Consider the following 225,755-nt stretch of genomic DNA (forward strand, 5'->3'; position numbering starts at 1 on the left):
GTCCACCTCAATCCGAAGGTCGCGCGGCAGTTCGGCAACGGCCCACTGGACCTGACACTGCGGGTGAACGTCGACGGCGCCGCGAAGTCGGGCCCCGCGTACGTGGGGTCGGCGCGGCCCGCGGACGAGTTCAGCGTCACCGGCCAGGACAAGGAGGCCGCGGTGACGGGCGATACGGCCGCGGGGAACGGGGACGGGAGTGGGGGCGGGAGTGGGGACGGCATGAAGGTGGTCGCCGCCGGAGGGTTCGGCTCCGGTGCCGTACTGCTGGCGATCCTGGGCGTGTGGACGCTGATCGGGCGGCGGCGTGCGGCGGCGGATGCGGCTTCGGCGGCGTCCACCGCCTCGGCGGCGCGGTATGGGCCGCCGTCGGCTTGGTAGTTGGGGAGGAGAGACGCGGAGGCGGCGGGGGCCTTGAGTCAGCTCTGGGTCAGGGCCCAGATACCCACCGCGAAGCACGCCAGCGCGGCCAGCAGCATCGGGATCGCCACCTTCGGGGGCGGTCCCGGTCGTCGTTTCTGCCGGTGCGTGACTGGCCGGCTCTGGAGGGGAACCTGCGGGGCGTGAGCGACGTATGGATAGGCAGGGGCGGATACGTGGTGCGCCGAGGGCGTCACGGTCTGTAAGGGACCGTGGGTCGGGGCCTGGTGAGGGGAGGGGACATGCGGGGTCTGGGCGGGCAGCGGCGGTGGCGTTGCCTGGTGCGGTGGCGCTTGCTGGTGATGTGGATGGGGCTGGGGTTGATCGGGCTGGGGTTGGGCCTGCGGCTGCTGTATCGGCTGGGCCGGTACTGGCTGCGCCTGCGACACCGGCGGCACCGACGGCGGCTCCGGCACTTGCCGCACTGGGGGTGCCTGCTGAGCCGACGGTGCCTGCTGAGCCGACGGTGTCGGGGCCTGCGGTGTCGGGGCCGGCGGTGGCGGCGTCAGACGCAGGCTTTCCGAGCTGTCCGTCCCAGGCGAAGAGAGAGGTCGGGGCGGTACGTCGGAAGAGGCGAAGTCTGGCCGCGGGGCGGGCGTGAGGGGGCCATCGGGACCGAACCCCTGGGGAAGCGGGCCGAGTTGGTCGAAGATCTCGATGATCTCGTCGTCGGGCCCCGGCTCCGGCAGCAGCTCGATGGCCGACGCCAACGCCTTGCGCGCGCCCGTGGCGGTGCGGAACCGCTGGTGCGGATCCGGCTGCAGGAGGGTGGCGACCACCTGCCACAGCGGATCCGGCACACCCCGCGGCGCCCCAGGCGTGCCGCGCGCGGCGAAGTGTTCGATCAGGGCCTTGGCATCCGGCTTGGCGCCTTGCAGCAGATACAGGGCCACGAGGCCGACGGCGAAGAGATCGGCGGTGAAGTCCGGCTCGGCACCCATCATCTGCTCGGGCGCGAAGTAACCGGGCGTTCCCACCACGTAGTTGGTCTCGGTCAGTCGTGGCTCGCCCATCCGCATCGAGATGCCGAAGTCGGAGAGCCGCAGATGAGGCCGTGCGGTTCCGGTGGCCTCGAGCAGGATGTTGGCGGGCTTGATGTCACGGTGTACGACGCCTTCGGCGTGCACCGCGGTGAGGCCGGAGAGCAGCTGGTCGATGAGCGTGCAGGCCAGGCGGGGCGGCAGCGGGCCGTAGTCCCCGATCACATGGGCCAGCGAGCCGCCGGCGACCAAGGCCATGGTGAAAAGGACCTTGTCGTCGTCGGCGGCCCAGCTGGCGGGCGCGAGCACATGGGGGTGGTCGATCCGAAGCGCCTGTTCCCGCACGAAGCGCAACAGCGTGTGCGCGTCGCTCTGTTGCAGGACCTTGGCGGCCACATATCGGCGCCGCCGGTGGTCCCAGGCGCGCCAGACGGCACCGGACCCCCCGCGTCCGACCGGGTCGACCAGTTCGTACCGACCGGCGAAGACCTCACCCATGGTCGCGCATCGCTCCCCCTCCGGGCCGCCCGGTGGCCCGGCCGACGGCTCAGTTCTGGTGCGCCTCGTAGTGGGCGACCGCGTCCGCGGTGCGTCCGGCACCGTATACCCGGAGGAACTCTGCCAGTTCCGGGTGGGTCGGGGCGAGGGCGTCCGCGGCATCGATGATGTCGCCCGCCGCCGCGACGGAGCGCAGCAGTGACTGGATCTCGCGCACCACACGCTTCACCGTGGGCGCACCCGAACTCGTCGTCGACTGCGAGGCATTGGTCAGGACGGAGCCGCCCTGGGACTTCTTGATCTCGTCCATGCGGTCGGTGGCCTCGGCGGCGCTCACACTGCCGTCGGCGACCTGGCCCGCCAGCTCCTGAAGGAGCTGGACGCGCTGGACGACCGCGGGGTTGCCGATCTTGGCGCGCTGCCCGCTCATCAGCTGGGACAGCATGGGCGCTGACAGACCGAGGACGCCGGCGAGGCGTGCCTGGTTGAGGCCCAGATCATCGATGAGACGACGGAAGAGCGCCCCCAGCGGCTCCCCGTACCAGTTCCGCTGGAGCTCTCGTGCTCTCGCGGTTGTCTCTTGTTGTGCGGCGTCCATTGCGTCTCCCCATCGCTTCCCCAAAAACCGCGGTTCGCTGCCGCGAACCACGCCGAGCATCTTACGGAGCGTGGTCGTTCACCGGGACCCCCAATCCTTTTGCGAGATCCGGGGGGTGACCCGGTACTCTGGTCTGCGTTGCCCACCGGAACGTGGTTCTTCCGGCTCGGTGCATCGTTTTCGGGGCCTTAGCTCAGTTGGTAGAGCGCTGCCTTTGCAAGGCAGATGTCAGGAGTTCGAATCTCCTAGGCTCCACAGAGAAACGCCGTAGGGCGGGAGCACCTCAGTCAGATGAGGTGCTCCCGCCCTACGGCGTTCTCAGTCTTTGCGCAGGTCAGTGCAGGTCAGTGCAGGTCAGCGCCGGTCGTCCCGCTCCGAGGCTTCCGAATCGGCCTGCTTGGCCTGGACCTCGGGGTCGAGGGAGGCCTGGGCGCTGCCGTCGACCGAGGTCAGCGGTGTGCTGTCCGGGACCTCTGTCGCGGCGGGCGGCTCGACGAGCCAGTCCGGGTTGGCCTGCTTGTCCCACCACTTCCAGGCGGCGACCGCACCACCCGCCAGGAGGCCGAGGACGACGAGGCCCTTGGCGAGGCGCCCGGCGCGGGCCCGGCGGTCGTGCTTGCGGGCGAGCCGCTGGATCTCCTTGGGCGAGACCTCACCCCGTAGTGCGGCGAGCGCCGCGACGCCGCGGGACGCGGCCTCGTCACGGACGGGCTGGGCCGCGGCCACTGCGTGCTCGATCCGCGGCTTCGAGTAGTCGGCGGCCTGCCGGGCGGCCTCACGGGTCTGCTTGGCGGCCTTGCGGGTGCGGACGGCGGCTTCGTGGGCAGCCTGATCGACCTTCGGCGGCACATGCGTGCGGGCCTGCTCGATGCGCGGTCCGACATGGGCGCCGTACTGGACACGGGCTTGCTCGGCGGCCTGCTGCGCGGCGTGCGACACCTTGGGCGCGAGTCGTACGCGTGACTCGTGTGCGTAGTGGACGGCCTGCTCCTTGGCCGTGCCGGCGTAGGGGGCCACCGCCTCCGCGGCATGCCGCACGCTGTCCCTCGCCGAACCGGTCGCGGCGCGCACGCTGTCGATGCGGGTCACGGGATCCTCCTCCTCGGTGGCTTATAGGTATGTCACCTTTCCACCCTTTCGAGGATCATGCCTTCCGGATGACTCCGAGGCACGAAAGGGCGGGCATCCGGGTGCGATCAACGAGCAACTGGATCAAATCGGTACTAAGGAGAGCATCGGTACTAAGGAGCGCAAGGAGAGCTCTTCGCCGACAATGCCACGGATCGCCCCGACGCGCGCCTACTCGGTGGCTACTCGTCGCATTCCGGTCCGTGGGAGGATCTGAAGGTCACAGAGGACAACGGAAGGCAGACCGTGGCCGAGCAGCTCTACGCCACCCTGAAGACCAACCGCGGCGACATCGAGGTGCTGCTGCACCCGAACCACACGCCGAAGACGGTCAAGAACTTCGTCGAGCTCGCCAAGGGTGAGCGCGAGTGGGTCAACCCGCAGACCGGCAAGAAGACCACGGACCCCCTCTACGACGGCACGGTCTTCCACCGCGTCATCAGCGGTTTCATGATCCAGGGCGGCGACCCGCTGGGCAACGGCACGGGTGGTCCGGGCTACGAGTTCGCGGACGAGTTCCACCCCGACCTCGCCTTCGACAAGCCGTACCTCCTCGCCATGGCCAACGCGGGTCCCGGCACCAACGGCTCGCAGTTCTTCCTGACGGTCTCCCCGACGGCCTGGCTGACGCGCAAGCACACCATCTTCGGTGAGGTCACGGACCCGGCGAGCCAGAAGGTCGTCGACGAGATCGCGGCCACGCAGACCAACCCGCGCACCGACCGCCCGCTCCAGGACGTGGTCATCGAGTCCGTGGTCATCGAGACCCGCGGCGCCTGACCCCGGCGTACCCACGAGGGAACCAAACCGCCCCGCCCATCCGTAAGGAAGGGCGGGGCGGTGCGTTCGCCGCGTGGGCGTAGCTGTGCCGTCGTACGGAAATTGAGGGGACCCCATGGACCAGGCACCAGGCAGCCCGCAGGGGCCGAAGGACGCACCGAACCTGCCCGGCTGCTACCGGCATCCGGACCGCGAGACCGGCATCAGCTGCAACCGCTGTGAGCGCCCCATCTGCCCGGAGTGCATGATCAGCGCCTCGGTGGGCTTCCAGTGCCCCGAGTGCGTGCGTGAGGGGTCTGGCACCGGCCACGCGCCGACGGCCAACCAGCCGCGCACCCTCGCGGGCGGCTCGATCGCCGACGACCCGCGCCTGATCACCAAGATCATCCTCGGTCTGAACGCGGCGGTGTTCATCGCGGTCCTCGCCATGGGCGACCGCCTGGTGAACGAGCTTGTCCTGGTCGGAGCCTGGCCGCCGGCTCCCTGGGCGCCGACCGAGGGTGTCGCCGAAGGCCAGTGGTACCGCCTGGTCACGTCGATGTTCACGCACCAGGAGATCTGGCACATCGCGTTCAACATGCTGGGCCTCTGGTGGCTCGGCGGCCCTCTGGAAGCCGCGCTCGGCCGCGCCCGCTATCTCTCGCTGTACCTGCTGTCCGGCCTGGCGGGCGGCGCGCTGACGTACGTCGTCGCGGACGCGAGCCAGGCTTCGCTCGGCGCGTCCGGAGCGATCTTCGGTCTGCTGGGCGCGACCGCGGTCCTGATGCGGCGCCTGAACTACGACATGCGCCCCGTCATCGCGATTCTCGCGCTGAACATGCTCTTCACCTTCACCTGGAGCGGCATCGCCTGGGAGGCGCACGTCGGCGGTCTGGTCGCCGGTGTCGCGATCGCGTACGGGATGGTGCACGCGCCCCGCGAGCGGCGGACGCTCGTGCAGTGGGGGACCTGCGCGGTCGTGCTGATCGTGGTTCTGGCGGCTGTGGTCATCAGGACCGCGCAGCTCGCCTGAGGCGCACCGTTGGCGCCTGCTGTCGTCTGATGGGCACAGTTGTCCACAGCGGGTGCCCGCGCTTGTGCATTCCGTGGAGAACAACAGTGCCCCTTGTCGCTGACCTGGGTTTCCCCAGGAAGGACAAGGGGCCTGTGAGGGCTTGCATGGCGATCAGTCAGTCATACCGGCGTCAACGCCGAGTGGGTTATCCACAGATCGTCGTTCTTTTCCCCAGCCGGGGGCGAGGTGTGGATAGCGCTGTGGATAACTAAGGGCAAGGCTTGCGCGCAGCCCTGCGGGACCGGGCTACTTCCACTGAGTGGAGACGCCGAACCCCGCCGCGATGAAGCCGAAGCCGACCACGATGTTCCAGTTGCCCAGCGGGTCGATCGGCAGCTTGCCGTCGGTGACGTAGAAGACGACGATCCAGGCGAGCCCGATGAGGAACATCGCGAGCATCACCGGAGCCACCCAGCTACGGCTGGTCAGCTTGATGTTCGTCGCCTTCTTCGCGGGCGGCGTGTAATCGTCGGCCTTCTTGCGGATCCGTGACTTCGGCACGAGGGTCTCTCCTGTCGATACGGGGAGCTGAGCCCTCCCCCGGGCGTCCGTTAGCGTAGTGCTTCCGCGGCGCTGAAGGAGATAAGGGTACGTTGAGCAATTCCGCCGACTCCCCCACAGGTCCGGATCGCCGTTCTCGCTGGCGGCCGGTCCGGCTGCTCACGGCCGCCGTTTTCGCGCTCGCGGGGCTCATCTTCTTCACCAGCTTCAACACGGCCAAGGGCACGAACATCCGCACCGACGCCTCACTCCTGAAGCTCTCCGACCTCATCGAGGAGCGCAGCCACAAGAACGGCAAGCTGGACGAGTCCAATGGTTCGCTGCGCGACGACGTCGAGTCCCTGGCCGAGCGCGAGACCGGCGGCACGAAGGCGGACGACGCCCGGCTCAAGGCCCTGGAGAAGAACGCGGGCACCAAGAAGCTCCGTGGCGACGCCGTCTCCGTCACGCTCGCCGACGCCCCGCCGAACGCCACCGCCAAGCTCCCCGGCTATCCCGAGCCGCAGCCCAATGACCTGGTCATCCACCAGCAGGATCTCCAGGCCGTGGTGAACGCCCTCTGGCAGGGCGGCGCCGAAGGCATCAAGGTCATGGACCAGCGGCTCATCTCCACCAGCGCGGTCCGCTGCGTGGGAAACACCCTGATCCTCCAGGGCCGCGTCTACTCGCCCCCGTACAAGGTGACGGCGGTCGGTGATCCGGAGAAGCTCAAGACGGCGCTCGCCGCGTCCCCGGAGATCCAGAACTACATGCTGTACGTCAACGCGTACGGCCTCGGCTGGAAAGTCGATGACGACGGGGCGATGACTCTTCCCGGCTACTCGGGCACAGTGGATCTCCACTACGCGAAGCCTGTGGAGTAAGTGGAGTAACACGTGGAGTAGCACCCGGGGAGGGACCGTCCGGTGTCGGTGCGAGTACTCGTCAGGACGTTCAGCGAACTGTGCATCACCGTCGGCACGCTGATCGTGCTCTTCGTGGTGTACGTCCTGTTCTGGACCGGTGTGAAGGCCGACAACGCCATGGACAGCCAGATCGACACGCTGCGGGACCAGTGGGCGCAGGGTTCGGTGCCCACGGGGACGGGCGACAAGCCCTCTGGCGGCTCGGAGAGCGCTCCGAAGAAGCCCGGCCCCTACAAGGACGGCAAGCCCTTCTCCGTCATGTACATCCCGCGGTTCGGTTTCACGTGGAACAAACCGGTGCTCCAGGGCACAGGCACCGACATCCTTAAGAAGGGACTCGGTCACTACGGAGACACCGCCCAGCTCGGGCAGAAGGGCAACTTCTCCGTGGCGGGCCATCGCCGCACCTACGGAGACCCCTTCAAGGACTTCCCGAAGCTGCGTCCGGACGACCCCGTGGTGCTGACCGACGGCACCACCTGGTTCACGTACCGCATCGACAACAAGCCCTACAAGACGCTGCCCGGCGACATCGGTGTCATCGATCCGGTTCCGAGCAAATCGGGATACAAGGGGCCGGGGCGTTACCTCACCCTTACGACCTGTGAGCCAGAGTGGGGTCACAGCCACCGGTTGATCGTCTGGGCGCACCTTGACGCCACCCAGCCCGTCGAGGCCGGGAAACCGGAGGCACTGCGCCGTTAGTCTGGTGCCGTACGGCTACGGAAGGGACGGCATGTACGGCTGGATCTGGCGGCATCTGCCGGGAAACGCATGGGTAAGGGCACTGCTTTCGCTGATGCTCGTCTTCACTGTGGTCTACGTGCTCTTCCAGTACGTCTTCCCGTGGGCTGAGCCGCTGCTTCCCTTCAACGATGTGACGGTGGACGGCCAGTGAGCACCGAAGGGCGTCCGAGCCGCATCCTCGTCGTCGACAACTACGACAGCTTCGTCTTCAACCTCGTCCAGTACCTGTACCAGTTGGGCGCCGAGTGCGAGGTCCTGCGCAACGACGAGGTCGAGCTGCGCCACGCGCAGGACGGCTTCGACGGCGTCCTGCTCTCGCCGGGTCCTGGCACTCCCGAGCAGGCGGGTGTCTGCGTCGACATGGTGCGGCACTGCGCGGACACCGGGGTGCCCGTCTTCGGCGTCTGCCTCGGTATGCAGTCGATGGCGGTGGCGTACGGCGGAGTCGTGGACCGCGCGCCGGAGTTGCTGCACGGCAAGACGTCCCCGGTGGTGCACGAGGGCAAGGGCGTCTTCGCCGGGCTCCCGTCGCCGTTCATCGCGACCCGCTACCACTCGCTCGCCGCCGAGCCGGCCACCGTTCCGGCCGAGCTCGAGGTGACCGCGCGCACGGAGGACGGCATCATCATGGGCCTGCGCCACCGTGAACTGCCGGTCGAGGGCGTGCAGTTCCACCCGGAGTCGGTCCTCACCGAGCACGGCCACCGGATGCTCGCCAACTGGCTGGTGGAGTGCGGCGACAAGGGGGCGGTCGGCCGGTCGAGCGGTCTTGCCCCGGTGGTGGGCAGGGCCACGGCGTGACCGCGCTGCGCCCCGAGCGCGATTCCTCAGGACTTCCGCACGACGGGCAGTACGCGTCGCACGGGGATCCCGGGGCGTTTGAGGAGCCCGGGGCGTTCGAGGCGGCTGTCGACCATCTCGCCGATCCGCTGACCGACCCGTTGCCGGGTCAGCACCCTTCGCCGTGGTTCCGCAGCGGTCCTGCCGAGCCGGAGCCACAGCCACAGGCGGAGCAGCCCCAGGAGCAGGAGTGGTACGACCCCGAGGGGTACGCCCGCGATTGGTACGGGGAGCGGCAGCCGCAGGAACCGACGTACGAGGAGCTGTACGGCGCGTACGCCCCTCAACGCCCCGCACCGGTGTACGAGCCGATACCGGACGCCCCGCAGCCTCAGATCGACGATGAGACGGTCGGGCTGCGGACGGCGGACACCCGCCGAATAGCCGAGCCTGAGCCAGGACGTCCCACGGAAGGCCGGGCAGCCCGCCGCAAGGCCGCCAAGAAGGGCGCCCCGCAGCAGCCCGCCACGGTGGACTCCGCCGCCCCCCTCTCCCGCCTGGAGGCCCGTCGTGCCGAGCGCGCTCGCAGGCCCTCCGCGGGCGCCGTGGTGAGCCGGGGGATCGGTGAACTGTTCATCACCGTAGGCGTGCTGATGCTTCTCTTCGTCACGTACCAGCTGTGGTGGACGAACATCCGCGCGCACCAGCAGGCCAACGGCGCCGCCCATGACCTCCAGGAGGAGTGGGCGAAGGGCAAGGGCAAGCCGGGCGCCTTCGAACCCGGGCAGGGCTTCGCCCTCATGCACATCCCCCGCCTCGACGTGGTCGTGCCGATCGCCGAGGGCATCGACAAGTCGAAGGTCCTCGACCGCGGCATGGTCGGCCATTACAACGAGGGCGGCACCAAGACCCCGATGCCGGATGCCAAGAAGGGCAACTTCGCGGTCGCAGGGCACCGCAACACCCACGGCGAACCGTTCCGGTACATCAACCGTCTCGAACCGGGCGACCCCATCGTCGTGGAGACGCAGGACAAGTACTACGTCTACAAGATGGCGAGCATCCTGCCGCAGACGAGCCCCGGCAACACGAGCGTGATCGGCCCTGTCCCTCCGGGGTCGGGCTTCACCAAAGCGGGCCGGTACATCACACTGACGACCTGCACCCCGGAATTCACGAGTAAGTATCGAATGATCGTCTGGGGCAAGATGGTCGAGGAACGACCGCGCAGCAAGGGCAAACCGAGCGCGCTCGTCAATTAGAACGGCGAGAACGGGGCAGAACCAGTGGCAGCCACGACCGACCACGACGAGGAGCAGGCCGAGGCGCCCGCGCCCGCACGCACACCACGGCCACGAGGGCGCGGTCCCATCGCCACGGCCGTCAGTGTCTTCGGTGAACTCCTCATCACCGCGGGCCTGGTGCTCGGTCTCTTCGTCGTCTACTCGCTGTGGTGGACCAACGTCGTCGCGGACCGCGAGGCGCACCAGCAGGGCGACAAGGTGCGCGACCGCTGGGCGGGCGGCCCCGGGAACCTGAACACCAAGGACGGCATCGGCTTCCTCCACGTACCCGCGATGGGTGACGGAGAGGTCCTGGTCAAGAAGGGCACCAGCAGCAAGGTGCTCAACCACGGCGTAGCGGGCTACTACGAAGACCCCATCAAGTCGGCGCTCCCCCAGGACAAGGACGGTAACTTCACGCTGGCCGCCCACCGCGACGGGCACGGCGCGAAGTTCCACAAGATCGACAAGATCAAGAAGGGCGACGCGATCGTCTTCGAGTCACGGGACAAGTGGTACGTCTACAAGGTGTACTCGACGCTTCCGGAGACCTCGAAGTACAACGTGAACGTCCTGAAGCCGGTCCCGAAGGAGTCGGGCGCGAAGAAGCCCGGCCGCTACATCACCCTGACGACGTGCACCCCGGTCTACACGTCCAACTACCGCTACGTGGTGTGGGGCGAGCTGGATCGGGTCGAGAAGGTCGACAACAAGCGGACGCCGCCGGCGGAGCTGGGCTGACCGCACCGAAAACGGGCACCGCATACGGAAGAGCCCCGGACACCGCCCAGCAGGGCGGTGTCCGGGGCTCTTCCCGTGTACTGCGGTGAGGGCTAGTCCTTCTTGTCGCGGGAGAAGCCCGCGTTGCCTCCGAGGAAGCCGCCTCCGTCGTCCCCGCCGTCACCGCCACCGTTGTCGCCGTTGCCGCCCGCCGTGGTCAGGTTGACCGCGGTGTCGGGTGCGACCGGCTGGTTGGCGGCCGGATCGGAGAGGACTACGAGTGCGTTGTCGTCCTGCGGTCCCGTGATGGTGCCGACCGTCAGACCGGCGTCCTCGATGGCCTTGCGGGCGTCCTTGAGCTTCTGCCCGGTGAGCGTCGGCACGGTGGACTGCTCGGCCTCCTTGGCGACCTTCAGCGTGACGGTCGAGCCCGGATCGGCCTCACTCTGCGCGGCGAGGCTCTGCGAGAAGACCTTGCCGACCTCGGCAGTGGCGTTCTCCTCCTCCTCGCACGTACCGACGAGGTCGTTGGTCTTCAGCTGAGCCTTGGCCTCTTCGCAGGTCTTGCCGGTGACGTCGGGGACCGTGGACTTGGCGGCCTTCTTGGCCACCTCAAGGGTGATCTTGCTGCCCTTTTGCACCTCGGTACCGAAGGACGGGTCCTGGTCGAGGACCTCGTCCGGCGTGCCGGTGGACTCCACCGGCTTGGTGTCGACGGTGAACTGGTACTTGTCGCTCTCGAGCTTCTCCGTGGCGGTGTCGATGTCCAGGCCGATGACCTTGGGCACCGCGACCTTCGGGGCTCCTGTAGAGACCGTCACATTGATCGTGTCGCCCTTGTTGACCGTGGCATTGGCGCCCGGGTCCTGGGCGCAGATCTCGCCCTTCGGGTACTTCGCGCACGGCTTGTGCTTGGAGTCGTCGAGGGTGAGGTCCACGTTCTCGGCCGACTGCTTGGCGTCCGCCAGCTTCTCGCCGACGAAGTTCGGTGCCTTCAGTGAGTCGTCGCCGCCACCGTTCCCGGTGAACGCCCACTTCCCGATCAGGACCGCGCCCACCAGGACCAGCAAGCCCGCCAGAACCAGCAGCACCGTAGACGTGCTGCTCTTCTTCTGGCGGCGGCGTGAATGATCGTCGTAGCCGTCGTCCGGGCCGACCGGCGGCATCATCGACGTCTGGCCGCCGCCGTTCTGCGGGCGCAGCATCGCCGTCTGCTGGTCGTCCGGGTGGCCGCCGTACCCGACCGCGCCCATGGCGGCGGTCGCCTGGACGGGCTGGCCGTCGAGGCAGGCCTCGATGTCGGCGCGCATCTCGTCGGCCGACTGGTAGCGGTAGTCCGGGTCCTTGGTGAGGGCCTTCAGGACGATGGCGTCCATCTCCGGCGTGATCTCGCCGTCGAAGACGCTGGGGGCCTGAGGCTCTTCCCGTACGTGCTGGTAGGCGACCGCGACCGGGGAGTCCCCGACGAAGGGCGGGCGCACCGTGAGGAGCTCGTACAGCAGGCAGCCGGTGGAGTAGAGGTCGCTTCGCGCGTCCACCTGCTCGCCCTTGGCCTGCTCCGGCGAGAGGTACTGCGCCGTGCCGATGACCGCCGCTGTCTGCGTCATCGTCATCCCGGAGTCGCCCATGGCACGGGCGATGCCGAAGTCCATGACCTTGACCTGGCCGTTGCGCGTCAGCATGACGTTCGCGGGCTTGATGTCACGGTGGACGATGCCGTTGCGGTGGGAGTACTCCAGGGCCTGGAGGATGCCGATCGTCATCTCCATGGCGCGCTCGGGCAGCAGCTTGCGCCCCGAGTGCAGCAGCTCACGCAACGTGGAACCGTCGACGTACTCCATCACGATGTACGGGATGGAGATGTTGTCTACGTAGTCCTCGCCGGTGTCGTAGACCGCGACGATCGCAGGATGGTTGAGCGAAGCGGCCGACTGGGCCTCACGGCGGAACCGGGCCTGGAACGACGGATCACGCGCGAGGTCGACCCTCAGCGTCTTCACCGCCACAGTGCGTCCGAGGCGGGTGTCGTGCGCGAGGTAAACCTCCGCCATCCCGCCACGGCCGAGCACCTGGCCCAGCTCGTACCGCCCGCCGAGGCGACGCGGCTCTTCCATAACTAATCCAGCCCTCTCCGTCGGTCCCGACCGCACCTTTGTGTGGTCCGGCGGTGTGCTGTCCGGGCATACCGTACCCGGCTCGCCTTACGTGACCCGGCCACCACCGTCACCCGATACAGGACCGGTATCGCAACGTGCACTGATGTGAAGAGGCCGTGACGGGGGTCACTTCTTGCTGTCGAGAACCGCCTGCATCACGTCCTTGGCGATGGGCGCGGCCAGACCACCACCGGAGATGTCGTCGCGGCCGGCCTTGCTGTCCTCGACGACCACCGCGACGGCCACCGGCGAACCGGAGTCGGTCTTGGCGTAGCTGATGAACCAGGCGTAGGGGTTCTCGCTGTTGTCGATGCCGTGCTGGGCCGTACCGGTCTTTCCGCCGACGGTGACGCCCGGGATCTTGGCGTTCGTGCCGGTGCCGTCGTTGATGACCGTCTGCATCATGTCCTGGAGCTTCTGCGCGTTCTCCTCGGAGAGCGGCCGGCTCATCTCCTTGGGCGAGTGCTTCTCGATCACGTCAAGATTCGGCGCCTGCAGCTCGCTGACCATGTACGGCTCCATCAGCTTGCCGTCGTTGGCGATTGCCGAGGCGACCATGGCCATCTGCAGCGGCGTCGCGGCCGTCTCGAACTGGCCGATGGAGGAGAGCGCGGTCTGCGGCCTGTCCATCTTCTTGGGGAAGACGGAGGCGTTCGAGCGGACCGGCACGAACTGCTCTTCGTTGAAGCCGAACTTCTCGGCCGTTTCGGTCATCTTGTCCTTGCCGAGGTCCGAGCCGATCTTGCCGAAGACGGTGTTGCAGGACACCCGCAGCGCCTCACGCAGCGAGGCGTTCTTGCAGGGGAGGTTGCCCTCGTTCGGCAGCGGCTGCGTGGTGTCGGGCATCGTCCAGGGCAGCGGGGACTTGGTGGGCGAGTCGATGTTGTCGTACAGGCCGTGCTCCAGGGCCGCGGCGGCGGTGACCGCCTTGAACGTGGAGCCGGGCGGGTACGTCTCGCGCAGGGCGCGGTTGAGCATCGGCTGGTCTTTGTCCTTGTCCAGCTTCTGGAAGAGCTTGCCTTCCTTGTCCGTGATGCCCGCGAAGTCCGACGGGTCGTACGAAGGAGCGGAGGCCAGCGCCAGGATCGCGCCGGTCGACGGGTCGAGCGCGGCGACCGCGCCCTTGCCGCGGCCCTTCAGGCCCTCGTACGCGGCCTTCTGCGCGGCCGCGTTGAGCGTCGTGACGGCGTTGCCGCCCTCCTTCTTCTTGCCCGTGATCATGTCCAGGCTGCGGGTGAAGAAGAGCCGGTCGTCGTTGCCGGTGAGGATGCCGTCCTCGATGGACTCGATCTGCGTGGCGCCGATGCGCTGCGAGGCGTAGCCGGTGACGGGGGACCACATGGGCCCGTTCTTGTACGTCCTCTTGTACTTGAAGTCGTCGCCGTTGGTCGCCTTGGAGCCGGTGACGGCCTTGCCGTCGACGATGATGTCGCCGCGCGGCTGGGCGTACCGCTCGATGGGGACGCGGCGGTTCTTCTCGTGCTCGGCGAGGCTGTCCGCCTGCACGTACTGGAGCCAGTTGTCCCGGGCGAGCAGGGCGAGGATGAGGAGCCCGCAGAAGATCGCGATCCGGCGCAGGGGCTTGTTCACGGTCGGACCACCTGGGTCATCTCGGCGTCGGGGTTGGGAGCGGGGGCCGGCGCGGGGCGGCGCGCGGTGTCGCTGATGCGGATGAGGATGCCGATCAGCGCCCAGTTGGCGATCACCGAGGAACCGCCGTTCGCGAGGAACGGCATGGTCATACCGGTCAGCGGGATCAGGCCCATGACGCCGCCGGAGACGACGAAGACCTGGATGGCGAAGGCGCCGGACAGGCCGATCGCGAGCAGCTTGCCGAAGGGGTCGCGGGCGGCGAGCGCCGTACGCACACCGCGCTCCACGATCAGCCCGTACAGCATCAGGATCGCCATCACACCGGCGAGACCCAGCTCTTCGCCGAAGGTGGCGAGGATGAAGTCGGAGTTGGCGGCGAAGCCGATCAGGTCGGAGTGCCCCTGACCGAGCCCGGTGCCGAGCACGCCGCCGGAGCCGAACGCCATCAGGGACTGGGCGATCTGGTCGCTCTGTGCGAGGACGGTGTCGGAGAACGGGTTCAGCCAGCCGTCGACACGCTGCTTGACGTGCGGCTCGAACGTGGCCACCACCACGGCGCCGACCGAGGACATCACGAGACCGAACACGATCCAGCTGGTGCGCTCAGTGGCGACGTACAGCATCACGATGAACATGCCGAAGAACAGCAGCGACGTACCGAGGTCGGTCTCGAAGACCAGGATCAGGATGGACATCGCCCAGACGACGATGATCGGGCCCAGGTCACGGCCACGCGGCAGGTAGAGGCCCATGAAGCGGCGGCTCGCCAGGGCGAGTGCGTCGCGCTTCACCATGAGATAGCCCGCGAAGAAGATCGCGATGACGATCTTCGCGAACTCACCGGGCTGGATGGAGAATCCGCCGACCGAGATCCAGATCTTGGCGCCGAAGACGTTCATACCGAGGCCCGGCACGAGCGGCAGGAGCAGGAGGACCAGGGAGGCGACCATGGAGATGTACGTGTAGCGCTGCAGGACTCGGTGGTCCTTGAGCACGAGCAGCACGGCGACCAGGAGCGCGATGCCGATGGCGGAGTACATCAGCTGCTTGGGCGCGGAGGGGCTGAAGGAGCCGGTCGCCGCTTTGGCGAGGTTCTGCAGCTTCTCCGACTGGTCGAGGCGCCAGATGACCACCATTCCGAGGCCGTTGAGCAGCGTCGCGAGCGGCAGCAGCAGCGGGTCCGCGTAGGGCGCGAACCTGCGCACCACGATGTGGCCGACGGCCGCGAGCAGTCCGAGCCCGCAGCCGTAGCCGAGCATTCCGGACGGCAGTTCGCCGTCGATCGCGAGGCCTACGTTGATGTAGGCGAACAGCGGGATGACGACGGCGAACGCAAGGAGCGCGAGCTCGGTGTTGCGCCTGCTCGGCGCTCCGATCGCGCCGATGGTCGACGTGTGTGTAGTGCTACTGCTCATGGCGTGCAAAGGCCCCCAACGGCTGCTTACTGCTTACCGCACAGCGGGACCAGCTTCTCCTCGTCCTGGGAGAGGCTGGGGCCGGGTGTGGGAGTCGGTGCGGTCTTGGACTTGTTGGCGTCTGTCTTGTTCGAGTCGCTGTTCTTGTTCTTGTCGTTCGTCTTGTTCGGGTCGTCCTCGCCCGCGGCGTTGCTGAGGCCGGTCGTGCCGCCCGCCTCGCCTTCGCCGGGCTTGGCGTTCTCCCGCTCGGCCTCGCGGCGCTTGGCGTCCTTCTCGCAGGCGGAGGCCTGTAGGCCGAGCTCCTCGATCTTGCTCTTGGCGTCGTCGAGATTGCCCTCGGCGATGGTCGCCTCGACCTGCTTGCGCTGGTACGGCGGCAGGTACTTGAGTTCGATGTTCGGGTAGTTCTCCTCGACCTTCGACAGGCTGACCCAGGCCAGGTCCTGATCGATGCCGCGGTACAGAGCGACGTTCGTGTCGTTCGTGCCTACGTAGTACTGGGTCTGCGTCCAGCGGTAGCCGCCGTAGAGGCCGCCGCCGATGACTGCGAGGGCGAGCACCGTGTAGAGCGATCTCTTGAGCCACTTACGGCCGCCGCGGGGCTTCACGAAGTCCTCGTCGCTGTACGCGCCGAAGTTCCCTTCGGGAACGTATCCCGTTGTGTCACCGCTCCCGGGCGGCCCGAAGCCGCCTCCGGAGGCCTGCGGCGGCACCGCACGGCCGAGGCCCGACGCACGGCCCGCGGGGGTCTGCATGGCGCCGTCGTCCTGCGCCTGGAGCTGGTTCTCGGCGACCGCGCCGACGACCACGGGGGTGTCGGAGAGCTGTCCCGCGAGGGTGTCGCCGCTGTCGATGTCCAGGACATCGGCGATGATCACCGTGATGTTGTCGGGGCCGCCGCCGCGCAGGGCGAGCTGGATGAGCTCCTGCACGGTCTCCTGGGGGCCCTGGTAGCTCGCGAGGGTGTCTTCCATCGTCTGGTGCGAGACGACGCCCGAGAGGCCGTCCGAGCAGATCAAATAGCGGTCCCCGGAGCGGACTTCACGGATGGAGAGGTCCGGTTCGACATGCTCACCACTGCCGAGCGCGCGCATCAGCAAGGAGCGCTGCGGGTGGGTGGTGGCCTCCTCCTCGGTGATCCGGCCCTCGTCGACGAGACGCTGCACCCAGGTGTGGTCCTGGGTGATCTGCGTGAGAACGCCGTCCCGAAGGAGGTACGCACGCGAGTCGCCGACGTGTACGAGGCCGAGGCGCTGCCCCGTCCACAGGAGGGCGGTCAGGGTCGTCCCCATGCCCTCGAGCTGGGGGTCCTCCTCGACCATCAGACGCAGTTGGTCGTTGGCACGCTGCACGGCGGTGCCGAGCGACGTGAGGATGTCCGATCCCGGTACGTCGTCGTCGAGGGTGACGAGCGTCGAGATCACCTCGGAACTCGCCACCTCGCCCGCGGCCTGGCCCCCCATGCCGTCGGCGATCGCAAGGAGACGTGGACCGGCGTAACCGGAGTCCTCGTTCCCTTCACGGATCATGCCTTTGTGGGATCCGGCGGCGAAGCGCAAAGACAGACTCATGCGCACCTCGCCCGTCGGCTCCGGGTACATCCGCACGGTGCCCACCCTCCGGTCGGGAGCGCGCTGACGTCCAGTGTGTGGACCGCGTCGGCTCGCTCGCTCCGCTCGCGCTCATTCATGATGTAGCACTACTTCCGCAGCTCGATGACGGTCTTGCCGATGCGGATCGGCGCGCCCAGCGGAACGGGCGTCGGGGTGGTGAGTCGGGTCCGGTCGAGATATGTGCCGTTGGTGGACCCGAGATCCTCGACGATCCACTGGCCGTCACGGTCCGGGTAGATCCTGGCATGTCTGCTTGACGCATAGTCGTCGTCGAGCACGATCGTCGAATCGTGCGCCCGCCCCAGAGAGATCGTCTGACCCTGTAGAGCGACCGTCGTGCCCGCGAGGATCCCTTCGGATACGACCAGTTTGCTGGGGGCGCCACGGCGCTGCCGACCGCCCCCCTGCTGCTGGCGCTGGGGCGGTGGTGTGGCCGCCGGCTGTTGCTGGCGGGCGGCCTGCTGCGGTCGCGCGTTCTCGCGGCGCGAGCCGCGCTGCGTGACGCGTGTACCGAACAGGTCGCTACGAATGACCTGGACGGCCACAATCACGAACAGCCACAGAACGGCTAGGAAACCCAACCGCATGACCGTCAGGGTCAGCTCTGACATTGCCCCCGCTTCACCCTTCGGCTTGCCGGTAAACGATGGTGGTTTGGCCCACGACGATCCGCGAGCCGTCGCGGAGCGTAGCGCGGGTGGTGTGCTGCCCGTCTACCACGATGCCGTTGGTAGACCCGAGATCCTGGATCGTCGAGGGCGTTCCGGTCCGGATCTCACAGTGCCGGCGCGATACGCCGGGGTCGTCGATCCGCACATCGGCGTCGGTGCTGCGACCCAGCACCAGCGTCGGGCGGGAGATCTGATGGCGGTTGCCGTTGATCTCGATCCAGCGCCGCACCTGTGCACCCGGAAGCGGTCCCGAACCGGGCCCCTGGGGGCGGCTCGGTGCCGGTGCCGGTGCCGCCCCGCCGGGACGTCCGCCCGGGGGCGGCGCGGCGGGCATGGGAGGAGCGCTGGAAGGCTGAGGGTAGCCGTAGCCACCACCCGCGGGGGGTCTGCGGTCCGCGGGGCCCTGGCCGGAGGGGCCTGGGCCCGTGGGTCCCGGTCCTGTGGGGCCCGAAGGGGCTGACGGCGCGCGCTCGGAGCTCTGCGAGGTGCTGGACGCGAGTGTGCGGCTGCGCACTCGGTACAGCCCCGTGTCGAGATCCTCGGCCTTCTCCAGGTGGACCTTGATGGGGCCCATGAAGCTGTAGCGCTGCTGCTTGGCGTACTCGCGCACCATTCCGGAGAGCTCGTCGCCGAGCTGGCCGGAGTAGGGGCTGAGGCGCTCGAAGTCGGGTGCGCTGAGCTCCACGATGAAGTCGTTGGGGACGACCGTCCGCTCGCGGTTCCAGATCGTCGCGTTGTTGTCGCACTCGCGTTGCAGCGCTCCGGCGATCTCGACGGGCTGGACCTCGGACTTGAACACCTTGGCGAAGGTGCCGTTGACCAGACCTTCGAGTCGCTGCTCGAACTTCTTCATGACTCCCATGGGGCACCTCCTCCGTCGTAGTCATCCTGGTACTGCTTACTGATCGTATCCACGCGCCGGGAAATCGGCTGGTTCCCCCTGTCCGCCCAGTCGATGAGTGTCGCCTCTCACAAGGCATGCCCGCACCGGGGTTCCGGGATCCGTTCGGGCTCCTCTGCCAGGGATCGTAGAGGGGGCCTCAAACCAGTGTCCCGCACCCGGCTGCGGACCTTCGCCGGGTACGGCGGAAGTCGGTCGGCCGGGGTCGGATCTCTCCGGATCACCTGGGCAGGTGCAGGCATGTGCAGGGTCAGGTGCCCCCGGATACGGATGTGAATCCACCCCTTGCAGCGTGCTAATCTTTTCGATGTCGGCAGGCGCTCGCACCAAGCGGTGAGGGACCCAAGACAACACCCATGCGCGGGTGGCGGAATAGGCAGACGCGCTGGATTCAGGTTCCAGTGCCCGAAAGGGCGTGGGGGTTCAACTCCCCCCTCGCGCACCATGTGGAGCGGGTCTCCATCAGGATGAATTTCCTGGTGGGGGCCCGCTTTTCGTTGTGCCGTGGACGGCTCGGTGACGGTGATGCATGTCAACGGTGATGCATGTCACTTGTGGCTGGTCGGCGTGCCGGTTGGTGCGGGGTGTCGGTGGGGGGCGTGCGGGGTCCGTGCGGGTTATCCACAGGCTCTGACGCCGTTCGGCGCCCGGCGGTACCTTCAATGCCAGGTGATGGCCGTGGGGGCCGCCCGGACGTGGGGGATGCGGGGGCGATGGCGATGGTCATGGCGGAGTTCGAAGATGCGCGGCGTGGTGTGCGGCTCGGTGTGCGGCTGCCGTACGTGGAGGGGTTCGCGGAGTGGGGCGCGGGGGGCACGGCCGGGGCGCGGGTCTCGCCGAAGCAGGAGGGCAAGGCGCTGCGTGGGCGGGTCAGCCGTGCCTCGCACGAGTGGTTCGCCGAGGACGAAGGCCGCCCCGATCCGGTTGCCGCCGTGGAGGAGTCCAACCGCAGCAGGCTCCCGGAGCTCACGCCGATCCGGATGGGCAGGATGGCCGCGACGCCCTTCGCCTTCCTGCGCGGGGCCGCCGGACTCATGGCGTACGACCTCGCGCGGACCCCTGCCACGGGGATCGGCGCCCAGATATGCGGTGACGCCCACGCGGCGAACTTCGGTCTGTACGGGGATGCGCGGGGCGGCCTGGTCATGGACCTGAACGACTTCGACGAGACGGCGCACGGGCCCTGGGAGTGGGACGTGAAGAGGCTCGCGGCCTCTCTGGTGCTCGCGGGGCGCGAGGCGGGGGCGAGCGAGGACGTCTGCCGGGAAGCGGCGTTCGACGCGGTGGGGGCCTACCGACGCACGATGCGGCTGCTCGCGAAGCTCCCGGTGCTCGACGCGTGGAACGCCATCGCGGACGAGGAGCTGGTCTCCCACACGGATGCGCGTGATCTGCTCGGCACCCTGGAGTCGGTCTCCGAGAAGGCCCGGCAGAACACCAGCGCCCGGTTCGCCGCCAAGTCGACCGAGCGGGTCGAGGGCACGGGTGACGGGGCCGGAGGACGGCGCTTCGTCGATGCCCCGCCGGTGCTGCGGCGGGTGCCGGACGCGGAGGCGGCCGAGGTCGCGGCGGCGCTCGGGGAGTATCTGGGCACGCTGTCCGAGGACCGGCTGCCGTTGCTCGCGCGCTACGCGATCCAGGACGTGGCGTTCCGCGTCGTGGGCACGGGAAGCGTCGGCCTCCGGTCGTACGTGGTGCTACTGCTCGACCACCGGGGCGAGCCGCTGGTCCTCCAGGTCAAGGAGGCGCGGCCCTCCGTGCTCCTTCCGCATCTGCCCACGGCGGGCTTCTCGGTGCCGGAGGTCGCGCACGAGGGGAGCCGGGTGGTGCTCGGCCAGAAGCGGATGCAGGTGGTCAGCGACTTCCTGCTCGGGTGGACGACGGTCGCCGGAAAGCCTTTCCAGGTACGGCAGTTCAGGAACCGCAAGGGCAGCGTGGACCCCGCGGAGCTGGCCGCCGACCAGATCGACGATTACGGCCGGATGACCGGAGCCCTGCTGGCCCGCGCCCACGCGCACAGCGCCGACCCGCGGCTCATCGCGGGGTACGTCGGTAAGAACGACGAGCTGGACGCGGCGGTGGCCGGGTTCGCGGTGGCGTACGCGGACCGGACGGAGGCGGATCACGCGGAGCTGGTGCGCGGGGTCAAGGAGGGGCGGGTGGCCGCGGAGTCGGGGGTGTGAGGAGCGAGAGAGAGGACGCGGGGGATATCCGGACGCGGGATGCGGCGGAGGCGGGGACGTTTGTCACGCGGGCCGTCGCGGTTCGGGTGGTGTCCTGGTGGCCTAGGCTGGACGGGTGACGACCCCGGAAGCCGAGCCGACGCAGCCCCAGACGCCTGATCCCGAGACCGCTGGGCGGCCGGAGGACCGGCTCGAGAAGGCGGTCCGGGCCGCCGAGCAGGCGCTGATCGAGTACGAGATCGCCGTCGAGACCTTCCGGGTGGAGGTGGAGAACTTCTCCCGGCTCCACCACCAGAAGCTCGGCCCGATGTACGCACGCCTCGACGAGCTCGACGCGGAGATCGCAGAGGCCCAGGCGGCCCGCAGCGGTGATCCGGAGGACCGGCGCAAGGCGGACGAGGCGCGGGCGCGGGTCATGCCGATGCCGGCTGTCGAGGAGCTGTTCCACGGCTGGATGGACGGCGAAGGGCTCTATCCCGAGGCCGCCGCCATGCTCACCGAACAGTCGGTGCGGCCTCCGCAGCGGGTGCGGCCGAGCGACGAGGCCCGCAAGCTCTACCGCGAGCTGGTCCGCAAGTCTCACCCCGACCTCGCCCAGGAGGACCAGGAGCGGGACCGCCGTGAGGAGTTCATCCAGCGGGTCAACGCCGCGTACGCACGGGGGGACGAGCCCCTGTTGCGGGAGCTCGCAGAGGAGTGGGCCGCGGGGCCCGTGCCCGAGGAGCGGTGGCCGAGCAAGAGCGAAGAGCTCTACGCCCGCCTCGAGTGGCTCTCCCAGCGCAAGGAGCTGCTCACCGTCGTCGCCCGGGAGCTGGAGGAGGGGGCGATCGGCGCCATGCTGAAGATGGCTCCCGACGACCCGGACCAGCTCCTCGATGAGATCGCCGAGCAGCTGCTCACACAGGTCACCGAGCGCGAGGCGGAGCTTGCGCGGCTGACCGCTTAGTCCGTCGGGTAGCGTCGGGGACATGGCTTTCGGATCACAGGTGCCCACGGTCGGTATCGGCGAACTCGCGCCCGACGACTTTCTCCTCGACGTGCGCGAGGACGAGGAATGGCAGGCGGGGCATGCCGCGGGTGCGCTGCACATCCCGATGAGCGAATTCGTCTCCCGCTTCGGCGAGTTGACCGAGGCTGCCCCGCAGGACGGCAAGGTCAATGTCATCTGCCGGGTCGGCGGGCGGTCGGCGCAGGTCGTCATGTACCTCGCCCAGCAGGGTGTCGACGCGGTGAACGTCGACGGAGGTATGCAGAGCTGGGAGGCCGCGGGCCGGCCCGTCGTCGACGACAAGGGCCAGCCGGGCGTCGTGATCTAGGCTCTGCCAGGCCCCTTGCCTCAGCCGAGTGGATGGGCGGCAAGCAGGTCGCCCAGGGTCTCCTCGTGCGCCGCGGCAGGGCCGAGGGAGAGCTCCAGCTGCTTGGCCCAGGCGTGGTAGCGGTGCAGGGGATAGTCGGTGTCGGATCCGAAGCCGCCGTGCAGATGCTGCGCTGTCTGTACGACCCTGCGTACGCCGTCCGACGCCCAGATCTTGGCGACGGCCACATCTCCCGCAGCGGGCAGCGCGCCACTCGCGCCGGTGCTGATGCGCCAGGCCGCCTGCCAGAGGGTGACCTCCATCGCCCGCAGGTCTATGTACCGGTCGGCTGCTTGCACCGCCACGGCCTGGAAGGTGGCGACGGGGAAGCCGAACTGCTCACGCTTGCTGGTGTATTCGCTGGTCATGCCGAGCACGCCCTCGCCGAGTCCCAGCGCGAGGGCGCAGGTCCCGGTGGCGAGCAGATCGCGCAGCCAGTCCCAGGCCCCGTCGGCCTCGATGACGTAGGCGGCGGCGACCCGTACGGATTCCAGGCTGAGCTCGCCGAACCGCTCACCGCTCGTGGACCACTGCTCGGCGAGCGTGAGGCCCTCGTGCACACGGGGCACCAGGGCCAGGACGGTCCGGCCGGCGGGTGTGTGGGCGGGCACCACGGCGAAGTCGGCGTTCTGCGCCCAGGGCACGGCTGTCTGGATGCCGTCGAGCAGCCAGCCGTCGCCGTCCTGCCGTGCGGTGACGGAGAGTTCGGCCGGGTCGTGTCCGCTGCGGCCGTTCGCCGCCACGGTCAGGACGAGCTCACCGCGGGCGGCCTTCGGCAGGATCTGCTGCTTCAACTCCTCGCCGCCATAGGTCTGTACGGCGTACGCAGCCGCGCTGCTCTCCAGGAGTGGGACCCGCGCGAGCACCTTCGCGGACTCGCGCAGGACCAGGCAGAGGGCGATGGCGTCCAGTCCCGCACCGCCGTGCTCGGGGCCGATGAGCAGGCTCAGCAGGTCCGATTCGGCGAGCTTGGCCCACAGCGCCCGGTCGAAGTCCTCGGCGACGGCGCCCGGGACGAGTGCGGGGCTCGGCACTCCGTCCGGTGCGACGGAGGCGAAGAGCCCCTTCGCCGCCTCGGCGGCCGCCTGCTGTTCCTCGGTGAAGGTGAAGTCCACTGCTTGTCCCTCCGCGCACCCGGCCGAACCGCTCTGCCTGTCTGTTTCCGCCCGTCTGTCATGTCTGACGGGTCGTCAAGATAGAACAGGTTCTATGCGATGGGAAGGGAAGGGCACGGTGGCTCCCCGGGGCTGCTACTCAGCGGTCGAAGTCCAACTCCAACGTGTCCGTGGCCGGATGGGACTGGCACGCCAGGACATACCCCGCCTCTGTCTCTTCCGGTTCCAGCGCGAAGTTGCGGTCCATCCGGACCTCGCCCGAGACGCGGAAGGCCCGGCAGGTCCCGCAGACTCCGCCCTTGCAGGCATACGGCGCGTCCGCGCGGTTGCGCAGCACGGTCTCGAGCAGGGACTCCCCGTCCCGGACCGGCCAGGTGCCGGAGCGCCCGTCGAGCGTCACCGTCACGGTGCTGTGCTCGGGGGCGGCGGCGGAGACGGTCTTCGCGGTGGCGGCCGGTGCGGAGAGGCCGTCCTCCACGTGGAATATCTCCTGGTGGATGCGCCGACGCGCCACACCCAGGCCGCGCAATGTCTTCTCCGCACCCTGCACCAGGCCGAACGGACCGCACAGGAACCAGCCTGCGACGTCCTCGACAGGCAGCAGCGCGGGGAGCAGCCTGCCGAGCCGCTCCTCGTCGAGGCGGCCCGAGTCGAGCCCCGACTGCTGCTCCTCGCGGGAGAGCACCGTGACGAGCTGGAACCGGTCCGGCCAGCGGTCCTTGAGGTCGGCGACTTCCTCCAGGAACATCGTCGACGCCGCGGTGCGGTCGCTCCGGATGAGGCAGAACGTGGCCGCTGGTTCGCGCTCGAGGAGCGTCGTGACGATGGAGAGCACCGGCGTGATGCCGCTGCCGCCGACCACGGCCGCGTAGTGCCCGGGAGCCGGTTCCAGCGTGAAGCGCCCGGCCGGGGTCATCACCTCGAGCTCATCGCCGACGGCGACTTCCTTCAGGGCGTACGTCGAGAAGGCGCCGCCTTCGACGGAACGCACCCCGACCCGCAGCGTCCGTGGCTCCGAGGGGCGGTCGGGGTGGGGCGCCGGTGCGCAGATTGAGTACGTACGCCGGATCTCGGTGCCGTCGACGAAGCGGCGGACGGCGAGGTGCTGGCCCGGTGCGTAGCGGTACTCCTCGCGCAGGGTTTCGGGCACCTCGAAGGTGAGCGTCACGGAGTCGTCGGTGAGCTGCTCGACCGCCGCTACCCGGAGCTGGTGGAAGCGCGCCATCACAACTCCTTGAAGTGGTCGAACGGTTCACGGCAGGTGACGCACCGGCGCAGGGCCTTGCAGGCCGTGGACGAGAAGCGGCTGAGCAGTTCGGTGTCGGTCGAGCCGCAGTGCGGACAGCGGACCGAGAGCGTGAGCGGTATCGGCCCGCCCCCGGTGCGGGTGCCGCTGGTGCCGGGCCCGCCGGCGCTGTGCGGGCGCGGGGGTGCGATGCCGAACTCGGCCAGTTTGCGGCGGCCTTCGGCGCTGATGTCGTCCGTCGACCAGGCGGGGGAGAGCACGGTGCGCACGGAGACCTCCGCCATGCCGTGCTCGTGCAGCACCTGTTCGATGTCGGCGGTCATGGTCTCTATGGCGGGGCAGCCGGTGTACGTGGGGGTCAGCTCGACGTCGACCTTGCCGGTGCCGCGGACATGAACTCCGCGCAGGACTCCGAGCTCGGCTAGCGTGATGACCGGAAGCTCCGGGTCGGGCACGGAGCCCGCGAGGGTCAGGAGCTCCTGCTCAAGGGCGGTGAGGGCGGTGTCAGGAGTGGTGGTCACCATGACGCCCCCGGGTGGCTGCGGTGCAGATGCTGCATCTCGGCGAGCATCCGCCCGAAGGATTCCGTGTGCAGCCCCTGGCGGCCCGCGCCCGCCGCCCAGGCCCCTTCCCGAGGGCCGGAGGGCACGGTCAGCGTCGCCCGCTCGATGACCGCGGTCACGGAGTCGGTCCAGCTCTCCTCCAATGCCCCCCAGTCGATGCCGGCGAGGCCCTGGACCGGCTGGAACATCTCTGCGGTGAACCGCCAGAGCGCGTCGAGTCCGCGCTCCATCCGCTCATGGCTCTCCGCTGTCCCGTCGCCGAGCCGCAGCGTCCACTGCTCCGCGTGATCCTGGTGGTAGGCGACTTCTTTGACCGCTTTCGCCGCCAGCGGGGCGAACTCGCCGTCCCCGCTCGCCAACTGCCCGTACAGCAAGGTCTGGTAGGTGGAGAAGTAGAGCTGGCGGGCGATCGTGTGCGCGAAGTCGCCGTTCGGCTGCTCGACCAGCTGAAGGTTGCGGAAGGCGCGCTCTTCGCGCAGATAGGCCAGCTCGTCCTCGTCCCCGGCCAGGGAGAGCAGGATGCGTGCCTGGCCGAGCAGGTCGAGGGCGATGTTCGCGAGGGCGACCTCTTCTTCGAGGACGGGCGCGTGGCCCGCCCACTCCCCCAGGCGGTGCGAGAGCACCAGTGCGTCATCGCCAAGGGCGAGAGCGGTGGCGTAGGACGGCGGGGTCAGTTGCTCGGTCATAGGTGCTTCACCCCCTCCGGGATTTCGTAGAAGGTCGGGTGGCGGTAGGGCTTGTCGCCCGCCGGTTCGAAGAAGGAGTCCTTCTCGTCCGGCGACGAGGCCGTGATCTGTGTGGACGGCACGACCCAGATCGAGACGCCTTCGCTTCTGCGCGTGTACAGATCGCGGGCGTTGCGCAGGGCCATCTCCGCGTCCGGCGCGTGCAGGCTGCCCACGTGGGTGTGGGAGAGCCCGCGGCGGGAGCGCACGAACACCTCCCACAGCGGCCATTCGGTCGAGCTGCTCATGCCTTCGCCTCCCCGTGCTTGGCGGCGAAGGCCGCTGCTGCCTCGCGCACCCACGCACCTTCGTCGTGTGCGCTCTTGCGCTGGGTGATCCGCTGTTCGTTGCACGGGCCGTTGCCCTTCAGGACCGCCCAGAACTCCGTCCAGTCGATCGGCCCGAAGTCGTGCTGTCCCCGCTCCTCGTTCCATACGAGGTCCGGGTCGGGGAGTGTGAGTCCGAGCGACTCGGCCTGGGGGACGCAGATGTCCACGAAGCGCTGGCGCAGCTCGTCGTTCGAGTGGCGTTTGATCTTCCAGATCATCGACTGCTCCGAGTGCGACGACTCGCCGTCGGGCGGGCCGAACATCATCAGGGACGGCCACCACCAGCGGTCCACCGCGTCCTGCGCCATCGCGTGCTGGGCCTCGGTGCCGCGGCTGAGGGCGAGCAGTGATTCGTACCCCTGGCGCTGGTGGAACGACTCCTCCTTGCAGACGCGCACCATGGCGCGGGCATAGGGGCCGTACGAACAGCGGCAGAGCGGGACTTGGTTGGTGATCGCGGCGCCGTCCACCAGCCAGCCGATCGCACCCACGTCCGCCCAGGTCAGGGTCGGGTAGTTGAAGATCGATGAGTACTTCTGGCGGCCCGAGTGCAGTTTGTCGAGCAGCTCGTCACGGCTGGTGCCGAGGGTCTCGGCCGCGCTGTACAGATACAGGCCGTGGCCGGCCTCGTCCTGGACCTTGGCCATCAGGATCGCCTTGCGCCGCAGGGAAGGGGCGCGCGTGATCCAGTTGGCCTCCGGCTGCATACCGATGATCTCGGAGTGGGCGTGCTGCGCTATCTGCCTGACCAGCGAGGCGCGATAGGCGTCGGGCATCCAGTCGCGCGGCTCGATGCGCTCGTCGGCCGCCACCGCGGCGTCGAAAGCGGATTCGTACGCCGCTGTGCGGGCGGTGTCGGCCGCCTGGTCCGGTTCGGACCGGGCCGTCTGGTGCTCGGCTGCTGTCGCCATCACGGTCCCTCTCGACCTCTAGCTAGCTACCGACCGATCGTTCGGTTCGCGGAATTCAATGGTGCGGCTCAGCGCCATAAGGTGTCAACCCTGTGGATAACTTCACGGACGCTGTGCCTGGCGGGCAGGCATGAGTACCGTTCCGGTGCGAAGCGAGCGGTGGAGAGGCGTGCGACGGGCGGCAGGGACCCGTGTGACGGGCGGGCCGACGGGCGCATCAGTGTGCGGGATCGGGGATCGGGGCGGAATGGACGCGAACGAAAGCAACGCGAACGAGTCGCCACCGTCCCCGCCCCCACCCCGTACCGGTATCGCCGCACTCTCCCCGCGCTACCAGGTCGGAGCCGCGCTCGCGCTGGCGCTCATCGCCGTCACGGCCTGCGTCCACATCGGGATGCTCTTCCTCCATGTCGCCCCCGCGAACACCATGACCAAGCAGCACGGGCAGGTCATCGACGACTGGATCTACCCCGAGTTCGAGCAGAACTGGAAGCTCTTCGCACCCAACCCGATGCAGCAGAACATCGCGGTGCAGGCCCGCGCCGAGATCCGTGCGGACAGTGGCAGCACCCGGACCACCGATTGGTACGACCTCTCCGCGCGCGACGGCGCCGCCATCGACGGCAATCCGCTGCCCAGCCACACGCAGCAGAACGAGCTGCGCCGGGCCTGGGACTTCTACGTCACCGCGCACGACGCGCAGAATCGTCCCCGCGGCCTGCGCGGACAGCTCTCGGAGAGCTACATCCGGCGCATCGTCGTGATGCGCGTCGGCCGCGAGGAGTCCGTGGACCGGGGCGCCACCATCGAGCGCGTCCAGGTCCGCTCCAGGACCACGAATGTGCCCGCCCCCGAGTGGAGCGATGAGAAGGTCGGCACCAAGCCCGTACTCCGCCAGCTGCCGTGGTGGCCGGTGACACCCGACGACACCCCGTCGGCAAAGGCTCAGGGGGATGCCCGATGAACCGCTTCGGCACCCAGCTCGCGCGCGGCGTCGGCCGGGTGACCTCATCCGCGCTCGGTCCCTACCAGACCGCCGTGATCCGCATCGGATTCGCCGGCACCTGGCTGCTCTTCCTGCTGCGCGAGCTCCCCAACCGTCTGGAGCTGTACGGGCCCGACAGTCCGTGGAGCTGGGACATGGCCCAGCAGCTCATCGCGGACAATGACGCCTTCACGGCCCTGATGTGGTCCGACGGGCGCATCTGGTTCGAGGCCGTCTACGCGCTCGCGGTCCTGAGCAGCGCCCTGCTGATGCTTGGCTGGCGCACCCGCACGATGTCCGTGCTCTTCATGATCGGCGTGCTCTCGCTGCAGAACCGCTCCGTCTTCATGGGCGACGGCGGCGACAACGTCATCCATCTGATGTCGACCTATCTGGTCTTCACGCGCTGTGGCCAGGTCTGGTCGCTGGACGCCCGCCGCGCCGCACGCGCGCGTGCACGTGCCGTGGCCGTCGAACCGGGGAGTCAGGGGAGTCCGGCGGAGACTGTCGACCGGGTCGGGCCCGTGCTCTGGTGGGTCCTCGGGCTCGGCCTCTCCGTGGTGACGTTCATGGGGGAGCTCAGCGGGGGCTGGCTGCTCGTCTTCTGGGGGCTGTGGATGACGCACGGCCTGTGGTGGGCGGTCGGACGCCGCGCGCCCCAGGGCGAGGCGCGCATGTTGCTCGACATCATCGCCAAGCTCGCGCACAACGCCGCGCTGCTCGTGATCATGGTTGAGGCGTGCCTGATCTACGCGACGGCCGGCTGGTACAAGATCCAGGGCAGCCGCTGGCAGGACGGCACGGCCGTGTACTACCCGCTGCGCCTCGACTACTTCTCCCCCTGGCCCGCGCTCTCCGACCTGCTCGCCTCGCACGGCCTCATGGTGATGCTGGTGACCTATGGGACGGTCGCCGTGCAGGTCGCTTTCCCCTTCACCCTCTTCAACCGGCGGGTCAAGAACGTCCTGCTCGCCGCCATGATCTGCGAACACGCGGTCATCGCGGTCGTCCTCGGTCTGCCGTTCTTCTCGCTCGCGATGATCGCGGCCGACGCGGTGTTCCTGCCGACGCCGTTCCTGCGGCGGGTCGGCGGATGGACGGCACGCGCGCGTGGAGCCCTGTTCTCTCGCATCTCACGCAGCTCTCGCATCTCTCGTTTCTCGCGTGGCCGTACGGTGCCCGGACAGCGCGGAGTGGACGAGGAACCGGCAGGGGAACCCACCGAGCACGCGCGCGTAGGCTTCCGTTCATGAACGGGACGTACGCGGGATGAACGGGACGCACCGGCGTGACCCGGACGATGCCGTGCGTGCCTGGCGGGGCCTCGCCGATACCTCCGTGCTCCTGGACGGCTTTCACGCCATCAAGCACGCCCTGCGCTTCGGAGCCGGGATTCCCTCGGTGCTGACCAGCGACAGGGCCGCCGTCCTGGCTCTGGCCGATGAGCTCGCGCCGGATGTGAAGGACGCCCTCGACACGCTTCTCGTGCAGGTCCCGGACAACACCCTGCGCGCCCTTGTGCCGCGTCTGCACCCCACAGGGGTGGCCGCTCTGGCGGTACGCCCTTCTCGCAGGGCCAACCTCGAAGCGCTGGCGCGGATGCCGAGGAGCGCCCCGGTCGTCGTGCTCGACGACCCCCGCAATCTGGGCAACGCCGGGGCCGTGATCCGGCTCGCCGCCGGGTTCGGGGCGACGGGCGTCGTCACGACCGGCACGCTCGACCCCTGGCATCCCACGGTCGTACGCGGTGGTGCGGGCCTGCACTTCGCCACGGCCGTCGAGCGGATGGACGTCGGCGCGCTGCCGCCGGGGCCGGTGTTCGCGCTGGACGCGGAGGGCGAGGACATCCGGGGGCTCAAGCTGCCGGACGGTGCCGTGCTGGCCTTCGGGTCCGAGCGCAGTGGCTTGTCCGAGCGGCTGCGGGCCCGCGCCGACCACTTGGTGTCCCTGCCGATGCGGCCCCAGGTCTCCAGCTACAACCTGGCCACCAGCGTCGGGATGACGCTCTTCCACTGGTCGGCGGACAGGCCTCCGGGCGCGGAGGCCTGAACCCGCCGCCGGGCGTCAGGCGTCCCTGCGGATCTCCACCACACGGAAGCGGTTGGCCACGAACGCGCCGTCGCACAGGGCGGCGTTCGCCGCCGGGTTGCCGCCCGAGCCGTGGAAGTCCGAGAACGCCGCTGTCTGGTTCACATAGACACCGCCCGTGAGGTTCAAGGAGAGCTGGGCGCACTCCTCCAGGCAGGTCTCCTCCACGGCGTCGGACACCTCGTCCGACGTGGTGTACGCGCCGACCGTCATCGCGCCCTTGTCGCGCACCGTGCGGCGCAGCAACTCCACGGCGTCCGCGGAGGAGTCGACCGCGACGGCGAAGGAGACGGGGCCGAAGCACTCGTTCAGATAGACCGCCTCGGCGTCCGGCTTCGCGCCGTCCAGCTTGACGATCACCGGGGTGCGGACCACGGCGTCCGGGAACTCCGGATTGGTGATCTCCCGTGAGGGCAGGGCCACTTCGCCGAGACCGGCCGCGGCCTCCAGGCGGGTCTTCACGTCCGGGTTGACCAGGGCGCCGAGGATGCCGTTCGCACGGGCGTCGTCGCCGAGCAGGCCGTTCACCGAAGCGGCGAGGTCGGACACCACGTCGTCGTACGACTTGGCTCCGGCGTCCGTCGCGATGCCGTCGCGCGGGATCAGCAGGTTCTGCGGGGTCGTGCACATCTGGCCGCTGTACAGGGACAGGGAGAAGGCCAGGTTGGACAGCATTCCCTTGTAGTTGTCCGTCGAGTCGACGACGACGGTGTTGACGCCCGCCTTCTCCGTGTAGACCTGCGCCTGGAGGGCGTTGGTCTCCAGCCAGTCACCGAAGGCTGTCGATCCCGTGTAGTCGATGATCTTGATCTCGGGGCGGACGGCGAGGGTCTTGGCGATGCCTTCGCCCGGTCGTTCGGCGGCCAGACAGACCAGGTTCGGGTCGAAGCCCGCTTCGGCGAGGACCTCGCGCGCGATGCGCACGGTCAGCGCGAGCGGCAGCACCGCGCGCGGGTGGGGCTTGACCAGGACCGGGTTGCCGGTGGCCAGGGAGGCGAAAAGGCCCGGATAGCCGTTCCACGTCGGGAACGTGTTGCAGCCGATCAGGAGCGCGATGCCGCGCCCCACGGGCGTGAACCGCTTGTCCATCGCGATCGGGTCGCGCTTGCCCTGGGGCTTGGACCACTCGGCGGCGTCAGGGGTGCGCGCCTGCTCCACGTACGCATACGCCACCGCTTCGAGGCCGCGGTCCTGGGCATGCGGGCCGCCCGCCTGGAAGGCCATCATGAAGGCCTGGCCACTGGTGTGCATGACCGCGTGCGCCAGCTCGTGCGTGCGTGCGCTGATGCGCGACAGGATCTCCAGGGAGACCATCGCGCGCACTTCCGCGCCCGCGTCGCGCCAGGCGCGCATTCCGGCGCGCATCGCGGGCAGCAGCGTGTCGATGTCCGGGTGGGGGTACGTGATGCCCAACTCGGGCCCGTACGGAGAGACTTCCGCGCCCGTCCAGTCGTCCGTGCCCGGCTGATCGAGCTCGAAGCGGCTGCCCAGGAGTGCGTCGAAGGCGGCTTTGCCCTCGGGCAGGCTCAGGCTGCCGTTCTCTCCATAGGCCTTGGGGTGCTCGGGGTGCGGCGACCAGTACGCGCGCGAGCGGATCGTCTCCAGCGCTTGGTCGAGTGTGGGCCGGTGCTTGGCGATCAGCTGGTGCGCGGTGAGTTCGGCGGCCATATCGGACCAACTCCTCGTCGAGCCGGCTCTCCATCGAGCCGGCGAGCTGGGCAGGGCAGTGGGCAGAAACAGACAGACAGGGCTAGAGTAACCGAACGATCGGTCGGGACAAGGGGGTCCGCCGAACCTGTGGACAACTTCTCGCCGGGCACCCCCGCACCCTCCGGCGGACACCTCGTGCGGGAGGATCGCGAGCATGACAGCACTCGAGCTCAGCAGCCCCGTTGCCGTGGTCGGCACCGGCACCATGGGGCAGGGCATCGCCCAGGTCGCCCTGCTCGCGGGCCACCCGGTGCGGCTGTACGACGCCGTGGAGGGCCAGGCGAAGACCGCTGCCGCCACGATCGCCGCCCGCCTCGACCGGCTCGTCGAGAAGGGCCGGATCACCGCTGACGACCGGGCCGCCGCGGGGGGCCGCCTCCTACCGGTCGAGACCCTTGCCGAGCTCGCCGGGTGCGGGCTCGTCATCGAGGCGATCCTTGAACAACTGGCTGTCAAACAGCGGCTCTTCGAAGAGCTGGAAGAGATCGTCTCCGAGGACTGTCTCCTCGCCACCAACACGTCCTCCCTCTCCGTCACCGCTATCGCGGGCACCCTCAAGAAGCCCGGCCGCTTCGTCGGCCTGCACTTCTTCAACCCCGCGCCGCTCCTCCCCCTCGTCGAGGTCGTCAGCGGCTCCGCGACGGACGAAACGGCGGCCACGCGCGCGCAGAAGACAGCACGGAACTGGGGCAAGACCCCGGTGCGCAGCGCGGACACCCCCGGCTTCATCGTCAACCGCGTCGCCCGCCCCTTCTACGCCGAGGCGCTGCGCCTCCACGAGGAGCGGGCCGCCGACCCGGCCACCATCGATGCCGTCCTTCGCGAATGCGGCGGCTTCAAAATGGGCCCCTTCGAACTCACCGACCTCATCGGCCAGGACGTGAACGAGGCCGTCACCCGCTCCGTGTGGGATTCCTTCTTCCAGGACCCCAAGTTCACGCCCTCGCTCGCCCAGCGCCGCCTTGTCGAATCACGCCGCCTCGGCCGCAAGTCCGGGCAGGGCTGGTACGCCTACGGGGACGACGCCCCTCTCGCGAAGGCGCACACGGCGGCGCCCGCACCGGCCCCTGCGTCCGTCGCGGTGCACGGGGAGCTGTTCCAGGCGCAGGCCCTGGCCGAGCTGATCGGCGGCGCCGGGATCGAGGTCGCGCACGAGGAGCCCATCGACCCCGACTACCCCGGCTGGATCGAACTCCCCAGCGGGGTGCGGCTCTTCCTTGCCGACGGTGCCGCCGCGGACGACGCCGAGGCGCCGGTGATCCACTTCGATCTCGCGCTCGACTACAGGTCCGCGACCAGGATCGCCCTGGCGCCCGGCGTGAAGGTGGGCGAGGAGCAGCTCCACGAGGCTGTGGGCCTCTTTCAGGCGCTGGGCAAGCAGGTCAGCGTCATCGCCGACGTCCCGGGGATGATCGTCGCCCGTACCGTCGCGATGCTCGTCGACTTCGCCCAGGACGCGGTCGCGCGCGGTGTCGCCGACATGGAGGACGTCGACACAGCGATGCGCCTCGGCGTGAACTACCCGCGCGGACCGCTCGCGTGGGGCGAGGAGCTCGGCGCGAGCTGGGTCCTCGACACCCTGGAGAGCCTGCACCTGGAGTACCCCACCGGCCGCTACGCGCCGTCCCAGGCGCTGCGCCGAGCGGCAGCGCGAGAGGACCACTCATGACCACCAGCAGGCGCGACACGTACACCCCGGAGACTCTCCTGACGGTGGCGGTTCGGATCTTCAACGACCGTGGCTACGACGGCACGTCCATGGAGCACCTCTCCAAGGCCGCCGGAATCTCCAAGTCCTCGATCTACCACCACGTCTCGGGCAAGGAGGAACTGCTGCGCCGCGCGGTGAGCCGGGCGCTCGACGGGCTCTTCGGGATCCTCGCCGAGGAGCACGCGCGCGTGGGCACGGCTGTGCAGCGCCTTGAGCACGTCACACGACGCACCGTCCAGGTGCTTGTCGCCGAACTGCCCTATGTGACGTTGCTGCTGCGCGTGCGCGGCAACACGGACACCGAGCGGTGGGCCATGGAGCGGCGCAGGGAGTTCGACCAGCAAGTAGCCGATCTGCTCAAGGAGGCCGTCGCGGACGGCGACCTGCGCTCGGACCTCGAGCTGCGCCTCGCCACCCGGCTGCTCTTCGGGATGATCAACTCCATTGTGGAGTGGTACCGGCCGGAAGCCCGTGGCGCGGTGTCGGGCGAGGAAGTCGCGGACGCCGTCGTCCAGCTGGCCTTCGCGGGGCTGCGCAACAGCAGCTGAGCAGGCCGGGCCACCCGACTGGCCGGGAGGTCAGCGGTCCGGATCCAGGTCGTCCTCCTCGAAGACCAGCAACGTACGCGTGCTGAGCACCTCGGGGATGGATTGCAGGCGGGTGAGGACCAGCTCGCGCAGTGCGCGGTTGTCCGGCGTGTGCACCAGGAGCAGTACGTCGAAGTCCCCGCTGACCAGCGCGATATGCGAGGCGCCGGGCAGCGTGCGCAGATGTTCGCGGACCGTGCGCCAGGTGTTCTGGACGATCTTGAGCGTGATGTACGCGGATGCGCCCTGGCCTGCCCTTTCATGGTTGATCCTGGCGCCGAATCCGCGAATCACTCCGTCGTCGATGAGGCGGTTGATGCGCGCGTACGCGTTGGCGCGTGACACATGGACGCGCTCGGCCACGGACCGTATCGACGCGCGACCGTCCGTGTGCAGGATCTGAAGGATGTCGCGGTCGATCGAGTCCAGCGGGCGGGGCATACCCTCCTGCCGGTCGCCGGACCAGCTTTCCTGGCGATCACCGGACCGGCTTTCCTGACGATCACCGTCATGCCCGTCGGCCATTCGTTCAGATGCCATGTCCCCCCGCCTCCCTACCATGGACGTACTGCATCCATCCCAGGCTGTGGAGAACCGTTTGTCCACAGCCTGGAGGTGCCTGTAGCCAAAATGTGCCGACGACCGAACAATCGGTAGGTGAGGCGCCTCACATTGCCGCGCCTCTTTTGCCGCTCCCATGAGGAGATCGCTTCCACCTGGAGGTGCCGACATGACGGTCATGGAACAGCGGGGCGTCTACCGGCCCACCCCGCCGCCCGCATGGCAGCTGAGGACCGACCCCGCACCGCTGCTGCCCGACGCGGAGCCTTACCGCGTCCTGGGCACGGAAGCCGCCGATCAGGCCGACGAGAAGCTCCTGGGCCGGCTGTACGCCCAGCTGGTGCGCGGACGGCGGTACAACACGCAGGCGACCGCCCTGACGAAGCAGGGCAGGCTCGCCGTCTACCCGTCGAGCACCGGCCAGGAGGCCTGTGAGGTGGCCGCCGCGCTCGTCCTGGAGGAGCGCGACTGGCTCTTCCCCAGCTACCGGGACACGCTCGCAGCGGTCGCCAGGGGCCTCGACCCCGTCCAGGCGCTGACCCTGCTGCGCGGCGACTGGCACACCGGGTACGACCCCCGCGAGCACCGCGTGGCGCCCCTGAGTACCCCCCTGGCGACCCAGCTCCCGCACGCCGTGGGTCTCGCGCACGCCGCCCGTCTGAAGGGCGATGACGTGGTCGCGCTCGCCATGGTCGGCGACGGCGGCACCAGCGAGGGCGACTTCCACGAGGCGCTGAACTTCGCGGCCGTCTGGCAGGCTCCCGTCGTCTTCCTGGTGCAGAACAACGGCTTCGCGATCTCCGTGCCGCTCGACAAGCAGACGGCCGCTCCATCCCTGGCCCACAAGGCCGTCGGGTACGGAATGCCGGGACGCCTGGTCGACGGCAACGACGCGGCGGCGGTGCACGAGGTACTGAGCGAGGCGGTGTCCCGCGCGCGCGGGGGTGGCGGTCCCACGCTCGTCGAAGCGGTCACGTACCGCATGGAAGCCCATACGAACGCCGATGACGCCACGCGCTACCGCGGGGACGCCGAGGTCGAGGCCTGGCGCGCACACGACCCGATCCTGCTCCTGGAGCGGGAGCTTACGGAGCGCGGACTCCTCGACGAGGACGGGATGCGGGTGGCCCGCGACGACGCCGAGGCCATGGCAGCCGACCTGCGTGAACGGATGAACCAGGACCCTGAACTGAACCCCATGGACCTCTTCACCCATGTGTACGCCGAGCAGACCACCCAACTGCGTGAGCAGGCCGCGCAGTTGAGGGCTGAGCTCGAGGCGTCGGACGAGGACGGCAAGGAGAGCGCGCGATGAGCACGGTCGCGGCCGAACGGGCCATCAAGAAGGCCGCCAAACCGGCCACCATGGCGCAGGCGCTCGGGCGCGCGCTGCGTGACTCCCTGGCCGACGACCCGACGGTGCATGTCCTCGGCGAGGACGTCGGAGCGCTCGGCGGGGTCTTCCGGGTCACCGACGGACTCACCAAGGAGTTCGGCGAGGACCGCTGTACGGACACCCCGCTCGCCGAGGCGGGCATCCTGGGGACGGCCGTCGGGATGGCGATGTACGGGCTCAGGCCCGTCGTCGAGATGCAGTTCGACGCGTTCGCCTATCCCGCCTTCGAGCAGCTGATCTCCCATGTGGCACGGATGCGGAACCGCACGCGGGGTGCGATGCCGCTGCCCATCACGGTGCGCGTGCCCTACGGGGGCGGCATCGGGGGCGTCGAGCACCACAGCGACTCCTCCGAGGCGTACTACATGGCGACTCCGGGACTCCATGTCGTCACGCCCGCCACGGTCGCCGACGCCTATGGGCTCCTGCGGGCCGCCATCGCGTCCGACGACCCGGTCGTCTTCCTGGAGCCCAAGCGCCTGTACTGGTCCAAGGCGGACTGGAACCCGGAAGCGCCGCAGGCCGTTGAACCCATAGGCCGGGCAGTGGTGCGGCGCACCGGACGCAGCGCCACGCTCCTCACCTATGGGCCGTCCGTGCCCGTCTGTCTGGAGGCGGCGGAGGCCGCGGTCGCCGAGGGCTGGGACCTCGAAGTGGTCGATCTGCGTTCCCTCGTGCCCTTCGACGACGAGACGGTGGCCGCTTCCGTGCGGCGGACCGGGCGCGCGGTCGTCGTGCACGAGTCGGGCGGGTTCGGCGGCCCCGGCGGTGAGATCGCCGCTCGCGTCACCGAGCGCTGTTTCCACCACCTGGAGGCGCCGGTGCTGAGGGTCGCCGGGTTCGACATCCCGTATCCGCCGCCGATGCTGGAGAAGCACCATCTGCCGGGCGTCGACCGGATTCTGGACGCGGTCGCGCGGCTGCAGTGGGAGGCGGAGAACTGATGGCTCCCGGTCTGAATGTGAACAGCCTCGAGTTCAAGCTGCCCGATCTCGGCGAGGGGCTCACGGAGGCGGAGATCGTCCGCTGGCTCGTGCAGGTCGGCGATGTCGTCGCCGTGGATCAGCCCGTCGTCGAGGTGGAGACGGCCAAGGCGATGGTGGAGGTGCCCTGCCCGTACGGGGGCGTGGTGACGGCCCGCTTCGGTGAGGAGGGGGCGGAACTGCCGGTGGGGGCGGCTCTGTTGACGGTGGCTGTGGGGGCTCCGGCTCCCGAGGAACCTGCGGAGAGGGCTCTGCAGGCGGCTGCCGCTGAGGAGTCCTCGGGCAATGTCCTGGTCGGGTACGGCACGGCTGCGGCGCCCGCGCGGCGCAGGAGGGTGCGGTCGACGGGGTCTGCCCCGCAGGGGTCGGCGCCCGCACAGCCTGTTCCGACGCTTCCCACCCTTCCGCCCTTGCCGAGCCCTCCGCGCCCGGACGGCCCGATTCCGGTGATCTCGCCCCTCGTACGCAAGCTGGCCCGTGAGAACGGTGTGGAGCTTCGGGAGTTGGCGGGTACGGGCCCGGACGGGCTGATCACACGGGTCGACGTGGAGGCCGCCATCGCGGCCGAGCGGACGCTCGCGCACGCGGTCACGGCGACGGCGGGGGCGGGGGCGGCGGCGGGGGCGGGGGCCGAGGTCAGGTATCCGCTGACCGGTATCCGGGGCCTCGTCGCGGACAAGATGGCCTGCAGCAGGCGCGAGATACCGGAGGCCACCTGCTGGGTCGACGCCGACGCGACGGAACTGCTCGCGGCACGTGCCGCGATGAATGCCGCCGCGAAGGGGGGAGAGGGAGACGGGCAGAAGGTCTCGCTCCTTGCGCTGTTCGCCCGCATCAGTGTGGCCGCCCTTGCCCGCTACCCGATGCTCAACTCCAGGGTGGACATGGAGGCGCGTGAGGTGGTGCGGCTCGCCGATGTCCATCTCGGCTTCGCCGCCCAGACCGACCGGGGTCTTGTCGTCCCCGTGGTGCGGGGCGTCCAGGCGCGGACGACGGATTCGGTCAACGCGGAGCTGATCCGGCTGACGGAGGCCGCGCGGGACGGGAAACTGACGCCGGGGGAACTGACGGGCGGCACGTTCACGTTGAACAACTACGGGGTGTTCGGGGTCGACGGCTCCACGCCGATCATCAATCATCCCGAGGCGGCCATGCTCGGCGTCGGCCGCATCGTGCCGAAGCCATGGGTGCACCAAGGGGAGTTGGCGGTGCGGCAGGTCGTGCAGCTCTCGCTCACCTTCGACCACCGGGTGTGCGACGGCGGCACGGCGGGCGGGTTCCTGCGATTCGTGGCGGACTGCGTCGAGCAGCCCGCGGTGTTGCTGCGGGCGGTGTGACAGCCATAGGGGCAGCGGAGTGAGTCACCGCGCGGTGGTGTGACTCCCTGTACAGAGGGGTGGCATTGATCCTTCGTACGCCCATACTCGGGGGATGACCGCGCAGAGGGCTCCGAGTGACGACGCCTCCGTCGCCCCGTACGACGCTGTGGTGCTCGCCGGTGGCGGAGCCAGGCGGCTCGGCGGGGCGGACAAGCCCGGTGTGCGGGTGGGCGGCCGGGCACTGCTCGACCGGGTGCTCGGCGCGTGCTCCGGCGCGGGGGTGACCATCGTCGTGGCCGCGCCTCGTCCCGCCGCGCGCCCCGTGGTGTGGGCGCGCGAGGAGCCCGCCGGGTCGGGGCCGCTCGCCGCGCTCGACGCGGGGCTGCGGTGTGCCGGGGCGGATCTTGTCGTGGTGCTCTCCGCCGATCTGCCGTTCCTGGGGGAGCCGACGGTCCTGCGCCTCCTTGCCGCGCTGCGGGAGAGCGATGCGGACGGCGCGGTGCTCACGGACCCCGGCGGACGGGATCAGCCGCTGGTCGCGGCCTACCGGAGTGCGTCGCTGCGGCGTGAGATCGGGCTCCTGTCCGCCGAGCACGATGGTGTGACGGGGCTTCCGTTGCGGTTGCTCACCGCGCGGCTCGAACTCACCCGGGTCGCCGACCCTGTCGCGTCCTTCGACTGCGACACCTGGGACGACATCGCGGCCGCCAGGGCGCGTATCAGGGAGCATGGGCACGTGTTGGATGAATGGATTTCCGCAGTCAAGGACGAACTGGGCATCGAGCTCGACGTCGACACCGGCGTCCTGCTCGACCTCGCCCGCGACGCCGCGCACGGCGTGGCCAGGCCCGCGGCTCCGCTGACCACCTTCCTGGTGGGGTACGCGGCGGCGCAGGCGGCAGCGGGCGGCGGGCCGGAAGCGGTGGCCGACGCGGCCCGCAAGGCGGCGGCGCTGGCCACGCGGTGGGCGGAGGAAGGCGGCCCCCCGGCGGAGCCGGGCCCGAAACCGGCCGGGAAACCGGAGCCGGGCCCGAAACCGGCCGGGAAACCGGGGGCGGTGCCTGAGACGGCGCCTGAGCCGATGCCTGGGGTGGCACCGGATTCCACCCCCGACCCGGCGTCAGGTGCCGAGCCCGGTGTGCGGCCGGACGACGCGGGATGAGCGGGCCACATGCTTCGGATGCCGACGTGGATGAGGCGCTCGCGTTGGTGAACGAGGATCGTCAGGGCCGTGCGCCCGCGCCCGCGCCGAGGACACCGCCCACGGCATCACCCGCCGCCGGTCAGGGCCAGGCCAAGCACCGCGACGCCACCCCCTGGCCCGGGGCCCGCACCACCGCGGCCCGCGCCCCCCGGCCCGCTCCCGCCGCCACCGTCCCGCTGGATCAAGCCCTCGGTCTTGTCCTCGCAGCGCCCCTCACCGCACTCACCGATCTCCCCTCCTTCGACACCTCCGCCATGGACGGCTGGGTCGTCGCGGGACCCGGGCCCTGGGATGTCCAGGATGTTCAGGGGGACGGGATTCTGGCCGGGGAAGGGCGGGCCCCCGCGCTCGGGGACGGGGAGGCTGTGCGCATCGCCACCGGGGCGCGCATTCCGCGGGATGCCACCGCCGTCATCCGCAGCGAGCACGGCCTCACCGACGACAAGGGGCGGCTGCACCCCCAGCGTGACGTCACGCAGGGGCAGGACATCCGGCCGCGCGGCCAGGAATGCCGCTCCGGGGATCAACTCCTGCCGGCCGGTGGAGTGGTGACGCCCGCGCTGCTCGGACTCGCCGCCGCCGCCGGATACGACCAGTTGTCCGTCGTCCCCCGGCCCCGCGTCGAAGTCCTGATCCTGGGCGACGAGTTGCTGACCGAGGGGCTCCCCCACGAGGGCCTCATCCGCGACGCCCTCGGGCCTATGCTGCCGCCCTGGCTTCGCTCGCTCGGCGCGGAAGTCATCGCCGTACGCAGGCTCGGTGATGATGCCGAGGCGTTGCACAAGGCGATCACCACCTCCGCCGCCGACCTCATCGTCACCACCGGCGGTACCGCATCCGGCCCCGTCGACCACGTCCACCCCATCCTGCGCCGCATCGGCGCCGAACTCCTCGTGGACGGCGTCGCCGTGCGCCCCGGGCACCCCATGCTGCTCGCCCGAATCCGGCCCGGCCGGCACCTCGTAGGCTTGCCCGGCAATCCGCTCGCAGCCGTCTCCGGCCTGCTGACCCTGGCCGAACCCCTGCTGCGTACGCTCTCCGGGCGCCCGGCCCCGTCGACGTACACCGCTGCTGTGAGCGAGGACGTGCACGGGCATCCGCACGACACCCGCCTCGTCCCCGTCACCCTCCGCGCCGATCACGCGGTGCCGCTGCGCTACAACGGCCCGGCGATGCTGCGCGGGATCGCGGTGGCCGACAGCCTCGTGGTCGTCCCGCCGGGCGGCGCACGGCAGGGCCAGGAGCTGGAAGTCCTCGACCTCCCCTGGGCCGCTGCCCTGCCGGAAGCGGGCACCCCCACAGTTACAGGCACCCCCACAGTCACGGGCACCCCCACAGACGCGGTCGGGGAGTGTTTCACGTGAAACTTCCCGGCCACGACGCGATCGCCCGCAACCCCGACGAACACCTCGTGACCCACCGGATCAAGCTGCCCCGACGGGTCGTCGAGCGGCCCTTGGTGCAGGTCGGCAGGCGGTTGCTCATGGCACTCGCCGTGCTGGCCCTGACGACCTTCATCGTCTGGATCGACCGTGACGGCTACCACGACAACTCGGACAACGGGCTCGACTTCCTCGACGCCGCCTACTACTCCACCGTCACGCTCTCGACCACCGGCTACGGCGACATCGTCCCGTACAGCGACAGCGCCCGGCTCTGCAACATCCTCCTGATCACGCCGCTGCGCGTGCTCTTCCTGATCATCCTGGTCGGTACCACCCTTGAAGTACTCACGGAGCGGACGCGCGAGGAATGGCGTCTGAACCGCTGGAGGTCCAACTTGCGTGAACACACCGTCGTCGTCGGCTTCGGCACGAAGGGCCGATCCGCGATCCAGACCGTCTGCGCGACCGGTCTGAAGCCCGAGCAGATCGTGGTCGTCGACCCGAGCGCGAAGGTCGTCGACGCCGCCACAGCGGAGGGCTACGCGGGCGTCATCGGCGACGCGACGCGCAGCGACGTGCTGCTCCGTGCCGAGGTGCAGCGCGCCCGGCAGATCATCATCGCGACCCAGCGCGACGACACCGCGGTCCTGGTCACGCTGACCGCCCGGCAGATGAACCGCGGGGCGAAGATCGTGGCCGCGGTGCGCGAGGAGGAGAACGCCCCGCTGCTCCGGCAGTCCGGCGCCGACGCGGTGATCACCAGCGCCAGCGCGGCGGGACGGCTGCTCGGCCTCTCCGTGCTCAGCCCCAGCGCGGGCATGGTCATGGAGGATCTGATCCAGCAGGGCAGCGGGCTCGATCTCGTCGAGCGGCCGGTGATAAAGGCCGAGGTGGGGCTCGGCGTCCGGGAGACGGACGACCTGGTGGTCAGTGTCGTACGCGGTCATCGGGTGCTCGGCTACGACGATCCTGCCGTCGGAAAGCTGCAGTTGATGGACCGTCTCATCACCATCGTGCGGGCGACGGCGACGTCACCGATGGCGCCCGACGCCCGCTCGAACCCGCCGCGCGGTGGTCTCCGCACGTAGTCGAACCGGCTGGAATCCGCAGGGAGTAGCCTCGCCCGCATGTATGCGATCACGATCCCCGAAGCCGGCGGCCCCGAAGCGCTCGTATGGGCGGAGGTCCCCGATCCCGTACCCGGTGATGGCGAGGTCCTGGTCGAGGTCGCGGCCAGCGCCGTGAACCGCGCCGACCTGCTCCAGCGCCAGGGCTTCTACAACCCCCCGCCCGGCTCGTCCCCCTACCCGGGACTCGAGTGCTCGGGCCGCGTCACGGACATCGGCGCGGGCGTATCCGGCTGGGAGATCGGCGACGAGGTGTGCGCGCTGCTCGCCGGCGGTGGATACGCCGAGCAGGTCGTCGTCCCCGCCGGTCAGCTGCTGCCCGTGCCCGACGGCGTCGACCTCGTCACGGCGGCCGGACTGCCCGAGGTGACCTCCACGGTCTGGTCCAACGTCTTCATGATTTCGCACCTCCGCCCCGGCGAGACGTTCCTCGTGCACGGCGGATCGAGCGGCATCGGCACCATGGCGATCCAGCTGGCGAAGGCCGTCGGCGCCAAGGTCGCGGTCACGGCGGGCAGCAACGAGAAGCTCGACTTCTGCCGGGAGCTCGGCGCGGACATCCTCATCAACTACCGCGAGCAGGACTTCGTCGAGGAGATCAAGAAGGCCACGGACGGCGCGGGCGCGGATGTCATCCTCGACAACATGGGCGCCAAGTACCTGGACCGGAATGTGCAGTCCCTCGCGACGAGCGGCCGACTCGCGATCATCGGTATGCAGGGCGGCGTCAAGGGCGAGCTGAACATCGCCACGCTCCTGACCAAGCGGGCCGCCGTCACGGCGACCTCGCTGCGGGGGCGTCCCGCCGGGGAGAAGGCGTCGATCGTCGCGGCGGTGCGGGAGCATGTGTGGCCGCTGATCGGTGCGGGGCATGTGCGGCCGATTGTCGACCGTACGGTGCCGATGAGGGACGCGGCGGCCGCGCATCGCGTGCTGGAAGAGAGTGCGCACATCGGGAAGGTGCTGCTCGTTCGCTGAGCGGGCTGTTGGAACACTGTGCTCGACCTGCGGCCCGGTGGGGGCTGAGCGCGCAGTTCCCCGCGCCCCTGACGGGACGCCGAGCAGTTCCCCGCGCTCCTGACGGGACGCCGAGCAGTTCCCCGTGTCCCTGACGGGACGCCGAGATGCCGGAGTTACGTAGCTGTGTGACGCTTTATGCAGCTTCAGTTATCTCTCTTCATCTTGGCAACCCGGTGACGGGAGGGGGCCAGTGCGATGACTTCATGGCTTCGCCCCTTGTTGGTTCTGATGGTGCTCCTGGCCGTCTCACCCGTCATCTCATCCGCGTCTCTCTCGTACGCCGCCGACCCCTCCCCCAGCGAGACCCGCGCCGGAAGTGCCTCCGGCGAAGGACGTGCCCGGCCGGGGCGTGCGGACCCACTGCCACCACCGCCCCCTCCCGTGTCCGTGCCCGCCCATAAGCCGGTGCCGGTGCCGACACCGAGGCAGGAAGCGGCATCGAAGCCGATCCAGCGCACCGCCGCCGGGCCCGCCGTCCCCGGCCTGAGTGTGCTGCCGCTGGGCAGCGGACTGGTCCTCGTCGGTCTCGGCCTCGGCTTCTTCGCCGTACGGTTGCGCGGCGGCTGACACGGCAGGCGCCCTCGTACACGGTGGATCAGGCGCAATTGGGGGCACCACCGATGTGTGATGTACGGGTGCGAGAGAATGGCTGCATGGAAATGCCGAGGAACGAAAGGTCGCCGGAGAGCCCCCAGGTCCTGGTCGTGGGCCAGGACGGAATGGCGCTTGGCGGCGGCGGAGACGACGACTCCCGCGAGGTCCCGGTGACGGAGATGGTCGAACAGCCGGCAAAGGTCATGCGCATCGGCAGCATGATCAAGCAGTTGCTCGAGGAGGTGCGCGCGGCACCTCTCGACGAGGCGAGCCGGGTGCGGCTCAAGGAGATCCACGCGAGTTCCGTCAAGGAGCTCGAGGACGGTCTCGCCCCCGAGCTCGTCGAGGAGCTCGAGCGTCTCTCCCTCCCCTTCACCGACGACGGAGTGCCCAGCGACGCCGAACTGCGCATCGCGCAGGCCCAGCTGGTGGGCTGGCTCGAGGGGCTCTTCCACGGGATCCAGACGACACTCTTCGCGCAGCAGATGGCGGCGCGGGCGCAGCTCGAATCGATGCGGCGCGCGTTGCCGCCCGGTGCGGGCGGCGGCGAGGAGGACGAGGACGGCGGCATCGCTGGGCGGACCGGAGGGCCTTACCTGTGAGCTTCCGAGCTTCCGAGCCTCTGAACCTCTGAACCTCTGAACCTCTGAACCTCTGAGCCTCTGAATCTCTGAGCCGCTGAATCTCTGAGCCTCTGAATCTCTGAGCGGTCGCCTGACATGTGAAGAGCGCAGCGCGAAGGGCCCGGTCACTCGTGACCGGGCCCTTCGCGTGTGTCAGGTACTGCGGTCGATCAGGCCGGATTGCCCGTGGAGATGTCGAACTGGATGTCCACGTCGTCCGGGTCGACGTCGGAACCCTCCTTCGGGGACTGCCGCATGACGGTGTCCTTCCCGTAGGTGTTCTCGTCGACGTCCCTCTCGTCCGACTGCCAGCCGGCCGCCTGGAGGCACTTCTGCACGGACTTCCAGTCCCTGAACGTGAAGTCAGGGACCTTGATCTTGTTCTCGTCGTTGTACGCCGTTTCGGGCTCGGTGCAGTCCGTGGTTTCCATCGTGTTGCTCCGGTCGGGGCCTCGATACCCCGCAACCGGCGCGTTCGACTTCTTGTCCTTGGCGCTCTTGCCGCCCTCGTCGTCGCCACCGTTCAGCGACATCGCCGTGATCAGACCGCCGATGGCGAGCAGTGCGACGACGATCGAGCCGACGATCACCGGCATGTTCCGCTTGCCGCCGCCCGAGCCGGATCCGCCGCCCTGACCGTGGGCCGCGGTCTGTCCGGGCTGCGGCGAGAGCGTGTACGGCGGCGGGGTCTGCGAGGCCTGCGGGGCGTACGCGTTCGTGGGCGCCGGGGTCTGGTAGCCACCCTGCTGCGGATAGCCGTAGCCCGGGGTCACGGGGGCCGGGGCCGGGGTGGCAGGGCCGTAAGGACCCGGCTGGTACGGCGTCTGGACGCCGCCCTGCTGCGGCAGCGAGGAGTCGACCGGCGGGAAGACCGAGGCACCGACGCCCGCGCCGCTCGTCGTCTGTGCGCCCGGCACGATGCTCGGGGCGGCGGCCTGGAAGGACTGGGCCACGCGCAGGCACTCGTCGCGCATCGACTCGGCGGTCGGGAAACGCTCGTTCGGGTTCTTCTTGAGCGCGCGGGCGACGATCGCGTCGACGGCCGGCGGCAGCGAGCGGTTGATCGAGGACGGAGCGACCGGCTCCTCCTGGACGTGCGCATACGCGATGGCCAGCGGTGAGTCCGCCTCGAAGGGCAGCCGCCCGGTGGTCAGCTGGAACAGCATGATGCCGACGGAATAGAGGTCGGACCTGGCGTCGACGCCGCGGCCGAGGGCCTGCTCCGGGGAGAGGTACTGGGGGGTGCCGACGACCATGCCGGTCTGCGTCATGGAGGTGACGCCGGACTGCATGGCGCGGGCGATGCCGAAGTCCATGACCTTGACGACGTTGCGCTTCGTCATCATCACGTTGCCCGGCTTGATGTCGCGGTGGACCAGACCCATCTCGTGGCTGATCTCGAGCGCCGCCAGGACATCCGCGGTGATCTTCAGCGCCTGGTCGCTCGGCATCGCGCCGAACTGGGCGACGGACGCGTCGAGCACGGAGCCGAGCGGCTTGCCCTCCACGTACTCCATGACGATGTACGGCATCGTCGTGCCGTCGAGATCGTCCTCGCCGGTGTCGAAGACCGAGACGATGTTCGTGTGCGTGAGCTTGGCCACCGACTGGGCCTCGCGACGGAAGCGCTCGCGGAAGGATTGCTCGCGGCCGAGTTCGCTGTGAAGCGTCTTGATCGCGACTTGACGGTCGAGTACGGAGTCGTACGCCAGGTGAACGGAGGCCATGCCGCCTTCACCGAGAAGATCGCGCAGCTGGTACCGGCCACCGGCCAGCGAGCGCCCCGCATACCGTCCCTGTGCGCCGTCCTGGCTGCTCATGTCGTGCGTCCCCCATCGGCGCGGTGTGCCGGACGGCTCCGCGATCGCTGATCGATTCCCGCTATTCCTGGCCAAGTCTGCCCGAGGGCAGTGACACGTCAAGCTCGATGCCCGTTCCGTGACCGTACGCGCAAGAAGCGTCTCGGAAGCGTTACAAGTTTGCGCGCGACGGCCCCCGGAGGGTTTGATGTCCGGTCCACCTCGAACCGGCGCGCCGCGCGAAGGCTGTAGCGTGGCCCGGCGGGGCTCCCCTAGTACCACCAAGCACCACGACGAGTACCACCAAGCACCACGACCAGAAACGACGGCGAGGACTGATGGCACAGACGCAGCGCGCTCAGGGCCCGTCCGACCCCGAGGCGACTGGCGGCGGTATGTCGGATGCGCCGGAGTTGTGGGGTAATGGCGGCCTTGTCGGGGATGGTCGATATCGACTGACCTACAGACTCGGCCGGGGCGGCATGGCAGAGGTGTTCGCGGCCGAGGACGTACGTCTCGGTCGTACGGTCGCCGTCAAACTGCTCCGTTCCGACCTCGCCGAGGACCCGGTCTCCAAGGCCCGCTTCACACGCGAGGCCCAGTCGGTCGCGGGACTCAACCACCACGCGGTGGTGGCGGTCTACGACTCCGGCGAGGACGCGGTCGGGCCGAGCATCGTCCCGTACATCGTCATGGAGATCGTCGAGGGCCGGACGATCCGCGATCTGCTCCTCAACGCGGAGGCGCCGGGCCCCGAGCAGGCCCTGATCATCGTCTCCGGAGTGCTCGAAGCGCTCGCGTACTCGCACCAGCACGGCATCGTGCACCGCGACATCAAGCCCGCGAACGTGATCATCACCAACACCGGCGCGGTCAAGGTCATGGACTTCGGCATCGCCCGTGCGCTGCACGGCGCGCAGTCGACGATGACGCAGACCGGCATGGTCATGGGCACGCCCCAGTACCTCTCCCCGGAGCAGGCGCTCGGCAAGGCCGTCGACCACCGCTCCGACCTGTACGCGACCGGCTGTCTGCTCTACGAACTCCTCGCGCTGCGGCCCCCGTTCACCGGTGAGACGCCGCTCTCCGTGGTCTACCAGCACGTCCAGGACATCCCCGTGCCGCCGTCCGAGACCTCGGACGCGGCACCGCCGGAGCTGGACGGCCTGGTGATGCGTTCGCTTGCCAAGGACCCGGACGACCGGTTCCAGACCGCCGAGGAGATGCGCGGTCTCGTCCAGTACGGCCTGCAGATGCTGCACGAGCAGGGCAGCCACACCGGGACCTGGAACACCGGACCCGTCGACGTCGCGGGGATGCACCAGGGCGGCAGCACCCCGGCGATGGGCGTCGCGGGTACCACCGCGATGCAGCACCCGGGCGACTCGGGCACCGCGCAGATCCCCGGCCCGATGCTGCGTCCGCCGGGCGACGACGGCGGCTTCGACGGCTACAACGACAGGAACGGCAAGGGCGGCGGCCGCGGCAAGATGTGGATCCTCGCCGTGCTCGCGATCATCGCGATCGCCGTGGGTGTCGCGTTCGCGCTGACGTCGGGCGACGACAAGCCGAAGGACAAGGACGCCCCGACGAAGGCGCCGACCAAGCAGTCGGAGTCGAAGAAGCCGAGCAAGAGCCCGTCGGATGAGACCTCGGACGACGCCACGCAGCCCGGCGACGGCTCCGGAGGTCAGGGCGACTACACCCCGTCGGCGCCGCCGACCACCGACTACACGCCTTCGCCCACCGAGAGCCAGTCGTCGGAAGACACGACGGAGCCGACGGACGATCCCACGGAGCCGACGGACGACCCGACGGAGCCGACGGACGATCCGCCCACGACCCCTACGGACGATCCGCCGGTGACCGGCGACCCGGCCGGCGGGATCGGCGGCGACGAGGGCGGCTGAAGCGTGTAGCGCACCAGCGCACTCAGCTGCGACAGGAACCAACGGCACGCGCGCGTGGAGCCCTTCCGGGCTCCACGCGCGCGTGTCGCGTTGTAGCTGGTTCTACGTGGTCATGGCGCGGTCACGGTGCACTCATGGTGCCCTGAAGATGCCGCTTCCGGCCGCCCTGCAGCGTATGCACGGTCGCCAGCTGCGGCTCTATGCGCAGATAGACCGGGTCGTAGAGGTCGCCGTCCACGTAGTGCGGACCCGGGCCGAAGAGTTCAAGCTCGGCGTTGGTCGGCTCGATGGCCTCGCAGACGCCGACGAACTGCACGATCCACTGTCCCGCGCCCGCGCCCGTGCCCTCGCCCGGTCCCGTGTCCTTGCTCGCGGCGTTGAGATTGTCCGCTCCGTAGGCGACGACGCTGCCGATGCAGGCCTGGTGGTAGCCGTATCCCTTGTGCATCCGCAGCAGAATGTGCCCGTCCACGACGATGTGACGGGCGGCGGCGAGGAAGGGCAGCGCGCGCATACTGGTCGCCACCCGGCCGTATTCGGTACGGCCGAGCAGTTCGAAGGCGAGCCGTTCGTCCTGTTCGTCGATGGGCATGAGTCCACCCTCTGGCACGGGCAGGGGGCCCGGAAAGAGGAGCCCGCCCCTAGGGGACCGGGACGTAAGTCCCTCAGATCACGAACACCGTTTTGCCCCGCGCCCCGCCCGCCCGGTTCTTGGCGATGGCTCGTGGCGCCCTCTCCAAGGGGACCTCGGCATCGATGAGGGGATCGAGGGCTCCCTTGGCGGCTGCCGTGGCCAGGATGTCGAGCAGTTCGGAACTGGCGTCGAGCTCGAAGTCGATGACCTCGACGCCGTCCGGGGACGAGGACGAGGTCTGCGCCGGGTCGGCGGCGAAGCGGGTGGTGAGGGCGACACCGCCGTCGCGGACGAGGGCGGCGCCGGCCGCGAAGGACTCGGGGTCGGCGGAGACCAGGTCGACCAGGGCGTCGACGCCCTCCGCGTACTCGAAGCGGACCGCGGCCGCCAGGTCGGCGGAGGTGGTGTCGATGGTGACGGCGGCGCCGAGCGCGCCCATGCGGTGCTTCTCCGCGCCGCGTACGGCCGCGAGAACGCGTACGTCACGGGCTGCGGCGAGCTGGGTGAGGACGGTGCCCACGCCGCCCGTGGCGCCGATGACCAGGAGGCTCTCGCACTCGCGGATCGCGGCGGTCTGAAGGATCTGCGCCGCCGTCATCCCGGCGGTCGGCAGGACGGCCGCGTTCTCCATGCTGAGACCGGGCGGCACGGCGGAGATGACGGAGTCCTGCGGCATGGTCACGTACTCGGCGAAACTGCCCGTGCCCACGGGAGGCCGGGACGCCTGGCCGAAGACGGGGTCGCCGATCCGGAAGCGCTCGACGTCCGAGCCGACCGCGTCCACCCGGCCTGCGAAGTCCATGCCCATGACCAGGGGAAAGACGTGCGGGGCTTTGCCTTCGAGGAGGCCGTCGGCGGCCTGCCAGTCGAAGGGGTTCAGCGCGGCGTAGTCGACCCTGACGAGCACTTCACCAGGGCCCGGTACGGGATCCGGCACTTCCACCAGCTCGGGCTCGGCCTTGAACGCCCTGACCGCGACAGCTCGCATGGGGGAAACGCCTTCCTGACGGCCCCCCTGGCCCCCTGGCACCCCTGGCCGCTCTGCGGTGGCTCAGTGCTTCTCCGCCTGCAAACGTGCCACATACGCGGCTGCCTGCGAGCGTCGCTCCATGCCCAGTTTGGAGAGCAGACTGGAGACGTAATTCTTGATCGTCTTCTCGGCGAGGTGCAGCCGCTCACCGATCACCCGGTTCGTCAGGCCCTCGCCGATCAGGTCGAGGATCTTCCGCTCCTGGTCGGTGAGGCTGGCCATGCGGGTGTCGCCCTTGGGGGCGTTGCCGTCGCGCAGACGCTCGAGGACCCGGGCCGTGGCAACGGGGTCGAGCAGGGACTTTCCGGCCGCCACGTCACGTACGGCGGAGAGCAGTTCATTGCCGCGAATGGCCTTCAGGACATAACCGGAAGCGCCCGCCATGATCGCGTCGAAGAGAGCCTCGTCATCCGCGAACGAGGTGAGCATCAGGCATTTGATGTCCTCATTACCTGAACGGATCTCACGGCATACCTCTACGCCGCTGCCGTCCGGAAGACGCACGTCGAGCACGGCCACATCGGGGCGCGTGGCCGGGATCCTGACCAGGGCGTCAGCCGCCGTACCGGCCTCGCCGACGACCTCGATGTCGGATTCCACGGAGAGCAGCTCATGGACTCCTCGCCGCACCACTTCATGGTCGTCGAGGAGAAATACCGTAATTTTTCCGTCTTCGCGCACGGAGTCAGTCTCACACACGATCTCTCCCAGTGCCTGAGCTGAACTCTTCCCGTGCGTGGGGTGGCCGGGATAACGTGCCGGTGTTCCGGCCCCCTGCCAGGCTGTGATCAGTGCTGTGACCAGGAAGTGTTCCCGACTTTCTCGATTTACTCGGAAATCCAAGCAGTCAGGTACTTGGAAATCCAAGCAAATTCGCAGGTCAGATGGGGTTTCACAGAATTGGCGAGCACTGGGTAACGTGCATTGTGCAGGGCGCTCGCCGGGGCACCTGTCACGCCTGTTCCCGGCCGAGTCGCACCCACCCCGTGCGCGGGCACGGATCAGGCGAGCCGCACTGGCCTACCCGGTAACCCCCGGGGGCCGGACCGACGGAGGAGCACACGTGACCGTGGAGAGCACCGCCGCGCGCACACCGCGCCGCAGCACTACGAGCGGCGGCAAGCGCACGAGCGCAAAGAAGGCCGCGCCCAAGAAGAGCACGGAGCCGCAGCTTGTCCAGCTGCTGACGCCTGAGGGCAAGCGGGTCAAGAATCCCGAGTACGACGCGTACGTCGCGGACATCACCGCCGACGAACTGCGCGCCCTGTATCGCGACATGGTCCTCACCCGCCGCTTCGACGCCGAGGCCACCTCCCTGCAACGCCAGGGCGAGCTGGGCCTGTGGGCTTCGCTGCTCGGCCAGGAGGCCGCCCAGATCGGCTCGGGCCGTGCCACGCGCGAGGACGACTACGTCTTCCCGACCTACCGCGAGCACGGCGTCGCCTGGTGCCGCGGGGTCGACCCGGCCAACCTGCTCGGCATGTTCCGCGGTGTGAACCACGGCGGCTGGGACCCGAACACCAACAACTTCCACCTGTACACGATCGTCATCGGCTCGCAGACCCTGCACGCGACCGGGTATGCGATGGGCGTGGCCAAGGACGGCGCGGACTCGGCCGTGATCGCGTACTTCGGAGACGGCGCATCGAGCCAGGGCGACGTCGCGGAGGCCTTCACCTTCTCCGCGGTCTACAACGCTCCTGTCGTGTTCTTCTGCCAGAACAACCAGTGGGCGATCTCCGAGCCCACCGAGAAGCAGACCCGGGTGCCGCTCTACCAGCGCGCACAGGGCTTCGGCTTCCCGGGTGTGCGGGTCGACGGCAACGACGTGCTCGCCGTGCTCGCCGTCACCAAGTGGGCTCTCGAGAGGGCGCGTACGGGCGAGGGCCCGGCGCTGATCGAGGCGTTCACCTACCGCATGGGCGCGCACACCACGTCCGACGACCCGACCAAGTACCGCAGCGACGACGAGCGCGAGGCCTGGGAGGCGAAGGACCCGATCCTGCGCCTGCGCACCCACCTCGAGGCCGAAGGTCACGCTGATGAGGGATTTTTCGCGGAACTCGAGGCGGAGAGCGAAGCGTTGGGAAAGCGAGTGCGAGAGGTGGTGCGGGCGATGCCGGATCCGGATCTGATGGCGATCTTCGAGAACGCGTATGCGGACGGGCATGCGCTGGTCGACGAGGAGCGCGCGCAGTTCGCCGCGTACCAGGCGTCGTTCGCTGAGGGCGGGGAGGGCAAGTAACCATGGGCGTACAGAAACTTCCTCTTGCCAAGGCGATCAACGAATCGCTGCGTACGGCGCTCGACACCGACCCCAAGGTCCTCATCATGGGCGAGGACGTCGGCAAGCTCGGCGGCGTCTTCCGGGTGACGGACGGGCTGCAGAAGGACTTCGGCGAGGACCGGGTCATCGACACCCCGCTCGCCGAGTCGGGCATCGTGGGCACGGCGATCGGGCTCGCGCTGCGTGGCTACCGGCCCGTGGTGGAGATCCAGTTCGACGGATTCGTCTTCCCCGCGTACGACCAGATCGTCACGCAGCTCGCGAAGATGCACGCCCGCGCGCTCGGCAAGATCAAGATGCCGGTCGTCATCCGCATTCCGTACGGCGGCGGCATCGGCGCCGTCGAGCACCACAGCGAGTCCCCCGAGGCCCTGTTCGCGCACGTCGCGGGCCTCAAGGTGGTCTCTCCCTCGAATTCCTCGGACGCCTACTGGATGATGCAGCAGGCCATCCAGAGCGACGACCCGGTGATCTTCTTCGAACCGAAGCGGCGTTACTGGGACAAGAGCGAGGTCGACACGGACTCCATCCCGGGTCCGCTGCACAAGGCCCGCGTCGCACGCGAGGGCACGGACCTGACGCTCGCCGCGTACGGCCCGATGGTGAAGGTCTGTCTGGAGGCAGCGGCAGCCGCCGCTGAAGAGGGCAAGTCCCTTGAAGTGGTGGACATGCGCTCCATGTCGCCGATGGACTTCGACACCGTGCAGGCCTCGGTCGAGAAGACCCGGCGGCTCGTCGTGGTCCATGAGGCCCCGGTCTTCCTGGGCACGGGCGCGGAGCTCGCGGCGCGCATCACCGAGCGCTGCTTCTACCACCTCGAAGCTCCCGTGCTGCGGGTCGGCGGTTTCCACGTGCCGTATCCGCCGGCGCGGTTGGAAGAGGAGTATCTGCCGGGCCTCGACCGGGTGCTCGACACTGTCGACCGCTCGCTTGCGTACTGAGGAGAGGGGCGTGACGACGATGACAGACGCTGCGCTGGCCGAGTTCAAGATGCCCGACGTGGGCGAGGGGCTCACCGAGGCAGAAATCCTCAAGTGGTTCGTGGCGCCGGGCGACACGGTCACCGACGGGCAGGTGGTGTGCGAGGTCGAGACGGCCAAGGCCGCCGTCGAGCTGCCCATTCCCTTCAACGGTGTCGTACGGGAACTGCGCTTCCCCGAGGGCACGACGGTCGACGTCGGCCAGGTGATCATCGCGGTCGACGTGTCCGGGGGAGCCGCGGCTTCCGCGCCCGCGGAGGTAGCTGCCGCCCCGGTAGCTGCCGCCCCGGAGCCGGAGGCGGCTCCCGAGCCGGAGGCCGCTTCCACCGGTCGCCAGCCCGTGCTCGTGGGCTATGGAGTGGCCGAGTCCTCGACGAAGCGCCGCGCACGCAAGTCCGTGCCGGAGCAGGCCGATGAGCCGCCCGCCGGTACGTATTACGCGGCCGCGGTGCAGGCCGAGCTGAACGGCTCGAGCACGGCAGCGCAGGTGACCGCCCCTTCGGGGACGCGTCCGCTGGCCAAGCCGCCGGTGCGTAAGCTCGCCAAGGACCTGGGAGTCGACCTCACGGCCATCGTCCCGTCCGGTCCCGACGGGATCATCACGCGCGAGGACGTGCACGCGGCGGTGGCTCCGGTTTCCGCTCCGCAACCCGTGTCCGCGCCGCAGCCGGTGGTGACCGAGGCGCAGGCACCTGCCGCCGCTGCCCCCTCCGTGGTGGGCGGCACCGACGCCCGTGAGACCCGGATCCCCGTCAAGGGCGTCCGCAAGGCCATCGCCCAGGCGATGGTCGGCTCGGCCTTCACGGCGCCGCATGTCACGGAGTTCGTGACGGTGGACGTGACGCGGACGATGAAGCTCGTGGAGGAGCTGAAGCAGGACAAGGCCTTCGCCGGCCTGCGGGTCAATCCGCTCCTGCTCATCTCCAAGGCCCTGCTCGTGGCGATCCGGCGCAATCCCGCCGTCAACGCGGCCTGGGACGAGGCGAATCAGGAGATCGTCCAGAAGCACTATGTGAATCTGGGCATCGCCGCGGCGACCCCGCGCGGCCTGATCGTCCCGAACATCAAGGACGCGCACGCCAAGACGCTCCCCGAACTGGCCGAGGGCCTCGGTGAGTTGGTGTCCACGGCCCGCGAGGGCAAGACCTCGCCGGGCGCGATGCAGGGCGGCACGGTCACCATCACGAACGTCGGCGTCTTCGGCGTCGACACCGGTACGCCGATCCTGAACCCCGGCGAGTCCGCGATCCTCGCTGTCGGCTCGATCAAGCTCCAGCCGTGGGTCCACAAGGGCAAGGTCAAGCCGCGTCAGGTCACGACGCTCGCGCTCTCTTTCGACCACCGCCTGGTCGACGGCGAGCTCGGCTCCAAGGTGCTCGCCGATGTGGCGGCGATCCTGGAGCAGCCCAAGCGGCTCATGACTTGGGCGTAAGCAGTAAGCAGTAAGCAGTAGGCAGTAGGCAGTACGACGATGGGGCCCGCCGCAGTACGCGGCGGGCCCCATCGTCGTATCCGGGGATACAGGTATCCCCGTATCCCCGTAAAGGGCTACTTCTTGAAGCCGTAGTCCATCAGCTTCTTCGCGTCCGACGTCCGGTTGGCCACGGAGGTGGAGGTGAGGACCGTGCCGATGACCGTCTTGCCGCTACGGGTCGCGGCGAAGACGAGGCAGTACTTGGCCTGCGGTCCTGATCCTGTCTTCACGCCGATCGCGCCGCTGTAGCTGCTGAGCAGGTTGTTCGTGTTGCTCCACGACATGTAGCGGTAGCCGCCGGTCTTCGTCGTGACCTTCTGCTTCGTCGACTTCGTCTTCACGACCGTACGGAACGTGGAGCTCTTCATCGCGCTGCTGGCGAGCTTCGTCAGGTCGCGGGGCGTGGAGTAGTTGCCCGCACCGCCGATGCCGTCGAACGAGTCGAAGTGGGTGTTCGTCAGGCCGAGGCTCCTGGCCTGGGTGTTCATCTTGCCGATGAACGACTTCACGCGCGCGGAGCGGGTGGTGCCCTTGCCGAACTTGTCGGCGAGCGCGTACGCCGCGTCGCAGCCGGACGGCAGCATCAGGCCGTACAGGAGCTGGCGGACGGTGACCTTGTCGCCGACGATGAGGCGGGCGGACGAGGCGGTGTTCTTGACGATGTAGTCGCTGTACGCCTTCTCGATCTTGACCTTGGAATTGAGGTTCAGGTTCGACTGCGCAAGCACCACCTTCGCCGTCATGATCTTGGTGGTGGAGCCGGTGGACCGGCGGGTGTCCGCGGCCTTGGTGAAGAGGGACTTGCCCGTGCCGTTGTTCATGACGAAGCCGCCCTTGGCGGCGATCGACGGCTTGGGCAGCGCGGCCGCATGGGCCGGGGTCGTGAGGGCTCCGCCCGCGAGTACCGCACCCGCCGTGACGATAACGGCCGATGCGCGACGAATGCCCTTAATGGGGGTTTTCAAGGTCTATGCTCCAAATGCCCCTGGAATGCGGCCACATGAGGGTGCCGCTCGATGGTGAGACGCATGAGGGGGGCGGATGGATGTGCTCACGTACGGGTGATGTCCGGATCGTGGAATAGACGACCTCATGGGTACGTGTTGTATCTATGCTGTGCGCATGTCTGTCGCTCCCGCCTCGTCCCCCACTCCAGCTCCAGCTCCTCCTCCAGCTCCCACTCCAGCTTTGAAGCAGCCGCCCGCCGCCGAGCGCGTGTACGCGCACGTCAAGCAGGGTGTGCTCGACCGGCGCTACGAGGGCGGCACGCTGCTCACCGAGGGTGAGCTCGCCGAGGCCGTCGGGGTGTCCCGCACGCCGGTGCGCGAGGCTCTCCTGAAGCTGGAGGTGGAGGGGCTTCTCCGGCTCTACCCGAAGAAGGGGGCACTGGTTCTGCCGGTGTCCGCGCAGGAGATCGCCGATGTCGTCGAGACGCGGCTCCTTGTGGAGGTCCATTCGGTGCGCAAGGCGGTGCCCGCGCCTCCGGCGTTGATCGCCCGGCTCGAGGAGTTGCTGCGGCAGCAGCGGGAGCAGGCCGCCGCGGGGGCCCTCTCGGAAGCGGCGGTCACTGACCGCTGCTTTCACGCCGAGATCGTGCGGAGCGGGGGGAACGAGATCCTTTCCCGCCTGTACGACCAGCTTCGTGATCGGCAGTTGCGGATGGGGGTCGCTGTGATGCAGTCCCATCCTGACCGGATCGCCAAGACCCTCGCTGAGCACGAGGAGCTTCTCGGGGCTTTGCGGGCCGCTGACGCGGAGGCTGCGGAGGGTGTCGTCACCCGGCACGTCGGGTGGTTTCGGGAGCTTGCCCGGGGTGAGGTCCGATGAGGCTTTCTTCTGCCGCTTCGCGGCATTCTTCCCGCACGCCCACCCGGAACTCCGCAGCACACGAGCGCCGAAGAAGCACCTCCGGGCGCGCCCGGAGGTGCTCCTGATGAGCGCGGCCTCCGCCCCCGTCTCCCTCCCCGGTGATCCCCCCGGCGGCAAGAAGGCCATGCTCGTCTGGGGCATCGGCGTAGCCGTCTACTTCGTCGCCGTCATCTTCCGGACCTCGCTCGGTGTCGCCGGGCTCGACGCCACCGACCGCTTTCACGTCAACGCGTCCGCGCTCTCCACCTTCTCGATCCTCCAACTCCTCGTCTACGCGGGTATGCAGATACCCGTCGGCCTGATGGTCGACAGGCTCGGCACCAAGAAGGTCCTCACCATCGGAGTCGTCCTCTTCACGCTCGGGCAGCTCGGCTTCGCGTTCTCGCCCTCGTACGGGATGGCGCTCGCGTCCCGCGCGCTGCTCGGCTGCGGTGACGCGCTGACGTTCATCAGCGTGCTGCGGCTCGGCACCCGCTGGTTCCCGGCCCGGCGCGGCCCGATGGTCGCCCAGCTCGCGGGCCTCGTCGGCATGGCGGGCAACCTCGTCTCCACCCTCGTCCTCGCCCGGCTCCTGCACTCCGTCGGCTGGACCGCGGCCTTCGCCGGCAGCGCGCTCTGCGGTGTCGTCGTCCTCGTACTGATGACGCTGTTCCTCAAGGACCACCCCGAGGGCCACGAACCGGAGCCCGTGCGGCACACCGGCGGTGCCTTCGTGCGCAAGCAGATCGCCCTGAGCTGGCGCGAACCCGGCACCCGGCTCGGGCTCTGGGTGCACTTCACCACGCAGTTCCCCGCGATGGTGTTCCTGCTCCTGTGGGGGCTGCCGTTTCTGGTCGAGGCGCAGGGGCTCTCGCGGGCGACGGCGGGGACGCTGCTCACCCTCGTAGTGCTGTCCAACATGACGGTGGGCCTGGTCTACGGGCAGGTCGTCGCCCGGCACCACGCAGCACGCACACCGCTGGCCATCGGCACGGTCGCGGCGACCGCCGTCATGTGGGCGGCCACGATCCACTATCCCGGCGACCACGCGCCGATGGGGCTCCTCATCGCCCTGTGTGCCGTGCTCGGCGCGTGCGGCCCCGCATCCATGATCGGCTTCGACTTCGCGCGGCCCGCGAACCCGCCGGAGCGCCAGGGCACGGCGTCCGGCATCGTGAACATGGGCGGCTTCGTCGCCTCCATGACGACACTGCTCGCCATCGGCGTGCTCCTGGACGCGACCGGCGACAACTACCGGATCGCCTTCTCCGCCGTCTTCGTCCTCGAAGCGGTCGGCCTCAGCCAGATCCTGCGGCTGCGGACGCGCGCGGTGCGCCGGGAGAAGGAGCGGCTTGTCGCCAGCCGCGTGGAGGCCGTGCACGTCCCTGTCTGAGGCCTCCTGGGGGGAGGGCTACGGAGTGACCGCGAAGTCCCGCAGGATGGCCTCACCGAGGGCATGATCGCCCTCGATCTTGATCCGGTCGGCCACTGAACCGAGCGTGATACGGCCGCACGCGAGGCGGAAGTACGTATCCCAGTCCAGGCTCAGCGTGGCGAGCGGGCCGAGCGAGGGGGCGCTGTCGACCGTGGCGTGGCCGTCCGCGTCGACGCGGACCGTGCGCAGGAACTCGACGGGGCCGCTCACATCGAAGACGACCGCCGAATTCACCGGCGCCCCTGCCTTCTTGGCGACCACGTCGGCGAGGCCGTGCAGGAGGAGGTCGCGGGCCACGTACGCCCCCTGCGAGTCCAGGTTGCCGGGCTTCTTCAGCGTCGTACGCAGATCCTGCTCATGGACCCAGACATCGAACGCGCGCAGCCGCGTGGCCAGTTCGAGGGTCTGCTCGGTGCCGAGCGGGCCGCGGATCTTGTGGGAGGGGTCACGCGATTCGTTCCGCAGCTGACGCGTGCGGCGGATGACCGTGTACTCCAGCTCCGATGTCATCTCGGGCGCCGTGTGGTGGCGCCGGACGTCGACCTGCATCTCCATGTAGCGCTGGCCCTCGGTCTGTACGTGGTACAGATCGCGGGGCAGGGTGTGGATGGGGCGCGGATCGCCCAGCATCTCGCAGTCCAGGCCTATGACATGGGAGACGATGTCCCGCACAGACCAACCGGGGCAGGGCGTGGCCCAGTTCCACTCCGCCTCGGCGAGCGGTGACACCAGCTCGGATATGGCTGATACGGATTGGGTCCAGGCGTCGGCATAGGTTTGCAGGCTGGGATGGAGACTCACGGGACCCCTCGGTCGTACGCGGGCGGTGGGTGTCTGACACGCTAAGTTACGCTGCCCGCAGGCACCCCGGCAGTGCTTTCGTGTGACGATCGTAGGCCTGCATTGACGACTCGAATGCCAGGACGGTGGTAGTGTGCGCGCCTCCCTCATCCAGATCGCCGTAGACGAGGGCGAATCGGTCAATTCCCGTCGCTCGCGGGTCTCTTCACTGGTACGTGAGGTAGCCGGGCGGGAGCGGCCGGATCTCGTCGTTCTTCCCGAACTGTGGACGACCGGCGCTTTCGCGTACGAGTCGTTCGCGAGCGAGGCGGAGCCGCTGGCGGGGCCGACGTACGAAGCGATGGCCAAAGCCGCGAGTGACGCGGGCGTCTGGCTGCACGCCGGGTCCATTCCGGAGCGGGACGCCTCGGGGGACCTCTACAACACCTCGCTCGTCTTCTCGCCCCAGGGCGAGCTCGCAGCCTCGTACCGGAAGATTCACCGGTTCGGCTTCGACAAGGGCGAGGCGGTGCTTATGGGCGCGGGCAGCGAGCTGGTGACGGTGCGCACGCCTGACGCGGCGATCGGCCTCGCCACTTGCTACGACCTCCGCTTCCCCGAGCTCTTCCGGGGGCTCGTCGACGCGGGCGCCGAGGTGTTCGTCGTGCCCGCGGGGTGGCCCGCGCGGCGGCGGGAGCACTGGACGCTGTTCGCCAGGGCGCGGGCCGTCGAGGACCAGGTGTTCGTCCTGGCGTGCGGGACCGGCGGTTCGCACGCCGGGGTTCCCCAGGCGGGGCACAGTGTCGTCGTCGACCCGTGGGGCGAGGTGCTCGCCGAGGCGGGGGACGGTGAGGAGGTCCTCACCGTCGACATCGACCTTCCGAAGGTGGCTGCCACGCGGGAGCAGTTCCCGGCGCTGAAGGATCGGCTGCTGGGAGTAGCCGTCCCCCGGCGCTGAGGCCTCAGGACCGCTGCCCCCCTCAGTCCTCGTCGCCCCGTTCCTTCTCCGCCAGGCGGATCACGCAGACCGCGATGGCCAGGAGCAGGGCCGGGTCGGCGTCGTCCCGGGTGATCTGGAGGCCGTACGTGTCGCGGACCGTGAACCAGCGGCGGGAGATGTCGGCCAGCAGTTCGCCGTCGTACTCGATGGCGAACTCGCGGTCCAGGATCTTGCCGCTCACGTCCAGTTCGGTGCCGTCGACCAGGGCCACGCGGTAGTGGTTGCGCAGCAGCGAGAGGCGCTTGCGCTTGACCGTGGCAAGGGCCTGGTCGTCCCGTTCGATCACCATCGTGTCGCGCACCGAGAGCATCTTGGCGTGGATGTCGATGAGGACACGGCCCTCCATGTCCTTGAGCTCGAAGGTCTCGCGCAGGCGCATCGCCTTGCCGTCGACGAGGAAGACCTTGCGGCCCTGGTCGTCCTCGATCCAGTAGTCGTCACCGATGCCGAGCAGCCGGTCGCGTACGAGAAGTCTCATGACGCCATGACTACCCCACAGCCGCCGGCATCGGACACTTCCTGGCGTACTCAGTGGGTCAGCCCTCCAGGAACGCCACCAGCGCGTTGGCGAGGAGGTAGGGGTCGTCCGCCCCGCACAGCTCGCGCGCGCTGTGCATGGAGAGGATCGCCACGCCGATGTCGACCGTCTTGATGCCGTGCCGCGCCGCGGTGATCGGGCCGATCGTCGTGCCGCACGGCATCGAGTTGTTCGACACGAACGACTGGAACGGCACGCCCGCCTTCTCGCACGCCGCCGCGAACACGGCACGCCCGGTGCCGTCCGTGGCGTACCGGTTGTTGACGTTGACCTTGAGGATCGGGCCGCCGTTGGCGCGCGGGTGGTGCGTCGGGTCGTGCCGCTCCGCGTAGTTGGGGTGCACGGCGTGCCCGGTGTCGGAGGAGAGACAGACGGTCCCGGCGAAGGCGCGGGCCTTGTCCTCGTACGAGCCGCCGCGGGCGAACACGGACCGCTCGAGCACGCCGCCGAGCAGCGGGCCGTCGGCGCCGGTGTCCGACTGCGAGCCGTTCTCCTCGTGGTCGAAGGCGGCGAGTACGGGGATGAAGGGGAGGGAGTCGGCTCCGTCAGCCGTGGCCACAGCGGCCAGCGCGGCCGTGCAGGCGTGCACGGAGAGGAGATTGTCCATGCGCGGGCCCGCGATGAGGTCGCGGTCGCGGCCGAGGTACGCGGGCGCCTCGATGGGGTGCGTCATCAGGTCCCAGCCGGTGACCTCGCCGGGGGCGAGCCCCGACTCCTCCTCCAGGAAGCGGACGAGGTCGCCGTCGTGCACGTCGTCGCCGAGCCCCCAGATGGGCTGCATGTGCTTCTGCTTGTCCAGCTTGAGACCGTCGGCGATCACCCCGCGGTCCATGTGGATCGCGAGCTGCGGCACGCGAAGGAGCGCCCGGTCGATGTTCACGAGGTGCGTGGAGCCGTCCCGCAGCGAGAGCCGGCCCGCGAGGCCGAGGTCCCGGTCGAGCCAGGAGTTGAGCAGCGGCCCGCCGTAGATCTCGACCGCCACCTGGCGCCAGCCGTGCGCGCCGCTGTCCGGCCTCGGCTTGACGCGGAGGTTCGGGGAGTCGGTGTGGGCGCCGACGATGCGGTACGGCGTGTGCGCGGCGGCCCCTTCAGGGACATACCAGGCGATGATCGCGCCACCGCGGAGCACATACTTCCCGCCGGTCGACCCGTCCCAGGCTTCGGTCTCCTCGACCTGCCGGAAACCGGCCTTCTCCAGCCGGTCCGCGGCGCTGGCCACCGCGTGGTACGGCGAGGGGCTCTGGGCCAGGAAGGTCATGAGGTCGTCGGAGTGGCCGCGGGTGAAGCGGGCAGGTGTGCTCATGGCTTCCAGCCTAGCTAGCGGGTGCCCCATGGCGCGGGGCGGCTTTTCTGGGAGGTTCTGTACGTGATTTGCCCTCAGCGGGGGCGCTTGTACCGCCGCTTCGCGGCGGATCTTTCCCACCTCCCCCAAGCTCTTAAGGAGCAGGGGGGACCCCCATCCCGTTTACCCGGCAGTGGCCCGCCCCCGAACCGGGAGCAGGCCACTTGGAAGTGCCGGGAAAGCTAGAACGCAGCCTCGTCCAGCTCCATCAGGCCCAGCTCTACGCCTTCGGCGAGCTTCCGCTCGGCCGCGACCCCCGGCAGGACGTTCGCCGCGAAGAACTTCGCGGCGGCGATCTTGCCCTGGTAGAAGGCGACGTCCTTCGTGGAGGCCGTCTCCAGCTTCTCGGCGGCGACCGCGGCGCCCCGCAGGAGGAGGTAGCCGACGACGACGTCGCCCGAGGCCATCAGGAGGCGGGTCGTGTTCAAGCCCACCTTGTAGATGGACTTCACGTCCTGCTCCGTGGCCGCGAGGTCCGTCAGCATGACGCCGACGATGGCCTCCAGCTCGACCGCTGCCTTGGCCAGCTCCTCGCGGGCCCCGGCCAGGCCCTCGCCGCCGGTGCCGACCGCGAGGAACTTCTTGATCTCCTCGGAGAGGCCGTTCAGCGCGGCACCCTGGTTGCGGACGATCTTCCGGAAGAAGAAGTCCTGGCCCTGGATGGCCGTCGTGCCCTCGTAGAGGGTGTCGATCTTGGCGTCACGGATGTACTGCTCGATGGGGTACTCCTGGAGGTACCCCGAGCCGCCGAACGTCTGGAGCGACTGCGCCAGCTGCTCGTACGACTTCTCCGAGCCGTAGCCCTTGACGATGGGCAGGAGGAGGTCGTTCAGGGCGATGAGCGCCGACGCGTCCTCGCCCTCCGCCTCCTTCACCGCGATGTCGTCCTGGACAGCCGCCGTGTGCAGGACAAGCGCGCGCATACCCTCCGCGTACGCCTTCTGCGTCATCAGCGAGCGGCGTACGTCCGGGTGGTGCGTGATCGTCACCTTGGGCGCCGTCTTGTCCATGAACTGGGCGAGGTCGGGACCCTGGACACGCTCCTTGGCGTACTCCAGGGCGTTCAGGTAACCCGTCGAGAGCGTCGCGATCGCCTTCGTGCCGACCATCATGCGGGCGAACTCGATGATCATGAACATCTGGCGGATGCCGTCGTGCTTGTCGCCGATCAGCCAGCCCTTGGCGGGGTGCTGGTCGCCGAACGTCATCTCGCACGTGTTGGACGCCTTGAGGCCCATCTTGTGCTCGACGTTCGTGGCGTACGCGCCGTTGCGGGCGCCCAGCTCGCCGGTCTCCCAGTCGAACTCGTACTTCGGGACGAGGAAGAGCGAGAGGCCCTTCGTGCCGGGGCCGTGGCCCTCGGGGCGGGCGAGGACGTAGTGGAGGATGTTCTCCGACATGTCGTGCTCACCGGACGTGATGAAGCGCTTCACGCCCTCGATGTGCCAGGAGCCGTCCTCCTGCTTGATGGCCTTCGTACGGCCCGCGCCCACGTCCGAACCGGCGTCCGGCTCGGTGAGGACCATCGTCGAGCCCCACTGCTTCTCGACGGCGATCGCGGCGACCTTCTTCTGCGCGTCGTTGCCCTCGTCGTGCAGGATGCCCGCGAACGCGGGGCCGGAGCAGTACATCCAGACGGCAGGGTTGGCGCCGAGCAGAAGCTCCGCGTAACCCCAGATCAGGGAGCGGGGAGCGGTCGTGCCGCCGATCGCCTCGGGGAGGCCAAGGCGCCAGTACTCGGAGTCCATGAAGGCCTGGTAGCTCTTCTTGAAGGACGCCGGGACCGGCGCGGTGTTGGTCTCGGGGTCGAACACCGGAGGGTTGCGGTCGGCGTCCTCGAAGGACTCGGCCAGCTCGTTCTCGGCGAGGCGGCGCAGCTCGTCGAGGATCGTCTTGGCGGTGTCGACGTCCATCTCCGCGAACGGGCCGGTGCCGTACAGCTTGTCGCGGCCGAGCACCTCGAAGAGGTTGAACTCGATGTCGCGGAGATTCGACTTGTAGTGGCCCATAGCGAAGGCTCCGTAAGCAGGAAAGGGATCAACGGGATCAGTACCAGTAAGTAGCTACGATGATGCTACCCGTCAGTAATAAGAAGCAACCCCTAATGGGTCATCTGTGACTCAGTACTCTTACGCTCATGTACGGCTACGACCAGAGCCCAGGCGCCCAGCAGCAGTACGCCCCGCCCGGGGCGCAGCCGCCGCCGCAGCAGATGCCCGGCGGTGCGAGCGGGTACGCCCAGCAGCCCCCGCTCTACCCGGAGCCGTCGCCGCCGTCCCTCGCGGACGCGGTGCGGGCCTTCACCACGGGCTCTATGTCCGCCGAGGATTTCCAGCAGGCCTTCGCCACGTCGAAGGTCTACTGCCCCCGCGGGGACAACCCCGGCTTCCTCGCCCTGCACAACACCCAGCAGCCGGTGATCCCGATGTTCACCTCCCTCAAGGAGCTGCGCAAGTACGCGGGCAAGGAGTCGAAGTACTTCGTGATCACGGGCGCGGAGGTCATCGACCTGCTGCCCACCGGCTACGGCTTCGTCCTGGACATGGAGGGCGAGCACCGCATGGTCTTCGATGCCAAGGCCGTCGAACAGATGGTCGACTTCGCGATGCGAAGGATGTACGGGTAAGGGCTGTTTCAGGACACACGTGACGCCCGGAGGGAATTCCCTCCGGGCGTCACGTGTTCCCGGTGGCAAGAAGTTCTACGTTCAACTAAAGTGAGCGTACGAAGAAGGAGGCACCGACATGCCCGCAGTAACCGTCGAGAACCCGCTGACCCTGCCCCGTGTGGCCGCGTCCGCCGACGCCGTGGCCCGTCCCGTGCTCGCCGTGACGACCGCGCCGAGCGGTTTCGAGGGCGAGGGCTTCCCGGTGCGCCGGGCGTTCGCGGGGATCAACTACAAGTACCTCGACCCGTTCATCATGATGGACCAGATGGGTGAGGTGGAGTACGCGCCGGGAGAGCCGAAGGGCACGCCCTGGCACCCCCACCGCGGCTTCGAGACCGTCACGTACATCATCGACGGCATCTTCGACCACCAGGACTCCAACGGCGGTGGCGGCACCATCTCCAACGGCGACACCCAGTGGATGACCGCGGGCTCCGGCCTCCTGCACATCGAGGCGCCCCCGGAGGCCCTCGTCGTGTCCGGCGGCCTCTTCCACGGCCTCCAGCTGTGGGTGAACCTGCCCGCGGCGGACAAGATGATGGACCCCCGCTACCAGGACATCCGCGGCGGCCAGGTGCAGCTCCTGACCACCCCCGACGGCGGCGCGCTCCTTCGCGTCATCGCCGGTGAGCTCGACGGGCACGAGGGCCCCGGCATCACGCACACCCCGATCACGATGATCCACGCGACGGTACGTCCCGGGGCCGAGGTCACCCTCCCCTGGCGCGAGGACTTCAACGGACTCGCGTACGTGCTCGCCGGGCGCGGCACGGTCGGTGCCGAGCGCCGTCCGGTGCAGATGGGCCAGACCGCGGTCTTCGGCTCCGGTTCATCGCTGACCGTCCGCGCGGACGAGAAGCAGGACGGGAACACCCCCGACCTGGAGGTCGTGCTGCTCGGCGGGCAGCCGATCCGGGAGCCGATGGCGCACTACGGGCCGTTCGTGATGAACAGTCAGGCCGAGCTCCAGCAGGCGTTCGAGGACTTCCAGAAGGGCATGCTCGGTACGGTCCCGGCCGTGCACGGCATGTAGCCGTACATAACGTGCGGGGGCGATGACGCCATGCTCGGGTAGGAGGGTGAGCACCCTTCTGCCCGAGCCCGCACGGCGTACCGCCGCCTGGTGCGTCGTCCTTCTGCTCGTCGCCGGCGTGGCCGCCGTGGCGATCTGGCTCTTCGTCACTTTCAAGACGGCCGTCACGCCCGTCCTGCTCGCGACGCTCGGCACGGCGCTCCTCGGGCCCGTCTACCGGTGGCTCCTGAAGATGAAGGTGCAGCGCTCGCTGGCCGCCGGGCTTACGTGCGCGGTCGTCGTCGCCGTCGTCGGCGGCGCGATGTACATCGTCGCCAGGGCCCTGATCGACACCGGCGACCAGATCATCACCTCCCTGAAGCAGGCCGCTGACGACCTGTCCAAGTACTTCGGTGCCGCGGGGACCTCCCTCGACGACATGGCGTCCAACGCCAAGGACCTGCTCGGCAAGTTCGGCGGGTCCGCCGCGTCCGGAGTGATCAGCGGGCTCAGCGTCGTCGGCGAGATGATCGCCATGGCCGTCCTCGCGCTGCTGCTCGTCTTCTTCTTCCTGCGCGACTCCGACCGGGCCCTCGGCGCCATGCGCTCGCTCGCCCCGCGCGGCACGGCCGACGTCGTCGAAGCGATGGGCCGCCGGGCTTTCGAGGCCGTCGAGGGCTTTATGCGGGGGACCACGTTCATCGCGCTCATCGATGCCATCTGCATCACCGTCGGCCTGCTGATCCTGCGAGTGCCCGGGGCGTGGGGGCTCGGTGCGCTCGTGTTCATCGGCGCCTACATCCCCTACCTGGGGGCCTTCATCTCCGGGGCCGTCGCCATCCTCGTCGCCCTCGCCGACCGCGGGGTGCTCATCGCGCTGTGGGCGCTCGGTGTCGTACTCGCCGTGCAGGTCCTGGAAGGGCACGTGCTGCAACCGGTGATCCAGTCCCGGACCGTGCAGATGCACCCGGCGGTCGTCATGCTGGCGATCACCGCGGGGGCGTCCGTTGCCGGAATCCTCGGGATGCTGCTCGCGGTGCCGGTGACGGCGGCCGCGTTCGGGGTGTACTCGGAGCTGCGGGCCCGCTATGCGGCGGGATCGGTGAGCTCGACGGGATCGGCGGGATCGGCCGGCTCGGTGGGGAGCGCCGCATCGGAGGGCGCGTCGGAGGGCCCGTCGGAGGGCCCCGGAACCCCCTCGTAGAGCTCGAACCAGATGCTCTTGCCCTCGCCCCTCGGCTCCACGCCCCACTCGTCGGCAAGCAGCTCCATGAGGACCAACCCACGCCCGGACGAGGCGAGTTCACCGGGGTGGCGCTTGTGCGGCAGGTCGTCGCTGCCGTCCGACACCTCGGCCCGCAGGCGGCGCGCGCCCGGCTCCCCGATGACCTCGGCGACAAGGAGGGCGTCACCGTCCGTGTGCACCAGTACGTTCGTGATCATCTCGGAGACCATCAGGACCGCCGAGTCGATCTGATCGGCGTCCGCCCAGTCGTGCAGCAGCTCCCGCACATGACGCCGCGCCCCGGCGATCCGCTCCGGCTCGGCCTGCGCGACCGTCAGGACGGTGCGGCGGGCGGGCGTGCGATAGGCGGGGTGGCCGGTCCTGCGGAGCAGCAGGACCGCTATGTCGTCCTCGCGGCGGTCCACGAGCGGGCCCGTCGTGTGGTGCGACGAGGGCCCGTGCACGGCCTGTACGAGGGTGTCGGCGAGCTTTTCCAGCCCATCGTCGCCACCGCCTCCGCCGCCTCCTCCGCTTCCGTCGCCGTCCCCCTCGCCCCCGTGCTCCTCGAGGATCTTGCGGATCCGCGTCCAGCCGCTGTCCAGGTCGTGGCCGCCGGTCTCGATGAGGCCGTCGGTGCAGACCAGCATCGTCTCGCCCGCCTCCAGGACCAGGCGGGTCGTCGGGTAGTCGGCGTCCGGGTCGATGCCCAGCGGCAGGCCGCCCGCCGTGGGGCGGAGCAGGACCGTTCCGTCACTCATCCGTATCGCGGGCTCCGGGTGGCCCGCGCGGGCCATCTCCAGGATGCCGGTGACGGGGTCGGCCTCCACGTAGAGGCAGGTCGCGAAGCGCGGGTCGGCGCGGTCACCTCCGGGGTCGCCGTCGGAGCCGATCGTGATGCCGTCCGTGATCCCCGAGAGGAAGCGCGTCGCCCGGGAGAGCACGGCGTCCGGGCGGTGCCCTTCGGAGGCGTACGCGCGCAGGGCGATCCGCAGCTGCCCCATGAGACCGGCCGCGCGTACGTCGTGCCCCTGTACGTCGCCGATGACGAAGGCGATGCGGCCGTTGGGCAGCGGGATCATGTCGTACCAGTCGCCGCCCACCTGGAGCCCGCCGCCGGTCGGCACGTACCGCGCGGCCACGCTCATCCCCGGGATGCGCGGCCCGAGCAGCGGCAGCATCGAGCGCTGAAGGCCCTCCGTCAGCTCACGCTCCGACTCGGCGACCCCGGCCCGCGACAGGGCCTGGGCCAGCATCCTGGCCACCGTCGTCAGGACGGAACGCTCGTCCGGCGTGAACGAGACGGGGTAGGCGAAGGCGGCCAGCCACGCGCCCATCGTGCGGCCCGCGACGGTCAGCGGCAGGAACGCCCACGATTGCCGCCTGAAGGGCTGGGCGAGGGGCCAGGTCGCCGGGTAGCGGCGCTGGTACTCCCCGGGCGACGAGAGATAGACGGCACGCCCCGTGCGCACCACCTCGGCGGCCGGATAGTCCGTGTCCAGGGCCATCGCCGAGAACGGCAGGTCGTCCCCCGGCTGATGGCCGTAATGCCCGATGACCTTGAGCCGGTCGCCCTCGACCCCGAAGACCCCGAGCCCGTCCGGCGAGAACCCCGGCATGGAGAGCCCTCCGGCCACCCGGAGCACCTCCTCGGTCGACCGCGCCTCGGCGAGCGCGCGCCCCGCGTCCAGCAGGAAGGCCTCGCGGGAGCGGCGCCAGTCGCCCGTGACGGGGCTGCGTGCGGCGGCGCCCGGCGGGGGCTCGGTGACTTCCTGAAGGGTGCCGATAAGGGCGTACGCGTGCGTGACCTCGTCCACGACGGGCTTGGAGCGGCTGCGCACGATCCGGATCACCCGCCCCCGCTCGTCCATGATCCGGAGCCGGGCCTCGGCGAGGGTGCCCTCGGCGACGGCGAGCTGGACGATGCCGTCGATCTCGTTCCAGTCGACGGGGTGGAAGCGGGACCGTACGCCCGCCTCTGTGAGGCTCTGGGCGCGTGCGGGGAGCCCGAGGAGCCTGGCGGCCTCGGCGTCGAGCGTGACCGTCCCCGTCGTGTTGTTCCAGCGCCAGAGGCCGGTCGCGATGGCGGTCAGGACGTCCCGTACGGGAGGCAGGGGTTCATCCTCCGCCTGCTGCAAGGGATCGTCGGTGCGCATTGACCCACTTTAAGAAGATCTGCCGCCGAGACGCCACTGAGCCGGGACGCCGCTGAGAGTATTCGGAAAGCGATCTTCACCCGGGCGGTAGCCTTGAGCCCTGCCTGCTCTCTCCCCTATTCGCGAAGACTGGATGAAACGACGATGCATCGGTACAGGTCCCACACCTGCGGCGAGCTCCGCGCCTCTGACGTCGGCTCCGACGTCCGGCTGAGCGGCTGGCTGCACAATCGCCGAGACCTGGGCGGCATCCTCTTCATCGATCTGCGCGACCACTACGGAATCACGCAGCTGGTGGCCCGCCCCGGCACCTCCGCCGCCGAGACGCTCGACAAGCTCTCCAAGGAGACGGTCGTCCGTATCGACGGCAAGGTCGTCTCGCGCGGCGCGGAGAACGTGAACCCGGAGCTGCCCACCGGCGAGATCGAGATCGAGGCCGCCGAGGTCGAGGTGCTCGGCACCGCCGCCCCGCTGCCCTTCACGGTCAACGCGGACGACGGCGTGAACGAGGAGCGGCGCCTCGAGTACCGCTTCCTGGACCTGCGCCGCGAGCGTATGCACCGCAACATCATGCTGCGCTCGTCCGTGATCGCCTCGATCCGCTCGAAGATGGTGGCGCTCGGCTTCAACGAGATGGCGACGCCGATCCTGGCCGCGACGTCCCCCGAGGGCGCCCGCGACTTCGTCGTGCCGTCCCGCCTGAACCCGGGCAAGTTCTACGCGCTCCCCCAGGCCCCGCAGCAGTTCAAGCAGCTGCTCATGATCTCGGGCTTCGACCGCTACTTCCAGATCGCGCCGTGCTTCCGCGACGAGGACGCGCGCGCGGACCGCTCGCCGGGCGAGTTCTACCAGCTCGACGTCGAGATGAGCTTCGTGGAGCAGGAAGACGTCTTCCAGCCCATCGAGAAGCTGATGACGGAGATCTTCACGGAGTACGGCGGTGGCCGCGAGGTGACCTCCCCCTTCCCGCGCATCCCGTTCCGCGAGTCGATGCTGAAGTACGGCAACGACAAGCCGGACCTGCGGGCGAAGCTCGAACTGCACGACATCACGGACATCTTCGCGGACTCCGACTTCAAGGCGTTCGCGGGCAAGCACGTCCGCGCCCTCCCGGTCCCGGACACGGCATCGCAGTCCCGCAAGTTCTTCGACGGCCTCGGTGACTACGCGGTCGAGCAGGGCGCGAAGGGCCTGGCCTGGGTGCGGGTGGCCGAGGACGGCTCGCTGACGGGCCCGATCGCGAAGTTCCTGACGGAAGCGAACGTAGAGGAGCTCACGAAGCGCCTCTCCCTCTCGCCCGGCCACGCGGTCTTCTTCGGCGCGGGTGAGTTCGACGAGGTCTCGAAGATCATGAGCGCGGTGCGCGTCGAGGCGGCCAAGCGTGCGGGCCACTTCGAAGAGGGCGTCTTCCGCTTCTGCTGGATCGTCGACTTCCCGATGTACGAGAAGGACGAGGACACCGGCAAGATCGACTTCTCCCACAACCCCTTCTCGATGCCCCAGGGCGGCATGAAGGACCTGGAGGAGAAGGACCCGCTCGATATCCTCGCCTGGCAGTACGACATCGTCTGCAACGGCATCGAGCTGTCCTCCGGCGCGATCCGTAACCACGAGCCCGATGTCATGCTCAAGGCCTTCGAGATCGCGGGCTACGCGGCCGAGACCGTGGAGCAGGAGTTCGCGGGAATGCTGCGCGCCTTCCGCCTCGGCGCCCCGCCGCACGGCGGCATCGCCCCCGGCGTCGACCGCATCGTGATGCTGCTCGCGGACGAGCCGAACATCCGCGAGACGATCGCGTTCCCGCTGAACGGCAACGCGCAGGACCTGATGATGGGCGCGCCGTCCGAGCTGGAGGAGTCGCGGCTGCGGGAGCTGAACATCACGCTGCGGAAGCCGGTGTCTGCGGACAAGGACAAGTAGCGCTTCCTGGTGACTAGCTAGCTGGATGCCTGGCTGGCTTGCTGGGTTTGCTGGGCCCGGGACCTGCTGGTTCCGGGCCTTCGCCCAGGAGCCGAGGACGGGTTGGCCTCACTCATGCGTTACGTACGGGCGAGGAAGCGCTGACCGGCGGTCCCTGCGTGCTTAGCCGACCGCCTCGCCGAACCACTTCGGCAGCGCGTCCAGCAGGCCCCGCTGGTCCTCGCCGACCCAGGCCACGTGCCCGTCCGGCCGCAGCAGCACCGCCGGGGCGTCCAGTTCCTCGCTGACGTCGACCACATGGTCGACCCGATCCTCCCAGCCCGCCACCGAGAGTTGCCCCGTCTGGTCCAGCAGCAGGCCGCGGCCGTCCCGCATCAGTTCGTAGAGGCGGCCCTGCTTCAACTCCACGTCCCGCATCCGGCGGCCCAGCAGTTCGTGGCCCTCGCCGAAGTCGTAGTGGATGTCGACCGCGGTGATCATCCCGGTCACGTACCGGTTCACCTCCTCGAAGTCCATCAGCTTCGAGAACAGTTCCCGTAGCGCGACCGCACCCGGATCGGTCCCGAGGAGTGTGATCTGCGCGTGGGTGTTGGCGAGGATGCGGGCGCCCACCGGGTGCCGTTCGCTGTGGTAGCTGTCGAGGAGCCCTGCCGGTGCCCAGCCGTTGACCGTTGCGGCCAGCTTCCAGCCCAGGTTGAACGCGTCCTGCACGCCGAGGTTCATCCCCTGACCGCCGGTCGGCGGGTGGATGTGGGCCGCGTCGCCGGCCAGGAGTACCCGGCCGACCCGGTAGCGCTCGGCCTGCCGTGTGGCGTTGGTGAACCTGGAGATCCAGCGCGGCGAGTGCACGCCGAAGTCGGTGCCCGCGACCGCCCGCAGTTGAGTCTTGACGTCGTCGAGGGTCGGGGCGGTCGTACGGTCCTCGGTCACCCCGTCGGCGGGCACGACCACGCGGCACACACCGTCCACTGGGGGAGCGACGCCGAACCGCAGGTGGGTCTTGCGGACCTCCTCGACCGCGGCGGCTACCGTCGCCGGATCCTCGGCCACCTCCATCTCGCCGATCAGCGTCTCGACCGTGGCGGGTTCGCCCGGGAAACCGACGCCGGCCAGTTTGCGCACCGTACTGCGGCCGCCGTCGCACCCGACGAGGTAGCGCGAGCGCAGGTGGGTGCCGTCCGCGAGGTCTACGGTCACCCCTTCCTCGTCCTGGTTGAGACCGACCACTTCACAGCCTCGTCGGATCTCCGTGCCCAGCTCGATGGCGTGCTCGTTGAGAAGCTTCTCGGTGACCGGCTGGGGGGTGGCGACGCCGTATGGGTGCGCCGTGTCCAAACGGTCCGGCCACGGCTTCATGATGCCGCCGAACAGGCCGCCGACCTGGAACTTCTCGCTGACCGCGAGGAACCGGTCGAGCAGGCCGCGCTGGTCCATCATCTCGACGCTGCGCGCGTGCAGGCCCTGCCCGCGCGACTCCTTGGTCGGCTCGGTCAACTTCTCGAGCACGACCACGTGCACTCCGGCGAGCCGCAGCTCGCTCGCCAGCATCAGCCCGGTCGGTCCGCCCCCGGCAATGATTACGTCGATCATCACAAACCACCGTTCACTTCCACAGATTCTGCCTTCGAGCGGTGATTCTGCGGTACGAACCGGGCCTTGCCGCAAGCCCCCACCTGCGCTATATCTTGATAGTGGCAAGGAGAGGTAATCCCTCCTTGCCTTTTTGTTTCTCTCCTTGGCGGGCTCAGTCGGTCGGGACCAGCCATGGCTCCTCCGACAGCGGACTGCCCGTCTCCAACAGGGACTTGAGGTTGGAGAGGACCGCGGGCCAACCGGACGCCACCCCGTTCCGCTCCGCCTCGCTCGCGAGGTTCTCGTGCGTCACCGTGAGCCTGACGATTCCGCCGTACGGCTCGATGTCGAACGTGACCTGGGAGGGCCCGGTGGCGTCGGGCGGCGTCGCGTCGGGCTCCGCCCATGTCGTCACCAGGCGCTTCGGTGGCGTTGCCGCCACCACCTTGCCGACCACGTCGGCGATGCCCGAGCCGAGATCCAGCGGGTGTGCGCGGCGGCGCTGCGAAGCTGGGAGGGTCTTGTCGAGGAGAAGCTGCTCGGCTCCGGCTTCGGGGCGGCGGATGCGCGCGAGGTCGCGACCACCGTGATCAGCGCCCTGGAGGGCGCCGAGGTGACCGCCCAGGTCAACCGCAGCGAGGAGCCGCTACGGGCGGCGGGGCGTCAGTTGGCGCGGCTTGTGGGGTCGTACGAGGTGGGGTCGTAGAGGTGGCGTCGTACGAGGCGGAATCGTGCGAGGCGGAGTCGAGTCGTACGACACGGAATCTGTGAACGCTGGGCGGTAGTTCAGGCGACCGGCGAATGAGTTGCCGCCGTGGCCGTGGCTTCTGCCCACTCCGCCACCAGGCGTTCGTACTCAAGATGCTGCTCCGGGCGCAGATACCCGCCCGTGCTGAGCCAGAGCGCACGTATCTCCTCGTTCACCTCGGCCGCGGAGCGCCGCGGCCGGTCAGGGGTATCGGGAGTCGTGGTCATAGCGTGAAGCCTACGTGTGAAGATGTGAAGGCGACGTGAGTTCTGGTCGAATGTGATCGGTATCGCTATCTGGTAGGCATGAATGCGCCAACTTGGGCAAAGAGAAGGGGCCCGCGATGTGTATCGCGAGCCCCTTCTGTGCATTTCAGGGCAGTTCGGGACGGACCCGGAGCAACTGTCCGCCGGTCATGCCTTCTTCGGCTCCTCCAGGCGCGGGAACAGCACCGCGCCCTTCGTCACCGTGGCACCCACCGGCAGCTGGCCCCACGTGCCCGCGTCCTGGACCTTCTGCTCGGCGAGCGGGCCGAGCGAGGCCTCCGCGCCGAGCGAGTCCCACAGCTTCTGCGAGGTCTCCGGCATGATCGGGTTCAGCAGGACGGCCACCGCGCGCAGCGACTCCGCCGCCGTGTAGAGGATCGTCGCCAGGCGGGCCTGGCCCTCCGGCGACTCGTCCTTGGCCACCTTCCACGGCTCCTGCTCCGTGATGTAGCCGTTGACCTGCTTGACGAAGGCGAAGACCGCCAGGATGCCGCCCTGGAAATCCAGCTCCTCGCCGATCTTCAGGTCGGCCGTCGCGACCGCCTTGGCCAGGCCTTCCTGGACCGCGCGCTCGGCGTCACCGGCCGCCGTGGCCTCCGGCAGCGCGCCGCCGAAGTACTTGCCGACCATGGCCGCCACGCGCGAGGCGAGGTTTCCGTAGTCGTTCGCCAGCTCGCTCGTGTAGCGGGCGGAGAAGTCCTCCCACGAGAACGAGCCGTCCTGGCCGAAGGCGATCGCACGCAGGAAGTACCAGCGGTACGCGTCCACACCGAAGTGCGACGTGAGGTCCTGCGGCTTGATGCCCGTCAGGTTCGACTTCGACATCTTCTCGCCGCCGACCATCAGCCACCCGTTGGCCGCGATCCTGCCCGGCAGCGGCAGGCCCTGCGCCATCAGCATCGCGGGCCAGATGACCGCGTGGAAGCGGAGGATGTCCTTGCCGACCAGGTGCACATTGGCCGGGAACGTCGACTTGAACTTCGCCTCGTCCGCGCCGTAGCCGACGGCCGTGGCGTAGTTGAGGAGCGCGTCGACCCAGACGTAGATGACGTGCTTGTCGTCCCACGGGACCGGGACGCCCCAGTCGAAGGTCGAGCGGGAGATCGACAGGTCCTGAAGGCCCTGCCTGACGAAGTTCACGACCTCGTTGCGAGCCGACTCCGGCTGGATGAAGCCGGGGTTCGCCGCGTAGTGCTCGAGGAGCTTGGGGCCGTACTCGCTCAGCTTGAAGAAGTAGTTCTCCTCCTTGAGGAGCTCCACCGGCTTCTTGTGGATCGGGCAGAGCTTCTGCCCCTCGTACGCGCCGCCGGCCTCGCCGTCGATCAGATCGCCGGGGAGTTTGTACTCCTCGCAGCCCACGCAGTACGGGCCCTCGTAGCCGCCCTTGTAGATCTCGCCCTTTTCGTGGAGATCCTGGACGAACTCCTGCACGCGGTCCGTGTGGCGCTTCTCCGTCGTACGGATGAAGTCGTCGTTCGCGATGTTCAGGTGCTCCCAGAGAGGCCGCCAGGCCTCGTCCACGAGCTTGTCGCACCACTCCTGGGGCGTGACGTCGTTCGCCTCGGCAGTGCGCATGATCTTCTGACCGTGCTCGTCCGTGCCGGTGAGGTACCACACCTTCTCGCCGCGCTGACGGTGCCAGCGCGTGAGCACGTCCCCTGCAACGGTCGTGTAGGCGTGGCCCAGGTGAGGAGCGTCGTTGACGTAATAAATGGGGGTCGATACGTAAAACGCCTTCGCGTCTTCTGCGCTCGTCCCCTGCTTCTCGGATCCAGTGGCCGCCATGGTCGAAATCCTAACGGCCGCGGAGGGGGCGGTTCACCTCGATTCCAGGGGGTGGACCCCGAGAGGTCCGAGGGTCCACCCCCTGGGGGGTTACGGGCGCCAGGCCGCCAGGAGGCCCTCGTACAGTTCCTCGTCCGTGAGCTCGCGGGGGGTGGGGCCCGCGTGGAAGAAGGCCGCGTTCTCCGCCTTCAGCTTGCGGAGGTAGTCGAAGCCCTTCGCCTCGTGGTCACCGAAGGCCACGAACTGGAAGAAGAGCGGGTGCGCGGCCGCTTCCGCGAGGGCCTGGGTGGCGGGGCCCTTGGCGTCCGGGGCGCCGTCCGTCTGGAACACGACGAGGGCGGGGCTGCCCTTGTGCTCCGACTTCTCGTAGTGGGTTACGACCTCTTCGATCGCCCGGTGGTAGCTGGTACGGCCCATGTGGCCCGCGGCCGCGTGGAGCTCGTCGATGCGGGACTCGTGGGCGGGCAGGGTGAGGGTGCCGGTGCCGTCGATGTCCGTCGAGAAGAACGTCACGTGGACGGTGGCTTCGGGGTCCGTGTGCGCCGCGAGTGCGAGGACCTGTTCGCCCAGGCTCTGGGCGGAGCCGTCCTTGTAGTACGGGCGCATTGACCCGGAGCGGTCGAGGATGAGGTACACCGGGGCGCGGACCCCGGTGAGGTCCCGCTTCTGGAGGGCGGCACCGGCCGCCTTGTAGGCGGTGGCGAGGCCGGGGGCCTGGGTCTTCAGCTTGGCGGCTGAGAGGGCGGGCTTTCCCTTGGCGGGGGCGGGGGGCTCCGCCCGGGGTGGGGTGGCTTCTGCGTCTTCCGCTTCTTCTGTCGCTTCTGCCGCTTCCGTCTTGGCGGCGGGGGCTTCGGGCTCCGTCGAGGTCACGGGTGCCTCGGCTGCTTCATCGGCGCCCTGCGTCGAGGGCACAACTGACGGTTCCGACGCAGCGGCGTCGGCGACAACCGGCTCGGGCTCCGGGGCGACCGCTTCGGGCTCCGGCGCAGGCTCCGGCTCCGGGGCGACCGCTTCGGGCTCCGGCGCAAGCTCCGGTTCCGGGGCGACAAGCTCCGGTTCCGGCGCAAGCTCCGGCTCGGGGGCGACAAGCTCCGGCTCCGGCGCAGGCTCCGGTTCCGGGGCGACATGCTCCGGCTCCGGCGCAAGCTCCGGCTCCGGTTCCGCCGCAAGCTCCGGCTCCGGGGCGACAAGCTCCGGTTCCGGCGAAGGTGCCGGTACCGTCACGCGGTCGCGGTCGAACGCCGCCGCGACGAGATCATCCGTCGCTGAAGGCGAAGGTTCGGACGACGGTGCAGGGACCGTAGCCTTCGGCTCGGCAGGCGCAGCAGAAGGCACCCGCTCGGACGACGGCGCAGGCACCGTCGCGGACGGAGAGGCGGACGGAGAGGCGGACGGAGAGGCAGACGGAGAGGCGGCAGCCTCCGGCACCGCCTCCGGAGCCTCAGGCTCCGCAGGGTTCTCCCTGCGTGACCTTCCGAACGCGTTCCGCAGGACACTCAGAATGCCCATGGGTGCACCCCTTCGCGTGAGTTCATTCCCGATAACCCCTGGCCAGGGCGGACACGTAAGGTTAGCCGCCGCAATTGGCGATCTTGGTGAGGGTCACCCCCGCGTCACTCCAGTGTCACCCCCGCCGCATCCACACCCCGCACACGCGCCCCAACTGCCCTATGTGCGCCCCCGGTTCACCCTCCGTTCATCCGGCGGCCGTCGCCCTGCCGACCTCCACGCCTAGCGTCGCGGCGGAAACAAGCCACGCGACACACACGTCACACAACGGAGGAACCGTGCGCAAGCTGCTGCCGATCATCACCTCGCATCAGGGGAGCGGCGGCCGTTCCGCCTTGACCTGCCGGTTCCGTTGTGGGGATGCCTGCTTCCACGAGGTGCCCAACACCAGTGACAACGCGTACGTCGGTGACGTCATAGCGGGCGCGCTCAGCCGCCGCTCGATGATGCGCGCCGCCGCGGTCGTGACCGTGGCGACGGCGGCCGGCAGCGCCGTCGTCGCGGGGCCCGCCGCCCCGGAAGCGGAAGCGGCCACCGCCTCCCAGAATCCCGCGTCGTACAAAAGCAACAAGAGCAACAAGAGCAAAACGGGGGCGCGCGGTCTCCGCTTCGCGCCCGTCGCGCCCAACACCGCCGACTCCGTCACGATCCCGGACGGCTACGCCCAGAACGTCGTCATCCGCTGGGGCGAGCCCATCCTCCGCGGCGCCCCCGCTTTCGACGCGGACAAGCAGACCGCGAAGGCCCAGGCCGCGCAGTTCGGCTACAACAACGACTTCCTCAGCCTCCTGCCGCTGCACCGCGAGCACGGGCGCCAGGTCCTCGTCGCCAATCACGAGTACACCGACGAGATTCTGATGTTCAAGGGCTACGATCCCGCGAACCCGACCCGCGAGCAGGTAGAGATCGCCTGGGCCGCGCACGGCCTCTCCGTCGTGGTCGTGGAGGAGGAGCGCAAGAGCGGGCAGCTGAGCGCCGTAACCCGCCACCAGCTCAACCGCCGCCTCACCGCCACCAGTGAGTTCAAGCTGTCCGGCCCCGCCGCCGGCAGCGAGTTCGTCCGTACGAAGGCCGACCCGCGCGGCACCACCGTCCTCGGCACGCTCAACAACTGCTCGGGCGGCACCACCCCGTGGGGCACCACCCTCCACGGCGAGGAGAACTTCAACCAGTACTTCGCCAACGCCGAGAAGGTCACCGACCCGGCCACCGCCGCCCGCCTCAAGCGCTACGGCGTCATCGGTGCCGCGTCGGAGCGGAAGTGGGAGCGGTTCGACGACCGTTTCGACCTGGCCAAGGAGCCCAACGAGGCCAACCGGTTCGGCTGGGTCGTCGAACTCGACCCGTACGACCCGGAGTCGGCCCCGCGTAAGCGCACCGCGCTCGGCCGCTTCAAGCACGAGGCCGCGCAGCCCCGCCTGACGAACGACGGCCGCCCCGTGGTCTACATGGGCGACGACGAGAAGTTCGACTACTTCTACAAGTTCGTCAGCAGCAAGCACGTCGCCAAGGGCAAGTCGCGGTCCGCGCACGCGCACAATCTCACCCTTCTCGACGAGGGCACCCTGTACGTCGCCAAGCTGACCGGTGACTCCCCGGCCGGTGACATCGACGGCACCGGCAAGCTGCCCGCCGACGGCGAGTTCGACGGCAGCGGCGTCTGGATACCGATCGCCACGGCAGGGCCCGGCGGTCACGCCGTCTCGCACGTCGACGGCATGAGCGCCGAAGAGGTGTACGTCTTCACGCGCCAGGCCGGTGACAAGGTCGGCGCCACGAAGATGGACCGTCCCGAGGACATCGAGCCGTCCCCGCACTCCGGCAAGGTGTACGTCGCGCTCACGAACAACTCCGACCGCGGCAAGGCGGGCAAGGCCGCAGCCGACGAGGCCAACCCGCGCAACCTCAACAAGCACGGGCAGATCCTCGAACTGACCGAGCGCCGCAACCGCGCGGAGGCCACCACCTTCGCCTGGTCGCTGTTCCTCGTCGCCGGTGACCCGGAGGACCCGGCCACGTACTTCGCGGGCTTCCCGAAGGGCAAGGTCAGCCCGATCTCCTGCCCCGACAACGTCGCCTTCGACCCGCACGGCAACCTGTGGATCTCGACGGACGGTAACCAGCTCGGCTCGCACGACGGCCTGTTCGGCGTCGCGACCAAGGGCGGCAGCCGCGGCGAACTGAAGCAGTTCCTGACCATGCCGACGGGCGCGGAGACCTGCGGCCCGCTGGTCCAGGACCGCCGGGTCCTCGTCTCCGTGCAGCACCCGGGCGAGGTCGACGGTGCGTCGGTCGAGAAGCCCGCGAGCGCGTGGCCCGACGGGCCCGGGAAGATCGTCCGTCCGTCGGTCGTTTCCGTGTGGCGCCAGGACGGCTGCGACATCGGAGTCTGAGCGGTAAGAGGTAGGCGGTACGGCGGTACGGCGGTACGGCGGTACGGCGGTACGGCGGTACGGCGGTACGGCGGTACGGCAGTACTGCCGTACCGCCGCTCCTGCTGCGTCAGTTGTCCTGCTTCCTGCGGTACAGCGCGAAACCGAGGCCCGCCGCGCCGAGCGCCGCCATGCCACCGCCCGCCGCCATCAGCGGGGCACTCTCGCCCGCCGGCTTGACGCCCTCCGCACCTGCCTTGACGCCGCCCTTGGGGACGATGCGGGAGGTGCCGTTCACCGGCTTGGGCTGCGGCTTCGGCGGGGTCGGCTTGGCCTCTGTCCTGGTGATGGTGCCGTCGGCGGAGAGCTTGAAGGTGTTGCCGTCGATCTTGGTGCTCGCCGGGTCGATGTACGCCTTCAGGGAGCCCTTGGTGGTGCCGTCGAGGGAGATGGAGGCTTTGGCCGTACGGGCGGAGGCGTTCACGTCGACCTTGGCGGACCAGCCCTTGCCCAGGTTGGCCGTGCCCTTGGAGACCCAGCCGCCGGGGACGGGCTTGTCCTTGTCCTTGTCCTTGTCCACGAGCTTGGCGGTGACCGTGCCGTCGGGCGTCAGGGTGAACGCGTTGCCGTCGATGGTGGTGCTCGTGGCGTTCTCGTAGGCGGTGAGCGAACCCTTGGCGGTGCCGTTGAGGGATATGGAGGCCTTGGCCGTACGGGCGGAGGCATTGACGTCGACCTTCGCGGACCAGCCCTTGCCGAGATCCGTCGTGCCCTTCGACTCCCAGCTGCCGGGCTGCGGGGTGTCGGTGTCCTGGCCCGTCTGATCCGGGTTGTCGGTCTGGTCGTCCTGGGCCACCTGCCCCTGCGGAGCCGACGGCGTGTCGGCGGCGAAAGCTGCCGCGGTCGGAGCGGCGAGGGCGGCGATCGCTCCGGTGGCGATGGCGGCGGTACGGAAGGTACGGCGGGTGGCGCGCATAGCGGATCCCTAGTGACTGGTCGGTCTGGCTGCTCTGACTGCTCTGGATGCTCTTACTGTCCGGCTTTGTGTCTCTTTGTCGTGGCGACAGACATGAAGCTACGGGCGCCATGTGTGCGTCATCCATAAGGAACGTAACGAACAGCCGCATACGGTGACGCAGAACCGTAAAGCGGGTAAAAGCGCAGGTCGGGGGCGTGTTGCCGAAAGTCCTCGGTTGTCAGGGACCTAGGGCCCGCCGCCCGGAGTGTGACAATGCGTGGGCATGAGCATGGGGCTGGTGGCGGAGAGGGTGGCGCGGTGAACGACAGCGGCGGTGGCGGCGCGGTGCACGCTGGCCGGTCCAAGCGGGCGGACGCCCGGCGCAACGAGGAGACGCTGCTCGACGCCGCCGCCACGGTCTTCGTCACCTCGGGCGTGGAGGCGCCGGTGCGTGACATCGCGGCCGAGGCCGGTGTCGGGACGGGCACGATCTACCGCCACTTCCCGACGCGGGCAGACCTCATCATCGCTGTCTACCGGCACCAGATCGAGGCCTGCGCCGATGCCGGTCCCGCCCTGCTCGCGTCCGGCGCGACCCCGTACGCCGCGCTGGGGCAATGGATCGACCTCTTCGTCGATTTCCTCGTCACCAAGCACGGACTCGCCGCCGTACTGCAGTCCGACAGCACCGGATTCGAGACGCTGCACGCCCACTTCCTCGACCGTCTCGTGCCCGTGTGCGCCGAGCTCCTCGACGCGGCGGCCGGTTCCGGCGAGATCCGGACCGGCGTGCAGGCCTATGAGCTCCTGCGCGGTGTCGGGAATCTTTGCATCGGGGCAGGTCAGGACGGTCGCTACGACGCACGCCGACTGGTCGGTCTCCTCATCGCGGGACTGCGCCGACAGCCGGGGCAAGAGGGTCCGTAGCCTCCGCTTCCCGAGCTCCGGCTTCCCGAGCTCCGGCTTCCCGAGCCTCCGCTTCTCTCCCCGCGAGCCACTCCCCGTACGCGGGCGACTGCCGTGCCGCATCCCAGTACGCGGACTCCAGCTCCCCGTACACCGCGTCGAGCTCCCCCTCCGTACGGGCCGTCACGAACAGCCGCACGCCGAGCGGGTCGCCGTGCAGTGGCCGGACGGCCATGTCGGGTCTCGCGCGCGAGGTCGGCTGGCAGAGGGCGACCACCTCGCCGGTGGCGACGAGGGATGAGGCGGTGAGGTAATCGCCGTGCAGGACACGGGGGTTGAGCCCGGCCGTCCGCAGGACCCGGAGCAGCCCGTCCCACTCGCCGTCCACTGTCGGGTCCACCATCCACCGGTCGGCGGCGAGGTCGTCCAGGTGGACGACGGACCGCTTCGCCGCCGGGTGATCGGCCGCGAGGAAGACGAACTGCGGCTCACGCTCGACGAGTACGCGCCGCCGAAGTCCCTCCGGCAGCCGCAGCGGGCTCCCCTCCACCTCGTGCACGAAGGCCACGTCGAGCTGGCCGCCCGCGACCATGCGGAGCAGCGCGTTCGCGGACACGTCCATCTGGAGCGAGGTCTCGGTGTCCGGCAGAGACACGCGCAGGCGGCGCAGCCAGCCCGGTATGGCACGGCTCGCCGTGGAGCCGATGCGCAGCTGCGGGCCCTCGGCGGCGCGGGCGGCTGCTGCCTTGGTCTCGCTGATCAGCGCACGCATCTCGCTGACCAGGGGCCGGGCGCGGCTGAGGGCGACCCTTCCCAGCGGGGTCGGGCGGCAGCCGGTGCGTTCGCGGGTGAAGAGCTGGCCGCCGATGGAAGCCTCGATACGGCGTAGCTGGGTCGTCAACGAAGGCTGACTCATGCCTAGTTGACGCGCGGCCTTGTGCAGACTGCCGGTGTCGGCGATGGCGCACAATGCGCGGAGGTGCCTCACCTCGAGCTCCATGGTCGTGAGCGTAGAGCGGCGGGCGTCGCCGCACCAGACTCACAAATCCCACGGGAACCGCCCGAGTTGGGCACGGCCGGAACGGGAGTGATAGTTCCGCGCTATCGCCACTTGCCATCATCCCCAGACGCCCCCTGCTCCCCGACACTCCCGGTACCGAACCGTTCACCTTTCACAGAACGAGTAGGGAGCCCCCCACATGAGCAAGCGTTACCTGTCAGTCGCGGCCGTAGTCGGCCTCGCTGTCGCCGGTCTCGGCACGACTTCGGCAACGGCCGCGACCCCCACCGCGTCCCCGTCCAAGGTCTCCACGTCCACGGCCTCCTCGATCGCCGAGTACAACGGCTCGGGCGAGGAGAAGGCGGCCAACAAGGCGTTCTTCGAGGCCGTCCTGAAATCGGTCGCCGAGAAGCGCGCCGCCCACCCCGGCGCGAAGTCGGTCACCGTGGTGTACGACGCCTCCGGTGCGCCGAAGTTCGCGCAGCAGATATCCAGCAGTGCCTCCATCTGGAACGGCGCGGTGTCCAACGTGAAGCTCCAGGAAGGGAGCAGCGGCGCGAGCTTCGAGTACCGCGAGGGCAATGACCCGCGTGGCTCGTACGCGAGCACGGACGGCCACGGCAAGGGGTACGTCTTCCTGGACTACGCGCAGAACGAGGAGTACGACTCGACGCGTGTGACGGCGCACGAGACGGGCCACGTCCTCGGCCTCCCCGACCACTACGAGGGCCCGTGCAGTGAGCTGATGTCGGGTGGCGGTCCCGGCCCTTCGTGCACCAACTCGCAGCCTGACGCGAATGAGAGCGGCCAGGTGGACCAGCTGTGGGCCAACGGGCTCGCGAAGGCGCTGGACAAGCTGGACAAGGTGAGCTGACCTCTCGCTCGAACGAACTAGAGCGAACTAGAGCGAACTAGAGCGACCTAGAACGAAAAGTACGGGCAGGCCGAGCGCTCGGCCTGCCCGTACTTTTCGTTCTAGGTCAACTGGCCCGAGTCCAGGTCAACTGGCCCCCGTCCAGGTCAACCGGCCCCGCGCTCGCCCCGCCCCTCGCTCGTGTAGTAGCGGTAGAACATCACCGCGAACACGCCCGCCGCGACGCCGACGGCCATGATCGTGGAGCGCAGGACGGTCGGCCCCGGCATCCCCTGGCTGTACATGAAACCGAACGTGATCCCGGCGAAGCTCGCCCACGCCGTCGCGCGCAGCTCGCGCGGCAGCCGGGGCGCCGCCCTGTACATGCCCATGAAGAGCACGGCGAAGACGACGCCGGAGACGACGCCAAGCCATGCGTTGCCATCAGCGAGCGAGCCCGCGGCGCGCTGGGCGACCACGATGCCGAAGACGAGGCCGAGGAGCACGGCGGCGAGGCCGGCCCTGCCGGCGGTGGAGCCGGCCCGCAGGTGTGGTGCGGATGCAGCGGATGCCATGTGAGCCATGACGGTCCCTCCAGACTCCTACGCTCCCGGTACAGCTCCCGGTACAGCTCCCGGTACAGCTCCCGGTACAGCTCCCGGTACAGCTCCTGGTACAACTCCTAGTACGGCTCCTAGTACAGCTCCTTCAAGGGCACACCCGCGTACGCCGTCCGGCAACTCGGCGGCTTCAGTGGTAGCGGTTGTAGCCGCCCTGGCACGTGTCCCAGCACGGCTTGTACTGCTGGCAGGGATCCGCGGACGCGCAGCTGGGCACATGCTGCCCGCCGACATCGACGTACGCGGCGCTGGCCCAGCCCTGCACTCCGCCGAGCCAGTACCAGTGCGGATTGCCCCAGACGCTCGTACCCTGCGTCGCGCACTCGACCCGGTCCTGGCTGCCCGCAGGCAGTCTGTCGACGATCGAGGCGCTGGTGGACGGCTGGTCCCGGACCTTCAGGTCGACGGGGGCGATCACCGTCCCCCAGATCACGTCGTGATGGTGGGTGGGCGCCGCGGTGGCGGATGCCGGGGACGCACCCCCGAGGGACAGGGCGCCCGCGGTCATGAACGCGGCGGCAAGAGTTCCCAGGGCGGCCGGAGTGGTTCTCAGGGCCGGAGTGGTCCGCATGATCGACCTCCTCTTCCCCCGCTCCCCCCCACGTCTTGTCTCTTTCCGTCCCCCTCCAGTTCCTTCCCCCCTCCAGCAAACACCCGTTCGGACCAACGCTCCACCGGACGGCCCGGCAGCGGCGGGACCGGGGGAATGCAACCCTTCCCCCACATCCAGCCGTCTCTGAGGGAGGATTCGAGATCCCATCAGACGGAGAGGCCGGTCCTTGGACAGCGCAACGGCGGCGGAGACAACCTCCCAGGACGGCTGGCCGGAGTCGCAGGCGGAGGGTCGGCGGCGCCCCAGGCACCGCCCCTCCGCCTGGCTCGCCGCCCTCCTCCTGTCAGGCGTCACCGCCATCATCGGCTTCAGGCTCGCCGACTCCGACGGCTTCACCCCCGTACCCCAGATCCTCGCGTTCCTGCCCTGGCTGCTCGCCCCAGCCATCGCCGCACTGCTGCTCGCGGCACTCGCCCGCTGGCGCATCGGCCTCCTCTGGGGCGTCATCGCCCTCGGCGGCGTCGCCTGGTTCCTGGAGCCGTACGGCAAGGCCGACGACCCGCGGGGACCGGCGGTCGCCGACGTCCGCGTCATGGCGTCGAACGTCGAATTCGGCAAGGGCACCCAGGACTTGATCAAGGCGGTCCGCAAGGAGAAGCCGGACCTCCTCTTCGTCCCGGAGTGCGACTACGCCTGCTCGGACCTGCTGCGCGACGAACTGCCCCGCTCCGAGTACCCGTACCGCAGCGCCAGCGAGGCAAGCGGCGCCGAGGGTTCGGTGATCGTCAGCAAGCTGCGGCTGAAGAAGGCGAACGGCGTCGCGGGCACCCTGGGTATGCCGGGAGCCGTGGCCGAGCTGAAAGGTGGCCACCAGGTCCGCATCCAGCTCGCCCACCCCATGCCGCCGCTGCCCAAGCAACTCGGCACCTGGCGCACCGAACTCGCCGGACTCCGCGACTACGCCGCCGAAGGCAGGCGCGGGGACGGGAACAAGGGCAAGGGCCAGGTCAAGTCCACCATCATCGCCGGGGACTTCAACGCCACCCAGGACCACGCGGCTTTCCGCGACATCCTGGACACCGGGGGCGTACGCGACGCGGCCCGCCTCTCCGGCTCCGCCCGCACCCCCAGCTGGCCCACCGCCCTGTTCTCACCCCTGGGCACCCAGATCGACCACGTCCTGGCCACCCCGGACTTCTCGGCCCGCGACGCCCACTTCCTGGACATCGACAACACGGACCACCGGGCCCTCGTGGTGGACCTGACGCTGCACAAAAACCGATAAGGCGCAGGTCAGGCACCGCAAACCGGCCATAATGGCCACATGCGCCGCCGCGACTCACCCGCACCACCCCGCTCCCTGAGCGCCCGCGCGCTCGCCCCACCCCCCTGGCTGGTCAGGACGCTCAAGCCGCAGACCGCGCCGATCCCGTGGGCGGCGGTGGCGCGTGCGTCCATCGCCATGGCGCTGCCTCTCCTCATCGGCCTCGCGGCGGGGCAGCCCGCGTACGGCGCGCTCGCCTCCATGGGCGCGCTCTCCGGAGTCATCGGCGACACCGCCGACGCGTACCGCATGAGGATCTTCAACATCGCCGTACCGCAGCTCTTCGGCGCGCTCGGCGTCACCATCGGCTCGCTCGTCTTCGGGCACGGCTGGATCGCGGTCGGCGTGGTCACGCTCGTCGCCCTCGCCTCCGGGATGATGTCCACGATCGGTGCCGTGGCGTCCGTGGCAGGGCTTCTCCTGCTGCTCAACTCCGTGGTGGGGGCGGGGCTTCCGATGCCGGGAGAGTGGTGGCTCGCCCCCGCCCTGATGACCGGCGGAGGCCTCCTCGTCCTGACTCTCGCCCTCCTCGCCTGGCCGCTGCGGTCCGGCGTCCCGGAGCGGGCGGCCGTCGCCGCCACCTACCGCAGCGTGGCCGCGCTGCTGGAAGCGGCGGGCACCGAACGGTACGGGGAGGCGCGGACAGCGGTCACCACATCCCTGAACCAGTCGTACGACCTCGTTCTCGCCCGGCGGACCCGCTCCCACGGCCGCAACCCCGATCTGGTGCGCCTGATCGCCCAGTTGAACGCGATCACGCCGGTCGTCGAGGCCGCGCCCGTCGCGCACCAGTGCGGGGAGCCGATGCCGCCGGAGGTTCCGGCGGCGGTGCGGCGCCTGGCGGATGAGGTGGCGTCGCCGGGGGACGGCGCGGTGCCCGCCCCCGTACTCCCGGACCCGTTGAACCTCTCCGCCGACGCCGTCGACCACGCCTTGCGGCATGTCGCCGAGACCCTCAACAACCCCGATCCGCACGGCATCGTGAATGTGGACGACCGCCTGGGCCGCCCCGCCGCCCTGCGCGTACGAGCCCGCCGGGCGGCCCGCAACGTACTGCTCTCCAGCGCCTCCTGGCGCTACGGCCTGCGCCTCGCGCTCTGCATCGGCATCGCCCAGTCCCTGGTCTCGCTGATCGAGGTGCCGCGCTCGTACTGGGTGGCGCTCACCGTCACGTTCGTGCTCAAGCCGGACTTCGGGTCGGTGTTCTCGCGAGCGGTGCTGCGTGCGCTCGGCACGGCGGCGGGGCTCGTGGTGGCCGCCGCCGTCCTCTCCGAGGTGCCGCGCGGGTGGTGGGACGTGCCGGTGATGATGGTGCTCGCGGCACTGATCCCGGCGTTCACACCGCGGGGATACGGCTACCAGACCGCCGCGATCACCCCGGTGATCCTGCTCCTCTCGGACGTCCTGAACCACCAGGGCTTCGGGCTCGTCGTGCCGCGCCTCGTCGACAGCCTGATCGGCTGTGCGATCTCGCTGGTGGCGGGGTATCTCCTCTGGCCGGAGAGCTGGCACACCCGGATCGGCGACCGCCTTGCCGATGCGGTCGCCGATACGGCTTCGTACGTCGAGAGCGCGTTCGGCACGGCCGTGGAGCCGGCGGCGCGGGCCCGGATGCGGCGGCGTCTCTACCGGGACCTGTCCGTCATCCGGACGGAGTTCCAGCGTGCGTTGACGGAGCCGCCGCCGATGGGGGCGCGGGCGGCGGCGTGGTGGCCGCTGGTGATCGCCGTCGAGCGGATCGTGGATGCGACCACCGCTGCGCGGGTGCGGATTCGGCATGGGGCGGAGGAGCCGGGCCTCACGGAGGTGGGGGAGGTCGCGCGCCAACTCCGGGAGTTGGAGGAGGGGTTGCGGGGCTCGGAGATCCTGGAGGAGGTCCCGACGTCCTTCACCGGGCCTCAGGAGAGCGTTCTGGAGCCACTCCGCCAGGAGGTCGTCGCCGCGAGGGCGATTGCGTCGCCGGGGCGGTGAGGGGGTTCTCTTCCCCAAGCCCACCCCTGCCCGAATCCCCCCGAATCCCCCGAATCCCCTCGGCTCCGCCGGCCCGTGCGCGCAGCCGGTTTCGGGAAGGGGCGGGATCGGGGACTAAAGCGTTTCGAGGTCCACCGCGCGGGCCATCGCCCGATACCCCGCGTCATTGGGGTGCAGGTGATCCCCACTGTCGTACGCGGGAGCGATCCGCTCCCCATCAGCCGGGTCGGCAAGCGCCTTGTCGAAGTCGACATACGAGTCGTACTCCCCCGAAGTCCGAACCCACGCGTTGAACGCGTCACTCACCCCCGCAGCCCGCTCCCCGTAGTGATCAGATCCCCCCAGCGGCAGCAGAGTAGCCCCCACCACCTTGACCCCCTTCTCATGTGCCGCCCGGATCAACTTCCGGTGCCCCGCGATGAGTTCACCGGCGCTCACCTTCGGCGCAGGCTTATAGGTCGGCGTATCGCTCTCGCTGAAACCGATGTCGTTCAGCCCTTCAAGAACGACCACGGTCCCCACCCCCGGAAGGGACAACGCGTCGCGCCCGAAGCGGGCCGTACCCCTCTCCCCGTACCAGGCCGAGTCGTTGAGGACGAGATTGCCGCCGATACCGGCGTTCAGCACAGGCCGAGGCGTCCCCGCCGCGGCGAGTCGCTCGGCCAGGGCATCGGACCAGCGGCGGTTGAGGTCGGTGGAGGAGGCGAAGCCGTCGGTGGTGGAGTCGCCGAAGAGGGCGATGCCGTTGTTCCGGCGGGGCCGGTCGCCGCCGCTCACATCCACGCCCGACAGGAAGTACCAGGACTCCGACGACTCATCGAACGCCCCCGCCCCCGTGTCCCCGACATGCTCCCCGTCCGCCCGGTAACTCGTCGCGAAGGACTGCGCGTGGAACGTGGCGGGCCCCGTCGTGCGGGCGAGGTGCAGGGTGACGGTGACCGAATCGAAGGCCTGCAAGCCCAACCCCGCTCTGTCACTGGAGAGTTGACCGTGCGCCGGTATCGCCACCGACCGCTTCCCCCCGAACGTGAGCCGCCGCACCGAGCCCTCCTCGACCGCCGCCCCCTTCTTCGTACGCGCGATGGTCGCCCCCGCGATGTGCAGGGGTGACGTGCCGTACGCGTTGGAGAGCCGGATACGGGCTCTGTCGCCGCCCTCCGTGACGCGTACGACCTGGCGCACGGTCTGCCCGGAGAAGCCGTCCTCCGACCAGTTGGGCTTGAATCCCGTACTGGCCCGCTGCGGTGACGCGGCCCAGGCGGCGGTCCAGTCGGGCCCTGACGATTGCGAGCCGGAGGCGTGGGCCCCCGTGACGGCGAGACCGGCGGTCAGGGCGAGCGCGGCAGCGGCAGCGGCAGCGACGGCGACGGCGGATGTGCGAGTGCGAGTGCGAGTACGCGAAAGCATGGGAATCTCCGGGGAGTTGAAAGAACGGGGAGTTGAAAGAAGAAGTAATGCCGTCCGTTGACCGGACTCCTCCAAGATCCGCCTCCGCCACCCCCCCGATCAACGGCGATCCATGAAACGATCGCGACGCTCAGGCTTATAGATGCAGGTCACAGCCGTACATGGTCACAGCCGTACAAGGTCACAGCCGTACAAGGTGAAGGAGAAGGGGAGACCAGTGGAACGACAAGAGCTCGAAACCTTCCTGACCCTCGCCGAAGAACTCCACTTCGGCCGCACCGCCGAACGCCTGCTCCTCTCCCAGGCCCGCGTCAGCCAGACCGTGAAGAGGCTGGAGCGCAAGATCGGCGGCCCGCTCTTCGAGCGCACGAGCCGCAGGGTGGAGATGTCCCCGCTGGGCCGTCAGTTGTACGACGACCTCGCGCCGCTGCACGTGCGCATGGAGGCCGCGGTCGCCCGCGCCAAGGACACGGCGCGCGGCGTCGACGGCGAGCTGACCGTGGCCTTCCTCGGGGCGGGGGCGGGTTCGCTGACCTCGGCGATCCTGGAGACGTTCCGCGGACGCTGTCCGAGCTGCGACGTACGGATGCGGGAGACCCACGTCGGCGACCCGCTCGGCGCACTCCGCAGCGGTGACGCCGACGCGCTGTTCACCTGCCTGCCCGTCGAGGAGCCCGACCTCACCGTCGGCCCCGTCGTCATCAACGAACCCCGTATGCTCGCCGTCCCCCTCGGCCACCGCCTCGCCGGACGGCGCGACGGCGTATCGCTCGAAGAGCTCGCGGGCGAGACGTTCTTCGGCGTCGTGAACGGCGCGCCCGCCTACTGGTGGGACTTCCACATCCCGCCCCGCACCCCCAGCGGGCTCCCGATCCGCCGCGGTCAGTCCGTCGCCGGTTTCCAGGAGCTGATGACGCTCGTCGCCACGGGGCAGGGGGTGTCGCCGGTGGTCGCGTCCGTGGAGAAGTACTACTCGCGGCCCGACATCATCTTCGTACCCCTGCACGATGTTCCGTCGGCCGATGTCGCGCTGATCTGGCGTACGGCCGCCGCCGGCACCCCGCGCCTGGACGCCTTCGTCCGCGCGGTGCGCGACACGGTCGCGGCCAACGGCGGGCCCGCGGCGTTCTAGGCGCGGCGCGGTACAGGATGCCGTGCGTGACCGCTGCTCTGACCTATTCCGCCGCATTCATCACCTTCTTCTCCGTCGTCGGCCCGCCCAAGGTGCTGCTCGCCTTCGGCGGCATCGCGCAGAACCATCCGGTCCGCGAGCTGCGGATGATCGCCCTTGTCTCGTCAGGGGCCGCCGTCGTCATCGGCCTTGTCGCCGGGTTCACCGCGCCCTGGCTGCTCGACCTCTTTCACATCTCGACGCCCGCGCTCCAGCTCGCGGGCGGAGTCATCTTCTTCATCTACGCCGTGGGGCTCGTCCTCGGCGTCCACCTCGGCTCGGACGGCGCGCATCAGGACGCGCCCGATCTCGTCAGCGGCGTACGCGAACTGCTCATGCCGTACATCGTGAGCCCGCTCGCCATGACCGCCGTACTGATCGAGGCGGCGGCCCGCGACACGTGGTCCTGGCGGTCCACGGTCGTCGGCGCGTACGTCACCGTGGTCGCCCTGGATCTGGTGTGCGTGGTCCTCCTGGCGCGCATCCTGCGCGGCACGCATCACGCGACGGTCGAGCTCTTCAGCAGACTGCTCGGCCTGCTCCTCGCCGCGGTCGGCGTGGACCTGGTCCTGGACGGGCTCGCCGCGCTGGGGGTACCGGGCCTGGGCCGCTCATGACACGGTCCGCTGTCCTTCTTCCTCCCTCTCCCCCTCGATCAGCATGTCCGGGCGCCCCGTCACCAACAGCCAGGCGGGCAGCGCCGCGACGCACAGGATGGGCAGCAGTTCGAGGTCCATCACCACGACCGCCGCCGTGAACAGGCTCAGCCAGCCCTGCCGCGTCGTGGCGAGCAGGATGCCGAGGACGGCGCAGGTGATGGCGAGGGCGGGCGGCACCGCGTCGACGAGCGCGTGCGCGAACATGCCGAGGGCCACGCCCACGAAGACGGCCGGGAAGATCCGCCCGCCCCGGAAGCCGCAGGAGGCGGCCACGCAGAGCGCGAGCAGTTTGACCAGGGCGAGCAGCAGCAGATTGCCCGCGTCGTGGTCGGCGGCGTGCGCGGTCAGTTCCTTCATCTCGTCCAGGCCCTTGAAGAGCGTGAGATGGCCGCCGAGCGCGCCGAGGGCGCCGAGCACGAGGCCGCCCACCGTCAGCATCAGTACGGGGTGCCCGAGCTGGCGGAAGACGCGGTGGAGGTAGGGGAAGGCGTACACGGCGCCCAGACCGACAGCCGCCGCCCCGGTGCTGATGACCATCGCGGAGAGTACGTCGCCCCAGCTCGGCCCCTCGTACGCCGGGACGTCGATCTGGAACGTCGGATGCGCGATGAGGACGGTGGTCAGCGCCCCGGCACCGGCCGCGACCAGCGGCGCGAAAAGACGGTCCCACAGGGGCCGCGGGTCGGGTCCGGGAGACGTGACGGTCTCGGAGAGGATGAGCGCCGCCGCCACCGGCGTACCGAAGAGGGCGCCGATCGTCCCGGCGGCGGCGAGGGCGACCCAGTCGGAGGCGGGCGTACGCGGCATGGCTTTCATGCCGAGCGCGTAGGCGAGGGCGATGTTGATCGCGGTGATCGGGTTCTCCGGGCCGAGGCTGACGCCGCCCGCGAGGGCCACGATGACGGTCAGCGCGAGGCCGGGGAGCACCCGGACGGGCAGCGGCGGATCGACGAGGCCGAGCGTCGCTGGGTCGGGCCCGGCGTGCCCGGGGACCCTCCACACCACAAGACCGACGACGAACCCGGCCACCGTCAGCACGGCGATGATCCACCCCGCCGACGTCCCGGAGACCCCGACCGCGTCCGGCAGCGTGTCCCACAGCAGATCCTGCATCCGCTCGGCGACGAAGCTGAGCAGCAGCAGGACCAGGCTGGACCCGACGCCGATCAGCAGGGCGGGCACGACGAGCGGTAGGAGAGCGCGGGCCTGCGGTGTCATAGGCCCCTCCGGAGCTGCCGCTGCCTCGCGTCCGGTCAGGGGGCGGTGGGAGGCGTGGGGCCAGGGCCTCCGGGTGTGGGGGCGCCGGAGCCCTCGGCGAACGGGCCGGGTCCGCTGGAGGTGCTCCTGGGTCCCCAGCCACCCTCCGCGGCTCCGCCGCTCGGCGGACCGCCACGGCCCGCGTCGCCGTCGGACTGGTGGTCCGTGCACAGCGCCCAGATGACGAAGACGCCGATGGCGATCGAGATCAGCGCCCAGACCGGCTGGTAGGGCAGCCACAGGAAGTGCACGACGACGGCGAGCGAGGCAAGGGCGACACCGAACGCCTTGCCCCAGGCGGCACCCTTGAGGATGCCGTAGCCGACGACGGCGAGCAGGATGCCGAGGGCCAGGTGGATCCAGCCCCACGTGGTGAGGTTGAACTTGTAGACGTAGTCCCCCATGCGCGCGTAGACGTCGTCCTTCGCGATGGCGGCGATGCCTTCGAGGATGCCGAGGACGCCGTAGACCAGCATCAGGACGCCCGCGAACGCCGTACCGCCGGATGCCCAGGGGCTGTCGCCCCGCGGGTTGCTCGTACTGCTGCTCATGGGCACCTCGTCTCTGTTGCTCACGGCCGCGTCTCTACGGCCGGAATTCACAGCGTGTGACAGCCCTGCGGGCGGCGCGAGCGGGCTTGGCCCGAATGAGCAGGCCCTGGTGCCGCCCCCTCGGCGTCACACTCGGACGAGCGACGAGGCTGCCGATCTCATGGAGGCGATGGTCGGCGCGGCGGCGGGGTAACGCTTCGTGTGAGCGAGCGCCGTGACGATGGGCACAAGCACGGCTCGATCTGAGATACAGGGTGGTCTCCCCCGAGACGACCCTGGGTGGCCTTGTACGTGGTGGTGATGCCGTCCTTCAGACCGTCCTTCAGATTGCCCCTGGCCGAGGCCGGCTTGAACTCCGGAATGGAGGGTCGTGGTCCAGGCCCCCGACAGTGGCCGACGTGGCGGACACGACCTAGGGCGCCTCGGCGACAGCCCGGGTGATCTCCGCCGTCATCCGGCGGATACCCGGTGAACGCGCCGGGCAGGGGCGGGACTTGGCGGTAGTCGGCGCCAGGCAGAAGTGCAGATAGTCATCGCCGCGATGCAGCGCCGTCCGCCCGCGCCCCGGCTCCGTGCAGTACGCCGGGTTCTTCGTCTCGTACGCCGTGCACGGCAGCTTCTCCACCCATGTGTACCGCCCCGAAGCCGGTGCCACCATGCGGCCCGCGTCGGCGACGATCCCGCCGGAGGCCCGCGCCTGCGCCTCGTAGATGCTGTTGACGCGCCGCACGCGATCGGGGGTGATCGGGTCGGGCCCCTGCATCACCCACACGATGCGCGGCCGGTCCGCCCCGGCGGCGGCGTCGTTGATCTGGGAGGTCAGCGCCCTCGCGTCGGCGGCGTACCGATCGAAGTACTTCGCCCGCGCCTTGTCGTACGTGATGCCGTCCATGCACGGCGTATAGCCCCACGCGTTGCCCCAGAACTGGAGCACGACATAGTCCGGCCGTTCGGACCGCACCAGCGCGGCGGCCTTGTCCTTGTCGGGGACGAGGGAGTCCTTACCGGTTCCGTCGAGGTAGTCGCAGAGGGTGGTCCCGGAGTAGGGCGCGCTGCGGTAGCGGGCACCGAGCTCGGCGCGGAGCTGGTCGCCGAGGACGGTCTGGTTCTCCATCGCGAGAGAATCCCCGAGGTAGAGAACCTTTGGTGCTTCCGTCCGGGACTTTCCTGCGACGCGCCGACGGGTGGTGGGGGCGGGCGTGGGCGACGCCGAGGGCTCGGCGGCCTTTGTGGCCTCGGGGGCTTCGGGGGCCGCCGGGGCCTCCGCGCTCTCGGACGACCCCGGATCACCGCACGCTCCGAGGAGCAGTGCAGCGGCCAGTAGCCCACCGATCCACGGCTTGCGCATACGCCAACTCCCGTCCAGGCGACCGAAATAGCCCCCAAGGCAAGCACAGTCACGTGCGCGTGAGAAGACACCGGGAAGCGGGAAGCGGGAAGCGGGCACCGGGAAGCGGGAAGCGGGCAGCGCTTCGGCGGTCCCGCATTACCCCGGACGTAATCGACCCGCGTCGCCCCGCACGGCAAGCTCAAGTCATCGGGAGAGCAACCCGGTTGAACACTTCACAGGAGGCTGACCCATGAATGCCGCACACACCACTTCCGCGTACGAGACCGCCGTCGCCCGCTACTTCGAGGCGTGGAACACCGAGAGCGCCGAGGACCTGGCCAAGGCCGTGGCCGCCGCCTGGAGCGAGGGCGGCAGCTACACGGACCCGCTGGCCGACGTCTCGGGGCACGAGTCGCTCGCCGCCGTGATCGCGGGGGCCCACGAGCAGTTCCCGGGCTTCGAGTTCCGGCAGACCGGCGCTGTCGACGGGCACCACGACACCGCGCGCTTCGGGTGGGAGCTGGTGTCGGTCGCGGACGGTTCCGCGCCCGTCGCCGGGTTCGACGTCATCACGCTCGCCGATGACGGCCGTATCCGTGGCGTGTACGGATTCCTGGACCGCGTGCCCCAGCCCTGAAGGGAACGGCGAACGGCCTAGGGCGCTAGGGCCCTAGGGCCCTAGCGCGCCACGTACTGCGTGAGGATCGCCTGCACCTCGTAGATGTCGACGCCCTTGGTGAAGGTCTTCTGGATCGGCTCGTGCGTGCCGGAGATCCAGATCTTCAGCTCGGCGTCGAGGTCGAAGTGACCTGCGGTCTCCACCGAGAAGTGCGTGATGCTGCGGTACGGGACGGAGTGGTACTCGACCTTCTTGCCGGTTATCCCCTGCTTGTCGACGAGGACGAGCCGGCGGTCGGTGAAGATCATGGTGTCGCGTATCAGCAGGAACGCGGCCTGTACCTGCTCGCCGTTCCCCAGCAGGCGCGCGTAGTCCTGCTGCGCGGCCATCGGATCGATCGTGTGCGCGTTCCCGAACAGCGCCATGAGAGGCCCCCCACTTGTTTTCATCGGAACTCATAGAATTTTCGGACCGACTCTAACGCGCCCGTCACATCTTGCCCGGCCCGTCCGTCAGACAAGTGAAGGCATCAGAACGGCCTCACTGACGGCATACGGCATACGGCATAGGAGTGCGCCATGGAAGCTCGGTTGAATCTCTTCGGCAACGCGGTCGCGGGCAAGGCTCTGCGGCACATCAACTCGGCGGGCAAGGTCGCCTCCGACTCGACCCTGCCTGCCGAGACGCAGGAGCTGGTGAAGATCCGCGCCAGCCAGATCAACGGCTGCGGATTCTGCACCGACATGCACACCAAGGACGCCATGCACGCCGGGGAGACCTCGTCGCGCCTCAACCTGATCGCCGCCTGGCGCGAGGCCAAGGTGTTCACGGACGCCGAGCGTGCGGCCCTGGAGCTGACGGAGCAGGGGACCCGGATCGCCGACGCGGCCGGTGGTGTCACGGACGCGGCCTGGGCGGATGCCGCCAAGCATTACGACGAGGACCAGCTCGCAGCCCTGGTGTTCCTCATCGCCGTCATCAACACGTACAACCGCGTGAACGTAATCGTTCAGCAGCCGGCGGGGGACTACCAGCCGGGCCAGTTCGGATAGTTGGGCGGCCCACCCGCCCCGACCGCGGTCTGAGAAGATCGGCTTCCTTGAACGTAACGCGTGACGTGACGCGTGACGTGACGCGTGACGTCACGCGTGAAGAAGGGGGAAGCCATGATCGTGCTGCTCAGCGTGCTGGTGCTGCTCACGGCCGCGGGGTTCGCGGCCGTCGTCTGGGCGTCGCGGGGCGGGCCGCGGTGGGTCCATGGCGTGGCGCGAGTGGTGCTCGTCGTGGCGGAGCTGGTGACGATGGCGAAGCCCTTGAAGGGCCGGTCGGGCAGCAACTCCGGTGACTAGGACGGGTGAGGCGGCGAGGTCAGGGCTGCCCTGCTGAGATACGGGCGGCGAATCGGGGCCAGGCGAGGAGGACGACGGGGTAGACGGCGTAACCGACTCGGGTGGCCGGGGACAGCGCTATCGCCAGGAGCAGCCCCAGGGCGAGCCGGTCGGCGGCGGCGGTGGCGGTGCGTGGCGGACGTACGAGAAGTGAAGCCCCCACCCCCACGGCGCTCAGCGCGATGAGCCCCATGGTGACGGACTCGCCGTTCGGCACCAGCGAGACGATCAGATGCCCGAGAAGGGGGCTCTGGGCGGAGGAGGCCGTGGGGCCGAGCCCCAACGGGTAGAGAACGACGTTCTGGTAGAAGGCCGCCCTGTCCACAAGGAGCACCGGCAGGGCGGTGAGGACGGCGATCCCCACGGCTCCCGCCGCGCACCTGACTGCGGCCCGCGTCCCGCCGCGTACCGCGAACAGGGCGACGATCACCGGAATGGCAGGCCAGGCGGTCCACTTCAGCGCGGCAGCGGCCCCCAGGACCAGACCCGCGCGCCCGGCGTCGCCGCGGTGCGCGAAGGCCAGGGCGAGGCAGATGAGCCCGATGACGGGCGGGTCCACGCCACCGATGGTGAGCGGCAGCGCGACGACGGGGCAGGCGATGAGCCACAGGACACCGGCCCCCGCACGGGCGCGGCGGCTCGAGACCCCACCGTCCTCGACGTCGTCGACGCCCCGCTTCCCACCGGCCAACACCCGCACGGCACCGACGACGGCGGCCAGGAACCCCACGGCGAACCACAAGCGGGCACTGCTGAGCGGGCCGTCGCCGAACACCATGTGCGGTATCCCGAAGACCGCCATGCCGGGAAGGTACGGATTGAAGTCCCGCACGATATGCGGCGTGGCGCTGTAAGGGGTCCCGGACGAGAACAGCAGCTCGGCCCCGCGCTCCACGACGCCGACCTCCATCTGCGCCTTGCCGATGACGGTCAGGTAGAGGAGAGGCACGAGGACGGAACCGACGACTGCGATGACGGCCACACGCGGCGCCCACGGGGCGGACTTCAAGGCGACGAGACCGGCACACCCATAGCCGAGGGCGGAGGCAAGCCCCCAGGCCTGCTGCGAGGTATCGGGGGGAGAGGCGAGCCCGACGGCGAGCGCCGACACCGCACACACGAGAAGGACGGGCCAGTCCCAGCGCCGCGCGGGGCGGGGTGAGTCACCGGAGTTCTTCGGACGCGCGGCGGTATCCGGGCGCCCGAGTGGGGGGAGCGTCGTGATCATGCGTGGGACTATACATGGTGAGTATACGCGCGGTGTATACATGCCGCGTATAGGACGATGACCAGGGCGGGAGCTGGGGATGTGGGTGGCTATCGGCTGCCGCGGATGGACGGCGCGGCCAGGCGTAGGGTCGCGGCGACAGGGGCGACAGGGGCGACAGGGGGTGTCCCAACCCGCCGAAGTCCGTGACACGGTCGCCGACGCGGTACGACGCGAGACCGGCCCCGGAACCGCCGCGTGATCATCGTCATCGCCGACACCTCCGGACTGCTGGCCGCACTCGACTCCACCCACCCGGAGCACGGCGCGGCGAACGAGGCGATTCTGGCGGCCGGCCTTCTCGTCGTGTCCCCGCTCCTGCTCGCCGAACTCGACCACGTCGCGACGCGCGAACTGGGCCGTGAGGCCGCACTCGGCGCGGTTGACGCATCCGGCACTGGATACGTCGGGGCCGCATCGTCGCGCCGGAGATCGCGGAGGACCACCTGGGTGTCGCCCAGTCCATCCGCGCGCTACAACTCGCTGGACCTCGACCTCGACCTGGACCTCGACCTGGACCTGGACCTCGACCTCGCGGACGCGGTGAATGTGGCCCTGGCCTCCGAGTGCGACAGGGGCGCGATCCTCACACTCGACCGCCGGGACTTCCGCGCCGTACGCCCTCTCGGCCGCCACAAGGCATTCCGGGTCTTGCCCGTACGACCGCCAGAGGGCCTGGGCCTGGCTCGATAAGCCATGATCCAACGAAAAAGGCCCAGGTCGCCGACCTGGGCCTCAGCTGTTCAACTATGGAGCGGGTGACGAGAATCGAACTCGCACTCTCAGCTTGGGAAGCTGATGTTCTACCACTAAACTACACCCGCGAAAGACGCCGTCTGTGGCGGTGTCATAACGTCGCACACTCTACCTCATCCCAGGCCCCGGGCGCTTTTGCCCCGGGGCCCGCGTGCTGTCCGGGGCGTGGATGGCGCTGCGGGACGCGGGAGTTGGGGCGTACGGTGAGGGATCGGAGCGCCGCCTGGAGGGTCGCCCCTTTCGTCCCGTAATGTGGCCTTTCGGCACCCGCTCACGCATGAGGTGAGTCAGGGGCGCCACGAGCTCAACTACGGCTTTGGGGAAGGGACTCGAGGACTTGATGGAGCGCACCGTCGTCCGTTGTGCCGAAGGGCACGTGTTCAGCACTGCTTCGTTCCCGATGCAGAAGGCCGACCGGCTCGGACCCGGCCGTCTCATCCGCTGTCCACGCTGTGCCCGATTGCGGCATTCCGTGCCGATCACGGCGCCGAAGAGGTAGCGGGACACCGCGGCGTCAGCGTCGCGAGCAGCAGTCGCGAGCAGCCACCACAGCAGCGATAACGCGCGCGGGTCCGTCCGATTGGGGCGCGCCCGCGCGCACTGCGTATCCTCGGTGCGTGCTTCTCTCAGACAAGGACATCCGGGCCGAGATCGACGCCGGACGAGTACGGATCGATCCGTACGACGAATCCATGGTGCAGCCCTCAAGCATCGATGTGCGGCTCGACCGCTACTTCCGGGTGTTCGAGAACCACCGCTACCCCCACATCGACCCCTCCGTCGAGCAGGCCGACCTGACGCGGCTCGTGGAGCCCGAGGGCGACGAGCCGTTCATCCTGCATCCCGGGGAGTTCGTGCTCGCATCGACGTACGAGATCATCAGTCTGCCCGATGACCTCGCGAGCAGGCTCGAGGGGAAGTCGAGCCTGGGGCGGCTCGGGCTCGTGACGCATTCCACCGCCGGGTTCATCGACCCCGGCTTCACCGGGCACGTGACGTTGGAGCTCTCCAACCTCGCGACGCTGCCCATCAAACTGTGGCCCGGCATGAAGATCGGCCAGCTGTGCTTGTTCCGGCTGACCTCGCCCGCCGAGTCGCCCTACGGGTCCGAGCGGTACGGGTCCCGTTACCAAGGGCAGCGCGGCCCGACCGCCTCCCGTTCCTTCCTCAATTTCCATCGGACCCAGGTGTGACATCCAGCATGAGTGACGTGCGCGAGAACCTTACGTACGAGAAGTTCGGCGGGGCGGTGCGCGAGCTCGCGCAGGCCATCGCCGATGACGGGTACCAGCCCGATGTCGTCCTCTCCATCGCACGCGGTGGCGTCTTCGTCGCGGGCGGGCTCGCGTACGCGCTCGACTGCAAGAACATCCACCTCGTGAATGTCGAGTTCTACACCGGGGTCGGTACGACCCTGGAGATGCCCGTCATGCTGGCCCCCGTGCCGAACGCGATCGACTTCACCGACAAGAAGGTCTTGATCGCTGATGATGTCGCCGACACCGGCAAGACCCTGAAGCTCGTGCACGACTTCTGCCTCGACCATGTCGCCGAGGTGCGCAGCGCCGTGATTTATGAAAAGTCGCAGTCGCTCGTGAAGTGCGAGTACGTCTGGAAGCGCACCGACGACTGGATCAACTTCCCGTGGAGTGTCGAAGCGCCCGTCGTGCGGCGTGCCGGGCAGGTTCTCGACGCCTGAGGTGTGAACGAACGGAGAAGGCCCCGGCGGAGCATTCCGCCGGGGCCTTCTCCGTCTCAAGTACTAGCTAGAACGTGCCCAGCTTGATGATCGCGAGCAGCGCGAGCAACTGGATCGACGCCGCGCCCAGCGCCTTCGGCCACGGCAGGTCGTGCGACTTGCTCACCATCGCCGTGAGCAGCGCGCCCGCCGCCACCCAGGTCACCCAGCCGAGCAGCTGGACGAAGGGCTGGCCGCCGCCGAGGAACATCGCGACGACCACGCGGGGCGCGTCCGTGAGCGACATGATCAGCATGGACAGGCCGACCGTCGGCTGCCAGGCGCCGTCGCCGCCGAGCTGGCGGGCGAGGGTGTGCGTGACCACGCCGAGGATGAAGGCACTGATCGTGATCGCCACGGCCGTGGTCAGGACGTACGGGACGGCCGTCGAGAGCGTGGCGTTGATGGCGTCCTCGCGGGCGCCGTCGAAGCCGAAGATCGCCAGGAGGCCGTAGAGGAACGTGACGATGAGGGCGGGGGCCCACATCGCGTAGTCCCGCATCTGGAGGAAGGTCGGACCCGGGCGCAGCACGATGCCGCGCAGAAGGTCCTTCCAGTGCAGGCGGGGCCCCATCGGTGCGGGGGCCTGACCGGCGCGGTACGTGTCGCCCTGGTTGTACCGGTCGTCGTTGATGGAGAAGGCCTGGGTGTGACCGGGATTGTTGGCGGCGTAGGGATCGAAGCCGCCCTGGCCGCCCTGGCCCCCGTGACCGCCATGGGGCCCGCCTCCCTGCCCCGGGTCGCCCGGTCCGCCGAAGTACTCCGGCTCGCCGTGATGTCCCTGGTTGCCGCCCGCCTGCGGCCACTGCTGCCCGCCGTAACCGCCCTGGCCGCCGCCTTGACCGCCGCCCTGGCCTCCTTGGCCGTACGGCGGCTGTCCGCCGTACTGCTGCTGAGGGGGCGCCTGAGGGTAGCCGTACGGCTGCTGCCTGCCCTGGGGGGCCTGCTGCCCGTACGGCTCCTGCCGCGGTCGTTGTTGGGGGCGTGCTTGCGGGGTGCGGTTGTCCCGGCCGCGTCCGATCCTGAATCCAGCCACGAATCGAACGTACCTGGTCTGGAGGGCCGGGGTCGTCCGTCCTCGGGAGGAGAGAGGCTTTGCCGCTGACCTGTGACAACCCTTAGGGGGACCCTGAGGGGTTATCCCCAGAGCCCCAGAGCCCCAGAGCCCCAGAGCCCCAGAGCCCCAGAGCCCCAGAGCCCCAGAGCCCCTGGGGCCCAGGGACGTCGCCGGTGTCGCGCCGGTGTCACCGATGTCGTCAGGGACTCGCTACTTCCCGAGCACAGCCCCATACGCCAGCGGGTCGGAAGAGGCGGGCAGGCCGAGGGAGTTGGGGGTGACGACCGAACCGCCGGCCGCGGCGCCCGGCAGGTCCCATACGCCGCCCGCCGAGGAGTTCTCGCCGGGTGCGGCCACGGAGAGGTCCGGGCGGCCGTCGCCGTTGTGATCACCGAAGGCGAGCGCGCCACCGAACAGGTCACCCGCCTGAGCGACGCCCAGGATGCCGGGGGAGTTCTGCTGGAACGCGACCGTTCCCTTGTTCGCCGCGCCCGCCGGGTCGAGCAGGCCCATCTCGCCGCCCTTCAGGACGGTGACGCTGCCCGCCTTCGCCGCGCTGCCGATGGCCTCGCCGGGGGCGCCCGCGATCAGGTCGTCGTGGCCGTCGGCGTCGATGTCCGCCACGGCGAGTGCGTCGCCGAAGCCGTCACCGGTCTCGGCGACGCCGGGCATCCCGGCGGTGTCCTGGTTGAACGTCTGCTGCTCCCAGCCGAAGCTGCCGTTGGCGCCGCCGAAGCGGATGTGGACGGCGCCGCCCTTGGCGAGCTCCTCAGGGCCGCACGGGTCGTCGATGTTCTCGTCGGCGATCTCGCGGCAGTTGCCGACGGCGAGGTCGTCGTAGCCGTCGCCGTCGAAGTCACCGGACGCGAGGGCGTTCGCGGCGCCGTTGGAGTTGTTCCAGAAGTTGAGCATGGAGCCCTCGTCCTTGTTCCAGCCGTAGAGGCGGAGGTGGGACTGGGTGTAGGGCTGGCCCTTCGTGTAGTAGGCGAGGGCGAGGTCGGGGAGGCCGTCGGTGTCGAAGTCGCCGGTCGTCAGGACGGGGGCGCGGCCGCCCATGCGGTCGGCCATGAGCGGCTGAGTGTCGGCGGTGTACGGGTTGTAGTTGGCGACGACCTGGTCCTTGCCGCCGATCGCGAGGTCGACGTCCGTGTCGCCGGTGAAGTCGGCGGCGGCGAGCGCGTTTCCGTACGCGTCGCCGGACTTCGCGCCGCGGGCGGCGGTGTTGGCCTGGGCGAAGCCGTCGCCGGTGCCGTACAGGACGGTGACGGAGCCCGCGTCGGTCTTGGCGTCGATGTCCTCGCCGGGGGCGCCGATGACGAGGTCGGCGTACTTGTCGTCGTCCACGTGCGCGGTGGTGACAGAGCCCCCGAAGCGGTCACCGGACTCCGGGGTGCCTGGCACCTCGACGGTGGCCTGAGTGATGCGTCTGACGCCGTGCGGGCCCGGACCGTGCTGGCCGCCGAACACGACGCTCACGTATCCGGCCTTGGCTTTCCCGCCGACGGTGCCGCTGGGCACGCCGACGGCGAGGTCGGCGTAGCCGTCGCCGTTGAAGTCGGCGCCGCCGGGCTGCGCCGCGGTGGGGGCCGCGGTCGCGGAGGTTGCCGTGAGGGTGAGGAGTCCGCCTGTCAGGGCCGCGGCAGCGGCGGTCGCCGCGACCAGACGGCCGGGTCTGTGGGTGCGGGTGTGGGTGCGGGTGCGGGTGCGGGTGCGCTTTGGCATGGGGGCTCCTGGGGTTCGTTGGTTGGTGTGCGGGTGTGCGGGTGTGCGTGTGTGCTCGTGCGTACCGTTGATCACCGGCTTCGCCGCGCCGCGCTAGCGGCTCAGCACCGCCCCGTACCCGCTCGCCCCCGACAGCCCCAGCTTCCCGGGAGTCACCGAGACCACCGGCGGGTACGGGCCGTCCGTAGGCGTCGGGGCGTACCAGACACCCCCCGACTTCGCGTCCTCGCCGGGCGCGCCCGTGGCGACATCCGGGAGGCCGTCGCCGTTGTAGTCGCCGGCGGCCACCGCCGCGCCGAGGCGGTCGCCCGCCTCCGCCGTGCCTGCCACTCCCGCGGAGTTCTGGCTGAAGGCAGGCCCGGCGAGGCTCGTGCCCGTGCCGGTCGAGGCGAGGAACCAGTACGAGCCCGCGTTCTTGGCGGTGCCCACCGCCTCCGCGTCGGCGCCCGCGATCAACTCGTCGCGGCCGTCCTGGTCGGTGTCGACGGTCGCGAGGTGCGCCCCGAAATGGTCTCCGGACTCCGCGCTGCCGCCGACCTGCGGACCGCTCTGTGTCGTGCAGGAGGCGGCGCCGCCCAGCGTGGTGCCCTTCTTGCCGTAGACCGTGAGGATGGCCCCGCCGAGGCGGTCCTCGCAGTTCGTGCCCTCCGCCTCCGGATTGGGCTTGACGTCGCCGATCGCCAGATCCGCCGTGCCGTCGCCGTCGAAGTCACCGGTCGCGAGCGCGGTGTCGGTGCTGTCGGCCGTGGACCAGGTCTCCTTCCACTCGCCCGTACCGGCATCGCGGCTCTTCACCGTCGTACCGCTGATCTCCATCCCGTCGTACGAGATCGCGAGGTCGTCCCCGCCGTCCCCGTCGAAGTCACCGGCGGCGAGCGCGGCAGGTCCGGCGAAGTGCCAGCCTTCGACCCGGGACAGTTCGGCGGGCGACCCCGCCGTGAAGGGGCCCGGCCGCATCATGACCGAACTGCTCTCGTCGAAGTGGGAGTTGAGGGCGATGTCCTTGTCGCCGTCCTTGTCGAAGTCTCCCGTGGCGAGGAGCGCGCCGTAACTGCTGTCGCTGTAGCCTCCGTTGGCCGCGGTGAAGCCGCCCTTGAAGCCGTCGGCCGAGCCCCACACCACGGCGACGGTGCCCGCGGACAGGCCCGCGTCGTTGTCCTCGTCGGGTGCGCCGACGACCAGGTCGCTGTAGCCGTCGCCGTTCATGTCGTCCGACTCGACGGCCTTGCCGAACCCGTCGCCCGCCTCCACCGTGCCGGGCACGCCCGGTGTAACCTGGCTGACCGTGGTCGCACCGTGCTTGCCCAGGCCGGACTTGCCGCCCCAGACCACATTCACGTATCCGGCCTTGGCCTTGCCGCCCACCGTCGCGCCGGGCACGCCGACCGCGAGGTCCGCGTAGCCGTCGCCGTTGTAGTCGGCCGTCGGTTCGGCGGGCTCGGCGGCGGTTGCGCCGCCCGCCGTCAGGCCCGCGACGCCGAGCACGGTCGCGGCACAGAGCGCGCTCGCCGCGAGGACCTTGTTGCGGAGGGGTTTGCGTGTGTGCGTGGCCACTTGCGTCATCTCCAACTGGATCATGGGATATGGGGGGTTGACGGACCGATTGACAGACCGATTGACAGACCGACTGGCGGTCCTATTGGCGGTCCGATTGGTGGACCGGAACGATCAGCGCAGCGTCCTGCCGAAGCCCGCGCCCGCGCCGCCAGCGCCGCCGATTCCGAAGTCCGAGCCGTTGAAGGAAGCCGCGTAGGACGACGTCAGACCCGTCGACGTGCCGCGCAGGACCCACACGGCGCCGACGTCCCGCGTCGTGCCGATGTCCTCGCCGGTCGCGCCGGTGGCCAGGTCCGCCTTGCCGTTCTTGTTGATGTCCTTGAGGCGGACGGTCGTACCGAAGTGGTCGCCTTCCTCGGCGACGCCCGGCACGCCCGCGGTCTCCTGATGCCAGGCCTTGCCCGAGGTGAAGGCGCCCGCGGAGGACTTGAGGAGCGTGACGCTGCCGGTCCCGGCCACCGTGCCGACCGTCTCGCCGGGCGCGCCCACCGCGAGGTCGGGGAGGCCGTCGCCGGTCACGTCACCCGCGGAGACGGAGGCGCCGAAGCGGTCGTCCGCCTCGTCGGCGCCCGGTACTCCCGCGCTGTCCTGGTTGTACGTCACCGGGGAGCCGAACTTGCGATCGCCGCCGAACCGCACGGTCACCGAACCGCCCTTCCCGTCATGGGAGTTGCCGGTGATCAGGTCGGCGTAGCCGTCGCCGTCGACATCACCGGCGGTGGCCGCGTCGCGCGTCGCCGTCGGGTCGTCTCCCTCGCCGATCAGCTCGGCCTCGTAGCCGTAGTCGCCGACGCCACCGTTCATGTGGGCGGTGTAGGCGCCGCCGTCCGCGCGCTCGCCGTACAGGACGAAGCTGTCGCCGTCCTTGTACTTGAAGTTGCCGGTGACCATGCCGTCGAGGCGGACGCCGTCGGGCAGGAAGTCGACCTCAAGGCCGACCGGGTGGGTGTCGCCCTCTCCGCTGCCGCCGTAGAACCACCAGTTGTCGCCGCTGATCACGGCCAGCTGGGGCGATCCGTCGTAGTCGAGGTCGGTCCAGGCGGTGGCCTCGCCGAAGCGGCCTGCCGTGTCGCTCGGCGCGTTCACGACGTAGCTGCCGCCGGTGAAGCCGTTCTTGCCGCCCTTGATGACGGTGACGGAGCCGGAGGGCTTGCCCGTCACCTTCTCACCGGGGGCACCGACGATCAGGTCGGCGAAGCCGTCGTCGTTCACGTCACCGCTGGTGATGTTCTCGCCGAACTCGTCCTCCGCCTCGGTGACTCCGGGGACTCCGGCCGTGTTCTGGCTGACGGTGACGGAGCGTCCTTCGGACACGCCTGATGCCGAACCGAACGTCACCGTCACGGAGTTGGAGCCGGGCGTACCGACCGCGAGGTCTCGGTAGCCGTCGCCGTTGTAGTCGTCCTTGAGCGTCGACGCGGCGCTCGCCGTGCCCGCGAAGGGCAGCGTGAGGCCTGCGACGCCGAGGGCCGCGACACTCGCGGCGATGGCCAGGGTTCGTACGCGCACGTGGGGCTCCCGGGAGTGGGGAATTGCTTTCCCGGGGTGTGACAGGTGAGGTGTACGAATGGTTGTGCGATGGGGGTGGGGCGGTGTCCGGCCGGTGAACGAGGGCCCCCGCCCTGGAGGGGCGAGCCGCCTGGAGGGGCGAGCCGCCTGGAGGGGCTAGCCACCTTGAGGCTTAAGGCTTCAGGTAGTTCAGCGCGAAGTACTGCACCTGCCCCGGATCGAGCCCTTCCTCCGTCCCCCGGAAGGCGAGGAACGCGGGCTTCTTCTTCTCCCACTTCTCGGCGAGGACGATCAGGTCCTGGCGGCCGTCCCCGTTGAAGTCGAGCAGCTCGTCGGTGCCGAACTCCGTCCACTTGTACGGCTTGCCGCCCGTGCTCGGCAGGCCCTCGGTCAGCGGGCTCACGGTGTGCGCGCTGTCCAGGTCCGGGCCTTCGGAGGTGCCCGGCAGGAGGGAGACCTCGCCGCCGCTCTCCTTCGGGTCGTTGTCGCCGAGGACGAGGTCGGGCACCTTGTCGCCGGTGACGTCGCCGACCCTCGGGCCGAAGCCCCAGGTGGACGCCTTCTGCTCTATCTTCTTTGCCGAACGCCCCTTGCCCAGGCCCGACTTGGCGCCGTAGATGATGGTGATCTCGCCGGGGTCACTGCCCCCGCCCGCATGGTGGTCGGAGGCCTCGCCCGAGCCGATCACGTCGTCGATGCCGTCGCCGTCCGCGTCGGCGACGGTGACGCCGCGCAGTCCGTCCAGGGTGCTCATGGCGTCGTACAGGTCGGGCTTCACATCGGGCCCCGGCACCAGGCCGCCCTTGGTGTCACCCCGGTAGTAGGCCAGCGCCGTCAGATCGTCGGGGGCGAGGTCGTCCTGCTCGGCGTCGAACGTGTACGGCAGGAGGACGTCGGTGCGTCCGTCGGCGTCGAAGTCACCTGTGTGGGCTTCGAGCGGTGTGGTGTAGCCGTGCTGGCTGAAGTCCATGGCCCAGGAGCGGGTGGGGGTGCCGGTGCGGTTGAAGGGGCCGAACAAGACCTCACCCCTTTCCCGTTCGGCAGGCAGCCTCGGGTCCCACTCCGCACCGCTTTCGTCGTCGGTCGTGCCGACCCCGCCGTCGAGGAGATCCACTGTCCCGTCCCCGTCGAAGTCACCGGCCGCCAACGGACGGAATCCGTCCGGCACATAGAGGTTCTTCGGGGCGGAAAGACCGCGCGCGCCGCCGAACAGGGCGAAGGTCTGGAAGTCGGGGTACTCCCCGCGTGAGCCGATCAGATCGGTGAAGCCGTCACCGTCGAGGTCGGCGCGGAGCGGTTCGCTGAAGAAGCCGTCGCCGCCGCCCTTGCCATCCTTGGGGCTCTCGCCGCTCTCGCCGCCCTCTCCGTCCGGCACCCGTACCGACGACCCCGTGAGGAGCCCCTTCGCGGAGCCGTAGACGACGGCGAGTTCGGTGTCGGCCCGGCTCGCGTCCGGGCCGTTGAAGTCGACCTCCACCGCGTAGTCGTCGAACCCGTCCCCGTTGAAGTCCCCGGTGTCGGGGTCCTTCGAGGCCTTGCCGACGGCGGGCGAGCCCTTCAGCGGAGGCCGGACCTCGCTGCGGGCGCTGCCACCGTCCGGCGCGCCCCCGCATCCGGCGGCCAGCAGAGCAGTCGTACAGCAGAGGGCCAGCAGGCCGACGCGTCGCAGTGTTCTCACGAACCGTCGCCAAGGGCCAGGAACTCCCGTGTGGAGAAGGTCAGTTGAGGCTTGCGAGCGATCAGGTCGCCCTTCACTCCCGGATACACCCCCACCGTGTCCTCGCCGTCCCCCCGATACGTACGAAGGACCAGATCGGCCCGCTTGTCCCCGTCGAAGTCCGCGATGCCGAGGACCTGCGTGGTGCCCTTGGCAGCGGGGATCACAGTCGCCGACGCGTTCTTGTCGAGCAGCGCCGTACGTCCCCTGAAGACCCGCACCTCACCGGCGCCGCCCCCGCTCCCGCTGCCGCCCCCGCTCAGGACGAGCTCGCTCAGGCCGTCCCCGTCGAAGTCGCCCGCGTCCAGCGTCACATTCTTCGCCTCAAGGGCGCCGCGTCCGGTGCCCGGCACGTCGTAGCGCAGGGCGACACCGGCCGGGCCCGCGACGGCCGCGTCCGTGGCCTTGCCCTTGCCGAAGCGGCCGAACGCGATGTCCGTGCCCGCGGGGAAGAGCACGCCGGTCTCGGCGGGGCCCTTGGGGCCGCCGAGGACGAGGGCGCTGGTGGCGGCGCCTGACGCGTTCGTGGCCTTGCGGACGAGGAGGTCGTCGTAGCCGTCGCGGTCGACGTCCGTGGCCTCGCCGGTGACGAGGTTGTTGCCGGGCGCGGTCAGCGGCTTGCCCGCGGCGCGCGGGGCACCGGTCCGCTTGAACGGGCCGCGCAGGAAAGTGAGCCGGGCGCCGCTCGCGTGCAGGACGAGGTCGTATCCGCCGTCGCCGTCGAAGTCCCCGCACACCGGTTGGTCGGACCAGTCGTTGCCGATGCGGGACTGCGCGGGCACCTTCACCTTCACGGCCTTGCCGGTCAGGCCCTTGGGGGAGCCGAAGATGATCTGTAGCGGCACGGGCGGCTGGCCGAGGCCGTCGTACGGCGGATCGGTGGACACGAGCAGATCGCTGAAGCCGTCCTTGTCCAGGTCGCAGGACGCCTCGGACTCGAAGGACGCGGGCAACTCACCTTTGGTGCGGGCCCCGTTGGCCCGCGCGCTCAGCAACTGCCGCGCGCCGGGCCGCAGTCCGCCCCGGCTGCCGTACACGACACCTATTCCCGCGTCGTCGCCGTGACCGCTGTGCACCAGATCATCGAGTACGAGATCGGGGGCGCCGTCCCCGTTGAAGTCGTCATCGACCTTGCTTCCCTTGCCCCGGGGGACAGGCTGCTGGGCCGAAGCCTTGCCCGCCATGCTGACGGGCCGGTGCTCGGCGTCGGGCTTCCCCGCATCGTCATTGCCGCCGCACCCGGCGAGCAGCAGCGCGCAGCTGAGGACGGCGGCCGTACCCACGACACCGCTGCCCCTCGTCTGTCTCACGCCACGTATGCCACGTATCCCGGCACTCCGCATGACCATCACCCACCCCGACTGCCCCACCCGACAACAACCAGCACATGATGCCCCCCTTCCGTACGACACGAAAGGCCGGTCCCGCCCCGAAGGGCGGAACCGGCCTGAAGTACTCCGAGTGCCGTTACTTGACCGGCTCGGGCTCTGGTTCGTCTGCGGTCTCGGCTTCGCCGGTGGGGTCGGCTGGGGTTTTCACGGAGTCGAGCAGGAGTTGTGCGACGTCTACGACGGTGAGGGATTCCTTGGCGGCGCCGTCGTTTTTCTTGCCGTTGACGGAGTCGGTGAGCATGACGAGGCAGAAGGGGCAGGCGGTGGAGACGATGTCGGGGTTGAGGCTGAGTGCCTCGTCGACCCGCTCGGTGTTGATGCGCTTGCCGATCCGTTCTTCCATCCACATTCTGGCGCCGCCGGCGCCGCAGCAGAAGCCGCGTTCCTTGTGGCGGTGCATTTCCTGCTGGCGCAGGCCGGGGACGGCGGACATGATCTCGCGCGGCGGTGTGTAGATCTTGTTGTGGCGGCCCAGGTAGCAGGGGTCGTGGTAGGTGATGAGGCCCTCGACGGGGGTGACGGGGGTGAGTTTGCCCTCGTCGATGAGGTGCTGGAGCAGCTGGGTGTGGTGGATGACTTCGTAGTCGCCGCCGAGCTGGGGGTATTCGTTGGCGAGGGTGTTGAGGCAGTGGGGGCAGGTGGCGACGATTTTCTTCGCGGACTTCGGCTTCTTGGTCGCGGGGTCTTCGTCGTCCTCGCCGTAGGCCATGTTGAGCATGGCGACGTTTTCCTGGCCGAGCTGCTGGAACAGTGGCTCGTTGCCCAGGCGGCGGGCGGAGTCGCCGGTGCATTTCTCGTCGCCGCCCATGATGGCGAACGTGACGCCCGCCATGTTGAGGAGTTCGGCGAAGGCTTTGGTGGTTTTCTTCGCGCGGTCTTCGAGGGAGCCTGCGCAGCCGACCCAGTAGAGGTAGTCGATGTCGGTGAGGTCTTCGATGTCTTTGCCGACGACCGGGACTTCGAAGTCGAGTTCCTTGAGCCATTCCAGGCGCTGTTTTTTGGCGAGGCCCCAGGGGTTGCCCTTCTTCTCCAGGTTCTTGAGCATGGTGCCGGCTTCGGAGGGGAAGGCGCTCTCGATCATGACCTGGTAGCGGCGCATGTCGACGATGTGGTCGATGTGCTCGATGTCGACGGGGCATTGTTCGACGCAGGCGCCGCAGCTGGTGCAGGACCACAGGACGTCGGGGTCGATGACGCCGTTGTCCTGGGCGGTGCCGATGAGGGGCCGCTCGGCTTCCGCGAGGGCGGTGGCGGGCACGTCCTTGAGCTGTTCCGCTGTCGCCTTTTCGTTGCCTTCCAGGTCTTTGCCGCCGCCGGCGAGGAGGTAGGGGGCCTTGGCGTGGGCGTGGTCGCGCAGCGACATGATCAGGAGCTTGGGGGAGAGCGGCTTGCCGGTGTTCCAGGCGGGGCACTGCGACTGGCAGCGGCCGCACTCGGTACACGTACTGAAGTCCAGGAGCCCCTTCCAGGAGAACTGCTCGACCTGGGAGACACCGAAGACATCGTCCTCACCCGGGTCCTCCCAGTCGATCGGCTTGCCGCCGGACGTCATGGGCTGGAGCTCGCCGAGGGTCGTGGAGCCGTCCGCCTCGCGCTTGAACCAGATGTTCGGGAAGCCGAGGAAGCGGTGCCAGGCGACACCCATGTTCGTGTTGAGCGCGACGACGATCATCCAGATGAAGGACGTCGCGATCTTCACCATGGCGAAGAAGTACGTGAGGTTCTGCAGCGTGGAGAGATCCATGCCCCGGAACCACGAGACGAACGGGTACGAGATGAAGAACGACGCCTCGTAGCTGTCCACGTGGTGCTGGGCACCCTCAAGGGCGTGCAGCGTGAAGATGCAGACGCCGACGATGAGGATGACGGCCTCGACGAAGTACCCCTGGCCCTTCTTGGAGCCCGCGAAGCGGGACTTGCGGCCCGGCTTGTCGGGGTTGCTCAGCTGCCGGATGACGATCAGGGTCAGGATGCCGACCACCGTCATCGTGCCGATGAACTCGACGAAGATGTTGTACGGCGGCCATTCGCCGATGACCGGCAGCATCCAGTCGGCCTTGAAGAGCTGGCCGATGGCGTTGACGATCGTCAGGAGCAGCGTGTAGAAGCCCACCGCCACGAACCAGTGCGCGACACCGACGACGCCCCAGCGGTTCATACGCGTATGGCCCAGGAACTCCCTGGCCACGGTGAGGGTGCGCTGCACGGGCTGATCGGTGCGGGTGCCGGCGGGGACCGGCTGACCGAGCCGCATGTACTGGACGATCTGCACGATGGCACGGCCGAACAGCGCGACGCCGACCGCGATTAGGACCAGCGACACGATGATCGCGGCGAGTTGCATTTGGGGCTCCTCGGGCCTGCGAGGCGAACTATTACTAAGCGGTAACTTAGGTAGTCCGTCTGAGACTACCCACTTACTCAGCCGCACTGTAGCCAGGGCGGGGGTGATCTGCGTTGCTCAGGTGACCCTTGCCGCGTCGGGGCGCCCGAAGGGGCGCGGGGAACTGCGCGACCAGCCACAGCGGACCCGCAGTCGAGTGGATCGCGCTCAGTGAGGGGCCCCGACTTGCGCGTAAGGGCTGGATAAGAGTTGAGTCCCTCACGCTCAGCTCTGTTGACTCCAGCGAAGCGCTCATGCATCCTTGAGCCAGTTCCACTCAAGAAGTACATCTGGAGGAATCGAAATGGCACGTGCGGTCGGCATCGACCTGGGCACGACTAACTCTGTCGTCAGCGTTCTTGAAGGCGGCGAGCCCACCGTCATCACCAACGCCGAGGGCGCCAGGACCACGCCGTCCGTCGTCGCCTTCGCGAAGAACGGTGAGGTCCTGGTAGGCGAGGTCGCCAAGCGCCAGGCAGTCACGAACGTCGACAGGACCATCCGTTCGGTCAAGCGCCACATGGGCACTGACTGGAAGGTGGACATCGACGAGAAGGGGTTCAACCCCCAGCAGATCTCGGCGTTCATCCTGCAGAAGCTGAAGCGCGACGCGGAGTCCTACCTGGGCGAGAAGGTGGCCGACGCGGTCATCACCGTCCCGGCGTACTTCAACGACTCGGAGCGCCAGGCGACGAAGGAGGCCGGCGAGATCGCGGGCCTGAACGTCCTGCGCATCGTCAATGAGCCGACGGCCGCCGCTCTGGCGTACGGCCTCGACAAGGACGACCAGACGATCCTCGTCTTCGACCTCGGTGGCGGCACCTTCGACGTGTCCCTCCTGGAGATCGGCGACGGCGTCGTCGAGGTGAAGGCCACGAACGGCGACAACCACCTCGGTGGTGACGACTGGGACCAGCGCGTCGTCGACTACCTGGTCAAGCAGTTCAACAACGGCCACGGCGTGGACCTCTCCAAGGACAAGATGGCGCTCCAGCGCCTGCGCGAGGCGGCCGAGAAGGCCAAGATCGAGCTGTCGTCCTCCACGGAGACCTCGATCAACCTGCCGTACATCACGGCGTCCGCCGAGGGCCCGCTGCACTTGGACGAGAAGCTCACGCGCGCCCAGTTCCAGCAGCTCACGTCCGACCTTCTTGAGCGGTGCAAGAACCCGTTCAACAACGTCATCAAGGACGCGGGCATCCAGCTCTCCGAGATCGACCACGTCGTTCTCGTCGGTGGCTCGACCCGTATGCCCGCCGTCGCGGAGCTCGTCAAGGAGCTGACCGGCGGCCAGGACGCCAACAAGGGTGTGAACCCGGACGAGGTCGTCGCCATCGGCGCCGCGCTTCAGGCCGGTGTCCTCAAGGGCGAGGTCAAGGACGTCCTGCTCCTCGACGTCACCCCGCTGTCCCTCGGTATCGAGACCAAGGGAGGGATCATGACGAAGCTCATCGAGCGCAACACCACGATCCCGACCAAGCGCTCCGAGATCTTCACGACGGCCGAGGACAACCAGCCGTCCGTCCAGATCCAGGTGTACCAGGGCGAGCGCGAGATCGCGGCGTACAACAAGAAGCTCGGAATGTTCGAGCTCACCGGTCTGCCGCCCGCCCCGCGCGGTGTCCCGCAGATCGAGGTCGCCTTCGACATCGACGCCAACGGCATCATGCACGTGACGGCCAAGGACCTCGGCACCGGCAAGGAGCAGAAGATGACCGTCACCGGCGGCTCCTCGCTGCCGAAGGACGAGGTCGACCGTATGCGCCAGGAGGCCGAGCAGTACGCGGACGAGGACCACAAGCGCCGCGAGGCCGCCGAGTCCCGCAACCAGGGCGAGCAGCTCGTCTACCAGACGGAGAAGTTCCTCGCGGACAACGCGGACAAGGTTCCGGGTGACGTGAAGACCGAGGTCGAGTCCGCCGTCGAAGAGCTGAAGGAAAAGCTCAAGGGCGAGGACACGGCGGAGATCCGCACGGCCACCGAGAAGGTCGCGGCCGTCTCGCAGAAGCTGGGCCAGGCCATGTACGCGGACGCTCAGGGCGCGCAGGGTGCCGAGGGCGCTGCCCCCGGTCCCGAGGGCGCTGACGGCGGCGAGGGCCCGAACATGTCCAAGGACAAGGACGACGACGTGGTCGACGCCGAGATCGTCGACGACGAGAAGCCTGGTGACACGAAGGGCGGCGCCGCATGACCGAGGAGACTCCGGGCTTCGGCGACAACGCCGAGCAGCCTGACGTCCCCTCCGGCGCCACCCCTGATGACGCGGCGCCGCAGGCCGCCGAGCCCTCCACCGAGGAGGGCCCGGCGGCCCCGGCCGGGGACGCAGCAAGCAGTACAAAGAAGGGCCAGTCCGGTCAGTCGGCTCAGTCCGCTCAGGACGTGGGTCTGATCGCGCAGCTGGACCAGGTGCGTACGGCGCTCGGCGAGCGCACGGCGGACCTCCAGCGGCTCCAGGCGGAGTATCAGAACTACCGCCGTCGTGTGGAGCGGGACAAGGTGACGGTGAAGGAGATCGCCGCGGCGAACCTCCTCTCCGAGCTCCTCCCGAGCCTCGACGACATCGGCCGCGCGCGTGAGCACGACGAGCTGGTGGGCGGGTTCAAGTCGGTGGCGGAGGCCCTTGAGACGGTCGTCGCCAAGATGGGCCTCCAGCAGTTCGGCAAGGAGGGCGAGCCCTTCGACCCGACGATCCACGAGGCCCTGATGCACTCGTACGCACCCGACGTCACCGAGACGACGTGTGTCGCGATCCTGCAGCCGGGTTACCGCATCGGTGAGCGCACCATCCGCCCCGCGCGGGTGGCCGTGGCCGAGCCGCAGCCGGGTGCCCAGCCGGCCAAGGGTGACGAACCCGCCGAAGCCTCCGCCGATGCGGCGGAGGACAAGGAGACCGGTGGCCCGGACGAGGGCTGACGTAACGGTGTTGATGGTGAAGCGAGAGGAGGGACGTCGGGGATGAGTACCAAGGACTTCATCGAGAAGGACTACTACAAGGTTCTCGGCGTCCCCAAGGACGCCACCGAGGCCGAGATCAAGAAGGCGTACCGGAAGCTCGCCCGCGAGAACCACCCGGACGCCAACAAGGGGAACGCGAAGGCGGAAGAGCGCTTCAAGGAGATCTCCGAGGCGAACGACGTCCTCGGGGACCCCAAGAAGCGCAAGGAGTACGACGAAGCGCGTGCTCTCTTCGGCAACGGCGGCTTCAGGCCCGGCCCTGGGGCGGGCGGCGCCGGAGGTTCGTTCAACTTCGACCTGGGTGACCTCTTCGGAGGCGGCGCCCCGGGTGGCGGTGGACCGGGCGGTCCCGGCGGTGCGGGCGGCTTCGGGGGCGGTCTTGGTGACGTCTTCGGGGGCCTGTTCAACCGGGGCGGCACGGGCGCGGGCGGCACCGGCACGCGTACACAGCCAAGGCGCGGCCAGGACATCGAGTCCGAGGTCACGCTGAGCTTCACGGAGGCGGTGGACGGGGCCACGGTCCCGCTTCGCATGTCGTCCCAGGCGCCCTGCAAGGCCTGTTCCGGAACCGGCGACAAGAACGGCACACCGCGCGTGTGCCCGACGTGCGTCGGCACGGGCCAAGTCACGCGGGGAGGCGGCGGCGGTTTCTCCCTCACGGACCCCTGCGTGGACTGCAAGGGTCGTGGGCTCATCGCCCAGGACCCCTGCGAGGTCTGCAAGGGCTCTGGCAGGGCGAAGTCGTCACGCACGATGCAGGTGCGGATCCCCGCAGGAGTCTCGGACGGCCAGCGCATCCGCCTGCGCGGCAAGGGCGGCCCGGGTGAACGGGGCGGCCCGGCGGGCGACTTGTACGTCGTCGTGCACGTCGACACCCACCCGGTCTTTGGCCGCAGGGGCGACAATCTGACGGTGACGGTTCCGGTGACGTTCACGGAGGCGGCACTGGGCGGCGAGGTCAAGGTCCCCACGCTGGGCGGCCCTGCCGTGACCCTGAAGCTGCCTCCGGGCACGCCCAACGGTCGTACGATGCGGGCGCGGGGCAAGGGCGCGGTCCGCAAGGACGGTTCGCGGGGCGATTTGCTCGTGACGGTGGAGGTATCGGTTCCGACCGACCTCTCCGACTCGGCGAAGGAAGCCCTGGAGTCCTACCGCAAGGCGACTGCGGACGACGATCCGCGGGCAGAACTGTTCCAGGCCGCGAAGGGAGCATGAGATGGACGGCCGTCGTCGAAATCCGTACCAGTTGACCGACGAGACGCCGGTCTACGTCATCTCGGTGGCCGCCCAGCTGAGCGGCCTCCACCCGCAGACCCTGCGCCAGTACGACCGCCTTGGCCTCGTCTCCCCGGACCGCACACCGGGCCGGGGCCGCCGCTACTCCGCCCGCGACATCGAACTGCTGCGCACGGTGCAGCAGTTGTCGCAGGAGGAGGGCATCAACCTCGCGGGCATCAAGCGCATCATCGAGCTGGAACACCAGGTCGCGGCGCTGCAGTCGAGGGTGGCCGAACTGGCCTCGGCGGTCGAGGGGGCGGCCACCGCGATGCAGCAGCGCGAGGCGGCGGTGCACGCGTCGTACCGCCGTGACCTGGTCCCGTACCAGGATGTGCAGCAGGCGAGCGCGCTGGTGGTGTGGCGACCCAAGAGGTCGTCGGAGCAGTAGATTTCTGGATTTCGTACGCTCATGTAGGGGCCGGGAGGTGGCAACCTCCCGGCCCCTACGTTTCTTTTCTGCGGGGAAAGTGGGGGCGCGCGCCATGGCCATGGTGGGACTGTTCTGGATCGCCGAGGGCGACGTATACGTAGGCGCGAAGCCGTCGGGCCTGGCGGCCGGGGTGCGCCTGACGCCGGAGGGCGTGGTGGCCCTGGGCGACAGGCAGTCGGCGTTCTGGCTGTGGGACGAGGTGCGCGCGCTGACGATCGAGGACGCCCCGGTGAAGTCCCTCAAGCGCCAGGTGGGCGTCCTGGTGGACATGGCCCTGACGATGGGCCTCGGCGGCTCGGACGACGCACCGGCGATGACGGTACGGATCGCGACGGCCGGGGGTGACACGGACCTGTTGGCCTACACGGCGGCGGCAACGGGCTACTCCCAGACGGAGTACGACCTCTCCCTGGCCCTCCTGTCCCGCATGACGGAGGGCGAGGCAACCCTGCGGACCACGCTGGCGGCGATGGCGGAGTGGGGGCGGCGGCATGAGGGGGGCACGCCGAGGGCGGGGGAGCGGGAGGGGGTGCTGCGGGGGTGGGCGGAGGGGTGAGGGCCCTCTGGGAGTGTGCTGGATCCCGGTGGCTCGGGGGCTTTGGGGGCGTGGGTTTTGCGTGGCTTCCGGTGGCTCGGGGGCTTTGAGGACGTGGGTCCTGCTCGGCCTCCCGTGGCCCGGGGGCTTTGAGGCGCTGGGCCTGCCTGACTGCTGGGGGTGTCAGCTTCCGGCGGTCCAGGGGTGCCGCCGCGTCCCCACCCACCCGCCCCCGCCTGGCCGGGCAGCCCAGCCAGGGCTTCGGTGCACCGGTGGACACGGCGCCGGGGCCGTCCGGCTCTCCGCGTGACATTGCGACTTTCGCGCGACGCGGCAACACAGGAGCTCGGCTCAGCGTTGGGGTGCCTCGCGCTTCAAGTGCAGCAGGAGGGCGGAGAGCTGGGGCGGGGCGGTGGTCAGCTGTATGGCTGGGGTGTCGCTTTCGCGGAGGCGGAGTGTTCCGCCGGGGGCGGTGGCGAGGTAGAGGCATTCGCCCTCGGGGCCGCCGCTGAACGTGGACTTCTGCCATTGCCGGTCCGGTATGGGCATGGTTAGCCCTCCGTCAGTGCGGGGCTCTGCCTGATGTGGCCCATGAGCGCCGCGAGTTGAGTGGGCGCGGTAGCCAAGGTGACGGCTGGGGTGTCGCTTTCGCGGATGCAGATTGTTCTGTTGGGGGCGGTGGCGAGGTAGAGGCAGTCTCCTTCCGGGCCGCCGCTGAACGTGGACTTCTGCCATTGCCGGTCCGGTATGGGCATGGTTAGCCCTCCGTCAGTGCGGGGCTCTGCTTGATGTGGCCCATGAGCGCCGCGAGTTGAGTGGGCGCGGTAGCCAAGGTGACGGCTGGGGTGTCGCTTTCGCGGAGGCGGATGGTGCCGTCGGGGGCGGCAGCGAGGTAGAGGCACTCTCCCTGTGGGCCTCCGCTGAACGACGACTTCTGCCAGGTGAGCAGGTTCATGGTCAGCCCTCGGTTATCTGGGGGCAGCTCTTGATGTGGCGCAAGAGCGCGGAGAGTTGCGCTGTGTCGGTAGTCAGGATGATGCCAGGGGTGTCACTTTCGCGGAGGTGGATCGTTCCCTCGGTGGTGGTGGCCAGGTAGAGGCAGTTGCTCTCCGGGCCGCCGCTGAACGAGGACTTCTGCCAGTCCAGGCGGGGCATTCGAGGCTCCTAGAGCGTATAGAGCAGATGCTTGATCAGGGCCAACGAGTCCTTGACCGCGAGTTCCTTGGAAGAGGTGTCGTGCTCTGTCGTGATCGGCGCGACTGCGCTCCCCATTAGACGGTCGAACATAGTGTCGTACAAGGCAAGGTGTTCGTCATCGCCGATGTACAGCGGCCCCGCTGGATGATCGAGAACGATCGTGCTCAACGTGCGCACAGGTGTGACGGCATGTAGGAACGACCCGGTGAGCGCGGCATCCAGGTCAGCTCCGAACGGGAAGATCTGGATGGATACGTTGGGTAGTTGAGCGACTTCGACGAGGCGCAGCAGTTGCTCTCGTAGAACACTGGAGCCGCCGAATCGCATGTGCAGGGCAGCCTCATGGATCACCGCGTGAAAGGTCGGGGGGTTCTCGGCGGTCAGAACCGCTTGCCGTTCCAAGCGGAAGGAAGTCGCCTCGTCGACGTCGCGTACACCCAACTTGGGGTTGGAGAAGATCGTGCGGATGTACTGCTCGGTCTGGAGCAGGCCGGGGATGAACAGCGTCTCGTGGTTCCGCAGGGACGTGGCACCCGCTTCGAGCTCGGCGAGGTTCATCGCCGCCCCACCGATGCTCCCCTTGTAGGTGCTCCACCAGCCTTTACCAGTGGCTTCAGACATGACAACGAGGGCCTCGACATAGGGCACGCTTTCGCATCCGAGTGCGCGGCACAGGTCACGTAGCCGGTCCGACAGGATTGAGGTGCGTCCGGCTTCGATGTGGCTGAGCTGGCCACGCCCCATGCCGATCCGCTCGGCGGCCTCTCCGGCAGACAAGTCTGCTTGCTCGCGCAGCTTCTTGAGCTCGTAGCCGAGGCGTCGTTGTCGCTCGCTGATGGTGGTGCGCATTCCCAAGGGGTGTCTCCTCAGTGGTGTGGCCAAAGTCTGCCCCGATAGAGGGAGTTGGTCCATCGAATCGAGAGAGTAGGTTGCGAAATTGTGCCCTGTTTCCCTACTGTGAGTGTGGCATCAGTCACTCAATGGAACTGCTTAACTCCCCCTGCCCGTAAGCCGAAAGGCACCCGAAGGCCCCGCAAGGAGCTCAAGGGCAACGCCATCGCCCGGCGCGGGGCACCCCCTCACTCACCCTCCCGACGGGAGAAACCGCCATGCCCCCTGCCCCCGCCTGCCCGGACGGGCCCCGCGCAGCGCACCGCGCGGCTCAACTGACGTACGACTACAGCCTGTTCGCGCCCGGTGATGCGACCGCCCCGAAAGTCTGCCGGGACTTCGTACGGGCGATCCTTCGCTCCCTGGAACGGGACGAGCTGGTCATGGTGGCGACACTCTGCACCTCGGAGCTCGTCACGAACGTCCACTTGCACACCAAGGGCTCGGCGATGCTCCGCATCAGGCTGACCCCGGTGCGTCTCCGCCTGACCGTCTTCGACGAGAGCCCGGATCCGCCGGTGGTCGCGCACCCGGCTGCCGGGGCGGCGGCCTGCTGGGGCCGGGGGCTTGCCCTGGTCGCGGAGACGGCTGACGCGTGGGGCGTCGCGGGTGAGAGGGCGGGGCGGTACGCGAAGGGGGTCTGGTTCGAGCTTTCGAGCTAGGGGGGCGGCGCGGATGCGGAAGCGTTCCTTCCGCACCGCATCGGGTGACGGAGAGCCGTTCCCCCAGGTAGGCCCCCGTACGTACTTACCGTGATCGCGTTGCTTGTGCCGCGAGGACGCCAGCCCACACTGGAAAGGAGGTGCGCCATCATGACCGCTCTTGCACACGAGAGGGCCGACACCATGCCTGAGGCCACGACAGATTCCGAATCCATGTCTGATTTGGGGGCCGAGCTGGACATCGGCCTGTGGCAGACGTGGAAGGCCATGGAACTCCCTGAGGGCTACCGCGCCGAGATCATTGAGGGAGTCATCGAGGTGTCGCCCACTGCTCGGCTGAGCCATGCGCAGATCGCGAACCGTTTGCGGCGGGCGCTGGACAAGTTCCTGGACGGTGGAGAGGACGCATGCCATCAGGACGCCAAGGTGATGTATGGCCGAAGGGTGTGGATTCCGGATGCCTTCGTCGGGCCGGAGGACCTTGCGCCGTACGTGGACGAGGAGGGCCTTGGCGTCAAGTCCGAGGCGGTGCACCTCGTGGTGGAGGTCGTGTCGACCGGCAGGCGCAATCAGGACCGCGTCCGGGTGAGCAAGCGTCGGGAGTACGCCCGCGCCCGTATCCCCGTGTACGTGATCATCGATGACTACGACGGGCGGGGCAGCGTGACCGTTCTGACGACCCCTTGCCCCGAGAAGGCCGATTGGGACGACGTGCACCACGTCCCTTACGGCACCGAGGTCACCATCCCCGAGGGACCGGCCAAGGGATTCGTGATCACGGAGGCAATTACTGGGCCTCGGCGCGGGTAACGGCGCACCGACCCAGGCAGGGTCAGTCGCCGCGTGGGAGCCAGCGCCTGGCCTGGCCTCTGGCGATTGAGGTTGCCCACACCCACATCACGAGGCTGATGGCCACCACCACGGCCGTGCTCGTGAGCAGCAGGCCGAGGGTGATGTACGACTCTCCGTCACTGGAGACGGGAGCGGCCAGCATCGCCGCCACGGCGGTTCCGGCCAGGCCGGCGAGGGTCAGCGGGGCCAGGACCGACCAGGCCGCGCTGGTGCGAAAGACGCGGTAGCCGCCGGTCAGTACCGACAGAGGGGCGAGAGCCCGGCCGTGACGGAGAAACTCGGCCATGCCGCTGAGCCCGGCCGTCAGGGCGAGTACGCCGATGCCGACCACGCCGAACAGCGCACTCCAGCGGCCTTGGTCACGGTTGGGGATACCGGCCGTCAGTTCTCCTTCGCCGGGCGCTCGCACAGCCGCCCCCCTGGGGAAGACCTCGTACGAGAGCTGTTTGAGGGCCGGGACGGAGAGACTGCCGCCCTTGGAGTTCACGAGGGCGAGGGTGGTGTCCTCGCCGCCTGCCGCCGCCTTCTCGGCGAGTGCGGCGGAGTCGACGCGGTTGACCTTCAGGTGGGAACTTCCGTCGTGCACACTCCACTTGACCAGTTCGCGGAGGCGGGGATCCGAGGGTGTGTGTTGGAGGCGGGCACGTCCGGCTTCCGGGCAGGCCACGTGCAGACTCTGAAGCGCTGAGCAGCTGCCGTGCAGGGTGGCAGGGCCGTTGTAGGCATGAGGGGAGGGCGTGAGCAGTACGGTCCTGGTGCGCTGGGGCAGCCGTTGGAAGAAGGAGTCCATCTCGGCGGCGGACACCTTGCCGTGTGTCCCGACGGCGAGCGCACTCCTGCCGATCCGGTCCATGGACGTCTGCGCCTCCGCGCTCTGGGAGCCGAACAGACCCTGCCAGGCGACGGCCTGCATGAGCACGATCAGAGCGATGGTCACGCCGGTTACCAGGCGCGCGGTGGCCCCTGGGTGCACGCTGTTCCGGCGACCCGCCACCAGCGTGCCGGCTTGTCCCCGCGCCCGCGCCCAGCGGGTCAGCAGCCGTCCGAGCGCGGCGGTGCCGTTGGCCACCGCGGCAGGCAGGGTGAGGACGGTGCCCGCGATGCCGATCCAGCTCAGGAGCACTCGGAGCGCGGAGTCCGGTTCGGCGAGGTCGGGGCCGCGTACCGCAAGGAGGATCATCAGCGGGCACAGTGGGGTGAGGCGAGAGAGACGGCTACGGCGCGGGATGCCGACGGGCCTTGTACCTCCCCGCCCTCCCCGGCCTCCCCGCCCTCCCCGGCGGGGCATTTGATCCGAAAGCACCGTGGCGGTGAGGACCACGACAGCGGCAGCGACCGGTGCGAGGGCGGCGTGCCATCCGAACTGCCGGAGGTACGCGGACGAGAGCAGATAGCCGGTGTGCGGCACAGCCAGGTCGCGCACCATGGCGGTGGCGACGAGTGCGCCCGCGGCGACGGTACCGAGGACCACGGGCAGGTATGCCTCACCGACAGCGATCAACGCGCGGTCGGAGCGCCGGCCACCGAGCGCGGCGACGAGCGCGGTCCTGCGGTCGCGTGTGTGCGCACCCGTGCGGACTGCCACGAAGAGGAGAGCGAAGCCGGGGATGAGCAGCATCCCCGTCACAAGGCCGAGAAACATCCACTCCGGTTTGTCGTCGTCGCGGCTCGATCCGGGTTCGAGTCCCGGCGAGAGCTGGCCTGTCGCGCTCGCACCGAACCCCACGACGGTCTCATTGGGGGGCTGCGGCGTGAGGCCCTGGGGCGGACGAACATAGGCGAGCCACTCGGACGGCTCCTCAAGTCCTTCCTCCCCGATGGTCCCCACGAGCTTCCCGTAACGCCGGTCTATGCGCTCCGCCGCTCCGGCCTTTCGCAGAGCGGGGGAGAGGACCGCTTCGCCAGGTCCCGGCCAGTGATCGACACCGGGGGGAAGCGGTGCGTGCTTGGTTCGTGGCGACAGGTATACGACGCTGAAACGCCGCTCACCTTCAAGGGAATCGGATCCTCTGAGCCACATCGTGGCGGCTGCTCTGCCCTCGCTACTGGTCGAACTGTGGCTTTGAGTAACGGGGGTGCGTGCCTCCCGCTTGGGCAGCTTCCCCTCGTACGCGGCGTGCACGGCTGCGAGACTCCCCAGGCCGACCGCGATCACCACGGTGGCGATGAGCAGCGCCGTGAAGCGGATCCCGCCGGCTTCGGCGCGGCGCCCCGCGACGTTGCCGATGGCCAGGAGGCGACGCGGCAGTCGCGTGTCGGGCCGACGGGGGTCGGGCCGCCGCCTATCGGGCTGGAGCTCGGAGGCATCGTTCATCGGACACGCACCTCCTCCTCTTCCTCGGTCGCCGAGGCGGGGATCAGCGTTCCGCCCTCCAACCGCAGGACACGGTCGGCCCGTGCGGCGACGGCAAGGTCATGAGTGACCACGAGCAGTCCGCAGGAGCGCTGCCGGGGAAGCGCGAAGAGCAACTCCGCGGCGATGTCCCGGGTTTCGGCGTCCAGGGCTCCGGTGGGCTCGTCCGCGAGGAGCAGCTTCGGTTCGTTGATCAGTGCGCGGGCCATGGCGGTGCGCTGACGTTCCCCGCCGGACAGCTCGTCACTGGTCGCGGCATCGGGGACGCCGAGCTCTTCGAGGAGCTTCTGTGCCCTCTCGCGTGCGTCACGATGATTGACGCTGCGGGACAGCAGCGCGGCCAGGGTCACGTTGTCCACCGGGCTGAGTTCGGGCAGTAGCTCCCCGAACTGGAAAACCATGCCGATGGAGTGGCTGCGCAGGGTGGCGAGGCGGGCGGGGCGAAGTCCCGTGATCTCCGTACCCGCTACACGGACGGAACCCGCGTGAGGCTTCAACAGGCCGAGTACGCAGGCGAGCAAGGTGCTCTTGCCGGATCCGCTGGGACCGATCACGGCGACTGACTCACCGGCGTGCAGGGTCAGGCGGAGCCCTGAGAACAGTTCGCGCTGGCGGATGGTGAAATCCAACGCAGCTATTTCCAGGACGAGTTCGCGCACACCGGGAGCCGAGCTGTGGGCCGAGCGGTGGGATGCCGGTCCGGGGGCGTGGGCACCACGGGCGTCTTCCGCGCCGGGCCCGGTGTCCGTCTCGGTGTCGTCAGTAGTCATAGGTGATGCCCTCGCTGTCTCAGGCTGTGCGCTTCGGTCAGCAGGTGCACAATGAGTGCCGCGGGGGCGGGCGAGGTCGATTCGCCCGCCCCCGCGTATGAACTCAGCGGCCGTCGCCCGGCCGGTCGTCCTTCCCGCACCTGTCGGTGAGAGTCGCCCTGGACCGACCGCGGGGGACGTTCGGCCAGGGCGACTCGAAGAAGCAAGTCCTGCGCAGCGGAATCGCGCAGGGCTCGCCACTGCGGTCCGGAGCCCCGGATGCCGACCGAGGCCTCGTCTCGCTGTGGTCCACATTGCCGTGCTGGGAGTGGCTGCCGACAGCGTCATCTTGTTGCGGTGCAGGGAACTGAGGCGGGGGCATTCAGTGTGAATGGGCATATTGGGGGCGGAAGGTGAGCTTCAGTTCTGGGTGTCCAGGATTCCCAACTGGCCAATGAGGAAGCCGAGTTGGGCCCGGCTCTCGCTGCCGAGGGTGTTGGCGAGTTTGGCGATGTGTACGCGGGCGGTGCGGATGTTCATGCCGAGCCGGGCGGCAATCTCGGAGTCCGTCAGGCCCTCGGTGAGGAGGCGGGCGATGGCGCGCTGGCGCGCGGATATGCCGTTCTCGGGGGGCTGAGGGGCTGCCTGGGGCCACATGGGGGTGGCCAGGCGCCAGAGGCGGTCGAAGGCGGTGGCGAGGTACTTGACCAGGGCGGGGTTTCGCAGTTCGAGGGCGAGGCTGCGGTCTTTGCTGGCCGGGATGAAGGCCACGGTCCGGTCGAAGACGAAGAGGCGTTCCGTGACTTCGTCGAGGGTGCGGGCCTCCGCGTCGCCTTCGAGCCGTTCGAAGTAGGCGAGGACGGGCAGGGAGTGACGGGTGGTGTGCTGGTAGAGGGTGCGCATCCGGCAGCCGCGGGAGAGCAGTGCCTGATCGCGGGGGAGGGCTTCGGCCAGGGTCTCCGGGGGACGGGTGCCGCCGGGTTGCACGGCGAGGAACTCTTCCGTGGCCTCGGTCATGGCCTGGTCGATAGCGGAGTTGATCCGGTCGAGGCCGTCGAGGACGGTGATTGCGGGGTCGTCGTCGCCCGACGCGGAGGCGAGCTGCGCGTCGAGCGCGATGAGCGGCTCGAAGGCCGCGGTGAGCTGGTCCTCGCGGCGCCGCTGGTCCGCTATGCGGTCCTCGATGGTGCGGAGGAGGCGGGGGAGGGCGGCGGTGGGGGCGGTGGGGCGCAGGCGGCGCATGTCGTCGACGTCGGGGTGGAGCAGGCCGAAGTCGAGCAGGCAGGGCGCCTGTTCGGCCTCTTCTCCTTGGATGTGGCCTTCGCGCAGGGCGCGGATGTAGAGGACTGTGCCTGTGGCGCAGAGATCTTCGGGTCTGTGGGGTGTGTGCTCCAAGGTCATGTGCGCTCCCTCCCGCTCGGTCGAGGCGCCGAGATTCTATGCAGGAGGCGTGTGGGCCGGGTCACGGGCCGTCGTTGAAGTGGCCACTTCCCGCGGCCGGGGTCACGTCGGTCCGTCCGGTTGTTACGGCTCGTGCTCCGGTCTTCGGCGGTCCAGAATCCCGGACTGGCCTATCAGATAGCCGAGTTGTGTCCTGCTGTGGCTGCCCAGGTGCGAGCTGAGCTTGGCGATGTGGACGCGGGCCGTGCGGACGTTCATGCCGAGGCGAGTGGCTATTTCAGTGTCGTTGAGGCCTTCGGTGAGGAAGGCGGCGATGGCGCGCTGGCGGGTCGTGATGCCGTTCTCAGCCGGTTGTGAGGCCGTCTGGGGCCACATGGGGGTGGCGAGGCGCCAGAGGCGGTCGAAAGTGGTGGCCAGGTGCTCGACGAGGGCGGGGTGCCGGAGTTCCAGTGCGAGCGTTCGGTCTTCGTTCGCCGGGATGAAGGCCACGGAGCGGTCGAGCACGATGAGGCGTTCGGTGACTTCGTCCAGGGTGCGGACTTCGACGTCACCGCGCAGGCGCTCGTAGTGGGCGAGCGCGGGCAGGGAGTGGCGCGTCGTGTGCTGATAGAGGGCACGTGAACGGCACCCCTTGTCGAGCATCGCCTGATCTCGGGGGAGAGCTTCGGCCAGAGATTCGGGAGGCCGCACTCCACCCGGCTGGACGGTGAGCACCTCCCGGTGAGCGTGGTCGAGTGCCCGGTCCAGCGCCGCGTTGATCCTTGGAAGGCCCTCCAGGACCGTGATCGCGGAGATTTCCCGGTCGGGCAGGCGCGAGGTGTCGATCGCGAGGAAGGGCTCGAACGTCGCCGCCAGCTTCTCCTCACGGCGCCGGTGGCGTGCCACCCGGTCCTCGATGGTGCACAGCAGCCGGGGGAGGGCGACGGCCGGGGCGGTGGGGAGTAGCCACCGCTGGTCGTCGACGTCGGGATGCAGGAGGCCGAGGTCGAGCAGGCAGGGGGCGTGGCTGGTGTCCTCGCACCGGATGCGGCCTTCGCACAAGGCGCGTGTGTAGACGGCCGAGCCGGATTCACAGAGTTCGTCGGCTTCGTGCGGTATGTGTACGGCGCCTACGTGCTCTGCCGTCATGTCGGGCGGCTCTGGTCGAGGATCCCGGACTGGGCGATCAGAAAGCCGAGTTGGGCCCGGCTTCCACTGCCAAGGGCTGCGGCGATCTTCGCGATGTGGGCGCGGCAGGTACGGACGTTCATGCCGAGTCGGCGGGCGATCGCCTCGTCGACGTGGCCTTCGATGAGGAGTCTGGCGATCGTGCGCTGAACACCCGTGATGCCGTCGGTGGTCGGCGCGTAGGGCACCTCTTCGACCAGGGGAGTCGCCCGGTTCCAGAGCTGCTCGAAGACGTTGGCCAGGTACTCGATCAGGCCGGGATGGCGGAGTTCCAGAGCCGCGTCCTGGCGGGTGTGCGCGGGGATCAGGGCGACGCTGCGATCGAAGATCATCAGCCGGTCGACCAGTTCCTCCAGGGTCCGTACTTCGACGTTTCCCTTGGCCATGCGGTCCGCATAGGCCAGCGTGCCCTGGCTGTGCCTGACCGTGTGCTGGTAGAGAGTGCGCATGGTGATGCCGCGGTCGATGACGGTCTGCCCGCGCTTCATCGCCAGGTTGAGCACGTTCTCGCTGCGGCCGCCGCCCGGCTGGATCGTGAGAATCTCGGAATGGCAGTCCGCTGTGGCGCGTTCGATGACCGCGCCGATCCGGGCATCTCCCTCCAGGACGGTGAACCCTTGAGTTGTGGGCTCCATGTGGGAGGTAATGGCCATAAATGGCTCGAAGATGTCGGTCAGTTCAACAGCGGTTCTTCGCCGTTCCTGGATTTCGCGCTCGATGGGGTGCAGCCGCTGCGCGAGCGCGGCTGACGGCGGAACCGGACGCAGCCAGTCGGCGTCGTCGGGATCCGGATGCATGAGCGCGGATTCCTCGAGACAGGGAACTTTCTCGGCCTCCGAGCGTGCGAGGCGCCCCGCGCTCAGTGCCGTGGCGTACAGCCTCGATCCCTCAACACAAAGTGGGGTTGAGGGGTGAGGATGTGTCGGTATTGCACCTGTTGTAAGCAAATCTCCACCCCCCAGGGTCCTGAACGTGCAGGAACATGATGCATCCACCCTGTGGCTTTGACGTGCTGGATTGAGACATCGTCTTGTTGAGCCGGGGGAGAGGAACCTACCAAGTGAGGACGAAGCCGACCATGTTTAAGCGCATGCTTCGCTCGGTGCTTGTCACCACCTTCTCCGCAGGGCTGGTCTTGGGTGCGGTGAGTACGTGTGATCTTGTCTGGGGGGCCAAGTCCGAGCAGGCGACTTCTGTTTCGGCCCTTCCCGGGGATCTCGTCTGGGGCGTGGCGCCCGCGGGAGGCCCCGCATGAGCACTCCCCCCGACGACCGCACCTTCCGCCGAGAAATGGCCACCGCCTACCGCTCAGGTTGGCACTTCATCGATCTCGCCACCGCGATACCCCACGCAGGCGACTCGTTGATGGTCACGCTTCTCGGTGAGCCAGTCGTCGTCACCCGTGACGACGAGGAGGAGATCCGGGCCTACCGGTGCCTCCGTAAGCCGCGAGGCGCCCCGCAGCCCGTGCGGTGTGCCATTCGGTACGGGATGGTCTTCGTCAATCTCGACCGGCGTGACCATCAGTTGGTCGGTGACCCCGGCCAGCAGGACGAGCAGCAGAGTTCCAGCACTACAAGAGCCATCACAGCCACCCCCCGCAGCGCCTGACGCGATTCCCCCGTCGTTGTAAATCGCGCAGGTGCTTCCCCCAGCAGCGGCGCCACCGTGGACCTGAACACGGTGGCGCCGCTGTGGTGCGTGCCGAGGGGGGCACGCCATGCAGACACCAGGGCAGGGCTATGCCTCGCCCAGCGACCGCGTTCCCATCGCCCGCGTCAGCGCTATCTCGATCAGCACCCGGTCCGGATTCGGCCTCGGCACCCGCCCGTACCGCTCCTCGTAGCGCCGTATCGCCTCCGCGATCTCCCCCTCCTCCGTACGTACGCTCGCGTACCCCTCCAGCGTCGCCCAGCGCCGCCCGTCGACCTGGCAGACCGCCACCCGCGCCCCCGGCTGCCCCTCCACGCCCGTCGCGGCCAGGACGTGGGAGACCTTCGCGCTCGACTTGTTCGCCAGTACGCGTGCCACGCCCGCCCCGGGGTCGTACGTCACGCCCACCGGCACGACGTGCGGGGTGCCGTCCGGGCGCGGGGTCGTCAGCGTGCACAGGTGCCGTTCTCGCCAGAAGCTGAAGTACGACGGTGTCGGGTGGAGCGGGTCTATGGCCATGCGGGGAACCTAGCTGCCCGGCTGCCGGTAGCCTCCCGCCGCCCTTCCGTTCTTCCGCCCTCTGCCTTGAGCGGAATAGACTCAACTTTATGTATGGTTAATAAGTCAGGTAGTAGGCCAGGCCGTACGTACCGCAAGGACGCAAGCACGCAAGGAGGAGACGACCACGTGGATGCCGAGCTGACCAACAGGAGCCGGGACGCGATCAACGCGGCCAGCAGCCGGGCCGTGGAGGGCGGGCACGCCGATCTCACCCCGGCGCACTTGCTGCTCGCCCTGCTCGAAGGGGCGGACAACGAGAACATCACCGACCTGCTCGCCGCGGTCGACGCCGATCAGGCCACCCTCCGCGCCGACGCCGAGCGAGCCCTGAGCGCCCTGCCCAGCGTCACGGGTTCCACCGTCGCCCCGCCGCAGCCCAACCGCGAGCTGCTCGCCGTCATCGCCGACGCCTCGCAGCGAGCGAAGGAGCTGGGCGATGATTACCTCTCCACCGAGCATCTGCTGATCGGCGTCGCCGCCAAGGGCGGCCCCGCCGGCGAGGTCCTGACCAAGAACGGGGCCACCGCCAAGAAGCTGCTCGACGCGTTCGAGAAGGCAAGGGGAGGACGCCGGGTGACCACACCGGACCCGGAGGGGCAGTACAAGGCCCTGGAGAAGTTCGGCACGGACTTCACCGCCGCCGCCAGGGAGGGAAAGCTCGATCCCGTCATCGGGCGGGATCAGGAGATCCGGCGCGTGGTGCAGGTTCTGTCCCGGCGTACGAAGAACAATCCCGTCCTCATCGGCGAACCCGGCGTCGGCAAGACCGCCGTCGTCGAAGGGCTGGCGCAGCGCATCGTGAAGGGGGACGTCCCCGAGTCCCTGAAGAACAAGCGGCTCGTCTCGCTCGACCTGGGGGCCATGGTCGCGGGCGCCAAGTACCGCGGCGAGTTCGAGGAGCGCCTCAAGACCGTCCTCTCCGAGATCAAGGAGAGTGATGGGCAGATCGTCACGTTCATCGACGAGCTGCATACCGTCGTAGGGGCCGGGGCCGGCGGTGACTCCGCCATGGACGCGGGCAACATGCTCAAGCCCATGCTCGCCCGCGGTGAACTGCGGATGGTCGGCGCTACCACCCTCGACGAGTACCGCGAGCGCATCGAGAAGGACCCCGCCCTCGAGCGGCGCTTCCAGCAGGTGCTGGTCGCCGAGCCGAGCGTCGAGGACTCCATCGCCATCCTCCGTGGGCTCAAGGGGCGGTACGAGGCCCATCACAAGGTCCAGATCGCCGACAGCGCGCTCGTCGCCGCCGCCGCTCTCTCCGATCGGTACATCACGTCGCGCTTCCTGCCCGACAAGGCCATCGACCTCGTCGATGAGGCCGCCTCCCGGCTGCGGATGGAGATCGACTCCTCTCCCCTGGAGATCGATGAACTCCAGCGCGCCGTCGACCGGTTGAAGATGGAGGAGCTGGCGCTCAGCAAGGAGACCGATCCGGCCAGTAAGCAGCGGCTCGAGAAGTTGCGGCGCGATCTTGCCGATAAGGAGGAGGAACTGCGTGGGCTCAATGCCCGTTGGGAGAAGGAGAAGCAGTCCCTCAACCGTGTCGGCGAGCTGAAGGAGAAGCTCGACGAACTGCGCGGGCAGGCCGAGCGCGCCCAGCGCGACGGCGACTTCGACACCGCGAGCAAGCTGCTCTACGGCGAGATCCCCACCCTCGAACACGACCTGGAGCTCGCTTCCGAGGCCGAGGAAGAGGTGTCGAAGGACACCATGGTCAAGGAGGAAGTGGGGCCTGACGACATCGCCGATGTTGTCGGCGCCTGGACCGGCATTCCCGCCGGGCGGCTCCTCGAAGGCGAGACGCAGAAGCTGCTCCGCATGGAGGACGAGCTCGGCAAGCGGCTCATCGGTCAGACCGAGGCCGTGCGCGCGGTGTCGGATGCCGTACGGCGTACGCGCGCCGGGATCGCCGATCCCGACCGGCCCACCGGGTCCTTCCTCTTCCTCGGGCCCACCGGCGTCGGCAAGACCGAGCTGGCCAAGGCCCTCGCCGACTTCCTCTTCGACGACGAGCGCGCCATGGTCCGTATCGACATGAGCGAGTACGGCGAGAAGCACAGCGTGGCCAGGCTGGTCGGTGCCCCGCCCGGGTACGTCGGCTACGAAGAGGGCGGTCAGCTGACCGAGGCCGTGCGGCGGCGCCCGTACAGCGTCGTCCTTCTGGATGAGGTCGAGAAGGCCCATCCAGAGGTCTTCGATGTGCTGCTTCAGGTGCTCGATGACGGGCGGCTCACCGATGGGCAGGGGCGGACCGTGGACTTCCGCAACACCATCCTCGTCCTCACCTCCAACCTCGGCAGTCAGTTCTTGAGCGGACACAGCCTCGCCCAGCCGCTCACCTCCGAGGAGGAGAAGAAGCGGCAGGTTCTGGAGGTCGTACGCGCCTCTTTCAAGCCGGAGTTCCTCAACCGGCTCGACGACCTCGTCGTCTTCTCCGCGCTCGACAAGGACGAGCTCGCGCACATCGCCAAGCTGCAGATCGACCGCCTCGCCAAGCGGCTCGCCGAGCGGCGGCTCGCGCTCGAGGTCTCCCCGGAGGCGCTTGCGTGGCTCGCGGACGAGGGCAACGACCCCGCGTACGGCGCGCGGCCCCTGCGGCGCCTCATCCAGACGTCCATCGGCGACCGGCTCGCGAAGGAGATCCTGTCCGGCGAGGTGAAGGACGGCGACACCGTGCGCGTGGACACCTTCGGGGACGGTCTGATCGTCGGCCCGGCGACGTCGGATACGGGGTCGAACACGGGGGAGACGGCGACAGGGGAAAAGACGTTGTGAGCGTCGCGAAGCGCCCTTCGACGGCATAACCCGGTCACATCTGGGGCGGGGGTTGCGAGCCCCCGCCCGACATGGGGCAGGATGGCGGAATCCGTACGAAGGGACTAAGCACGTGAGCATCGACCCGTCCTCGATTCCGAATTTCGGGGGACAGCCCGAACCGCAGCAGGGCGATGGACCGGCGGGCCCCGTTGTCCCCGACCAGGACCTGGTCAAGCAGCTTCTGGACCAGATGGAGCTCAAGCACGTCGTCGACGAAGAGGGTGACCTCGCGGCGCCGTGGGAGGAGTTCCGCACGTACTTCATGTTCCGTGGCGAAGGAGACCAGCAGGTCTTCTCGGTGCGGACGTTCTACGACCGTGCCCACGGGATCGACGAGAAGGCACAGCTTCTCGAAGCGATCGACGACTGGAACCGCCGCACTCTGTGGCCGAAGGTCTACACGCACACGCACGACGACGGCACCGTCCGTCTCATCGGCGAGGCGCAGATGCTGATCGGCACCGGCGTCGCCCTCGAGCACTTCGTGTCGTCGACGGTCAGCTGGGTGCGGGCGGCGATCGAGTTCGACCGCTGGCTCGTCGAGCAGCTCGGCCTCGAGGCCGACGTCGACGCCCCGGAGGGCGAGGAGAAGCCCGGCGACGACGAGGCCTAGGCCTGGCGACGACGAGGGCCTTGCTGCCACGATCAACAGCCCGGTCGGGGCGCCCACCTGGGCGCCCCGACCGGGCTTTCGTCGTCGCAGGGGCGAGCGGTTTCAGAGCCCTGAAAGCACCGTGAAAGCACCGTGAAAGCGCGCTGAATGCGCCCTGCCGCAATCTCTGCGGCATGACCACAACGACATCGCACTCACCCGCCATCGCGGCCAAAGGGCTGCGCAAGGCGTACGGGGACAAGACGGTCCTCGACGGAATCGATCTGACCGTCCCTGAAGGAACAGTCTTCGCCCTGCTCGGCCCGAACGGCGCCGGCAAGACCACCGCCGTCAAGATCCTCTCCACCCTCATCACCGCGGACGGCGGCGAGCTGCGCGTCGGCGGTTACGCCCTCGCCACCGAGGCACAGGCCGTACGGGGCGCGATCGGCGTCACCGGGCAGTTCTCCGCGGTCGACGGCCTGATCACCGGCGAGGAGAACATGCTCCTGATGGCGGACCTCCACCACCTCTCCCGCAGCGAGGGCCGCCGCACAGCCGCCGAGCTCCTGGAGCGCTTCGACCTCACCGAGGCCGCGAGGAAGCCCGCCTCCACCTACTCCGGTGGCATGAAGCGCCGCCTCGACCTCGCCATGACCCTCGTAGGCGATCCGCGCATCATCTTCCTCGACGAACCGACCACCGGCCTGGACCCACGCTCCCGCCACAACATGTGGCAGATCATCCGCGAGCTCGTCTCCGACGGCGTCACCGTCTTCCTCACCACCCAGTACCTCGACGAGGCCGACGAACTCGCCGACCGCATCGCCGTCCTCAACGACGGCAAGATCGTCGCCGAGGGCAGCGCCGAAGAGCTGAAGCGCCTCATCCCCGGCGGACACATCCGCCTCCGCTTCACCGACCCGGCCGCGTACCAGAGCGCCGCTGTCGCCCTGCGTGAGGTCACCAGGGACGACGACGCGCAGTCCCTCCACATCCCCAGCGACGGCACCCAGCGCGAGCTGCGCTCCATCCTCGACTGGCTCGACTCGGCCGGTATCGAGGCGGACGAACTGACCGTGCACACCCCCGACCTCGACGACGTGTTCTTCGCCCTCACCGGCAGCACCGATGTGCCCAACCAGTCCAAGGAGACCGTCCGATGAGTGCCCCCGCCCTCACCCTCGCCGTCCGCGACTCGTCCACGATGCTGCGCCGCAACCTGCTGCACGCCAAGCGCTACCCGTCGATGACCCTGAACCTGCTGCTCACCCCGATCATGCTGCTGCTGCTCTTCGTCTACATCTTCGGCGACGTAATGAGCACAGGCATCGGCGGCGGCGGCGCGGACCGCGCCGACTACATCGCCTACATCGTCCCCGGCCTGCTGATGATGACCATCGGCTCCACCGTCATCGGCGCCGCGATCTCCGTCTGCACGGACATGACCGAAGGCCTCATCGCCCGCTTCCGCACCATGGCGGTCTACCGCGGTTCCCTGCTCATCGGACACGTCCTGGGAAGCGTGCTGCAAGTCCTCGCCAGCCTGGTCCTCGTCGGCGTAGTCGCCGTGGCCATCGGCTTCCGCTCCACGGATGCCACCGCCCTGGAATGGCTCGCCGCCCTCGGCCTGCTCGCACTGTTCGCCCTGGCCCTGACCTGGATCGCGGTCGGGATGGGCATGGCAAGCCCCAACCCCGAAGCGGCCGGCAACATGGCCATGCCGCTGATCCTCCTGCCCCTCATCTCCAGCGCCTTCATCCCCGCCGACACCATGCCCGGCTGGTTCCAGCCCATCGCCGAATACCAGCCCTTCACCCCCGCCATCGAAACCCTGCGCGGCCTGCTCCTCGGTACCGAGATCGGCAACAACGGCTGGATCGCCCTCGCCTGGTGCATCGCCCTCACCGCACTCGGCTACCGCTGGGCCACCGCACAGTTCAACCGTGACCCGAAGTAGCCGGGGCGACCGTGCGGGCCGCCTCCCGCAACTCGTCCCGCTCCAGGGCGGCATACTCCGACACCGCGTCGGCGTACGCCGCCCTGTCGGCGTTCTCGGCCGCCTGCCTGGCGCGGTCCCGTGACATCGAAGGCTGGAACTCGCGGAACACCCGCAGCCGTTCGGCGAGCGCGATCATCCGTACGGCACCGGTGTCGCCGGACGCGAGCCCCGCCATGCCGAGCGCGTGCAGCACCGTTCCGAACAGCAGGAGCTCCATGGGTGACCCTGCCGGACCGTCGAGCAGGGTCCGCAGCCCCTCGCGCAGCCGGTCGAGCGGCTCCGCGACCAGTTCGATACGGCCGACGTGCGCGTGCGCCGTCACCGCCGCCGACTGGATCTGGAGCGCCCACGGGTCGAGCGAGGGGTCGCCGTACAGGGAGTCGGCCTCGGTCAGCCGCTCCACGGCGCCGCGCCACAGGCCGAGCCCTACCTCCGTGAGACCGCGGGTGAGGGCGATCTCGGCGCGCCCGCCGAGGTCAGGGCGGTAGAAGGCGCCCGTCTGAGGGGTGTTGTCGCTCTCCGCCTGCCGCAGCCAGTACTCGGCCTCGTCGGGGTCCCCGCGTTGCAGGCAGGCGAGGGCGAGGCCCGTACGGATGAAGGTGTAGTCGTGCCCGTCGCCGAGCCGCGGCACCACGTCGAGCGCCGCCTCGAGATGCTCGTACGCCTCCTCGCCCCGCCCCGTCCGCAGGCACAGCTCGCTCAGCCGGGAATGCCCCATGAGCCGCATCGTCGGATTGTCGACCAGGGCCAGTTCGGTGAGTATCCGGCGGGCCGAGGTGAGCGCGCGGTCGATGTCGTGCTCGTACTCCCAGATGTACGTGGCGATGGACTCGGCGACCCCGGCGAGCAGCGGCTGCCCGCTCTCGCAGAGCCCGCGCAGCACCTCGTGGTCGGGCGGCAGCATCTCGGGGATCGCGCTCAGCACCGCGGCGACGGCGCGAAGCAGCGTGTCGGGCGGGGCCGTGGGCAGCCGCCGGAGGGTGACGAGCTGGCGTACGGGGAGCGGACCGTAGCCCATGAACAGGTTCGCCGTGCACAACACCGCGGCGGCGCGGGCGACTTCGACGTACTCGGGCTCGGGGTAGTAGTGCGAGAGGGGCGGGCCGGTGTCCGCGGCGAGGGCGGCGAGGCGGTGGAAGTGGGAGTCGGTGGACCACAGGGCGGCGAGGACCGCGGTGAGCGCGGCGATGGTGGGGCCGTCCGTACGGGCCAGGGCATGCGGGCTGTCCGTGCGGGCCAGAGCGTGCCGCAGGGCGAGGACGAGGTTGTCCTGCTCGGCCCTGATCTGCTCCCAGGCCGCCCGCGGTTCCGAGCCGAACGCCCAGTCGTGGTACGTGACTCCGAGGTCCCGTGCCCAGGCCAGGAACCGGCCGACGGCCTCCTCGTCCTCGCTCGCCTCCGCACGCCGGGCCGCGCAGAACTCCCGTACGGTCTCCAGCATCCGGAACCGCACCCCGGCCGGAGTGTCGGCGACGGTGAGGAGCGACTGATCGGCCAGCTGCTCAAGGAGGAACAGCGCGTCATCGCCGAGCACGTGCTCCGCCGCATCGCCCGTGAAACCGCCGGGGAAGACGGACAGCAGGCGCAGCGCGGCCTTCGCTTCCTCGTCGAGGAGGTTCCAGCTCCACTCCACGACCGCGTGCAGCGTGCGGTGGCGCTCCGGCACGTCCCGCACCCCGCCACGGAGCAGCGCGAACCGGTCGCCGAGGCGGCGGGCGATCTCCGGCACGGACAGGACCCGCACCCGTGCCGCCGCAAGCTCCACGGCGAGCGGAAGGCCGTCGAGGTGGCGACAGAGCCCGGCGACCGCGTCCGGCGGCAGCTCCACGCCGGGCCGCGCGGCGCGGGCCCGCTGCGTGAACAGCTCGGCCGAGGTGTCGAGTCCGAGCTCGGGCAGCGCGTACACCGCCTCCGACGTGAGGCCGAGCGGGGCCCTGCTGGTGGCAAGGACCCGCAGGTCCTTCGAGGACGAGACCAGGGCCCGTACGAGGTCGGCGGCGCCCCGGACGACCTGCTCGCAGTTGTCGAGGACGAGCAGCGCGGGCCCGGAGCCGAGCACGCCGAGGATGCCGGACACCTGGGCGTCCTGGGCGTGCTGGACGTCCTGGCTGTGGCCGCTCGCGGCGCCGGGCCGCCCTTCGCCCGCGCCGAGCGCGGAGGCCACCTCGGCGGCCACGTCCCCGCCCGCGGTGACGCCTGCGAGCGGCACGAAATACACCACGCGCTGCTCGGCACCGCGGCTGACGGCATGCGCGAGCCGGGTCTTGCCGAGGCCGCCGGGGCCGACCACCGTGACGGCGCGGGAGTCGCGAAGGAGTCGCAGCACCTCCGCGATGTCTTCGGCACGGCCGATGAGCGGGTTCGGCTCGTGCGGCACCCCGTGCCTGGCCACGGGTGCCTCGCCGCGCAGCAGCTCCTGCTGTACGGCCTTGAGCGCGGGGCCCGGGTCGGTGCCGAGCCCGTCGCGCAGCTCACGGCGGTACGCCTCGTACCGCGCAAGCGCCGCGGACGGACCCGCCGTCGCGGCTTCGGCGCGCAGCAGCTCGGCGAGGACCTCCTCGTCGCGCGGATGGTCCGCGCTGGCCACGGCGAGCGGCCCCGCCGCCTCCGTGTGCCGACCGAGGCGGGCGAGCGCGAGTGCCCGTGCGCGGACGAGCGTGGCGTGGACGGGGGCGCGTTCGGCACGCAGGGCGGCCAGGGGGTCTTCGGTGTCGCAGCCCCCGTCAGGAGTGCCCTTCCACAGCGCGAGCCCGGCATCGGCCGCGGCCAGGGACCCCGCGTAGTCCCCGGCCCTGGCCCGGTCCGCGCTCGCTGCGGCGTGCAGCAGCAGGGCCGAGCTGTCGACCTGCTCCTCGGCGAGGGTGAGCCGGTAGCCGGTCGGCGTGCTGACGACGGCGTCGGCGCCCAGCTGCGCCCGCGCCCTGGACACGAGGACCTGCACCGCTTTCCCCGGCCGCTCGGGCAGCTCGTCCGGCAGCCAGAGCCCCTCCACGAGCCGCTCGATGCCGCAGCCCGTGCGCAAGTCGCCCGCGAGCAGCGCGAGAAGACCGCGGAGCCGGGGCGCGGTGACCTCCTGCCCGCGATAGGCGACACGCGGCAGCAGGGTCAGGTCGGTAGTCACGGGTGCAGATTAGCCACGACGCAGATTGGCCACTACAGGGACTTGAGCTACAGGGACTTCAGCCTGGAGACCGCTTCCGCGAGGACCTCGTCCTTCTTGCAGAACGCGAACCGTACGAAGGGCGCCCCGGCGTCCCGGTGGTCGTAGAAGACCGCGTTGGGAATGGCGACGACACCGATGCGTTCCGGCAGGGCCCGGCAGAAGGCGAAACCATCGGACTCGCCGAGCGGACGGATGTCGGTGGTGATGAAGTACGTGCCCGCCGGGCGGTAGACGTCGAAGCCCGCTGCCGTCAGGCCCTCGCTCAGGAGGTCCCGCTTGACGCGCATGTCCTCGCGGAAGGACGTGAAGTACGAGTCGGGGAGGGCGAGCGCCTCCGCGATCGCGTACTGGAACGGGCCCGAAGAGACATAGGTGAGGAACTGCTTCGCCGAGCGGACCGCCGTCACGAGCTCCGGCGTGGAGGTGATCCAGCCGACCTTCCACCCCGTGAACGAGAACGTCTTGCCCGCCGAGCCGATCGTCACCGTCCGCTCGCGCATACCGGGGAAGGAGGCGAGGGGGATGTGCGTCGTGCCGTCGCCGTCGTCGAAGACCAGGTGCTCATAGACCTCGTCGGTGACCACGAGGAGGTCGCGCTCGACCGCGAGCTTCGCGATCTCGGTCAGTTCGGCGCGGGTCAGGACCGTGCCGGTCGGGTTGTGCGGGGTGTTGAGGAGGAGCAGCCGGGTGCGGGGCGTGATCGCGTCGCGCAGCTCGTCCAGGTCGAGGCGGAAGCGGCTGTCGGCCGCGTCCGGGCGCAGGGTCACCGGGACGCGCTTGCCGCCCGCGAGGGCGATCGACGCCGCGTACGAGTCGTAGTACGGCTCCAGGGCGATCACCTCGTCGCCCGGCTCCACGAGGGCGAGCAGGGACGCCGCGATCGCTTCCGTGGCGCCCGCCGTGACCAGGACCTCGCGGTCGGGGTCGTACGAGAGGGCGTACCGGTGCTCCTGGTGGGCGGCGATCGCGGTGCGGAGCTCGGGGATGCCGGGGCCCGGCGGGTACTGGTTCCCGCGGCCGTCGCGCAGGGCACGGACCGCGGCCTCGCGGATCTCCTCGGGGCCGTCCGTGTCGGGGAAGCCCTGACCGAGGTTGATGGCACCCGTGGTGACCGCGAGCGCGGACATCTCGGCGAAAATCGTCGTACCGAACTCGGCGAGGCGGCGGTTGAGCAGCGGGCGCCCGCTCCCGGATGTGGAGGTCATGGCCGCCATCCTGCGCCGAACCTCTGGAGTTCCTCAACTCTGCTTTGGATCGGCGGCTGCCGGGGCATTCCCCTTTCACACAAGAACAACATGCAAAAAGAACATGCAAAAGAACATGCGGAAGAACGCGGACCCACGGGGGGCCTGCTTCGGGGGAATGGAAAGGGGCGTGAAGGTCATGATCTTGGTCTTCGTGTTTGTCGCGGTGGTTCTGGTCGTCGTCGCACTCGCGGTCGCCGGTAGCAGGGGAAGCGGCAGCCGGTCGCACTCCGGCGCGGCCGGTGCGGCGGGCTCCGGCGGCAGCTGGTGGGCGGGCGGTGGCGACAGCGGCGGCGACAGCGGTGGCGGCCACCACGGCGGTGGCTCCTGTGGCGGCGGGTCGTCGTGCGGCGGCGGCTCTTCGTGCGGCGGCGGTGGCGGTTGTGGCGGTGGCGGAGGCAGCTGACACGGGGCAGCTGGTCCGTCGAACCGTTGTAGTGCCCGGCAGGAGGCAACTCCTGCCGGGCACTTTGTCGTTGAGTCATTGAGTTGAGTCATTGAACAGTTGAACCGTGCAGCCCCCGAGGGGGTGGAAACCCTCCGAAGTTGGGTAAAAACGCTGTGTCAGCGCAGTAGTTCATGATTCCCTCTTACCCGTCAGCATCACCCTCGAACGGACGACTTGGACAACAAGGGCGTTCGCGTGGGCACGAGCCGGCATTCCGGCCGCCCGGTCTCCGACCGGGTGCGCCGGCACCACTTCCATTGCGTGTTAGCGGAGCCGACCCATGCTCACGACCCTGAAGACTGTCTATACCGACACGTGCGCCGCGGACCTCGCCTGGACCCTGGGGCGCGAGCCGCTGCCCGCGCTCGCCACACTCGTACTCGAACTGGGCGACGCGAGAATGGAGTTGAGACTCCTGGGGGCGTCCCACCAGGTACTCCTCGAGGAGGAGCAGGGCACCTGCTCCGAGACCGTCGCCTGCATCCCCGGCAGCAGCACGCCGCTGCCGCTCGGCGTCTCCAAGCGCCTGGGCGAGTGGGAGTACGAATTCGCGGCGCGCGTCGAGACCCTCTCGCGTGGCCAGTTCGCGGGCCGCGCGCAGGAGTTACTCGCCCTCGTGGCCGAACATCCGCACGGCCTCGCCGGGGTCTTCCCCGGTAGCCCGCACGCGTTCACGGCGATGCTGGCGCAGCGGCACGAGGGCTCGGTGCAGTGGCGCACCTGGCACGCCTACCCGCAGGACGGGCAACTCGTCGCGACGCGTACCCGCGTGGGAGCGCGGATGCCCGCGGTGCTCTGACCGGGCGGGGTGCCCCGCTGTCCGGTGGTGGTGCTTGCCGCTTTCGCCGGTAGGTGTACTCATGTGGGGGACCCGGTGTGAGGGTGTGGTGACGTAGCGTTTCCAGGATGATCGAGCCGTCAGCGCATTTACCCGTCACGCCCCGGACGGGGCGGTTCCTCGTCCTCGCGGGCGTTTTCGTCTGTGCGGCCTGCGGTCTGGTGTACGAACTCGAACTCGTCGCCCTCGCCTCGTACTTGATCGGTGACTCGGTCACGCAGGCATCGGTGGTCCTCTCGGTGATGGTCTTCGCGATGGGCATCGGCTCGCTGCTCGCCAAGCGCCTGAGATGCCGCGCCGCGGCCGGGTTCGGCCTCGTCGAGGCGGCGCTCGCGCTGGTCGGCGGGCTGAGCGCGATGGCGTTGTACGCGGCGTTCGCCTGGACCGGCGACCGGGGCGAGGTGTGGGCGAGCGGCTCGCGGTATCTGCTCGTCGCGTTCTCGCTCGCCATCGGCCTTCTCATCGGCGCCGAAGTGCCGCTGCTCATGGTGCTGATACAGCGGATCAGGCGGCAGGACCCCAGCGGCGCCGTGTCGGACCTGTTCGCCGCCGACTATGTGGGCGCGCTCGTGGGCGGCCTCGCCTTTCCCTTCCTGCTGCTTCCCCTGCTCGGCCAGCTGACCGGAGCGCTGATCACCGGTGCGATCAATGTGCTCGCGGGCGGCGCCCTCGTGTTCGGCCTGTTCCGGCGCGACCTGAGCCCGCGCAGCCGCTGGGCGCTGCTCGTCGCGAACATCACGGTCCTCGGAATGCTCGCCGCGGCGGCCGTCCTCGTCGGCGACTTCGAGGCGGCGGCGCGGCGGGCGGTCTACGGCACGGACGTACGGATCGCCCTGCAGACCGACGTCCAGGAAGTGGTCCTCACCGGCGGCAGGCGCGCCTCCCTCGACCTCTACCTCGACGGGCGCCTGCGCGTCAGCGGCCGTGACGAACACCGCTACCACCGGGCGCTCGTCGGCCCCGCGATGAACGGACCGCACGCGCGCGTGCTCGTCCTCGGCGGTGGCGACGGCCTCGCGGCGCGCGAGGTGCTGCGGCATCCGGGGGTGCGGCGCGTGGACATCGTCGAGCTCGACGCGGGGGTGGTGGACCTGGCGCGCCGCGACCCCGCGCTGAGCGACCTGAACGAGCAGGCGTACCGCGATCCCCGGGTGCGGGTGGTGATCTCCGACGCGTTCCGCTGGCTGCGCTCGCCTCCTCGTACGTACGACGTGGTGATCTCCGACCTGCCCGACCCCGGCATCACCGCGAGCACCAAGCTCTACTCCCAGGAGTTCTACGGCCTGGCGTGCCGGGAGCTCGCGGAGGGAGGCCGGCTCGCCGTGCACGCGGGTCCGGTCGCCGCGCGGCCCCGCGTCTTCTGGACGGTGGAGGCGACGCTGCGCGCGGCGGGGCTGCGGACCGAGCCGTACCGCGTGGGCGGCAGGGTCTCCGGGTTCGCCGCGGGGCCCGACCGGACGGCGGACGGCGCGTCGGCGCCGCGCGACTGGGGCTTCGTCCTCGCCGCCAGGTCTCGGCCGGTCCTCGAACCGCCCGGGAGCGGGAGCGGGACCGGGGCCGGGACAGCGGGACTGCTGCGGGCGGACGTCGCGTCGGCCGAACGGACCCGGATGGGGGGCCTGGCCCCCTCCACGTTGGTGCACCCGCGGTACGCGAACTGACGAACTGACGTACATGGTGTGGGCCGCGTGGGTAGGCTCGGCTGCCATGGAGCATGAGGTGTTCGTTCCGGTTCCCGCCGACCGTCTTCAGCAGGTGCTGAGCGATCCCGAGCAGGTCGCTGGGGCGGTGCCCGGACTTCAGCGCGACGCCGACGAGTCGGCCTCGCCGCTCTCCGGCCGTCTCAAGGTGCGGGTCGGGGGGCACACGATCACGTACCGCGGCGCGGCGCGGGTCGCTGCGCGGGGCGACGGGTCGTACGCCATCGAGGGCGAGGGCGTGGAGGTGCGGGGCAGCGGCTCCGTGAAGCTTTCGCTCACCGTGCGGCTTCATCCCGCGGATGACGGGAGCGGGACCCGGGTCGTCTTCGGCGGGACGGGTGCGGGTGACGGCCGCGTCGCCGAAAGTTCTCCACAGGCTGTGGAGGGGGCGGTGCGGCGGCTGCTCGAGCGGTTCGGGGCGGGGCTCGGGGCGGGGGCGCTCGCTGCGGTCGAGCCGGAGCCTGTCGTGATTGAGCCCGTGGTCGAGCCCGTGGTCGAGCCCGTGGAGGAGGTCTCCGTCTTTGAGACGGAGGTGCCGCCGTCGTCGTTCGATGAGGGCGAGGACGACGGGGGCGAGGACGACGGGGGCGAGGACGAGATCCTGGTGCCGCCGGCGGAGGCTGCCCACGCGCGGCGGACGATGATCGGGCGTAGCGCGGAGGAGGTCGACCATGCGCCGCCTCGGGGGCGGTACGCGCCGGCGCCCGCGGCGGAGAGCATGTCGACTTCGGCGACGCTGCGGTGGGCCGCGCCCGCTGCCGCGGTGGTGCTTGCCTCGGCGATCGTGGTGGGGCGGGCGCTTCGGCGTAGGCGTTGATTTCCCCGGGTCGGGCAGCAAGAAAGCCTCTCCCCGTAGGGTCAACCCCGTGAGTAGCGAAGAAGACGTGACACTGACCGCGGGCGACGCGGAAGTTACCGTGCAAGCGGGGAACGGCTGCCGAGTGGGGAGCCTTCGGGTCGGCGGAGTAGAACTGCTGAGGCAAGGGCCGCGCTACGGCTGCTTCCCCATGGCCCCCTGGGTCGGCCGCATCAGAGACGGCAGGTTCCGCAACGGCGGCACCCTCCACCAGATGCCCCTCAACTCCCCGCCCCACGCCATCCACGGCTTCGCCAGGGACGCCGCCTGGCGCACCGCCCGCGCCGGTAAGAGCGAGGCCGCGTTCACGTACGACCTCACCGACCCCTGGCCCTACGAAGGCCGCGTCACGCAGCTCGTCGCCCTCACCGAGGACTCCCTCACCCTCACCATCGGCATCGAGACGTACGGCGACTCCTTCCCCGCCCAGGCGGGCTGGCACCCGTGGTTCAACAGGAACCTGGGGGGCGAGGGCAGCGAGGACGTCCGGATCGGCTTCAGCGCCGCATGGCAGGAGGAGCGTGGCGACGACCACCTCCCCACCGGCAACCGCATCGCCCCCACCCCCGGCCCCTGGGACGACTGCTTCGGGATGCCCGACGGCGTCGACGTCACCCTCACCTGGCCGGATCAGCTCGCGCTCACGGTGAAGAGCCGCGAGCCGTGGGTCGTCGTGTACGACGAGCAGGAAGCCGCCGTCTGCGTCGAGCCGCAGACCGGGCCCCCCGACGGGCTCAACACCCTGCCCCGCCTCGTCACCCCCATCGACCCTCTTGAGGCGTCGACGACCTGGACCTGGACGCGGCTCTGAGCTGCTGTACGCGGCTTTAAGCTGACAGGCATGACTGACGACGACGTACGTGGCGCCCTGCTGCGGCAGATCAAGGACAAGGCCGTGGTGCACGGCAAGGTGACCCTCTCCTCGGGTCTCGAGGCCGATTACTACATCGACCTGCGCCGCATCACCCTCGACGGGGAAGCCGCCCCCCTGGTCGGCCAGGTGCTCCTCGACCTCACCGCCGATCTCGACTTCGACGCCGTCGGCGGGCTCACCATGGGCGCCGACCCCGTCGCGGGCGCGATGCTGCACGCCTCCGCCGCGCGCGGCAAGCGGCTCGACGCCTTCGTCGTACGCAAGGCCGCCAAGGCACACGGTATGCAGCGCCGCGTGGAGGGCCCGGACATCAAGGGGCGCCGCGTTCTCGTCGTCGAGGACACCTCCACCACGGGCGGCTCCCCGCTCACCGCCGTCGAGGCCGTGCGCGAGGCCGGTGGCGTAGTGGTCGGCGTCGCGACCATCGTGGACCGGGCCACCGGGGCGGGCGAGAAGATCACCGAGGGCGCCGGGGTGCCGTACCTCTTCGCGTACTCGAAGGACGACCTCGGCCTGGACTAGATCCGGACCAGATCCAGTATGTGGCGGGCGGCCGGAGCCGCCCGGCGAGTCTGGAAAGATGGGGGCGACGATGACGTCGCCCCCTTAGGTCAGGGCCAAGCACACACCCCGCACATCACAAGGAGCGGACACATGCCCATCGCAACCCCCGAGGTCTACGCCGAGATGCTCGACCGGGCGAAGGCAGGCAAGTTCGCCTACCCGGCCATCAACGTGACCTCCTCGCAGACGCTGCACGCCGCACTGCGCGGCTTCGCGGAGGCCGAGAGCGACGGCATCATCCAGATCTCCACGGGTGGTGCGGAGTTCCTGGGCGGCCAGCACAACAAGGACATGGTGACGGGCGCCGTGGCCCTCGCCGAGTTCGCGCACATCGTCGCCGCGAAGTACGACATCACCGTCGCGCTGCACACCGATCACTGCCCCAAGGACAAGCTGGACACGTACGTCCGTCCGCTGATCGACGTCTCCGCCGAGCGCGTCAAGGCCGGCCGTAACCCGCTCTTCCAGTCGCACATGTGGGACGGCTCCGCCGAGACCCTCGCCGACAACCTGGCCATCGGCCAGGAGCTGCTCGCGAAGGCCGCCGCCGCGAAGATCATCCTCGAGGTGGAGATCACCCCCACCGGTGGCGAGGAGGACGGCGTCACGCACGAGATCAATGACGAGCTGTACACGACCGTCGACGACGCGCTCCGCACGGCTGAGGCCCTCGGCCTCGGCGAGAAGGGCCGCTACCTCCTCGCCGCGTCCTTCGGCAACGTCCACGGCGTCTACAAGCCGGGCAACGTCGTCCTGCGTCCCGAGCTCCTCAAGGACCTCCAGGAGGGCGTCAGCGCGAAGTACGGCAAGACGGCCGGATCGCAGCCCTTCGACTTCGTCTTCCACGGCGGATCGGGTTCGACGGCCGAGGAGATCGCGACCGCGCTCGAGAACGGCGTCGTGAAGATGAACCTCGACACGGACACGCAGTACGCCTTCACGCGTCCCGTCGCCGACCACATGTTCAAGAACTACGACGGCGTCCTGAAGGTCGACGGCGAGGTCGGCTCGAAGAAGCTGTACGACCCCCGCACCTGGGGCAAGGCCGCCGAGGCGGGCATGGCCAAGCGCGTCACCGAGGCGTGCGGCAACCTGCGCTCCACGGGCACGAAGCTGAAGTAGCCGCTGCGGCTCCGTACGGGCCCGGCACCCTTCCCTGGGTGCCGGGCCCGTACGCGTATGACGCAGACTGGAACCCATGGCCATTCACAAGGATCTGCTCGGGGGACCGCCCCCGACCCACCTGCCCGACGACCCGGAGCCGCGCGAGCTCCTCGCGAACGGCGCTGCGCCCGCCGACGTCGCCGCGAAATACCCGACCTCCTCGCTCGCCTGGGCGCAGCTCGCCGACGAGGCGTTCGAGCGCGGCAGCGTCGTCGAGTCGTACGCGTACGCCCGCACCGGCTACCACCGCGGCCTCGACTCCCTGCGCCGGGCCGGCTGGAAGGGCCACGGCCCCGTGCCGTGGGAGCACGAGCCGAACCGCGGCTTCCTGCGCGCCCTGCACGGCCTCGCCCGCGCCGCGCAGTCCATCGGTGAGCAGGAGGAGTACGAGCGCTGCTCCAGCTTCCTGCGGGACTCCTCCGAGGCGGCGGCGAACACTCTGGGCTAGGGCCCGTCAGAAGCGCCCTAGCGCTCGGAGCACGTGCGTGACCTGCCTGGACGCCGCTGTGACCAGGCAGGTCTTGCCGTTTTGTGGGATGTTGCGGAGGATGCCGGTGGGGACCGGGGCCCCCGTGTCGGTAACGGCAGGGGCGGACCGCTACCCGGAGTACGTATTCAAGGAGACCGCGATGTCCGCGATGTCCCACGAGGCGGAGACCCCGAACCTCGATTTCGCCGGAACCACCCCTTACGAGGACTACGTCCAGGCGGATGTCCTCACCCACCTCCAGCACCTGCGCTCGGACGACCCCGGCGAGATGGTCTTCCTGGTCACCACCCAGGTCATGGAGCTGTGGTTCACGGTCATCGTCCACGAGTGGGAGACCGCGTCGCACGCCCTGCGCCGCGACGACGTCCCCGTGGCGGTGGCCGCGCTCAAGCGAAGCCTCCGCGAGCTGGAAGCGCTGAACGCCTCCTGGCGCCCGCTCGCCCAGCTGACCCCCGGGCAGTTCAACTCCTACCGTGCCGCGCTCGGCGAGGGATCCGGATTCCAGTCCGCGATGTACCGCCGCATGGAGTTCCTGCTCGGCGACAAGTCCGCGTCCATGCTGGTACCGCACCGGGGCGCGCCGCGCGTCCACGCGGAGCTGGAGAAGGCGCTCCAGGAGCCGAGCCTGTACGACGAGGTCCTCGCCCTGCTCGCCCGCCGCGGCCACGCCGTCCCCGCCGCCGTGCTGCAACGTGACCTGACACAGAAGTACGAGCCTTCGCCCGAGGTCGAGAAGGTGTGGACCGATCTCTACGCGGGCGACGAACACGACGAACTCGCCCGTCTGGGCGAGGTGTTGACGGATGTCGCCGAGCTGGTGTGGCGATGGCGCAACGACCACCTGGTGGCGACGCGACGCGCGATGGGCTCCAAGACGGGCACGGGCGGTTCGGCGGGCGTGGCCTGGCTGGAGAAGCGTGCGACGAAGAACGTGTTCCCCGAGCTGTGGACTGCGAGGAGCTATGTCTGAGGTTTCGTTCGACCTCCGCGCGCAAGCCGCCAAGAGGGACGCCGACGACGAACTCCGCGCGAAGCGCGAGGAGTTCGTACTGGACGACACCGTCTACCTGGACGGAAACTCGCTGGGCGCGCTGCCCGCCGTGGTCCAGGAACGCGTCGCGGACGTCATCTCGCGCCAGTGGGGCCAACTCCGCATCCGCTCCTGGGAGGAAAGCGGCTGGTGGACCGCCCCCGAGCGCATCGGCGACCGCATAGCCCCCCTCGTGGGAGCCGCCCCCGGCCAGCTGGTCGTCGGCGACTCGACGAGCGTGAACATCTTCAAGGCGCTGGTCGCAGCCGTACGCATCGCCCGTGAATCCGGCGAGGAGCGGGACGAGATCGTTGTCGACGCGACGACGTTCCCCACGGACGGGTACATCGCCGAGTCCGCGGCCCGCATGACGGGCTGCCGTCTGGTGCCGGTCACACCGGGCGAGGTGCGGGGCGTGCTCGGCCCGCGTACGGCGGTCGTGCTCCTGAACCACGCCGACTACCGCACGGGACGGCTCCACGATCTGCCCGCGCTGACGGCGGCCGTGCACGACGCGGGCGCGCTGGCCGTCTGGGACCTGTGCCACACCGCCGGTGCGCTGCCCGTCGGGCTCGACGCGCACGGTGTGGACCTCGCTGTCGGGTGCACCTACAAGTACCTGAACGGGGGGCCCGGTTCACCTGCCTACATCTACGTACGGGCGGATCTGCAGCCCCGTTTCGACTCGCCACTGCCCGGCTGGAACTCACATGCCGAGCCGTTCGGGATGCGGCCGGAGTTCGAGGCTGCGGAGGGCGCCGTACGGGGGCGGGTCGGTACGCCCGACATCCTCTCGATGCTGGCGCTGGACGCGGCGCTCGACGTCTGGGACGGCGTCTCCATCGAGGCGGTGCGGGCCAAGTCCCTCGCGCTGACGGACTTCTTCGTCGAGTGCGTGCGGGCCTACGTCCCCGAGGGGCGTGTGGAGGTGCTCACCCCGGCCGCGCACGGGGAGCGCGGCAGCCAGGTCGCGTTGCGGTCCGATGACGCGGGTGATGTGATGCGGCGGCTCGTCGAGCAGGGTGTGGTCGGCGACTTCCGGGCGCCGGATGTGCTGCGGTTCGGATTTACGCCCTTGTACGTGGGCTTCGCCGATGTGGAGCGGGCTGCGGGGGTGCTTGCGCGGACGCTGGGCTAGCATCCTGGCGGCGGAGCCGGTATCAGGGAGGGGCGGGGTAGGGGAAGATCAAAAGAACAGCACCCCGCCCCATCCCCAGAGAGGTTGTCGAATGCCGGACGACGCCGACGCCGTGGCCCGCGACGCCGCAGAGGCGGAAGCCGCCTTCTCGCACCCCGCGGTGACGCCTGACGTCACCGCCGCGTACGGCGAACACCCCGACCAGGTGGTCGACTTCTACGCCCCGCGGACCGCCACGGACGCCTCCGCCCCGCTCGTCGTGGTCCTGCACGGCGGCGCCTGGCGCGCCCCGTACGACCGCGTGCACCTCACCCCCTTCGTGGACTTCCTGGCCAGGCGCGGCTTCGCCGTGGCCAACGTCGAGTACCGCAGGGGGAGTTCGATCCCGGCCCAGGGTGACGGGCCCGTCGCGGGCCGCTGGCCCGAGACCTTCGACGATGTCGCCGCCGCCTTCGACGCGCTCCCCGCCCTCGTGCGGGAGCACCTGCCGGCGGCGGACATCCGCCGCACTGTCGTCACCGGTCACTCCGCGGGCGGCCACCTGGCGCTGTGGGCCGCCGCCCGGCACGTACTCCCCGAAGGATCCCCCTGGCGCACCGACCGCCCCGCGCCCCTGCGCGGCGTCGTCGCCCTCGCGCCCATCGCCGATTTCCGGGCCGCGCGGGAGCTGGCCGTCTGCTCCGGTGCCGTACTCCAACTCCTGGGCGGGGAAGCGAAGTTCGAGGAGCGGCTCCCGCACGCCGACCCGGCGGAGCTGCTGCCGACCGGCATCGCCACGGCCATCGTCCAGGGGCGTACCGACATCGTCGTGCCGCAGGCGGTCGCCGAGGCGTACGCCGACGCGGCGGCGAAGGCGGGCGAAGTGGTGGGCTTCACGCTCCTCGATGACGTGGGGCACTTCCCCCTGATCGACCCGGCGGCGGACGCCTGCGCGGTGGTGTCGGAGGAGATCGCGCAGCTGGCGTACTGAGCCGGGGGCCCTCAGAGCCTGTGTCATATCCCCGGTCGGGCGCGCGGGGTCTGGCACGCACGCTCGCGGCGTTGCCAAAATGCCCTAGTAGCTCCGCTACGAGAGCATTCCGGCGCCTTGCGATCGCACGCACCAGACCCCGCGCGCTGATCCGACCGGGGATATGACACAGGCCCTCAGGCCTCGACCAGTAGCTCGCCGAGGCCCCGGATCACGAAGTTCGGCTTGCGCTCGGGCTCCGCTGCGAGTCGCAGCCCCGGAGCCCGGCGGAGCAACGCCCCTAGGGACGCGGCGAGTTCGATGCGGGCCAGCGGTGCGCCGATGCAGTAGTGGATGCCTGCGGAGAAGGAGATGTGCGGGTTCTCGGCGCGGGCCAGGTCGAGTTCGGCGGGGGCGGTGAAGACCGCCGGGTCGTGGTTCGCGGAGCCGAAGAGCAGCGCGACTTCGCTGCCGCGAGGGATGCGCGTGCCGTCGAGCTCGATGTCGTCGAGCACCCAGCGTTCGAAGAGCTGGAGCGGGGTGTCGTACCGCATCAGCTCCTCCACCGCCGTGGGGATCAGCGCTCCCGGGTCCGCGCGCAGTGCGGCCAGCTGCGCCGGGTTCCGGAACAGCGCGTACCAGCCGTTGACGGTGGCGTTGACCGTCGCCTCGTGCCCCGCGTTGAGCAGCAGCACGCACGTCGAGATCATCTCCTGCTCGCTGAGCGACTCTCCTTCGTCGTATGCGGCGATGAGCCCCGAGATCAGGTCGTCGCCCGGCTTCTCGCGGCGCGCGGCGATGAGTTCGCGCAGATACGCGGAGAATTCGAGGGAGGCGGTGACGGCTCGTCCGGCCGTCTCGTCGGACGGATTCAGCTCGTACATTCCGCAGATGTCGGCCGACCAGGGCCGCAGCTGATCCCGGTCGCTCTCCGGGATGCCCAGCATCTGCGCGATCACCGCTACGGGTAGCGGTTCGGCGACGCGCGCCGCGAGGTCCCCGCCGCCGTCGGCCACCAGGTCCCGTACCAGCGTGTCGGCCAACTCGGTTACATACGGCTTGAGTTGCTCCACCGTGCGCGGCGTGAACGCCTTCGACACCAGGCGCCGGATGCGGGTGTGCGTCGGCGCCTCCAGGTCGAGCATTCCGTTGTCGTTCAGGGTGTGGAACGGCTCGTGCGTCGCAGGTGGCGCCTGCCGCCCGAACTCCTCGTGCGTGAACCGGTGGAGATAGGTCCGGCCGAGGCGCCTGTCCCGCAGCAGCGCCGATACGTCGGCGTGGTGCGGGACGAGCCACTGGTCGGTCGGTTCGAAGTAGTGGACCCGGCCGGCCGCTCGCAGCTGGGCGTAGGCGGGGTAGGGGTCGGCGATGAACTCGGGGGACCAGGGGGCGAAGGGGGCTTTGGCGGCTTTGGCGGCGTCCATGGAGTGACGTTAGTTCTGGCTACCCCGGCGTGACCAGCCTTGCCTCGTACGCGAAGACCGCCGCCTGCGTGCGGTCCCGCAGGCCCAGTTTCACCAGGATGCGGCTCACGTGGGTCTTGATCGTGGACTCGGCGACGACGAGGCGCGAGGCGATCTCTCCGTTGGACAGGCCCTGAGCGATGAGTACGAGCACCTCTGTTTCGCGTTCGGTGAGTTCGCCGTACTGCTGCGCCTGGACCGTCGCCGAGAGGCGCGGTGTCTCGCCCAGTTTGGAGAATTCCGTGATGAGGCGGCGCGTCACGGAAGGGGCGAGGAGGGCTTCGCCCGCGGCCACTATCCGCACGCCGTCCGCCAGTTGGCGTGCGGAAGCGTCCTTGAGGAGGAAGCCGGAGGCGCCTGCGCGCAGAGCCTGGTAGACGTATTCGTCGAGGTCGAAGGTCGTCAGGACGAGGACCTTTGATGTGACGTCCGCAGCGACGATCTCTCGGGTCGCCTCGATGCCGTTCAGTTCGGGCATACGTATGTCCATCAGGACCACGTCCGGGGTGAGTTCGCGGACACGGTTCACCGCCTCGCGGCCGTTGACCGCCTCGCCGACGACCTCGATGTCCGGCATCGCGTTCAGGAGGACGGAGAAGCCCTCGCGGACCATCATCTGGTCGTCGGCGATCAGTACGCGGATCGTCATTCCTGGCCTCCGGTGGGTTCCGAGGTGGTCGCGACCGGCAGGAAGACGGTGACTTCGTAGCCGCCGTCGGCCGTCTCATCGGTGGTCATCTCGCCGTCCAGCATCGTGACGCGCTCGCGCATTCCGGTGATGCCGTGGCCCGCTCCGGGCGATGGTTTTACCAGGCCGGTCGCCGGGCCGTTGACGATGCGCAGGCCCAGGCCGCCCAGGACATAGCCGACCTCGACCCGGGCCGTGGCTCCCGGCGCGTGGCGCAGGGTGTTGCTCAGGGCTTCCTGGACGATGCGGTACGCGGAGAGCTCTACGCCCTGCGGGAGTTCGCGGACCGCGCCGGTGATGATCTTTTCGACGGTCAGGCCCGTTTCGCCGACGTTCGCTATGAGCCGGTCGAGGTCGCCGAGCGTGGGCTGCGGGGCGTCCGGTGCCTCGTAGTCCTCCGCGCGTACGACACCGAGGACGCGGCGCAGCTCCGTCAGCGCGGCCACGGCGTTCTCACGGATGGTGACGAACGCCTGCTCCAGCTCGGGGGGCGGGTTCTGGACGCGGTAGGGGGCGGCCTCCGCCTGGATGGCGACCACGGACATGTGGTGCGCGACCACGTCGTGCAGTTCACGGGCGATCGTTGTCCGCTCTTCGAGGAGGGTGCGCTTGTCACGCTCTATCGCGGTGACCGTCCGCTGCACGCTGACCTCGCGCTTGGCCTCGCGGCGGATATGTACGAGGGAGGCGGCGAGGAGGGCGAGCGCGGAGAAGAAGAGCATCTGCGGAGTGTTCGTGCCGTAGCCCGCGCTGAGGAAGACCTCGGCGGCGACGCCGAAGAGCGCGGTGCCCACCCACATCCACGCTGCGGTGCGGGGGCGGGTCCGCAGGGTGATCACCGTCATCACGGTGATGTGCGCGAAGAAGACGCTCGGCGTCCATGGATAGTCCCATTGGCCGCTGATGGCGCCGGAGAAGGGCGTGCTCGCCAGCAGGATCCACCAGGCGGCGACGGGCCTGATCAGGGTCATGGCGACCGTGGCGGCCGGGATGAGCCCGGTGATCACGTAGTCGATGCCGCCGGGGTCGTCGGCGTACGCGAGGAGGAAGGTGAAGAACGCGGCGGCCGCGACCGCCGCGTGCGGGGCCCAGCCCGCGTACTGGCGTATGCGGGTGGGAAGGCGCCGGGTCACGGGGCCGTCCGTACGGATCGCAGGTAGCGGGCGGTAGGCGAAGGCGTTCCGGAAGAGGTCCTGGCGGAGCCCTCCGAGAGCGTCCACGGCCATCCGGAACTCCGGGCTGCGGGGGGTGGTCTTGGTCGCGTCAGTCACGCATACGAAGGTACGGGGGCGTGGGGGGAGGGGGCGTCCCCTCTGGGAGGGGTTCTCGGGGGTCCGTCGTAGGTACTACGTGGGGGTACTACGCGGGGGTACTGGGCGGGTGTGTGGGTGGGATGCCTGCGGCGCCTGTTTCGGTTGGGTGGGGGTTGGCGACGCGGCATCGGTCCGTCGGTGGCAGCGGGGCCGCGCCGGTATGTCCGTCCTCGCTGTCACCGGGTGCCTCGTGGCGCAAACACTCCGGGGCAATCGGGCGGCTGGGCGGGAAAGGCCCTTCGGTGCAGGCAACGCCGCGGGGCAACCGCAATCCGGGTCCCCCCGCCCGTCACACGCTCATGTCCCTGCGGCGCAGCCCCACCACGCCTGCTGCAAGCAGAGCGAATGCGACGGCCAGTAGTGCCGCTACCGGGGCCCACTCCATCCCGGAGCCCGGCAGCTTCGGGAGGTGCGAGAAGGGCGAGAGGTTCATCGCCCCCTGCGGAAGGCTCAGCGCTGGGCCGATCCAGCCGATCGCCAGGAAGACTCCGGCCACCGCCCACGCCGCCACCGCCGCCTTGGGGAACGCCCCCACCAGCAGCACCGCGAGTCCGCCGAGGGCCCAGACCGCGGCCACCTGCACCAGGCACGCGCCCAGGATCGGGCCGAGGTCCTGCCCGTAGCCCAGGGCGAGCCCGAGACCGCCCACCAGCATCAGCAGCACCGCACCGCCGAAGGCGATGACCAGGTGGCTCCCGGCCCACCGGAGCCGGCCCACGGCTGCCGCGAGGATCGGTTCGGCGCGTTGGGAGGTTTCCTCGCCGTGCAGGCGCAGTACGGAAGCGACGACGTACAGCGAGGCGACCATGCCGAGGATGCCGATCATCGTGGCGAGGAACGCGTCCGTGAGGCCCGACTGGCCGCCCATCCGCTCGATGATGTCGCGGGTGTTCTGGTTGTCGCCGACGATGACGGCCGCGCCGTCGACCATCCCGCCGAAGACGATCCCGGAGGCGAGGAAGCCGAGCAGCCAGCCCAGCACGCTGCCGCGCTGGAGCCGCCACGCGAGCCCGCCCGCAGTGGCGATCCCGCCCTTCGCGGGCCCCGGCCGCGTCGGCAGGAAGCTCATGCCGACGTCACGACGCCCAGCGAGGTTGTACGCGACGGCCCCCTGCGCGACGATCGCGCCGCCGATCAGGAGCAGCACCCACCACCGCTCACCGGCGTACGCCCGGATGTTCTCCAGCCAGCCGAGCGGTGAGGTCCAGGTCAGGAAGGACGAGCCGTCCTCGGTCCCGGCGTCACCGGCCGCCTTCAGTACGAAGGCCGCCCCGAGCACCCCGGACGTCAGCCCCTTGGCGAGCCTCGCGCTCTCAGTGAGCTGGGCGACGATCGCCGCCATGGTGGCGAACAACATGCCGCTGCCCGCGACGCCGAGCCCGAGCGCCAGCGCCCCGGCGGAGCCCTGCCCGGCCATCCCGGCGGTGATGAGGAGCCCCACGGCCGCGTTCGCCACGAACGCGGCGAGCAGCGCGGCGGTCAGCGGCGCCCGCCGCCCCACCATCGCGGCGGAGATCATCTCCTGGCGGCCCGTCTCCTCCTCGTCACGTGTGTGCCGTACGACGATGATCAGGCTCATGACGGCGGCGAGGATCGCGGCGTAGACGCCGATCCGCCAGGCGGAGAGCGCGCCGATGGAGTCCCCGAACACCGGCGAGTACAGCGCCCGCATCGAGGAGTTGGCGTTCATTGATTGCATGGCGTCGGCGCGTTCGGCGGCCGTTCCGTACGTTTTCTCCAGGGAGCCGGGCATCGCGAGGACCATGCCCGCGACGACCAGGATCCAGGTGGGCATCATGACGCGGTCGCGGCGCAGGGCCAGCCTCAGGAGGGTTCCCGTACCGGCGAGTTGGCGGGACCCGCCGGAGCGCGTCTCGAAACGCGTCGTGGTCACGGCGGTCATCGCGACACCATCTCGGCGTCCTGGTAGTGGCGGAGGAACAGCTCCTCCAGCGTGGGCGGGGTGGAGATCAGCGACCTGACCCCGGACTCGGTGAGCGAGCGCAGCACGGCGCCCAGCTTGTCGGTCTCGACCTGGAGCTTGACGCGATTCCCGGATACGTCGACGTCGTGGACGCCGGGCAGCTGCGCGAGACCGTTGGGCGGTCCCGCCAGTTCGGCGGTGACGGCGGTCCGCGTCAGATGGCGCAGGTCGGAGAGGGAGCCGCTCTCGACCGTCTGCCCCTTGCGGATGATGCTGACCCGGTCGCAGAGGGTCTCCACCTCGCTGAGGATGTGCGAGGAGAGCAGGATGGTGCGGCCCCGGTCTCGCTCCTCCTCGACGCAGCTCTGGAAGACCTCCTCCATGAGCGGGTCGAGCCCGGATGTGGGCTCGTCGAGGATCAGTACGTCGACGTCCGACGCGAAGGCGGCGACCAGCGCGACCTTCTGCCGGTTGCCCTTGGAGTACGTGCGCCCCTTCTTGGTGGGGTCGAGTTCGTACCGCTCGATGAGGTCGGCCCGGCGGGCCTTGTCGAGGCCGCCCCGCAGCTTCCCGTAGAGATCGATGACTTCGCCGCCGGAGAGGTTGCGCCACAGGGTGACGTCACCCGGTACGTACGCCACGTGCCGGTGCAACTCGACCGCGTCGCTCCACGGGTCCTTGCCGAGGAGCTGGGCGGCGCCGGAGTCGGCGCGGAGGAGGCCGAGGAGGACCCGGATGGTCGTGGACTTCCCGGCGCCGTTGGGGCCGAGGAAGCCGTGCACCTCGCCGGTCTCGACGTCCAGGTCGAGGCCGTCGAGCGCGTGTGTCCTGCCGAACGACTTGTGCATTCCGGAGACGCTGATTGCCTTCGTCATGTTTCAGAACGTACGCTAATTTCACAAAGTTGTGAAGTTAAGGAAGCGTATAAACTCGGCGGTGCATGAACGCACAGGGGAGAGGATCGGCACATGCCCAACGGGTCCGATGAACCGGCGCGACGTGACGATGATGTCGTCTCGCGCTTCGTCGAGCAGTTCGCCTCGCAGCTGGTCGAGGCGGGTATGCCGAGGATGCCCGCGAGGATCTTCGCGGCGCTCCTCGCGTCGGACTCGGGCGCGCTGACCTCGGCGGAGCTCGGGGAGCAGCTGCGGGTGAGCCCGGCGGCGGTGTCGGGCGCAGTCCGCTACCTCACGCAGCAGTACATGGTGACCCGGGAGCGCGAGCCCGGCTCACGCCGGGACATCTTCCGGGTGCACAGCAACCAGTGGTACGAGGCCCTCGGCAACCGGGACGGGGTGCTCAAACGCTGGGATAGCGCGCTGCGCGACGGCGTCACCAACCTCGGCCCCGACACCCCGGCAGGCCAACGCCTGTCCGAGACGCTCGCCTTCTTCGAGTTCGTCCAGCAGGAGCTGGCAGGGATGATGGAACGCTGGCGCGTGCGCAGGGAGAGCTTGTTCGGGAAGTAGAGCTTCCCCTGCCGGGTGTCGGACCACGGCGCTCACCGAGGCAGCATCAAGCCCCAGGCATTGGCCCGCACCGACCACGTCCGCGTCCGCACCGGCCCCCCGATCACCGCATCCGCCCGGTAGCGGAAATCCGCCCCGGACACCGTGACCGTCCGCGCCCGCACCCGCAGCGCCTCCGCCGCCGCGCCCACCGAAGAGGGCCGCACCTCGACCTCCGCGAAACCGCCGGCCACGGACCGCACCGAGATGCCCTCCACCGGCTGGTTCAGGTCCACCACGAGGACCCCGTCCGCCTCCACCCGCAGCCGCGCCGGCGCGGGGCCGGTCGCCGATGCCACTCGGGAGGGACGCGTGGCGAGGGTGCGTACGAAGGACTGGCACGTACGCAGCCAGGGCGGGCCGTCCACCGGCGTGCTCCCGGCGGCCGGGGAGACGACCGGCGGGATGCGCAGATCCCCGAGGACCACCCCGCCGCTGTCGTCGACGAGCAGATCGAGCCGCCGCTCCACCCCTTCGAGCACCGCACGGGCGGCGGCGACGGCCCCCACGGGCACTCCGAGCGCCCGGGAAAGAACCTGAGCGGCCCCCACGGGAACGACCGAAACCGTGCACGAAGCAAGCTCCCGCTCCCGGTGCAGGACCGCCACGGCCCGCAGCAGAGCACGGTCGTCGCCGATCACCACGGGACGTCTCGCACCCCTCCTGGCCAGGGCTTTCGCGAAGTCCTCGGGCCCTTCGGGCAGGCAGATACGGACGGCCGCACCCGCGCCGAGTACGTCCTTCGCGATCCTTACCGATTCACCGTCCGTGCGCCGGGCGACCGGGTCGATGACGACTAGCAGCTGGTCGCGAGCCGACACGTCCGTCCTTCCTCGGGTAGCATCTTTGTGCAAGAGCCCCTTGCGCTATTGCGCCAGGGGCTTGGTCTATTCCGGGGCAGCATCCAAGGCACACCCATATGGCGGCTACGGCCCCTGACCTTGGACATGCCCCGCCCGGAAGGGGTGTACGCCTGTGCCCGCACTTGTGCTGCTCGGTGCTCAGTGGGGTGACGAAGGCAAGGGAAAGGCCACTGACCTGCTCGGTGGCTCCGTGGACTATGTAGTGCGATACCAGGGCGGCAACAATGCCGGCCACACGGTCGTCGTAGGCGACCAGAAGTACGCACTGCATCTCCTCCCTTCCGGGATTCTCTCCCCGGACTGTGTGCCTGTCATCGGCAATGGAGTCGTCGTCGACCCGTCGGTCCTGCTCTCCGAGCTGAGCGGTCTGAACGAGCGCGGCGTCGACACGTCGAAACTGCTGATCAGCGGTAACGCGCACATCATCACGCCGTACAACGTGACCGTCGACAAGGTGACGGAACGGTTCCTCGGGAAGAGGAAGATCGGTACGACGGGGCGCGGTATCGGCCCGACGTACGCCGACAAGATCAACCGCACCGGCATCCGCGTCCAGGACCTCTACGACCAGTCGATCCTGGAGCAGAAGGTCGAGGCGGCGCTCGAGGTCAAGAACCAGCTTCTGACCAAGCTGTACAACCGCCGCGCGATCGAGGTCGGCCAGATCGTCGAGCAGCTCCTGGAGCACGGCGAGAACATCAAGCAGTACGTCGCCGACACGACGCTCATCCTGAACAACGCGCTCGACGAGGACAAGGTCGTCCTCTTCGAGGGCGGCCAGGGCACGCTCCTGGACGTGGACCACGGCACGTACCCCTTCGTCACCTCCTCGAACCCGACCGCGGGCGGCGCCTGCACGGGTACGGGCGTGGGCCCGACGAAGATCAGCCGCGTCATCGGCATCCTGAAGGCGTACACCACCCGCGTCGGAGCCGGTCCCTTCCCGACCGAGCTCTTCGACGACGACGGCGAGGCGCTGCGCCGCATCGGCGGCGAGCGTGGCGTCACGACCGGCCGTGACCGCCGCTGCGGCTGGTTCGACGCGCCGATCGCGCGCTACGCGACCCGTGTGAACGGCCTGACGGACTTCTTCCTCACGAAGCTGGACGTCCTGACGGGCTGGGAGCAGATCCCGGTCTGCGTCGCGTACGAGATCGACGGCAAGCGCGTCGAGGAACTCCCGTACAACCAGACCGACTTCCACCACGCGAAGCCGGTCTACGAGTACTTCCCCGGCTGGTCCGAGGACATCACCAAGGCGCAGACCTTCTCCGACCTGCCGAAGAACGCGCAGGGCTACGTGAAGGCGCTCGAGGAGATGTCGGGCGCGCCGATCTCCGCGATCGGTGTCGGTCCCGGCCGCACGGAGACGATCGAGATCAACTCGTTCGTCTGAGGCCTCTGAGGCCTCTGAGGCGTCTGGGGTGCCTAGGGTGCCTGCGTCATCTGAGAGCGCGCCCGCGTCCGGCTCATCAGCCGGTCGCGGGCGCGCTTCGTTTCGCTTCGTGCACCGTCACTGGTCCTCGCCGCACATCCGAAGCCCCACCGGCGTCTGGCACGGCAGGTGTCCGTGCGTGTGGACCACGTCCTGGCCCTTTCCCCGGGTCGCGTACGCGAGGAAGCTCGACGCCAGGGAGTTGGCGGGCGGGCGGCCGTAGGTGTAGGCGTACTCGATCTCGCGGTAGGGATAGCCGCTCGACTGGATGTGGTCGATGGACGGGGCGTGGCCGTTGAGGCTCAGGCGGTGCGTCTTCTTGAGCGTGGTCGTCTGGCGGAGTTCGCTGTAGCCGATCGCGCCCGGGGTGTCGGCGACCGTGTCCAGAACCTGTTGCGTCTCGTCGAGTTCGCAGCGGATGACCGGGGCGGACGCGCTCATGTCCTTGGTCAGGCAGTCGCTCGAGGACTCCTGCATCTCCGACGCGCCCTTCAGCACGCGGTTCTGGAGCGTGATGCGCGTGCCGGAGCTCGAGCTTCTGCTCACCAGGACCACCGGGCGGTCCGGGCCGCCGGGCAGTTCGTTCCAGTTGCGGATCTCGCCCTTGAAGAGGCGGCCCACGTCCGTTGTCGAGAGGTTCTTGATCGGGACGCTGTCGTTCAGGACGACGGCGAACAGGGAGACCGCCACTCTGGTTTCGCTCAGCTGCGTATAGCTGGAAGGGCGCGGGCCGTCGGAGAAGGCGATCACCGGCGGGGAGCCCGCCTCGCCCTCCGTGCCCTCCGTGCCCTCCTTGCTCTCGGCGGACTTGGCGTCCATGGCCGCCAACTCCCTTATCCCGCCCCGGCTTCCGTTCGCCTTCACCTCGATCTTCGCGCCGTCGCAGGACTTCATGTACTTGTCCGCCAGCTCGTCGGCGGCCTGCTCGAACGCCGTCGACCCCGTCAGGGTCAGCGTGCCCCGTTCGCAGTATGAGGGCAGCGGCACGGCGTCGGGGAGCAGGATGAGGCCCGCGAGGCCGAGGATCACCAGGCTCAGCGCGATGGCCACCCGCTGGGACAGCTTGCTGAAGACCGGCGGCTTCTCGTCGGGGGCCGCGCTGTGGTTCTCGTGCGTCTCGCCGCCCTGGATGCCGCCGATGACGGTGTAGCCGCTGTCCACGGGGCCGCCGGTCAGCAGGACGAGGAGCTTGTAGTACTCGCCCCGGTTGAGCGGCACGCGCGGGATGCGCAGCCTGCCTTCCGCGTAGCCGAGGCTCGTGTCGGGCCCGAAGTGCTCCATCAGGTGGTCGGCCTCCGGCGGCAGCGTCACCGCGACCCCCCGGATCGTGCGGTTCTCGAAGACCGCCGTCAGGCCGTGCGGCGAGAGGCCTGTGTAGTCACCCACGTCGATCGACAGCGAGCCGTCGTTCTCGATGCGCAGGAGCACCAGCGTCGCGTCCGTCATGTCGGGGTCCTCGTCGAAGAGCCCGAGGCGCGCGTTGGCGTCGCCCGTACGGACGTTGTCGCCTATCGCCGTGTCCATCTGCCTGCGGTAGCCGATGCGCTTGCGGCGCGGTACGCGGCGTTCGAGCAGGACAGGGACGAACGCGCCCGCGATGCCGACGACGATGGCGAGCACGGCGATGACGTTTTCGGTGCTCAACCAGTCCATGGGCGGCACGGTAGGGGGCGGGCGCCCCTGCCGGACCCGCCTTTCCGTACGGACGGGTGATGTTCGCCCTTGGTTCAACTACCGCTGGGCGCTCAGCCCTCCTTGTCGTACGTCAAGCCCTTGTCCGTGCCCGTGTTCTCGCGATGCAGCCTGCCGTCGGAGAGCAGCGTGACCGTGCTCGCCTTGCCCGGTCGGCAGGAGGTGGCGGGCTCGCCCACGATGACGTCGGTCGGGCCGATGCTGAGCGTGCTGCCGCTCGCCGACTCCAGCTTGCCCTGGAACACGCAGTGGTACGTGCCGCCCGTGTCGGTCGGTCCGTCCGCCGTGATCGAGACGATCGTGTCGCCGACCTCGCCCTGCTGGAGCACGAGTTGCCGCGTGTTGTGACCCAGGTCGTTCTCGATGGCGCCGCTCCAGGTGCCGAGGAAATCGTCCGGGACGGAACCCTCACCGTTCTTGGACGCGGGCGACGTGGGCGGGCTCTCGGGCCCCGTCGAATCCTGCTCCGAGGGTGAGCCGGACGACGAAGGGTTGTTGTCGGAATCGGAACCGGAAGGGGAATGGGAGCTCGAACTGCCCGCCTTCGTGGTGCCTTCGCCCTTCATCACCGCGTACACCGTGCCGCCCGCCCCTATGGCCACTACGACGGCCACCGCGATGAGCGCGGCGGTGGAGCGGCCGTTGCGGCGCGGGGGCTCGCCCTGGGGGTGGACCAGGGGGCCGTACGGGGGTGTGGGGCCGTAGGGGCCGTGCTGGGGCTGGGGGTAGCCGTAGGTCGAGGGGGGTTGGGGCTGGGGGTGTTGTTGGGGCTGCGGGTGCTGTTGGGGGTAGCCGTATGCCGCTGGGCCCGCGGGGCCCGGTGGCGCGGTGGGGGGCGGCGTCTGGCTGCCGGTGATCATCGTGGGGAGGTGGTCCAGGGGTGCCGCGTCGCCGGGTCTGCCGGGCGGGGGCGGGGTGTCGCCGGTGGCGGGGTCCGGCGGGGACGCGGGCGGAGACACGGGCGGAGACGCGGGTGTGGGCGTGTCCCCGGCCCCGGCTGAAAGCTCCTTCGGCGGCGTGAGAGACACCGCCGGAACCGCGGCTCCAGCAGCCCCGGCGACTCCAGGAGTCCCCGCCGGCGCCGCCCCGCCCTCGTCCGGATCCTCCGTGTCCAGCAACTGCACGGCGTGCCGCCCCAGTTGGGCCACCAGGGCCCCAGGAAGCCAGGGGTCGCGCGTCCGGCCGCCGTCGCCGAGTGTGTCCTCCGCGCCCGTCCGCTCAAGGAGCTGCTCCAGCGAAGGACGGTCCTCGGGATTCTTGCGCAGGCAGTCGCCGACCAGTTCGGCCAGCTCCTCCGGAAGCCCCTCCAGGTCCGGCTCCTCCTGCGCGATACGGAACATCAGCGCGTGCACGCCACTGTTCGACGTACCGAAAGGAAGCGCGCCCGAAGCCGCGTACGCCAGCACCGAGCCCAGGCAGAACACATCGCACGCCGGAGTGATCCGGTCGCCCCGCACCTGCTCGGGCGCCATGAAGCCGGGCGAGCCGACAAGCGCTCCGGTGCGGGTGAGGCCGCCGTCGGTGACCGTCTCCAGCGCGCGGGCGATGCCGAAGTCGATGACGCGGGGGCCGTCGATCGTGACGAGCACGTTCGACGGCTTGAGGTCGCGGTGGATGAGGCCCGCGGCGTGAATGTCCTTGAGGGCGTTGGCGAGTCCGGCCGCGAGAATCTTCACGGACCGCTCGGGCAGCGGCCCGTGGTCGCGAGAGATGACGCTCTGGAGGGAGGGCCCTGCGACATAACCCGTGGCGAGCCAGGGGATCGTCGCGTCCGTGTCCGCGTCGAGCACCGGCGCCGTCCACTCGCCGCCGACCCGCCGTGCCGCCTGCACTTCCTGCCGGAAGCGGTTCCTGAACTCCTCCTGCTCGGCGAGCTCTTCCCGCACCAGTTTCACCGCGACCGTACGTCCCCGGTCGGAGCGCGCGAGATAGACGTGTCCCATGCCGCCCGCACCGAGCCGCGCGAGCAGCCGGTAGGCGCCTATCCGCTGTGGATCCCCGGGCCCCAGCTTTTCCATCGCCGCGCCGACCTCCCCCGTTGGTGTGCAACATCCCGAGGATAGTGCGGTGGTACGACAAGAGGGGGCGGACCGCCTGCTACGGCTCCGTAACGGGTTGTTCCGAATCCCCTTCCGGATGCGGCTCGACTGTCCGCGCAAGGACGCTGGAGAGCCGCTCCAACACCCTCACCGTCTCGGCGAACTGGTCCTCTCCAAGGGCCGCCGCGAGCCGTCCGGCCAGTTCCGCATGACCGGGGCCGATCTTCCTGACGGCGGCCCGGCCCTCATCCGTGGGGCGCAGGAGTTTGGCGCGGCGGTGAGCGGGGTTCGGCGCGTACTCGGCGAGTCCGCGCCGCACGAGGAGATCGGCGATGCGCTGCACGCTCTGCCGGGTGATGCCCATCGCGCGGGCGATCCCGGCCACCGGCAGGGGTTCGGGCAGAACGGCCCCCAGCACCTGCCACCAGGCGGCGGTGAGACCGCCCGGCTTGGCCAAGTCCTCTGCCACGGAGAGGAATTGGCCATTGAGATGGAAGATGCCGAGGGCTGTGCGGGAGAAGAGATCCTGCTGCTCCTGCTGCTCCTGCTGAGTGGCCCTAGTGGCCCTAGTGGCCCTAGTGGCGCTCATGAGTTCAGTACCTCGTACGCCGCCGCGTCCGAGTCGTGGAACAGCCGGTACCAGGCGTCCAGCTTCTCGCCTTCGAAGGCGCCGAGCCGCCCGAGGATCTCGCGTGCGAAGGCGACGGGCTCGGTCGGCCCGGCCGTGGTCAGGCCGCCGTCGGTGACGGCGTCGGCATCGACGTACCGCTCGCCGCCCTTGTATCCGGTGGCCGCGAGATAGAACGACACCGCGCTGGTGTGCGCGCGGTCGTCGAGCAGTCCCTCGCGGGCGAGCCCGGCGGTGGCCCCGCAGATCGCGGCGACAGGCACGCCCGCGTCGAGGAAGGCGCGGGCCGCACGGCCGAAGGGGGCGAGGTCGTCGCCCGTGTCCCACAGGTCGGCGCCGGGGAGGATGAGCAGCGCGCTGTCATCGGGCCGCAGCTCCGCGAGCGTGAGATCGGGCTGTACGCGGAGGCCGCCGATGGTGGTGACGGGGTCGAGCGAGTCCCCGGCGACGGTGCGGATCTCGTATCCGGCGCGGGCGAGGTGCGCGGTGGCGTATCCGGGCTCCCAGTCGGCGAGCGTGTCGTAGACGGCGAGGTGCACGGGCTTGCGGCCGCGGGACGTAGCTGACATGGCTGCCTCCACTGGGTGATTGCCGTGGTTATGTAAGTATGCTGTCAAGAAGACAGCATACTGTCAATGGCCTCTCGTGCCGGAGTCCGGACCGGGCTCGTTAACCCCTACAGGGGGCGCCCTTAACCCCCCGGTCCCTAGCGTCCTGGTCATGGACAGCGCAGAGAACCTCGGACAGATGGCCGCCCACCTCGGCCTCGACCTGGTGGCCGTGACCCTCCTGACCTTCGGGGTCTTCTATCCACGGCACCGCAGACGGGAGTTGGTCCCCGCCTACCTCGCGCTGAACGTCGCGCTCTTCGCGGTCGTCTCCGCCCTCGCGAGTGCGGGCGGCAACGGAGGGCTCGCGCTCGGGTTCGGGCTCTTCGGGGTGCTGTCCATCGTCCGGCTCCGCTCGGACGCCTTGCAGCACCAGGAAGTGGCGTACTACTTCATCACCCTCGTTCTCGGCCTCCTCTGCGGGCTTCCCGGCCTCGATCTGCCGGTCGCCGCCGGGCTCGCGGCCGTGCTGCTCCTGGTGATGTACGGCGCCGACCACCCCCGCCTCTTCGCCGGTGACCGGCGCGCTGTCATCACCCTGGACGCCGTGTACCGCGAGGAGACCGACCTCCGTGCCGAGCTGGCGCGGCGCCTCGGGGAGCCGCTCGGCTGGACCGTGCGGGAAGTGGACTACGTACGGGACCTGATGGTTCTGGAAGTCCGCTTCCGGCAAACGGAACCTTCTGAGCGGCCCGGGGAGTTCGTACAGAGAGCACCACGACGCCGCACGACCTGGTCACGCACGCCTGCCGCCCACCAGAAGGAGACCGTGTGAACCCCGCCGTACGCGCCATCGGAAGGGCCGCGCTCGCCGCGCACCCCATCGCGCTTGACGAGGTGAACGCGCGAGCCGAGCTGCTCGCCCGCTACGACAACAGCTATCTCGTGCCGGTCGAGATCTTCGACGACCTGGCGGCGCTCCTCACGGACCCGCGCCGCCGGTCGGGCCCCTTCCGGGCCCTGAGCATCGGCGGAAAGCGCTGGTTCAGCTACCACTCCACGTACTACGACACCCCCGAACTCCTCACCTTCCACCACCACCGGCAGGGGCGGCGGCTGCGCTACCGCATCCGGGAGCGCGTCTACCAGGACAGCGGGGAGCGCCAGTTCGAGATCAAGCTGAAGAGCGGTCGTGGCGAGACGGTCAAGCACCGGCAGCGGCTCGAGGGCGACGACAGCGTGCTTGATGCCGCCCGGCAGGGGTTCCTCGCGGGTGTGCTGCGGGGTTCGTACGGCATCGAGGCGCCGGGCGGGCTGACCACGGCCCTGGTGACGGAGTATCAGCGGGCGACCTTCGTGGCCGATGGCCAGCGGATCACGTGTGACGCGGGGCTCGTGGTGCGGGACGTGGCCACGGGGCGGGCGGTGGAGGCCGACCGTGGGCTCGTGCTCGTGGAGACCAAGACGCAGGGGCAGCTGACGGAGGCGGACCGGGTCCTCCACCGGTACGGGGTGCGGGCCGCCGACTTCACGAAGTACTGCGGTGGATTCGCCGCCCTGCGGCCCGAGCTGGGGATCAATCGGTGGGCGCGGGCCGTGAAGACCGCGTTTCCGCGGGCGTCGGCGGCGCACTCGGATCAGCCGGTGCGGACGGGAAGGTGAGGGTCACGCGGGTGCCGGAGCTGCGGGTGCCGGTGTTGGCGTCCGTCGTGATCTCGAAGGCGCCGCCCGCGTCCTCCGCCGTACGCCGTGCGATGTCGAGTCCGAGTCCGGTGGAACCGCCGCCGCTGGTGCCGCGTTCCGCCGCGTACGTAGGCGGCAGACCGGGGCCTTCGTCGGCGACGACGAGTTCGGCCTTGCCCGCCGGGGTGGTGCGGACCGTGACGCGGAAGGCGGTGCCTTGGGGGGTGTGGTCGAGGACGTTGCCGATGAGGGCGTCAAGGGCGGCGCCGAGTTCGTCCTCCGGGACGGGGACGGGATGTGTTCCCTCGTGGTCATGGTCGTGGGTCGATATCTCGGTCGTACGCCCTTGATCCTCGGCCAACGGCTGCCAGAACGCGGCGCGTTCGCGGGCCACCGCCCCGAGATCCGCGTGCGGGGCGTCCCGTAGCGGTCGGCGGGCCTTGCGGATCACGTCGTCGACGCTGCGCTCCAGGGCGGCGACATCCGCCGCGATGCGCTGCGCCTCCTCCGAGTCGCGGAGGGTCTCGGCATCCAGGCGGAGGGCGGCCACAGGGGTGCGGAGGCGGTGGGCGAGGTCGGCCGCGTTCTCCCGCTCGGCGGTGAGGAGTTCGTCGATGCGGGTGGCGAGCCGGTTCAGCTCGCCCGCGACCAGGCGCAGTTCGGGCGGGCCCTCGGGGGTCGCTCGGGCCGTGAGGTCACCGGCGGAGAGCCGGTCCGCGGTGCGGGCGAGGCGGCGGGTCGCGCCCACGAGGCGGGCGCCGAGGCGGTCGGCGAGAAGCAGCCCGATGAGGACGAGGCCGACGCCGATCCCGGCGAGGACGAGCCAGGAGGTCATCGTGCCCGCGTACAACTGGCGGTCGGAGAGCGAGACCTGGACGACCGCGGTGCCGTCGGCGGCGCCCTGGACGGGGACGAGGACCTGGCGGCCACCGGTGGAAGGCTCGTAGGTGAAGGCGCGTCCGGTGCGGGCGAGGCGAATGGCATCGGTGATGTGCGGTTTGCTGGGTTTGCTGTGATCTCCGCGCTCGCTGTGCTTGCCGCCGATGACGGTGCCGTCGGCCAGGACGAGTGAAGTAGTCGGCAGCGCCTGGGTGTTGACGCTCTCGACGGTCTGCTCGGCGGTCTCACGTTCATCGGCGGTGGCGAGCGCGGGGCCGATGGCATGCGCCACCCACTGGGCTCGGGCGGTGGCTTCGGCGGTGGTGCGGTCGGCGGCGTGGGTGCGGGTGAGGAGGGTGAGGGGGACGAGGAGGGCGGTCAGTACGAGGGCGGTGGTGGCCGCGGTGAGAAGGAGGAGACTGCGCCGCATCAGCCGGCCTCCGGGCTGTCTGCTTCAGGGGCTGCTTCAGGGAGTGCCTCAGGGACTGCTCCAGGGGCTGCTTCAGGGAGTGCCTCAGGGACTGCTCCAGGGGGTGTGAGCTTGACGCCCACCGTGCGGACGGTGTGGACGTAGCGGGGCGCCTGGGCCGTCTCGCCGAGTTTTCTGCGGAGCCAGGAGAGGTGGACGTCGACTGTTTTGTCGGCGCCCCCCAGGGGCTGCTGCCATACCTCGGCGAGGAGTTCGCGGCGGGAGACGACTTGGCCGGGGCGGTGGGCGAGGTAGGCGAGGAGGTCGAACTCGCGTGGGGTGAGGTCGAGGGGGCGGTCGTCGAGGGTGACTTCGCGGGAGGACCGGTCGATGGTCAGGCCTCCTACCCGTAGGGGCTCCTCCGCCGCATCGGTGGCGCCCAGGCGGCGCAGGACCGCCTTGACGCGGGCGTCCAGCTGGGCGGCGCCGAACGGCTTGACGATGTAGTCGTCGGCACCGCCCTCGAGGATCGCCACCATCTCCGGTTCGTCGTCGCGCGCGGTCGCGACGATGACGGGTACGTCGCTGATCGCGCGGAGCATACGGAGGATCTGGGCGCCGTCCACGTCCGGGAGCCCCAGGTCGAGCACGATGAGATCGGGGCGGTTCGTCACCGCGGCGTCGAGGCCTGCCATGCCGCTGGGGGCGGTGGCGACGGCGTGCCCTCGGTCGCGCAGGGCACGTACGAGGGCGCCGCGCAGCTGGGGATCGTCCTCCACGACAAGAAGATGGGCCATACATCCACCGTAGTCAGCTGCTTTGGGCGGCCCTTAACCGGGCGTTAGGAAACTGTGCGGCACAGTGGCCGGATGAGGAAGTGGCGGAGCGCGGCGGTGACGGCGGCGTGGGTAGGGATCGGGACAGCCGCGGGGGCGCTGGGCGCCTGGCAGTTGGCGAGTTCGGACGGCGGGGGAGCGGCGCACAGTCGTCCGCTGGACGAGGGGGCGGTGGAGAGGGCACTGGCGGCGACGTCGGCTTCGGCGTCACCACCGGCTTCGCCGACTTCGCCGTCTCCGTCCAGCACGCCGAGCGCACCTTCGAAGGCAGCCGCCGATCGGTCCACCCTCCGGTTCACGGGGGGGACGGCGACGGTCGAGTGCAGGGGTGACGGGACGGTGTATCTCGTCTCCTGGAGCCCGGCGGACGGCTTCCACATCGATGACGACGTGGAGAGGGGCCCGGGAGCGGTGGCCCGCCTGGAGGCGGAACCGAGCGACGATGACGACGAGCAGGACGATCTGCCGTACGAGATCCGGTGCGGGGAGGGGGGCCCGCGGGCGGGGGTGGTGGCGGACACGGACGACTGAGCGGCGGGGGTGGTGGCGGACACGGGCGACTGAGCGGCGGACACGGACGGGGCTGGCGGGGAAACCAAACCCCGACACTCTGTCCAGTACCCCCTGCCCCCACAAAACAGGACGCCCATGGCCCGTCCACTCCGTGGACACTTACCCTCGGCCACATGACCCCTCAGCCGAATCCCCAGGTCGGCGCCGCCGTCAAGGCCGCGGACCGCGCGCACGTGTTCCACTCCTGGTCCGCACAGGAGCTCATCGATCCCCTCGCCGTGGCCGGCGCGGAGGGCTCGTACTTCTGGGACTACGACGGCAACCGCTACCTCGACTTCACCAGCGGCCTCGTCTTCACGAACATCGGATACCAGCACCCGAAGGTCGTCGCCGCGATTCAGGAGCAGGCGGCGACGATGACGACCTTCGCGCCCGCCTTCGCCGTGGAAGCCCGCTCCGAGGCCGCACGCCTCATCGCCGAGCGGACCCCCGGCGACCTCGACAAGATCTTCTTCACCAACGGCGGCGCGGAGGCCGTGGAGAACGCGACCCGCATGGCGCGTCTCCACACGGGCCGCCCCAAGGTCCTCTCCGCCTACCGCTCGTACCACGGCGCCACCTCCACCGCGATCAACCTCACCGGCGACCCCCGCCGCTGGGCCTCCGACAACGGCTCGGCGGGCGTCGTCCGCTTCTGGGCGCCGTTCCTCTACCGCAGTGCCTTCTACGCCGAGAACGAGCAGCAGGAGTGCGAGCGGGCCCTCCAGCACCTCGAGGACACCATCGCCTTCGAGGGCCCCGCGACGATCGCGGCGATCATCCTCGAATCCGTCCCCGGCACGGCGGGCATCATGATCCCGCCGCCGGGCTATCTCGCCGGCGTACGCGAGATCTGTGACCGGTACGGCATCGTCTTCATCCTCGACGAGGTGATGGCGGGCTTCGGCCGCACCGGCAAGTGGTTCGCCGCGGATCACTTCGACGGGGGCATCGTGCCCGACCTCCTCACCTTCGCGAAGGGCGTGAACTCGGGCTACGTCCCGCTGGGCGGCGTCGCGATCTCCTCCGCCATCGCGGAGACGTTCGCGCGCAGGCCGTACCCCGGCGGTCTTACGTACTCCGGCCACCCGCTGGCCTGCGCCGCCGCCGTGGCGACGATCAACGTCATGGAGGACGAGGGCGTCGTGGAGAACGCGGCCCGCGTCGGTACGGAGATCATCGCCCCGGCCCTGGCGGAGCTCGCCGAGCGGCATCCGAGCGTCGGTGAGGTCCGTGGCCTCGGCATGTTCTGGGCCCTGGAGCTGGTCAAGGACAAGACGACCCGCGAGCCTCTCGTCCCGTACAACGCCACGGGTGCCGCCAACGCCCCGATGGCCGCGTTCGGCGCCGCCGCGAAGAAGCACGGCCTGTGGCCGTTCATCAACATGAACCGCACGCATGTCGTCCCCCCGTGCAACATCACGGACACGGAGGCGAAGGAGGGCCTGGCGGCGCTGGACGCTGCGCTGACGGTGGCGGACGAACACGTGTCCTGACCCCACAGCCAGCCGGGACCGCCTCCCGCTCCGGCTCCCGGCCCGGCCCCCACCCTGGCCCGTCGCTTCGCGGCGGGCTCGGCCCGGCCTTCACCTTGGTCCGTCGCTTCGCGGCGGGCTCGGCCTGGCCTTCACCCTGGCCCACCGCTTCGCGGCGGATCATTCCCACCCACCCACGCGTGACCCTGCGGCGCATCCCGCCCGCCCCACGGCCCTTCAGGGCATCCCACCCACCCGCCCGTGACCCTGTGGCGCATCCCACCCCCCATGCCCCTTCGGGGCAATCGGGTGGGTGGGCGGGAAAGATCCGCCGCGAAGCGGCGGCACAGGCGCAGACGGCGCCGAACCGCCCGCGGAACGCCCCTGGCCCCCCGGGAACCCCGACCGCGCGCACCGCCCGCGGAAACGCCCCCGCCCCCGAGGGGCGCCGAACCGCCCGCGGAACGCCCCGGGCCCCCGGGAACCCCGACCGCGTAGTCTGACGTGCTCGTAAGCAAGACGACGACCACAAGGCGCCCACGCCAGACCCGGCACGCCAGACTCCGCGGGGGAACCCAGATGCCCGGCACCGACGGCCCCGCCGTCATCCGCAGCACTCTGCGCCAGCAGATCGCCGACGCGCTGCGCGACGAGATCCTCGGCGGCCGTCTGGAGCCTGGCCAGGAATTCACGGTCAAGGAGATCGCCGACCAGTACGGCGTCTCCGCGACCCCGGTCCGCGAGGCGCTGGTGAATCTCGCCGCGCAGGGCCTCCTCGACGCCGACCAGCACCGCGGCTACCGCGTCCACGAGCACTCCCTCGCGGACTACCGCGGCATGTTGGAGGCCCGCAGCCTCATCGCGGACGGCATCTTCCGCGAGCTCGCGGCGGACGGAACCCCGTTCGAAGCGTTGCTCGGAGGCCCGAAGGGCTCCCAGAACGGCACCACGAACGGCGGCACCCCGAAGAAGGCCGAGAAGGAAGCCCTCCTCTCCGTACGCCGCCGTGGCGAGGAAGCATCGCGCGCCGCCTGCGCGGGCGACCTGAACGTCCTCATCGGCTACGACCTCCGCTTCTGGCGCGAACTCAGCGCCCTCTTCGGCAATCCCTACCTCTCGGATTTCCTGCACCGCCTGCGCGTCCAGTCCTGGGTCTGCGCCGTCACGTACCTCCGCCGCGCCGTCGAACACGGCGACGGCGATCTGCGCGGCACCCTGTGGGCCCGGCACACCGAGCTCGTCGACGCCCTCGCGCACCGCGATCCCAAGGCCGCGCACGCGATCGTCATCGAGTACAACGCGCACTCCCTCGCCCTCATAGAGCGGCTGGCCGCTGCATGAGGGTGGATCTGACCGTCGTCGTCCCCGCGTACAACGAGGAGCGGCGTCTGGGGCCCACACTCGCCGCGATCCGGGCCTACCTGGACGGTCCCGGCGGCGACCGCGGCGACCGCGGCGACCTCGGCGACCGCGGCGACAAGGACGACGCGAGCGCCCGCGCCCAGTGGGAGCTCATCGTCGTGGACGACGGCTCCACGGACCGCACCGCCGAGATCGCCGTCCAGGCCGAGTCCGACGACCCCCGCGTCCACCTCGTCCGTTCGGACCGCAACCGCGGCAAGGGCCACGCCCTGCGCCTCGGCGTCCTCGCCTCGCGCGGCGCCCGCGTCCTGATCACCGACGCCGATCTCGCGGCGCCCATCGAGGAGCTCGAGCACCTCGACAAGGCGCTCACGGACGGCCACGCGGCAGCGATCGGCTCCCGCGCGGGAGCGGGCGCGACGATCGAGGCCCGCCAGCACCGCCTGCGCGAGCTGATGGGACGTACGGGCAACTTCCTCATACGTACGGTCGCCGTCCCGGGCATCGGGATCCGCGACACCCAGTGCGGATTCAAGCTCTTCGACGGTGACCGCGCCCGCGAGGCCTTCGCCGCGTCCCGGCTGCGCGGCTGGGGGATCGACGTCGAGATACTGCGCTACTTCCGCCGCTCCGGCTGGCCGGTCGCCGAGGTGCCGGTGCGCTGGGCGCACCAGGAGGGCTCGAAGGTCCGCCCGGTCGACTATGTGAAGGTCCTCGCCGAACTGACCGCGCTCAGGGCCCGTGCCGTCCGCCCGGCGGATCTCCTTGTCGCGCTGCTCTTCCTGGCGATGGCGGTCACGCTCTACTCGGGCCGCTGGATCGCACCCGGCGACCGCTATCTCCCCGACTCCCTCCAGGACCAGAACCAATGGGAGTGGTTCTTCGCGGTGACGGCGGACAACGTCCGCCACCTCCAGAATCCCTTCTTCACGACCCTCCAGAACCACCCCGACGGCGTGAACCTCATGGCCAACACGGTCATGCTCGGCCTCTCCGTCCCCTTCGCCCCCGTGACCTGGCTCTTCGGCCCGGCAGCCGCTCTGAACGCGGCGATGACCCTGGGCCTGGCCGCGACCGCCTTCGCCTGGTACTGGCTGATCGTCAGACGTCTCGTACGCCACCGGGGCGCGGCGGCCGTCGGCGCGGCACTCGCGGCCTTCGCGCCACCCATGGTCAGCCACGCCCACGCGCACCCGAACTTCATGGTCCTGTTCATGATCCCGCTGATCATCGACAGGGCACTGCGACTGTGCGAGGACAAGAGGGGCACGAGGGTCGTACGGGACGGAGTGGTCCTAGGCCTCTTCACCACCTACCAGATCTTCCTCGGCGAGGAACCGCTGCTGCTCGCGGCGCTCGGCATGGTGCTGTTCGCGGTGGCGTACGGGGTGGTGCGCCGGGATGTGGCGAGGGCAGCGTTCCGGCCCTTGGCGCGCGGCATCGGGGTGGCCCTGGCGGTCACCGTCCCGCTGGTCGCCTTCCCCCTCTACTGGCAGTTCTTCGGCCCGCAGAGCTACACGAGCGTGCTGCACGGCGACAACGCGGGCAACAGCCCACTGGCCCTCCTCTCCTTTGCGGAACGCTCCCTCGCGGGCAACGAGAAGACGGCCGAAGCCCTCTCCCAGAACCCCACCGAGCAGAACGCCTTCTACGGCTGGCCCCTGGTCGCACTCGCCTTCGCGATCGTCGTACGGTTCTGGGAGCGGGCGGCGGTGAAGGCGCTGGCGTTCACGGCGGTCGCGGCGGCGGTCCTGTCCCTGGGCCCGAAGTTCCGCATCCCCCTGACGGACATCGTGCTCCCCGGCCCATGGGCGCCCCTCGCCCACCTCCCCCTCTTCGAGTCGGTCATCGAGTCGAGGGTGGCGATGGTGTGCGCCCCGGCGCTCGGCATGTTGGTCGCGCTGGCGCTCGCCCGCCTGCTCACTTCACCGCGCCTGCTCACTACTCCGCGCCGGACGACGGCCACGCGGTACGCGGGCGTGGCGGCGGTGGCCCTCGCGCTCCTTCCGATCGTGCCGGCGCCGCTGCGGGCGGTGGAGCGGGCGGAGGTGCCCGCGTTCTTCGCCGACGGCACGTGGAAGAGGTACGTGAGCGATGGCGAGTCCCTCGTACCGGTACCGCTTCCGGACCCCGGCAGCGCGGAGGCACTGCACTGGCAGACCACCGCGGACCTGGGTTTCGTTCTCCCCGGCGGCTACTTCAACGGCCCGTGGGGCCCGGACCGCGTGGGCATCTACGGCGCATCCCCCCGCAACACGTCGAACCTCCTGCGGGACGTCCGCTCATCGGGCCGGGCCCCGCAGATCACGGACGCGTGGCGCAGGGCGGCCCGCGACGACCTGGCGTACTGGAGCGCGGGCGTCCTGGTGCTCACCCCGCAACCGCACGACGGCGAACTGCGGGAGACGGTGGATGAACTCCTTGACCGCCCCGGAAAGTGGGTAGACGGGGTGTGGATCTGGGATCTGCACAAGGGGAGCTAGCGGGCCTGTGCCGCGGCTACGCTGCCTGAGCGCGAAAGAACATCCGACGTCCGATATGCCGTCCGACCTGAGGAGCACCGTTGGCCTGTGATCTGTGGCTGGTCCCGCTCGTCGATGTGCTGTGCCACAGTCCCGACAATCCGTTCGCGGAGGAGATCGCGGTGTACGACAAGGCGCTGAACGAGGCCGGACTGCCCTCTGTTCCCGTCTTCGCGTACATGCCGGGCCTGTCCGGGGACGTGGCCCCGGTCGCGGGCTTCGACTACGACGCGCTGCATTTCCTGCGCCGGGCGTATCTGCTCCAGGTCTGCGGCCTGGAGGTCACTCCGGTGGACGAACTGGGCGGGGACTACGAGCAGTTGCTGGAGATGTTCGACACGACGGCCCAGCAGTCGCACCTGGTCTGGCACTACGACCACGCGGGGGCGTACGTCCCGGTGGACTTCCCGTCCCCCCTCTCGAACGACGAACTCCTCTCGGGCGGCGGCCCGTTGGGCTCGGCCCAGGCGCTCCTGAGGGAGCTGGAGTTCGTGGCCCCGTCCATCGGCATAGACGCGGCGAACCCTCCGTGCCCGCCCACCCCGCCCCAGTCCCCGACATCCCTGGAGGAACCGGCGGCCCCGGCACCCCCGGACGACAGCCCGTTCGCAAGGGAACGGCACGTGTGGCTGGGGCTGCACGCGGCTACGACGAGGAGCTTGGCGCAGGGCTCAATGATCATCTACAGCTAGGCGGTCCAGGCGGTCCAGGCGGTCCAGGCGGCCAAGTGGGCGCTCACCGAGGTTCCGGCGGCCGCTGCCGAGGCATGTTGGGCCGAGCCCCCGGCGGCAACGCGGCCCGCGCGGGGGCGGTCCCGGTCTCCCCCCGGGAGGCCGGGACCAGCGACTGCATGGCCAGCGAGGCAGGCCCGGACCGAAACTCCACCATCCAGTCCGCGGTCTCGGCCCGCACAAGTTCCGTCACGTCTTCGGAGAACCGCCGCAGCACCCCGAGACACCGCTCGGCAGCCTCACTGGCCGTCCCGTCGGTGGGCCCGAGCACCTCTCGCACACTCTCCGAGGCCCAGTCGAACTGGAGCACCTGTAGCCGCCGCTGCACGGCCTGCGCGGTGGCGACATCCCGCATCCACCCGGATGTAAGACCGAAGAACCGATCGCACCCGACACACGCGACGCCCGCGAGCAGCGACACGAACCCCCAGCTGGCGACACCCCCCACGGCCCCCGTGAGATCGAGCAGCGGAAGCACCCCGGCCCCGACGGCCCCCACAGCGGCCCCCGCCCGCGAGAACCGCGCCCCGCGCCGCTTCCACGAGCGGTCGGACAGATACCACCCCGCGGTATTGAGCGCCCCCCGCTCCACCCACCGGTACAGCTCGTCGAGCCGTTCCCCCGGCTCACCCCAGTCACCGAGCGGGAAGGCGCGCCCCGTCAGATCCGTCAGGTCCCCGAGCCGCTGAGAGCCGTCCGTGCCACCGGGAGCGCCCTGCCCCTCGCCCGCCACTCCCTCGGGCTGCTTGTCCGGCTGGCTCACCCGCCACTCCCTCCCTCTGCTGACCGTCTGCCTCTGCTGATGCGCAGCCCTCAGTCCTACCGCCCAATGGGTGGCCGTGAGCCCGTTTTCTCGGTATTTCCGCCCGGAAGAGCGGCTTGATCAGGTATAGGAGTACGGCTGATCTCACTCGAAAGAGTGCTGGGGCGAGGGCACCCCCGACCACGTAGGCTCATTCCAGGCGGAAAACCCGCCCCGGACCGTCCCAGAACAGGAGCTGATCGTGATCCCCGGTGGTGGCCAGCCCAACATGCAGCAGCTGCTCCAGCAGGCCCAGAAGATGCAGCAGGACCTCGCTGTGGCGCAGGAGGAACTCGCGCGCACGGAGGTGGAGGGCCAGGCGGGCGGCGGCCTCGTCAAGGCGACGGTCACCGGCTCCGGCGAGCTGCGCGGCCTCGCGATCGACCCCAAGGCGGTCGACCCGGAGGACACCGAGACCCTCTCCGACCTGATCGTCGCGGCGGTCCAGGCGGCGAACGAGAACGCACAGGCGCTCCAGCAGGAGAAGCTGGGCCCGCTCGCGCAGGGCCTGGGCGGCGGCGGGATGCCGGGTCTTCCCTTCTAAGAGGGCCGCAGGCCAACTACCGTACGTAGAAGAGCCGAATACTCAACAAGACCAGAGCAGCAACAAGAGCAGCAACAAGAGCAACAACAAGAGCAACAACAAGAGCAAACGCAGGAAAGGCGTCCCGTGTACGAAGGCGTGGTCCAGGACCTCATCGACGAGTTGGGCAGGCTGCCCGGCGTCGGTCCCAAGAGCGCGCAGCGGATCGCTTTCCACATCCTGCAGACGGAGCCGACGGACGTACGCCGCCTCGCGCACGCCCTCCTAGAGGTGAAGGACAAGGTCCGCTTCTGCGCGACCTGCGGCAACGTCGCGCAGGAGGAGCTCTGCAACATCTGCCGCGACCCGCGCCGCGACCTCAGCGTCATCTGCGTGGTGGAGGAGCCGAAGGACGTCGTCGCGATCGAGCGGACCCGCGAGTTCCGGGGGAAGTACCACGTCCTCGGCGGCGCGATCAGCCCGATCGAAGGGGTGGGCCCGGACGACCTGCGCATAAGGGAGCTCCTCGCGCGCCTGGCGGACGGCACGGTCACGGAACTGATCCTGGCCACGGACCCGAACCTGGAAGGCGAGGCGACGGCGACGTACCTCGCACGCATGATCAAGCCGATGGGCCTGAAGGTCACCCGCCTGGCCAGCGGCCTCCCAGTCGGGGGAGATCTGGAATACGCGGACGAGGTCACACTGGGCCGCGCCTTCGAGGGGAGACGACTCCTAGATGTCTAAGAAGAAGCAGCAGCAAGAGAAGTCGGCGGAGCCGCAGACGGAAGCGACCCCCGAGCCGATCGCCGCCTCCGACGCGGCCTCCGACGCCGCCCCCGTACCGGCGGTCCTCCTGCATGCCTCCGCTCAGGACCCGGACTCCTTCGCGGTGCAGATCTCGGACCAGATCGAGAGCTTCATCGTCGCGGTGACGGAGGTGGCGAAGGGCGACGAGCCGGACTCGGCAGTCCCCTTCCTCCTCCTCGAGGTCTCCCAACTCCTCCTCGCGGGCGGCCGACTCGGCGCGCACGAGGACATCGTCCCCGAGGACCGGTACGAGCCGGACCTGGGCCCGGAACGGGACGTGGACGACCTCCGGGAGCGCCTGGCGGCGATGCTGGAGCCGATCGACGTCTACTCCGAAGTCTTCGACCCGTACGAGCCCCGCAAGGCCCCGGTGGCCTGCCGCATCTCGGACGACCTGGCAGACGTGGTCGCCGACCTCTCCCACGGCCTGGCGCACTTCCGGGCGGGCCGCACGGTGGAGGCCCTGTGGTGGTGGCAGTTCTCGTACTTCTCCAACTGGGGCTCGACGGCTTCGGCGGCCCTCCGCGCCCTCCAGTCCCTGGTGGCGCACGTACGCCTGAACCAGCCCCTCGAGGACCTGAACGGCCTGGACACGGACGAGGACCTGGCGGAGGACGCGCTCGCCGAGGCGGCGGGCAAGGTGATGGCGGAGGAGATCGCCGGGCCGCTGGGCCTGCGGTCGGTGCAGTAGCTCCGGGTCTCGCCCAGGGTCCGTTCCCCGCCAACGCCGGGATCCCGATGTACGTCACCGTGCGTGGCGTGCCGAAGCGTTGTACGCCGAGGGGCCACCGGTGGTTCTTCGCCGTACGCGACTCAAAGCTCCCCCTGAAGACCGGCCCCCGCCTGAGCGTCCCGGCCATCACCCTGAATACCGAGAAACTCAAGGGCTACGCCGACTGACACCCGCGCTGCTCAAGGCGCCAGGGGGCATCAGGGGTCAGAACCTGTGACCCGCCCCACTTTCCGGAGTGCCTCACTCCCCAGCGGGCATGTGCCAAGCCGAGCGGTCGGAACGTACGCCCCGAGCAGCGGGAGCGTATGCCGGTGGATGATCACGTAGTGGGCGGGACATCTCACGATGTGATATCTGCGAGGCGAATTTCGACCGCTCGTTAGACTGAGCCGACCGCAGCAGTGCGGTAAGAGACGGACTGAGCGAGGAGCGCACGTGAGCCTTGTCGTGCAGAAGTACGGAGGCTCCTCCGTAGCCGATGCCGAGGGCATCAAGCGGGTCGCCAAGAGGGTTGTCGACGCCAAGAAGAACGGCCATCAGGTCGTTGTCGTGGTGTCCGCCATGGGTGACACGACGGATGAGTTGATCGATCTTGCAGGGCAGGTATCCCCGATTCCTGCCGGGCGTGAATTCGACATGCTGCTGACCGCCGGAGAGCGGATCTCCATGGCATTGCTCGCCATGGCGATCAAAAACCTGGGCCACGCGGCCCAGTCGTTCACGGGCAGCCAGGCCGGCGTCATCACCGACTCCGTCCACAACAAAGCGCGGATCATCGATGTCACCCCCGGGCGGATCAGGACGTCGGTCGACGAGGGCAACATCGCCATCGTCGCCGGGTTCCAGGGCGTCAGCCAGGAGGGCAAGAACATCACCACGCTGGGGCGTGGTGGTTCCGACACGACCGCTGTCGCCCTCGCGGCCGCGCTCGACGCCGAGGTCTGTGAGATCTACACGGATGTGGACGGGGTCTTCACGGCCGATCCGCGTGTCGTGAAGAAGGCCCAGAAGATCGACTGGATCTCGTTCGAGGACATGCTGGAGCTCGCGAGCTCCGGGTCCAAGGTGCTGCTCCACCGGTGTGTGGAGTACGCCCGTCGTTACAACATCCCGATCCACGTCAGGTCGTCCTTCAGTGGGCTTCAGGGCACGTGGGTCAGCAACGAACCGCAAGGGGACCGCAAGGTGGAGCAGGCCATCATCTCCGGTGTCGCGCACGACACCTCGGAGGCCAAGATCACGGTCGTCGGTGTGCCGGACAAGCCGGGCGAGGCCGCCTCGATCTTCCGCGCGATCGCCGATTCCGGCGTCAACATCGACATGATCGTGCAGAACGTGTCGGCCGCCTCGACCGGGCTCACGGACATCTCGTTCACGCTGCCCAAGGCCGAGGGCCGCAAGGCGATCGACGCGCTGGAGAAGACCCGCGCGGCGACCGGCTTCGACTCGCTCCGTTACGACGACCAGATCGCCAAGATCTCGCTGGTCGGCGCGGGTATGAAGACCAACCCCGGCGTCACCGCCGCCTTCTTCGAGGCGCTCAGCGACGCGGGCGTCAACATTGAGCTGATCTCGACTTCCGAGATCCGCATCTCGGTCGTGACTCGCGCCGACGACGCGAACGAGTCCGTCCGCGCCGTGCACACCGCCTTCGGCCTCGACTCCGACACGGACGAGGCCGTGGTCTATGGAGGCACCGGGCGATGACCGGAAAGCCGACGCTCGCGGTCGTCGGAGCGACCGGGGCCGTCGGCGCGGTCATGCTCCAGATCCTGTCGCAGCACGCCGACATCTGGGGCGAGATCCGACTCGTCGCCTCATCGCGCTCGGCCGGCAAGAAGCTGGCCGTGCGTGGTGAGGAGGTCGAGGTCCTCGCGTTGAGTGAGGACGTCTTCGACGGTGTTGATGTGGCCATGTTCGACGTGCCTGATGAGGTCAGTGCGCAGTGGGCTCCCATCGCCGCCTCCAAGGGTGTTGTCGTGGTCGACAACTCCGCCGCCTTCCGGATGGACCCGGACGTGCCTCTGGTCGTCCCCGAGGTCAATCCCCATGCCGCGCGCGTACGCCCGCGCGGCATCGTCGCGAATCCCAACTGCACGACCCTCTCGATGATCGTGGCCATCGGCGCGCTTCATGCCGAGTTCGGGTTGCGTGAGCTGATCGTCTCCTCGTACCAGGCCGTGAGCGGGGCCGGGCGGGACGGCGTGGACACCTTGCGGCGGCAGATGTCGCTGGTGGCGGGCTCGGAGCTCGGCACGAGCCCCGGTGACGTACGACGTGCTGTCGGCGATGACACCGGGCCCTTCCCCGAGCCCGTAGCGCTCAATGTGGTGCCGTGGGCGGGGACGCTGCGGGACGACGGGTGGTCGTCCGAGGAGATGAAGGTGCGGGACGAGTCCCGCAAGATCCTCGGCCTTCCCGGTCTGAAGGTCGCCGCCACGTGCGTACGCGTGCCGGTCGTGACCACGCACTCCCTGACCGTCCACGCCCGCTTCGAGGACGAGGTCACCGTCGATCGCGCGCGCGAGATCCTGGCCACCGCGCCCGGAGTCGTGCTCTTCGACAACCCGGCCGCCGGTGAGTTCCCCACCCCCGCCGACGTGGTCGGGACCGACCCCACCTGGGTGGGCCGGGTGCGCCGCTCGCTGGACGATCCGACGGCTCTGGAGCTCTTCGTGTGCGGGGACAACCTGCGCAAGGGGGCCGCGCTGAACACGGCGCAGATCGCGGAGCTGGTGGCGGGGGAGCTCATTACCGGGCGTTAGGCCCTAGCCCTCCCGAGCCCTCCCGAGAGATGCCTGGCTTCCCGGCGTACGCCGCTAAATGCGCCCCGAAGCGGAAATCGTTGTGAGGTCTGTGTAAGTTCTGTGTCCAACTTGGTGGCCAGGACCGCTTGAACTGGACCATCTCCGCGTTCGAAGATTCCCACCCCGTCCACTGCAACCGGCAGCAGGGCGGGGCGCGTCTTTGCGGTAGCCCTTCAAGGGGGCGGGGGCTGACCGCTGCGAAATTGGGCATAGTGGAAGAGCTGGTACGTATGGGGGCTTTTGATGCATCGTCGCCAATCGCGACGATGCCCGCCGCAAACGCGCCGCTTGATGCGTACAACCCTCCAGGGGGGAAGCGTGTCCAACAGGCGTGGCAGAGGTACTCGATTTCACAGCGGTTCAGGCGAGGGGCGCGGCCCTTCGCCCGCCTCGCCGTCCCCGTGCGCCCTCCGGTATGCCGGTGATCGCGCCCATGCCCACTACGCGATCGGCCCGCATCCCGGCGCAGCGCGAGGGCGCTGACGAGGCGATGAGCGCGGGTACCACAGTTGATCATCTGACCGAGACCTACCGCGCCCACTACCGGTCGCTGCTCGGCCTCGCGGCGCTGCTCCTCGACGACACGGCGTCCTGCGAGGACGTGGTGCAGGAGGCGTTCATCCGGGTGCACTCGGCGCGCAAGCGCGTGCGGGACCCGGAGAAGACGCTCGCCTATCTGCGGCAGACCGTCGTGAACCTCTCGCGGTCCGCGCTGCGGCGCCGGATCCTCGGCCTGAAGCTGCTCTCGAAGCCGATGCCCGACATGGCGAGTGCGGAGGAGGGTGCGTACGACCTCCTTGAGCGGGACGAACTGATCAAGGCGATGCGCGGCCTTCAGCGCCGCCAGCGCGAGGTCTTGGTCCTGAGATATTTCTCGGACATGACCGAGGCGCAGGTGGCCGAGACCCTCGGCATATCGCTCGGGTCGGTGAAGGCGTACGGATCGCGCGGGATCGCGGCTCTGCGGGTCGCCATGGAGGCACCGGCATGAGCGGGCACGAGAGCGAGAACGAGCGTGAGCGCGATGAGCACGCCGAGAGCGCTGAGCACGCCGAGAGCGTTGAGGGCGCCGCGAGCGCCGAGTACGCCGAGAACGTTGAGTCTGAGCAGCACGCTGGGGACGGAACTGTGAACCACGGCCAGGGCAAGCAGGAGCCCACCGGGTCCGATGACGGCCTCGGCACCGACGAGCTGGCGCTGCGCAGGATGATGCGTACGGCCGTCCAGGAGATCGAGCCGGGAGACCAGGCCCTGGAGCGGCTGCGCCATGCGGTGCCCGCGCGCCGGGCGCGCAAGCGGCAGGCCGTGGTCGGCGTGGCCGCGGCCGCGCTCTTCATCGGCACCGCCATCCCCGCTCTCGTGCACGTCACGAACTCCGGCAGCGGCTCGGACGACCGGCCGTCGATCGCGGGCAACAGCGAGCAGACGCAGGGCGGTTCGAGTCAGGGCAAGGGTCCTGACGGCGGCGAGAAGGGCGAGAGCAGCGGCTCGGGGCCCTCCAAGTCGAAGGACAAGAAGGACAAGAAGGGCAAGAAGGGCGACAAGGGGAAGGGTGAGGCCAGCGGCGGCGCGACCGGCGGCCCCGACCCGGCGGGCACGGCGTCCGCCGACTCGCCCGCCTGCACGGCGGAGCAGCTCGGCAGCCCCTCCGGCAGCGCGGGCGTGGCGGAGGCCGACGGCAAGGTGTACGGCACCTTCCGGATCGCCAACGTCTCCGGGAGCCGCTGCACGGTCAGTACGGCGGGCGATGTCAGCGCCGCCGCCACGGGAGCGGCCGACCCCGCCAAGATCGCCGTCGCCGAGCATGTGGCGGGGGACGCGGCGACGGGCCTGCCCGACCCGTCTCAGGCGGTGGGCTCGCTGGTCCTCGCGCCGGGGGCCGCGTACGAGGTGAAGTTCGCCTGGGTGCCTTCGGAGGCGTGTCCGACGGAAGGCGGCGGCGACCCTTCGCCCGACCCGACCCCGTCGGAGGACGGCGGCGGCACGAACGGCGGGTCGCCCGACGGCACGGAGCCTCAGATGGTGCGGGAGGACGGCGGCGTGGTGGAGGGCGGCGTGACGGTGTCACTGACGGCGTCCTCGGGTGCGCCTGGCGCGGGGACGAGCATCGCCAACGCGTGCGCGGGGACGGTCTACCGGACGGGCATGTTGTCGGCGTCCTAGCGGTACGCACGGTACGCACGAGACGTACGAGACGTACGAGATGCATGAGATGCATGAGACGCAGGTGACGCGTCGGGCGGGCTGAAGCGGTTGCTATTCAGCCTGTCCGGCGGAGGTGGACGCGGGCGTTGACGCGGCGGCCACGGAATCCTCCGGCAGAAGCCCCAGCGCGGCGTCCCGCGCGACCTCCCGCTCCCGGCGGAAAAGACGGAACCACATGAAGACCACGAACCCGGCGAAGACGAACCACTCCCCGGTGTAACCGAGGTTCTGGAAGGCCTTGAGGTCGAGCCCGGAGTTGTCCGGCGCGGTCGCCGGTACGGCCTTCATCCCGGAGTCGCCCTTCTCCAGGGTGACCCACGCGTCGTACACATCGCCCCGGACCATGTTCACGAGCGAGGCCGCGCTGATCGCGCCCAGCTGCCCGTCCGGGAGCCCGCCCGCCGCGCTGACCCCGTTCGACCCGGGGCTCTCGGAGGACTGGAGCGCGCCCGTCACGGTGATCTCGCCGGAGGGCGCCGCGGGGGCCTTCGCCGCATTCGCGTGGCCGGGGAGCCAGCCCCGTACGACGGGCAGGTCCTTGCCGTTGCCGGTGCGCAGCAGTGTCAGGACGTAGTACCCGGACTTGTCGTCCAACTTCCGGTCCGGCACGAGGAGTTGCTTGCCGTAGTGGCCGGTGGCCGACACCTGCTCGCCGGATGTCTCCTGGTCCACGGGAAGGAGATCGTCCAGCGGCCGGGCCTTCGCCGCCGGCTGGGACGACTCGGCTGCCGCGGCCTGCCGGTCCGCCTGCTCCTGCGCGGCGTCATGCGCCTGGACGCGGTCCTCGAACCGCCCCAGCTGCCATGACCCCATGAAGACGCAGAAGGGGATGGCGAGCAGTACGAAGACGTTGATCCCCCACCAGCGGGGCGTCAGCAGGAACCGGTACACACCCCCACGGTACGGGGCTCCTTCACGGAGCCCCGCCCGGGGGTTGGCGACAAAGCCCCCCGCTAGCGGAGGTGCCGCGCGGCGAAGTCCAGTTCCAACCGCACCTGCTTGATCCGCTCGCCCACGACGAGCGAGCCGTGCCCCGCGTCGTACCGGTACACCTCGTGCACCGCGTCCCTGGCCTTCAGCCGCTCCACGTAGTTGTCGACCTGCTGGATCGGACAGCGCGGGTCGTTCACGCCTGCCGAGATGTAGACCGGCGCCTTCACCGCGTCCACGTACGTCAGCGGGGACGAGGCCTCGAAGCGCTCGGGGACCTCCTCCGGCGTGCCGCCGAGGAGCGTGCGGTCCATGGCCTTCAGGGCCTCCATCTCGTCGTGGTACGCCGTCACGTAGTCCGCGACCGGCACCGCGGCCAGGCCGAGTGCCCACGCGTCGGGCTGGGTGCCGATGCCGAGGAGCGTGAGATAGCCGCCCCAGGAGCCGCCCGCCAGGACGATGCGGTCCGGGTCGGCGAGGCCCGACGTCACCGCCCACTCCCGCACCGCGGCGATGTCCTCGAGCTCGATCAGACCGACGCGGTGCTTGAGCGCGTCCGTCCACTCACGGCCGTACCCCGTCGAACCGCGGTAGTTCACCCGCACCACCGCGTACCCGTGGTCCACCCAGGCGGCCGGGCCGGCGGCGAAGGCGTCGCTGTCGTGCCACGTCGGGCCGCCGTGGACCTCGAAGACCGTGGGGAGGGGGCCGCTCGCGTCGGCCGGCTTCTGTACGAGGGCGTGGACCCGGCCGCCGGGGCCCTCCACCCACACGTCCTGAACCGGCACGGAGGCCGGGGCCTTCATCCCCGGCGGGTCGAGCACGACCCCGCCCGTCGTCGACCGCACCACCGGCGGCTCGGCCGCCGACGACCACAGGTACTCCACGCTGCCGTCGGGGCGCGCCGTCGCTCCCGACACCGAGCCCGCGGGCGTCTCGACCTCGATCAGCTCGCCGGCGGCGAACGCGTACCGGAACAGCTCGCTGCGTGCCTCGAAGCTGTGCTCGATGAGCAGGGCCGAGCCGTCCGGATACCACTCGGCGCTCACGTCGCCCGGCAGCTCGACGGCCAGGTCCGTCTCCTCGCCCGACGCGACGTCCCACACCATCGGCTCCCAGCGGCCGCGCCGCTGATGCCCGACGAGCAGCCGCGTGTCCCCTTCGACCGGCGCGAAGCCGAGGACTTCAAGCCCGAGCTCGACCGTGCCGCCCTCGGTGTCGTCGAGCTCGGCGACCGTGGAGCCGTCCGGCCTGACCACCCGGAGGGCGGAGTGCATGGCGTCGCCGTGCTCCGTGTGCTCGACGGCGATCAGGGAGCCGTCGTGGGAGAGATCGCCGACGCCCGCGGACTCGCGGTGGCGGTAGATCTCCACGGGGTCCGCGCCCGGCGAACGTACGACATGGATCGTCGAACCTTCCTCGTCCGTCGAGCGGCCGACGACGGACATCCGCCCGTCCCGCGCGAGGGCGAGGCCCGCCGGATAGGACGGTTCGAGGCCCGCCACGGCGGGCTCGTCGGCGCCGTCGCCGCCCAGGAAGGGGCGGCGCATCCAGACGCCGAACTCGTCACCGTCCGTGTCGTTGAACCACCAGATCCACTCGCCGTCCGGTGAGAGCACGCCGTCCGTCGTGCCGTTCGCCCGGTCCGTCACCTGGCGCTGCTCGCCGGTCGCGCGGTCCCATGCGTACAGCTCGTACGTCCCTGTCGCGTTCGACACGAACAAGGACCGGTCGGGAGCGTCCTCCGCCCAGTCGGGCAGCGACACCCTCGGCGCACGGAACCGCTTCTCCCAGTCCGGCATCCGGGCGTCCTCGCCCACGGCGCCCGCGCCCGTCGTCGCCTTCCCCGCGCCCGTTCCCGCATCCGTACCCGCACCCAAGTCGCTCATGGACCCATAGTGCACGCCCGTGCCGACAATCCGCCGAGGAGGTCCCCAGCCTGTGGATAACTTTCCGGAAGCCCATGGCGCTCAAGGGCTCGGCCGCATCCACCCTTCCCACACGAGACCCTCCGGAGCCGCCGATTCCGTCTGCCCCCGGCGGGCCGCCGCGGATTCGCGCCCGCCCGGATCGAACTCGCCGAGCTTCGTCCAGCCCCACGACCGCAGGACCTCGCGCCCCAGATCGTCGTCCGGCTTGATGACCGCGACGACGAGATCGGTGGCGTGCCGGACGAGCAGCAGCGTGCGCAGCCGGTCCGATACGCCCTGGAGCCGGAAAGCGGGCACCACCATCAGCTCGGTCAGGATGAAGACCCGGCCCGACGCCGTACGTTCCTCGACCTCCGGCGGCAGGATGCCGCGGAACCCCTCCCACCAGTCGCCCGTGCGCGCGGCGCGGTAGCCGTAGAGACAGCCCACCATGCCCGCCGCGTCGGCGACGACCATGTCGAAGTCGGGCCGCTGCACCTCACTCTCGAAGCGGCGCAGGAACCCCTGCCGGTCGCGGTACTCGGCGCCGGACACCCCCTGGTAGGCCTCGACATAGACGTCGGCGACCGCTTCCCGCTGCTGCTCCGCCTGCCACCGGGACAGTCGCCGTAGGAACACCTCTGCCATCTGCGCCTCCACCCGCCCCCACCCAGGACACCCTGGCCTCCGCATGGTGACACCACGGAACGGCCAGCGGAACGGGGCGTCGGGGACAGATTCAGGGCCGCTTGAAAACACCGGTGAGCCCCGCGATCAGCATGGCGGCGAGCGCCCATCCGGCCAGCGTGAAACAGGCCGCCCAGATGGCCGCCCCGTCCACGGCGAGCCACCGCGCGCGCTCCCCCAGATTCGCCCCCGGGATCATGAGATCGGCGGTGTAGCGCGCCGCGCTGAACTTCACCTCCGCGTCGAGGGCCTTGGCCGGGACGATGTCGCCGTGCTGGTGGGCCCGGTGGAACCAGCCCCAGCCGAAGAAGTAGAAGAGCCCGATCGGCGCCAGGATCCGCCACGGCTGGTAGCCGAAGCCGATGGCGATCCGCAGCAGGGCGCTCCACGAGACGCGCAAGGGGTGCAGCGCGCGTTCGGCCTTGGTCCTGGGATGATCGCGCCGTCGCCATTGCGCGGCGATCTGAATCTTGCGGGCGTCTCGTTCGCTGCCCTCGCGTTGGTAGACATCGGCCAGTTGCCGGTAGGGCTGCGGCACGAATCCGTCGGTGTCGCGGCCGATCCACTGGAGCCGTTCCCGCGCCTCCAGCTTCTCCTTGGAGTCGATGCTGGTGTAGGTGAACCCGCTGAGCCGGACCTTGTTCTCTTCGCTCCAGGTCTGGGACGAGTCGTACCAGCGCCCGACTTTCGCGGACCGCAGATCGACGAACCCGGACAGGCTCTTCGGCAGGAACCGGACCCCCCTGATGACCTCCGCGGTCATCAGGGTGATCGCGCAGCCGCCGGGGCGGTCGGCGGTGAACACACCGTCGGTGAACTCCAGTTCACCGATGCGCGCGCCGGTGAGATCGATCTCGCCGGTGGCGCTGAACCCCTTGGAGCACTGCACCGTGCCCTGGACGGTGAGGCGTTTGGCATCGATGGCCTTGCGGCCGTCCCCCTTGGCGGCGAACGTGCCTTTGCCGCATACGAGGTCCCCGCCGATGTGCCCGCCCGCGAGATCGACCTCGCCGGTCGCGGTGAAGCCGTCGGAGCACTTCATGGTGCCCTGGACGGTGATGCGCTTGGCGTCGAGTGCCTTCTGGCGCTGTGACGCACCGGTGAACGTACCCGTACGGCAGTCCAGGTCACCGCCGATGCGCGCGCCCGTGATGTCGACCCCGCCGGTCGCGGTGAAGCCTTCGGAGCACTTCATCGTGCTCTCGACGGTGAGGCGTTCGGCGCGGATCGCGCTGTCTCCGGCGGCCCCGTGGACGAACCTGCTGTCGCTGAGGTCCAGTTCGCCGCCGATCCGGGCACCGCACATGCGGACTTCGCCGGTGGCCTTGAAGCCCTTCCCGCACAACATCGTGCCGCTGACGGTCATTCCGTACATATTGAGCGCCCGTGAACGCGCGCCGACCTGGCGGAACTCCCCCTGAGAGCAGTCCAGATCGCCGCCGATCCGCGAGCGGCTCATCCGGATCTCTCCGACGGCGGTGAATCCTTCGCGGAGGAACATAGAGCCCTTGACGTCGACCCCGTAGACCTCGAGTGCGACGGCGTCCTCCTGCGGCGAATCGCTGTTGTCGAAGGTGGATCCCGCGCAGTTCAGCTGGCCGCCGATCTGCGCGCCGATGAGCTGCGCGCTGCCGGTCACTCGTGCGACCACGAACCACACGCTGCCGTCGACGACGAGCCTGCTGGCGCTCAACGCCCCGCCGCCCGGGTTGGTGAACGTGCCGCTCTCGCAGTCCAGCGAGCCGTGGATGTGCGCGCCCTGCAACTGGACTTCACCTTCCGCGGTGAAACCGTCGCTCAGGCAGAGATCGCCCTGGGTGTGCATCGCACGGCCTTCGAAGCCGCGGACATGGCACCCCGGCAGCTGGACGCGGATCGCGCGCGCGTCATTGAGCAGTACCGGCCGCTCGGCCTCGAAGTAGCAGTCCTCCAGATACAGCGGCCGGGTCAGATGCGCCGCCGCCAGATCGAGGGTTCCTACGATGTGCGCACCCGCGAGCCACAGGGCCCGGTGGATGCCCGCCGGATGGGCGGAGACGAGCAGCATCCGGGCGAGCGCGGCCGCTTCGACCCTTCGCTCGGCCCCCCACTCCGCCCCGCGCGAGGCATCGACCCGCTCCCCCTTCACCGGCCGCAGGTCCACCTCCTCGCCGTCGGACAGCTGCTTCTCGTGGATACACGGATCATGCGGTTGTTCGGTCATGGCGGCCTCCCCCTGGCCCTTGCCTCATCCCCAGGATGGCCGTGATCCGCACGGAAAGCCCCAGGATGGCCGTGATCCGCACGGAAAGAAGCCCCGGTCAGGGCGATAGGGCCCGGAAAGGGACCGGATACGGAGCGCGCGACTATCCGCTCTGCGTATGCCTGGTGCCCTCCTTGTGGGGGCGTCGCACAGACGTATGGCGTAGACCTATGTCATATGCGCTGTTGCGGCTCAGAAGTGTGGCTCAGAAGTGCGGCTCATGCAGCTCAGAAATGCAGCATCGACATGACCTCGGGACTCCGTACGCCCGTCGACACGGCAGGGACGTCCACACCGGCCTTGATCCATCCGGCGTGCTCCGCCGCTACGACAGCGGCCTTCTCCGCCGCGTCCGCCAGGGAGTTCAGCTCACCGTCCGCGCCGAGGCGCCCTGCTCCCGATGCCGCTGATGCCGCCAGGGAGGCTTTGAGCGCGGCCTGGCAGGCGTCGCGGGACAAGTCGGCGTCGCCGTCGACGAGTTGTGCCATCTGGGCGGCCTGCGCGGCGGACGCGGCGGCATTCCTGGCGCAGCGGGAGTCCGCGGCCGGATCGGGTGTGCTCTCGGAGAGCACGGCGAGCGCCTGCGCCGCCACACGCGCGGCGTGAGCGGCTTTCCAGACGGCGTTCTCATGAGCCGCGGAGCCGTCCGGCCGCTCCCCGGCGCCGCGCTCGACGTGCTGGCTCATGGCGGCCGCCCGAGCCGCCGCGCTCTCAGTTCGCGCTGCGTGACCTCGCCGGGGGGCGGCTGCCTCCGGCTCGTGCTCTTCCCGCTCTCGCTCTTCCCGCTTTCCCCGCGTTGCCCGGTCGCCTTCGCTCATCGGCCTCTCCTCGTCTGCCAGAACGGCGGTGCGCGCCGGGGCAGGGTGACATGCCGCGGTGCAACACACCAGACAAGCGCACTAGGCCCCGCAAGTCGCCCCGCAAGGCACCCCACAAGTCGCCCCGCAGGAAGCCGAGTTTCAGGCGGCCTGTTGCCGTTGCCGGGGTGAGCCCATAACCTCAATCTGATGGACCGTCAGATGCAGTTAAGGGAAACCGGCAGGTAGCAGGGGGCACAGCAGTGGACAACAACGAGGTCGGGGCCAAGGAAGTCAAGGAACTCCCCCGCGTCATCAGCGTGGACGACCACGTGATCGAACCCGCGCACCTCTTCGAGAAGTGGCTCCCGAGCAAGTACCGCGACCGGGGCCCGAAGCCCTTCACCGCGGGGATCGGCGAGCTCGAGTACATCGGCGGCAAGTACAAGTTCACGACGGACCCGGAAGGCCAGGTCACCGACTGGTGGGAGTACGAGGGAGAGATCTTCCCGTACAAGCGCATCATCGCCGCCGTCGGCTTCTCGCGGGACGAGATGACGCTCGACGGCATCACCCGTGAGCAGATGCGCCGCGGCTGCTGGGACCCGAAGGCCCGCCTCGACGACATGGACATCAACCATGTCGAGGCCTCCCTCTGCTTCCCGACGTTCCCGCGCTTCTGCGGGCAGACGTTCTCCGAGGCCAAGGACAAGGAGGTCGGGCTCGCCTGCGTACGGGCGTACAACGACTGGATGGTGGAGGAGTGGTGCGGCGACAGCCGCGGCAGGCTGATCCCGCTCTGCCTCATCCCGTTGTGGGACGTGGACCTCGCCGTCGCCGAGATCAAGCGCAACGCCGCTCGCGGCGTGCGCGCCGTGACCTTCAGCGAGATCCCTACGCACCTCGGGCTTCCGTCGATCCACTCCGGCTACTGGGACCCGTTCTTCGCGGCCTGCGAGGAGACCGGCACGGTCGTGAACATGCATATCGGTTCGTCGTCGCAGATGCCCGCGGCGTCGCCGGACGCACCCCCGGCCGTCCAGGCCTCCCTGAGCTTCAACAACGCGATGGCCTCGATGATGGACTTCCTCTTCTCCGGGGTCCTGGTGAAGTTCCCCCGCCTCAAACTCGCCTACAGCGAGGGCCAGATGGGGTGGATCCCGTACGCCCTGGAGCGCGCCGACGACGTATGGGAGGAGCACCGGGCCTGGGGCGGCGTCAAGGATCTGATCCCGGAGCCGCCGTCCTCGTACTACTACCGGCAGATCTTCTGCTGCTTCTTCCGGGACAAGCACGGGGTCGCCTCCATCGACACCGTGGGCGTCGACAACGCCACCTTCGAAACCGACTATCCGCACGTCGACTCCACCTGGCCGCACACGAAGGCAGTGGCCGAGGACCACGTCGGCCACCTCCCCCATGACGTGCAGTACAAGCTGCTCCGTGGGAATGCGATCCGGATGCTGGATCTCCCGTTCGACGGAAACCGGTAGCTGCCCGCCGCCTCGGCCGATGCCTGCCTTCGCTACGGTTTCGCTGAACCCCGGCGGAGAGGCATACAGCGGATGAGTACCCCCTTTTCAGAGGCGTTGGTCACCCTCGGCCGCCAGTACGTGCGCGAGGCACCCGGCACCCTCGGCAAGGCGGCGCTTGCCGCGCGCTGGCTGAACCCGCACCTGCGGGAGAATCCTCGGCGACGCGTTGTCACGGACAGCCTCGGCAACCGTTTCGCCGTCGATACGCAGGACCTCATCCAGCGGTACCTGTACCTCTTCGGGGTGTGGGAGCCGCATATGACGGGGTGGCTCCGGCGCACGCTGAAGCCCGGCGACACGTATGTCGACGTGGGGGCCAACGTGGGCGTGTTCGCCGTGCTCGGTTCCCGGCTCGTCGGCAGCGGCGGCCGGGTGGTGGCCATCGAGGCGTCCCCGGTGTTCCACCGCAGGGTGTTGCGGAATGCCGAGCTCAACGGCAGCGGCAATATCCGCGCGGTCAACGCCGCCGTATCGGACAGCCGGAAGATGCTGACGTTCGTCCTGGCCAGCTCGCACAACATGGGCGCGAACAGCATCGTCCCCTACGACGGGCCCGCGGAGTCCACCTTCGAGATGGCGGCGCTCCCGTTGGCGGAGCTCCTGAAGCCGGACGAGATCGCCGGAGCGCGGGTGATCAAGATCGACGTCGAGGGCGCGGAAGGCGGGGTGGTCCGCGGCCTTGCTCCCGTGCTCGACCGACTCCGCCCGGACGCCGAGATCGCCGTGGAGGTCACTCCGGAGCGGATGGCTCAACTCGGGGAGTCGGCCGAGGAGTTGATGGAGACCATGCGGGCGGGCGGTTTCCACGCGTACCGCCTGATCAATGACTACGCACCCGCCGGCTATCCGCGAGCGACGCGGCACCCGCAGGCGCCGGTGCGCTGGCGGGGGCCTGTGGTGGGTGAGACCGAGCTTGTCTTCTCGCGCGTCGACGCGGAGCGGCTGGCGTGACGTCGCGGTCAATCAGTGCTGCCGGGGCAGCGCCACTCGAAGTGATCAAGTGCTCGCGCCCTGGCCTCGACGACGGCCATCCGGGCCTGGCGCTCGGCCGTGTCGACGTGCGCCGCCTGGCCGGTCACCTGGCCTTCCCACTTGCGGTAGAACAAGCCGACCTCGGCGGAGAACCAGCCGCGGGACACCGAGTTCAGGGCGAGCAGGAGGCCGGTGTCCTCGGATGCGGGCAGCGCCATCCAGCCGCCGAGGGCCACCAGCAGGTCGCGGCGGACGAAGAGCGTCGCCGGATGGACCTGAGCGAGATAGTCGTGGGACGCCCAGTGGTCGAGCACTTCCTTACGCTCGATCGGCCCGTGCCCGGGGTCGCCGGGAAAGCCTGCGGTGGACCCGTCGGGGAACAGATCGAGCACGCGTGACGTCGCCCAGCTGATGGTGCGGTCAGCTTCGAGGGCCGCGAGGTCGCGGGCAAGCGCGCCGGGCGCGAGCTGGTCGTCGGCGTCGAGGACCTTGACGTATTCACCGTCCGCGTACGCCAGGGCGATGGTCCGGGCGACTCCGGGACCACCCGGGCGCCCCTGCCGGAACGTGATGCGGTCGTCGTCGGGGACGTGGGGCGCGACCTGGCCGGTCGTCCCGTCCTCCTGGATCAGCCAGTGCCACTCCCAGCCCGCGGGTAGCTCCTGCTCGCGAAGGGACTCGTACGCATCGGCCAGGAAGCGCGCCGACGGTGCGTGGACGGCCGTGACGATGATGATGCGCCGGCTCACGGCTCACCACCTTTCCTAGCGGGGTGTGAAGAGTATTTCAAGGCATACTCGAGCGGCAATCAAGCCCTCGTTCGCTAACAAGCATGGCCATGCCACCGAGATGGACCTGAGATAGCTGAAGGGCCACCGGGGAATCGAAAGGCATCGCGCGACCGGATGCCGTGCGGACGGCGACCGGATGCCGTGCTGATGCGTACGGATGGAGTGCTGATGCGTACGGATGGCGTACGGCAGCCACCGGGCGGCGGGATCATGAAAAAGGCCCGATCGCTGGCGACGGGGGATGCACCAGCGATCGGGCTGGGGCAAACAGTAACAAGGCTGCCCGTGTCAGGTCAGCCAACTGTCCGGTCGAATTCGCGAGTTGTGAGCGGGATCACTTTGGGAGGCGTCGATTCCGCACCGCCCCGCGGACGTACCGAACCACTCCACACCGCTCCGTTACTCGTCGCACGGAGGCGCGTAGGAGAGGCGGGGGAGATATTCGTGCCACTTATCCCGTGTCAGAACGCCCTGCGTGGTCGAGCAAATACGGCGAATGGCCTCGTCGGTATCCAGGTCCCACAACCGGACGGTATCCGTTCCGCTCGACACCCCGAGCATGTTGCTTTGTGGACTGAACGACAGGAAACTCCCGCTCTTGGCGTTGGGGCTCATCGACTGACCGATGGGAGAGGCCTCGGCGGGGTGGGCGACGTCCCAGAGCCGGACCATGTTGTCGTTGCCGCCGCTCGCCAGGGTGCGGCCGTCCCGGCTGAACGTCAGTGACACCACCGCGTCGGTGTGGCCCGTGAGGGAGGAGCCCAGCTGGGTCGCCTTGAGGGGATCGGTGATGTCCCAGAGCCGGACCGTGCCGTCGTCGCTGCCGCTGGCCAATGTGCGGCCGTCCGGGCTGTAGGTGAGCTTGTTGATGGGCCCCAGGTGCCCGGTGAGAGGCGTACCGAGCCGGGTGGCGTGCTGCCGGTCCTGCACGTTCCAGAGCCGGATGGTGCCGTCCGCGCTGCCACTGGCGAGAGTTCGACCGTCCGCACTGAAGACGAGGGAGTTGATGTAGCCCTTGTGGCCGCTGAGTGGCGCGCCGAGCGGACGGAGCCGGGACGGGGCGCTGACGTCCCACAGCTGAACGGTGCGGTCGGTGTGGGCGGTTGCCAGCGTGCGGCCGTCCGGGCTGAAGGCCAGCGCGGCCGCGAATCGTGTACGCAGCGCGACGGGCGGCCCGTAGGGGACGGGCCGGGTCGGGTCGGTGACGTTCCACAGCTGCACCGCGCGGCTCCCCGTGAGGACCGCGAGTGTGCGGCCGTCGGGGGAGAACACCGGCGCACGCACGTCCCCGTCCCCGTCACCGACCCAGGGCTTGAACGGTTTGCTCAGTGACACGGGCCGGTCGGGACGCTCCACGTTCCACAGCCGGAGCTGCTCGTCGCGCGCGGCCGTGGCGAGCACCTTCCCGTCCGGGCGGAACGCTCCGACGCGGCCGATCATGTCCGACGTAGGGATCGACCACAGGCGGACCTTGTTGTCACCGCTGCCCGTGGCGAGGGTCCGGCCGTCGGGGCTGAAGCCGAGCGCGTACATCTCCCCGCTGCTGCCCGCGAGGGACTCGCCGACCTGCGACGGATGCGCCGGATCACGGACGTTCCACAGGCTCGCTGTGCTGTCCGCGCTGGCGGCCGCGAGCATTGTGCCCGCGGGGTTGAAGGACACGGACCACACGGGGCCTGTGTGGCCGGTGAGCGGCACGCCGAGGGGTTTTCCACGGCGTGGGTCGGTCACGTTCCAGAGGCGGATGGTGTTGTCCGAACTGCCGCTGGCGAGCGTACGGCCGTCGGCGCTGAAGGCCACGGAGTGCACCGTGCCCGTGTGGCCCTTCAGCACCTTGCCGATCGGCTTCGGGTGGCGCGGATCGGCCATGCTCCACAGCCGGACGGTGCCGTTGTCACCGCCGGCCGCCAGGGTCCGCCCGCCGGGGCTGAACGCCACGGAGCGCACGGCGGCGGTGTGGCCGGTGAGCGGTGTGCCGAGCGGTTTCGCCCGGCGGGGGTCGGTGACGTTCCACAGCCGTACGGTGTGATCGTCATGGGCGGAGGCCAGCGTGCGCCCGTCCGGGCTGAAGGCGACCAGATAGATCGGGCCGCCGTGGCCGGTCACGGGCGGACCCAGCGGGCGCGGGTGACGGGGATCCCGTACGTCCCACAGTCTGATCGTGCCGTCGTCCGAGGCGGTGGCGAGGGTGGTGCCGTCCGGACTGAAGACCGCGCTGCTCACCCAGCTCTTGTGGCCGGTGAGGGGCTTCGCCACGGGTTCGGGATGCGACGGGTCCGACACGTCCCACAGCCGTACGGTCCGGTCGTAGCTGGCGGTGGCGAGGAGCCGTCCGTTCGGGCTGAACGAGGTGAGGTAGACGGCGCCCTTGTGGCCGAGGAGCGGGGTGGCGAGCGGCGCGTTCACGATCGAGAGCAGCCGGTTCTTCATGCTCTCGTCGTCCGGCCGCAAGCCGTGGGCGACCAGGTCGAGTTGAGCGGACAGTGAGGGGTCCGTGTGCTGGGCGCGGTCGGCTTCGGCGACCACCTGCTCGAACACCGCGTCGTCCCGCTGCTGCCACGCGACCACCGCCGAGACGACGGCCAGCATCGCCAGGACGACCAGGGTCGCCACCGCGCCGCGGCTGATCCAGACGGTGCGCTTGCGCAGCCTGGCCGAAGCGGCGACGAATTCCACGGCGCCGCGCGTGAGGAAGGTGTCTCCGGCGGACTTCGCCCAGGCGCGGGCCTGCTCTAGCCGGGAGCCCCGGTAGAGCAGTGCCGTGTCGCGATCGGAGTCCTCCCAGGCCCTGCCGTCCTCCTCCAGGCGCTGGCGCAGCAGGTTGTCGTTCCTGTCCTCGTCGATCCAGTCGCGCAGGCGTGGCCAGGCGTGGAGCAGCGCCTCGTGCGTGATCTCCACGGTCTCCGAGTCGAGCGTCACCAACCGGGCACGGACCAGCGCCTCGAGTGCTTCTTCCGTCTTGCAAGGGTCCGTCGACTCCTCCGCGAGCTGGCGCCGCGACCCGCGCCTACGGGTGGCCTGGGTGTCCTCGCCGAGCCGGACGAGCCGCAGGAGGAGCAGCCTCGCGGCCGTGCGCGCGGCCGGGTCGAGGCCGGACCAGGCACGCTCGGCGGTCGCCGCGACCGCGCCCTGGATTCCCCCCGCGGTGCGGTAGCCGGCCAGCGTCAGCCTTCCCGCCTTCCGCCGCTGCCAGGTGGCGAGCAGGGCATGGGACAGGAGCGGCAGCACCCCCGCGTCGTGCGCCCCGCGGGGGCCGTCAGTGCCGACTTCCCGGACGATCAACTCCGCGAGGCCCGGCTCGAGTTCCAGGCCCACGGCTTTCGCCGGCCCTGTCATCGCGTCACGCAGTTCCGTGGTGGTCAGCGGACCGAGCACCATGTGACGGTGTTGCAGCGCGTCGGCCAGTTCGGGATGGGCGAGGCACTGCTCGTAGAAGTCGGCGCGGATGCCGAGGACTACGAGGGCGGGGGCTTGGCTGCTGGGCTCGGTGGGGTCGGTGGTTTCCGTGCGGTCGGCGGGCGAACATGCGGCGTGGAGGAGCTGAATGAAAGTGCGCCGGGCGGCTTCGTCGGAGCAGAGGGTGAATGTCTCCTCGAATTGATCGACGATGACGACGGGGCGGACCGGACTATCAGGAGCAGTGTCGGGCGGTGGCTGGCTTCGCTGGCGTTTAGCCCATGCCGTGATGGATTCCCGTACCGCATCCGCGAATCGGGAATTGCTCAATTCTGCCGCGGCGGAGATGGGGTGCGTGAGTTCGGGTATCTGGCGGGTGAGTTCCGCGAGCGGATCGGCACCGGGCACGAGCTGAAGTACGAGACCTGCCGGTCCGCTCTCATCGCTCGGCGCGCCGTTCTCCAATAGCGCGCCGTTCTCCAATACGGGCACCAACCCGGCGTTCAGAAGGGAGGACTTTCCCGCGCCCGAGGCCCCCACGAGCATGACAAGGCCCCCGGTTTTCTCCGCCATGCGGAGCTGGGCGACGAGGGCGTCCGCGCTCCGCTCCCGGCCGAAGAACCACTGGGCATCCCGCTGGCGATACGAGGCAAGGCCTCGGTAAGGGCACACTCCGGGAACGGAAGGGGCCTCGCCCTGAAGGCGTACCTCTTCATCCGCGGATGTCGCGGCGGCGCGACCACCGATGGGATCGGCCACCGCGCGCTCCCACAGGAGCTGCCACTTGGCCATGTCGTACAGACCCGCGGACACCGGCGTGGGCCGCTCGCGCCGTGCCTCGGGGATCAGGACGTGCAGCACCGCGGCGAGGGCGGCGAACTGGGCAGGCACGTTCTTGGCCCGCCGCCAGTCGCTGATCCGCTGGGCGGAAACCCGTACGGGCCGCCCTCGTTCGTCGACCCGCTGAAGCCGTACGACCGCCTCGGCCACGCGCTGGAGGGGAGGATTGCCGGCCTCCTTGTACAGCAGCGCGAGACGTTCCGCGAAGGCTGTGCGTGCCCCTGAGTCGGAACTCAAGGCCTCCACCCCTTACTTCCCCCGCGCTTGGATATCCGGACCGGAAAACTCACTTTATATGGCTGACCTGCGGATTAGTTGTCCGGACAACGATGCGACCTCCTCGCCGGAGGCCGGAACTGGCAGGATCACGAACCGGTAGCGAACCAACCGCACAGCGTCAGGGCAGGTCACCGGCTCGGTACTCGCAGACGGTGACTCATGGCGCCGCATGGCCGCGGCTGGTTTCCGCCGATCACATCCGGACCGCTTCCGCCTCGATCGCGGATCCGGTCTCTCCTCGATCCGCGCTGACACGCCGACGCAGCGCGGCTCGAAGCCGCTCGCGCCGTTCGGTACCGGTCCCCACAGGGGAGGGACCGGTACCGAAACGGTGCGGCGCGGTGCGGCCCGGCGCGGCACGGTGGACAAACGAGTCAGGCCCGATTCCCATTTCTGGAAACCGGGCCTGCTTTGGTGGCTCACATTTCTGGAGCTGCCAGATCTACTAATCTGCTAGATGTACACAACGCAAGTGGTAGGAACCCAGCCCTTGGTACCCCGGTAGCTGATGTAGTTCCACTGGTTGCTGCCCTGCCCGCACTTGTCGTACCACTTCGACGACTTCTCATTCGCGATCTTGCATACGGTCTTGCCCTTAGGGGCAAGGCCGAGAGCGGTTCCGTGGACGCTCTTGGTCTTGCGGATCTTGACGCTCTCCACCGCCTTCTGCTTATCGCATGAGGCGGCCGAGTAGCTTCCGCCGGAGGATGCAGAAGAAGTGACAGCAGTGGAAGCGGCGACCGCGGGAGTCGAGACCAGAGCGGCACTCGCCAATACCGCGGCACCCATGACGCACGTGAGCTTTTTGCGCATAATTCCCCCTTGTTTCCATCGCGATATTCGGCTCGCGATTCAGGCGAGGATATCAACTCCTCCACCCCTCCACTCCTCACCCCTCTCTCCGTGACTCGCGGTCACGTAAATCGCGTATTGGGTAAATGTCGGGCAGTACATGGGCATGTGCACTCGCGTGATGTGAATCCGCCGACCTGGACGAGCGCCTACGACAGCGTGGTGCGCTCGATGGCGATCAAGGCGGCGTCGTCGTTCAGGTGTCCGCCGACGTGTCGCAGCAGGTCGCGCCGGAAGCGGCGCAGGAAGGCGTCGGGGTCGTTCTCGGGCCAGCCGGTGATGCGCTCGGCGAGCGGATAGAAGGCGCCGGTGGAGTCGCGGGCCTCGGTGACGCCGTCCGTGTACAGCAGCAGGAGGTCTCCCGGCTCGAACGGGAAGCTGTCGACGCGGTAGCGCGGGCGCGCCAGTTCACCCAGGCCCAGCGGAGGTGCGGGCTGCGGGGCGTCCATCGTCGTGGGACGACCGTTGCGCAGGACGATCGGCGGCGGGTGCCCGCAGGCGACCATTTCGACCCTGCCGTCCCCGTCGGGGATGTCCAGGATGACGGCGGTGATGAAGGTTTCGCCGGAGCGGTCCGTCTCTCCCGGCTCGGTCAGGTTCCAGCACACGCTTCCGTCGAGATAGGCCACCAGCTCGCCCAGGCTCGCCTGGCGGTGGGCGGCGGCGCGGAACGCGCCGATCAGCAGGGCCGCGTCACCGACGGCGGTCATCCCCTTGCCCCGCACATCGCCGACGATCAGCCGGGTGCCGGATGCGGTGCGCGCCGCCGCGTACAGATCCCCGCCGATCTGGGCCTCGGCCTCGGCGGCGAGGTAGAGGGAGGCGACGCGCAGCGGTCCGAGATGCTTGGGCAGCGGTGGCAGGACGACACGCTGGGCGGTCTCGGACACGTACCGCACCTGCGTCAGTTCTCTGGCGCGGCGATCTCGCAGTACGCAGAAGATCACGAGGCTCGCTCCGACCAGCACCAGGGCGATGATCTGTGCCTGGTGGTTGGCCGAGAGCAACGTGTCCTTGTTACGCAGCACCCCTATGGTCGCCTGCGCGACCACCGCGAGTGTGGCCACAAGACCCACGGTCCGGGGCCCGCCGAACGACGCGGTGATCGCCGGGGCGGCGACCAGCAGCGGACCCAGATGAATGCCGGGCGGGGCGAGTACGTCGATCACGGACACAGCGACTATCCACGCGATCGGGATGGCCACCAACACATGCCCCGCTCGCGCCGACCCGCTGAGTCCTGTGAGGCGCTGCGACACACCTCTTCTCTACACCGCCCCTGCCCGGCTTGCACCGGCAGAGACGGGCAGGCCGCGGCATGGTGGCTCCGAACGAGTGGACTTCTCGACGCGGGGACGGGTGGTCGGGCCTGCGTCGCGGGCCGAGGTGGTGATGTTCATATCGACTGCCCCCCCTGTCTGGAAGAGGCGCCCCGAATGAGACGTTCCACCTCCCGCCGTACCCTCTGCGCAGCGCTGCTCGTCGCGTCCTTGTGGGCGCCGACGGCGGCCCATCCCGCCGCGGCCGATCAGCGGCCGGTCGCCGCCCACCCCGACAAGGGCGACTGCCCGAACAGCCTGGGGCGAGGGCTCACGTCCCGCCTCGACAAGACCATGAACGACGTCGGAAAGAAGGCGGACATCCCCGGGGCCGTCGTCGGTCTGTGGATGCAGGGCAAGGGCTGCTATGTCCGCTCCATGGGCGTCGCCGACACCAGGACCGGGGAGCCGATGGCCGCCGACTCCTTCGTCCGGATCGGCAGCGAGACCAAGACGTTCACCGTCACCGCGCTGCTCGAGCTCGTGGACGAAGGCCGGGTCAAGCTGGACGATCCGATCTCCACCTACGTCAAGGGCGTGCCCAAGGGCCACCGCATCACGCTGCGCCAGCTCGCGGAGATGCGCAGCGGTCTGTTCCCCTACACCGAGGACGCCGGCTTCGTCCACGACCTGCTGAGCGACCCGCAGCGCACCTTCACCCCGCGCCAGTCCCTCGCGTACGGCTTCAAGCACCGCAACACCTCCGCCCCGGGCAAGAAGTTCCAGTACTCCAACTCCAACCTCATCCTGCTGGGCATGGTGATCGAAAAGGTCAGCGGCCACCCACTCGCCGACTTCATCCACCACCGCGTGCTGCGCGCGGCGCACCTGCGCCACACCCTGTTCCCGCGGGGCAACGAGTTCCCCCAGCCGCACCCGCGCGGCTACACCGACCAGACGCTGAGCGGTGAGGTCGCGGACGCGACGAACTGGAACCCCAGCTGGGGCTGGGCGGCGGGGGCGATGATCTCGAACCTGCACGATCTGCGGCACTGGGCCAAGTCCGTCGCCACCGGGCAGCTGCTCACCGCCAAGACGCAGAAGCAGCGGCTCAAGACGCTGCCCACCGGCTTCCCCGGTACCACGTACGGTCTCGGCATCCTCAAGACCAACGGATGGATCGGGCACAACGGCTCCATCCCGGGCTACGAGACCGTGACGGTCTACCTGCCCTCGAAGAAGGCCACCCTGGTCGTCATGATGAACACCGACATCCTGAGCCAGGGCCAGGAGCCGTCCACCCTGCTCGCCCGTGCGATCACAGCGGTCGCCACTCCGAAGAACGTCTACGACGGGGCGGCCACGGCGCCCTAGTCCGCGCGCGTGAGTGCCTGTTCCAACAGGATCTTCGCGGCCGCCAACATTCCACGGCTGACAGCGAGGACGCCGTGTCGGTACGTCAGCGGCCCAGGCGGCGGTGACCTCATCCCGGGCAGGAGCCCCCCTTGCCCGGACTCGTCCGGAACGCCTTCGGTGGGCTGTAGCCCTTCGACCGCGGGTACTCGATGACCGGAACGAGCTTGCAGACGGGCCAGTTGCCGTTCCCCGAGGTGTACCCGAATTCGCCGCTGGCGCCCCGCACGCAGTCCCCGCAGTCGCCGCCGGTCCCCACCTTCATGTTGCTGATGTTGCTGTTGACGTCGTACTTGGAGGGCAGCTGGCCTTTGTTGTCCTCGTCATCCGTGAACTGGGTGACGGCCTTGCTCAGGACCTGGAAGGCGTCGTAGTGCATGATCGCGTAGCCGTCGTCCAGGTCGGCCCCCTTGATGTCCGCGTCCTTCGCGGTGGTGCCGGCGAACGTCTGGAACTGCCCGGGAGCGCCTTGGCCCAGGCTCCACGAAGGGTTGTCCGTGGGCGCCGCGTTGAGCGTGACGACGTTGGCCTCCGCCATCGCCTTGCGCATGTCCTCGCTGGTGAGCCGCGAGGTGATCCCGGTGGAAACACGGAGAATCCGGATGGGCTTCTCGTTCTTGTCCTTGCGGGCCTGACAGTCGCCGTCCTTGGCGATGGCCTTCACCAGCTCGGGCAGGTCCCAGTCCCGGCCCGCCACGAACACCGTGTCCGCGCCCGACTTGCACAGGCTCGAGGCGGCGGGCGCCATGGCGGCGGGTGCTCCCTCGTAGGGGCCCATGCTGCCGACGTACGACTTGTCCCGGAGCGACAGCTCGTACTTCGTGCCGAAGCTCTTGAGGAGCTCCGCCTTGGTGTTGGTGACGTAGTCGTCCTTGGCGCGCGAGTCCCAGACGAGGAAGCCCTTGCCGTTGCGCGGCTCGTCCTTGAGGTAACGGGCAAGGGCTGACACGGAGTTGCGGTTGTTGGGAGCGGTCTTGAAGAAGGTCCTGGCCTCGATGGTGGGGGAGCTGAGGACACCGCTGACCGCCGGGATGTTCTTTGCGGACAGGGCGCTCACCGCGTCCTGCGTGTCCTGCTCGCTGTTGGGCAGCCCCATCACGCCCACGAGCGGGGAGTCGTCCTCCGTCTGCTTCCCGCCGCCGCTGAGCTTCGCCGCCGCGTCCACGGCGGGCTGCCACAGGTCCAGGTCGGTGCCGATGTTACCGAGCAGCAGCTGGAAATTGACGCCGCTGCTGGAGCTGTTGGCGTTGCGCTGCGCGGCGTAGGCGCCCGCCAGGCTGTGCTCGACGAGCGGGGCGGTCATCGCCCCGGACTCGGAGGTGTTGAACGGGAGCAGCAGGGCGACTTTCACGTACGGCTTCTTGCCGGCGTCGCCCTCGGGGCTCTCCCAGACGTCCTGCACCCGCTTGTTCTCCTTGGCGATGCGCTTGACCAGCCGGGAGAACTCCTTGCCGGGCCCGTCCTCGCCCGGTTTGAAGACCGGCACCTGTGCCGTCGCGTCCACGAGGCCGACGCATTCGTCCTGCTTCTCCACGAGCCCGTCCTGGCAGTCGCTCCTGGTGAGGATCGGCACGACCAACCCTGCCGTGACCCCCAGCAGGACGAGGGCCACGAACCCCGCGATCCACCGGCCCAGGATCCTCTCACCGCGCCTGAGATCGCGCCCCCTGACGAAGGGGCGGATGAAAATGTCAGTGAAGCTCACCTTGGCTCCCTTCAGGGCCGAGTGCCGGTAAGGCGGAGGACGGGGTGCGTAGCTCGCGCAGGGCGTCGTGCCACTCCTGGGCGGCGTCGAAGAGCGTGCCCGCACCCGTGGCATGTCGGCCCGACAGGAGCTCGAGGTCGAACCGGATCCGGTCGCACAGCTTCTCGTCCGGTGCGGTCAGGGGATCGGCGGCCAGCCACACCGCGTGCAGCAGACGGCGTATGGAGCGCCGTACGTCGTCCTCGGCCGGCTCCGTGCCGCTCTTCCCGCTGGCCTTGTCCCAGCAATCCGCCGCCCAGCTGGCACGGGGCGGCGGATGCGGCGCCGACGCCACGTGCCACAGACCGTGCAGCCAGTGCTCCGCGGTGTCCGACGACACGAACCGCTCGTAGAGGCGCGTCACCACGTGCCCGGCATTGCCGCCCGCGAGCGCGTGGTGCAGGGCGTCGATGGGCTGTCCGGCGTTCTCGTGGTAGTCGTGGAGCAGCTGATGGAGGCCGTACCAGGTGGGGGCCGACGGCGTGGCTTGCGCCCGCTGGCGGCGCAGTTCGAGCACGAGGACAGCCCGCAGGAACGGGTCGGTGACGAATGGCCGCGGCGCCTGTGCACCGTACTCGGCGCGCAGATGGCTCCGGGCGGTCTCCACGGCCATGCGATCCGGGTCGGCGGACAGGTACTCGACGGCCAGGGCACGCGCTGCGGCGTTGTCGTGAGCAACGGAGAACAGGGTCAGATTGCGGCGCAGCTCCGGGTCGGGCACGAGCCGCGCCGCGATCTGCCGGGTCACCGACTGCCCGTCAAGGCGCAGCGCGCCCACATCGAGCCCCGGCGTGGCCGCGCTGCGCGGATGGGCCTGCACCGCCTCGGTCAGGAGCCCGCACCCCAGGGGTGATCCCTGGGTGAACCGGCGAACCACACGCGGCAGTTCACCCCGCAGCGAAGGGGCGGCGTCACTCAGCATGGCCACGATGTCGTCACGCTTGAGCGGCGGCAGTTCGACGGTGATGAGCCCGGCCGACGGGGTCCCCGTCTCCGGTCGCCGCCAGTCGGCCGCCCCGCCCGCGACCTGCTCCAGGGTGCGTTCCGTCGCATCGGGCCGCGAGCGATGGCGGGCGCTGCCGCGCGCGGCGGCCACCAGGACCAGTGGGTCGCGGGCGCCCTTCGCCCGGTGGGTGAGGAGTTGGTCCAGGAGGAGGGTGCCCGGCGCGGACTGCGCGTTGTCGAGCAGGAGCAGCGGGCGTGGCGGCCGGTTGAAGCGCATCCAGCGGGTGTCGTAGCGGGCCCGCAGATCCTCCAGGAACGCCGCGGCAAGGCTGGCCTCGGCCACTCCCCGCAGGTCGTCGCCCTGGTGGAAGGCGCGGGAGAGCGCGAACAGGGGTGACTCCCCCCGGCGGACCCCGGGCCGTCCCGCGTAGAAGGACAGCACGCCGTCCGCCTGCCCCCTCTTCGTCAGATACCGCCCGGTGAACAGCTTCACCGAGGCGTCCACGACCGGCTTGAGCTCCTCCCGGTCGAGGACATTCGGCAGGGCGGCGTTGACGTCCCGCACCCAGCTGTCCGCGGCGGTGGAGCCCTCAGCGGCCAGACCGCCCTCGGTGAGCAGCCGCCGCACCCGGTCCTGGGCGGCCTCCTGCTCTTTCGCGTCGCCGAACCGCCAGGCGCAGACGGCCACGAGTCCGGTCCACAGGCGCGGCAGCCGCAGCCGCTTCCGCTCACCGGCGACCGGGGCGCAGAGCCCGCGGGCGGCGTCGATCAGGAAGTCGGCGCCCGGCGAGGTGTTGGCGACGAGGGCTTCGCCGGAGGCGGATTCGCGCGCCTGCGCGCAGTCCACCTCGGCCACCGGAATACGGGTGCGGTACGAGCGGTACAGCTTGTCGAGCACCGCGGTGCGGCCGCTGCCGTGCGGCCCGGTCAGGAGCAGCGCGGGCGGATCGTCCCGGTGTACCTGATCGACTTCCTCGTGCTCTTCTTCGCGGCGGCACCCCACCAGGCGTGGCACGAGGTCGTCGAGGAGGACGTCCCGCCCGTACAGTCTGCTCACGCTCGTCCTCTCTGCTCCGTGGCTCTCAGCCGCCGAGCAGTCTTGTCAGGGTCGGTCCGATGGTCTGTAACAGGGCCTGTGCGGCTGCGGAGTTGGGGGCTGCTGCCAGCTGGTCACGGATGCGGGCCGCGAGGGTACGAGTCTGCGGACTCGGCCGCGCGGGGTCCTCGTCGCTACGCAAGTCCCGGTCAGCCCGGAGGAGTTGGTCGATCTGCTCAGGGTCCAGGTTGAGGCCGGTCTGTTGGTTGAACGTCTCGATGGTTCCGTACAGGACATTGACGTTGCCCGTGACCGGACCGAAGGTGATGTTGCCCGGGGCCGGTTCGCGCGCCACATACGCCGATACGTCGCTGCCGCCCTCGGTCGCGCAGTGCCGCCCGCGCTCGGTGAGCCCGGCGCGGGCCTCGATCTCCTCCCCGCCGAGCGTGAGCAGCCCGACCCTCTGCAGATAGCGTGCGCTGCCCTCGACGACGCCCTGACTGAGCACCCGACCGTGGAACGAGGCTTGTTCGGCGATGAAGAACTCCTTGAGGCGCGGGTGGCGCCCGGAGCGGTTCTCCTCGTACGCCCACGCGATCAGGGCGTTCTCGGCGTATCGCCTGATCGCATCCGGGTTCCCCAGCTCCGCGACCAGCTGATCCGCCTGCGCAAGCCCCGCGGTGGTGAGCTCCGCGTCCGGCGGCGGCCGCTCCCCGTCCTCCTGGATCCGTACGAGCCCTCGCTCCTGGAGCGCTTCGATGAGGGCGGCGACACCCAGTGCGGGCTTGTTCTGCTGCAGCCCGAACTCGCCGGTCGGCACCGGCACATCGATCTGCCGACCGCACTGCTCGTGAAGCCACAGCAGCAGCCGTACTTCATAGCGGCCCAGCGAGCTCGTACGGTGCGTCATCGTGAGCCCAACCCCCGTTGGCACAGCGGCATGAAGCAAAGTGTGTGAGCAATCGAATCTACATCCGATGTGAGCGTGTCACCAGGTCCCGGCAGGGCCGGAGCACCCCCTAACTCCCGCGCTGTGTCGCGGAGTCGGAGCCTTGGGCGTCATCCCGGCGTCATCCCGGCGTCATCCCGGCGTCATCCCCTGGCACGCGACGCAGAGCTCCAGCGGCCGGCGGAGGCGTCGTCGGAGGTGTCAGCAGCAGCTGGTCCCGGCGTCCGCGGACTCGCTGGCGCTGGTGCAACAGGTGCTCTGGGGCTGCTTGGTGAGGGTGTCGGCGTCGGCCTTGACGACGTACACCTCCCAGGGTTCCTGGCCGGGGCCGTGGACCCAGACCTTGTCCTGGAGGGCGAAGCAGCACGTGGTGTCGTTCTCCACCGTGGTGTCGAGTCCTTGGCCGTCGAGGCGGGTGGTGGCGGCGTGGACGTCTTCGGAGGAGGCGACTTCTACGCCGAGGTGGTCCATGCGGGTGTCCTGCCCGGCCTCGCCCTGGATGAGGACGAGCTTGAGCGGGGGTTCGGCGATGGCGAAGTTGGCGTAGCCGTCACGGAGCTTGGCCGGATCCGTGTTGAACAGCTTGCTGTAGAAGGCGATCGAGGCGTCGAGGTCGGGAACGCGCAGAGCCAGTTGCACACGGGACATGGCAGTCCTCCTGTCGTGATGGATGGCGCGGATGTGGTGCGAGTCAGCAGCCGCCGGAAGTGGTACCGGGAGCGCCGAGCTGGATCAGGGCGGGGGCTGGAGCGCAGCAGCCGCCCGCCGCTTCCTGCTCGGTGTCGGGGGTGTCGAAGAGGCCCGCGCCGCCGCAGACACCGGTCTCGGGGAGGGTGAGTTCGACGCGGTCGGCCGCGTCCTCGTCTCCGGCGAGGGCGGCGACGACCGAGCGGGCCTGCTCGTAGCCGGTCATGGCGAGGAAGGTGGGGGCGCGGCCGTAGGACTTCATGCCGACCAGGTAGACGTCCTGTTCGGGGTGGGACAGTTCGCGGTGGCCGTGCGGGTAGACGGTGCCGCAGGAGTGCTGGTTGGGGTCGATCAGCGGGGCCAGCTCGACCGGCGCCTGCAGACGCTCGTCCAGGTTCAGGCGGAGCTCGTCGAGGAAGGACGGGTCGGGGCGGAAGCCGGTGAGCACGATGACCTCGTCGACCGCATCGAGACGGCGGCCGTCCTCGGCGACCAGGACCAGACGGCCATCCGCGTCCCGCTCGATCGCGTCGGTGCGAAAGCCCGTGACGGCGTCGGCGTGGCCGTCGTCAACGGCAGCCTTCGCGGCCAGGCCGAGAGCGCCGCGGGCGGGAAGCTGGTCGGCCTCGCCGCCGCCGAAGGTGGAGCCGGAGATGCCGCGCCGCAGGATCCACACGCCCTTGGCCCCCGCACCGGCTTCGGACTTGGCCAGGTCGGCCAGGTAGGCGAGGGCGGTGAACGCGGAGGCGCCGGAACCGATGACGGCGGTGCGCTTGCCCGCGTAACGGGCCCGTACGGCAGGGTCGTTGAGATCTGGCACGCGGTAGATGATGCGGTCGGACGCGGCGCGCTCGCCGAGCGCGGGCAGGCCGCTGCCGCCCGCCGGGGACGGGGTGGCCCAGGTGCCGGAGGCGTCGATGACGGCGCGGGCGAAGATCCGCTCCTCGCGGCCGTCGGCGTGGGCGATATGGACGACGAAGGGCTGCTTCTCGCGCTCGGCGTCGACGATGCGGTCGCGGCCGGAGCGGGAGACGCCGGTGACGCGCGCGCCGGTGCGGACCTTCTCGCCGAGGACGTCGGCGAGCGGCTGCAGGTACTGCTCGGCCCAGTCGCCGCCGGAGGGGTACGTCGCCGGGGCGGGGCGGGTCCAGCCGGTAGGGGCCAGGAGCTTTTCGGCGGCCGGGTCGACGACCTCGGCCCAGGTGGAGAAGAGGCGGACGTGCGCCCACTCGCGCACGGCCGCACCGGCGGCCGGTCCGGCTTCCAGGACGAGCGGTTCGATGCCGCGCTCGACGAGGTGGGCGGCGGCGGCCAGGCCGATGGGACCGGCGCCGATGACCACGATCGGCAGGGCGGCGGGTGTGCTCTCGCTCATCACGTTCTCCAGGGCGGTCAGGAGGCCATCGATCTACTGTTTCGACGTCTGTCGATATGATGAACCTTGCCATGCGGTATCGACAGATGTCAATATCGATGCATGTCGAATTCGAGTGTCGTGGAGCTGCCGATCCTGAATCAGCCGGCCGAGGCGGTGACGCCGTGCTGCCCGCCGCTGACCGAGCGGCCCCTCAGTGCCGAGGAGGCGGAGCGGACCGCGAAGATGTTCAAGGCCCTCGGGGATCCGGTGCGGCTGCGGCTGTTCTCGCTGGTCGCCTCCCATGAGGGCGGCGAGGCGTGTGTGTGCGACATCTCCGACGTCGGCGTCTCGCAGCCGACCGTCTCCCACCACCTCAAGAAGCTCAAGGACGCCGGGCTGCTGTCTTCCGAGCGGCGCGGTACCTGGGTGTACTACCGCGTCGAGCCGAGTGTGCTGGCCGCGATGGGGCAGCTGCTCACCGCAGCGGCCTGCTGAGTTGAACGCGAACGGCCGGGTGCCCGTTGGGGCGCCCGGCCGTTTCGTGCGGTCGGCGCGGATCAGGCGGGGCTGAACTTCCGCCGCCAGGCCAGGGATACGTAGACCAGCGCGACCAGGACCGGGACCTCGATGAGCGGGCCGACGACTCCGGACAGGGCCTGCCCGGACGTGACGCCGAAGGTGGCGATGGCGACCGCGATGGCCAGCTCGAAGTTGTTGCCGGCCGCGGTGAAGGCGAGCGTCGCGGTGCGGTCGTAGGCGAGGCCGATCGCCTTGCCCAGCGCGAAGGTCCCGAACCACATCAGCGCGAAGTAGACGAGCAGCGGCAGCGCGATCCGTGCGACGTCGAGCGGCTGCGAGGTGATCGTCTTTCCCTGCAGGGCGAAGAGGATGACGATCGTGAACAGCAGCCCGTGCAGCGCCCAAGGGCCGATCTTCGGCAGGAAGTTGGCCTCGTAGCGTTCACGGCCGAGCTTCTGCTCGCCGATGCGGCGGGTCAGGAACCCGGCCAGCAGCGGGACGCCGAGGAAGATGACCACGTTCAGGGCGATTTTCCACATGGAGATGTCGAGGTGCTCGCCGTCGCCCAGGCCGAGCCAGCCGGGCAGCAGGTCGAGGTAGAACCAGCCGAGCAGGCCGAACGCCAGTACCTGGAAGACGGAGTTGAGGGCCACTAGGACGGCGGCGGCCTCGCGGTCACCGCAGGCGAGGTCGTTCCAGATGATGACCATCGCGATGCAGCGGGCGAGCCCGACGATGATCAACCCGGTGCGGTACTCGGGCAGGTCCGCCAGGAAGATCCAGGCGAGGGCGAACATCACGGCCGGGCCGACGATCCAGTTGATGACCAACGAGGACACCATGAGCTTCTTGTCGCCGGTGACGGCGTCGAGCTTGTCGTAGCGGACCTTGGCCAGCACCGGATACATCATCACCAGCAGGCCGACCGCGATCGGCAGGGAGATCCCGCCGATCTCGACCTTGGCGAGCGCGTCGTTCAGGCCGGGGATGAGGCGGCCGAGCCCGAGCCCGAGGGCCATGGCGGCGAGGATCCACACAGCGAGGAACCGGTCGAGGGCGGAGAGCTTCGCGACGACGCCCATCTCCTCGCCGCCCAATCTGCCGGTGGTGGCGGGTTCGGTGGAGGTCATCAGCAGGCCCGCTTCCGGCCGGTCTCCACGGTCTCGCGCGCCGTGGCGGCCAGCTCGCCGAAGGAGGCGGCCAGGGCGTCGATCACCTCGGGCTTCAGTCGGTAGTAGATGAACCGGCCGCACGGCTCGGTGTCCACCACGCCCGCCTCGCGCAGCACCTTCATGTGGTTGGAGAGGTTCGTCTGCTTGGCGCCGGTCTCGGCGATCAGGTGCGTGGTGCACAGCGTCTCGCGGGCGAGGAGGGTCACGATCTGGAGCCTGAGCGGGTCGGCAAGCACCCGCATCAGTTCACTGTCGACTGATGTCAGCATGGGCTGATACTGTCACATCACTCGCTGCTGATACCAGTCAGCCTTGATCTAGCCCGTGAAGGACCAGGACCAGTCATGAACCCCGCGCCGCTCGCCTCCGTGCTGTTCGTCTGCGTCCACAACGCCGGGCGTTCCCAGATGGCCGCCGGATTCCTCTCCCACCTCGCAGGCGACCGCGTCGAGGTCCGCTCCGCCGGGTCGCTGCCCGCCGACCAGGTCAACCCGGCCGCTGTCGAAGCGATGCGGGAGATCGGCATCGACATCTCCGACCAGCAGCCCAAGGTCCTCACCACCGAAGCCGTCCAGGCATCCGACTACGTCATCACCATGGGCTGCGGCGATGCCTGCCCGATCTTCCCCGGCAAGACATACCTCGACTGGGCCCTCGAAGACCCCGCCGGACAGGGAGTTGAGGCCGTACGCCCGATCCGCGACGCGATCCGCACCCGCATTGAGGCCCTGATCGCGGAGATGGACACCAAGTCGTAGGGGCATGGGCAGTGTCGTGTCAGGCCAGCCGCTGACCGAGTTCGGTCAGGGCCTGAGCGGTCGCCGCCAGCGGGTAGCGGGCGGCGTTCGCGTGGCCCGCCTGTCGCAGTGCGGGCAGCAGGCCCGGTGCTGTCCGCAAGCGATGCACGTCACGGGCGAGCGCTGCGGAGTGGGCGAAGTCGGTGGCCACGCCAGACGCAGCGAGGACCTCGGTGAGTCCGGGCACGGGCTGGTACAGGACCGGCAGGCCGCAGGCTTGGGCCTCCAGCGCGACCAGCCCCATGGCTTCCAACGTCGTGGACGGTAGGACCGGTACGTCGTGCTCGGCGAAGGCTTTCCACAATTTACCGGGCCCGCACCCCAGCCCGTTGAAGCAGCGGGGCCAGTGCATGGAACTGGGCTCTGGGAGCAGCGATGCTCAGCTCGACGCCCGGCACTGGGGCGAGCCCGGTGACCAGTTGCTCGACCCCCTTCTCGGCAGTCAGCCGTCCCGCGTACAGCAGCCGCAGGTGGCTGGGTGAGGTGCGGGTCGGCCGGGCCGGCGGGTCGGTGAGCAGGTGGTCGGGGATGCCCAGGGGATGTGGACGACCTTGCGACGGTCGGCCTGTGGGGCGAGTTGGAGAAGGCGATCGGCCATCGCGGCAGTGGGGACCAAGATGGCGTCGGCGGCCCTCACTGTCTCGCGCAGGACTTGGAGTTGATCGCGGTGGGATTCGGCGAACAGCAGGTCGGTGCCATGGACCAACGCGATCCTCGGGTGCGTCGGCAGCGCTCGGAGCAACGCGGGGGTGGCGCCGAAGGTGAGGCTGCAGGTGCAGTACGCCGATCTGTGCTGGATCGATCGCGGTCACCAGGGCCTGTCGCAAGGCCGCGACGTAGCGACCGAAGCGGGCGCCATCAAGGCACTTCCCGGAGACCGCCAGCAGGTCGAGCCCGGTCGGGAGGCGGGGTCTGGGGCCGGCGGCGGGGGCCAGCATGAAGGCCCGCGCCACGAGCTCACCTACGTGTTCCGTGGCCACGGTCCCGCCAACGGGCGCCGCTCGCCACGTTGGCACGAAGCTGGTCGACGTCTCCCGTCTCCCGTCGCGCGGAGGTCTCGGCGGCAACGGTGTCGAACGTGCTCAACCGGCCGGACATGGTCAAGGAGCCGACGCGGCTCAGGGTGGAGAAGGCCATCGCCGAGCTCGGCTACGTCCGCGTCGGCCAGTCGGCAGAGACGGCCGCGCACTGGCGCCGTACCGGATTCGCGACCTGGCTGTTCCACCCGGCCACGACGGGGTGGTACCCGAAGAAGGCCCCACAGGAGGCACGCCCGGTACCGGTGATGGTCCACCCGTGGCCAGGAGTCCCGGCGCGAGGCCGCAACGCCTCGGGCCGAGCGGATGCGTGCTGGCTGCCGATCGCGCAGGGCCTCACCCCGCACGGGCTCAGGCACACGCACAAGACCGTCATGTCAGAGCTCGCTATTCCGCCCAAGCTCATGGATGAGCGAATGGGGCATGAGGACGGCTCGGTGCAGGCCCGTTACTCCCATATCACGGCGCGGATGAGGAAGCGGCTCATGGACGAACTCACCGAGCAGTGGGAGGAGTCGTTGGACGCACGGTTGGCCATGCATCCGCGATCTCCCGTGCGCGCGCTCGATGCCCTGCTGCGAGCGCGTCAGGGGCAACGACTGGGGAGTGAATTTCCTTGATCCACTCCCCGTTTACTCCCCAAGAGGCCCATAGAACGAGTCAGGGCCAGCTCCCTCAATTGAGGGGACTGGCCCTGACCTGGTGTTTCAGCTGTCGGGGTGGCGGGATTTGAACCCACGACCTCTTCGTCCCGAAGCAACTGGGAGAGGGGTCCGTACCCGGCCTGGCGTACCCGTCACCTGCGCAGATGGTTCGCTAACGTCCGTGGTTGTCCGTTTCCGTGTGTCGGCGTTGTCACACAGTTAGACACTCACCCAGCTCAGCTTGGCCGGTTGCGATCTGCCTGTGTCCCGCAGAGCCACTCTTCTCCCGCCGCGATCTTGATAAATCTCGGAAGCCTTGGATTGCAAGGTGAGGCCGTCGAAGCGTGTGCTATTCAAAGGTATTGCATAACTTTCGAACGTTTGAGCTTAACCGAACTTGAACGCGTTCAAATTTGATTCAAGTGTGTTATGATTGAGATGTGGAGAACTCTAAGCAGCTTCAAGTGGCTTTGGAGGTGGCCCAGAATCAACTGGCGTCCGCCGAAGCTGAGCTGATCGAAGCCCGCAGGCGAGTTCACCATCTACGGGCAGCTGTGTACTCGCTGCGAGAGCTCTTGAAGGAGGGGGCGGTCGACCCGGCCCAGGGGGAGCTCTTCGATGCAGCGGAGCCCGAGGCGCCGGTGCCAGCCCGCGTTCATGGAGAGCTACGGCTGCAGCTGCCCGCAGTTGAAGCCGCAGCTTCGGACGCTCATCGCCCACTGCGAGTGACGGGCCCAGCTGAACGCGCTGTCGCCGTCCTTGCTGACGCTGGCAGGCCTCTTCGGATGCGGGAAATCCGCAGGGAGTGGGAGCGGCGAGACTGGATTGATCCTCAGTGGAGGACTCCGGCATCAGCGATCAACATGATCTACCAGCGTGCCCTGAGGGCGGGGCAAGTGGGGCGCATGAGCGACGGCTCGTGGGTACTTCCCATGGCTGTGCAGGATGAACTAGCCAGAAGGCGGCACGGCATAGTTCACGGCCTCGATGGTCAGGATGGGGCCACGCTTGAGTGACCATCCTCGCGTCCGCCCATCAGTGCGGCTGCCACAGAGATCCGCATTCCACGCAGTAGGGCGAACCCGAGTATCCGGCTACCGTCCCGTCCTCGTTCAGACAGACGGCGCCGGGCTGCTCGTGGCTGCGCAGCTCGAACCAACCACTGCCACAGCCACAGAGCGCTGTTGTCTGGGCCTCTGTCGGTGCCGCGGCCCTCCGCGCACTGAGATCAATCACAACATCCATGTAAATCCACTCACGAAAGGTGAGGTCCATGTTCGGACGACACAGGCCCAAGGGGCCGAACGGGAGCTGGAAGACGGGGCAACGTGTGCCCCAGACCCAGTTCTACGTAGATCAGCACGGCGAGGTAAGTCACCACACGATGGGGAGTACTTTTCCCCCGTGCATCGGCCGGAAGGGCGAGTGCGCCTACCGGACGCCGTACCGCGCAGTAGCCGCTGCGTGATACCTAAGATGCCAGGTAGTAGCCGCTATCTGACATCAGTGTGATCCGTGAGGGGTGGAGGGCATCAGCCTTTCACCCCTCATCCCTTTGTGCCCTTCGGCCGTGCACATGTGTGGTGTCCGGAGGTAACGGCTATTGGAGCCCATCGAGGCGCCCATGTCTAGAACGCCTCGGTCGCTACCTGAACCGTTACCCATGTAGGCGACACTTTTAACTCTACCTGTCGGCCATGTAGTCGCTCATGCGAGGGGCGCCATCAGGCATCCATTTGAGTGGTGCTCGACCTTGTGGCGCATCCTCCTCACAGCTCTGCTAGCGGCTGATCGGAACCTCGTAGACGATCTCGCAGAGGGCTGCGGGAACCACGATGTCAGCAGTTTCCACGGGTTGACCCTCGTCGCCGTAGTAGGTCCGGCGGATGTGAGTAACCAGTGCCGCCTTCTGGATACCCAGGAGTGATGCCTCCTCGGCGGTCGCCTGTCGCGGTTCCGGCTGCTCCACGGCGTGGCTGACGGTGATGCCGATCTCGGCCATGCGGTTCACGACGCCTGCCCCAGCGTGCGGGCCTCCCTCGGGGAGGACGACGAGGGTGCCGCCGGTGAGTGCGTACGGCTCCCAACTCGTCGACAGCTGCACCGGCTTACCGTCGGCGAGGAACTCGTAGGCGGTACGGACACATAGATCGCCCTCGGCAATCCCAAGGCGCGAGGCGACCTCGGCCGGCGCCGGAACCTTGGCATCGGTCCGACTCTCCCAGTCCCCCTGCCTGCCCACAGCCTTCATGTCTGCCCGGAACGGGGAACTCTGAGGCTGCTCACGCGCCGCCGAACGGACAACGCGCACACGCTTCCGCGGTTCGGCGACGTAGGTGCCAGAACCGGCACGCCCCTCCAGCACCCCCTGAGAGATCAGCAGTTCCTGGGCCCGACGCACCACGTTCTCGCCCACGCCACACTCCTGGGCGATCTGGGCGCGAGAAGGGAGCCGGTCTCCGGGCGTCCACACGCGCTCCGCGACCCGCCGCCGGAGTTCGTCGGCGATGCGGAGATAAGGCGGCTGCTCAGGCATATGGAAAATCTAGTCCACTAGCTCTAATCTAGTTAACTAGCTTAACTCAAAGTGATCTCTGGTGACGGAGGCTGCCCTGTGCCTGCTTCAGAAGCGAGCGCGGAGGCCATCGCAGCTCGGTTATCGGCCCTCGGGCTCACCACACGCGTGGAGGAGCACAACCGAGACACGTCGATCGAAGCGGAGGTGCCGGAATCACTCTCCGCCGAGTCATGGCGGGAGGCCCTGGAGGTAGTGGCTGAGGCCGACCGATTCGGACTTCTCGCTACCAGCTTGAACGACCGCACCCTCTGGGCGGTCGTACGCAAGACGGTCCCTACGACGAGCGATGTCGACGGACCAGGCCATCAGCGATAGGAGCTGAGCAGTGTGTTCATCCGCACCGAACGTGCCCTCTTACTTGTCTGTGAGCAGCGTGCACGGCAGCACTCGATTGCCGTACGTCGCCCCTGGTGCACCCTGGCGGGTGCCTGCTGATGTCATCCAGCAAGCGCCCCCGCATCGCGCATGCGGAGTCCACCCCCTACCGGTCAAGCGCATGTCGGATCGGTACGCACCACACGTGCGCGGAGTCCGCCCCCGCAACAGCACCGGTTGACGTTCCCGTGGTCTACGAGGCGTGCGATTGCCCATGCCACGCGATGGCCAACCAGCCCGCGCCCGTGGAGGTACTCCGGTGAGGGGATGGGCGCCCAGTGGCTCGCTGGCCTCCACGGTCGAGATCACCGTAGCCAGCGTGCAGCGCGGTGACGTCATCCAAGTCGGCGGCCAGCCATGCCAGGTGATCGACCTCTTCCAACTACCTCAGGGCGCCAAGCAACTCGTATTCGAGTCGGGCGAGCTGCTGACCATGCACCCGCGGAGCCGGTTCGAAGCGCTTCGGATGACGAGAAGGAGGTGATCCGGCCCATGCCTTCTCGCCGTCACAGCATCGCCAATGACCTCCGCGACCGGATCACGACCGCTCGGCTCAAGCCCGGCGACCGCCTCCCCTCGGAGGCCCAACTAGCCACCCAATACCAGGTCAGCACTGCGACGTTGCGGAGCGCGCTGGCAATGCTCCAAGGAGAGGGCCTAGTCGAGAAGATCCACGGCAAGGGGAACTTCGTTCGTCACTCCCTCCGCAGAATCACCTACGCCGGCGGCGGGAGCACGCAGGCTCCGCAGGCCGCCCCTGACGCAACTCTGCGCATCACAGTCCGCACCACCAAGGTCCGGGCGCGGGGGGATCTGACAGCTCTTTTGCAGGTGTCGACCGGTTGCCCCCTGACGGAATTCCACTGCGTCAGCTACGAGGCGAAGTCGCCACACAGCCTGGCCCGCATCTACGTCCCTCGCGACCTGGCGCCGGCCGCCGTACTCAACGAGCCGTGCCCATACGTGGGAGCAGAGGCGAGATTCGTAGCACTGCGCCCGACATCGGCCGATGTCCGAGAGACAGTCAGCGCTCGCCTCCCAACACCAGAGGAAGCTTCAACCCTTCGAATCAGCACTGTCCTGGCGGTTCTCGCGATCACACGCGTGACAGCCGACATCACCGGTCGCGTGGTCGAGGCCGCGCTTCTGGTGCTCCCAGGGGACCGCGCCGACGCGGTCTTCACCACCCACCATGTGACCGACGAGGGATGGACAGAAAGATGACAACCCGAAACGAGTTGCGGCTTCTCCCATGGTCGGGGCCGGAGGGAAAGCCCTGTTACCTCAGCACCGACGACAGCGACGGCCACATGTCCCGCTTGGCGGACAACATCGAAGCGGTACAACTCGGCATGGCGGCCGAACTGCTGGAGCAGTCACTGGAAGTACTGGACGACGAGGATGCCGAGCTGTCATCGCTGCGACTTCTAATGGCAGACCTGACGGGAGCCCTGCGGGACGCACTTCGCGTAGCGACTAGCCGCGGTCACCTCTTGGCGGCTAGCGAACAGCACCCGTCCTGAAGGGGCGGCCCACCATGATGGCTCGGCCCGTGCTCCAATCGGCTTGAGTTACGTGAACTGCCGACTGGATCGACTGTCCCAGGAGGCGGTCCACGGATGGAATTGGGGTATGTCTTCGGGACGCACACGGATGAGTGGCTTCACTGCGACTGCGCGCTCGGACAGAATGTCCTCGATCACGTACATAGCTTGAGACGGGCAACCTATATGCGACATTTCAGCATATAGTCACTTATGACTAGTATGAGAGGTTAAGCGATTGGACACCGCCACTGAACTTCAGGCAGAGCTGGATACTCACCGGCGAGCCGTTGATACTGAATACTTCGACCTGTCGATTCGCGAAATTGTGCGAATGGTCGAAGAAGAGGAGATTCGTGTTGCACCAGCCTACCAACGCAAGTTCCGTTGGTCGGAGGCAGTGCAGTCTGCTCTGATTGAATCACTCTTGCTTGGTCTCCCGATCCCGGCCATTTTTGTAGCGACGAACAAGGACGGAACTTGGGATGTTGTAGATGGTCTGCAACGTACGGCAACAATACTAAAGTTCTACGGGATTGATGTACCTCACGCCGAGGAGCTGCAGTTCGCCGCCAAGCCACTCCAGCTGACTGAACTTAACCAGCTTAAGAAGTTCTCAGGTATGACCTACGGAGAACTCCCGATGCCGATCCGGCTAATGCTAGGAAAGCGGTATGTTCGCGTTCAAGTGCTTAGTGATAAGTCGGACCCGGAAGTGCGATTCGAGCTTTTTCGGCGATTGAACGCCGGTGCTGTCGCGCTGACCCCTCAAGAGATCCGCGGCTGTGTATTTCGCGGCCCTTTTTATAATTTGGTGGAAGAACTAGCGGGTACGGATGAGTACAAGTCGCTGCTGAAGTTGCAGCCTAAGAATAAGATGGACGGTACGGCAGAGGAGATTGTTCTAAAATTCTTTGCCTACATGGATGGCATGGATGACTTCGACGGCGATGTAATCGGCTTCCTGAACGAATACATCAAGCGTCGCGCCGACGATACTGACCTCGAATCAGATCGGAAGCTGTTCCTCGGTTCTGTATCCCACTTGCGATCCGTTACCGGAGGTCATTTCACTCGAACTGGGGTCTCTGTGACTCCGGTTAACCAACTCGAAGGCATTTTGATCGGGATTGCGCGGATCATCAAGGAAGGCAAGCGGCCCAAGAAACCCGCGGCCGGATGGGCGAACGATAAGCAACTGGTTGACTTTAGTACGAAAGGTACTAATAGTCGGACGAAGCTACGCGGTAGGATCCTCCGTTCACAGGAACTCTTCTCCTGACATGGCGATCCTTACAATCAACGCGGTGTTCGATAGCGCGGTGGAGCAGCTTGATCGTGAACGTCGTCGCCTCGATTCTCTGGATCGGGTAGACGGGGCGAGCACACATGTGTCGACAAAGTTTGATCATGAAGGTTTCTCTGCAATCAACAGGGCTCTTTCCTACGTGGTTATGGGCGGCGTGCTCGAAGAGCTAATGCGTCAGCTTCCTCCAGCCCTTGCTGCCGACGTATTAAGCCTTGGAATTGAACGAAGACACCTGCCGGCCTCGCTAGTTGCGGCTATGGACTCGGTGACGTTCCGGAAATGTGGAAACGATAACGTGTCCTCACTCATAGAGCGGGCTGGGATAGTGCAAACTGTCCTGTCCCACGGCCAGGACTCGCGTCCAGTCTTGGACTTTGGCGACCTCTTCAAGCTGGCAGATGGTCAGACGATCGGCGAAAAGCACTTCCAGGCGTTGTGGTTGATTTTGGGTCTCTCGGGCGATTGGAAGAACGACCCCAACGATTCCTTGCTTCTTAAGGAAATTAAAAGCAAAAGGAACAACGTCGCCCACTGGACAGAGGATCCAGTAACTATCGGTAGAAGCAAGAGGCCTGGTGATCTCCGGCAGATGATTTTTCGTCTAAGCGACTTGATTCAACACTTCCATTTGGGAGTGTGGTATTGGCTGGAAGACAGGAAGCCGAAGGCCCCTTAATCTTACCGATTGAGGTGTGCTGTACAATCAAGAAGTTCAGATCCGAGTAAGCGAGAAGAGGCCGTGGAGAGAAGTCACCCACAGGGCGGACCTAGCGAAATTCTGCAGCTACCTCTGCCGGTGTCAAGCGACTTTCTCGATACGTCACGGGTTTTGTCGCCAAAGAAGCCGCCGGTTGATACTGCAGGCCTGGCGGACATTTTCCCTTACTACGCCGGGTTTGCTTTCGACTGGGCCCGTAAGCAGCTAAATGATCAGTCGGCTGGTAATGCCAGGAAAGTGGTACTCGACCCCTGGAATGGAAGCGGCACCACCACGCTGGCGGCACAGTGTGACGGGCATCCTGCGGTTGGAATTGACAGAAATCCTGTAGCTAACCTGGTAGCTCAATTGCGGTGCCAGGTAGGTATGCATGGGAAGCCATCGCGACCGCCTCAAAAAACCGTGAAACCCTCGATTGATTGCGTCGGTGACGCACTGTCTAATTGGTTCGCGGATTCCACGGTTCAGCGGATTAGGGAATGGACCGTAAGTCTCAACCAGAAACCCCTTGAGATGCGGGCTGTGGGGCTGGCAAGTCTATTTCGAGTTGTCCGTGCGACCACTAAGCAATTTGAGGGCAGTAATCCTACCTGGGTTAAGCGAGCTCGATCTTGCGACGATTTGGTAGATATTGCACCTGTGGACCTGGATGGTTTGGTCATTGCGGAGCAGGATTACCTCATTGAGCGGCTAAAGCACGCGCCCCTTGGTTCTGGTGCGACGACACTTGTTACTGCTTCTTCGGATCGGTTGCCTATCCGGGATAGTTCTGTCGACCTGATTCTGACCTCGCCCCCGTATCTGACGCGTATTGATTACGGCATCGCATACTGCCGGGAATTGGCCGTGCTGGGTATCGACGTCATGAATAGTCGCGAACTGCGATCGGGTCTCATGGGGACTACCCTTATCCGAAATGACGTCAGTCACGCATTTCGGCCAGGAAGAGTAGCTGAGGATCTAATAAAGCGGGTTTCTTCGCATAGCAGTAAGGCGTCGAGCGGGTATTATCTCAAGCAGACGTTGCAGTACTTGCGCGATCTTTCTGCAGGCTTCGATGAGATGACCCGAGTTGTGCGACCTGGTGGAAGCCTCTGCATGGTTGTACAGGATTCTTACTACAAAGATGAGCACGTTCCTCTGGCAGATATCTGTGTGGATGAGGCTAGCGCGCGGGGGTGGGACCTCGCCCTACTGGAGCAATTTCCCGTAAGGCGGACTCTAACTACCTTGAATAGGTCGGCGCGAGAGTACAAGAAGTCGCAAGTTGCTGAGAGCGTGGTTACTTTCGTCCGAAGGTCGGCGTAGCGGCTTTGGGCGGGAGCTGCTTTGGGGGGAGTGATCATGGCCCCGTAAGCTCATGGCGAGTCGGGCAGTCTGTGGACCTGCCCGTTAAAGCACGACGTTGGGGCCATGATCTTCGAGGCTCGCCCCAAAGTGGCTGCCTAAAGCCGTGGAGCCGACCGCCCCAGCCACAGAGGGTGTCTCCCACTTCATGCCCGCAGCTCGCGAGCGCGCCGCCTGGCGCGGCCAGCCGGGGCGGAGACAGGAGGCAGGCCGCGCCGTCGAGGCGGCGCGTGCCCGCGCTGTGCGCGGGCCTTGATGAAGTAGGGAAAGTTCTATCGCGTCGGCGTCAGGTGCTTGCCGTCGTGGCTTCGTACGTGAGGGCCTGCCCCGTCCAGGGCGTCCAGGAGCCGGATCGCGTAGACCTCGGACATCCACCCGGCGACCTCTTCGGGCGTGAGCCAGTCGACGGCGGTTGATTCGATGGACGTGCGCTCGGTGCCGCCGACCGGCTTGCAGCGGAAGACCAGCGCCACGATGCCCCGGGTCGTGTTCTTGTAGACCCCGGTGAGCTCGTCCACCTCGATGTGGATGCCCGTTTCTTCCAAGACTTCGCGCCGTACGCCCGCTTCGGGGGTCTCGTCGAGTTCGAGCACACCGCCAGGGAGTTCCCAAGTGCGGGACTGTCCTAAAGATGGGTCTTCCTAGATTTTCGTAGCTGGTGATCGGCGTGGTCCTGTGGTCAGTTGAGCAGGATGCGCTGGCGAAGGAGAGCGTGTCCGGCGCGTCCGTAGGTCTGGCGTTTGAGGAGCTTGATCTTGTTGTTGACGCCTTCGGTCCGGCCGTTGTGGTGGGGCAGGGTGAGGGCTGCGTCGACGGCGGCTCGGTCGCGTTCGAGACCGCATGCGAAGGAGCGCAGGAAAGGCAGTTCGGCTGCGCGGGTGCTGGTGATCCAGTCGGTCAGGAGCTGGTCGTTGCCCTGTGCAGGGTCGAGCAGGCCGGCGAAGCTGCGGATCCGGGCCGCGAGGGCCGCCATCTGCTGGCAGGCACCGGCCAGTTGGCCGAGCAGTATCTGTTGCTCATCGTCGAGGTGATCGGGGTGGGTGCTCAGCAATCGGGTCACGCGGCGTGGCGACAAGGTGGCGTGGTCGGCTTCGACGCGGCCGGAGTTGATGTAGCGGACCAGGAGGTTCGCGCTGCCGGTGTAGCCCATCTCCCGGATCTCGGTCAGCAGGCGTGTGGTGGCAACCGCCGGATCGGCGTTGCGGCGAGCCCGCAGGTGGTCGCGGTAGGGATCGACCAGGCCGGGGCGGTAGACGGGAGTGCGGATGAGACGGTCGGGGGAGTCCTGCCGGGCATAGCTTTTGATGGTGTTCAGGCTCAGGCCGAGCCGGCGGGCGCACTCCAGCATGCCGACCCCGGCCTCCAAGAGCCGGTGGATCTGCTGCCATCGCTCCTGCGTCGTTGCCGCCCGCCTGCTCTCGCGCAGTGGCGGGCCGAATTTTCCCCAGCATGACCCGTGGGCGGTCACCTCCTTCAAGGCCGCCTCGACGAGGCCGTGCCAGAGGTGCCAGCGGTCCATGACCTGCACGATTGTGGGATCGGCATCGGCGATGGCCCGGGCGAAGGAGCCGGAGCCGTCCCGGCAGACCACCCGAATCGAGGGGTGTTCCCGCAGCCAGGCGGTCACTGCCGGGGCCCGCCGGTCGGGCAGCACCTCGATCCGCTCACCGGTATCCGCGTCCGTCACGATGACGGCGTAACGGTGTCCTTTGAGCAGGGCGAACTCGTCAATTCCGGCCACCCGCGGGGCTCGGCGCCCGGGCACGATGATCCGCATCAGGCAGTTGAGCACACCCGCCCGGCTCAGCCTCTGGTGCAACACGGCCAGCAGGCGGGCACCGGCCGACCCGGCCAGGGCTACGGCGACCGCTTCGATCACCCGGCGCAACATCGGGGTCCGTCGCTGATACCGCTCCGTCAATCCCGTCACCTGCTCGACGAAAGTCACCTTCAAACAGGCCGGGTTCTCGCAGTACAAACGACGCACACAGAGGTCGATCACGACCGGTCTGCCGCCGACAGCCTCATCTGCAACATGCCGCACATACCGCGAGTGCTCCCACGAAGAACGCTGACCACACCCCGGACAGACGCAGGAGACCCCGTCCCTGGTCCGGGCCGTGATCCGGATCCGGTCCGCCCCGGCGTACACCCGCTCAACCTGCACTCTCACCAACTGCGGCAACAGCGCAGACAGTTCGATGTCACACACGCCCAGCATGCCCGAAATCGGGACACGGGTCCCCGGAAGTACCGAGCTGATCACCAGCTACGAAAATCTAGGAAGACCCAAGAAAATGACACTCCCCTTCAACGCGCCGGCGCGGTGGTGCTCATTGAGGATGGTTTTGCCTCTGTCGAGGCGATCGAGGGACCCGACGGCACGGAAGTCGATCTTCTCGACACCATCGTGGCCGTCTACCCAGGCGGCGCACTTCTGAAGGTGTTTGTGGATGCGTCAGCTCTGGAGTTCGCAGAGGAGGCCGTCCGGTCAGTGGTGGGTGAACTGCTGGAACGATCCGAGCTGTTGGCTGACTGGCAGATCGAGCGATGTGAGGTCGAACTGCACCCGGAGCTCGCCCAGGAGAGTCTCGCCGCTGCCGACGGTCCCGATGCCCCGCCCGACAATCTGGCGGACCGAAAGGCGCGGCATACCGAGAGCCCCACGCCCGAGGACGAAAGCGAGGGCTACGACGCCGAGGCGCAAGCCGAGGTGGTACGCGGTCAGATGCTTGCACGGGCGGATCAGCTGCGCTCCTTCCCACCCGTGATGTTCGGCGTTTTGGACGACGAAGAGGACGAAGACGACGAAGAAGGTGCCAGCGAGTTCGCCACTTCGCCGGAGGGCGCCAAACTCGCTGCTGGTGCTTTGGTGTACGCGACGGACATCTTGGTGGACGAGCTGTTCCAAGACGTGCAGACTCTGACGGAGGAGGACACCACCGCTGCTGAATGCGACGGTCCCCTGTGGCACTTCGAGGACCTTCCCGAGCGATACGCCCTCCAGTACGACGCCCGTTTCGCTCGCCGCTTCCTGGTGACGGTCATCGCCATGACCACCCGCTTCACAGACGGCAGCTTCCAGCAGCTGAGCTGCGTCGCTGAGGAACTCGCGCTGAAACTACTACTGACTGAGACGCACGTGGCCCTGGAGACTTTCGGGCTGCTCGACGACGGCGTCTCGGCCGCACTCGACTCGTTCGCTGACAACGTTTACGAGGACATGGATCACGAGTGACTCTACGACGACTCCATGGACGGCATCGACGAGAGCGCCGTCGGAGAGGCTCTCGGCGTGGCGCCGATGTCGTTCAAGGCGTGGTTCACCCCGTTTAACAAGGGCAGGTACGTCCACCCGTCCGCGGCGGATGAACCCGAGGGGGCGGCGCACACTGGAGGCCACGCGTAAGTACGCCGCGATCCCCCAAACAACGCTTGGCGACGCGGTGGTAGCTGCTTAGAGCGTCCGCCCAGCCCGTAGTGCAGGAGGCGGGGGCAGGCCGTACAGAGTTCCGCCAGCTGTCGCCCCGCGCGGCGGGGATCGATTTTGCTCGGCGGACATCGACAGAGGCACCCACTGGAAGGCCACCGCCACCAGCCAGGGGCTCGATTCGCTTATGGTTCGGGCCCCTGACTCAGCAACTCAGTCCGACTCTGGCGCGGTCTGCCTGGCAAAGAACGCCGCAGCGACGGTGAGTACGGCCGTAGTGTCCTTCCGGTCGAGATCAGAGAGCGCACCAGCGATGACGGACACCCGATTCTGCAGCGTTGCGCCACCCCAAGCCCTGGCAAACTCGGCAGCGGAGTCCAGAAGCGATGGGTCCTCCTGTACGAGCTCCTCCAGCGAGGGGGCCATGCGGTCGAGGAAAGATCCGAGCAGTTCCCCTCCACTCCCACCGTCCAAGGTGGCTACGAGCTCGCGGCCGTGCTCGGGATCCTGGACCGCTGTCATCACCTCCCTGGCCAGGAAGTTGGTCCGAAGGATCTCCATGTTGTCATCGAAATCTGGGAACTCGGCGTCGGCCTGTTCCACGTAACGAGCGATCGCTGCGTTCCACTCAGAGGCATCGCGCTCGGTCAGAAACGTGCCATCAAGGCGCGGCAGCAACCCCTTGGTCTCGCGATAGGCAAAGATCCAGGCCGCAGACAGGCCGATGGTCTCCAGCAGTTCGACACCGTGGGCCTCGATGCTCCTCAGGGAAGGCACCTGGGGCGTTTCCGCGTCGGGATCGAAGAACACGGGATCGTCAGGGCCAGGAGGACGGCCGAATTTCTCCTCGAACCGACGAAGCTGCGCCTTGAAGGAGGCAACCGCGGTGTCGTCGATGCGAACGACCTTGCCGTTACGAGTGATGACCTGTGAGAAGCCTTGCTCGAAAGCGAGATCGATCAGCGCGCAGCCAGGAGAGCTGGTCCATCGTCTGTCCGCGCTGCTGACGGGCTCCCCGAGGTTGGGGAGAGAGAAGAGCCGAGCGAGCATCTCATTCGTGCTCAGACCTTGAGCAGGTCCCAAGAGCAGGACGTCAGTGACCGGAATCAGCGAAGATCCTGGAGGCAGCGCGTATGCCCAGGCCACTGCCCACTCGCCCGCATCGCTGATCTCTTCACCGTCCTTCGCCACCAGGGCGAGATAGAGGGCGGGGAGGAGCGCCATGGGGTCGTCGTCCAGGCGCAGACCCATTTGGGTGAGCAGGTAGACCCCATGTCGCAGTGCGTCAAGGGGCGTTCCGTCGTGGGGGAGGTCGATCTGAGTGCCCTCCCAGAAACGAGCGATCCTCTCGTTTGCGTCGACCGGAGGTTCCGGCAGTACCTGATCGGGAGGAGGTCCTTCGATCGGACGCGTCCCGGCCAGTGCCGAACCCGGCAGGCAGGTGGAGGGCAACTTGCGCTGATCGAGGCCAAGCACCTCCAACCGGCCCGTCAGCTTCAGCATCAACTCCCCCTCATCCACTGGGAGGTTGTATTCCTCGCTTGCGGTAACGACCTCGCGGACGAAGCTCTCGATGCCCTTCCAGTGCACCGTGCCACGAAGAATCCGGAGCCAGCCGTCACGTGCGTTGGCGAATTCGAACTCGTCCCTGAACTTCTGCGGCCATGCGGTGCCTAAGAACAGGGCATCCAGGGGGTCGATGTCATGGAACCAAGGTTGGTCGTCCCCGTCCAACTGCGCCATGCCTAGAGCTCCGTAACCGAACGCGTACGCTCCTGCCAGGCTGACCTTGCCTGGGGAGTTGGTGCGCATCAGCCGCCCCAGAGCGGCTTCACCTTCGGCGCGCGGATCTGTAGGTGTTGGCACAGCCGCCCGCGCCGGCCTGCGCTGTCCTGCTGACCGCTGCTCACGCTTCTTTCGAGATGCCCGCCCCATATGTACCCTCCTTGCGGTCAGCCTGCCGTAGGTACGAGGTCCGCGGACGGTTTTTCGGAAGGTTGCTGCCCTTGCTGTAGGTGCTTAGATGCCGAGACTCTTCCGTCGCACCCGCAGGGAGTAGGACGTACCTTCGGGGCCACTGCTGCTGCCCCACCCAACGCTGGTCGCGATGGCCCAACCCCGCTGCTCCTGCATCTGGCTCGCGAAGGTGCCCAAGTCACGGATCTCGCATCCGCATGTCAGCTTGAGCCGGATGCTGATGTACGGACTCCGGGGATTGGGGTTGCGGCCCCTCGCCTCGGTCCACTCCACGTCGTGGACGTGTTCCTCCAGCCCGGTCCTGTTCTGGTCGTGCTTGATCCCCTGGGCTTTGGCATACTCGTCGAGGTCGTCGATCACGAACAGGTGGCTCGACCACTCGCCGGGCCAGACCGCGAACAACCGCGACTTTCCGGCGGCGACGCGCTCGTAGGCGGCCCGATCGCCGCCATGAGTGACTCTGCCGTCATCGTGAACCTCGATGTAGCAGGTGGTACGCGCGGTGTACGGAAAGTCGATTCCTACTGCTGCTGCGCTTCTCGGCTCCACTGGCCCCCCTGGTTGGCTCGGTTCCAACCGTGCTGGTCTTGGGGCCGCCGATTCACGAACGCGCATACGGCGGTCCCTGTTAGGCACCTCACCGTAAGGGAGGAGAGCAGATGCCGCTGGGGGAAGCCGACCAAGATCTTCTCCCAGATTTCTCCCAAACGATCACCTGAGACGCAGGAAGGGCCTGACCCGCGATGCGGATCAGGCCATTGACCTGGTGTTTCAGCTGTCGGGGTGGCGGGATTTGAACCCACGACCTCTTCGTTCCGAACGTGGTTCCGGCAAGGTCTTGCCCGGTCAGATTTCCCTCGGCTGAGTGCACGCCGGCCGCCCTCAACCACGTGGCTATTCATAAGCCTGTTGGCAATACATTGCCGCAGAAGGCGCCCATCCGCCGGTGCCTCAGACTGGGTCGCCCTGCTTGACCGGTCGGCGCCACCACTCTGTGGATCTGAAGCAGCCCATAAGCCAGTGGGCTTCCGCGATGTCGAGGATGAGGTCGCCGACCAATGGAATCGGCTCGAACCGGAGCATTCGCTCTTCGATGCGCACCGGCTCCCAATCCAGGTCGTGGTGCAGCAGCACTGCGAATGGCTTCCCGCGGCGCTGCCAGAAGACCATGGGTTCGTAGACCTCGTTCTCGAAGGGTTTGACGATGTCGCTCGGGGCGAACTCGACGTCCGCCATATCCGCCCACCTGCCAACACCCTGGCGTTCCCGGGCTAAGTAGTGGCGCATGCCTTCGACGAACCTATCGAGGTTCGCGTCGTGCAGTACGGACTCTCCGGACACGACGATGGACCGCACCTTCTTGCGCAGTGCGGTGGCCCGGCGGAGTTGGCGCGTCGCGTTGGCCCAGAAGAGACCACCACGTTCGGCATCGTGGACGATGCAGAGCACGGGGAGGCTCCCATCACGCCAGTTGCCCTCGTGATCACCGACCGGAACGCGATGCCCCCTTCTGGTCCGTGTCGAGACGCCGCCCTTGACCTGGATGGCCAGGGAGTCTTCTGTCCGACGGCCGCTCTGCACGAAGGTGACGTGTAAGTCTTCGCCGTGGTCGTTGCCCCCGTCAATCTCCTGCACGATGTGCCCGTGCCTCTCCAACAGAGCACGCACCTCATTCACCGCCATGCGTCCGATACGTCGGCTCTCTGGCACCTTTGGCATCTATCCCCCTCAAGACATGCGGTGACCAGGTTATGGTGCATGCCCCTCAGGCAACAGAAAACCCCAGGTCAGAAACATCTGACCTGGAATCTATCGGAGATGACTTTAGTTTCGAAACCGAGGTCTGCGCATGACGAGGGCCAGCCTGAGCGGGCCGGGATTCCGTGGCTGACTATGGCTGGATCATGTTTCCCATGGTCCGCGCCCGACTGACACCTGCCGTGCTTTGTGGTGTGCGGTGAGTTCCACTCTGTGAGAGGGGCAAGCGGCAATTCGGCTTGGTGGCCGTGTTCTGTGCGCAGGGCGTAGCTTCCGGCGCATGAGTAAGCATCAAGTTGCTAGCAATGAGCTGTGCGGTCACGTCGAGGGTTCTGTGTTTCAAGCGCACTCCGTAAGAGATGTGCTCGTATCAGGCCAATCCAGCACAGTGAACAATGTGATCAAGGAGGCCCGCTCACTGAACATGTTGACGACGACATACCGGGCTCTGGCGTCCCTGGTGGCGATGGTAGCCATCGCAGGAACCGATCAAGGTTGGTACGCCGATCGAGGGAGTGGTCGCCGTATGCGATGCGTTGGCGCTTCCCTCAGGCTGGGTGGCGCCCTCCGCACGCTGGCCTGCGGAACGTACCGAGCTCGTCGGAGGGGTGGCGTAGGTCTTGCTCATGATCGGACTGGTCGCACTGTTCCAGTCAAGACGGATCGGCAGGAGAGTGTCACTCACTCACCGAACAGGCTGTCCTGCACGTACTCGACGACTTTCCGCTCCGGGTAGAAGACGGCCAGCAGCATGAACGTCTTGGGATGGGCGGCGATGTTTCCGACGAAGAAGTGGACGGCCCGGTTCGGGGCGCACATCCGCGTGTACCAGCGCTCGCGGAGCGCATCACGGACCCCGTCCTCGCCGTACTTGCGCAGGAACTTGCGGTACGACTGGCCTGCCTCCCAGTCCTTCAGCCCCATGTCGTGGGTCGGGCAGTCGTCGTCGGCGCAGCGAAAGCTATAGCGGAGGTCGAGTGGCACCCACTCCAGCGGGTTCAGCTCCTGCTCGAACAAGTCGAGTTGGTCGGCCAGCGCGGCTTTGGAGACAGACCAGGGCTCGGCGGCCTCCAGCCGGAAGCGGGTGATCTCGGCGGGGCGGAAGACACCGAGGGACGTTCCTCGCTTCTCCTGATCCCGCTTGATGGAGCAGAGCGACGGGGCGATCAGCGGCTCCACGTGCCTATACCGCTTCTGCCAGCCGCCGTCGGACGGAACCTCACCCACTATCTCTAGCGTGTCGAGGTAGGGCCGGAGGCTCTCTGGGCGGGAGTCCCGCTCAAGGCGGTGTTGCTCGACGTCGACTTCGATGATCGAGTACTTGGAGAACTGAGCCTCCTCGCTCAGGAGCCGGAAGGGCACAGGGAAGAGCCGTACGTGCTGCGGTTCGCCTTGGTCGAGGCGTATGCCGGCCACACAGTTGGTCTCGCGGTACTTGCTGGACAGCTCCGGGTACGTCTTGACCGTGATCATGATCCGTGCGCGCTGTCGCTTCCCGAATGCCGACGACGCCATGGTGTGCCCCCTCCATCGATCTCCCCGATCTGATTGGACGAGAGGCATGCACCGCTGGCAAGGGCGCCTGCGAAAGTCGGGGACGAAGTCAGGCCAAGGGATTCACTGGCACTCGGACCCGGCTGCGGACCGTCTCCAAGACGACCTGCCGGTGACAGCGACTCTCGTCCTTTTCGAAGCACAGCACCGCGACCCGCGACGCTCGGGCGTGCTCTGCGAGGCGGTCAAGGTCGGCCTGCGCCTCTTCGGATCGCAGCAGGCCACGGAAGCGCGCGCACCCCACTTCCACGCGGCCGTCCCAGAAGGGCTCCCGATTGTCCTTCGGATTGCCCAGGCCACGTAGGTGCGTGTACTCGATGCCGGCTTCGGCCAAAGCCTCCCCGAGGCGGGTCTTACTGAAGCCCTTCTTGCGGCTGATCGGGGTAAGCCGTACGTCCGCTACGACACCGATGTGACTGTCGACGAGAGAGGCGACGAACGAGTCGATGTCTCGGCCTTCGTATCCGGCTGACCAGAGACCGGGGGTAACGGGCGGGACCTGGGTCACCCGGAAAAGATCATCGAGAGAGACGGAAAGAGCCTCAGCCACCGCGCCGACGGTGAAGAAACCTGGCTGGATCGCTCCCTCGCTTTCCAGGCGCCGCAGCGTCACGGCGGCGATGCCTGCCTCTTTGGCCAGCCGTTCACGCGTCCACCCGCGGTCCTCCCGTAACGCCCGCACTCGCTGGGCAAGCGCATAGGCGGGGCCGTGGGGAGGTGCTGAGCGATGACCTGCCATGTGCGGTGTTCCTAACGACCGTTGGGGCGGCCCGCCGCGGCGTTCCTGGTCAGCTACGAGCCCTGGATTCGCGAACGCGCAGGTCTGAGGACGCTTGAGTGTCACTCATCCTGCGGCACTGGAGACTGGTCCTGGGAGAAGCCGACCAAGATCTTCTCCCAGATTTCTCCCAAGCGATCTCCAGGAACCACTCAGGGGCCTGACCCGCTCTGCGGATCAGGCCCCTGACCTGGTAC

At 68.9% G+C, this 225,755-nt stretch carries 202 protein-coding genes, 3 tRNA genes and 5 pseudogenes (1 of these 210 running past the window's edge); 107 read left to right on the forward strand and 103 right to left on the reverse strand.

What is annotated here, in order from left to right; genetic code table 11:
- A protein-coding gene (locus ACGFSB_RS09250; protein ID WP_393396368.1) for a hypothetical protein crosses the window boundary here: on the forward strand, positions 1-381 show its 3' end. It extends 1,029 nt beyond the left edge of the window; the window shows 381 of its 1,410 coding nt (coding positions 1,030-1,410); its start codon lies off the left edge, out of view; its stop codon occupies positions 379-381.
- Positions 382-419: 38 nt separating this feature from the next.
- On the opposite strand, the gene ACGFSB_RS09255 is transcribed toward ACGFSB_RS09250, so the two are convergent.
- Positions 420-1,898 (reverse strand): serine/threonine-protein kinase, encoded by a 1,479-nt coding sequence (locus ACGFSB_RS09255; protein ID WP_393396370.1) that lies wholly within the window; start codon positions 1,896-1,898, stop codon positions 420-422.
- A gap of 49 nt (positions 1,899-1,947) precedes the next feature.
- Positions 1,948-2,496 (reverse strand): helix-turn-helix domain-containing protein, encoded by a 549-nt coding sequence (locus ACGFSB_RS09260; RefSeq protein WP_393396371.1) that lies wholly within the window; start codon positions 2,494-2,496, stop codon positions 1,948-1,950.
- 182 nt (positions 2,497-2,678) lie between these two features.
- Here ACGFSB_RS09260 and ACGFSB_RS09265 point away from each other — a divergent pair.
- Positions 2,679-2,751 (forward strand) — tRNA-Ala (locus ACGFSB_RS09265).
- Positions 2,752-2,850: 99 nt separating this feature from the next.
- Here ACGFSB_RS09265 and ACGFSB_RS09270 read toward each other — a convergent pair.
- Complete coding sequence (locus ACGFSB_RS09270) at positions 2,851-3,585, reverse strand: DUF5324 family protein (protein WP_393396373.1); 735 nt, start codon at positions 3,583-3,585, stop codon at positions 2,851-2,853.
- A 285-nt stretch (positions 3,586-3,870) separates the two neighbouring features.
- On the opposite strand from ACGFSB_RS09270, the gene ACGFSB_RS09275 reads away from it, so the two are divergent.
- Positions 3,871-4,404 carry a peptidylprolyl isomerase gene (locus ACGFSB_RS09275; protein ID WP_393396375.1) on the forward strand — a complete coding sequence of 178 codons (534 nt, stop codon included), beginning with the start codon at positions 3,871-3,873 and terminating at the stop codon, positions 4,402-4,404.
- Between the two features lie 115 nt (positions 4,405-4,519).
- On the forward strand, positions 4,520-5,416 hold the full coding sequence (locus tag ACGFSB_RS09280; protein ID WP_393396377.1) for a rhomboid family intramembrane serine protease: 897 nt from the start codon (positions 4,520-4,522) through the stop codon (positions 5,414-5,416).
- A gap of 288 nt (positions 5,417-5,704) precedes the next feature.
- Here ACGFSB_RS09280 and crgA read toward each other — a convergent pair whose 3' ends face one another.
- Positions 5,705-5,959: a cell division protein CrgA gene (gene crgA / locus ACGFSB_RS09285; RefSeq protein ID WP_160506128.1), complete on the reverse strand. Its 255-nt coding sequence runs from the start codon at positions 5,957-5,959 to the stop codon at positions 5,705-5,707.
- Positions 5,960-6,051: 92 nt separating this feature from the next.
- Here crgA and ACGFSB_RS09290 point away from each other — a divergent pair, with 92 nt between their 5' ends.
- Genes ACGFSB_RS09290 through ACGFSB_RS09315 form a run of 6 tightly spaced genes read left to right on the forward strand, consistent with a single transcriptional unit; the run spans position 6,052 to position 10,415 of the window.
- Positions 6,052-6,822 carry a DUF881 domain-containing protein gene (locus tag ACGFSB_RS09290; protein WP_393396379.1) on the forward strand — a complete coding sequence of 257 codons (771 nt, stop codon included), beginning with the start codon at positions 6,052-6,054 and terminating at the stop codon, positions 6,820-6,822.
- Positions 6,823-6,870: 48 nt separating this feature from the next.
- Entirely contained in the window at positions 6,871-7,569 is a 699-nt protein-coding gene (locus ACGFSB_RS09295) for a class E sortase (RefSeq protein ID WP_393397026.1), read from the forward strand.
- Positions 7,570-7,600: 31 nt separating this feature from the next.
- A complete protein-coding gene (locus ACGFSB_RS09300; protein ID WP_393396381.1) occupies positions 7,601-7,762 on the forward strand; it encodes a hypothetical protein in 162 nt (53 codons plus the stop codon).
- Positions 7,759-8,412: an aminodeoxychorismate/anthranilate synthase component II gene (locus ACGFSB_RS09305; protein ID WP_393396383.1), complete on the forward strand. Its 654-nt coding sequence runs from the start codon at positions 7,759-7,761 to the stop codon at positions 8,410-8,412. Before ACGFSB_RS09300 ends, ACGFSB_RS09305 begins: the two co-directional genes overlap by 4 nt.
- Positions 8,409-9,653, forward strand: a complete 1,245-nt coding sequence (locus ACGFSB_RS09310; RefSeq protein ID WP_393396385.1) for a class E sortase — start codon at positions 8,409-8,411, stop codon at positions 9,651-9,653. Before ACGFSB_RS09305 ends, ACGFSB_RS09310 begins: the two co-directional genes overlap by 4 nt.
- 24 nt (positions 9,654-9,677) lie before the next feature.
- The gene (locus ACGFSB_RS09315; protein WP_393396387.1) at positions 9,678-10,415 is read left to right on the forward strand and encodes a class E sortase; all 738 of its coding nucleotides are present in this window, start codon (positions 9,678-9,680) and stop codon (positions 10,413-10,415) included.
- Positions 10,416-10,507: 92 nt separating this feature from the next.
- On the opposite strand, the gene pknB is transcribed toward ACGFSB_RS09315, so the two are convergent.
- The 6 genes from pknB to ACGFSB_RS09345 form a co-directional block, all read right to left on the reverse strand.
- Entirely contained in the window at positions 10,508-12,508 is a 2,001-nt protein-coding gene (gene pknB, locus ACGFSB_RS09320) for a Stk1 family PASTA domain-containing Ser/Thr kinase (protein ID WP_393396388.1), read from the reverse strand.
- A gap of 168 nt (positions 12,509-12,676) precedes the next feature.
- Positions 12,677-14,140 carry a peptidoglycan D,D-transpeptidase FtsI family protein gene (locus ACGFSB_RS09325; protein WP_393396390.1) on the reverse strand — a complete coding sequence of 488 codons (1,464 nt, stop codon included), beginning with the start codon at positions 14,138-14,140 and terminating at the stop codon, positions 12,677-12,679.
- Positions 14,137-15,558: an FtsW/RodA/SpoVE family cell cycle protein gene (locus ACGFSB_RS09330; RefSeq protein WP_393396392.1), complete on the reverse strand. Its 1,422-nt coding sequence runs from the start codon at positions 15,556-15,558 to the stop codon at positions 14,137-14,139. Before ACGFSB_RS09330 ends, ACGFSB_RS09325 begins: the two co-directional genes overlap by 4 nt.
- Before the next feature lie 26 nt (positions 15,559-15,584).
- Complete coding sequence (locus ACGFSB_RS09335; RefSeq protein ID WP_393396394.1) at positions 15,585-17,129, reverse strand: Stp1/IreP family PP2C-type Ser/Thr phosphatase; 1,545 nt, start codon at positions 17,127-17,129, stop codon at positions 15,585-15,587.
- A gap of 128 nt (positions 17,130-17,257) precedes the next feature.
- Positions 17,258-17,782: an FHA domain-containing protein gene (locus ACGFSB_RS09340; protein ID WP_160506138.1), complete on the reverse strand. Its 525-nt coding sequence runs from the start codon at positions 17,780-17,782 to the stop codon at positions 17,258-17,260.
- A gap of 10 nt (positions 17,783-17,792) precedes the next feature.
- On the reverse strand, positions 17,793-18,704 hold the full coding sequence (locus ACGFSB_RS09345; protein WP_393396396.1) for an FhaA domain-containing protein: 912 nt from the start codon (positions 18,702-18,704) through the stop codon (positions 17,793-17,795).
- A gap of 397 nt (positions 18,705-19,101) precedes the next feature.
- Here ACGFSB_RS09345 and ACGFSB_RS09350 point away from each other — a divergent pair.
- The 4 genes from ACGFSB_RS09350 (at position 19,102) to ACGFSB_RS09365 (ending at position 22,242) form a co-directional block, all read left to right on the forward strand.
- Positions 19,102-19,188: transfer RNA gene (locus tag ACGFSB_RS09350), tRNA-Leu, on the forward strand.
- Positions 19,189-19,468: 280 nt separating this feature from the next.
- A complete protein-coding gene (locus ACGFSB_RS09355; RefSeq protein ID WP_393396398.1) occupies positions 19,469-20,926 on the forward strand; it encodes a DUF2252 domain-containing protein in 1,458 nt (485 codons plus the stop codon).
- A 115-nt stretch (positions 20,927-21,041) separates the two neighbouring features.
- Positions 21,042-21,872, forward strand: coding sequence for a hypothetical protein (locus tag ACGFSB_RS09360; protein WP_393396400.1), 831 nt, complete (start codon positions 21,042-21,044; stop codon positions 21,870-21,872).
- Positions 21,873-21,894: 22 nt separating this feature from the next.
- Positions 21,895-22,242 (forward strand): rhodanese-like domain-containing protein, encoded by a 348-nt coding sequence (locus ACGFSB_RS09365; protein ID WP_393396402.1) that lies wholly within the window; start codon positions 21,895-21,897, stop codon positions 22,240-22,242.
- A gap of 20 nt (positions 22,243-22,262) precedes the next feature.
- Here ACGFSB_RS09365 and ACGFSB_RS09370 read toward each other — a convergent pair whose 3' ends face one another.
- The 6 genes from ACGFSB_RS09370 to paaA form a co-directional block, all read right to left on the reverse strand.
- Positions 22,263-23,396: an acyl-CoA dehydrogenase family protein gene (locus tag ACGFSB_RS09370; protein ID WP_393396404.1), complete on the reverse strand. Its 1,134-nt coding sequence runs from the start codon at positions 23,394-23,396 to the stop codon at positions 22,263-22,265.
- A 139-nt stretch (positions 23,397-23,535) separates the two neighbouring features.
- Entirely contained in the window at positions 23,536-24,621 is a 1,086-nt protein-coding gene (paaE, locus tag ACGFSB_RS09375; RefSeq protein ID WP_393396405.1) for a 1,2-phenylacetyl-CoA epoxidase subunit PaaE, read from the reverse strand.
- Positions 24,621-25,166: a 1,2-phenylacetyl-CoA epoxidase subunit PaaD gene (gene paaD, locus ACGFSB_RS09380; protein WP_393396407.1), complete on the reverse strand. Its 546-nt coding sequence runs from the start codon at positions 25,164-25,166 to the stop codon at positions 24,621-24,623. The genes paaE and paaD overlap by 1 nt, the downstream gene beginning before the upstream one ends.
- The gene (gene paaC / locus ACGFSB_RS09385; RefSeq protein ID WP_393396409.1) at positions 25,160-25,891 is read right to left on the reverse strand and encodes a 1,2-phenylacetyl-CoA epoxidase subunit PaaC; all 732 of its coding nucleotides are present in this window, start codon (positions 25,889-25,891) and stop codon (positions 25,160-25,162) included. The genes paaD and paaC overlap by 7 nt, the downstream gene beginning before the upstream one ends.
- Entirely contained in the window at positions 25,888-26,178 is a 291-nt protein-coding gene (paaB, locus tag ACGFSB_RS09390) for a 1,2-phenylacetyl-CoA epoxidase subunit PaaB (RefSeq protein ID WP_393396410.1), read from the reverse strand. The genes paaC and paaB overlap by 4 nt, the downstream gene beginning before the upstream one ends.
- Positions 26,175-27,170: a 1,2-phenylacetyl-CoA epoxidase subunit PaaA gene (gene paaA / locus ACGFSB_RS09395; protein ID WP_393396411.1), complete on the reverse strand. Its 996-nt coding sequence runs from the start codon at positions 27,168-27,170 to the stop codon at positions 26,175-26,177. The genes paaB and paaA overlap by 4 nt, the downstream gene beginning before the upstream one ends.
- A 130-nt stretch (positions 27,171-27,300) precedes the next feature.
- Here paaA and ACGFSB_RS09400 point away from each other — a divergent pair, with 130 nt between their 5' ends.
- From ACGFSB_RS09400 to ACGFSB_RS09410, 3 genes are read left to right on the forward strand one after another with little or no spacing between them, the layout of a single operon-like run.
- Positions 27,301-28,134: a DUF5819 family protein gene (locus ACGFSB_RS09400; RefSeq protein ID WP_393396412.1), complete on the forward strand. Its 834-nt coding sequence runs from the start codon at positions 27,301-27,303 to the stop codon at positions 28,132-28,134.
- Positions 28,131-29,408 carry an HTTM domain-containing protein gene (locus tag ACGFSB_RS09405; RefSeq protein ID WP_393396414.1) on the forward strand — a complete coding sequence of 426 codons (1,278 nt, stop codon included), beginning with the start codon at positions 28,131-28,133 and terminating at the stop codon, positions 29,406-29,408. The genes ACGFSB_RS09400 and ACGFSB_RS09405 overlap by 4 nt, the downstream gene beginning before the upstream one ends.
- 16 nt (positions 29,409-29,424) lie before the next feature.
- On the forward strand, positions 29,425-30,204 hold the full coding sequence (locus ACGFSB_RS09410; protein ID WP_393396416.1) for a TrmH family RNA methyltransferase: 780 nt from the start codon (positions 29,425-29,427) through the stop codon (positions 30,202-30,204).
- 15 nt (positions 30,205-30,219) lie between these two features.
- Here ACGFSB_RS09410 and paaN read toward each other — a convergent pair whose 3' ends face one another.
- Positions 30,220-31,911, reverse strand: a complete 1,692-nt coding sequence (gene paaN / locus ACGFSB_RS09415) for a phenylacetic acid degradation protein PaaN (RefSeq protein ID WP_393396418.1) — start codon at positions 31,909-31,911, stop codon at positions 30,220-30,222.
- Positions 31,912-32,107: 196 nt separating this feature from the next.
- Here paaN and ACGFSB_RS09420 point away from each other — a divergent pair, with 196 nt between their 5' ends.
- Together ACGFSB_RS09420 and ACGFSB_RS09425 are read left to right on the forward strand one after the other, a co-directional pair.
- Positions 32,108-33,622 carry a 3-hydroxyacyl-CoA dehydrogenase gene (locus ACGFSB_RS09420; RefSeq protein ID WP_393396419.1) on the forward strand — a complete coding sequence of 505 codons (1,515 nt, stop codon included), beginning with the start codon at positions 32,108-32,110 and terminating at the stop codon, positions 33,620-33,622.
- Positions 33,619-34,212 carry a TetR/AcrR family transcriptional regulator gene (locus ACGFSB_RS09425; RefSeq protein ID WP_393396421.1) on the forward strand — a complete coding sequence of 198 codons (594 nt, stop codon included), beginning with the start codon at positions 33,619-33,621 and terminating at the stop codon, positions 34,210-34,212. Before ACGFSB_RS09420 ends, ACGFSB_RS09425 begins: the two co-directional genes overlap by 4 nt.
- 30 nt (positions 34,213-34,242) lie before the next feature.
- Here the strand turns inward: ACGFSB_RS09425 and ACGFSB_RS09430 are convergent, their stop codons facing one another.
- Positions 34,243-34,692 carry an Lrp/AsnC family transcriptional regulator gene (locus tag ACGFSB_RS09430; RefSeq protein WP_393397028.1) on the reverse strand — a complete coding sequence of 150 codons (450 nt, stop codon included), beginning with the start codon at positions 34,690-34,692 and terminating at the stop codon, positions 34,243-34,245.
- A 289-nt stretch (positions 34,693-34,981) separates the two neighbouring features.
- Between ACGFSB_RS09430 and pdhA (ACGFSB_RS09435) the strand changes: the two genes are divergently transcribed.
- From pdhA (ACGFSB_RS09435) to ACGFSB_RS09475, 9 genes are all read left to right on the forward strand, one after another.
- Entirely contained in the window at positions 34,982-36,127 is a 1,146-nt protein-coding gene (pdhA, locus tag ACGFSB_RS09435; RefSeq protein WP_393396422.1) for a pyruvate dehydrogenase (acetyl-transferring) E1 component subunit alpha, read from the forward strand.
- On the forward strand, positions 36,124-37,152 hold the full coding sequence (locus ACGFSB_RS09440; RefSeq protein WP_393396424.1) for an alpha-ketoacid dehydrogenase subunit beta: 1,029 nt from the start codon (positions 36,124-36,126) through the stop codon (positions 37,150-37,152). Before pdhA (ACGFSB_RS09435) ends, ACGFSB_RS09440 begins: the two co-directional genes overlap by 4 nt.
- Entirely contained in the window at positions 37,152-38,528 is a 1,377-nt protein-coding gene (locus tag ACGFSB_RS09445) for a dihydrolipoamide acetyltransferase family protein (RefSeq protein ID WP_393396426.1), read from the forward strand. The genes ACGFSB_RS09440 and ACGFSB_RS09445 overlap by 1 nt, the downstream gene beginning before the upstream one ends.
- Before the next feature lie 94 nt (positions 38,529-38,622).
- Positions 38,623-39,672, forward strand: coding sequence for an NTP transferase domain-containing protein (locus ACGFSB_RS09450; RefSeq protein WP_393396428.1), 1,050 nt, complete (start codon positions 38,623-38,625; stop codon positions 39,670-39,672).
- Entirely contained in the window at positions 39,669-41,078 is a 1,410-nt protein-coding gene (locus ACGFSB_RS09455; protein ID WP_393396429.1) for a molybdopterin molybdotransferase MoeA, read from the forward strand. The genes ACGFSB_RS09450 and ACGFSB_RS09455 overlap by 4 nt, the downstream gene beginning before the upstream one ends.
- Positions 41,075-42,187, forward strand: coding sequence for a potassium channel family protein (locus ACGFSB_RS09460; RefSeq protein ID WP_393396431.1), 1,113 nt, complete (start codon positions 41,075-41,077; stop codon positions 42,185-42,187). Before ACGFSB_RS09455 ends, ACGFSB_RS09460 begins: the two co-directional genes overlap by 4 nt.
- Before the next feature lie 39 nt (positions 42,188-42,226).
- Positions 42,227-43,204, forward strand: coding sequence for an NAD(P)H-quinone oxidoreductase (locus tag ACGFSB_RS09465; RefSeq protein ID WP_393396433.1), 978 nt, complete (start codon positions 42,227-42,229; stop codon positions 43,202-43,204).
- Positions 43,205-43,441: 237 nt separating this feature from the next.
- Entirely contained in the window at positions 43,442-43,813 is a 372-nt protein-coding gene (locus ACGFSB_RS09470) for a hypothetical protein (RefSeq protein WP_393396435.1), read from the forward strand.
- A gap of 86 nt (positions 43,814-43,899) precedes the next feature.
- Positions 43,900-44,442 carry a bacterial proteasome activator family protein gene (locus ACGFSB_RS09475; protein WP_393396437.1) on the forward strand — a complete coding sequence of 181 codons (543 nt, stop codon included), beginning with the start codon at positions 43,900-43,902 and terminating at the stop codon, positions 44,440-44,442.
- Positions 44,443-44,633: 191 nt separating this feature from the next.
- Here ACGFSB_RS09475 and ACGFSB_RS09480 read toward each other — a convergent pair whose 3' ends face one another.
- A complete protein-coding gene (locus ACGFSB_RS09480; protein WP_393396439.1) occupies positions 44,634-46,283 on the reverse strand; it encodes a protein kinase in 1,650 nt (549 codons plus the stop codon).
- 317 nt (positions 46,284-46,600) lie between these two features.
- Between ACGFSB_RS09480 and ACGFSB_RS09485 the strand changes: the two genes are divergently transcribed.
- Positions 46,601-48,172, forward strand: a complete 1,572-nt coding sequence (locus tag ACGFSB_RS09485) for a protein kinase (RefSeq protein ID WP_393396441.1) — start codon at positions 46,601-46,603, stop codon at positions 48,170-48,172.
- Between the two features lie 121 nt (positions 48,173-48,293).
- On the opposite strand, the gene ACGFSB_RS09490 is transcribed toward ACGFSB_RS09485, so the two are convergent.
- From ACGFSB_RS09490 to ACGFSB_RS09500, 3 genes are all read right to left on the reverse strand, one after another.
- Positions 48,294-48,764 (reverse strand): pyridoxamine 5'-phosphate oxidase family protein, encoded by a 471-nt coding sequence (locus ACGFSB_RS09490; RefSeq protein ID WP_393396443.1) that lies wholly within the window; start codon positions 48,762-48,764, stop codon positions 48,294-48,296.
- A gap of 73 nt (positions 48,765-48,837) precedes the next feature.
- Positions 48,838-49,794, reverse strand: a complete 957-nt coding sequence (locus ACGFSB_RS09495) for a zinc-binding alcohol dehydrogenase family protein (RefSeq protein ID WP_393396445.1) — start codon at positions 49,792-49,794, stop codon at positions 48,838-48,840.
- Between the two features lie 63 nt (positions 49,795-49,857).
- Positions 49,858-50,517: a response regulator gene (locus ACGFSB_RS09500; RefSeq protein ID WP_393396447.1), complete on the reverse strand. Its 660-nt coding sequence runs from the start codon at positions 50,515-50,517 to the stop codon at positions 49,858-49,860.
- 382 nt (positions 50,518-50,899) lie between these two features.
- On the opposite strand from ACGFSB_RS09500, the gene pdhA (ACGFSB_RS09505) reads away from it, so the two are divergent.
- From pdhA (ACGFSB_RS09505) to ACGFSB_RS09515, 3 genes are read left to right on the forward strand one after another with little or no spacing between them, the layout of a single operon-like run.
- Complete coding sequence (gene pdhA, locus ACGFSB_RS09505; protein ID WP_393396449.1) at positions 50,900-52,081, forward strand: pyruvate dehydrogenase (acetyl-transferring) E1 component subunit alpha; 1,182 nt, start codon at positions 50,900-50,902, stop codon at positions 52,079-52,081.
- Positions 52,082-52,083: 2 nt separating this feature from the next.
- A complete protein-coding gene (locus ACGFSB_RS09510; RefSeq protein ID WP_393396451.1) occupies positions 52,084-53,064 on the forward strand; it encodes an alpha-ketoacid dehydrogenase subunit beta in 981 nt (326 codons plus the stop codon).
- A 10-nt stretch (positions 53,065-53,074) separates the two neighbouring features.
- Positions 53,075-54,535, forward strand: coding sequence for a dihydrolipoamide acetyltransferase family protein (locus ACGFSB_RS09515; protein ID WP_393396453.1), 1,461 nt, complete (start codon positions 53,075-53,077; stop codon positions 54,533-54,535).
- A gap of 116 nt (positions 54,536-54,651) precedes the next feature.
- Here the strand turns inward: ACGFSB_RS09515 and ACGFSB_RS09520 are convergent, their stop codons facing one another.
- Positions 54,652-55,542, reverse strand: coding sequence for a D-alanyl-D-alanine carboxypeptidase family protein (locus tag ACGFSB_RS09520; protein WP_393396455.1), 891 nt, complete (start codon positions 55,540-55,542; stop codon positions 54,652-54,654).
- 157 nt (positions 55,543-55,699) lie between these two features.
- On the opposite strand from ACGFSB_RS09520, the gene ACGFSB_RS09525 reads away from it, so the two are divergent.
- Positions 55,700-56,404, forward strand: a complete 705-nt coding sequence (locus ACGFSB_RS09525; RefSeq protein WP_393396457.1) for a GntR family transcriptional regulator — start codon at positions 55,700-55,702, stop codon at positions 56,402-56,404.
- Between the two features lie 106 nt (positions 56,405-56,510).
- The gene (locus tag ACGFSB_RS09530; protein WP_393397030.1) at positions 56,511-57,818 is read left to right on the forward strand and encodes a nitrate/nitrite transporter; all 1,308 of its coding nucleotides are present in this window, start codon (positions 56,511-56,513) and stop codon (positions 57,816-57,818) included.
- Positions 57,819-57,836: 18 nt separating this feature from the next.
- On the opposite strand, the gene ACGFSB_RS09535 is transcribed toward ACGFSB_RS09530, so the two are convergent.
- On the reverse strand, positions 57,837-58,661 hold the full coding sequence (locus tag ACGFSB_RS09535; protein WP_393396459.1) for a maleylpyruvate isomerase family mycothiol-dependent enzyme: 825 nt from the start codon (positions 58,659-58,661) through the stop codon (positions 57,837-57,839).
- Positions 58,662-58,794: 133 nt separating this feature from the next.
- On the opposite strand from ACGFSB_RS09535, the gene ACGFSB_RS09540 reads away from it, so the two are divergent.
- The gene (locus tag ACGFSB_RS09540; protein WP_393396461.1) at positions 58,795-59,598 is read left to right on the forward strand and encodes a carbon-nitrogen family hydrolase; all 804 of its coding nucleotides are present in this window, start codon (positions 58,795-58,797) and stop codon (positions 59,596-59,598) included.
- 22 nt (positions 59,599-59,620) lie between these two features.
- On the opposite strand, the gene ACGFSB_RS09545 is transcribed toward ACGFSB_RS09540, so the two are convergent.
- From ACGFSB_RS09545 to ACGFSB_RS09555, 3 genes are all read right to left on the reverse strand, one after another.
- Complete coding sequence (locus ACGFSB_RS09545; protein WP_393396463.1) at positions 59,621-60,118, reverse strand: LURP-one-related/scramblase family protein; 498 nt, start codon at positions 60,116-60,118, stop codon at positions 59,621-59,623.
- 58 nt (positions 60,119-60,176) lie between these two features.
- The gene (locus ACGFSB_RS09550; RefSeq protein ID WP_393396465.1) at positions 60,177-61,481 is read right to left on the reverse strand and encodes a M18 family aminopeptidase; all 1,305 of its coding nucleotides are present in this window, start codon (positions 61,479-61,481) and stop codon (positions 60,177-60,179) included.
- 221 nt (positions 61,482-61,702) lie between these two features.
- Positions 61,703-63,529 (reverse strand): acyl-CoA dehydrogenase, encoded by a 1,827-nt coding sequence (locus tag ACGFSB_RS09555; RefSeq protein ID WP_393396467.1) that lies wholly within the window; start codon positions 63,527-63,529, stop codon positions 61,703-61,705.
- Positions 63,530-63,657: 128 nt separating this feature from the next.
- Here ACGFSB_RS09555 and ACGFSB_RS09560 point away from each other — a divergent pair, with 128 nt between their 5' ends.
- The 3 genes from ACGFSB_RS09560 to ACGFSB_RS09570 all read left to right on the forward strand — a co-directional run bounded on the left by ACGFSB_RS09560 (position 63,658) and on the right by ACGFSB_RS09570 (position 66,404).
- Positions 63,658-64,146, forward strand: coding sequence for an SseB family protein (locus ACGFSB_RS09560; RefSeq protein WP_393396469.1), 489 nt, complete (start codon positions 63,658-63,660; stop codon positions 64,144-64,146).
- A 118-nt stretch (positions 64,147-64,264) separates the two neighbouring features.
- Positions 64,265-65,221 (forward strand): pirin family protein, encoded by a 957-nt coding sequence (locus ACGFSB_RS09565; protein WP_393396471.1) that lies wholly within the window; start codon positions 64,265-64,267, stop codon positions 65,219-65,221.
- A 22-nt stretch (positions 65,222-65,243) separates the two neighbouring features.
- Positions 65,244-66,404, forward strand: a complete 1,161-nt coding sequence (locus ACGFSB_RS09570; protein WP_393396473.1) for an AI-2E family transporter — start codon at positions 65,244-65,246, stop codon at positions 66,402-66,404.
- On the opposite strand, the gene ACGFSB_RS09575 is transcribed toward ACGFSB_RS09570, so the two are convergent.
- Positions 66,287-68,578: a SpoIIE family protein phosphatase gene (locus tag ACGFSB_RS09575; protein WP_393396475.1), complete on the reverse strand. Its 2,292-nt coding sequence runs from the start codon at positions 68,576-68,578 to the stop codon at positions 66,287-66,289. The genes ACGFSB_RS09570 and ACGFSB_RS09575 overlap by 118 nt on opposite strands.
- Before the next feature lie 144 nt (positions 68,579-68,722).
- Between ACGFSB_RS09575 and aspS the strand changes: the two genes are divergently transcribed.
- Complete coding sequence (aspS, locus tag ACGFSB_RS09580) at positions 68,723-70,498, forward strand: aspartate--tRNA ligase (protein WP_393396477.1); 1,776 nt, start codon at positions 68,723-68,725, stop codon at positions 70,496-70,498.
- A gap of 162 nt (positions 70,499-70,660) precedes the next feature.
- Here the strand turns inward: aspS and rox are convergent, their stop codons facing one another.
- Both rox and ACGFSB_RS09590 read right to left on the reverse strand, forming a co-directional pair.
- Entirely contained in the window at positions 70,661-72,088 is a 1,428-nt protein-coding gene (gene rox / locus ACGFSB_RS09585) for a rifampin monooxygenase (protein WP_393396479.1), read from the reverse strand.
- Between the two features lie 154 nt (positions 72,089-72,242).
- A complete protein-coding gene (locus tag ACGFSB_RS09590) occupies positions 72,243-72,527 on the reverse strand; it encodes an SRPBCC domain-containing protein (RefSeq protein WP_393396481.1) in 285 nt (94 codons plus the stop codon).
- Between the two features lie 15 nt (positions 72,528-72,542).
- Here ACGFSB_RS09590 and ACGFSB_RS09595 point away from each other — a divergent pair.
- A pseudogene (locus ACGFSB_RS09595) lies at positions 72,543-72,776 on the forward strand (TetR/AcrR family transcriptional regulator); the annotation flags it as partial.
- An 80-nt stretch (positions 72,777-72,856) separates the two neighbouring features.
- Here the strand turns inward: ACGFSB_RS09595 and ACGFSB_RS09600 are convergent.
- From ACGFSB_RS09600 to ACGFSB_RS09610, 3 genes are all read right to left on the reverse strand, one after another.
- Positions 72,857-73,045: a hypothetical protein gene (locus ACGFSB_RS09600; RefSeq protein WP_393396483.1), complete on the reverse strand. Its 189-nt coding sequence runs from the start codon at positions 73,043-73,045 to the stop codon at positions 72,857-72,859.
- Positions 73,046-73,231: 186 nt separating this feature from the next.
- Entirely contained in the window at positions 73,232-74,869 is a 1,638-nt protein-coding gene (gene metG, locus ACGFSB_RS09605) for a methionine--tRNA ligase (protein ID WP_393396485.1), read from the reverse strand.
- A gap of 90 nt (positions 74,870-74,959) precedes the next feature.
- On the reverse strand, positions 74,960-76,093 hold the full coding sequence (locus ACGFSB_RS09610; RefSeq protein WP_393396487.1) for a VWA domain-containing protein: 1,134 nt from the start codon (positions 76,091-76,093) through the stop codon (positions 74,960-74,962).
- Positions 76,094-76,656: 563 nt separating this feature from the next.
- Between ACGFSB_RS09610 and ACGFSB_RS09615 the strand changes: the two genes are divergently transcribed.
- Complete coding sequence (locus ACGFSB_RS09615) at positions 76,657-78,771, forward strand: PhoX family protein (protein WP_393396489.1); 2,115 nt, start codon at positions 76,657-76,659, stop codon at positions 78,769-78,771.
- 109 nt (positions 78,772-78,880) lie between these two features.
- On the opposite strand, the gene ACGFSB_RS09620 is transcribed toward ACGFSB_RS09615, so the two are convergent.
- Complete coding sequence (locus ACGFSB_RS09620) at positions 78,881-79,726, reverse strand: hypothetical protein (RefSeq protein WP_393396491.1); 846 nt, start codon at positions 79,724-79,726, stop codon at positions 78,881-78,883.
- Positions 79,727-80,026: 300 nt separating this feature from the next.
- Between ACGFSB_RS09620 and ACGFSB_RS09625 the strand changes: the two genes are divergently transcribed.
- Positions 80,027-80,635, forward strand: a complete 609-nt coding sequence (locus ACGFSB_RS09625; protein ID WP_393396493.1) for a TetR/AcrR family transcriptional regulator — start codon at positions 80,027-80,029, stop codon at positions 80,633-80,635.
- Here ACGFSB_RS09625 and ACGFSB_RS09630 read toward each other — a convergent pair.
- Positions 80,592-81,614, reverse strand: a complete 1,023-nt coding sequence (locus ACGFSB_RS09630; protein WP_393396495.1) for a LysR family transcriptional regulator — start codon at positions 81,612-81,614, stop codon at positions 80,592-80,594. The two genes, ACGFSB_RS09625 and ACGFSB_RS09630, sit on opposite strands and share 44 nt — an antisense overlap.
- 199 nt (positions 81,615-81,813) lie before the next feature.
- Here ACGFSB_RS09630 and snpA point away from each other — a divergent pair, with 199 nt between their 5' ends.
- Positions 81,814-82,488, forward strand: a complete 675-nt coding sequence (gene snpA, locus ACGFSB_RS09635; RefSeq protein ID WP_393396497.1) for a snapalysin — start codon at positions 81,814-81,816, stop codon at positions 82,486-82,488.
- Positions 82,489-82,634: 146 nt separating this feature from the next.
- On the opposite strand, the gene ACGFSB_RS09640 is transcribed toward snpA, so the two are convergent.
- Positions 82,635-83,042 (reverse strand): hypothetical protein, encoded by a 408-nt coding sequence (locus ACGFSB_RS09640; protein ID WP_393396499.1) that lies wholly within the window; start codon positions 83,040-83,042, stop codon positions 82,635-82,637.
- A 175-nt stretch (positions 83,043-83,217) separates the two neighbouring features.
- Positions 83,218-83,658, reverse strand: coding sequence for an SH3 domain-containing protein (locus ACGFSB_RS09645; protein ID WP_393396501.1), 441 nt, complete (start codon positions 83,656-83,658; stop codon positions 83,218-83,220).
- 208 nt (positions 83,659-83,866) lie between these two features.
- Between ACGFSB_RS09645 and ACGFSB_RS09650 the strand changes: the two genes are divergently transcribed.
- Positions 83,867-84,925, forward strand: coding sequence for an endonuclease/exonuclease/phosphatase family protein (locus tag ACGFSB_RS09650; protein WP_393396503.1), 1,059 nt, complete (start codon positions 83,867-83,869; stop codon positions 84,923-84,925).
- A 39-nt stretch (positions 84,926-84,964) separates the two neighbouring features.
- Positions 84,965-86,935 carry an FUSC family protein gene (locus ACGFSB_RS09655; protein WP_393396505.1) on the forward strand — a complete coding sequence of 657 codons (1,971 nt, stop codon included), beginning with the start codon at positions 84,965-84,967 and terminating at the stop codon, positions 86,933-86,935.
- A 114-nt stretch (positions 86,936-87,049) separates the two neighbouring features.
- On the opposite strand, the gene ACGFSB_RS09660 is transcribed toward ACGFSB_RS09655, so the two are convergent.
- Positions 87,050-88,342, reverse strand: coding sequence for an SGNH/GDSL hydrolase family protein (locus ACGFSB_RS09660; RefSeq protein WP_393396507.1), 1,293 nt, complete (start codon positions 88,340-88,342; stop codon positions 87,050-87,052).
- A 217-nt stretch (positions 88,343-88,559) separates the two neighbouring features.
- Here ACGFSB_RS09660 and ACGFSB_RS09665 point away from each other — a divergent pair, with 217 nt between their 5' ends.
- Positions 88,560-89,474 carry a LysR family transcriptional regulator gene (locus tag ACGFSB_RS09665; protein ID WP_393396509.1) on the forward strand — a complete coding sequence of 305 codons (915 nt, stop codon included), beginning with the start codon at positions 88,560-88,562 and terminating at the stop codon, positions 89,472-89,474.
- A gap of 26 nt (positions 89,475-89,500) precedes the next feature.
- Positions 89,501-90,130 (forward strand): MarC family protein, encoded by a 630-nt coding sequence (locus tag ACGFSB_RS09670; RefSeq protein ID WP_393396511.1) that lies wholly within the window; start codon positions 89,501-89,503, stop codon positions 90,128-90,130.
- Here the strand turns inward: ACGFSB_RS09670 and ACGFSB_RS09675 are convergent.
- From ACGFSB_RS09675 to ACGFSB_RS09685, 3 genes and pseudogenes are all read right to left on the reverse strand, one after another.
- Positions 90,125-91,390 carry an ion channel protein gene (locus tag ACGFSB_RS09675; protein ID WP_393396513.1) on the reverse strand — a complete coding sequence of 422 codons (1,266 nt, stop codon included), beginning with the start codon at positions 91,388-91,390 and terminating at the stop codon, positions 90,125-90,127. The two genes, ACGFSB_RS09670 and ACGFSB_RS09675, sit on opposite strands and share 6 nt — an antisense overlap.
- Positions 91,391-91,590: 200 nt before the next feature.
- Positions 91,591-91,980: pseudogene (locus ACGFSB_RS09680) on the reverse strand (hypothetical protein); the annotation flags it as partial.
- A gap of 412 nt (positions 91,981-92,392) precedes the next feature.
- Positions 92,393-93,328 (reverse strand): SGNH/GDSL hydrolase family protein, encoded by a 936-nt coding sequence (locus ACGFSB_RS09685; protein WP_393396514.1) that lies wholly within the window; start codon positions 93,326-93,328, stop codon positions 92,393-92,395.
- Positions 93,329-93,560: 232 nt separating this feature from the next.
- On the opposite strand from ACGFSB_RS09685, the gene ACGFSB_RS09690 reads away from it, so the two are divergent.
- Positions 93,561-93,947 (forward strand): nuclear transport factor 2 family protein, encoded by a 387-nt coding sequence (locus ACGFSB_RS09690; RefSeq protein WP_393396516.1) that lies wholly within the window; start codon positions 93,561-93,563, stop codon positions 93,945-93,947.
- Between the two features lie 41 nt (positions 93,948-93,988).
- On the opposite strand, the gene ACGFSB_RS09695 is transcribed toward ACGFSB_RS09690, so the two are convergent.
- Positions 93,989-94,354: a PH domain-containing protein gene (locus ACGFSB_RS09695; RefSeq protein ID WP_393396518.1), complete on the reverse strand. Its 366-nt coding sequence runs from the start codon at positions 94,352-94,354 to the stop codon at positions 93,989-93,991.
- Positions 94,355-94,507: 153 nt separating this feature from the next.
- Between ACGFSB_RS09695 and ACGFSB_RS09700 the strand changes: the two genes are divergently transcribed.
- Both ACGFSB_RS09700 and ACGFSB_RS09705 read left to right on the forward strand, forming a co-directional pair.
- Entirely contained in the window at positions 94,508-94,981 is a 474-nt protein-coding gene (locus ACGFSB_RS09700; RefSeq protein WP_393396520.1) for a carboxymuconolactone decarboxylase family protein, read from the forward strand.
- Between the two features lie 114 nt (positions 94,982-95,095).
- Complete coding sequence (locus ACGFSB_RS09705) at positions 95,096-95,278, forward strand: hypothetical protein (protein ID WP_393396522.1); 183 nt, start codon at positions 95,096-95,098, stop codon at positions 95,276-95,278.
- Positions 95,279-95,297: 19 nt separating this feature from the next.
- Here ACGFSB_RS09705 and ACGFSB_RS09710 read toward each other — a convergent pair whose 3' ends face one another.
- Positions 95,298-96,545 carry a glycosyltransferase 87 family protein gene (locus tag ACGFSB_RS09710; RefSeq protein ID WP_393396524.1) on the reverse strand — a complete coding sequence of 416 codons (1,248 nt, stop codon included), beginning with the start codon at positions 96,543-96,545 and terminating at the stop codon, positions 95,298-95,300.
- 237 nt (positions 96,546-96,782) lie between these two features.
- On the opposite strand from ACGFSB_RS09710, the gene ACGFSB_RS09715 reads away from it, so the two are divergent.
- On the forward strand, positions 96,783-97,277 hold the full coding sequence (locus ACGFSB_RS09715; protein ID WP_393396526.1) for a PIN domain-containing protein: 495 nt from the start codon (positions 96,783-96,785) through the stop codon (positions 97,275-97,277).
- Positions 97,278-97,334: 57 nt separating this feature from the next.
- On the opposite strand, the gene ACGFSB_RS09720 is transcribed toward ACGFSB_RS09715, so the two are convergent.
- A tRNA-Gly gene (locus ACGFSB_RS09720) sits at positions 97,335-97,408 on the reverse strand.
- Positions 97,409-97,957: 549 nt separating this feature from the next.
- On the opposite strand from ACGFSB_RS09720, the gene dcd reads away from it, so the two are divergent.
- Together dcd and ACGFSB_RS09730 are read left to right on the forward strand one after the other, a co-directional pair.
- Positions 97,958-98,533, forward strand: coding sequence for a dCTP deaminase (gene dcd, locus ACGFSB_RS09725; RefSeq protein WP_393396528.1), 576 nt, complete (start codon positions 97,958-97,960; stop codon positions 98,531-98,533).
- Between the two features lie 8 nt (positions 98,534-98,541).
- Positions 98,542-99,039, forward strand: a complete 498-nt coding sequence (locus ACGFSB_RS09730; RefSeq protein ID WP_393396530.1) for a phosphoribosyltransferase — start codon at positions 98,542-98,544, stop codon at positions 99,037-99,039.
- Positions 99,040-99,106: 67 nt separating this feature from the next.
- Here the strand turns inward: ACGFSB_RS09730 and ACGFSB_RS09735 are convergent, their stop codons facing one another.
- The 7 genes from ACGFSB_RS09735 to ACGFSB_RS09765 all read right to left on the reverse strand — a co-directional run bounded on the left by ACGFSB_RS09735 (position 99,107) and on the right by ACGFSB_RS09765 (position 110,375).
- Complete coding sequence (locus ACGFSB_RS09735) at positions 99,107-100,114, reverse strand: Yip1 family protein (RefSeq protein WP_393396532.1); 1,008 nt, start codon at positions 100,112-100,114, stop codon at positions 99,107-99,109.
- 231 nt (positions 100,115-100,345) lie between these two features.
- Positions 100,346-101,857: an FG-GAP repeat protein gene (locus ACGFSB_RS09740; protein ID WP_393396534.1), complete on the reverse strand. Its 1,512-nt coding sequence runs from the start codon at positions 101,855-101,857 to the stop codon at positions 100,346-100,348.
- A 93-nt stretch (positions 101,858-101,950) separates the two neighbouring features.
- Positions 101,951-103,411 (reverse strand): FG-GAP repeat protein, encoded by a 1,461-nt coding sequence (locus ACGFSB_RS09745; RefSeq protein WP_393396536.1) that lies wholly within the window; start codon positions 103,409-103,411, stop codon positions 101,951-101,953.
- 114 nt (positions 103,412-103,525) lie between these two features.
- Entirely contained in the window at positions 103,526-104,923 is a 1,398-nt protein-coding gene (locus ACGFSB_RS09750; RefSeq protein WP_393396538.1) for an FG-GAP repeat protein, read from the reverse strand.
- Between the two features lie 172 nt (positions 104,924-105,095).
- Positions 105,096-106,601 (reverse strand): FG-GAP repeat domain-containing protein, encoded by a 1,506-nt coding sequence (locus tag ACGFSB_RS09755; RefSeq protein ID WP_393396540.1) that lies wholly within the window; start codon positions 106,599-106,601, stop codon positions 105,096-105,098.
- Complete coding sequence (locus ACGFSB_RS09760; protein WP_393396542.1) at positions 106,598-107,950, reverse strand: FG-GAP-like repeat-containing protein; 1,353 nt, start codon at positions 107,948-107,950, stop codon at positions 106,598-106,600. Before ACGFSB_RS09760 ends, ACGFSB_RS09755 begins: the two co-directional genes overlap by 4 nt.
- Positions 107,951-108,107: 157 nt before the next feature.
- Positions 108,108-110,375: a (Fe-S)-binding protein gene (locus ACGFSB_RS09765; RefSeq protein WP_393396544.1), complete on the reverse strand. Its 2,268-nt coding sequence runs from the start codon at positions 110,373-110,375 to the stop codon at positions 108,108-108,110.
- Positions 110,376-110,718: 343 nt separating this feature from the next.
- On the opposite strand from ACGFSB_RS09765, the gene dnaK reads away from it, so the two are divergent.
- The 5 genes from dnaK (at position 110,719) to ACGFSB_RS09790 (ending at position 115,633) form a co-directional block, all read left to right on the forward strand.
- Positions 110,719-112,605, forward strand: coding sequence for a molecular chaperone DnaK (gene dnaK, locus ACGFSB_RS09770; protein WP_393396545.1), 1,887 nt, complete (start codon positions 110,719-110,721; stop codon positions 112,603-112,605).
- Positions 112,602-113,327 (forward strand): nucleotide exchange factor GrpE, encoded by a 726-nt coding sequence (gene grpE, locus ACGFSB_RS09775; RefSeq protein WP_393396547.1) that lies wholly within the window; start codon positions 112,602-112,604, stop codon positions 113,325-113,327. Before dnaK ends, grpE begins: the two co-directional genes overlap by 4 nt.
- 42 nt (positions 113,328-113,369) lie before the next feature.
- Positions 113,370-114,584 (forward strand): molecular chaperone DnaJ, encoded by a 1,215-nt coding sequence (gene dnaJ / locus ACGFSB_RS09780; RefSeq protein WP_393396549.1) that lies wholly within the window; start codon positions 113,370-113,372, stop codon positions 114,582-114,584.
- Between the two features lies 1 nt (position 114,585).
- Complete coding sequence (locus tag ACGFSB_RS09785) at positions 114,586-115,035, forward strand: heat shock protein transcriptional repressor HspR (RefSeq protein ID WP_393396551.1); 450 nt, start codon at positions 114,586-114,588, stop codon at positions 115,033-115,035.
- Positions 115,036-115,129: 94 nt separating this feature from the next.
- Positions 115,130-115,633, forward strand: a complete 504-nt coding sequence (locus ACGFSB_RS09790; RefSeq protein WP_393396553.1) for a hypothetical protein — start codon at positions 115,130-115,132, stop codon at positions 115,631-115,633.
- A gap of 330 nt (positions 115,634-115,963) precedes the next feature.
- On the opposite strand, the gene ACGFSB_RS09795 is transcribed toward ACGFSB_RS09790, so the two are convergent.
- From ACGFSB_RS09795 to ACGFSB_RS09815, 5 genes are read right to left on the reverse strand one after another with little or no spacing between them, the layout of a single operon-like run.
- The gene (locus tag ACGFSB_RS09795; RefSeq protein ID WP_393396555.1) at positions 115,964-116,161 is read right to left on the reverse strand and encodes a DUF397 domain-containing protein; all 198 of its coding nucleotides are present in this window, start codon (positions 116,159-116,161) and stop codon (positions 115,964-115,966) included.
- Between the two features lie 2 nt (positions 116,162-116,163).
- Complete coding sequence (locus tag ACGFSB_RS09800; RefSeq protein WP_393396557.1) at positions 116,164-116,367, reverse strand: DUF397 domain-containing protein; 204 nt, start codon at positions 116,365-116,367, stop codon at positions 116,164-116,166.
- A 2-nt stretch (positions 116,368-116,369) separates the two neighbouring features.
- Positions 116,370-116,567 carry a DUF397 domain-containing protein gene (locus ACGFSB_RS09805; protein ID WP_393396559.1) on the reverse strand — a complete coding sequence of 66 codons (198 nt, stop codon included), beginning with the start codon at positions 116,565-116,567 and terminating at the stop codon, positions 116,370-116,372.
- A gap of 2 nt (positions 116,568-116,569) precedes the next feature.
- Positions 116,570-116,767 carry a DUF397 domain-containing protein gene (locus ACGFSB_RS09810; protein WP_393396561.1) on the reverse strand — a complete coding sequence of 66 codons (198 nt, stop codon included), beginning with the start codon at positions 116,765-116,767 and terminating at the stop codon, positions 116,570-116,572.
- Between the two features lie 9 nt (positions 116,768-116,776).
- A complete protein-coding gene (locus tag ACGFSB_RS09815) occupies positions 116,777-117,658 on the reverse strand; it encodes a helix-turn-helix domain-containing protein (RefSeq protein WP_393396563.1) in 882 nt (293 codons plus the stop codon).
- 260 nt (positions 117,659-117,918) lie between these two features.
- Between ACGFSB_RS09815 and ACGFSB_RS09820 the strand changes: the two genes are divergently transcribed.
- Positions 117,919-118,362 carry an ATP-binding protein gene (locus tag ACGFSB_RS09820; RefSeq protein WP_393396565.1) on the forward strand — a complete coding sequence of 148 codons (444 nt, stop codon included), beginning with the start codon at positions 117,919-117,921 and terminating at the stop codon, positions 118,360-118,362.
- A gap of 213 nt (positions 118,363-118,575) precedes the next feature.
- Positions 118,576-119,172: a Uma2 family endonuclease gene (locus ACGFSB_RS09825; RefSeq protein ID WP_393396567.1), complete on the forward strand. Its 597-nt coding sequence runs from the start codon at positions 118,576-118,578 to the stop codon at positions 119,170-119,172.
- A gap of 22 nt (positions 119,173-119,194) precedes the next feature.
- Here the strand turns inward: ACGFSB_RS09825 and ACGFSB_RS09830 are convergent, their stop codons facing one another.
- From ACGFSB_RS09830 to ACGFSB_RS09850, 5 genes are all read right to left on the reverse strand, one after another.
- Complete coding sequence (locus ACGFSB_RS09830; RefSeq protein WP_393396569.1) at positions 119,195-121,528, reverse strand: ABC transporter permease; 2,334 nt, start codon at positions 121,526-121,528, stop codon at positions 119,195-119,197.
- Positions 121,525-122,337 carry an ABC transporter ATP-binding protein gene (locus ACGFSB_RS09835; RefSeq protein ID WP_393396571.1) on the reverse strand — a complete coding sequence of 271 codons (813 nt, stop codon included), beginning with the start codon at positions 122,335-122,337 and terminating at the stop codon, positions 121,525-121,527. The genes ACGFSB_RS09830 and ACGFSB_RS09835 overlap by 4 nt, the downstream gene beginning before the upstream one ends.
- A gap of 399 nt (positions 122,338-122,736) precedes the next feature.
- A complete protein-coding gene (locus ACGFSB_RS09840; RefSeq protein ID WP_393396573.1) occupies positions 122,737-123,717 on the reverse strand; it encodes a LuxR C-terminal-related transcriptional regulator in 981 nt (326 codons plus the stop codon).
- A gap of 123 nt (positions 123,718-123,840) precedes the next feature.
- On the reverse strand, positions 123,841-124,845 hold the full coding sequence (locus tag ACGFSB_RS09845; RefSeq protein WP_393396575.1) for a LuxR C-terminal-related transcriptional regulator: 1,005 nt from the start codon (positions 124,843-124,845) through the stop codon (positions 123,841-123,843).
- The gene (locus ACGFSB_RS09850; protein WP_393396577.1) at positions 124,842-125,681 is read right to left on the reverse strand and encodes a helix-turn-helix transcriptional regulator; all 840 of its coding nucleotides are present in this window, start codon (positions 125,679-125,681) and stop codon (positions 124,842-124,844) included. Before ACGFSB_RS09850 ends, ACGFSB_RS09845 begins: the two co-directional genes overlap by 4 nt.
- Before the next feature lie 454 nt (positions 125,682-126,135).
- On the opposite strand from ACGFSB_RS09850, the gene ACGFSB_RS09855 reads away from it, so the two are divergent.
- Positions 126,136-126,495, forward strand: coding sequence for a hypothetical protein (locus ACGFSB_RS09855; RefSeq protein WP_393396579.1), 360 nt, complete (start codon positions 126,136-126,138; stop codon positions 126,493-126,495).
- Between the two features lie 129 nt (positions 126,496-126,624).
- Here ACGFSB_RS09855 and ACGFSB_RS09860 read toward each other — a convergent pair whose 3' ends face one another.
- Positions 126,625-127,056, reverse strand: a complete 432-nt coding sequence (locus ACGFSB_RS09860; RefSeq protein WP_393396581.1) for a pyridoxamine 5'-phosphate oxidase family protein — start codon at positions 127,054-127,056, stop codon at positions 126,625-126,627.
- A gap of 168 nt (positions 127,057-127,224) precedes the next feature.
- On the opposite strand from ACGFSB_RS09860, the gene clpB reads away from it, so the two are divergent.
- The 4 genes from clpB to ACGFSB_RS09880 all read left to right on the forward strand — a co-directional run bounded on the left by clpB (position 127,225) and on the right by ACGFSB_RS09880 (position 132,470).
- The gene (gene clpB, locus ACGFSB_RS09865) at positions 127,225-129,876 is read left to right on the forward strand and encodes an ATP-dependent chaperone ClpB (RefSeq protein WP_393396583.1); all 2,652 of its coding nucleotides are present in this window, start codon (positions 127,225-127,227) and stop codon (positions 129,874-129,876) included.
- A gap of 112 nt (positions 129,877-129,988) precedes the next feature.
- Positions 129,989-130,531: a YbjN domain-containing protein gene (locus ACGFSB_RS09870; protein ID WP_393396585.1), complete on the forward strand. Its 543-nt coding sequence runs from the start codon at positions 129,989-129,991 to the stop codon at positions 130,529-130,531.
- Positions 130,532-130,704: 173 nt separating this feature from the next.
- Entirely contained in the window at positions 130,705-131,676 is a 972-nt protein-coding gene (locus ACGFSB_RS09875) for an ATP-binding cassette domain-containing protein (RefSeq protein ID WP_393396586.1), read from the forward strand.
- Positions 131,673-132,470 (forward strand): ABC transporter permease, encoded by a 798-nt coding sequence (locus ACGFSB_RS09880; RefSeq protein ID WP_393396588.1) that lies wholly within the window; start codon positions 131,673-131,675, stop codon positions 132,468-132,470. Before ACGFSB_RS09875 ends, ACGFSB_RS09880 begins: the two co-directional genes overlap by 4 nt.
- Here ACGFSB_RS09880 and ACGFSB_RS09885 read toward each other — a convergent pair.
- Both ACGFSB_RS09885 and ACGFSB_RS09890 read right to left on the reverse strand, forming a co-directional pair.
- On the reverse strand, positions 132,451-135,633 hold the full coding sequence (locus tag ACGFSB_RS09885) for an ATP-binding protein (RefSeq protein ID WP_393396590.1): 3,183 nt from the start codon (positions 135,631-135,633) through the stop codon (positions 132,451-132,453). The two genes, ACGFSB_RS09880 and ACGFSB_RS09885, sit on opposite strands and share 20 nt — an antisense overlap.
- Before the next feature lie 47 nt (positions 135,634-135,680).
- Positions 135,681-136,889, reverse strand: coding sequence for a pyridoxal phosphate-dependent aminotransferase (locus ACGFSB_RS09890; protein ID WP_393396592.1), 1,209 nt, complete (start codon positions 136,887-136,889; stop codon positions 135,681-135,683).
- A 160-nt stretch (positions 136,890-137,049) separates the two neighbouring features.
- On the opposite strand from ACGFSB_RS09890, the gene ACGFSB_RS09895 reads away from it, so the two are divergent.
- The 11 genes from ACGFSB_RS09895 (at position 137,050) to ACGFSB_RS09945 (ending at position 146,991) form a co-directional block, all read left to right on the forward strand.
- Positions 137,050-137,325 carry a hypothetical protein gene (locus tag ACGFSB_RS09895; RefSeq protein WP_393396593.1) on the forward strand — a complete coding sequence of 92 codons (276 nt, stop codon included), beginning with the start codon at positions 137,050-137,052 and terminating at the stop codon, positions 137,323-137,325.
- Between the two features lie 322 nt (positions 137,326-137,647).
- On the forward strand, positions 137,648-138,166 hold the full coding sequence (locus ACGFSB_RS09900; RefSeq protein ID WP_393396595.1) for a DUF2617 family protein: 519 nt from the start codon (positions 137,648-137,650) through the stop codon (positions 138,164-138,166).
- Positions 138,167-138,273: 107 nt separating this feature from the next.
- Positions 138,274-139,866 carry a polyamine aminopropyltransferase gene (locus ACGFSB_RS09905; protein ID WP_393396597.1) on the forward strand — a complete coding sequence of 531 codons (1,593 nt, stop codon included), beginning with the start codon at positions 138,274-138,276 and terminating at the stop codon, positions 139,864-139,866.
- A gap of 46 nt (positions 139,867-139,912) precedes the next feature.
- A complete protein-coding gene (locus ACGFSB_RS09910) occupies positions 139,913-140,722 on the forward strand; it encodes an SRPBCC family protein (protein ID WP_393396599.1) in 810 nt (269 codons plus the stop codon).
- Positions 140,723-140,771: 49 nt separating this feature from the next.
- Positions 140,772-141,572 (forward strand): aldose 1-epimerase, encoded by an 801-nt coding sequence (locus ACGFSB_RS09915; protein ID WP_393396601.1) that lies wholly within the window; start codon positions 140,772-140,774, stop codon positions 141,570-141,572.
- A gap of 30 nt (positions 141,573-141,602) precedes the next feature.
- Positions 141,603-142,157: an orotate phosphoribosyltransferase gene (gene pyrE / locus ACGFSB_RS09920; protein WP_393396603.1), complete on the forward strand. Its 555-nt coding sequence runs from the start codon at positions 141,603-141,605 to the stop codon at positions 142,155-142,157.
- A gap of 132 nt (positions 142,158-142,289) precedes the next feature.
- Positions 142,290-143,321 carry a class II fructose-bisphosphate aldolase gene (fbaA, locus tag ACGFSB_RS09925; protein ID WP_393396605.1) on the forward strand — a complete coding sequence of 344 codons (1,032 nt, stop codon included), beginning with the start codon at positions 142,290-142,292 and terminating at the stop codon, positions 143,319-143,321.
- A gap of 76 nt (positions 143,322-143,397) precedes the next feature.
- Positions 143,398-143,811, forward strand: coding sequence for a DUF3151 domain-containing protein (locus ACGFSB_RS09930; protein WP_393396607.1), 414 nt, complete (start codon positions 143,398-143,400; stop codon positions 143,809-143,811).
- A gap of 190 nt (positions 143,812-144,001) precedes the next feature.
- Positions 144,002-144,823, forward strand: coding sequence for a tryptophan 2,3-dioxygenase family protein (locus ACGFSB_RS09935; RefSeq protein WP_393397032.1), 822 nt, complete (start codon positions 144,002-144,004; stop codon positions 144,821-144,823).
- Positions 144,816-146,021, forward strand: a complete 1,206-nt coding sequence (kynU, locus tag ACGFSB_RS09940; RefSeq protein WP_393396609.1) for a kynureninase — start codon at positions 144,816-144,818, stop codon at positions 146,019-146,021. The genes ACGFSB_RS09935 and kynU overlap by 8 nt, the downstream gene beginning before the upstream one ends.
- Positions 146,022-146,112: 91 nt before the next feature.
- Positions 146,113-146,991: an alpha/beta hydrolase gene (locus ACGFSB_RS09945; RefSeq protein ID WP_393396611.1), complete on the forward strand. Its 879-nt coding sequence runs from the start codon at positions 146,113-146,115 to the stop codon at positions 146,989-146,991.
- Between the two features lie 176 nt (positions 146,992-147,167).
- Here ACGFSB_RS09945 and ACGFSB_RS09950 read toward each other — a convergent pair whose 3' ends face one another.
- The 5 genes from ACGFSB_RS09950 to ACGFSB_RS09970 form a co-directional block, all read right to left on the reverse strand.
- Positions 147,168-148,394, reverse strand: a complete 1,227-nt coding sequence (locus ACGFSB_RS09950) for a cytochrome P450 (protein ID WP_393396613.1) — start codon at positions 148,392-148,394, stop codon at positions 147,168-147,170.
- Between the two features lie 19 nt (positions 148,395-148,413).
- Positions 148,414-149,082 carry a response regulator gene (locus ACGFSB_RS09955; RefSeq protein WP_393396614.1) on the reverse strand — a complete coding sequence of 223 codons (669 nt, stop codon included), beginning with the start codon at positions 149,080-149,082 and terminating at the stop codon, positions 148,414-148,416.
- Positions 149,079-150,347, reverse strand: coding sequence for a sensor histidine kinase (locus ACGFSB_RS09960; protein ID WP_393397034.1), 1,269 nt, complete (start codon positions 150,345-150,347; stop codon positions 149,079-149,081). The genes ACGFSB_RS09955 and ACGFSB_RS09960 overlap by 4 nt, the downstream gene beginning before the upstream one ends.
- A 376-nt stretch (positions 150,348-150,723) precedes the next feature.
- Positions 150,724-152,337, reverse strand: a complete 1,614-nt coding sequence (locus tag ACGFSB_RS09965; RefSeq protein WP_393396616.1) for an ABC transporter permease — start codon at positions 152,335-152,337, stop codon at positions 150,724-150,726.
- The gene (locus ACGFSB_RS09970) at positions 152,334-153,233 is read right to left on the reverse strand and encodes an ATP-binding cassette domain-containing protein (protein WP_393396618.1); all 900 of its coding nucleotides are present in this window, start codon (positions 153,231-153,233) and stop codon (positions 152,334-152,336) included. Before ACGFSB_RS09970 ends, ACGFSB_RS09965 begins: the two co-directional genes overlap by 4 nt.
- Positions 153,234-153,326: 93 nt before the next feature.
- On the opposite strand from ACGFSB_RS09970, the gene ACGFSB_RS09975 reads away from it, so the two are divergent.
- The gene (locus tag ACGFSB_RS09975; protein ID WP_393396620.1) at positions 153,327-153,827 is read left to right on the forward strand and encodes a GbsR/MarR family transcriptional regulator; all 501 of its coding nucleotides are present in this window, start codon (positions 153,327-153,329) and stop codon (positions 153,825-153,827) included.
- A gap of 32 nt (positions 153,828-153,859) precedes the next feature.
- On the opposite strand, the gene ACGFSB_RS09980 is transcribed toward ACGFSB_RS09975, so the two are convergent.
- On the reverse strand, positions 153,860-154,687 hold the full coding sequence (locus ACGFSB_RS09980) for a diacylglycerol kinase family protein (protein WP_393396622.1): 828 nt from the start codon (positions 154,685-154,687) through the stop codon (positions 153,860-153,862).
- Positions 154,688-154,841: 154 nt separating this feature from the next.
- On the opposite strand from ACGFSB_RS09980, the gene ACGFSB_RS09985 reads away from it, so the two are divergent.
- The gene (locus ACGFSB_RS09985) at positions 154,842-156,125 is read left to right on the forward strand and encodes an adenylosuccinate synthase (RefSeq protein WP_393396624.1); all 1,284 of its coding nucleotides are present in this window, start codon (positions 154,842-154,844) and stop codon (positions 156,123-156,125) included.
- A 117-nt stretch (positions 156,126-156,242) separates the two neighbouring features.
- Here the strand turns inward: ACGFSB_RS09985 and ACGFSB_RS09990 are convergent, their stop codons facing one another.
- From ACGFSB_RS09990 to ACGFSB_RS10005, 4 genes are all read right to left on the reverse strand, one after another.
- Positions 156,243-157,817, reverse strand: coding sequence for a substrate-binding domain-containing protein (locus ACGFSB_RS09990; RefSeq protein WP_393396626.1), 1,575 nt, complete (start codon positions 157,815-157,817; stop codon positions 156,243-156,245).
- 92 nt (positions 157,818-157,909) lie between these two features.
- Positions 157,910-159,874 carry a serine/threonine-protein kinase gene (locus tag ACGFSB_RS09995; protein ID WP_393396628.1) on the reverse strand — a complete coding sequence of 655 codons (1,965 nt, stop codon included), beginning with the start codon at positions 159,872-159,874 and terminating at the stop codon, positions 157,910-157,912.
- Positions 159,875-159,953: 79 nt separating this feature from the next.
- Positions 159,954-160,484: a MarR family winged helix-turn-helix transcriptional regulator gene (locus ACGFSB_RS10000; RefSeq protein ID WP_393396630.1), complete on the reverse strand. Its 531-nt coding sequence runs from the start codon at positions 160,482-160,484 to the stop codon at positions 159,954-159,956.
- Positions 160,481-161,092 (reverse strand): DJ-1/PfpI family protein, encoded by a 612-nt coding sequence (locus tag ACGFSB_RS10005; RefSeq protein ID WP_393396632.1) that lies wholly within the window; start codon positions 161,090-161,092, stop codon positions 160,481-160,483. Before ACGFSB_RS10005 ends, ACGFSB_RS10000 begins: the two co-directional genes overlap by 4 nt.
- A 151-nt stretch (positions 161,093-161,243) precedes the next feature.
- Here ACGFSB_RS10005 and ACGFSB_RS10010 point away from each other — a divergent pair, with 151 nt between their 5' ends.
- Together ACGFSB_RS10010 and ACGFSB_RS10015 are read left to right on the forward strand one after the other, a co-directional pair.
- Positions 161,244-161,906, forward strand: coding sequence for a DUF4956 domain-containing protein (locus ACGFSB_RS10010; protein WP_393396634.1), 663 nt, complete (start codon positions 161,244-161,246; stop codon positions 161,904-161,906).
- Complete coding sequence (locus ACGFSB_RS10015; protein WP_393396636.1) at positions 161,903-162,733, forward strand: VTC domain-containing protein; 831 nt, start codon at positions 161,903-161,905, stop codon at positions 162,731-162,733. The genes ACGFSB_RS10010 and ACGFSB_RS10015 overlap by 4 nt, the downstream gene beginning before the upstream one ends.
- Here ACGFSB_RS10015 and ACGFSB_RS10020 read toward each other — a convergent pair.
- The 3 genes from ACGFSB_RS10020 to ACGFSB_RS10030 are packed head-to-tail and all read right to left on the reverse strand — an operon-like array spanning position 162,648 to position 165,126.
- Entirely contained in the window at positions 162,648-164,063 is a 1,416-nt protein-coding gene (locus tag ACGFSB_RS10020) for a sensor histidine kinase (RefSeq protein ID WP_393396638.1), read from the reverse strand. The two genes, ACGFSB_RS10015 and ACGFSB_RS10020, sit on opposite strands and share 86 nt — an antisense overlap.
- Positions 164,063-164,839, reverse strand: coding sequence for a response regulator transcription factor (locus ACGFSB_RS10025; RefSeq protein ID WP_393396640.1), 777 nt, complete (start codon positions 164,837-164,839; stop codon positions 164,063-164,065). Before ACGFSB_RS10025 ends, ACGFSB_RS10020 begins: the two co-directional genes overlap by 1 nt.
- 44 nt (positions 164,840-164,883) lie before the next feature.
- On the reverse strand, positions 164,884-165,126 hold the full coding sequence (locus ACGFSB_RS10030; protein ID WP_393396642.1) for a hypothetical protein: 243 nt from the start codon (positions 165,124-165,126) through the stop codon (positions 164,884-164,886).
- Positions 165,127-165,217: 91 nt separating this feature from the next.
- Between ACGFSB_RS10030 and ACGFSB_RS10035 the strand changes: the two genes are divergently transcribed.
- The 5 genes from ACGFSB_RS10035 (at position 165,218) to ACGFSB_RS10055 (ending at position 171,481) form a co-directional block, all read left to right on the forward strand.
- Entirely contained in the window at positions 165,218-165,409 is a 192-nt protein-coding gene (locus tag ACGFSB_RS10035) for a hypothetical protein (RefSeq protein ID WP_393396643.1), read from the forward strand.
- Between the two features lie 155 nt (positions 165,410-165,564).
- Positions 165,565-166,926 (forward strand): aspartate aminotransferase family protein, encoded by a 1,362-nt coding sequence (locus ACGFSB_RS10040; RefSeq protein WP_393396645.1) that lies wholly within the window; start codon positions 165,565-165,567, stop codon positions 166,924-166,926.
- 558 nt (positions 166,927-167,484) lie between these two features.
- Positions 167,485-168,246, forward strand: a complete 762-nt coding sequence (locus ACGFSB_RS10045; protein WP_393396647.1) for a GntR family transcriptional regulator — start codon at positions 167,485-167,487, stop codon at positions 168,244-168,246.
- The gene (locus tag ACGFSB_RS10050; RefSeq protein ID WP_393396648.1) at positions 168,243-170,750 is read left to right on the forward strand and encodes a glycosyltransferase; all 2,508 of its coding nucleotides are present in this window, start codon (positions 168,243-168,245) and stop codon (positions 170,748-170,750) included. Before ACGFSB_RS10045 ends, ACGFSB_RS10050 begins: the two co-directional genes overlap by 4 nt.
- A gap of 80 nt (positions 170,751-170,830) precedes the next feature.
- Positions 170,831-171,481 carry a hypothetical protein gene (locus ACGFSB_RS10055; RefSeq protein ID WP_393396649.1) on the forward strand — a complete coding sequence of 217 codons (651 nt, stop codon included), beginning with the start codon at positions 170,831-170,833 and terminating at the stop codon, positions 171,479-171,481.
- Between the two features lie 43 nt (positions 171,482-171,524).
- Here ACGFSB_RS10055 and ACGFSB_RS10060 read toward each other — a convergent pair whose 3' ends face one another.
- Positions 171,525-172,283: an SLATT domain-containing protein gene (locus ACGFSB_RS10060; protein WP_393396651.1), complete on the reverse strand. Its 759-nt coding sequence runs from the start codon at positions 172,281-172,283 to the stop codon at positions 171,525-171,527.
- 241 nt (positions 172,284-172,524) lie between these two features.
- Between ACGFSB_RS10060 and ACGFSB_RS10065 the strand changes: the two genes are divergently transcribed.
- The 8 genes from ACGFSB_RS10065 (at position 172,525) to ACGFSB_RS10100 (ending at position 179,358) form a co-directional block, all read left to right on the forward strand.
- Positions 172,525-172,866 (forward strand): YbaB/EbfC family nucleoid-associated protein, encoded by a 342-nt coding sequence (locus tag ACGFSB_RS10065; protein ID WP_393396653.1) that lies wholly within the window; start codon positions 172,525-172,527, stop codon positions 172,864-172,866.
- 126 nt (positions 172,867-172,992) lie between these two features.
- Positions 172,993-173,592 (forward strand): recombination mediator RecR, encoded by a 600-nt coding sequence (gene recR / locus ACGFSB_RS10070; protein ID WP_125514107.1) that lies wholly within the window; start codon positions 172,993-172,995, stop codon positions 173,590-173,592.
- Positions 173,585-174,346, forward strand: coding sequence for a DUF5063 domain-containing protein (locus ACGFSB_RS10075; RefSeq protein ID WP_393396655.1), 762 nt, complete (start codon positions 173,585-173,587; stop codon positions 174,344-174,346). Before recR ends, ACGFSB_RS10075 begins: the two co-directional genes overlap by 8 nt.
- Positions 174,347-174,414: 68 nt before the next feature.
- Positions 174,415-174,555 carry a hypothetical protein gene (locus ACGFSB_RS10080; RefSeq protein WP_393396657.1) on the forward strand — a complete coding sequence of 47 codons (141 nt, stop codon included), beginning with the start codon at positions 174,415-174,417 and terminating at the stop codon, positions 174,553-174,555.
- Between the two features lie 268 nt (positions 174,556-174,823).
- Positions 174,824-176,095, forward strand: a complete 1,272-nt coding sequence (locus tag ACGFSB_RS10085) for an aspartate kinase (protein WP_393396659.1) — start codon at positions 174,824-174,826, stop codon at positions 176,093-176,095.
- Positions 176,092-177,153, forward strand: a complete 1,062-nt coding sequence (locus ACGFSB_RS10090; protein WP_393396661.1) for an aspartate-semialdehyde dehydrogenase — start codon at positions 176,092-176,094, stop codon at positions 177,151-177,153. The genes ACGFSB_RS10085 and ACGFSB_RS10090 overlap by 4 nt, the downstream gene beginning before the upstream one ends.
- Positions 177,154-177,526: 373 nt before the next feature.
- On the forward strand, positions 177,527-178,186 hold the full coding sequence (locus ACGFSB_RS10095; protein WP_393396663.1) for a SigE family RNA polymerase sigma factor: 660 nt from the start codon (positions 177,527-177,529) through the stop codon (positions 178,184-178,186).
- On the forward strand, positions 178,183-179,358 hold the full coding sequence (locus tag ACGFSB_RS10100) for a hypothetical protein (RefSeq protein WP_393396665.1): 1,176 nt from the start codon (positions 178,183-178,185) through the stop codon (positions 179,356-179,358). Before ACGFSB_RS10095 ends, ACGFSB_RS10100 begins: the two co-directional genes overlap by 4 nt.
- Before the next feature lie 93 nt (positions 179,359-179,451).
- Here the strand turns inward: ACGFSB_RS10100 and ACGFSB_RS10105 are convergent, their stop codons facing one another.
- From ACGFSB_RS10105 to ACGFSB_RS10125, 5 genes are all read right to left on the reverse strand, one after another.
- Positions 179,452-180,291 (reverse strand): SURF1 family protein, encoded by an 840-nt coding sequence (locus ACGFSB_RS10105; protein WP_393396667.1) that lies wholly within the window; start codon positions 180,289-180,291, stop codon positions 179,452-179,454.
- 62 nt (positions 180,292-180,353) lie between these two features.
- Positions 180,354-182,132: a prolyl oligopeptidase family serine peptidase gene (locus tag ACGFSB_RS10110; RefSeq protein ID WP_393397036.1), complete on the reverse strand. Its 1,779-nt coding sequence runs from the start codon at positions 182,130-182,132 to the stop codon at positions 180,354-180,356.
- Between the two features lie 168 nt (positions 182,133-182,300).
- A complete protein-coding gene (locus tag ACGFSB_RS10115; protein WP_393396668.1) occupies positions 182,301-182,888 on the reverse strand; it encodes a hypothetical protein in 588 nt (195 codons plus the stop codon).
- Between the two features lie 91 nt (positions 182,889-182,979).
- Entirely contained in the window at positions 182,980-185,130 is a 2,151-nt protein-coding gene (locus ACGFSB_RS10120; RefSeq protein WP_393396670.1) for a hypothetical protein, read from the reverse strand.
- A 266-nt stretch (positions 185,131-185,396) separates the two neighbouring features.
- A complete protein-coding gene (locus tag ACGFSB_RS10125) occupies positions 185,397-185,855 on the reverse strand; it encodes a hypothetical protein (protein ID WP_393396672.1) in 459 nt (152 codons plus the stop codon).
- A 374-nt stretch (positions 185,856-186,229) separates the two neighbouring features.
- On the opposite strand from ACGFSB_RS10125, the gene ACGFSB_RS10130 reads away from it, so the two are divergent.
- Together ACGFSB_RS10130 and ACGFSB_RS10135 are read left to right on the forward strand one after the other, a co-directional pair.
- Positions 186,230-187,459 carry an amidohydrolase family protein gene (locus ACGFSB_RS10130; RefSeq protein WP_393396674.1) on the forward strand — a complete coding sequence of 410 codons (1,230 nt, stop codon included), beginning with the start codon at positions 186,230-186,232 and terminating at the stop codon, positions 187,457-187,459.
- Between the two features lie 72 nt (positions 187,460-187,531).
- On the forward strand, positions 187,532-188,452 hold the full coding sequence (locus ACGFSB_RS10135; RefSeq protein WP_393396675.1) for an FkbM family methyltransferase: 921 nt from the start codon (positions 187,532-187,534) through the stop codon (positions 188,450-188,452).
- Positions 188,453-188,460: 8 nt separating this feature from the next.
- Here ACGFSB_RS10135 and ACGFSB_RS10140 read toward each other — a convergent pair whose 3' ends face one another.
- From ACGFSB_RS10140 to ACGFSB_RS10155, 4 genes are all read right to left on the reverse strand, one after another.
- Positions 188,461-189,222, reverse strand: coding sequence for a glycosyltransferase family 2 protein (locus tag ACGFSB_RS10140; protein ID WP_393396677.1), 762 nt, complete (start codon positions 189,220-189,222; stop codon positions 188,461-188,463).
- A gap of 441 nt (positions 189,223-189,663) precedes the next feature.
- Positions 189,664-193,746: an AAA family ATPase gene (locus tag ACGFSB_RS10145; protein ID WP_393396679.1), complete on the reverse strand. Its 4,083-nt coding sequence runs from the start codon at positions 193,744-193,746 to the stop codon at positions 189,664-189,666.
- A gap of 486 nt (positions 193,747-194,232) precedes the next feature.
- Positions 194,233-194,439: a hypothetical protein gene (locus tag ACGFSB_RS10150; protein ID WP_393396681.1), complete on the reverse strand. Its 207-nt coding sequence runs from the start codon at positions 194,437-194,439 to the stop codon at positions 194,233-194,235.
- Between the two features lie 341 nt (positions 194,440-194,780).
- Positions 194,781-195,890, reverse strand: coding sequence for a PP2C family protein-serine/threonine phosphatase (locus ACGFSB_RS10155; RefSeq protein ID WP_393396683.1), 1,110 nt, complete (start codon positions 195,888-195,890; stop codon positions 194,781-194,783).
- Between the two features lie 177 nt (positions 195,891-196,067).
- On the opposite strand from ACGFSB_RS10155, the gene ACGFSB_RS10160 reads away from it, so the two are divergent.
- Positions 196,068-197,264: a serine hydrolase domain-containing protein gene (locus ACGFSB_RS10160; RefSeq protein ID WP_393396685.1), complete on the forward strand. Its 1,197-nt coding sequence runs from the start codon at positions 196,068-196,070 to the stop codon at positions 197,262-197,264.
- A 109-nt stretch (positions 197,265-197,373) separates the two neighbouring features.
- Here ACGFSB_RS10160 and ACGFSB_RS10165 read toward each other — a convergent pair whose 3' ends face one another.
- The 5 genes from ACGFSB_RS10165 to ACGFSB_RS10185 form a co-directional block, all read right to left on the reverse strand.
- Positions 197,374-199,008 carry a hypothetical protein gene (locus ACGFSB_RS10165; protein WP_393396687.1) on the reverse strand — a complete coding sequence of 545 codons (1,635 nt, stop codon included), beginning with the start codon at positions 199,006-199,008 and terminating at the stop codon, positions 197,374-197,376.
- The gene (locus ACGFSB_RS10170; protein ID WP_393396689.1) at positions 198,995-201,049 is read right to left on the reverse strand and encodes an ATP-binding protein; all 2,055 of its coding nucleotides are present in this window, start codon (positions 201,047-201,049) and stop codon (positions 198,995-198,997) included. Before ACGFSB_RS10170 ends, ACGFSB_RS10165 begins: the two co-directional genes overlap by 14 nt.
- A 25-nt stretch (positions 201,050-201,074) precedes the next feature.
- Positions 201,075-201,938, reverse strand: coding sequence for a hypothetical protein (locus tag ACGFSB_RS10175; protein WP_393396691.1), 864 nt, complete (start codon positions 201,936-201,938; stop codon positions 201,075-201,077).
- Positions 201,939-202,178: 240 nt separating this feature from the next.
- Positions 202,179-202,625, reverse strand: a complete 447-nt coding sequence (locus ACGFSB_RS10180) for an ArsI/CadI family heavy metal resistance metalloenzyme (protein WP_393396693.1) — start codon at positions 202,623-202,625, stop codon at positions 202,179-202,181.
- A 43-nt stretch (positions 202,626-202,668) separates the two neighbouring features.
- A complete protein-coding gene (locus ACGFSB_RS10185; RefSeq protein ID WP_393396694.1) occupies positions 202,669-204,039 on the reverse strand; it encodes an FAD-dependent oxidoreductase in 1,371 nt (456 codons plus the stop codon).
- A 102-nt stretch (positions 204,040-204,141) separates the two neighbouring features.
- Between ACGFSB_RS10185 and ACGFSB_RS10190 the strand changes: the two genes are divergently transcribed.
- On the forward strand, positions 204,142-204,516 hold the full coding sequence (locus ACGFSB_RS10190; protein WP_393396696.1) for an ArsR/SmtB family transcription factor: 375 nt from the start codon (positions 204,142-204,144) through the stop codon (positions 204,514-204,516).
- 62 nt (positions 204,517-204,578) lie between these two features.
- On the opposite strand, the gene arsB is transcribed toward ACGFSB_RS10190, so the two are convergent.
- Positions 204,579-205,670, reverse strand: a complete 1,092-nt coding sequence (arsB, locus tag ACGFSB_RS10195) for an ACR3 family arsenite efflux transporter (RefSeq protein WP_393396698.1) — start codon at positions 205,668-205,670, stop codon at positions 204,579-204,581.
- Positions 205,670-205,981, reverse strand: coding sequence for an ArsR/SmtB family transcription factor (locus ACGFSB_RS10200; protein ID WP_393396700.1), 312 nt, complete (start codon positions 205,979-205,981; stop codon positions 205,670-205,672). The genes arsB and ACGFSB_RS10200 overlap by 1 nt, the downstream gene beginning before the upstream one ends.
- A 75-nt stretch (positions 205,982-206,056) precedes the next feature.
- On the opposite strand from ACGFSB_RS10200, the gene ACGFSB_RS10205 reads away from it, so the two are divergent.
- The gene (locus ACGFSB_RS10205; RefSeq protein WP_393396701.1) at positions 206,057-206,470 is read left to right on the forward strand and encodes an arsenate reductase ArsC; all 414 of its coding nucleotides are present in this window, start codon (positions 206,057-206,059) and stop codon (positions 206,468-206,470) included.
- 19 nt (positions 206,471-206,489) lie between these two features.
- Here ACGFSB_RS10205 and ACGFSB_RS10210 read toward each other — a convergent pair.
- Positions 206,490-207,459, reverse strand: a pseudogene (locus tag ACGFSB_RS10210) (glycosyltransferase family 4 protein); the annotation flags it as partial.
- On the opposite strand from ACGFSB_RS10210, the pseudogene ACGFSB_RS10215 reads away from it, so the two are divergent.
- Positions 207,454-208,166 (forward strand): annotated as a pseudogene (locus ACGFSB_RS10215) (LacI family DNA-binding transcriptional regulator); the annotation flags it as partial. The pseudogenes ACGFSB_RS10210 and ACGFSB_RS10215 overlap by 6 nt on opposite strands.
- A gap of 1,804 nt (positions 208,167-209,970) precedes the next feature.
- Here ACGFSB_RS10215 and ACGFSB_RS10220 read toward each other — a convergent pair.
- Positions 209,971-210,726 (reverse strand): GntR family transcriptional regulator, encoded by a 756-nt coding sequence (locus ACGFSB_RS10220; RefSeq protein ID WP_393396703.1) that lies wholly within the window; start codon positions 210,724-210,726, stop codon positions 209,971-209,973.
- 78 nt (positions 210,727-210,804) lie between these two features.
- Between ACGFSB_RS10220 and ACGFSB_RS10225 the strand changes: the two genes are divergently transcribed.
- From ACGFSB_RS10225 to ACGFSB_RS10250, 6 genes are all read left to right on the forward strand, one after another.
- Complete coding sequence (locus tag ACGFSB_RS10225) at positions 210,805-211,083, forward strand: hypothetical protein (protein ID WP_393396705.1); 279 nt, start codon at positions 210,805-210,807, stop codon at positions 211,081-211,083.
- Between the two features lie 319 nt (positions 211,084-211,402).
- Positions 211,403-211,627: a hypothetical protein gene (locus tag ACGFSB_RS10230; RefSeq protein WP_393396707.1), complete on the forward strand. Its 225-nt coding sequence runs from the start codon at positions 211,403-211,405 to the stop codon at positions 211,625-211,627.
- 8 nt (positions 211,628-211,635) lie between these two features.
- Positions 211,636-212,367, forward strand: coding sequence for a GntR family transcriptional regulator (locus ACGFSB_RS10235; protein WP_393396709.1), 732 nt, complete (start codon positions 211,636-211,638; stop codon positions 212,365-212,367).
- The gene (locus ACGFSB_RS10240; protein ID WP_393396711.1) at positions 212,364-212,666 is read left to right on the forward strand and encodes a hypothetical protein; all 303 of its coding nucleotides are present in this window, start codon (positions 212,364-212,366) and stop codon (positions 212,664-212,666) included. Before ACGFSB_RS10235 ends, ACGFSB_RS10240 begins: the two co-directional genes overlap by 4 nt.
- A 259-nt stretch (positions 212,667-212,925) precedes the next feature.
- A complete protein-coding gene (locus tag ACGFSB_RS10245; RefSeq protein WP_393396713.1) occupies positions 212,926-213,969 on the forward strand; it encodes a DUF262 domain-containing protein in 1,044 nt (347 codons plus the stop codon).
- A gap of 1 nt (position 213,970) precedes the next feature.
- Positions 213,971-214,672 carry a hypothetical protein gene (locus ACGFSB_RS10250; protein WP_393396715.1) on the forward strand — a complete coding sequence of 234 codons (702 nt, stop codon included), beginning with the start codon at positions 213,971-213,973 and terminating at the stop codon, positions 214,670-214,672.
- A gap of 1,661 nt (positions 214,673-216,333) precedes the next feature.
- Here the strand turns inward: ACGFSB_RS10250 and ACGFSB_RS10255 are convergent.
- Both ACGFSB_RS10255 and ACGFSB_RS10260 read right to left on the reverse strand, forming a co-directional pair.
- Positions 216,334-216,675: pseudogene (locus ACGFSB_RS10255) on the reverse strand (NUDIX hydrolase); the annotation flags it as partial.
- A gap of 65 nt (positions 216,676-216,740) precedes the next feature.
- Positions 216,741-218,249 (reverse strand): ISL3 family transposase, encoded by a 1,509-nt coding sequence (locus tag ACGFSB_RS10260; RefSeq protein WP_393397038.1) that lies wholly within the window; start codon positions 218,247-218,249, stop codon positions 216,741-216,743.
- A 138-nt stretch (positions 218,250-218,387) separates the two neighbouring features.
- Here ACGFSB_RS10260 and ACGFSB_RS10265 point away from each other — a divergent pair, with 138 nt between their 5' ends.
- Together ACGFSB_RS10265 and ACGFSB_RS10270 are read left to right on the forward strand one after the other, a co-directional pair.
- Positions 218,388-219,299 carry a hypothetical protein gene (locus tag ACGFSB_RS10265; RefSeq protein WP_393396717.1) on the forward strand — a complete coding sequence of 304 codons (912 nt, stop codon included), beginning with the start codon at positions 218,388-218,390 and terminating at the stop codon, positions 219,297-219,299.
- A gap of 15 nt (positions 219,300-219,314) precedes the next feature.
- Positions 219,315-219,470 carry a hypothetical protein gene (locus tag ACGFSB_RS10270; RefSeq protein WP_393396719.1) on the forward strand — a complete coding sequence of 52 codons (156 nt, stop codon included), beginning with the start codon at positions 219,315-219,317 and terminating at the stop codon, positions 219,468-219,470.
- Between the two features lie 234 nt (positions 219,471-219,704).
- Here ACGFSB_RS10270 and ACGFSB_RS10275 read toward each other — a convergent pair whose 3' ends face one another.
- The 5 genes from ACGFSB_RS10275 to ACGFSB_RS10295 all read right to left on the reverse strand — a co-directional run bounded on the left by ACGFSB_RS10275 (position 219,705) and on the right by ACGFSB_RS10295 (position 225,519).
- Positions 219,705-221,234 (reverse strand): hypothetical protein, encoded by a 1,530-nt coding sequence (locus ACGFSB_RS10275; protein WP_393396720.1) that lies wholly within the window; start codon positions 221,232-221,234, stop codon positions 219,705-219,707.
- Between the two features lie 276 nt (positions 221,235-221,510).
- Positions 221,511-222,017 carry a hypothetical protein gene (locus ACGFSB_RS10280; RefSeq protein ID WP_393396722.1) on the reverse strand — a complete coding sequence of 169 codons (507 nt, stop codon included), beginning with the start codon at positions 222,015-222,017 and terminating at the stop codon, positions 221,511-221,513.
- A gap of 402 nt (positions 222,018-222,419) precedes the next feature.
- Entirely contained in the window at positions 222,420-223,151 is a 732-nt protein-coding gene (locus tag ACGFSB_RS10285; RefSeq protein WP_393396724.1) for a DUF4365 domain-containing protein, read from the reverse strand.
- A gap of 756 nt (positions 223,152-223,907) precedes the next feature.
- Positions 223,908-224,741, reverse strand: a complete 834-nt coding sequence (locus tag ACGFSB_RS10290; RefSeq protein WP_393396726.1) for a hypothetical protein — start codon at positions 224,739-224,741, stop codon at positions 223,908-223,910.
- A gap of 88 nt (positions 224,742-224,829) precedes the next feature.
- Positions 224,830-225,519, reverse strand: a complete 690-nt coding sequence (locus ACGFSB_RS10295; protein ID WP_393396728.1) for a DUF488 family protein — start codon at positions 225,517-225,519, stop codon at positions 224,830-224,832.
- Positions 225,520-225,755: the final 236 nt, after the last annotated feature.

Source organism: Streptomyces sp. NPDC048441 (assembly GCF_043200235.1).
GTDB lineage: Bacteria > Actinomycetota > Actinomycetes > Streptomycetales > Streptomycetaceae > Streptomyces.

Bases quoted from the DNA above. Each gene is read 5' to 3' on its own strand.
- ACGFSB_RS09900 (WP_393396595.1), top strand. From the start codon at position 137,648: ATGCTCACGACCCTGAAGACTGTCTATACCGACACGTGCGCCGCGGAC.
- dnaK (WP_393396545.1), top strand. From the start codon at position 110,719: ATGGCACGTGCGGTCGGCATCGACCTGGGCACGACTAACTCTGTCGTC.
- ACGFSB_RS09700 (WP_393396520.1), top strand. From the start codon at position 94,508: ATGGAAGCTCGGTTGAATCTCTTCGGCAACGCGGTCGCGGGCAAGGCT.
- ACGFSB_RS10040 (WP_393396645.1), top strand. From the start codon at position 165,565: ATGACCCCTCAGCCGAATCCCCAGGTCGGCGCCGCCGTCAAGGCCGCG.
- ACGFSB_RS09970 (WP_393396618.1), bottom strand. From the start codon at position 153,233: ATGACGAAGGCAATCAGCGTCTCCGGAATGCACAAGTCGTTCGGCAGG.
- ACGFSB_RS10290 (WP_393396726.1), bottom strand. From the start codon at position 224,741: ATGGCGTCGTCGGCATTCGGGAAGCGACAGCGCGCACGGATCATGATC.
- paaA (WP_393396411.1), bottom strand. From the start codon at position 27,170: ATGGCGACAGCAGCCGAGCACCAGACGGCCCGGTCCGAACCGGACCAG.
- dnaJ (WP_393396549.1), top strand. From the start codon at position 113,370: ATGAGTACCAAGGACTTCATCGAGAAGGACTACTACAAGGTTCTCGGC.
- ACGFSB_RS09765 (WP_393396544.1), bottom strand. From the start codon at position 110,375: ATGCAACTCGCCGCGATCATCGTGTCGCTGGTCCTAATCGCGGTCGGC.
- ACGFSB_RS09740 (WP_393396534.1), bottom strand. From the start codon at position 101,857: ATGCCAAAGCGCACCCGCACCCGCACCCGCACCCACACCCGCACCCAC.
- ACGFSB_RS10100 (WP_393396665.1), top strand. From the start codon at position 178,183: ATGAGCGGGCACGAGAGCGAGAACGAGCGTGAGCGCGATGAGCACGCC.
- ACGFSB_RS10250 (WP_393396715.1), top strand. From the start codon at position 213,971: ATGGCGATCCTTACAATCAACGCGGTGTTCGATAGCGCGGTGGAGCAG.
- ACGFSB_RS09340 (WP_160506138.1), bottom strand. From the start codon at position 17,782: ATGTCAGAGCTGACCCTGACGGTCATGCGGTTGGGTTTCCTAGCCGTT.
- ACGFSB_RS09690 (WP_393396516.1), top strand. From the start codon at position 93,561: ATGAATGCCGCACACACCACTTCCGCGTACGAGACCGCCGTCGCCCGC.
- ACGFSB_RS10160 (WP_393396685.1), top strand. From the start codon at position 196,068: ATGAGACGTTCCACCTCCCGCCGTACCCTCTGCGCAGCGCTGCTCGTC.
- ACGFSB_RS09335 (WP_393396394.1), bottom strand. From the start codon at position 17,129: ATGAGTCTGTCTTTGCGCTTCGCCGCCGGATCCCACAAAGGCATGATC.
- ACGFSB_RS09910 (WP_393396599.1), top strand. From the start codon at position 139,913: ATGGAGCATGAGGTGTTCGTTCCGGTTCCCGCCGACCGTCTTCAGCAG.
- arsB (WP_393396698.1), bottom strand. From the start codon at position 205,670: ATGACCTCCACCGAACCCGCCACCACCGGCAGATTGGGCGGCGAGGAG.
- ACGFSB_RS09550 (WP_393396465.1), bottom strand. From the start codon at position 61,481: ATGAGCACACCTGCCCGCTTCACCCGCGGCCACTCCGACGACCTCATG.
- rox (WP_393396479.1), bottom strand. From the start codon at position 72,088: ATGATCGACGTAATCATTGCCGGGGGCGGACCGACCGGGCTGATGCTG.
- ACGFSB_RS09835 (WP_393396571.1), bottom strand. From the start codon at position 122,337: ATGACTACTGACGACACCGAGACGGACACCGGGCCCGGCGCGGAAGAC.
- ACGFSB_RS09815 (WP_393396563.1), bottom strand. From the start codon at position 117,658: ATGCGCACCACCATCAGCGAGCGACAACGACGCCTCGGCTACGAGCTC.
- ACGFSB_RS09695 (WP_393396518.1), bottom strand. From the start codon at position 94,354: ATGGCGCTGTTCGGGAACGCGCACACGATCGATCCGATGGCCGCGCAG.
- ACGFSB_RS09465 (WP_393396433.1), top strand. From the start codon at position 42,227: ATGTATGCGATCACGATCCCCGAAGCCGGCGGCCCCGAAGCGCTCGTA.
- ACGFSB_RS10045 (WP_393396647.1), top strand. From the start codon at position 167,485: ATGCCCGGCACCGACGGCCCCGCCGTCATCCGCAGCACTCTGCGCCAG.
- ACGFSB_RS10020 (WP_393396638.1), bottom strand. From the start codon at position 164,063: ATGCGGCGCAGTCTCCTCCTTCTCACCGCGGCCACCACCGCCCTCGTA.
- ACGFSB_RS09620 (WP_393396491.1), bottom strand. From the start codon at position 79,726: ATGCGCGCCACCCGCCGTACCTTCCGTACCGCCGCCATCGCCACCGGA.
- ACGFSB_RS09485 (WP_393396441.1), top strand. From the start codon at position 46,601: ATGGCACAGACGCAGCGCGCTCAGGGCCCGTCCGACCCCGAGGCGACT.
- ACGFSB_RS09860 (WP_393396581.1), bottom strand. From the start codon at position 127,056: ATGGCCATAGACCCGCTCCACCCGACACCGTCGTACTTCAGCTTCTGG.
- ACGFSB_RS10175 (WP_393396691.1), bottom strand. From the start codon at position 201,938: ATGACGCACCGTACGAGCTCGCTGGGCCGCTATGAAGTACGGCTGCTG.
- fbaA (WP_393396605.1), top strand. From the start codon at position 142,290: ATGCCCATCGCAACCCCCGAGGTCTACGCCGAGATGCTCGACCGGGCG.
- ACGFSB_RS09965 (WP_393396616.1), bottom strand. From the start codon at position 152,337: ATGACCGCCGTGACCACGACGCGTTTCGAGACGCGCTCCGGCGGGTCC.
- ACGFSB_RS10235 (WP_393396709.1), top strand. From the start codon at position 211,636: ATGCCTTCTCGCCGTCACAGCATCGCCAATGACCTCCGCGACCGGATC.
- ACGFSB_RS10205 (WP_393396701.1), top strand. From the start codon at position 206,057: ATGAACCCCGCGCCGCTCGCCTCCGTGCTGTTCGTCTGCGTCCACAAC.
- ACGFSB_RS10220 (WP_393396703.1), bottom strand. From the start codon at position 210,726: ATGCCTGAGCAGCCGCCTTATCTCCGCATCGCCGACGAACTCCGGCGG.
- ACGFSB_RS09790 (WP_393396553.1), top strand. From the start codon at position 115,130: ATGGCCATGGTGGGACTGTTCTGGATCGCCGAGGGCGACGTATACGTA.
- ACGFSB_RS10285 (WP_393396724.1), bottom strand. From the start codon at position 223,151: ATGGCGGTGAATGAGGTGCGTGCTCTGTTGGAGAGGCACGGGCACATC.
- ACGFSB_RS09570 (WP_393396473.1), top strand. From the start codon at position 65,244: ATGACGCCATGCTCGGGTAGGAGGGTGAGCACCCTTCTGCCCGAGCCC.
- ACGFSB_RS09935 (WP_393397032.1), top strand. From the start codon at position 144,002: ATGTCCCACGAGGCGGAGACCCCGAACCTCGATTTCGCCGGAACCACC.
- ACGFSB_RS09525 (WP_393396457.1), top strand. From the start codon at position 55,700: ATGTCTGTCGCTCCCGCCTCGTCCCCCACTCCAGCTCCAGCTCCTCCT.
- ACGFSB_RS09545 (WP_393396463.1), bottom strand. From the start codon at position 60,118: ATGAGACTTCTCGTACGCGACCGGCTGCTCGGCATCGGTGACGACTAC.
- ACGFSB_RS09575 (WP_393396475.1), bottom strand. From the start codon at position 68,578: ATGCGCACCGACGATCCCTTGCAGCAGGCGGAGGATGAACCCCTGCCT.
- ACGFSB_RS09830 (WP_393396569.1), bottom strand. From the start codon at position 121,528: ATGAACGATGCCTCCGAGCTCCAGCCCGATAGGCGGCGGCCCGACCCC.
- ACGFSB_RS10185 (WP_393396694.1), bottom strand. From the start codon at position 204,039: ATGAGCGAGAGCACACCCGCCGCCCTGCCGATCGTGGTCATCGGCGCC.
- ACGFSB_RS09855 (WP_393396579.1), top strand. From the start codon at position 126,136: ATGAGCACTCCCCCCGACGACCGCACCTTCCGCCGAGAAATGGCCACC.
- ACGFSB_RS09430 (WP_393397028.1), bottom strand. From the start codon at position 34,692: ATGCCCCGCCCGCTGGACTCGATCGACCGCGACATCCTTCAGATCCTG.
- ACGFSB_RS09930 (WP_393396607.1), top strand. From the start codon at position 143,398: ATGGCCATTCACAAGGATCTGCTCGGGGGACCGCCCCCGACCCACCTG.
- ACGFSB_RS09365 (WP_393396402.1), top strand. From the start codon at position 21,895: ATGGCTTTCGGATCACAGGTGCCCACGGTCGGTATCGGCGAACTCGCG.
- ACGFSB_RS09530 (WP_393397030.1), top strand. From the start codon at position 56,511: ATGAGCGCGGCCTCCGCCCCCGTCTCCCTCCCCGGTGATCCCCCCGGC.
- ACGFSB_RS10025 (WP_393396640.1), bottom strand. From the start codon at position 164,839: ATGGCCCATCTTCTTGTCGTGGAGGACGATCCCCAGCTGCGCGGCGCC.
- ACGFSB_RS10115 (WP_393396668.1), bottom strand. From the start codon at position 182,888: ATGGCAGAGGTGTTCCTACGGCGACTGTCCCGGTGGCAGGCGGAGCAG.
- ACGFSB_RS09890 (WP_393396592.1), bottom strand. From the start codon at position 136,889: ATGGCGGCCATGACCTCCACATCCGGGAGCGGGCGCCCGCTGCTCAAC.
- ACGFSB_RS10275 (WP_393396720.1), bottom strand. From the start codon at position 221,234: ATGGCGCAGTTGGACGGGGACGACCAACCTTGGTTCCATGACATCGAC.
- ACGFSB_RS09400 (WP_393396412.1), top strand. From the start codon at position 27,301: ATGAGTACCGTTCCGGTGCGAAGCGAGCGGTGGAGAGGCGTGCGACGG.
- ACGFSB_RS09710 (WP_393396524.1), bottom strand. From the start codon at position 96,545: ATGATCACGACGCTCCCCCCACTCGGGCGCCCGGATACCGCCGCGCGT.
- grpE (WP_393396547.1), top strand. From the start codon at position 112,602: ATGACCGAGGAGACTCCGGGCTTCGGCGACAACGCCGAGCAGCCTGAC.
- ACGFSB_RS10135 (WP_393396675.1), top strand. From the start codon at position 187,532: ATGAGTACCCCCTTTTCAGAGGCGTTGGTCACCCTCGGCCGCCAGTAC.
- paaD (WP_393396407.1), bottom strand. From the start codon at position 25,166: ATGGTGACCACCACTCCTGACACCGCCCTCACCGCCCTTGAGCAGGAG.
- ACGFSB_RS09685 (WP_393396514.1), bottom strand. From the start codon at position 93,328: ATGCGCAAGCCGTGGATCGGTGGGCTACTGGCCGCTGCACTGCTCCTC.
- paaC (WP_393396409.1), bottom strand. From the start codon at position 25,891: ATGACCGAGCAACTGACCCCGCCGTCCTACGCCACCGCTCTCGCCCTT.
- ACGFSB_RS09850 (WP_393396577.1), bottom strand. From the start codon at position 125,681: ATGCATCCGGATCCCGACGACGCCGACTGGCTGCGTCCGGTTCCGCCG.
- ACGFSB_RS09560 (WP_393396469.1), top strand. From the start codon at position 63,658: ATGTACGGCTACGACCAGAGCCCAGGCGCCCAGCAGCAGTACGCCCCG.
- ACGFSB_RS09945 (WP_393396611.1), top strand. From the start codon at position 146,113: ATGCCGGACGACGCCGACGCCGTGGCCCGCGACGCCGCAGAGGCGGAA.
- ACGFSB_RS09960 (WP_393397034.1), bottom strand. From the start codon at position 150,347: ATGGCCGTGGACGCTCTCGGAGGGCTCCGCCAGGACCTCTTCCGGAAC.
- ACGFSB_RS10010 (WP_393396634.1), top strand. From the start codon at position 161,244: ATGGACAGCGCAGAGAACCTCGGACAGATGGCCGCCCACCTCGGCCTC.
- snpA (WP_393396497.1), top strand. From the start codon at position 81,814: ATGAGCAAGCGTTACCTGTCAGTCGCGGCCGTAGTCGGCCTCGCTGTC.
- ACGFSB_RS09880 (WP_393396588.1), top strand. From the start codon at position 131,673: ATGAGTGCCCCCGCCCTCACCCTCGCCGTCCGCGACTCGTCCACGATG.
- ACGFSB_RS09630 (WP_393396495.1), bottom strand. From the start codon at position 81,614: ATGGAGCTCGAGGTGAGGCACCTCCGCGCATTGTGCGCCATCGCCGAC.
- ACGFSB_RS09795 (WP_393396555.1), bottom strand. From the start codon at position 116,161: ATGCCCATACCGGACCGGCAATGGCAGAAGTCCACGTTCAGCGGCGGC.
- ACGFSB_RS10240 (WP_393396711.1), top strand. From the start codon at position 212,364: ATGACAACCCGAAACGAGTTGCGGCTTCTCCCATGGTCGGGGCCGGAG.
- ACGFSB_RS09490 (WP_393396443.1), bottom strand. From the start codon at position 48,764: ATGCCCATCGACGAACAGGACGAACGGCTCGCCTTCGAACTGCTCGGC.
- ACGFSB_RS09905 (WP_393396597.1), top strand. From the start codon at position 138,274: ATGATCGAGCCGTCAGCGCATTTACCCGTCACGCCCCGGACGGGGCGG.
- ACGFSB_RS09645 (WP_393396501.1), bottom strand. From the start codon at position 83,658: ATGCGGACCACTCCGGCCCTGAGAACCACTCCGGCCGCCCTGGGAACT.
- ACGFSB_RS09410 (WP_393396416.1), top strand. From the start codon at position 29,425: ATGAACGGGACGCACCGGCGTGACCCGGACGATGCCGTGCGTGCCTGG.
- ACGFSB_RS09495 (WP_393396445.1), bottom strand. From the start codon at position 49,794: ATGCGAGCTGTCGCGGTCAGGGCGTTCAAGGCCGAGCCCGAGCTGGTG.
- ACGFSB_RS09660 (WP_393396507.1), bottom strand. From the start codon at position 88,342: ATGCTTTCGCGTACTCGCACTCGCACTCGCACATCCGCCGTCGCCGTC.
- kynU (WP_393396609.1), top strand. From the start codon at position 144,816: ATGTCTGAGGTTTCGTTCGACCTCCGCGCGCAAGCCGCCAAGAGGGAC.
- ACGFSB_RS10270 (WP_393396719.1), top strand. From the start codon at position 219,315: ATGGACGGCATCGACGAGAGCGCCGTCGGAGAGGCTCTCGGCGTGGCG.
- ACGFSB_RS10190 (WP_393396696.1), top strand. From the start codon at position 204,142: ATGTCGAATTCGAGTGTCGTGGAGCTGCCGATCCTGAATCAGCCGGCC.
- ACGFSB_RS09455 (WP_393396429.1), top strand. From the start codon at position 39,669: ATGAGCGGGCCACATGCTTCGGATGCCGACGTGGATGAGGCGCTCGCG.
- ACGFSB_RS10125 (WP_393396672.1), bottom strand. From the start codon at position 185,855: ATGAGCCAGCACGTCGAGCGCGGCGCCGGGGAGCGGCCGGACGGCTCC.
- ACGFSB_RS09805 (WP_393396559.1), bottom strand. From the start codon at position 116,567: ATGAACCTGCTCACCTGGCAGAAGTCGTCGTTCAGCGGAGGCCCACAG.
- ACGFSB_RS09355 (WP_393396398.1), top strand. From the start codon at position 19,469: ATGGCGGAGTTCGAAGATGCGCGGCGTGGTGTGCGGCTCGGTGTGCGG.
- ACGFSB_RS09640 (WP_393396499.1), bottom strand. From the start codon at position 83,042: ATGGCATCCGCTGCATCCGCACCACACCTGCGGGCCGGCTCCACCGCC.
- paaB (WP_393396410.1), bottom strand. From the start codon at position 26,178: ATGAGCAGCTCGACCGAATGGCCGCTGTGGGAGGTGTTCGTGCGCTCC.
- ACGFSB_RS10295 (WP_393396728.1), bottom strand. From the start codon at position 225,519: ATGGCAGGTCATCGCTCAGCACCTCCCCACGGCCCCGCCTATGCGCTT.
- ACGFSB_RS09480 (WP_393396439.1), bottom strand. From the start codon at position 46,283: ATGAGCAGCCAGGACGGCGCACAGGGACGGTATGCGGGGCGCTCGCTG.
- ACGFSB_RS09990 (WP_393396626.1), bottom strand. From the start codon at position 157,817: ATGGACTGGTTGAGCACCGAAAACGTCATCGCCGTGCTCGCCATCGTC.
- ACGFSB_RS09510 (WP_393396451.1), top strand. From the start codon at position 52,084: ATGGGCGTACAGAAACTTCCTCTTGCCAAGGCGATCAACGAATCGCTG.
- ACGFSB_RS09785 (WP_393396551.1), top strand. From the start codon at position 114,586: ATGGACGGCCGTCGTCGAAATCCGTACCAGTTGACCGACGAGACGCCG.
- ACGFSB_RS10110 (WP_393397036.1), bottom strand. From the start codon at position 182,132: ATGCCGGACTGGGAGAAGCGGTTCCGTGCGCCGAGGGTGTCGCTGCCC.
- ACGFSB_RS09730 (WP_393396530.1), top strand. From the start codon at position 98,542: ATGAGTGACGTGCGCGAGAACCTTACGTACGAGAAGTTCGGCGGGGCG.
- ACGFSB_RS09600 (WP_393396483.1), bottom strand. From the start codon at position 73,045: ATGACCACGACTCCCGATACCCCTGACCGGCCGCGGCGCTCCGCGGCC.
- ACGFSB_RS10000 (WP_393396630.1), bottom strand. From the start codon at position 160,484: ATGAGCGCCACTAGGGCCACTAGGGCCACTAGGGCCACTCAGCAGGAG.
- aspS (WP_393396477.1), top strand. From the start codon at position 68,723: ATGCATCGGTACAGGTCCCACACCTGCGGCGAGCTCCGCGCCTCTGAC.
- ACGFSB_RS09845 (WP_393396575.1), bottom strand. From the start codon at position 124,845: ATGACGGCAGAGCACGTAGGCGCCGTACACATACCGCACGAAGCCGAC.
- ACGFSB_RS09675 (WP_393396513.1), bottom strand. From the start codon at position 91,390: ATGACACCGCAGGCCCGCGCTCTCCTACCGCTCGTCGTGCCCGCCCTG.
- ACGFSB_RS09820 (WP_393396565.1), top strand. From the start codon at position 117,919: ATGCCCCCTGCCCCCGCCTGCCCGGACGGGCCCCGCGCAGCGCACCGC.
- ACGFSB_RS09705 (WP_393396522.1), top strand. From the start codon at position 95,096: ATGATCGTGCTGCTCAGCGTGCTGGTGCTGCTCACGGCCGCGGGGTTC.
- pyrE (WP_393396603.1), top strand. From the start codon at position 141,603: ATGACTGACGACGACGTACGTGGCGCCCTGCTGCGGCAGATCAAGGAC.
- ACGFSB_RS09955 (WP_393396614.1), bottom strand. From the start codon at position 149,082: ATGACGATCCGCGTACTGATCGCCGACGACCAGATGATGGTCCGCGAG.
- ACGFSB_RS10090 (WP_393396661.1), top strand. From the start codon at position 176,092: ATGACCGGAAAGCCGACGCTCGCGGTCGTCGGAGCGACCGGGGCCGTC.
- ACGFSB_RS09445 (WP_393396426.1), top strand. From the start codon at position 37,152: ATGGCTCCCGGTCTGAATGTGAACAGCCTCGAGTTCAAGCTGCCCGAT.
- ACGFSB_RS09840 (WP_393396573.1), bottom strand. From the start codon at position 123,717: ATGACCTTGGAGCACACACCCCACAGACCCGAAGATCTCTGCGCCACA.
- ACGFSB_RS09800 (WP_393396557.1), bottom strand. From the start codon at position 116,367: ATGCCCATACCGGACCGGCAATGGCAGAAGTCCACGTTCAGCGGCGGC.
- ACGFSB_RS10180 (WP_393396693.1), bottom strand. From the start codon at position 202,625: ATGTCCCGTGTGCAACTGGCTCTGCGCGTTCCCGACCTCGACGCCTCG.
- ACGFSB_RS09655 (WP_393396505.1), top strand. From the start codon at position 84,965: ATGCGCCGCCGCGACTCACCCGCACCACCCCGCTCCCTGAGCGCCCGC.
- ACGFSB_RS09425 (WP_393396421.1), top strand. From the start codon at position 33,619: ATGACCACCAGCAGGCGCGACACGTACACCCCGGAGACTCTCCTGACG.
- metG (WP_393396485.1), bottom strand. From the start codon at position 74,869: ATGGCGGCCACTGGATCCGAGAAGCAGGGGACGAGCGCAGAAGACGCG.
- ACGFSB_RS09280 (WP_393396377.1), top strand. From the start codon at position 4,520: ATGGACCAGGCACCAGGCAGCCCGCAGGGGCCGAAGGACGCACCGAAC.
- paaN (WP_393396418.1), bottom strand. From the start codon at position 31,911: ATGGCCGCCGAACTCACCGCGCACCAGCTGATCGCCAAGCACCGGCCC.
- ACGFSB_RS10200 (WP_393396700.1), bottom strand. From the start codon at position 205,981: ATGCTGACATCAGTCGACAGTGAACTGATGCGGGTGCTTGCCGACCCG.
- ACGFSB_RS09995 (WP_393396628.1), bottom strand. From the start codon at position 159,874: ATGGAAAAGCTGGGGCCCGGGGATCCACAGCGGATAGGCGCCTACCGG.
- ACGFSB_RS09405 (WP_393396414.1), top strand. From the start codon at position 28,131: ATGAACCGCTTCGGCACCCAGCTCGCGCGCGGCGTCGGCCGGGTGACC.
- paaE (WP_393396405.1), bottom strand. From the start codon at position 24,621: ATGGCGCGCTTCCACCAGCTCCGGGTAGCGGCGGTCGAGCAGCTCACC.
- ACGFSB_RS09255 (WP_393396370.1), bottom strand. From the start codon at position 1,898: ATGGGTGAGGTCTTCGCCGGTCGGTACGAACTGGTCGACCCGGTCGGA.
- ACGFSB_RS09875 (WP_393396586.1), top strand. From the start codon at position 130,705: ATGACCACAACGACATCGCACTCACCCGCCATCGCGGCCAAAGGGCTG.
- ACGFSB_RS09440 (WP_393396424.1), top strand. From the start codon at position 36,124: ATGAGCACGGTCGCGGCCGAACGGGCCATCAAGAAGGCCGCCAAACCG.
- ACGFSB_RS10120 (WP_393396670.1), bottom strand. From the start codon at position 185,130: ATGACCGAACAACCGCATGATCCGTGTATCCACGAGAAGCAGCTGTCC.
- ACGFSB_RS09450 (WP_393396428.1), top strand. From the start codon at position 38,623: ATGACCGCGCAGAGGGCTCCGAGTGACGACGCCTCCGTCGCCCCGTAC.
- ACGFSB_RS10005 (WP_393396632.1), bottom strand. From the start codon at position 161,092: ATGTCAGCTACGTCCCGCGGCCGCAAGCCCGTGCACCTCGCCGTCTAC.
- ACGFSB_RS09950 (WP_393396613.1), bottom strand. From the start codon at position 148,394: ATGGACGCCGCCAAAGCCGCCAAAGCCCCCTTCGCCCCCTGGTCCCCC.
- ACGFSB_RS09565 (WP_393396471.1), top strand. From the start codon at position 64,265: ATGCCCGCAGTAACCGTCGAGAACCCGCTGACCCTGCCCCGTGTGGCC.
- ACGFSB_RS09420 (WP_393396419.1), top strand. From the start codon at position 32,108: ATGACAGCACTCGAGCTCAGCAGCCCCGTTGCCGTGGTCGGCACCGGC.
- ACGFSB_RS09345 (WP_393396396.1), bottom strand. From the start codon at position 18,704: ATGGGAGTCATGAAGAAGTTCGAGCAGCGACTCGAAGGTCTGGTCAAC.
- ACGFSB_RS09470 (WP_393396435.1), top strand. From the start codon at position 43,442: ATGACTTCATGGCTTCGCCCCTTGTTGGTTCTGATGGTGCTCCTGGCC.
- ACGFSB_RS09810 (WP_393396561.1), bottom strand. From the start codon at position 116,767: ATGCCCCGCCTGGACTGGCAGAAGTCCTCGTTCAGCGGCGGCCCGGAG.
- pknB (WP_393396388.1), bottom strand. From the start codon at position 12,508: ATGGAAGAGCCGCGTCGCCTCGGCGGGCGGTACGAGCTGGGCCAGGTG.
- ACGFSB_RS10050 (WP_393396648.1), top strand. From the start codon at position 168,243: ATGAGGGTGGATCTGACCGTCGTCGTCCCCGCGTACAACGAGGAGCGG.
- ACGFSB_RS09475 (WP_393396437.1), top strand. From the start codon at position 43,900: ATGGAAATGCCGAGGAACGAAAGGTCGCCGGAGAGCCCCCAGGTCCTG.
- ACGFSB_RS09330 (WP_393396392.1), bottom strand. From the start codon at position 15,558: ATGAGCAGTAGCACTACACACACGTCGACCATCGGCGCGATCGGAGCG.
- ACGFSB_RS09300 (WP_393396381.1), top strand. From the start codon at position 7,601: ATGTACGGCTGGATCTGGCGGCATCTGCCGGGAAACGCATGGGTAAGG.
- ACGFSB_RS10075 (WP_393396655.1), top strand. From the start codon at position 173,585: ATGTCTAAGAAGAAGCAGCAGCAAGAGAAGTCGGCGGAGCCGCAGACG.
- ACGFSB_RS09975 (WP_393396620.1), top strand. From the start codon at position 153,327: ATGCCCAACGGGTCCGATGAACCGGCGCGACGTGACGATGATGTCGTC.
- ACGFSB_RS09260 (WP_393396371.1), bottom strand. From the start codon at position 2,496: ATGGACGCCGCACAACAAGAGACAACCGCGAGAGCACGAGAGCTCCAG.
- ACGFSB_RS09555 (WP_393396467.1), bottom strand. From the start codon at position 63,529: ATGGGCCACTACAAGTCGAATCTCCGCGACATCGAGTTCAACCTCTTC.
- ACGFSB_RS09825 (WP_393396567.1), top strand. From the start codon at position 118,576: ATGTCTGATTTGGGGGCCGAGCTGGACATCGGCCTGTGGCAGACGTGG.
- pdhA (WP_393396422.1), top strand. From the start codon at position 34,982: ATGACGGTCATGGAACAGCGGGGCGTCTACCGGCCCACCCCGCCGCCC.